The following is a 220,063-nucleotide window of genomic DNA, read 5'->3' on the forward strand; positions in this document are numbered from 1 at the left end:
GTCTACCTGATCGACTTCGGCATCGCGCGCAGCACGGCCGACACGTCCCTCACGCAGACCGGTCACACGATGGGCACCGTGGCGTATATGGCGCCCGAACGCTTCAGGGGCACAACGGATCACCGTGCCGACGTCTATTCGCTGGCCTGCGTCCTGCAGGAGTGCCTGACCGGGAAGCGTCCGTTCCCGGGCGAAAGCCTCGAAGAACAACTCAACGCGCACTTGAGCATTCCGCCGCCGCAGCCGTCGGCCGCCGTGCCCGGTGTGCCCCCGGCGCTGGACGCGGTGGTCGCGCGCGGGATGGCGAAGGACGCCGAACACCGCTACCAGTCGGTGATGGAACTCGCCGGGGCCGCCCGGGCTGGGCTGGCCGGCGCACCCCCGCCGCCCGCCGCGCCGCCACCGATTCCCGGCGCGCCGCCGCCGTATCACCCGCCGACGCACTCACGACGCCTGCTCATCGGCATCGTGGGCGCGTCGGCCCTGGCCCTCGCCGCGGTGGTGGCGTTGGTCATCGCATTGGTGGCCCAGAGTGACGGACCGGACGGCAGCCAGGCATCCAGCGCCCCGACGCGAGCCCGGGTGCCGGGCAGGACGGGATCGAATCCCGGTGCGAGCGGCCCGTCCTCGGCGACGGTGCCGCCGCTGCCCGCGTTCGCGCCGCCGGCCGACCTGGGCGCCAACTGCCAGTACCGGCCGGTGCCGGATCCGGTTTCGCGGCCCGTCAACCCACCGCCGTCGGGCCGGGTGCCCACCACCCCCGCGCAGATCGGCGCCGTCATCTCCACCAACTTCGGCGACATCTCCATGCAGCTCGCCAATTCCGAATCCCCGTGCACCGTCAACAGTTTCGTCAGCCTGGCCAAGCAGCAGTTCTTCGACAACACCCAGTGCGCCCGGCTGATCAGCTCGCCGGATGGCGGGTCGCTGTTGTGCGGCGGCCCGGACGTGGACGGTTCCGGTGGCCCCGGTTACGAATTCGCCGACGAGTACCCGGCGAACCAATACCCGCCCGATGATCCCGCGCTGCGGGCGACGGTGGTGTACCCGCGCGGCACCGTCGTCATGGCCACCGAGGGGCCCAACACCAGCGGCAGCCAATTCGCGTTGATCTTCAAGGACTCCGAGATGGACCCGCAGAGCACGGTGTTGGGCACGATCGACCAGGCGGGACTGGAGACACTCGACAGGATCGCCCGCGCCGGAATCGCCGGCAACCGGCAGAGCGGTGCCCCCACCAATCCTGTGACGATCAGCTCGGTGCGGCTGAGCTAGGGACGAACGGCTCAGGCCGCGGACGTCACGCGGTACACGTCGTAGACACCCTCGACGTTGCGCACCACGTTCAGCAGGTGGCCGAGGTGCTTGGGGTCACCCATCTCAAAGGTGAACCGGCTGATGGCAACTCGATCACCGGACGTGGTCACCGACGCGGACAGGATGTTGACCTTCTCGTCGGCCAGCACACGCGTGACGTCCGACAGCAGCCGGTGCCGGTCGAGCGCCTCGACCTGGATGGCCACCAGGAACACCGACGACGGCGACGGCGCCCAATTCACCTCGATGATGCGCTCGGACTGCTGCTGCAGCGAGGCGGCGTTGGTGCAGTCGGTGCGGTGCACGCTGACCCCGCCGCCGCGGGTGACGAACCCCATGATCTGGTCGCCGGGCACCGGGGTGCAGCACTTCGCCAGCTTGGTCAGCACGCCCGGGGCGCCGGGGACCGAGACGCCGACGTCGTCGCTGCTGCGGGGGCGCCGCAGCATGGTCGTCGGGGTGGAGCGTTCGGCGAGGTCTTCCTCGGCCTGGTCGATGCCGCCGATCTCGGCCAGGAGCCGCTGCACGACGTGCCGGGCCGACACGTGCCCCTCACCGATCGCGGTGTAGAGGGCGGACACGTCGATGTAGTGCAGCTCGCGGGCCACCGCCGCCAGGGTCTCGCCATTGACCAAGCGCTGCAAGGGAAGTCCGCCGCGACGCACCTCGCGGGCCATCGCGTCCTTGCCGGCCTCGAGCGCCTCCTCGCGGCGCTCCTTGGCGAACCACTGCCGGATCTTGGCCTTGGCGCGCGGTGACACCACGAACTGCTGCCAGTCCCGCGACGGCCCGGCGTTGGCCGCCTTCGAGGTGAAAACCTCGACGACTTCGCCGTTTTCCAGCTTGCGTTCCAGCGCCACCAGGCGTCCGTTGACCCGGGCGCCGATGCAGCGGTGGCCGACCTCGGTGTGCACGGCGTAGGCGAAGTCCACCGGCGTCGAGCCGGTCGGCAGGGTGATGACGTCACCCTTGGGGGTGAACACGAAGATCTCTTGTACCGCAAGGTCATACCGCAACGACTCGAGGAACTCGCCGGGGTCGGCGGCCTCCCGTTGCCAGTCGAGCAGCTGGCGCATCCACGCCATATCGTCGATCTCGGCGGCGGCGTGCGGATGCGGAAGACCGTTGCGACCCTTGGCCTCCTTGTAGCGCCAGTGCGCGGCGATGCCGTATTCGGCGGTGCGGTGCATGTCGCGGGTGCGGATCTGCACCTCCAGCGGCTTGCCCTCGGGCCCGACGACGGTGGTGTGCAGCGATTGGTAGACGCCGTAACGGGGTTGGGCGATGTAGTCCTTGAACCGGCCGGCCATCGGCTGCCACAGCGAATGCACCACGCCCACCGCGGCATAGCAGTCCCGGATCTCGTCGCACAGGATGCGGATGCCGACCAGGTCGTGGATGTCGTCGAAGTCTCGGCCCTTGACGATCATCTTCTGGTAGATCGACCAGTAGTGCTTGGGGCGGCCCTCCACCGTCGCCTTGATCTTCGACGCGCCCAAGGTGCTGACGATCTCGGCGCGCACCTTGGCCAGGTAGGTGTCCCGCGACGGCGCGCGCCCCGCCACCAGCCGGACGATCTCCTCGTACTTCTTGGGATGCAAGATCGCGAACGACAGGTCTTCCAATTCCCACTTGACGCTGGCCATCCCCAACCGATGAGCAAGGGGCGCAATGACTTCCAGTGTCTCGCGGGCCTTGCGGGCCTGCTTCTCCGGCGGCAGGAACCGCATGGTGCGCATGTTGTGCAGCCGGTCGGCGACCTTGATCACCAGCACGCGGGGATCGCGCGCCATCGCGGTGATCATCTTGCGGATCGTCTCGCCCTCGGCGGCGCTGCCCAGCACCACCCGGTCCAGCTTCGTCACCCCGTCGACGAGATGGCCCACCTCTTCCCCGAATTCCTCGCTCAAGGCGTCCAGGGTGTAGCCGGTGTCCTCGACGGTGTCGTGCAGCAGGGCGGCCACCAAAGTCGTGGTGTCCATGCCCAATTCGGCGAGGATGGTGGCCACCGCCAGCGGGTGGGTGATGTAGGGGTCGCCGGAGTGGCGCAACTGGGTGGCGTGGCGCTGGTCGGCGACCTCGAAGGCGCGCTGCAGCATCGAGACGTTCGCCTTCGGGTAGATCTCCCGGTGCACCGCAACCAGCGGCTCGAGCACCGGGTTGAGCGTGCTGCGCTGCGCGGTCATCCGCCGGGCCAGCCGCGCCCGGACCCGCCGCGACGCGCTGCTGGACGTCTTCAGGGATTCGGTCGGCGGCTCCGGCGCCTCCATCGGCTGCGTGATGGCTGGCGACTCCGCGACTTTGGGCGCGTCGAGCGCTTGCGCCGCGCTGTTGTCATCCGCCACGTGTGGTCACCTCCGAATTCGAGGATATCTCCGATGTGGGTGGGCTACTCGCACATCAGGCTGTGCACCGGCAACGGTGCGACCGCGTCCCGGCCGCCCAGCCCGCCGAGTTCGAACAGCACCGCCGCCGCCACCACGTTCGCCCCGGCGCGCTCGAGCAGCCGTGCGGATGCGGCCAGGGTGCCGCCGGTGGCCAGCACGTCATCGACGATCACGATGTTGCGTCCGCGCAGGTCGATGCCCTCGCCGGGGATCTCCAGCGTCGCGGTGCCGTATTCCAGGTCGTACCGCTCGGCGTGCACCGGCGGCGGCAATTTCCCGGCCTTGCGGATGGCCAGCACGCCCGTCCGCAGCCGGTCGGCGACGGCCGCGGCCACCAAAAAGCCCCGGGCCTCGATGCCGGCCACCAGATCGGCGCCCGACGCGAGCTCGGCCACCGCGCCGGTGATCGCCGTCATCGCCGTCGCGTCGGCGAACACCGGGGTGAGGTCCTTGAACTGGATCCCCGGCTGGGGGAAGTCGGCCACCTTGCGCGTCAGCGACGCGATCAGCTCGGCCACGGGCGTCCGCCCGCCGACATTCGTCACGGCAACCTCACTGCACCAGGGCCCATCGGTCCATGTTCCAGCCCACGCCCCACCGGGTCGGGTTGTTGCTCACCGCGTACATCTTCTTGGACATCAGCAACGTGCGCTGCTGCCGGTACAACGGCAGGGTCGGCATGTCGCCCCAGAGTATCGGCGCGGTTTCGGCCAGCAGCCTGACGCGCTCGGCGGCATCGGCGGACACCGCCAGCGCCCCGATCGCGCCGTCGACCTGGGGATTGCTGTATCCGGACAGGTTGTTGCCGTTGCCGGTGTGCAGGGCGTACGCGTCCAGCGCCGAGGACCCCGTCGAGCCGCTGCCGGTCGCGCCGCCCGTGCTGGCCAGCAACGCGTCGATCTTCCCGTCCCGGAGCGCCTGCGGGCCCGAGGCGTCCAGGGTGACGCCGGTGACGGTGATACCGGCCGCGGCGCACGATTTGGTGATGACGCCGACGTTGACCGCGAGCCGCGCGTTGGGCCCCTGGTAGCCGATCCGCACCGCCAGCGGCGCGCCGCCCAGCGCGTTGCGGGCGGCGACCGGGTCCGCCTTGCGGAACGGGCCGGCCTCGGTGGCCCCGTCGGCCGCGGTGACCGCGTCGTCGCCGGCGGGGCTCAGGCGTGAATTGGCGATCGGTGTCCCCGCGTCGTGGGCCAGCGCGTCGCGCGGCGTGCACAGCGCGACGGCCCGGCGCGCCTTGGGCGCCGAAAGCGGCCCCTGCGGGGCGAAGATCAGCTGCTCGATGCCGTCCGACGGCGCGTCCGAGCGCTCGTAGTTGTCGGGCGTGGCCAGCGTTCCCGACGAGCCCGCGGCGACGTCCACCACGTCGACCGTGCGGTTGTTGACGCGGTCCTGGATGTCGGGCCCCTGCGGCCACACCGTGATCCGCTTGGTGATGGCCCTGGGCCCCCACCACCGGTCGTTGGCGACGAGCACCACCGCCCCGCCCTCCAGGACGGACCCGATCTTGTAGGGCCCCGACGACGGGAAGCGTTTGAGATCGACACCCGGTTTGAGGTCCCAGATCGTGTTCCACAGCTTCGCGACCTGCTGCACCAGCGGCGCGTTGTGGCTGAGCAGCGCCGCGGTGACGTCGACGTTGAGCTGGTCGGCGATGACGTGCGAGGGCATCAGCGAGGTCGCGGTGAACAGCTGGGTGTAGTCGACGACACCGCGGTCCGGGACGAACGACACCCGCGCCTTCTTTTGCCCGGGGATGCACTCGACGTTGGCGATGTCGATATAGCCGCCCTGGGTGGCGGCGTTGAATTCCGGGAAGCGGCCGGACTGGGCCGCCCAGGCGAGGACGATATCGTCGCAGGTCAGTGGCTTGCCGTCGGAGTAGACGGCGTTGTCGGCGATCTGGTAGTCCAGCACCAGCGGCGTGCCGCCGACCACCGAGACGGTGCCGAAGTCGCGGTCGGCGACGATCTGCCCGCCGGGGCCGTGGTAGCTGAACCCGGTGAGTGTGCGGGCGAATGCCTGCGCCCCGGCCGAGGCGGCGCCGGCGACGGTGTTGGTGTTGTAGGTGTTCAGCGGGCCGTCGACCACGTAATCGACCTCGGAGGCGGCGCTACCGGAGCACGCGGTCATCAAAAAGCCCGCGGCCAGCACCACCGCCAGCCCGGCGCTGATCCACAGCGCGATGTTCGGCCGGACGGTTAGCGCGCCACGATCGGCCCCAGTTTCCCGGTACCTGGCGGCCATCGCGCCTACCGCCGGCCGACGTTCCGCTTGCCGGTGGGACGACGGGTCCCGGTCGGCCGCACGGGACGTGCCCCCGGCGCAGGCTTGTTCGGCGCGGGCTTGGACGGCCCTGACGGCTTCGACGCCTCGCCGGCGGTCGCTTCGGTGTCCCCGGCGGCCTCGTCGGCAGTGTCGTCAGCGTCGTTGGCGCCCAGGGCGTTCTCGGCGCCCGCGCGGGCACCCCCGGCGCGCCGCCGCAGGACGCGGCGGGTGTGGGTGCGCACCAGCTCGGTGCGTTCCCGCATGCTGACCAGCAGCGGGGTGGCGAAGAAGATCGAGGAGTAGGTGCCGACGATGATGCCGATCAGCTGCACCAGCGCCAGGTCCTTCAGGGTGCCCACACCCAGCAGCCACACCGCCACGACCATCAGCGCCAGCACCGGCAGCACGCCGATGAGGCTGGTGTTGATCGACCGCATGAACGTCTGGTTGATCGCCAGGTTGGCCTCTTCGGCGAAGGTGCGCTTGGGCTTGTGCTGGAAGCCGTGGGTGTTCTCCTCGACCTTGTCGAACACGATGACGGTGTCGTAGAGGGAGAAACCGAGGATCGTCAGCAGGCCGATGACCGTGGCCGGGGTGACCTCGAATCCGACCAGCGAGTACACGCCGGCGGTCACGGCCAGGTCGAAGAACATCGCCGCGATCGCGGCCAAGGTCATGTACCGCTCGTAGCGGACCGTGATGTACACGCCGACCAGCGCCAAAAACACCACCAGGGCGAACAGCGCCTTCATGGTGATCTGGTCACCCCAGGTCTCGGAGACCGCCGAGTCGCTGATGGCCTGCTTGCTGGGTTTGCCGTCGGGGCCCTTGGGTCCGAACGCGTCGAACAACGCGTTGCGCAACTTGGCCGTCTGGTCGTTGGACAGCGTCTCGGAACGAATCTGCACGGTCGCCGCCGCGCCGTTGCCGACGACGACCACCGATTCCGCATCGTTGCCCAGGGTCTTGCGGAACACGTCTTGGACTTGGGAGGTCTGCACCATGCCGTGCGCCCCGTCGGCCGGCATCGACACCGTCGTGCCGCCGTTGAAGTCGATGCCGAAGCTGAAGCCGCGCAACACAATGCTCAACAGCGCGGCCGCCACAATCGCGCCGCTGATGCCGAACCACAGCCGCCGCCGTCCGACAACCTCGAACGCACCGGTGCCGGTGTAGAGGCGCGACAGGAAGCTATGGTGCGGCGCCCCGGCGGCGCTGTCGGTCAATTCGGTTGTGCCTTCCGAGGTTTCGGTGATCTCGGTCGCGTCTTTGGAGGCCATCACGTCATCCCCGTCCCGTCTTGACCTGCGACGAACCCCGGCGTTCGCGGGCGACCTGCTGGATCGCGCCCAGGCCGTTGTACGCGGGTTTCGCCAACGTCGGTGACTTGGAGGCCAGGTAGACCAGCGGCCAGGTCACCAGGAACACCACCACCAGGTCAAGGATCGTGGTGAGGCCCAACGTGAATGCGAAGCCCTTCACCTGTCCGATCGCCAGCGCGTACAGCACCGCGGCGGCCAGGAAGGTGACCGCGTTGCCCGACACGATCGTCTTCCGCGCCCGCGTCCACCCTCGAGGCACCGCTGACCGGAACGAACGCCCTTCGCGGATCTCGTCTTTGATGCGTTCGAAGAAGACTACGAAGGAGTCGGCGGTGGTACCGATACCGATGATCAGACCCGCGATGCCCGCCAGGTCCAGGGTGTAGTTGATCTGGCGGCCCAGGATCACCAGGATCGCGAAAACCATTGCGCCCGAAGCGGCCAGCGACAGCGCCGTGAGCAGTCCCAGCACCCGGTAATAGAGCAGCGAATACAGCAGCACCAGGATCAGGCCGATCGCGCCGGCGATCAGCCCCGCGCGCAGCGACGTCAAACCCAATGTCGCCGAGACGGTTTGGGCTTCCGACGCCTCGAACGACAACGGCAGCGAACCGTATTTCAGGACGTTGGCCAGCTGCTTGGCGGTCGCCGCGGTGAACGGCGGGTCGCCACCGCTGATCTGGGTGCGCCCGCCGGGGATGGCTTCTTGGATCATCGGGGCGCTGACGACCTGAGAGTCGAGCGTGAACGCCGTCTGGGTGCCGATATGGGCGGCGGTGAAGTCCGCCCAGGTGTTGGCCGCCGCGGACTTGAACTGAAGGTCGACGACGTAGCCGATGCCGCGCTGGTTCTGGCTCGAGGTGGCGTCCTGGATCTGATCACCGCTGACGATGGACGGCCCCAGCAGGTAGGCCACCTTGTGGTCGGTCGAGCAGGTGATCAACGGCTGGGTGGGGTCGTCGTTGCCGGCCAGGATGTCTTCTTTGTCGCAGCGCGTCGCCTGGAACTGCAGGGCCAAAAATTGAATGCCCTGCCGGGTGCTCTGCCGCCATTTCTTCTCGTCGGCGATGCGCTCTGCGAGGTCCTTGCGCGGGTCCGGCTGGGCGGGCGCCTCGGCCGGCGGCGCCTCCCCGGCAGGGGCGGCTGGCGCGGGCGCCGGGGCACCGGGGGCCGGAGCGGGTGCGGGAGGCGCGGGGCTGGGCACCGGCGGCGGTTCCTGCGGGTAAGGCCGGGGCTGCGCGCCCGGCTTGCCGCCGGGTGCGGGCTGGCCCGCCGGCGGAGCCGGCTGGCCCGGGGCGGGCTGACCGCCCGGCGCGGGCTGGCCGCCCGGCACGGGTTCAGCGGGCGCGGGCTGGCCGTTGGGCGCCGGCTGGCCCCCCGCGGGCTGGCGCGCCGGGGGCTTGGGCTCGGCGCTTTGGGCCGGCATCGAGTTGAGCACCGGACGGATGTACAGCCGGGCCGTCTGGCCCAGGTTGCGGGCCTCATTGCCGTCGTTGCCCGGGACCGTGATGATCAGGTTGTCGCCGTCGACGACGACCTCCGAACCCGAGACGCCGAGCCCGTTGACCCGGGCGCCGATGATCTGCTGCGCCTGCGCCAGCGCCTCGCGACTGGGACGCGAGCCGTCCGGTGTGCGCGCGGTCAGCGTCACGCGGGTGCCGCCCTGCAGGTCGATCCCGAGCTTGGGGGCGGCCCGCTTGTCGCCGGTGAGGAACACCAGCAGGTAGACGCCGATGAGCAACACCAAGAAGACCGACAGGTAGCGGGCAGGGTGCACCGGCGCCGAAGACGATGCCACGTTCCTTCTATCTCCTCGAGAATCGGTTACTTACCCCGGACAGAGCCTAGAAAAGCCTACGTGGCCCCGAGAAGCCCGTCGCGCAAGCCGTCCTCCCCCGGAATATCGGCGTCAGGAATCCTTGGCGATCGAGCCCTCGTCGGCGGCGGCGTCCTCGTCGACCAGATCCTCGTCGTCGTCGGGCAGGATCCGGTCGCGGATCGCCAGCTTCATCCAGGTGGTCACCACGCCGGGCGAGATCTCGAGGTCGACGGTGTCGTCGGTGATCGCGACGACGGTCGCCTGCAGGCCCGACGTGGTGTGCACCCGGTCGCCCGGGGTCAAGGACTCGTGCAGGTCGATGGTGGCCTGCATCGCGCGCTTCTGGCGCCGCGACGCGAAGTACATGAACCCGCCCATGATGAGCAGGAACGGCAGGAACAGGATCAAACTCTCCATGGGCGCGCCCGTCTTTCTTCGTGATTTTCGGGGTATTTCGAGTGGAAGGTGCCGGTCCGACTCGAGCGTCGCGCACCTCGTCACGGTCCAGTGTGCCCGTCTAGTCTGGCAGGCCGCGGGCCGTCGCCGACCGCCGCGGTGCAACCAGTGCCCGCCGGTGGCAAGCTCGATAGGCTTTCAGCGCGGCGTGACACGCGCGCCGCGGGGAGGAGTACGTGGTGGCCAGCCTCGAGCAGACTCGCCAACTGGTCACCGAGATCCCCGGCCCGGTCTCGCTGGAGCTGAGCAAACGCCGGGCGGCGGCGGTGTCGCACTCGGTCAACGTCTCCGTCCCGGTCTTCGTGGCCCGCGCCGGCGGCGGCATCATCGAGGACGTCGACGGCAACCGCCTCATCGACCTCGGCTCCGGCATCGCGGTGACGACCATCGGCAACTCGGCGCCCCGGGTGGTCGAGGCGGTGCGCGCGCAGGTCGCCGAGTTCACCCACACGTGCTTCATGGTGACGCCGTACGAGTCGTATGTCGCCGTCGCCGAAACCCTCAATCGGATCACCCCGGGCTCCGGCGAGAAGCGCTCGGTGCTGTTCAATTCCGGCGCCGAGGCCGTCGAGAACGCCGTCAAGGTCGCGCGCGCCTACACGCGCAAGTCCGCCGTGGTGGCGTTCAACCACGCTTACCACGGCCGCACGAACCTGACGATGGCGCTGACCGCGAAATCCATGCCCTACAAGGCCGGCTTCGGCCCGTTCGCGCCCGAGGTCTACCGGGCGCCGCTGTCCTACCCCTATCGGGACGGCCTGATCGACAAGGAACTGGCCACCGACGGGGAAAAGGCCGCCGCGCGGGCCATCCGGGTCATCGACAGCCAGATCGGCGCCGACAACCTCGCCGCCCTCCTCATCGAACCGATCCAGGGCGAAGGCGGGTTCATCGTCCCGGCCGAGGGATTCCTGCCCACCCTGCTGGACTGGTGCCGCAGAAACGACGTGGTGTTCATCGCCGACGAGGTGCAAACCGGGTTCGCGCGGTCGGGCGCCATGTTCGCCTGCGAACACGAGGGCATCGAGCCCGACTTGATCTGCACCGCCAAAGCCATCGCTGACGGGCTGCCCCTGTCGGCGGTCACCGGCCGGGCCAACATCATGGACGCGCCGCACGTCGGCGGCCTGGGCGGCACCTTCGGCGGAAACCCCCTGGCCTGCGCGGCGGCGCTGGCCACGATCGAGACGATCGAGAGCGACGGCTTGGTCGAACGGGCCCAGCGGCTGGAACGGCTGATCACCGAACCGCTGCTGCGGCTGCAGGCCGGCGACGACCGGATCGGTGACGTCCGCGGCCGGGGCGCCATGATCGCGATCGAATTGGTGAAGTCGGGGACCGCCGAGCCCGACAAGGAGCTGACCCAGCGGCTCACTGTCGCCGCCCAGGCGGCCGGCGTCATCGTCCTGACCTGCGGCATGTTCGGCAACATCATCCGGCTGCTGCCCCCGCTGACGATCGGCGACGAACTGCTGGCCGAGGGCATCGACATCCTGAGCGGGTTGTTGCGCGACCTGTAACACCCCCGCCCTCGTGGGCAATCTCACAACCACGCCACAGGCCGTATCATGGTGGAATACCGTTACTTTAGCTAACGTTCTATGTGTCAGCGCCGACGCGCTTATTGACTCGTTATCTTTCATTCGCAAGGGATCTGTTTATGTCGACTGCCATTCATGACGAACAACTCGACCGTCGCATCGAGGAACTCATCGCCAACGACCCCCAGTTCGCCGCCGCCCGGCCGGACCCGGCCATCACCGCCGCCACCGAAGCGCCCGGGCTGCGGCTGCCGCAGATCATCCGGACCGTGCTGGACGGCTACGCCGACCGCCCGGCACTGGCGCAGCGCGCGGTGGAGTTCGTCACCGACGCCAAGACCGGACGGACGACCGCCGAGCTGCTCCCCCGCTTCGAGACCATCACGTATGGCGAACTCGGCAACCGGGTTTCAGCCCTCGGCCGCGGCTGGGCCGGCGACGCGGTGCGCCCCGGCGACCGCGTCTGCGTGCTCGGCTTCAACAGCGTTGACTACGCCACCATCGACATCGCCCTGGGCACCATCGGGGCAGTGTCGGTGCCGCTGCAGACCAGCGCGGCGATCTCGTCGCTGCAACCGATCGTCGCCGAGACCGAGCCCAGCCTGATCGCCTCCAGCGTCAACCAGCTGCCCGACGCCGTGGAGCTGATCCTGGCCGGCGACCACGTGCCCGGCAAGCTGGTCGTGTTCGACTACCAGCCCGAGGTCGACGACCAGCGCGAGGCCGTGGAGAGCGCCGCCGGGCGGTTGGCCGATGCCGGCGTCGTGGTCGAGGCGCTCGCCGACGTGCTGCGGCGGGGCAAGGACCTGCCGGCCGTCGAGCTGCCGGCGAGCGACGAAGACTCGCTGGCCCTGCTGATCTACACCTCAGGCAGCACCGGCGCGCCCAAGGGCGCGATGTACCCGCAGAGCAACGTCGGCAAGATGTGGCGCCGCGGCAGCAAGAACTGGTTCGGCGAGAGCGCCGCGTCGATCACCCTCAACTTCATGCCGATGAGCCACGTCATGGGGCGCGGCATCCTCTACGGCACGTTGGGCAATGGCGGTACTGCGTACTTCGCCGCCCGTAGTGACCTGTCCACCCTGCTCGAGGACCTCGAGTTGGTGCGGCCCACCGAGATGAACTTCGTCCCCCGCATCTGGGAGACACTGTTCGGTGAATTCCAGCGCCAGGTCGAGCGGCGGCTGGCCGAGGGCGGAGATCGCGAAGCGGTCGAAGCTGCGGTGTTGGAAGAACAGCGCCAGTACCTGCTGGGTGGGCGGTTCATCTTCGCGATGACAGGTTCGGCGCCCACCTCGCCGGAGCTCAAGACGTGGGCCGAGTCACTGCTGCAGATGCACCTGCTGGACGGCTACGGCTCCACCGAGGCCGGAATGGTGTTGTTCGACGGGGAGATTCAGCGTCCGCCGGTCATCGACTACAAGCTGGTCGACGTTCCGGATCTGGGCTACTTCAGCACCGACCGCCCGCATCCGCGCGGTGAGCTGTTGCTGCGCACCGAGAACATGTTCCCCGGTTACTACAAGCGGGCCGAGACCACCGCCAACGTTTTCGACGACGACGGCTACTACCGCACCGGTGACGTGTTCGCCGAGATCGCGCCGGACCGGCTGGTGTACGTCGACCGCCGCAACAACGTGCTCAAGCTCGCGCAGGGCGAGTTCGTCACCCTGGCCAAGCTGGAGGCGGTGTTCGGCAACAGCCCGCTGATCCGCCAGATCTATGTCTACGGCAACAGCGCCCAGCCCTACCTGCTGGCCGTCGTGGTGCCGACCGAAGAGGCGTTGGCGGACAACGCCGTTGAGGCACTCAAGCCCAAGATCGCCGACTCGCTGCAGAAGGTCGCCAAGGAGACCGGCCTGCAGTCTTACGAGGTGCCGCGTGACTTCATCATCGAGACCACGCCGTTCACCCTGGAAAACGGTCTGCTGACCGGTATTCGCAAGCTGGCGTGGCCAAAGCTCAAGGCGCACTACGGGGATCGGCTCGAGCAGATCTACGCCGATCTGGCCGCGGGACAGGCCAACGAGTTGGCCGAACTGCGCCGCAGCGGCGCGGCGGCGCCGGTGCTGCAGACCGTGGGCCGGGCCGCGGCCGCCATGCTGGGGGCTTCGGCCGGCGATCTGTCCGGGGATGCCCACTTCACCGATCTGGGTGGAGACTCGTTGTCGGCGTTGACCTTCGGGAACCTGCTGCGCGAGATCTTCGACGTCGATGTGCCGGTGGGTGTCATCGTCAGCCCGGCCAACGACCTGGCGGCCATCGCCGCCTACATCGAGGCCGAGCGGCAGGGCTCCAAGCGGCCGACGTTCGCCGCCGTGCACGGTCGCGGCGCGACCACGGTGCACGCCAGTGACCTCACGCTCGACAAGTTCCTCGACGAGGCGACCCTGGCCGCCGCGCCCACCTTGCCCAAGCCGGCCACCGAGGTGCGCACCGTGCTGCTGACCGGCGCGACCGGCTTTTTGGGCCGCTACTTGGCGCTGGACTGGCTCGAGCGGATGGACATGGTCGACGGCAAGGTCATCGCCCTGGTGCGGGCAAAGTCCGATGAGGAGGCGCGCGCCCGGCTGGACAAGACCTTCGACAGCGGCGACCCCAAACTGCTGGCGCACTACCAGCAGCTGGCCGCCGACCACTTGGAGGTCATCGCCGGCGACAAGGGCGAGGCCAACCTCGGCCTTGACCAGCAGACCTGGCAACGACTGGCCGACACCGTCGACGTCATCGTCGACCCCGCCGCGCTGGTGAACCACGTGCTGCCCTACAGCGAGCTGTTCGGCCCCAACGCCCTGGGCACCGCGGAGCTGATCCGGATCGCGCTGACGTCCAAGCAGAAGCCGTACACCTACGTGTCGACGATCGGCGTGGGCGACCAGATCCAGCCGGGTGAGTTCGTCGAGAACGCCGACATCCGGCAGATCAGCGCGACCCGCGCGATCAACGACAACTACGCCAACGGCTACGGCAACAGCAAGTGGGCCGGCGAGGTGTTGCTGCGCGAGGCGCACGACCTGTGCGGCCTGCCGGTTTCGGTGTTCCGCTGCGACATGATCCTGGCCGACACCACCTACGCCGGACAGCTCAACCTGCCGGACATGTTCACCCGGCTGATGCTGAGCCTGGTCGCCACCGGTATCGCGCCCGGGTCGTTCTACGAACTAGATGCCGACGGCAACCGGCAGCGGGCGCACTACGACGGCCTGCCGGTCGAGTTCATCGCCGCGGCGATCTCGACGCTGGGGACCCAGATCACCGACAGCGACACCGGCTTCCAGACGTACCACGTGATGAACCCCTACGACGACGGCATCGGCCTGGACGAGTACATCGACTGGCTGGTCGAGGCCGGGTATTCGATCGAGCGCATCGCCGATTACTCCGAGTGGCTGCGCCGGTTCCAGACGTCGCTGCGGGCCCTGCCGGATCGGCAGCGTCAGTACTCGCTGCTGCCGCTGTTGCACAACTACCAGACGCCGGAGAAGCCGATCAACGGCTCGATGGCGCCCACCGAGGTGTTCCGCGCGGCGGTGCAAGAGGCGAAAATCGGCCCCGACAAAGACATTCCGCATGTGTCGGCGCCGGTGATCGTCAAGTACATCACGAACCTGGAGTTGCTCGGTCTGCTCTGACGTGAGCTGAACAGCAAGTCGCCCAGCCCTTTTGGGGCTGGGCGACTTGTTTCGGTGTGCTGACTACTGCTGCGGGTGTGGCCAACGCAGATACGCGGCGTTACCCCCCGATCCCGCACCTGCGCGGTGGCGCCGCCATCCCCGCTTTGGTTCGGGGTCAGACGACGCGCGCGGCTTGGTCAGCGCACCCGAGGAGACCTCGGCCGGCTGCTCGTAAACCGAATCCCGGTACGGCTCAACGGCGGGTGTGCCCGTGGTGGCCGGCGCCACCGGCTGAACGTCGCGCGCCAGGCGTACGGCGGTGCGCGCCAACACGACGCCACCCACGAAGATGATCAGCGCTCCCAGGCCCGAGAAGTAGGTGACCTCGAGCACCGCGCGCTTGCGGTCGGTCGCGGCGATCGGGTCGCCGGCGGAGCCGATTCCCAGCAGGGGCGCGACCTGCCCGCCCACCACGAACCAGGCACCGGCCAGTACGGCCAGCCACCCGCCCAACATCGCGGCGATACGGTTGCCGGCAACGATCAGAAGCAGGCCGCCAATCGCGGTGGCCGCGCCCGGGGCGACCTCCAGCCAGCCCCGGGCCGAGCTCCATGCCCAGTTTCGGTCCGGCGTGTAGGCGAAGTTGAAGTGTGGACCGACAAACGGTATTAACGCCCCCCAGGCTCCCAGAATGACCAGGAGCAATCCGCTGACCGCGCCTCGCGAGCGCGGCATGCTCAGCCCGCGGGTTCGGCCGTCTTCTGCGTATTTCATGACATCCCCTCGTTGAATACCGGGCCTATTTCCGGCTCGAGATGGGTACCCGGCGACTTCCACTAGTAACCCACGCGGCAAACGAAAGCCAACCGCTGGCGGTGATTATTGTGGCTGGTGAGACTGGTGTTACTACTGAAGGCCGAGCAACAGCAGCACGATCGCCATCGCCGGGAAGGTGCCCTGGGCGAGCGCGGCCCGCCCCTTGTCGGGTGCGGACACCAGCAGCACCACCGCGGCCGCGGCCATCGATCCGATGCCGGCGAAAACCAGTCCCGCGCCAACATCGGTGTGTCCCAACGCAATTACGGCGATGCCGATGACGGTGACGATGGCGAGGAACAAGTTGTAGAAGCCTTGGTTGAAGGCGAGCAGCTTGGTGGTCTCGGCTTCCGCGGGGGTGGTGCCGAAGGTGGCGCGTGTGCGCGGCGAGGTCCAGGTCAACGATTCCATCACAAAGATGTAGACGTGCAGTAACGCCGCCAGCGCGGCGAACAGCAGCGCGGTCGTGATCATCGCGTCCTCCTGGCCGGTGCGGTTGCTCGATCTACCTTGGCGCAAAAAGGCACCGGCAGCCAAGGGCTGCCGGTGCCGTTTAGCGTTGCTGACCGGCGTCCTAGACGCCGGCGTGGTGGTGGCGGTGGAACAGACCCCCGCCGGGGCGCCGGTGGAACAGGCCACGCCCGCCGCGTCCCCGAGGCGTTGCGTCGGCCGCCACCGCGTCCGTCGGCGCGGCCGACATGCCGCCCGTCTCGTCATACATGGCGGGTTGGGCCGCCGGCACGGCATCGGCCGCCGCGGGCGCGGGCTGGGTAACCACGACGTCGCGCGCGTGCCGAACGGCCAGGCGCGCCACGGCCGCCCCGCCCAGGAACACGATCAGGGCGCCGAGACCGGTGAAGTAGGTGACCTCGAGCAGGGCCCGCTTCAGGTCCGCGGCGGCCGTCGGCTGACCGACGTCCCCAATGCCCAGCGTCGGGGCGAAGGCGCGTCCGACGACGAACCAGGCGCCGCCCAGGACCGCCAGCCAGCCGCCGAAGACGGCGTTCGCGCGGTTGCCGGAGAGCAGGACCAGCAGGCCGCCCACCGCGGCGGCGGCACCGGGAAGCACTTCGAGCCAGCCTTTGGCCGCCGTCCAGGTCCACGCGGGGTCCGCGGCGTAGGCCCAGTCGATGTTGGGGCCGAAGAACGGAACCAGTGCACCCCAAGCACCCAACAGAATCAGGAGTAGCCCGGTCAGCGCGCCGCGGGTACGCGGCATGTACATCGCGCGCGGGCTTTCGTAGTCATGGCGCCTGTTCCTCATCTTCAGTCTCCTTCACGAGGCGTTACTGCTGTGAGGTTGGTTACCCACGCCGCCGCGAAGTAACCCGACAAGGCCGGGCGACTGTTTGCTGTGGCTATTCGAACAGGCCGGGCTGGCCGAGGCCGGCGGCCCCGGGGGGCGGCGCCATGCCCAGGTGCGTCCACGCCTGGGCGGTGGCCACCCGGCCGCGCGGGGTCCGGGCCACCATGCCGGCGCGGACCAGGAACGGCTCGCACACCTCCTCGACGGTGGTCGCCTCCTCGCCGACCGCCACCGCCAGCGTCGATACCCCGACCGGCCCGCCGCCGAAGCTGCGGGTCAGCGCCGAGAGCACCGCCCGGTCCAGCCGGTCCAGCCCCAGTTCGTCGACGTCGTAGACCGCCAGCGCGGACTTGGCGACGTCGCGGGTGATCACGCCGTCGGCGCGCACCTCGGCAAAGTCCCGCACCCGGCGCAACAGCCGGTTGGCGATCCGTGGCGTGCCCCGCGAGCGGCGGGCGATCTCCTCGGCCGCGTCGCCGCCGAGTTCGATGCCCAGAATCCCGGCGGAGCGGGCCAGCACCCGCTCCAGCTCGGCGGGCTCGTAGAAGTCCATGTGCGCGGTGAAGCCGAAGCGATCGCGCAGCGGGCCGGTCAGCGCGCCGGACCGGGTGGTGGCGCCGACCAGGGTGAACGGCGCCACCTCCAGCGGGATCGACGTCGCCCCCGGGCCCTTGCCGACGACCACGTCGACCCGGAAGTCCTCCATCGCCAGGTAGAGCATCTCCTCGGCGGGCCGCGCGATGCGGTGGATCTCGTCGATGAACAACACGTCGTGCTCGACGAGATTGGACAGCATCGCCGCCAGATCCCCGGCGCGCTCCAGCGCGGGCCCCGACGTCAGCCGCAACGAGGAGCCGAGCTCGGCCGCGATGATCATGGCCAGCGATGTCTTCCCCAGCCCCGGCGGGCCGGACAGCAGGATGTGATCCGGTGTGCCGCCGCGGTTCTTGGCCCCCTCGATGACGAGCTGCAGCTGTTCGCGCACCCGCGGCTGGCCGATGAACTCCCGCAGCGAGCGCGGCCGCAGGCTGACGTCGATATCGCCCTCGCCGGGCGCCAGCGCGCCCGAGACGTCGCGGTCGGACCAGTCGTCGTCGGTGGAGGTCATCGGGACTTACCCAGCAGTGACAGGGCGGCGCGCAGCGCACCGGAGGTGGTCGCGTCCTGCTCGGCGGCCAGTACCTTGTCGGTGGCTTCCTCGGCCTGCTTGACGGCGAACCCAAGGCCGACCAGGGCCTCCACCACCGGGCCGCGGACCGCGTGGCCGTTGACGGCCGTGCCCGCGGGGGCCGCCCCGGCACCGGCCACGCCCACCTTGTCCCGCAGCTCCAGAACCATCCGTTCGGCGCTGCGTTTGCCGATCCCGGGCACCCGGGTCAGCGCGGTGACGTCGCTGTCGTGCAGCGCCTGCCGCAGCGCGCCGGCGTCGTGCACGGCCAGGGTCGCCATCGCCAGCCGCGGCCCCACCCCTGACACCGACAGCAGGGTCAAAAACAGGTCGCGGGTGTCGGTGTCGGTGAAGCCGTACAGCGTCATCGAATCCTCGCGGACGATCATCGCGGTGATCAGCCGCGCCTCGGTCCCGGTCCGCAGCGTCGACAGCGTCGACGGCGTCGCGTTCACCCGGTAGCCGACGCCGGCGGCCTCGATCACCACGTGATCGAGCGCCACCTCGAGCACCTCGCCGCGCACCGCGGCGATCATCGGGCGGCTTTCAGCTTGGCCTGATACTTCTGCCGCTGCTCGGCGGCCAGCGCTTCGGCGGCCGCCATCCGGGCGATCATCGGCGCCCGCCAGCAATGACAGATTGCCAGCGCGAGAGCGTCGGCCGCGTCCGCCGGCGTCGGTTTGGCTTGCAGCGCAAGGATTCTGGTGACCATCGCGGTGACCTGGGCCTTGTTGGCCGTGCCGTTGCCGGTGACCGCGGCCTTGACCTCGCTGGGGGTGTGGAAGTGCACGTCGATGCCGCGCTTGGCCGCCGCCAGCGCGACCACGCCGCCGGCCTGGGCGGTGCCCATCACCGTCGACACGTTCAGCTGGGAGAACACGCGCTCGACGGCCACGACGTCGGGCTTATGCGTGGCCAGCCAATGCTCGACGGCGTCGCTGATCTGCAGCAGCCGCTCGGCGAGCGGCGCGTCCGACGGCGTGCGCACCACGTCGACGTCGAGCGCGACGACGGTGCGCCCCCGCCCGCTCTCGACCACCGACAGCCCGCACCGGGTCAGGCCGGGGTCGACGCCCATCACCCGCATTACCCGCTCCCACCTAGTAATAGAACAGCTGTTCGATACCCTAGCGGCCGGCACCGACGCGTCCCGGGTGCGACACGCGGCGGCTACCCCGATTCCGGGCCGATTCCCGGGCCGCGAGGTTAGCGCCGAACCCACGAAAAAGCTGTTAGCTTTAGCCCACGTTCGCTCAAGCAGTGTGGCAACGGGAGGCTTCGCGTGGGTTCTCTGCTGGTCATTCTCGCCATCGTGCTGTTCATCGCGTCCATCGTGGTGCTCGTCATCGCTTTGCGGCGCCCCAAGCAACCGGCCGAGCGCGGCCGTCCGGATCCGCTCGCGTCGGACGCGATGCCGCAGTTCGGCCCGCGCCAACTCGGCCCCGGCGCCATCGTCAGCTACGGCGGCACCGACTACATCGTGCGCGGATCGGTCACCTTCCGCGAGGGGCCGTTCGTCTGGTGGGAACATCTGCTCGAGGGCGGCGACCAGCCGATCTGGTTCAGCGTCGAGGACGACGACGGGCGGCTGGAACTGGCGATGTGGGTCACTCGCAAGGATGTGCCGCTGCGGCCCGGCGACCCCTACGTCGTCGACGGCCTGATGTTTCACGAATCCGAACGCGGCCGCGCCTCGTACACGACCGAAGGCACCACCGGGCTGCCGGCCGGCGGTGAGATGGAATTCGTCGACTGCACCAATGAGGACGAGACGGTCCTGCTCTCCTTCGAGCGCTGGGCAGCGGACATGCCCTGGGAGGTGTCGACGGGCAAGTCCGTGTCACCCGGCGAACTCACCGTGTACGCGGCGCCCCCGCCCAGCCCCGCCTAGCGCGCACGAGGTCAGGCCGGTGCCTCTTCATCAGCTCGCCGTGAGCCCGGCGGACGTATCCGGGGAGCGGCTGGGGCTCGCGCTCAACGCGCCGGTCCCCGCGCCGCTGGCCACCTGCCGCCTGGATCATCCCGGCGGCGCGGGGGCGCTGCTGCTCGGGGTGCTCGGCGCGTCGCACGTCGTTGCGGTCGAGCACGCCGCGGGGCGGTTCTCCGAGGAAATCTCTTGCACGGCACGCAATCTCGGGGCCGAACTGCCCGAGCGCACCGACGTGCCCGGCTACCGCCTGCGATCGCGCACCGACGCCCGCGGCGAGGCGGACTTCCGCCGCCTCGCGCACGACCTGCGCGGCCGCTGCGCCCGACGGGCCGGCTGGCTCGGCGGCACCTTCCCGGGCGACGACGCCGCGCTGACCGTGCTGGCCGCCGAGCCCGACGGCGCCGGATGGCGTTGGCAGACCTGGCATCTGTACCCGGGGCATCCGGCCGGCTCCGGCGGGACCGTGGTTCACACGGCGAGCCGGTGGCAACCGTGAGCCGGACCCGCCTGTTCGTGCTCGCCGGCTTGCTGGCAGCGGGCGCCGTGGTGTGTCTGCTGATCGGAATCATCTTGCTGCAGAAGAACATCGCGTCATACGTCGCGGGCCACTATCACGAGTACGCGCACGACGTGAACGGCACGCGCTACCAGTGCACCGGATCCCCACGGCAGACGGCCGACACGCTCGTCGCGTATGCGCGACCCGAGGCGCGCGCCGACAACGGCAACACCGAATACCTGCGTTATGCCAACAACATCGTGATCGTCGGGCCCGACGGCACCTACCCGTGCAGCATCCGCGTCGAGTCGCTGAGCGCCGGCTACAGCCACGGCGCGTTCATCTTCCTCGGTCCCGGATTCACGCCCGGCTCCCCGTCGGGTGGTTCCGGGGGCAGCCCCGGCGGCCCGGGCGGAACCAAGTGATGGCACCACAAAAGGAGACAACCATGTACCTCGCCGTCGACATCGGAACCGTCGACCTCAATCCCGTCCTGAAAGGCGCGGTCGCGACGATCCTGTACTTCGTCGTGGGCATGGCCGTCCTGCTCGTCGGGTTCTACGTGGTCGACGTGCTGACCCCGGGAAAGCTGCGCCAGCTGGTGTTCATCGACCGCCGCCCCAACGCCGTCATCGTCGCGGGCGCGATGTACATCGCGCTGACCGTCGTCATCATCACCGCGATCGCCAACAGCTACAGCCAGCTGGGCCAGGGACTACTCGGCGTGGCGGTGTATGGGTTGATGGGCGTGATTTTGCTCGGAATAGCGCTGCTCGCAATGCATCTGCTGATCCCGGGCAGTTTCCACGAGCACATCGACGAGCAGGTGCTGCATCCCGGCTCGTTCGCGGTGGCGCTGATACTGCTCGCCGTGGGAGGGGTGACCGCCGCGGCGGTGTCATGAGCTCCGTCAGATCAGCGGGCGATGTGGACACGCCTCCGGCGGCGCCGGCCGCGGCGGCGTCGGGGCGGTGGCGGGCGCTGCTGTTGGCGGCCGTGGCGGCGTGCGCGGCCTGCGGCATCATCTACGAACTGGCGCTGCTGACGCTGTCGGCCAGCCTCGACGGCGGCGGCATCGTCGCCACCTCACTGATCGTGGCGGGCTACATCGCCGCGCTGGGCGTGGGCGCCCTGCTGGTCAAGCCGTTGCTGGCGCACGCGGCGATCACGTTCATCGCCGTGGAGGCGCTGCTCGGCGTCATCGGCGGGCTGTCCGCGGCGGCGCTGTACATGGTGTTCGCGTTCCTGGACGGCGCGGTCGGATCGACGTGGGTGCTGGCGGTGAGCACGGCTTTGATCGGTGGCCTGGTCGGCGCCGAGGTGCCGCTGCTGATGACGCTGCTGCAGAGTGGGCGAGTGACGGGTGCCGCCGACGCCGGGCGCACCCTCGCCAACCTCAACGCCGCCGATTACCTCGGCGCGCTGCTGGGCGGGCTGGTCTGGCCGTTCCTGCTGCTGCCGCAGCTGGGGATGATTCGCGGCGCGGCGGCCACCGGCATGATCAATCTGGCGGCGGCGGCCGTCGTCGCGATTTTCCTGCTGCGCCACGTGGTTTCGGCCCGTCAACTACTGCTCGCGCTGTGCGCGCTGGCCGCCGCGCTGGGACTGCTGGCCACCCTGCTGCTGCACTCGGCGGACGTCGAAACCACTAGCCGGCAACGGCTTTACGCCGACCCGATCGTCGCCTACCGGCACACGCCCTACCAGGAGATCGTGGTGACCCGCCGCGGCAACGACACTCGCCTGTACCTCGACGGCGGGCTGCAATTCTCCACCCGGGACGAATACCGCTACACCGAAAGCCTCGTCTACCCCGCGCTCGGCAACGGCGCCCATTCGGTGCTGGTGCTCGGCGGCGGCGACGGCCTGGTGGCGCGCGAATTGCTGCGCCAGCCCGGCATTTCCACGATCGTGCAGGTCGAGCTCGACCCCGCGGTGATCGACATCGCGCGCACCACGCTGCGCGGCGCCAACGGCGGTTCGTTGGACAACCCGCGGGTGCACGTGGTGACACAGGACGCGATGAGCTGGTTGCGCGCACCCGGCATCGACCGGTTCGACGCGATCATCGTCGATCTTCCCGACCCCGACACCCCCGTGCTGGGCCGGCTGTACTCGACCGAGTTCTACGCGCTGGCCGCCCGGGCCCTGGCCCCGCGCGGGCTGATGGCGGTGCAGGCGGGCAGCCCCTTTTCCACACCGACGGCGTACCGGCGCACGGTGTCGACGATCCGGGCGGCGGGCTACGCGGTCACGCCGTATCACGTGCACGTGCCGACGTTCGGTGACTGGGGATTCGCCCTGGCGCAGCGCGCCGACACGGCGCCGGAACCGACGGTGCCGGCCGACGCTCCCCCACTGCGTTTCCTCAACCCGCAGGTGCTGCGGGCCGCGTGTGTGTTCTCCGGCGACATCGCGCCGCGGCCCGTGGAGCCGTCGACCCTGGACAATCCCCGCATCGTCGAGGACATGCGGCACGGGTACGACTAGTCCGCCGAGCGCGGTGAACTACTCCTCGTCGAGGGCGGCGAGCACCTCGTCGGACAGGTCGACGTTGGTCCAGACGTTCTGCACGTCGTCGCTGTCCTCCAGCGCGTCGACCAGCTTGAACACCTTGCGGGCGCCGTCGACGTCCACCGGCACGCTGACCGACGGCTGGAAGCTCGCCTCCGCGGATTCGTAGTCGATGCCGGCGTCCTGCAGCGCGGTGCGCACCGCGACCAGGTCGGTCGGCTCGGAGATGACCTCGAAGCTCTCGCCGAGATCGTTCACGTCCTCGGCGCCGGCCTCGAGCACGGCCGTCAGCACGTCGTCCTCGGTCAGGCCGTTCTTCTCGAGCGTGACCACGCCCTTGCGGGTGAACAGGTAGGACACCGAGCCGGGGTCGGCCATGTTGCCGCCGTTGCGGGTGACGGCCACCCGGACTTCGCCGGCCGCGCGGTTGCGGTTGTCGGTCAGGCACTCGATCAGGACCGCGACGCCGTTGGGGCCGTAGCCCTCGTACATGATCGTCTGGTAGTCGGCGCCGCCGGCCTCTTCGCCCGCGCCGCGCTTGCGTGCCCGCTCGATGTTGTCATTGGGCACCGAGGTCTTCTTCGCCTTCTGGATGGCGTCATACAGCGTCGGGTTGCCGGCCGGGTCACCGCCGCCGGTGCGGGCGGCGACCTCGATGTTCTTGATCAGCCGGGCAAACTCCTTGCCGCGGCGCGCGTCTTTGACGGCCTTCTGGTGCTTGGTGGTGGCCCACTTGGAATGGCCGCTCATGGGTGTCTCTTACCTCTTCTATGTCTGGAAAGTTCGCCAGACGAGTCTACGTGGACGTCTGCGCCCGACTGCCGGGCGCTGCACTCCGGTCGCAGGATTTGTGCGGTGACGGCGTTGAGTGTGCGCTGGAGGCGGCGACACGCCGGGGGATGCCGCCCCGCAGCACACTGAAAACCCGGACTGCACACCGAACGCCCTGCGGCGTCAGGCCTGGCCGGTCACCATGTCGACGAACATGTGGTGGATGCGCCGGTCGCCGGTCACCTCGGGGTGAAACGCCGTCGCCAGCTTGCGCCCCTGGCGCACCGCGACGACGTGTCCGGCGGCGCTGGCCAGCGCCTCCACGCCGTCACCCACGCGCTCGACCCACGGCGCGCGGATGAACACCGCGCGCACCGGATCGCTCAGCCCGGCGAAGGGGATGTCGCCCTCGAACGAGTCGACCTGGCGCCCAAAAGCGTTGCGCCGCACGGTCATATCGATCGCGCGCAGGGGCAGCGCCTCCCGGCCGCCCGCTCCGGCGTCCAGAATCTCGCTGGCCAGCAGGATCATGCCGGCGCACGCGCCGTAGGCGGGCAGCCCGTCGGCCAGCAGGCCCCGCAACGGCTCCAGCAGCCCGAGATCGAGCAGCAGGTGGCTCATGGTGGTCGATTCCCCACCGGGAATGACCAGCCCGTCGACCGCCTCGAGTTCGGCACGCCGGCGCACCGGCATCGACTCGGCTCCAGCCTCGCACAGGGCGGCCAGGTGCTCGCGGGTGTCGCCCTGCAGCGCCAGCACCCCGATCCGCGGGGCGCTCACTGCTGGGCCGGCTGGTGGCCGCGCTTGAAGCGGGTCAGCCCCTCCTGCATGACCGCCGCGACCATCTCACCGGATTGGGTGAAGATCTTGCCCTGGCACAGCGCTCGCCCGCCGTTGGCCGACGGCGAGGACTGGTCATACAGCAGCCACTCGTCAGCCCGGAACGCCCGCATGAACCACATCGCGTGGTCCAGCGACGCCACCTGCAGGTGCTCCCGTACGTCGAGGTGGGTGACCTGCGCCGATCCCAGCAGCGTCAGGTCGCTCATGTAGGCCAGCGCGCAGATGTGCAACACCGGGTCGTCGGGCAGCGGGTCACGGTGGCGGAACCAGACCTGCTGCTGGGCGGCCTTGCCCGGCAACAACTTCAGGCGTTCGCGCGGCACGATGCAGACGTCCCACTCCTCGAACTGTTTGAACCCGGCGTCGTCGAAGACCTTGATCGAGTCCAGCCCGGGCAGGCCGTCGGGCGGCGGTGCGGCCGGCATGGGGTCCTGGTGGTGGATGCCTTCCTGGTCGGTCTGGAAGGACGCGCCCATGCTGAAGATGATCTCGCCGTGCTGGATCGCGTTGACGCGGCGAGTCGCGAACGAGCCGCCGTCGCGGGTGCGCTCCACGATGAACACCGTGCGTTCCTTGGCGTCCCCGGGCCGCAGGAAGTAGCCGTGCAGCGAGTGCACCTGGTAACGCGGGTCGACGGTGCGCACCGCCGACACCAGCGACTGGCCGGCCACATGACCGCCGAAGGTGCGCTGCAGGAATCCCGATTCCGGGCTGAAGATGCTGCCGCGGTAGATGTTGACCTCGAGCTGCTCGAGATCGAGGATCTCTTCGATCGCCACCAATAGCCCTCGGCTTACCAGCCGCGTTCGGCGAGGCGATGCGGCTGCGCGATCTGCTCGACGTTGATGCCGACCATCGCCTCACCCAGCCCGCGCGAGACCTTGGCCAGCACGTCGGGATCGTCGTAGAAGGTGGTGGCCTTGACGATCGCCGCGGCGCGCTGGGCGGGGTCGCCGGACTTGAAGATGCCCGAGCCCACGAAGACGCCCTCGGCGCCGAGCTGCATCATCATCGCCGCGTCGGCGGGCGTGGCGATGCCGCCCGCCGTGAACATCGTGACCGGCAGCTTGCCCGCCCGGGCCACCTCGACGACGAGTTCGTAGGGCGCCTGCAATTCCTTTGCGGCGACGTACAATTCATCTTCGGACAGCGACGTCAGGCGGCGGATCTCGCCGCCGATCGCCCGCATGTGTGTGGTGGCGTTGGAGACGTCTCCGGTGCCGGCCTCCCCCTTGGAGCGGATCATGGCCGCGCCCTCGTTGATGCGTCTCAACGCTTCGCCGAGGTTGGTGGCGCCGCACACGAACGGCACGGTGAACTTCCACTTGTCGATGTGGTGGGTGTAGTCGGCGGGGGTGAGCACCTCGGACTCGTCGACGTAGTCCACGCCGAGGCTCTGCAGGATCTGCGCCTCGACGAAGTGCCCGATGCGCGCCTTGGCCATCACCGGGATGGTCACCGCGGCGATGATGCCCTCGATCATGTCCGGGTCGCTCATCCGCGACACCCCGCCCTGGGCGCGGATATCGGCGGGCACCCGCTCCAGCGCCATCACGGCGACGGCGCCGGCGCCCTCGGCGATCTTGGCTTGCTCGGGGGTGACGACGTCCATGATGACGCCGCCCTTGAGCATCTCGGCCATGCCGCGCTTGACGCGCGCGGTTCCGGTTCGCCCGTTGCCGTTCGGTGGGTGGGCGCTAGTCACTGCTTGTTCTCCTTCAACCGTTGTCGACCCAGTCTAATGAGGCGCTTTGGCCCGCGTTGACCGGCGGAGTCAGCGGATGGACAGGAGCGGTCCCGGCGCGCGGCCGCCGGCGAGCGCGGCCGCGTCGGTGAGCAGTCCGGATAGTTGCATGGGATAGACCGTCTCCCCCGCGGCGACGAGCTGGGCGATGTCGGCAGCGTCACACCAGCGGTGGCCGTGGATGTAGCTGCGTTCCAGTTCGGTGCGGCCGGTGCGCGACGGCTCGAACCGCCGGGTGCGGTAGACGAAGTAGAACTCCTCGCTGTCGATCAGCGAGCCGTTGAACTCGAAGACCTGGTCGCGACGCCATACCGGCCCGACCATGTCGGCCGGCGCGACCCGCAGGCCGGTCTCTTCGGCGAGCTCGCGCGCGGCGGCCTCGGCCAGCCGCTCCCCCTGCTGTACCTCGCCGCCCACGGTGAACCACCACTTCGGCGCGTGCTGTTCGGCCAGCGCCGGATCCGACCCGCGCAGCAACAGCACCGCGCCGGTCTCGTCGAGCAGCACGACGCGGGCCGAGGTGCGGTGGTTGAGCACGCCGTGATCACCGTGGGCCAGCGCGTGCGGCCGCTCGACGATCTCGAAATAGCTGGGCAGCCCGGCGGTCCCGCCCAGATGGAACAACCGCACCAGGGGCCGCTCGGCCAGCGCCAACGTGTCGCGCACCGCGTCGTTGTGGAAGCGGCGGGCCAGCAACACCCGGGCCTCGGCGTCGGCCAGCTCGGCGATCAGCCCGGCCGGCAAGGACGCCGGGTCGACGACGGCCAGCGCGGCCGACAGCTCGTTTTCGCACGTCTCCCGCGCTGGCCGGGGCGCGCCCTCGGCGGCATCGGCCAGCGCCGCCAGCCGCCGCCCCTCGGATGCGCCGCCGTAGGCGTCGATGGCCACGGCGCGCGCCACCACCGCGCGCCGCGCCAGCGCACCGTCGAGCGCCTGCCAGGACAGGTCGTAGCGGACGTGCAACCGGTCCAGCCGGTTGGCCGTCCGGTACGCCCAGGCGCCGAAGACGGCCAGCACCGCGACCAACACCGCGATGGCGACGATCACCCATGTCATCAACCGGCCACCTCAACCTTGGCGCCCGACGCGGCGACCGTCTCGTAAACCCGCAGGATCTGACTGGCCACCACCGACCAGTCGTAGCGCTGGACGGTGGCCGACCCGGCCGCCACATAGCGTTCCCGCAGCACATCATCCTCCAGCACCGCGATCAGCGCATCGGCGAGCGCGGCGCCGTCGCCAACGGGCACCAGCCGGCCCACCTCGCCGCCGGCCAGCACGCGCCGGAAGGCGTCGAGGTCGCTGGCCACCACCGGGGTGCCGGCGGCCATGGCCTCGACCAAGACGATGCCGAAGCTTTCCCCGCCGAGGTTGGGGGCGCAGTAGACGTCGGCGCTGCGCATGGCCGACGCCTTCCCGGGATCGTCGACCTGGCCGAGGAAGCGAATATGGTTCACGAATTCGCCTGCCTGACTGCGCAATTCGTCCTCATCGCCGCGCCCGACAATGAGCAGCTGCACGTCGGCGAACCGCTCGACCAGCCGCGGCAGCGCGTCGAGCAACACCCCCACACCCTTGCGCGGCTCGTCGTAGCGCCCCAAAAACAGCACCGTCTTGCCGGAGCGCGGGTAACCGTCCAGCAGCGGCGCGGTGGCGAACGCGCCGACGTCCACGCCGTTGGGGATCTCCACCGCGTCGGTTCCCAGGGCCTCCATCTGCCAGCGCCGCGCCAGGTCGGACACCGCGATTCGGCCGACGATCTTTTCGTGCATGGGACGCAGGATGCCCTGAAACACCGTCAGCGTCAGCGATTTGGTGGTCGACGTGTGAAACGTCGCCACGATCGGGCCCTCGGCGATGTTGAGCGCCAGCATGGACAGACTCGGCGCGTTGGGCTCGTGCAGGTGCAGCACGTCGAAATCGCCTTCGGCGAGCCACTTTTTCACCTTGCGGTGGGTGGCCGGGCCGAAGCGCAGCCGGGCCACCGACCCGTTGTAGGGAATCGGGACGGCCTTGCCCGCCGAGACGACATAGTCGGGCAACACGGCGTGCGGCGAGGACGGCGCGAGCACGCTGACGTCGTGCCCACGGGCCCGCACCACCTCGGCGAGCTGCAGGACGTGCGACTGAACCCCGCCCGGAACGTCGAACGAGTAGGGACAGATCATCCCAATGCGCATCAGGTGTCCCTTAGCCGGGCCTGCTTGGCTTCCGGGAGGTCGGCCAGCCACTGCGGCTGCATCATGTGCCAATCCTCGGGGTGGGCGGCGATGTTCTTCTCGAAGTGATCGGCCAGCAGCTGGGTGATCGCCTGGACGTCGCCGCTGCTGCAGTCCAGGAGCGGGTCTATGGCGACGCCCCAGCCCTGGCCCTCGAACCAGCAGTGGGCCGGTAGCAGCGCCGCCCCCGTCGCGACCGCGAGCTTCGCCGGCCCGGCCGGCATCCGGGTGGGCTGGCCGAAGAAATCGACCTGCACACCGGTGCGGGTCAGGTCGCGCTCGGCCATCAAGCACACCACCCGGTTGTCCCGCAGCCGGTCGCACAGCACGTCGAACGGCGGCCGCTCACCCCCGGACAGGGGCAGCACCTCGAAGCCGAGGCCTTCGCGGTAGGCGATGAACCGCCGGTAGAGCGATTCGGGTTTGAGGCGCTCCGCGACGGTGGTGAAGGTGCCGTGTGTCTGCGCCAGCCACACCCCGGCCATGTCCCAATTGCCGCTGTGCGGCAACGCAATCACTGCGCCACGGCCAGCGGACAGCGCTGCTTCGATATGGTCTCGCCCGAGAATCGAGTCATGCAGTTCACGACCCAGCTCGGGCAGGTCCATGCTCGGCAGGCGAAACGCCTCGCGCCAATAACGGGCATAGGAGGCCAGCGAGGCCCGCATTAATGAGTCAGGAACGTCGGAGGGGGGCACGCGCAAGACGCGGGCCAGGTTCTTGCGCAACTGGTCTGGGCCACCACCGCGGGCCGCGTAACGCGCCGCGGCGCCAAATGCGTTGCGCGCGGCAAACTCCGGCATCGCCCGCACGGCCATCCAGCCGGTCGCGTACGCCCAGTCGGAACCGGCGCCGCTCAACCGGCCCGCGACGCGGCTCACCAGGCGGCTCGGCGCCGTGATCGCGTTCATGCCCGGCGGAGTGGGAATCATGGTGTGACCGATCCGCGGTCGGTCGCACCCGGGGAGGTGCGCACCGTATGCAGGCGCTGCGCGCAGGTGACCAGGCTGGCCGCCGCCAACAGCCACATGGCCACCGGCAAGGCGGGCGGCCACGCGACGAACGGAAAGTCCGAGACCCCGGCGCCGACCAGCACGATGATCAGCCGCTCGGGACGTTCGATGATGCCGCCGTCGCCGCGCAGGCCGCTGGCTTCGGCCCGGGCCTTGATGTAGGAGATCACCTGCGAGGTGACCAGGCAGATCAAGGTGGCCGCCGCCAGCAGCTTGTCGTGCAGGCCGAACACGACCCACCACAGCAGCCCGCAGAACACCGCGCCGTCGCTGACGCGGTCACAGGCGGCGTCCAGCACCGCGCCGAACCGGGTGCCGCCGCCGCGTTCCCGGGCCATCGCCCCGTCGAGCATGTCGAAGAGAACGAAGAACCAGACCACCAGCGTGCCGATGAACAGCTTGCCCATCGGGAAGAAGATCAGCGCCCCCGCCACGGCCACGATGGTGCCCAGGACGGTGACGACGTCGGGAGTCAATCCCAACCGCAGGCACGCTCGTGCCGTCGGGGTGGTCAGCCGCGCGAACGCCGCCCGGGACAGGAACGGCACCTTACTCATCGGCGCCGCTCCTCCTCATCGCTGCGCTCTGCATCGTCGCCACCGCGGCTCATCGGCGCCGCTCCTCCTCATCGCTGCGCTCTGCATCGTCGCCGCCGCGGCTCATCGGCGCCGCTCCTCCTCATCGCTGCGCTCTGCATCGTCGCCGCCGCGGCTCATCGCTGGTTCGTCCACTCCGTCGCCAGCAGTTGGCGGGTTTCGCGCAGCAACTGCGGGATCACCTTCGACCCCCCGATGATGGTGATGAAGTTGGCGTCGCCGCCCCAGCGCGGCACGACGTGCACGTGCAGGTGCTCGGCCAGCGACCCGCCGGCCGAGGTCCCCAGGTTGAGACCGACGTTGAAGCCGTGCGGGCGTGACACGTTCTTGATGACGCGAATCGCCTTCTGGATGAAGGACATCAGCTCCGCGCTTTCCGGATCGGTCAGGTCCTCCAGCTCGGAGACGCGACGGTAGGGCACCACCATCAAGTGCCCGGGGTTGTACGGGTAGAGGTTGAGCACGGCGTAGACGAGTTCACCCCGCGCGACCACCAGGCCGTCTTCGTCGGTCAGCTGCGGGATGTCGGTGAACGGCTGCTCGCTTTTGCCTGACGAGTTGGAGTCGCGCTTCATCGGCGCTTCGGCCAGGTAGGTCATCCGGTACGGCGTCCACAACCGCTGCAGATGATCCTCCTCGCCGACACCCCGGTCCAGAATGGTGTCGTCGCTACGCGGCTCGGCGCGTTCGCGCTCACTCACCGGTGGCCACCTTCACGAGTTCGGCAGTGGGAGCGGCATTCTCGCGATCGGCGATCCACTTCACAATGGCGTCGACGGCGTCGTCGCGGCGCACGCCGTTGATCTGGGTGCGGTCACCGAAGCGGAAACTGACCGCGCCCGCCTGAACGTCACGGTCGCCGGCGAGCAACATGAACGGCACCCGCTGGTTGGTGTGGTTGACGATCTTCTTGGCCATCCGGTCGTCGCTGCCGTCGACCTCGACGCGTACGCCGTGTGAACGCAACTGCGCCGCAACCTCGTTCAGGTAGTCGACGTGCTCGTCGGCGACCGGGATGCCGACCGCCTGCACCGGCGCCAGCCACGCCGGGAAGGCGCCGGCATAGTGCTCGGTGAGGATGCCGAAGAACCGCTCGATGGACCCGAACAGCGCCCGATGGATGAGCACCGGCCGCTGCCGCGACCCGTCGGACGCGGTGTATTCGAGCTCGAATCGGTCGGGCATGTTGAAGTCGAGCTGGATGGTCGACATCTGCCAGCTGCGACCCAACGCGTCCTTGACCTGCACCGAGATCTTCGGGCCGTAGAACGCAGCGCCGCCGGGGTCGGGAATCAGCTCCAGCCCGGAGGCCACGCCCACCTCGCGCAGAACTTCGGTGGCCTCGTCCCACATCTCGTCGGATCCGGAGTACTTCTCCGGGTCCTTGGTGGACAGCTCCAAATAGAAGTCGTTGAGCCCGTAGTCGGCCAGCAGGTCGAGCACGAAACGCAACACCGACGCCAGCTCGTCGCGCATTTGCTCGCGCGTGCAGTAGATGTGGGCGTCGTCCTGGGTCATGCCGCGCACCCGGGTCAGCCCGTGCACCACGCCCGACTTCTCGTAGCGGTACACGCTGCCGAACTCGAAGAGCCGCAACGGAAGCTCACGATACGAGCGGCCGCGCGACCGATAGATCAAATGGTGCATCGGGCAGTTCATCGGCTTGAGGTAATAGTCCTGCCCCGGCTTGCGCACCGTCCCGTCCGCGTTGAACTCCGCGTCGAGATGCATCGGCGGGTACATGCCGTCGGCGTACCACTCGAGGTGGCCCGACGTGATGTACAGCTGCTCCTTGGTGATGTGCGGGGTGTTGACGAACTCGTAGCCCGCCCGCTCGTGCGCGCGGCGCGAGTACTCCTCCAGTTCGCGGCGGATGATGCCGCCCTTCGGGTGGAAAACCGCCAGACCGGAACCGATTTCGTCGGGAAAGCTGAACAGGTCGAGCTCGACACCCAGCTTGCGGTGGTCGCGACGCTGGGCCTCTTCGATCAGCTCGAGGTGGGCATCCAGCGCCTCCTGCGACTCCCAGGCGGTGCCGTAGATGCGTTGCAAACTGGCGTTGCTCTGGTCGCCGCGCCAGTAGGCGGCCGAGCTTCGGGTCAGCTTGAACGCCGGGATGTGCTTGGTCGTCGGGATGTGCGGGCCCCGGCACAGGTCACCCCAAACCCGTTGCCGGGTGCGGGGATTGAGGTTGTCGTAGGCGGTGAGTTCGTCGCCGCCCACCTCCATGACCTCGGGGTCGCCGGACTTGTCGTCGACGAGTTCGAGCTTGTAGGGCTCGCCGGCCAGCTCCGCGCGCGCCTGGTCCTTGGACTCGTAGACGCGGCGTTCGAACAGCTGGCCCTCTTTGACGATCTGGCGCATCCGCTTTTCCAGTGCCACCAGATCCTCGGGCGTGAACGGCTCGGGCACGTCGAAGTCGTAATAGAAGCCGTCGGTGATGGGCGGGCCGATGCCGAGCTTGGCTTGCGGGAACAGCTCCTGGACCGCCTGGGCCAACACGTGGGCGGCCGAATGCCGGATCACGCTGCGGCCGTCGTCGGTGTTGGCCGCCACCGGAATCACCTCGGCGTCGGCGGCGGGCGCCCAACTCAGGTCGCGCAGCTTGCCGTCGGCATCTCGCACCACCACGACACCGTCGGGCGCGCCCCGGCCCGGCAACCCCGCCTCCCGCACCGCGGCGGCCGCGGTGGTCCCGGCCGGCACCCGGATCGGGGCTTGCCAGGAAGGGTGTGCGGGGGCGGTCATTGTGGCGGTCTCCAAGGCTCGACGGGTCGACGACCATGCTATCCGGGCGGTTCGGAGCCGAGCAGGGCCGTCGAGCGGGCGCCCGCAAGTCCGGCAAGATGGGGTCGATGGGGGCGCAGACGGCTTTGACGTTGCTGCTCGGCGCCGTCGCGGTCATCGTGCTGGTCAACTGGATCAGCGAGCGCACCGGGCTGCCCAGCGCGACCCTGCTGGTTCTCGTCGGCATCGGTTATGCGCTGGTGCCGGGGCCGAACATCGGCCTCGAACCCGACGTCGTGATGACCTGCATCCTGCCGCCGTTGCTGTTCAACGCGGCGCTGGAATCGTCGCTGGTCGGCATCCGGCGCAATCTGCGCACCGTCATCAGCCTGTCGGTGGTCCTGGTTCTGCTGACCGCGGCGTCGGTCGGTGTCGCGTTCGGCCTGCTCGTCAGCGGCGCGACGCTCGCGGTGGGCATGGTGCTGGGCGCCGCGGTCGCGCCGACCGATCCGGTGGCCGCGCTCGCCGTGGCCCGCAAGGAAGGCCTCCCGCTCAACATCGTCACCCTGATCGAGGGCGAGGGACTACTCAATGACGCGACCGCGCTGACCACACTGTCGGTGGCCATCACGGTGGCGCGCGGCGCCGCGTTCTCCGTGCCGTCGGCGATCCGCGAGTTCGCGCTGGCGGCCCTGGGCGGCCTGGCGGTGGGCATGGTGTTCGCATACTTGCGGCGGCTGCTTCGCCGGTGGCGATCCGACGTGCTGACGGCCAACGCGATTTCGCTCGCCACACCGTTCGTCACCTATCTGGTGGCCGAGGAGCTGTCCGCCTCCGGGGTTCTGGCGGTCGTGGTGTGCGGGTTGATCGTCGGTCACGACTCGCCGCGGCTGGAATCGGGCGCGAGCCGGTTGCAGACCCGGGCCGTCTGGCGGCTGGTCAACTTCCTGCTCGAGGGCCTGGTGTTCTTGCTGATCGGCCATCAGCTGCCGGCCATCCTCGACGATTTGGGCGGCTATGACCTGTCGACGATGGTCGTGGCGGTCAGCGTCACCGTCGCGGTGGTTCTCCTGGTGCGGCCGCTGTGGCTACTGATCACCCAGTCGCTTCCCCGGCCGATGCACACCCGGCTTGGCGACGTCTCGGGCACCGACGAACCCGATACGGGGCGTCGGTCGGATCGCACCTCCGAGCGCCTCACGGGCCGAGAAGTCTTCGTGCTGAGCTGGGCCGGCACGCGCGGCGTCGTCAGCCTCGCGGCGATTTTCGCGGTTCCGTTCGTGACCGACAGCCGCGCGCCCTTTCCCGATCGCGACCTGCTGCTGTTCTGCACCCTGGTCGTCGTGCTCGTGACGCTGATCGGACAGGGCATCACGTTCGGCCCGCTGGTGCGCGCGCTGGGCCTGCGCGCGAATGCCACCGACGAACTGCGGCTGCGCAACCGCGCTCGCGCCGCCGCCGTGCAGGCCGCGCTGGACCGGCTCGACTCGTTGGACCAAGAGGACGACGCAGACGTCGACCCCCGCGTGATCGACGGTGTGCGCCAACAGTTGTCAGCACGGCTCGAGCGGTATCAGCACCGGCTCGATCTCTTGACGGACCCCGGCGAGACGCCCGCGGCGCCCCGCTACGAGGCCGCAGTCGCCATACGCCGGGTGGCCATCGATGCCCAGCGCGACGAGCTCGTGCGCTGGCGCGATGCGGGCATGCTGCCCGACCAAAGCCTGCGCGCGATCGAACGCGAACTCGACCACGAAGAGAGCACGCTGCCGATGCGGACGCGGCGGGCACGCCGGCGCGCTCAAAGATCATGATTTGCAACGTATTTGGTGCAAGCTAGGAAGACCCCAGCCACGCCAGCGCGGCGACCGTCAATGCCTGCGTGCCAGTGTCGAGCGTGGGCTGGATGACGGGGAAGAACCGCGGGGAATGGTTGACGGGTATGTCCTCGGCGACGCGGCCCGCCGAGTCGGCCTTGCGATAGACGTCGGGATCGATTCCGCCTATCCCCCAATAGGTGTACGGGGCGTTGAGCGCGCGGGGAATGTCGCTGAAGTCCTCGCTCGCAGTCTGCGGAGGAAGCTCGCCTGCCCGGTCACCGAAGAAATCGTCGAACGCGGCACGCACCCGCGCGGTGACCGCGGGATCGTTGTCGGTAGCCGGAAAGTGGTCCGTCAGCGCGAAATCGGGCTCCTTCGGGGAACCGGACGCCTGGCACTCGGCGGTGACGATGCGCCGGATCGCCTCGAGCATTCTGGCGCGGGTCTGCTCGTTGTAGGTGCGCAGGTTCAGCTCCAGCACCGCGCGGTCGCCGATGACATTGCTCTTGGCGCCCGCCTCGATCCTGCCGACCGTCAACACCGCGGGCTCGGCGGGTGCGATCTCGCGCGAGACGACGGTCTGCAACCGGATCACGATCATGGCGGCCAGCACCACGGGATCGACGGCCGCCTGCGGCATCGAGCCGTGCCCGCCGCGGCCATGCACGGTGATTCGCATGCTGTCGGCGGTCGTCAGGACGGGCCCGGAGCACGTCGCCACCCGGCCGGCCGGCAACGGCAGCACATGCTGGGCCAGTGCGACGTCGACGGGACCGACGAGCTTCGCCAGCCCGTCGTCGACCATGCACCGCGCGCCGTCTCCGACTTCCTCGGCGGGCTGGAACAGCGCGACTACGGTGCCGCGCCACGGCGCGCGCGCGGCGGCGAGCAGCGAGGCGGCGCCGAGCAGGCAGGTCACATGGACGTCGTGCCCGCAGGCGTGCATCACCGGACGTTGGTTGCCGTCCGCGTCGGTGGCGGTGACGGCGCTGGCGTACGGGAGCCCGGTGTCCTCGGCCACCGGCAGAGCGTCCATGTCGGCGCGCAGCATGACGGTGGGACCGTTGCCGTTGCGCAGGATCCCGACCACGCCGGTGCCGCCGACGCCCTCGTGCACGTCGTAGCCGAACTCGCGCAGGCGTAGGGCCACCGCCGCCGCGGTCCGGTGTTCGTCGTGCGACAGTTCCGGATGCCGGTGCAGGTCGCGGTAGAAGTCCTCCTGCCAGCCGCGGACGTCGGTCAAACCGGCGAGCACCGCCGAGTCGCTATTCATCGTTTCCGTCCTCCCTGGTGCGGCGAGGCCCGACGAAAAACCTTGCGGGCCACACCGACCGGGGTACCCACTCGGCCCGGTCGTGTCAGGGCTGGCCGGGTTTGAGCCGCACGAACAGCGCGTCGGCCTCGGTCAGCAGGCGCTCGCCATCGGTCAACCGGCCCGACACGAAGATCTTGCGCCCGTCCACCCGGTCGACGCCGGCGTCGAACTGCAGTTCCTGGTCGACCGGAACGATGTTGCGGTAGTCGATCTTGAGGTAGGCGGTGCGCTGGCGACGGCTGCCGGTGAGCAACACCGCCGTCAGACCCAGCACAGTGTCGAAGAGCATCCCCAGCGACCCGCCGTGCACGGCGCCGTTGCGCCCGAGGTGGAACCGGGCGAATCGGGCCTCGCCGTGGACGCGGCCGTCGTCACCCTTGCGCGCCGACATCGGGATCGTCAGGATGTTCCCCCGCATCGGCAGGTCCATCCGCCGGCCCGACGGGGACGCCCATTCGTCGGCGTCGAACGGCGCGAGCAACGCCGACACCTTCTCCATTAGGTCGGCCGCCTCGGTGATCACCTCGTCGGGGGCGTCGGCGGCGCGGGCGTGATCCTGCAACGCGCGCACGGCGTCGATGAACCTGCCGTAGTCGGGCCCACCCTTGGTGGTGGGTTCGGGCGGGTTGAATCCACCGCCGGGGTGTCGCTGATGTTCGGCCACCACCACACCGTATTGCCCGGCGGCCGCGCGCTTTCGCGTGGTGGCTAGCCGCTCTGTTGAGCCCCGGCGGCGGACAGGGTCTCGAACTCGTCGTCGGACAGCGTGATCTCGGCGGCGGCGACGTTCTCCTCCAGGTGCGCCACCTTCGAGGTGCCCGGAATCGGCAGCATCACCGGCGACCGCTTCAGCAGCCAGGCCAGCGCCAGCTGCGACGGCGTGGCGTCGTGCTCGGCGGCGATGCGCTGCAGCGGCCCATCGGGGGCGGCCAGCGGCCCGGCGGCCAGCGGGAACCACGGGATGAACCCGATGCCCTGTTCGGTCACCGCGTCCAGCAGCGGCTCGGCGTCGCGGGCCGTCAGGTTGTACATGTTCTGCACCGACACGATTTCGGTGATCTTCTGCGCGGCGGTGAGCTGGTCGACGTTGATCTCCGACAGGCCGATGTGGCGGATCTTGCCTTCGTTCTTGAGGGCGAGCAGCTCGCCGACCTGATCCTCCAGCGGGTAGTGCTTGTCGATGCGGTGCAGCTGGAACAGGTCGATGGTGTCCACGCCCAGCCGGCGCAGGCTCAGCTCGCATTCCTGGCGCAGATAACTGGGGTTACCCAACGGAATCCAGATGTCCGGGCCGGTACGCAGCAGCCCCGCCTTGGTTGCAATCACCAGACCGTCATAGGGATGCAGCGCCTCGTGGATGATCTCCTCGGAGAAGTACGGTCCATAGGAATCGGCGGTGTCGATGAAGTTCACCCCGAGTTCGACGGCGCGGCGCAGCACCCGGACGCATTCGTCGCGGTCGTCGGGCGGACCCCACACGCCCTTGGCCGTCAGACGCATCGCCCCGAAGCCGAGTCGGTTGATGGTCAGATCTCCACCGAGGGTGAATGTTCCGGACGCCCCGGCAACGGTTTTCGCGTTTTGTGCGGTCATTTCTCCGACCGTACTCGCAGAATGCCGCCGCGCATCTCGGCGTGGCAAGCTGAACGCGTGGACCTACGAGCGCTCGAGGAACTTCCGCTGACCTATCGGGAGGTGGGTGCGACGGCGGCCGGCGAGCTGCCCGCCGGATACGACCATCAACACGCCGAGCGCCAAATCGGCACGGGCCGGCAGCGTTTCGAGCAGGCGGCTGACGCCGTCCTGCGCTGGGGCATGCAACGCGGCTCGGGGCTGCGCGTGCAGGCCAGCTCCGAGATCGCCGTCGTCGACGCGGTGGTGGTGGTGCGGATGGGCTTTCTGCCGGCGCCGTGCCGGGTTGTATACGTCGTCGACGAACCCGACATTCGCGGCTTCGGCTACGGCACCCTGCCAGGACACCCGGAGTCCGGCGAGGAACGCTTCGTGGTGCACTACGACCCGATCACCTCCGCGGTGTACGCGGAGGTGTCGGCGTTCTCCCGTCCGGCGACCTGGTGGAGCAAGGCCGGCGGGCCGGTGGTGCGGATAACCCAGCGGCTCATCGCCAAGCGCTACCTGCGGGCGGTGTGACGCCTCGGGCTACCGGGCCGCGATGCGGCCACTGTGCACGCCCTGCGCCAGCCGGGCCAGCGCGATGGCGCCCACGAACAGCCCGAAGTCGCGCAGCGCGACGTCGTAGAAGCCGGGCCCGCTGACCAGGTCGATGATGATTCCGGCCAGCCAGGCCGCGACCACCCAGGCGCCCAACCGTGGGGCGACCGCCACCACCACCCCGGCCACGATCTCGACGACCCCGACGAGATACATGCACTGATCGGCCGTTCCGGGAACCAGGTCGTCGATCCAGCCGGCCAGATACATGCTCCAGTGATGCGGGTGGGTCAGCAGGTTGAAGAACTTGTCCAAGCCGAACACGATCGGCGCGATCGTGAACACCGTGCGAAGCGCGAGGTAGGCCGAATAGGCCGGGTCCCGTAACTGCTCGGCGAGGGCGGGGGCCGCGCTGACTTGTTTGGTGCTCATGGGTGCCTCCATTTCTAACGGATAATATTTCGAACGGTAGAATGGATAGACTCTAGCGTCAAGCATTTTGTCTGTTAGAAACACCGAAGGAACGCACGACGGGGGGCCCTGCAGCGTGACGTCGCCGCGCGCCACGCCAGCGCGACGACCAGCGCCGAGCGTCACGCCAGCTGACGACCAGCGGTCCTATGCGCCCCAGCCGGACAGCAACCGTGCCGCACCCGCGCACATCTCGTCGATGACCTCGCCCACCGACGCGTCGTCGCGGATCATCCCGACGCCCTGACCGGCATCCACGGGCGCGATCCGGCAGTCCCCCGTCGCGATCGCCGTCGCCAGCTCCTCGCAGGCCCCCGGGTCCAGCGCTTCTTCGTGACCCGTCCAGTGCTCGACGAAGTCGTTGGCCAGCACCCGCGACGGGAATCGCGCCGGCCAGGGCAGCCCCTTGGCGACGTCGAAGACCCGGGTGACGGCGGTGTCGGTTTCCGTGGCGGCGACCAGGGCCCGGCGCCCGGCGTCGCCGGTCAGCGCCTCGGGACAGGCCGACAGGCGGGTGCCCACCCACGCGCCGTTGGCGCCGGCGGCCAGCACGGCGGCCAGGCTGCGCGCCGAGGCGACGCCGCCACCGGCGAGCACCGGCACCGGGACGGCGTCCAGGACGGCGTCCAGCAGCGGCAGCAGGCCCAGCTTGACCTCGCCGTGCCCGCCGCCCTCGGACCCGCGGGCGACCAGGATGTCGACGCCGGCATCGACGGCCCTGCGCGCCCCATCGCCGTCGTAAACCTGTGTGACGGTGGGGATTCCGGCGTCATGCGCCTTGGCGACCCAGGACCAGTCGGTGCCGAAACTGACCGACAACAGGGCGGGCCGCGCGGCGAGCGCATCCTCGAACAGGCCCTCCTCATTGCGCATCACCCAGTCGACCAGGCCGATGCCGAACCGGCCGTCGACCTGCTGAAGCTGCTCGGCCAGCAGTTCGCGAGTCGCGACGCTGCCCATGCCGACCATGCCCAGACCTCCGGCGGCCGTGACCGCCGCGGCCAGCCGGCCGCCGGCGACCCCGCCCATCGGGGCGTTGACGATGGGTACCCGTAGACCGAAGCTCGTTGCCCAGGGCGTCGAGAGCATCGGCGGCTAGTGCGCCGACGGGATGGTCTTCAGCACGGTCAGCAGGACCACCGAATCCTCGATCGCGTGCAGGGCGTGGCGCTCGGGCGGAATCGCAAGGTATCCGCCGGCCTTGCCCTCCCAGGCGTCGCCGCCGGTGGTCAGGCGCACGTGGCCGTGCAGCACCTGCAGCGTGGCCTCGCCGGGGCTGTCGTGCTCGGAGAGGTCGTGGTCGGCCAGCAGGGCCAGCACGGTTTGCCGAAGCTCGTGGCTGTGTCCGCCGTGGATGGTGTGCGCGGCCCGCCCGCTGTGGGACTGCTTGGCCTCGGCGAGCTTTTCGGACGCGAGGTCGGTCAACGAAATGGAATCCATTGTGAGTCCTTCGTAGTTGCAAGGCCTTTCACCAACGGCCTTGAGGGTTGGAGGTTAACCGCTCAGTAGCAGTATCCCCGCCGCGATGAGGCCGGCGACCTTGACCGCCTCCAGCGCGACGTAGCCGTAGTGCGCCCGGGAGCGCGGTCCGTCCGATCCGGCCAGCACCCGGTCGGAACGACGGGTCAATGCGGGCCGCACGACGACCAGCTGCACGGCCAGTGCGGCGACCGCGACGGCAATCGCCACGATGACGCCCGTCCGGCTCGGGCCCGCGATCACGATCGCCCCGATGACGAGCGCAAACGCCACCTCGACGGTGTTGAGCGCGCGGAAGACCAGCCGGCCGATGCTGAGCCCGATCTGCAACGTCACATTGGGCGCCCGGAACTTCAGCGGCGCTTCCAGGAACGAGATGGCCAGCACCATGCCGAGCCAGACGAAGGTGAGCGCGACGGCGATCGCCGTTCCGGTGGTCATTTGGCCGCCCCTTGCAGAGTGAGGTGAGCCAGACACAGATCCGGCTCGACGAACGGGTCGAGCCGGTCCACCGAGACCGGCGCCCCCCAGGTTTCCACCGCCCCCTGCATGAGGCCGAGGTGCACCGGACACACCACATTCGATCGGTTTTCGGCCAATTCCAGAAACGGGCAGTGCCGCAGCCCGACTTGCTGTTCGCCGTCGACCACCCGGCGCTCGGGCGCAAAGCCCAGTTCGTCGAGGACATCGATCAAACGGGCGATGACCTCTTCGGCGTTGGCGGGGGCGGCGGCCGGCGGATGCAGCTCGGCATCCACCTTGCGTCCCCAGGCACGGCCCGCGGCGAGGGCCTTGGGCCCCGGATCGCGCTCGGTGGCGAAGGCCATGGTGAGGATCTCGGCGAGCAGCCGGTAGTGGCGCGTCCCGCCGCGGTCCATCTGCCGGACCGCACGGAACATCAGCGGGGGGCGCCCCGGGCCCTTGCGGTCCAGCTCGACGTGCTCGACCTGCCCGTCGGTGACCAGGCTGTCGAGGTGGAAGCGGACGGTGTTGGGGTGCACACGCAGTTCATCGGCGATCCCGGCGATGCTCATCGGATCCGGCGAGGCGCGGAGCAACCGCATCACCGCGCGGCGCCGGCCGGCCGATTCGCCCGCGACCGAACCCTGAAGCTCCTGGCGCTTCTCGGACTTCTCGGCTTTCTGGGTCTTCTGCGCCTTCTGGGTTCTCTGGGTCTTCACAGGGTCCCTCACACTGCTAGTCCTTTACGCCCCGTCCGAACGGGCGGCACTGGGCTGACCCGCCACCAGCGGTGTGTCGACGCCGAGCGCACCAACCTTGGCCGCCCCGCCCGGGGACCCCAATGGCTCGTCGCGGCCCGGCAGCGTCTCGGCGAAGAATGCTCCATTGTCGGCCAGGTGCGGCTTGAGATCCTCAGGCAGGTCATCTTCGTAGTAAATCGCCTCCACCGGACAAACCGGTTCACACGCGCCGCAGTCGACACACTCGTCTGGATGAATGTAGAGCGCCCGGCCGCCCTCGTAAATGCAATCCACGGGACACTCGTCGACGCACGAACGATCCATCACATCGACGCATGGCTTCCCGATCACGTAAGTCATGGGCTAAAGTTTACACAAGATGTCTTGTAGAAATTGGAGATCGAGGCCGGAGAACCATGACTGCCAACGAACTTGACGTACGCGAGTTGCGTAAGCCGGACAAGCACCCGACGATCTTCGCCGCCTACGGCGCGCTGCAGGTCGGCGAATCGTTCGTCCTGGTGAACAACCACGATCCCAAGCACCTGCGCGAGGAATTCGAAGCCGACTATCCCGGCGGCTACGAATGGGAATACCTCGACGAAGGCCCCGTCTGGCGGATCCGGATCGGTAAGCTCAACGACACCCCACCCCCGGTGCGCCGTGGACACCACGAGCTGGTCCTGGAGTCACCGCAAAGCGCTGCGCGACAGGAGATCTGATGCCAGGACAACGAGCAGGTTCCGAACTTCCGTTGCCGGCATCGCGCCGCGACGACAGCGCCGTGGCCGGCCATTGGCTGCTGGCGCGGCTCGGCAAGCGCGTGTTGCGCCCCGGCGGGGTCGAGCTGACCCGCACCCTGCTGTCTCGCGCGGAGCTCAACGGCGCCGACGTGGTCGAGCTGGCGCCGGGCCTGGGCCGCACCGCCACCGAGATCGTGGCCCGCGGGCCCCGGTCGTACGTCGGCGCCGAGGGCGACCCGGACGCGGCCAACATGGTCCGCGGCGTACTTTCCGATCTCGGCGCGCAGAATGCCGCCGTGCGGGTGGCGGACGCCGCCGAGACCGGATTGCCGGACGCCAGCAGCGATGTCGTCATCGGCGAGGCGATGCTGACCATGCAGGGCGACGCGGCCAAGCAGGCCATCGTCGCCGAGGCGGCCCGCGTGCTGCGCCCGGGGGGCCGCTACGCGATCCACGAACTCGCCCTCACCCCGGACACGGTCTCCGAGGAGATCAGCACCGAGATCCGGCAGGGGCTCGCGCGTTCGATCAAGGTGAACGCGCGCCCGTTGACAATCGCGGAGTGGTCGAAGCTGCTCGGCGAGCACGGATTGGTGGTCGACAACGTCACCACCGCCCCCATGGCCCTGCTGCAGCCCCGCAGGCTGGTCTCCGACGAGGGCCTGGTCGGGGCGCTGCGGTTCGCCAGGAACGTGCTCCTGCACCCCGACGCCCGCAAGCGGGTCCTGGCGATGCGCCGCACGTTCCGCAAGCACCGCAAGCAACTGGCCGCCGTGGCGATCGTCGCCCACAAGCCGGCGGCTCCGGTCACGGGCTAACCGCCCCGGCAGGCTCCAGGACGGCTGCGCCGTTCGCCTTGCGCGTCGCTTCCGATAGCGGGTCCCGACTTTGGGCCCGTTCCGCAATCTGTGCGTGACGGTTTAGTGACGCCCCCTGACGTAACTTGGCTGCGGCAGTTGTGGGGAGAACGAAGGAGCTTGCCGGCCATGGGTGTTAGCCCGCCGTCGCTGACGGATTCCGACCTCGACGCGTTGGCGTCGGATTTCCTGCAGTCGCATTACCTCGGCTCCATCTACGCCGACTGGTCGCCCGATCGGCGGCTGGACATGTTCTTGAGGCGGCGCGGCCTCGCCAGGGTGGCCAACGACGGCGACCTGTCCCACAACGTCTTGCAACGCATCATGTCCCGGGCGGGCCGTGCCTCATTGGCGCGGCATTGATCGGCCTGCTCTTCTGCTGCAGAACCAGGTAGGCGACCCGATGAACAACAACCACGAAAAAGTTCGATTTTTGACGGCCGAAATGACGACCCACGCATTGGTACAGACGTACTATTGCGGTCTAGAGCTGAACGAGCCGCCGGGGACGGGTGAGTCGTTGAGGCTAGCGGGGAGGGGACGATGAATTCACCGAAATGGATGGTTCATTGGCCGCAACGGAGGCCGACGGCCACGATCTACCAATTGACCGATCGGCTCCACCGGGGGCATGTCGCCCGGGTGCCCGCCCATCAGATCACGGCGACGGTGTCGGCGTGGCTGGCCGACCTGGGTGCCAACAGCCCGCTGGTCGACGAACTCGAACGCGCCGTGTGCGGCGGCGACTGGGCGGCGGCGCACGCCCTGGGTGAGTGCTTGTCCATCGAGATCGCGGTGGCCGACTGAGGATCGCGGCTCAGCGCTGAGCGAGTGCCCGCGCGGCGCGGCCCAGGCTGTCGTCGACCAGCCGGTCGACGGTGCCGAAGTAGGTCGGTGACGGCCGTTTGCCCGCCAGCTCTGCGACCGCTTGCTGCTCACCCAGAACATCTGCGGCGTCGAGGTTTTCGGCCATCCGCTGCGTGTGCACGGTCAGTCCGGTCAGCAACTCCGCGGTGTGGGATCCCGCGACCACGGTGCGCCGGCCCAGGGTGCGCAGGGTGTCCCATTCGGCGTGCCACGCCCCGTCGGGCCGTTCGTCGTTGGCCAAGGCCGCGGCGGTGTGCAGGGTTGCGGCCAGCGGCGGCGCCGACAGGGCGGCGCGGCGGATCAGGATGGACAGCACGGGGTTGCGCTTGTGCGGCATGGACGACGAGCCGCCCCGGTTGTCCGCCGTCGGCTCGCTGAGTTCGGCGATCTCCGGGCGGGCCAGCGTGACGACATCGGAGGCGATGCGGCCCCAGCCGTCGGTGCAGCCGACGAGGGCGTCGCCAGCTGCGGTGATCGGCGCGCGGGCCGTGTGCCAGGGCGGCCGCAGCGCCAGGCCCAACGCGGTCGCCGTGTCCGCGGCGAGGCGCGCCGACACCCCGGCCGGGTCGGAGGTGCCGGTGAGCAACGCCGCCAACTCCGTGGTGGCGGCCAATGTCCCTGCCGCGCCGCCGATTTGGGCGGGCGTGCTCAGTGTGGCCACCCGCTCGAAGGCGTCGACGACCGCATGCAGCCAGCCGGCGGCCTTGGCACCGAAGGTGGTGGGGGCGGCGTGCTGGGTGAGGGTGCGGGCCACCATCGGCGTGGCCCGGTGCCGTGTGACCAGTTCGGACAGCGCAGAGATCTGCTCTCTCAGCTGGGTGAGCAGGTCATCGGCGACCGCGCGCGTGGCCAGCATCAGGCTGGTGTCCAGCACGTCCTGGCTGGTGAGCCCACGGTGAATCCACGGCGCGACGGCCGGTTCCGCGCGGTGGCGCAGCAGCGTCACCAGACCGACGACGGGGTTGCCGCCGTCCTCGGCGGCAACGGCGAGCGCCTCGCAGTCGTTGTGCGTGACCAGATCCCACAGGTCGGCGCCGGCGCACCGGGTGGGTGCCAGTCCGGCGCCCGCCAGCGCGCTCAGCCACGCGGATTCCACCGCGACCATCGAGCCCAGCAGCGCCTCATCGGTCATGTGCTCGCCGGCTCGATGGTCGCCGGGCCACAACAGGTTGGTCATCGCGCGTCCACCCGGTACGCCAGAAACACGGTCTCGGCCGGTCCCTGCAGGTGGATGTCGAAACGGTATGTGGCGCCGTCGTTTTCGGCGGCACAGAGCAACGTGGCCAGGCGCTCGGCGGAAACAGCCGCCAGCAGCGGATCGGCGTCCGGGCCGGCTCCGGGTAGGTAGGCGCGGGTGAACAGCCGGTTCAATAGCCCCCGGGCGAACACGGTGAGCGCGAAGAACGGGGGCCGCCCGTCGATTATCGAACCCGGGGGCAGGGTGGTGAACGCGTAACGGCCGGCTCCGTCGGTCGCGCACCTACCCCAGCCGGTGAACGGTGTGGGGTCGCGGCGGCGCAGCGAACCGGCCTGCCGCGCAATGCGTCCCGCGCTGTCGGGCTGCCAGACTTCGACCAATGCGTCGGGGACCGCGGCGCCGCCGCCGTCGTACACGGTGCCGTGCAGCCGGATGGCCTGCGGGTGGCCGCCGTCGACCAGCTCGCTGTCACCGGGGTACGGCAGCCCCAGGTCGAGGAAGGGTCCGACCGTTTGCGCTGGGGTGCAGGCTGTTTCAGTCATGCGCGCCTTCGGTGGGTGTCGGCGCGCCGCCAGTCAGCACGATGTCCCACCGGTACCCGGTCGCGTACTCGGGCTCGGTCAGGTCGTGGTCGTAGCGGGCGATCAGCCGCTGCCGCGCGGCCGGATCGAGGATGGACTGAAAGATCGGATCAAGGTCGAACATCGGGTCGCCCGGAAAGTACATCTGGGTGACCAAGCGCTGGGTGAAAGCGGTTCCGAAAACGGAGAAATGGATGTGCGCCGGGCGCCAGGCGTTGTGGTGGTTGCGCCACGGGTAAGGGCCGGGCTTGATGGTCAGGAATCGATAGGAGCCGTCCGGCCCGGTCAGGCAGCGCCCGGCGCCGGTGAAGTTCGGGTCGAGCGGGGCCGGGTGCTGGTCACGCTGGTGGCGGTAACGCCCGCCGGCGTTGGCCTGCCAGATCTCGACCAGTTGGCCCGCCACCGGCCGGTTGCCTTCGTCGAGGACGCGTCCGGTCACCACGACGCGCTCCCCGATCGGCTCGCCCGGATGCCCGGCCGTGAGGTCGGCGTCGAGCGGGTCGACGTCCTGGTGGCCGAAGCACGGCGCCCAGAGCTCGACCCCCTCGGGGTCGAGCTCGACCAGAGGTTGTTTCGGATGGCGCAGCGTCGTGCTGCGATACGGCGGATAGTCGAGCCGCGGCTGCCCGTCTCCCCCGGCGGCGCCCAAGTATTGCGCTGCGATGCGGGCGATCTCCGCCGTGATGTCAGCCTGAGAAGCGACACACTCGGCGTCCATGAGGCGTGACGCTACTCTCGATGCTCCCCCGAAACCCGCAAGCGGGCGGTGTCGTCGGGCTAGAGGGAGCGCACCAGCGCCGCGCGACCCTTGGTACGCATCTTGTACGCCGCGGAGCCCCGGTATTGCTCCATCTTCGCGGCCATTTTGTTGCCGAGCTCTTCGAGTTCGTCGTCGGTGATCTTGACCTCCGGCGGGGCCGGGATCATGTCGCGTTCCTCCTCGTCGGCGTGCGCCTCCAGCACCGTCTTGAAGGAGTTCCACTCGTCCTCGTAGCCGGGCGAGCTTTGTGGGGTGCGCAGCAGCACCGAAAGCTGGTCGACGACTTGGCGGTGTTCGGCGTGGGCGACCGCGATCAGCTTGGTGGCCGCGCGCAGCGCCGGGTAGTACAGGTCGTCCTCGATCCGGAAGTGGATGTCGAGCTCGATCAGCAAATCGTCGAAAAGTTCATGTCGCTCTTCGGAATTCACCGGCGCGTCGCTGATCTTGCGGCCGAGGCCCTTGATCACGATGTGATGTTCCTTGAGCACGTCGTAGGCGTTCAATTGGCTCCTCCTTTAGCGATTCCGACCGCGCCGCCGGGAGCGTGCTGCTGCTCACCGCGGACTTCGACCACCCCGTCGACCAACCGGGCCTCGTAGCACGGCAGCGGCGCCGCTGCCGGACCGCGCACCACCTCGCCCGACTCGGCGGCGAACCACGAGCCGTGCCAGGGGCACACCAACCGGCCACGGTCCATCCAGCCGTCGGCCATCGGGGCGGCCAGGTGAGGGCAGAATTCGCCGTACGCCGCGACTTCTCCTGGCTCGGTCTGACAGACCACCAGGCCCACCCCGTCGACCTCGACGCGTACCGGTTTGCCGTTGAGCGAGCTCGCCGGCAGCACCGGTGTCCAGGTGGAGGTACGCAGCCGCGGGCCCGACTGGTCGATGCCGATGCCGGAGTCGAAAACCAGCGCCCCACCGAGGTAGCTGCCGGCGACGGTGATGCCGTAGCCCAGCGCGGTGAGCACGATGCCCCGCCCGTGGCGCCCCTTGCGCCGGTCCCACCACGACTGCATGTACAGCGCGGTGGCGGCCACGTTTAGCAGGCCGTGTACGGCGCCGACCCGGCGGTCCTCCTCGTGGGTGTGCTGCCAGTCGGTGACGCCGGTGACGGCCGAGCCCAGGCTCGCCAGAATGCCGACCCCGAGGGCGCGGGAGGCGAAGCGCGAGGCGTCGACGACCTCGGACGCGGGCTGGCCCGGCAGCAGGCTGAGCGCGTCCAGTGCCACCGTCGTGCCGAGCGCGCCACTGGTCAGCGACGCCAGCGGCGGGTGCACCGGGTGCCCGAGCCACACCCCGTTGAGCGCGTTGGCGACGCTGTTGCGGGCGCCGCCCAGCCCGTTGTAGGCGAAGCTGAGCAGGTGTTCGAACCGATAGCTCGGTCGATCCATCCACTCCTGGCGCCCGATAGCGGCCAGAACCTTCGATCCGACCCGCTGCAATCGACCCCCGCGTGGCCGACCCACCATGGCACCCTGCCTTTCCTCAAATCAGTGGAAAATACCCGTTAATAACCGCAAAACCGAACGATTACCCGCAGTTTACTCCGCGCTCACATACGCCGAACGGGTGCCGTGACCCACCGTAGCCGGGGGTTTCCGGCTTGTAATTGTGTGCAACCTGTGAATCAGCCCCCAGGATTCTGGTGGGCACCCTCCGACGCGATCGCCGCGTCGATTGACCGGCACCGAAGAGTGCGGGATTCTACTGAGCGGAGAGTATTTCTTTAGAACAGAGGAATTGATGGCGGGCCAAAGCGACGAATTGGTCGGGGTGTTCGACAACGTGCGCCGCGGGATGATCCCCGCGCACATCTACAACGACCGGGAACTGTTCGCGCTGGAAAAGGAACGGCTATTCGGCCGGGCGTGGACGTTCGTGGGTCACGAGTCCGAAATCCGGCACGACGGCGACTACGTGGTGCGCCGGGTCCTCGACGACTCGTTCATCATCACCCGCGATTCCACCGGGGAGGTCCGGGCGCTGTTCAATATGTGCCTGCACCGCGGGATGCAGGTCTGTCGCGCGGAGATGGGAAACGCCTCCAACTTTCGCTGCCCGTACCACGGCTGGACCTACCGCAACGACGGCCGGCTCACCGGGCTTCCCTTCCACCGGGAGGCCTACGGCGGAGACGAGGGCTTTGCCAAAAACCAAACCCTGTTGCCCGCACCGAATTTCGCGAGCTACAACGGCCTGCTGTTTATCAGCCTGGATCCGAATGCCGATCCGCTGCAAGACTTCCTGGGCGACTTCAGGTTCTACCTGGACTACTACACCAAACAAAGCGCCGGTGGCGTCGAGGTGCGTGGGCCGCAGCGCTGGCGGATCAAGGCGAACTGGAAGATCGGCGCGGAGAACTTCGCCGGCGACATGTACCACACCCCGCACACCCACGCGTCGATCGTGGACATCGGCCTGTTCCGCGAGCCAAAAGCCCAGAAGCGCAAGGACGGCGCCACCTACTGGGCGCACCGCGGCGGGGGTACCACCTACAAACTGCCCCCCGGCAACTTCGAGGAGCGGATGCGCTACGTCGGTTATCCCGACGACATGATCGACCGGATCAGGGACGTGTGGACGCCGCAACAGCAGCGGGTGGTCGGCGAGGACGGGTTCATGATCTCGGCCGCGACCTGCTTTCCCAACCTGAGTTTCGTGCACAACTGGCCCAAGCTGCCCGGCAGTGAGCAGGTGCTGCCGTTCATCTCGATAAGGCTGTGGCAGCCCATCAGCGAGAACGAGACCGAGGTCTGTTCGTGGTTCGCCGTGGATTCCGCCGCTCCCCCGCAGTACAAACAGGATTCGTACAAGGCGTACCTGATGTGCTTCGGGTCGACGGGCATGTTCGAACAGGACGATGTGGAGAACTGGGTGTCGCTGACCACCACCGCGGGCGGTTCGATGGCGCGGCGGCTGCTGCTGAACAGCCGCATGGGCCTGCTCGCCGACGACCGGCCCGTCGTCGAGGCCTTGGCACCCAACGCCTTTCACGGCCCCGGACGCGCCCAGGTCGGCTACAACGAGCACAACCAGCGGGCCCTGCTCACCATGTGGGCCGACTACCTGCAGGGGGTCGGCGCATGAGGAAGTCCGTACCCTTCAACGATATCCGCCACCTCGAGGCGCACCAGTTCCTGGTGGACGAGGCGTACCTGCTCGACGCCCAGCGGTATGAGGAGTGGCTGGACACGCTGACCGACGACATCCGTTACACCATGCCGGTGCGGGTCACGACCGCGCGTGGCGCCGGCTTCGACACGTCGCCGGGAATGGCCCATTTCGACGAGGACAAGTACTCCCTGACCCAGCGGGTCGCGCGGATGGGCACCGAGCACGTGTGGGCCGAGGACCCGCCGTCGCGGCTGCGGCACTTCATCACCAACGTGCGGACCTTTGAGTGCGACGACCCCGAGGACCCGGCACACCTGGTGGTCGAATCGGCCGAACTGCTGTTTCGCAGCCGCGGCGACGTCAACGACGGCGCCCTGATGTCCTGCGGACGCGAGGACGTGCTGCGCCGGTGTGGCGATCGCTGGAAGTTGGCCCGCCGCACTATCCTCGCCGACGAGGCGGTGCTACGAATGCAGAACCTGGCGGTGTTTTTATGAGCGACGGACCCATCACGATCGCCAACGAATTCACCGAGGTCGTGGTGCGCCGGGTCGACACCCGCAACGGGTCGCGCCTGCTGATCAGCGCCCCCCGGTCCGGGCAGTGGATCACCCTCGACGCGCTCGAGGTCGAGGCCTTGACCTGGCAGAACCCCCGTACGCTGGCTGCCATGGTCGGCAAGTCCCACGCGCCGCTGCTGCCCGACGATCCCGAGGAGGGCGATGGCGGGCTGGCTTGAGGGCAAGCGCGCGCTGGTCGTCGGCGCCGGTTCGGGGATCGGCCGCGCCGTGGTCGATGCGTTTCGCGGCGAAGGCGCGAAAGTCGCTGCGCTGGAACGTGATCGGGAAAAGTGCGCCACCTTGCGCGGACAACTTCCCGATGTCCCGGTGGTCGAGGGCGACGCGACCACCTACGAGGCCAACGAACGGGCCGTCGCCGCCGCGGTGAATGCCTTCGGCGGGCTGGACACCCTGATCAACTGCGTCGGAATCTTCGACTTCTACAAGGGAATCGGCGACATCGACCCGCACGACCTGCCCGGGGCGTTCGACGAGATGTTTCGCACCAACGTGCTCAGCCATCTGCAGTCGGTCAAGGCGGCGATTCCGGCGCTGCGGCGCGCGCCGGCGTCCTCGATCGTGCTGACCGAGTCCGCCTCGTCGTTCTATCCCGGACGCGGCGGCGCGCTCTACGTCTCCTCGAAATTCGCGGTGCGCGGGCTGGTCTCGGCGCTGGCCTACGAGTTGGCGCCGGGGATCCGGGTCAACGGCGTGGCGCCCGGCGGCACACTGCACACCGATCTGCGCGGCCTCGCCAGCCTGGGACTGGGCGACACCCGCCTGGACGACAGACCCGACCGGGCCGCCGAGGTGGCGGCCCGCACCCCCCTGCACGTCGCGCTCACCGGCGAGGACCACGCGTTCAGTTACGTGTTCCTGACGTCCGACCGCTCCCGTGGGATCACCGGCGAAACCGTGCGCCCCGACGGTGGATTCGGCCTCGGCGCGCCCACATCCGAGCCGAAACGGACCCAGCCGTGAGCGACCGACTGGAACGGCAACGGACCCTGGTCGCGCAGGGCTGCCGCGTCGCGGCCGCCCGCGGCCTGGTCGACGGCATGCTGGGCCACCTGAGCCAGCGGGTCGACGACGAGCGCCTGCTGGTGCGCTGCCGCAGTGACGCCGACGACGGGGTGGCGTTCACCCGGCCCAGCGACATCCGGCTCGTCCGATTCGACGGCACCGCCGGCGCCCCAGGCGAACTCGACGAGTACCGGGTGCCCAACGAACTGCCCATCCACGTCGAGACCATGCTGGCCGACCCGCGCCATACGGCGGTCGCGCACCTGCATCCACCGGCGGTGGTCGCGGCCGACCTGGCCGGCATCACCATCCGGCCCATCTACGGCGCCTACGACATTCCCGGCGCCTGGCTCGCGCGCGGCGGTGTCCCCGTCTACGAACGTGCCGTGCTGATCCGGGATTCGCGGCTGGGCAAGGAGATGGTGGCGGCCATGCGCGGTGCGCCCGTGGTGATCTGCCGCGGGCACGGAATCACCAGTGCGGCAGCCACGGTGCCGCAGGCGGTGCTGCAGGCGATCAGCCTTGACGCGCTGGCGCGGATGTCGTTGCGGGTGCGCGCGGCCGGCGGCACGCTGCGCGACATCGACGACGCGGACTGGGAGGAACTACCGGACCTGGGGCCCGCGTTCACCGCCGAGGCGGCCTGGCGCCACGAAGTGGCGCGGCTCCCGTCGGGGCCGCCACCGTCACCGGCTTAGCTGAGCTGATCGCCAATCTCCTTGGCGGCGTTGACAAGTGCGGCGGCGACCGCGGGATACCGGGAGGTGTCCAGCCGGTGCTGCGGCGCGGCGGCGTTGAGCGCGAGCCGCAGGCCGGGGGCCCGGGTCGGGATGGGCACGGCGACAGAGGCGACGCCTTCCTCGCTTTCTTCCCGGTTGGTGGCGTAGCCGCGCTCGCGGACGCCGGACAGCTCGGCCTCCAGCTCGGCGCGGCTGGCGATCGAATGCGTGGTGATGCGCTCGAGCCGTTCGTGCGGCAGCAGCGCACGCAGTTCCGGTGGCGACAACTGGGCCAGCATCACCTTGCCCGTCGAGGTGCAGTGCGCGGGCATCGCGCGACCCAGCCGGGACGCCACCCGCACCGCGGCCGGACCCTCGACGGCGGCGACGAAGCGGACGCTGGCGCCGTCGAGCATTCCCACGTGCACCGTTTCGCGCAGCTGCTCGCTGAGCCCGCGCAGGATGGGCGCGGCGGATCGCGCGATGTCGATACGGCCGAAGATGGCGAACGCCACCCCGGTCAACGACGGGCCGGGCAGGTACGCCTTGGACACCGGGTCCTGCCGGACGAACCCGCGGTAGGCCAGCATCGCCAGCAGCCGGTGTGCGGTCGACGACGCCACACCCAGATAACGGGTCGCCTCGCTCAACCGGATCTGGGGTTGTTCGCCCAACAGCAACAGCAGCTTGAGCGCATTGTCGACCGACTCGATCGGATACTGCGGCGCAAGCGATTCGGCGGGCGGCCCCGCCGCGGCGTCCAAGCCGGTGCGCTCACGCTTGGGTGGCATGGCTCAACGGTAACCAGTTGTGGGCACAACTTCGCGTTATTCTCGGCTTCGTGAGCGGGGCTCGTCACGCCGGATACCGCCGTTACGTCGCGATCGGCGACAGCCAGACCGAGGGCCTGTGGGACGGTGACGACGCGATCGGCCTGCTCGGATTCGCCGACCGCCTCGCCGTCCGCGTCGACGCGCTCTATCCCGGCCTGGAATATGCCAACCTCGCGATCCGCGGCAAACGGATCGGCCACGTGCTCGCCGAGCAGGTTCCCCGGGCGCTGGCGATGCGGCCGGACCTGATCACCGTGTGCGCGGGGATGAACGACGTCATCTGGCCCGGGCGCTCGTTTGGTCCCGCGCTGATCGACCTCGACCGCATTTACGCCGCGCTGGCCCGATCGGGGGCCACGGTGGTGACGACGACCTTCCCGAACGTCGCGCAGTTCCTTCCGCTCGGGCGGCTGGTGGCCGGGCGGCTGGCTCGCATCAACGGGGCGATCAGGGCGGCCGCCGATCGCTACGGGTTTCGGCTCGTCGACCTGTACGGCGCTGCCTCGATGGGTGAGTTGGACACGTGGGCGCTAGATCGGGTGCACGCCTCGACCAGAGGGCACGTGTTGTTCGCGGCCGCGGCCGCCGAGGCGCTCAATCTGCCGGGCAGCAACCATGATTGGGCCCGCCCTGGCGTCCAGCCCGCGCGGCGTCCCGTTGCCGCGGGCGCGTACGAGCAGTGGCGCTGGACGCGGGAGAGTTTCGTCCCGTGGGTGTGGCGGCGACTGCGCGGCCACTCGTCGTATGACGGTCGCGAACCCAAACGCCCGCGTTTGGAAGGCCTGGGCGCCGCAAGCGAATTGAAACGCACACCTTAGGGCGCGGATCGCGGACCGGTCAGGCATCCTTGACCCATGAATGTGGAGCCCTTGCTGCACTCGATCCCGCCGATCGCGGTCTACGCGGTGGTCGGCGGCGTGGTCGGGATCGAGAGCCTGGGCATCCCGCTGCCGGGCGAGATCGTGTTGGTGACCGCGGCGCTGATGTCGTCGCATCACGACCTGGCCGTCAACCCGATCGGGGTCGGCACCGCCGCGGTGATCGGCGCGGTGGTCGGGGATTCGATCGGGTACGCGATCGGGCGCCGGTTCGGCATGCCGCTGTTCGACCGGCTCGGGCGGCGGTTCCCGAAGCATTTCGGCCCCGGGCACATCGCGCTCGCCGAGAAGCTGTTCAACCGGTGGGGCGCTCGGGCGGTCTTCCTGGGAAGGTTCATCGCACTGTTGCGGATTTTGGCCGGGCCGCTGGCCGGCGCCCTGAAAATGCACTATCCGCGGTTCCTGGCGGCCAACGTCTCGGGCGCCATCTGCTGGGCGGGCGGCACGACCGCGCTGGTGTACTTCGCCGGGATCGCGGCCGAACGCTGGCTGGAGCGGTTCTCCTGGATCGGGCTGGTGGTCGCCGTGGTGGCCGGTCTGACCGCGGCAATCCTGTTGCGGGAGCGTACATCACGGGCGATCGCGGAACTGGAGGCCGAGCATCACCGCAAGACCGCGGAGACGGCCACGAAAGCCGACACGGTCTGACTACACGGCCTCGCCGGTGTCGGCCACTAGCGGCGGCCGGTGTTCGTCGATCAGGGCGCGGGCCATCCGGCGGGCGCGCTTGGCCGCGTCGAGGTCCCCGACGGCGGCGAGGATGATGGCGCCCTTCATCAGGATGTGCCAGGACGAAGCGAAGTCCTCGACGTCGGTCAGGCCCGCCGCAATCGCGCGGCGGCGCACGATGTCGCGGACGTGGTCGATGTGGATGATGCAGGCCTGTCCGGCCGGATGGTCCGGTCCCAGTTCGAGCAGCACGTTGATGAACGAGCAGCCTTCGTAGCCGTCACGCAGCTGGAACCAGTCGTGCATGACGTCGAAGATCGCCAGCAACTGTTCCTCGGGGGTGGTGCCGCGGCGCCGCGACTGCTCCTCGATCAAACCGTGGGTCCACAGTTCCTCGCGGCGCTCCAGCACGGCCAGCACGAGGTCGTTCTTGGTGGCGAAATGGCGGTACAGCGTCGCCTTGGCGACGCCGGCCCGGGCGATCACCTGGTCAGTGCCCACGGCCCGGATGCCACGCCGGCTGAACAGCTCATATGCGGCGCTCAGCACGCGTTCCCGAGCCGATGCCGCGGGCGTCCCGACATCGGAAGTTGTCATACGGGCCTTACCGTACTCTTAGCCCCCCGGCCATAGACAGACCGCCCTGTCTCGTTATACAAATGAGATTCGCATCCGCGAACAGTCTGTCTTCAGACAATAGGACGGGCATCCGTCGCGGCGTCTCTCGGGCGTCGGTCGATCAGGGGGTCCCTCATGAACGCAGCCATTGCGGAACAATTGCCCACCACCCATCTCATGCTGAGCACCAAATTGGTCTATGAGCTGGGCGATCCCAACAGCACGCTGCGGGCCACCGCCGATCGCAGCGGCCCGGCGGTGCTGATCTACGCGGGGGGCGAGATCGACGCCTGCAACGAGGACACGTGGCGCCACCTGGTCAGCGAGGCGGCCAGCGTCGTCGCCGCGCCCGGCCCGTTCGTCGTCGACGTCACCGGGCTCGAGTTCATGGGCTGCTGCGCGTTCGCGACGCTCGCCGACGAGGCGAAACGCTGCCAGCAGCGTGGCATCGAACTGCGGCTGGTGAGCTGCGAGCCGATCGTCGCCCGTATCATCGACGCGTGCGGGCTCAGCGGCGTGCTGCCCATCTACCCCACCGTCGACTCCGCGTTGTCCGCGGCCGCACGCTGGTAACCACCCGGCACTGCTCGGCCGTAACCGGCTGAATGAGCGGCCACCCCACCGTCGGCGCAGAGGAAGAATTCCTCCTCATCGACCCGCGAACCGGTGAGCCGTCGCCCAAGAACGCCGACGTGGCGGCCGAGGCCGAGCGGCGCGGTGTCACGTTGCAGCTGGAACTGAGCAGCTGCCAAGTGGAAACCACTTCCGACGTGGCGGCGAGCGCCGCCGAGCTCGGCGAGGAACTGCGCCGGCTGCGGCGCGCGGCGGCCGAAGCCGCGCAGGCCGTCGGCGTCCAGCTGCTGGCCTGCGGGCTGCCGCCGGCCACCCCGCACGAGTTCCCGGTCACCGACACCCCGCGCTACCGCCGGATCGGCGAAGAGTTCGGAATGATCGCCCACGAGCAGGGCATCAGCGGATGCCACGTGCACGTGCAGGTGCCCGACCGTGCCGCGGCCATCCATGTCAGCAATTGGCTGCGGCCGTGGCTGCCGTCGTTGCTTGCGCTGTCGGCCAATTCGCGGGTGTACCGCAACGCCGACAGCGGCTACGCGAGCTGGCGCAGCGTGCTGTGGCGGCGCTGGCCCGCCGCGGGAGCGCCGCCGTTCTTTGACTCGCCCGAGGAATACGACGACGCGGTACGCATGCTGGTCGACACCGGGGTGATCCTCGACAAGGACATGATCTATTGGGACGTGCGCCCTTCGGCGGACTTTCCGACGGTGGAGGTCCGCGTGGCCGACGTGCCCGCCACGGTCGACGAGACCGTGCTGCTGGCCACCTTGATCAGGGCCGCCGTGATGACGGCGCTCGAGTCGCCCGACGACGCTGGGCGGCTGCCGCCCGGCGCGCTGCGCGCAGCATATTGGAAGGCTGCCCACGACGGATTGTCCGGGCACACACTCGATCTCATCCACGGCCGAGGGGCGGTGCCGGCGCGTGCGCAACTTGCAGCGCTGGTGCAGCGGGTACGCCCGGCGCTGGAGTCGCTGGACGAATACGAGCACGTTGTCGGTGAACTCGACCGCGTCGCGGCCCACGGCAACGGGGCGATGCGTCAGCTGCGGGCATGGCGCCGACGCGGCGAGGTGCGCGACGTCATCGCCGAGGCCGCCACTGCCACGCTGAGTTGAGAGAAACGTTCAATCCCGTTGTGGCGCACGAGTTCCCGTCAGGCCACCGCGAGCAGCCGATACAGCCCGATCAGGCCCACGACCACGATGATGGCGCGCAGCGCGTTACCCGATAGCCGGCGCCCGTAACGCGCCCCGAGCAGCCCACCGACCAGCGAGCCCGCCGCGATGAGTCCGGCAGCGGGCCAGTTGATCCGGTCGAACGCCGCCGCCGTATAGGCAACCGCGGCAACCACATTCACTACCAGAGCCAGGAGGTTTTTGGCGGCGTTCATGCGCTGCACCGACTCCGGCAGCAACGCCCCCATCAGCCCGACCAGCAAAATGCCCTGGGCGGCGGTGAAATAGCCACCGTAGACGCCGACCGCGAAGGTGCCCAACACCAGCGTGGCCATCCGCCCCGGCGGGACGTGCTCGGGTGAGCGGCCCGCCTGCGCGGCGCGCCGGGCGGTCCACGCCTGGATCCGCGGTCCGACCACCACCAGTGCGAGCGCCAGCACCAGCAGCACCGGCACGATCTCGGCGAACACCTTCTCCGGCAGATGCAGCAGCAGATAGGCGCCCAGCGCCGCGCCGGCCAGCGATGCCGGGAGCTGCCAGCGCAACCGATCCCATTGACCGCCCAACTCCGCGCGATAGCCCCAGGTAGCCGATACGCTACCGGCGACCAGGCCCGTCGCGTTCGACATGGTGGCCGTCACCGGCGGAAAGCCGAGCGCAACCAGCGTCGGGAAGGTGATCAGGGTGCCGGAGCCGACGAGCGCGTTGATCGCCCCGGCCGCCAGGCCGGCCAGGCATATGAGGAACATCTGAAATGGCGACACCGAAGAAAAACCTTAGACTGCCGCCGATTTCGTCGCGCGCTCAGGCGCGCGGCGCTTCGGCGCCGCGCTCGACCCCGGTGCGCAGCTTGACCGACGCCGAATACGCCAGCGTCCGAAAGTGCAGGACCGGGTCGTCGGAGGGCTCGATGCCGTCGGTCACGCGCATCGGGTCGAACACCACGATGTCGCCGCCGTGCTCGCGTTCAGTGTCCGGACCCGTGATGTGCAGGGAGCCGACGGTCACGATCTGCGTGCTCTGCCAGGCCGACGATGGGTCCACCGTGGAGTCGGTGGGGCCGGCGATCTGCACCCGGAAGTCGAATCGCACCGGTCCGACCGCCAACCGCGTCGCCAGCTCCGCGGTGAGGAAGTCCGGATCCTTGCCGTGAGCGTCCGGGGCCGACAGGTAGTCCTCGGCCGCCGTCGGAACGAGGTGGTAGCGAACGAATCTCGCGCTGCCGTCGGCGGCGACCCACCGGAACGCGTGCAAGCCGTGGTATTCGGTGGTGGCGTAGCTGGCCGGGATCCGGTTGGCCTCGCGCAGGATGGGCAGCGCGGCCAGCAGCCTCGGATGGGTGAGCAGGTGTTTGCCCATGCGCAGCGGCGTCGTCAGGCCGGGCCGCATCGCCTTGAGCAGGTCGATGAAGCCGTGAGGTGTGCTGGAGACGAAGAGCCGGGCGGTCTGCGTCGAGACGTCGGTGGTGGAGCCGTCGGGCAGGGTGAACTTCACCGCCATCCCGCGCACGCCGGGCCGGCCGTCGCGCTGTTTGGGGTTGCCCGACCCATTGGAGAAGCGGATCAGCGCCGGCACCGGCGAGCCATCGAGATGCCTTGCGCGCGAAAGCATCGCCGCGTCGGAGGCCGCGGTGAACGTGCCGCGATACAGCGTGCCCTTGGCGTGCAATGCGCGACAGCCCGGCTGAGCACCCCCGGCGCCCCGGATCGCCTCGATCGCCTGGTCAGGGGTTAGTCCACCGCTCATGGACGAATCTTAGTGGCATTTGAATCCCAGTGGTATCAGCTGGGAAAGCCGAAAAGTTCGACGACGCCGTGATCGCGACCGGCCGTATAGCCGCCGTCGACGGCGAGGGCCTGGCCGCTGACGAACGAGGCGTCGGGTGACAGCAGGAAGGCGGCCATGGCCGCGATCTCCTCGGGCTGTCCGAGCCGCTGCAACGCGTGCTCCTTGGTGATCGAGGCGAGCGGGCCCTCCATCCCGGGAATGCTGAACACGCTGTGCGCCATCGGGGTTTCGATGAAGCCGGGGCAGATGACGTTGGCCCGGATGCCGCTCGGCCCGTAGTCGAGGGCGATGTTCTTGGTGAGCAGCACGACGCCGCCTTTGGCCGCGTTGTAGGAGCTGCCGCCCGCGGTGCCCTCCAGGCCCTCGACGCTGGCGACGGTCACGATCGAGCCCCGTTCGCCGTCGGCGCGGGGTTGTTCGATCATTCTGGCCAGGGCCGCCTTCGCGACCAGGAAGGTGCCGGTGAGGTTGATCCCGATCACCCGGTCCCATTCGGCGCGGTCGAGCAGGTGCACCGGGCCTCCCCCGGCGACACCGGCCGCGTGGAAGAGGCCGTCGAGGCGGTCTGGCACGGCGCCCAGCACCGCCGCGATCGCGGCTTCGTCGGTCACGTCGGCGGGCACGAAAGTGAACCGTGGGCCCAGATCATCGGGCGGTGCGGTGAGGTCGGCGCCGACGACGGTGGCGCCTTCGGCCAACAGCCGTCGCGCGGTGGCCAGCCCGATCCCGGAGGCGGCGCCGGTCACGACGAAGGTGCGCGAATGGGCGCGATCGGGGTTCACCATGTCGGTCCTTCTCGGGTGGCTGGGTTGGGCGCCGGCCCCGTCATGGTGACACACCGCCTCGGGATCAGTTCGCGGATACCGGATTTCCCCGTAAACGACCTCGTGCCCTTGCGTTTCCGCGATGCTCGACATCGCCGCTGGGCCCCCTGAATCAGCTCGTGGCAGCACCACTTTGGACACTGCGGCGGCCGGCGGAGGACGATGGACGCACGGGCGAATTATTCCGCGCCCGACGGTGTTAGGAGCAAGCATGTCAACAACTCGGACTCGGCCGCGCGCCACCTCGACACACTCGAGCAGTTGGCGGTTCGGGGCACTGGGCGCGGCGGTGGCGATCGTCGTCGCCGCCGGCACCGAGCCAACGACCGGGGTGGGGCTGCTCTCGGAGGAGGCGATCGCCATCGCGCAGGGCATCGCGGTGACCCCCGCGCCCGGCTGGACGCTGGGAAACCGCGGCCCGAACTGGGTGGCGCTGAACAACCCCGACACAAGCGCGCAGATGCGGATCACCGTCAAACAAGCCGGCGGCACCGATGCCGCCGCGGTGCTGCAAGCCGACATCGATCAGTTCACCCGCGGCGCATCGGCGATCTTGACCGGTGTGGATCGACTGACCGCGCCCGACGTCAAGCCGCTGCAGGGGCCCAACTTTCAGCAGGAAGCGTCCCTCAATTACACGGCCAGCGTGGTTCACCCGCAGGGCACGATCCCGGTGATCGGCACGTTCACCGAGCTGCTGAACACCTCGAATGGCCGCTCGGCGTTCATCGACTTCCGGCAGAACAGCAGCGCGACCACCCAGGCCGCCGGCGACGGCGGGATGATGATCGGCTCCATGGAGTGAGGTCCGGACCGCCTACGCTCGCAAGGGTCGGCGTCGCGTGCGCAGCACCGATCCCGTATGACCGACTGGACACATCGAACGCGGAGGGGTTCATGCCACAAGCCGACACGGCGGAGACGCTCGCCGGGATCGTCGAACGACACGCGCGGCAGCGGCCCGAGGCGATCGCGATCCGCTACGGCGAGCGCCAGTGGTCCTGGGCCGACTGGAGCTCGCGGATACGGCGCGCGGCGGGGGCGCTGCGCGACGCCGGGATCGAGCGGGGCCAGTGCGTGGCGTTCCTGGACAAGAACCATCCCGCCTGCCTCGAGGTGCTGATCGCCGGGGCCTCCATCGGGGTGGTCACCACCGTCGTCAACTGGCGGGTGATCGGCGACGAGCTCGTCCACGTCCTGGCCGACAGCGGGGCCCGCGTGCTGCTGGTCGGCGCCGAGCTGCGGGCCGCCGCCGAGGCGGCCGCCGAACGCGTACCCGGCCTGGAACGCATCATCGAGGTCGGCGACGAATACGAATCATTGCTCGCCGCGGCGTCACCGACCGAGGCCGACGCCGGCCTCGACGAGAACGAGACCGCGCTCGTGATCTACAGCTCGGGCACCACCGGAAGGCCCAAGGGCGTGCTGCTCAGCCAGCGCGCGCTGGTCAATCATGCGGCGAACCTGGCGCCGGCGTTTCCGTTCGCCGACGGGGACGCGAACCTGGTCGCCATGCCGTTGTTCCACGTCGGCGGAATCGGTTACGCGCTGTTCGGCATCCGTTCGGGCGCACCGACTTTCCTGACCCGCGAGCCCGACGCCGCGACGCTCATCGGCGCGGTGCGCGCCGGAGCCACCCACGCGTTCTTTGTGCCGCCGGTGATCGCCCGGTTCCTGCAGGCCGGTGAGGCGGCGACCGCCGCCATCGCCGGCCTGCGCTACATCGTCTACGGGGCGGCGCCGATGCCGCTGCCGTTGCTGCATCGCGCGCTGTCGACCTGGCCGGACACGAAGTTCGTGCAGGTGTACGGGCAGACCGAGCTCTGCGGCGCCGTCACGGCGCTCTCCGACGCCGACCACCGTGATTCGGCGCGACCCGAATTGCAGCTCTCGGCCGGAAAGGCGGTGCTGGGCTGTGAGATTCGCGTCGTCGATGCCGAGACGGGCGCGTCGTTGCCGCCCGGGGAGTCCGGCGAGGTGTGGGTGCGCAGCAACCAGAACATGACCGGGTACCTCAACCGCCCGGAGGCGACGGCGGAGACGATCACCGACGACGACTGGGTGCGCACCGGCGATGTCGGGCGCCTCGACGCCGACGACTATGTCTACATCGAAGACCGGCTGAAGGACATGATCATCACCGGCGGCGAGAATGTGTACGGCCCCGAGGTAGAAAGCGTGCTCATCGAGCATCCCGCTGTGGCCGACGCGGCGGTGATCGGGGTGCCCGACGACTTCTGGGGAGAATCGGTCAAGGCGATCGTGGTGGCCGACGGCGAGACCGATCCCGCCGGCATCATCGGCTTCTGCCGACAGCATCTGGCGGGCTTCAAATGTCCACGCACCGTGGACTTCGTGGCGGAGCTCCCCCGCAACGCGAGCGGAAAAATCCTCAAAACACAGCTGCGCGAACCGTTTTGGAAAGACCGGTCGCGCGGAATTTGAGGCGTTACAGGCGTCCCTCGACGCGCAGTTCCGGATGCACCCAGTCGGGCGAGCGGCGTTCCTTGAACGAGCGGAAGCCCTCGATGGCCTCGGCGTCGGACAGGCTGGAGCTCATGCCGATGCGGTCATACAGCCCCAGGTAGCTGTCGATGCTGGACTTGATGACGCCGCGGGCGCGCGGCGCGGTCCGACAGCATTGCGCGAGCACGTCTTTCGCCGCCTCCAGCAGGCCCTCGTGCGGCACCACCCGGGTGACCAGACCCCAGTCGAGGGCTTCGACCGCGGTCAGCACCCGTCCGGTGAACATGAGGTCGCGGGTGCGTACCGGGCCGACGACGCGGGTGAGCATCTGGCTGTAGTAGGTGTCGGCGTAGCCGCGGAACAACTCGGGCACCCGGAAGGTCGCGCGGTCGCTGACCACCGACAGGTCGCTGCACAACGCGATCTGGAATCCGCCGCCCTGGCACAATCCGTTGACCGCGGACACGATGGGCTTGGCGGAGGTTCGCACCGCGTCGAAAGGCGTCACGTCCATGCCCAGCGCGGAGCCGAACGTGATCCAGTTGTCCTCGCCTCCCCCGCCGCCCATGTCGCCGCCGGGCGCGAAGACATCGCCGGTTCCGGTGAGCACCAGCCCGGCGAGATCCGGGTCCTCGTTGAGACGTCCCACGGCGTAACGGATTCCGAAGTACATCGCGGGACTCAGGGCATTGCGCGCTTCGGGGCGGTCGATCGTGCACACCGCAATCGGCCCCTGACGCTCGAAGCGCAGATAGGGTGTGCCCAGCCAGTCTCCCTCGGGAGGACGTGGGGTGCTCGGCGGTGTCGAAGGATTCTGCGCCACGGGGCTCCTCTCGGGTCGGCGCCGCTACTGTAGCTCTTACAGTATCCGCGGCCTCGGGCGCCACCCCGATACCGAGCTCCGAGGGGTTCAGGGCCGGCCGCGGCTCCCGGTGCTCGCGTGCTGGCGTTCCAGTTCGCGCAGGCGGCGCGCTTCCCTCGTCAGCCAGGCCAGCCCGGCCGCGGCCGCCAGCAACGCCACCACGACGGCGGCGATTCCAGCGCCAACCTGGCCCGCGGCGAAGCACGCGAGGCAGATTGCCAACGCCACTACTCCGGCCCCCACGAGAAGCAAACCCGGGGCTTTGGCGGGATTTTTCAGAGCTTGGCCAACCCGTGGGCGGCTGGATCGTTGATGATCGAGCGGATCTCGAGCCGTGTCTCCCATGATCCCTTCCTGTAGTGCTGTGTGAGTCGTCATCTACAGCTGTACCCCGTTGCAGGAGTGGGTAATAGTCGCGCGGCGCTTTGTATTGCGCGCCGATGCTGCGCTATTGCTTTACGGATACGGTCTTTTCGCGAACCTGTTCTCGTTATCGCAGGATCTGCGCGAGCTTTCGCCATCGGCGATGCCGGTGGCGGAACATGAGCCGGACGAAGGCGCGGGTCAGCAGCCCGTGCAGGCCGTCGTCGGTTTCGATCTCGTCGGTGTAGCGGCAGCTGTGCTCGTCGATCGGTTCGAACGTCAGGCGGTGGTTCCACGTGCGGACCGGTCCGCCGTGTTCGTTGGTGTAGATCTCGGTCGGCTCGAGGCGCTTGATGGTCAGGTGGTGGGTCCAGGCCGGGATCACCCCGAACCACCAGAACCGCGCCGATCCCTGGGTGCCGACCTCGATGCGCTCGGGGACGTCGAGGCGGTAGATCCGCAGCACCGGGCTCAGCACGTGGCGCATCAGCTCGGGCTTGCGCGCCAGGGCGGCCGCGGTCTCGGCCGGGATCGGCAGCTCGGTAGTTAGGGTTACCTTACTCACGGGGTTCATGGTGGCCCACTGGGCTCGATCCGGCAAGGGCAGCGCGCCCGGCCGCGACTTCATCTCGCCGAGCGGTTAACCCGACACGGGGTACGGAGTGGGCCGCCACCCGGTGCGGGAGGCGTCGGGTGAGGCCAGGGCGCTACAGCGCGAGGATGCGGAGGCTAGTGAGGTGGATCAAAGGGCCGACTGGTCATTGACCTGTGTCGATGTGTGGTCCCGGCTGGGATCGAACCAGCGACCTTCCGCGTGTGAAGCGGACGCTCTCCCACTGAGCCACGGGACCGGCGCCGAGATGGCGAACGAGGTCGAAGACTAGCACGTGCAGACCCCGACAATACCGGCCGCATCGGCATGCCAGGCGCGACGCGATAGCCTAGACACGGCGCGTACCAAGAAATTTGTATGTGCCCGCTCACGTGGACTATCGTCGTGCTTCGCACCGGGCGACGATCTCGCCCGTGGCGCGCGGATGTAGCGCAGTTGGTAGCGCATCACCTTGCCAAGGTGAGGGTCGCGGGTTCGAATCCCGTCATCCGCTCGAAGGTGCAAGTGGCGTGGATCCCAACGGTGGAGTGGCCGAGTGGTGAGGCAACGGCCTGCAAAGCCGTGCACACGGGTTCGATTCCCGTCTCCACCTCCAAGATTTTGGTTCCCCGGCGCGATTAGCTCAGCGGGAGAGCGCTTCCCTGACACGGAAGAGGTCACTGGTTCAATCCCAGTATCGCGCACCATGTTTGACCTGCGGTTTCATCCGCAAAATCGGCCCGCGTGACCTAGATATGACCTGACTCGCTGCAAAACCCGAGAGCGGTTGTGTCACGCGGCCGTTCATCACTCGTCATCCACGCCCGATGACCAACGCGACCAGATCGCGCGATTCATTCACCGACGAACCGCAGTTTGCTGCGCCCCGTCCCCCGCGGCCGGCGACAACAGCAGCATCCGTCGCGAGGGCGCCCGACGAGCCGCGGCGTTTGTGCCGGTCCCGACATATGTCCGATTCCGACATTTGCGCTGGTAGCGACATATGTACGAATTACCTTGCAGCCCTTGGCAATTCGGTATCCGGTGGGTTAGCTTCAGCGCATGACAACCACCCATGCAATCCTCGCGGAACTCGACGCCGCCGGCGTTTTCGCCGGGTTGCCGGTCGACGACGGCGAACTTCTGGTCGCCGCGCTGAGCTTCGACGTCTGCCTACGCGGTGACCCGGCCCGCTCGATGCGGTCCCGCGCCGCGGCGGTGCGGGCCGGCCGGTGGCCGTGCGTCGACCGCGCCGGCGTCGCCCAGGCGCTCGACGTCGCCGCGAACATCTTGGACACGATGTGAGCGGGCCCGCGCCCCGACCGTTCCCACCGGCATGGGCCGGCCTGGTCGAGGCGTACCTGGTGGCTGAGGCGGGCGCGGGCCGGTCGCCGGCCACGATCGCCACCCGCCGCGGGCATCTGGCCTTCATGGCCCGCGGGCTCCGATGCGTGCCGGCGCGGGTCACGACGGCCGGCATCCTGGCGTGGATGGGCAAGCAACAGTGGGCGATTGAGACGCGCCGCAGTCACCGCGCGACCGCCGTGTCGTTCTTCGGGTGGGCGCACCGCGCCGGCCACCTGGCGACGAACCCAGCCGCCGGCCTTCCGGTGATGCGCGCGGCTGCGCCGGCGCCGCGGCCGGCCCCCGATGCGGTGTGGTCGCCGGCGATCGCCGGCGCCGATGCGCGGGTGCGGTTGATGCTGCGTCTCGCGGCCGAGGCCGGCCTACGGCGTGCCGAGATAGCGCGCGTGCATCGCCGCGATCTGACCCGCGGGCCGGCCGGCGCCGAGCTCCTGGTCCACGGCAAGGGCGGCAAACTGCGCGTCGTGCCGCTCGGCGACGACCTGGCCGCGGCGATCGCCGATGCCCTATGTCAGACATACCCCGTCGCCAAGGGGGTACGTCTGACGGACACCCTTTCCGATGGGGTGATACGAAATCACCCCATCGACGGCTACCTGTTCCCCGGCACCGACGACGGTCACCTGTCGCCGCGGTGGGTCGGCAAGCTCATGACCGGCGCCCTGCCAGACCATTGGACCGCGCACACCCTGCGGCACCGATTCGCCACCAGGGCATACCGCGGATCCCGCAATCTGCGGGCCGTGCAAGTTCTGCTCGGCCACTCATCGGTCGCGACGACGGAGCGGTACACCGCAGTCGACGACGACGAGATCCGGGCCGCGGCGATGGCCGCGGGGTGCTGAGTAGACGGTCGCCGCTACGGCCATGAGAGCCGCAGCACCCTCGCCCTGTCGTCGGCTGCGCGCTGTGACTGCTCGAACGGGTTCGTAGCTCTCCGCTCCACCAGGTCGACGAGATCCTTCATCAGCCATTGCGCGTGCAAACTCGGGTACAGCAGCTTCCCCGGATCACTTGTCACTCGCGCCTTGAGGACGCCCGGTTCGTCTGTTTCTTGGAACATTTCGTCGTCGGCCATCCCGAGATACACCCACGGCCGACCGTGGGCGTAGCCGGAACACATCTGCCAGGAAAGCAGAGGCTTCGACGTCGGCGCGTTCGTGTCCGCGTAGGTGACCGCCTCAGTGCTCCGGTATCCGCCCGTCACGTCAGCCTGAACGGAACCGCGACTTGCGATCGCACCAAGCCGCGCATACTTGGCTTTCTTCATGGCCGCGTCAGACATGTCGAGTGATTCGAGCGCAGGGTGTTGGTCGTGAAAGTTCTTGGCATGCCAACGCAACACGCGTTCGACGCGAACGCTTCGCCTCGCCGGATGCAAGATCCAGAACCCCGACGACAGAATTTCGAGCGCACCGCGGACAAGGGTGAACGGCGCCGCGCTGTGAAGCACGTTGAGGTCGATGAGAAGTGACTTCATCGCATGTAGGTGATCGACACCGGCCACGATGCACATTTGCACCGCATGCGAAACCTGAAAAGGATCGCTTGCCCGGTCGTCACCGGCCAACGACGACCCCTGCGACACCGCGAAGTCCATAGGATCGTTAACCCGGTCCATCATTCGGTCGACGTCTGATGCGAACGTCGCCCACAGCGCGTCAATCTTGTCCGGGCTCAGCGCGTCCCCCCATACGCTGTGCTTACCGCTAGGGTGCCGCGGCCGTGATCGCGCGGTACACCTCGCGAGCGACGTAGTACCGCCCATAGCTGCCGAACGGGCCGTCAACTATGCCTAGTGCCGCCAGCTTCTTCACGGCCGTGTCGATGCCCTGCGATGTCTTGTTGAAACGCCGCGCGAGTGCAGGAACGCGGACAATCGGAGTGTCGACGAGAGATTCGACGATGTCTCGCGCAACGCCGCCTCTGTACCCGCTGTCTTGGAGAATCTGCACGTAATTGCGCTGGGCGTCGAGCATGAGATTGACGCGGCGAGCGGTGTCGATCGCTGAGGCCTCGACTCCGCGCGAGAAGAACCGTATCCACGAGTCCCATTCACCGGTCTGCGACACCTTCGCGAGCTCGTCCTCGTACTCGCTTCGACGGGATTCGAACCAAGGTGACACGCTCAGCAGCGGCTCTTGGAGAAGGTCGTCGATCATGAATTGGAGGACGATCAGTAGCCGTCCGATGCGGCCGTTGCCGTCATTGAACGGGTGCAGGGTCTCGAACTGATAGTGGGTCATTGCGGCGGCAATTAGCGGGTCTCTGTCCCCCCCTGTGGTGATCCATCCCACGAGGTCGCGAACGGCGGCTTCTAGCTCAGGACCGGGCGGCATAGGGACAAATCTCGCCGACTCGATCGTTCCGTCGGGGCTGCCGATCGCGACCTGGCAGCGCCTGACACGGCCTGCGTCCCGCGTCTCGGAGTCTGTTCCGCTGACGAGTTGTTGGTGTGCGTCGAACAGAAGGCTGGTCGTGATGGTGCGATGCTCAGCGACGTAATCGAAAGCGACGTCAGCCGCGTCCACATAGTTGAGGACTTCCATCAGTGCGGCACTTCTGTCCTCGTCGGCGGCGGGGTCAGCCGCCAAGACGTCATCGATGGGCGCGAACGTACCTTCGAGCGCGGAAGTGCTTTGCGCCTCACGGCTCAACGTGGGCCGGCGGAGTATCCGGGGGTTGGGTACCTGTCGCGAAGCTTGGTCTAGGTGAGCGAGTGCCCGGCTAGCGCGGGTGACCGCCCGCCATGTTCCGCCATCGAGTTGAGGCTCGACGCCGAGCGGATGAGCGACGTACGCCGAGTGCTCGTAAGATCGGCCGTTACGGCCGTCGGTGCCAGCGATCGGCCACAGATTGCCGATCGGACTTGAGGCGAAGCGCTCTACCTGCACAATCCAAGTGTACAGGCCCTTGGGTTGATATTACATTCGCGAAATTCAAACTCATTTGGTTTTGATTGACCGAAAACAAGCGAAGACCCGGTTCGCTTGGTGACGCAAACGACGAAAGCAAGTGGAGTTGGCGTGTTTCCGGCAGTGCGATCTCGGGATCGTCGCGATGATCTATCCGCGGGCGCGTGCCTGTAGATACTTCTGCATCGCGGGTCCGGTCTCGATGCGCACCCGCAGCATCCGCCGATAGCCGGCCATCCAGCATTTCGCCAAGACCAGCTGGCCGCGATACGGGTTCACGGCGCCGATATCGGCGCTCCAGCCGGCGCGCAGCGCGCGCGTCGCCTCCTGCCGCATCGCCACCCGCCAAGCATCCACCAACGCGGGCCCACAGCGGCGGATCCCACGCGATCAGCGGTTTGTTTTTTTCCTGGGGGCGGGGAGGGCAGGCGCTAGGCCATGGGGTCGCCTTGGGGCCCGTCCCACGGGTCATTCCCCCTGGTCAGAGGCTTGCTGGTTTACCATGTGCGGCTGGTTACGAAGGCGACGCCGGGTCGTGGGTGGTGGATGCCTCCGCAGCGGTCGCAGTGTTGGCCGGCTGGTGCGTGGCTGTCGTCGTAGTCGTAGTCGTAGCCGTTGTGGTCGTTGACGACACCGGTGGCGCGGCGGCAGAGGATGCAGGTTCCGCGGTGCTGGCCGGTGGCTCCGACGCACTGATTACAGACTCGATGGGTGAGAACTGTATTTGCGGGGTCGAGTGGGTCGCCGCCGAGTGAGACTGCGTGGATCTCGTGGACTTCGGGGCTGAGCGGGTGCGGCGTCGGCAGTTCTTTGTCGACTACTTCGTCGCAGATCCAGCAGACGTCCGCTTCTCGGAGTACGCGTGCGCGGAGTTGGCGCCGGCGGTATCCGTTGGCGTATCGCGGGTTGGTCACGTCCTGGTCCTGGTCCTCGTGGTGGTGGGCTCGGGCCGGCGCTGGCGCCCTACGTCACAACGCCACCGGGATACGCGCCGGCCCAAGCGGTCTATCGGTTGAACCCGGCTTCGAGGCGGCGTTGTTCGCGGGCGCGGGCTTCGGCGGCTTTGTCGGCGCTGTACTGAGCCGAACGCGACATGAAGTCGCCGAGCGTGGCGAGGCGCAGCGGGATCCCGCGGCGGGCCAGGGTCCAAGCGTCGACGTCGGTCCGCTGTTTGCGGGCCAGGTCGATCGCGGGTTCGAGGTCGGCTTTGCGTGCGGGCGTGAGGATGAGCGCGGCTCGGCCGGTGTAGTTGATGCCGGCGATGGTGGCCAAGGCGTAGAAGCCGCGCTCGGCTGCGGTCCAGGCTTCAAGAGCGGTGCGCGCTGCCGCCCAATGGCGCAGGGTGTCGCCGCCTTTGGCGCCGGCAGCGCGGCCATCGGTGAGGTCAAGGGCGGGCACCGCTTCGGCGGCGGCGGCGAGCGCGTCCGAGTGCTCGGTGAGCGCGTCGGCCCAGCCTTCGAGGATGTCGTCGCCGTGGTCGGCGAGCGCGGCTGCGAGCAGGTCGTCGCCGTGGCGGCGGGCGGACTCGCCGATGTTCTGCGTAGAGAGCACGCGGTCGAGTAGCAGGCGCGTGACGTCGGGGTCGTCGTGGTAGTCGCGGCCGTTCTCGATGGCTGCGAAGACGGCGCCGTGCAGATCGCCTGTCGTTACGCCGATTCGGTTGGCGGCATCGCTGAACGCTTGCGCCTGGTCGACCTGTTTGGCGTAGGCGGCAGGCAGCGGGACGCCGAGTACGTCTGCGGCTTTGGCGACATTCTGCGCGTGGGTTCGCGCCGAAATTAGGTGCTGCATTGCTGGGGTTTCCTTTCGCGAGGATCAGTGATTCCGTTGGGCCGGGGGGTTAGTCGTCGACGATCGGCGTGCGGTCGAACCAGCGCCCCTTGTCTTCGGGCTCGACCCGGGGCGGTGAGGTCCGGCCGTTGGTGCGTCCGCCGGCAAGGCCAGCGAGCAGCGGCTTGTCCTCGTCGTCGGCGAAAAGCTCTCTCGCCCATTGCCGTTGTTCGTCGGTGAACTCGCTGGTGTCCTGGTCGTCTTCGGGCTGGATGTCTGCTCCGGTGAAGAACGCGTGTGCGAACTTGCGGTCGCGGTTGGTGCTGTCGGTCATGTGTCGTGCCTTTCGAACAGGTATCGGCCGGCGGTCCGGTTGACGCCCTTGCGGGCTGCTCGGCGCCGGATGGTGCGCTCACTGACACCGAGCCGTTGGGCTTGTTCTGCGGTCGTCTCCAAGCGTGAAGGGGCAGAGCCGGTTTGGCACGTTTGGTGTCCGTTTGCGGACACGGCTCGGGAAAACGCTTCGTGGAGGTCGCGCAACCATGACGGGATCGGGTGGCCGAATCGGCGCCGCTCGTCGAGCACCTGGCCGATCAGGTAAGCGGCGGCGCTGATGTGGTGCGGTGCAAGGCCGCTCACTGGCCGGCCGGCTCTCGGCGATCGCACGGACCGCGCAGGAGGCGGCGGGTGAGCACACCGTCGGCGTCGCGCTCGGCTGTCGCCCCGGTCTTCGACGGCAGCCCGGTCGATCCGACGACCAGGCCGGCGACGACGCCGCGCGGACGCCGCGCTGGCGACAGCCCGTCTAGCCAGCGGCGGCACAGCTGCACGGCCGGACACGCGCGGCAGAGACGAAGCGCGGCGGCGCGGGCTGCGTCGAGTTCTTCCGCGCTGGGTCGGCCGTCGACGCGGTACTCGTCGATAGTCCGCTCGAACAGATCCGCCCGATTCACACAGCGCGCTCCGCGGAGGTTGGGCAAATCAGCGAGCAACGTCGCCATGGTGGCCCAGTTGGTCATGGATGGTTCTCCTCGGTGTCGAACAAGTCGGGCTGATGGATGGGCTCGGTGATGTCTCGGACTGCGGGTGGCGTGGCCGGTGCGCCGTGGTCGCATCGGCGGGCGGGGTCGACGGGTGTGCGGTCCGGGCCGAGCAGCCATCCGCATGGGTCGCAGCGGCGGCACCGGCGGATCGCGGACAGTCGTTCCTCGCGCGCGGCCTGCTCGGCGCTACCCCGGCCGCGGGTCACCACGGTCCCCCTTCGTCTGCGGTGAGACGTTGTTCGACGGCGGACCAGCCGTTGATCTTGTCTTCGACAGCCGAGCCGTGGCGGCGGCGCGGCTGCTGCCTGCCCGCCGCTCGGCGGACTTGGTTGCGCCATGTGGCGTTCCAATCGAGTTTTCGTCCGCGCGCACCAGGTACGCCGCGCCAGTAGTCGACGAACTCTTCGTGAACGGCTTTGAGGTCGACGTCGGGGTGTTTGGCGCGCATCTGCTCGATGACGGCTCGGTCTGGCATCCAGTCGTCGGGGAGTCGGGTGCCGCGTGGGTCCGGTTTCGGTGTGCCGTTCACGGCCGGGAGGTTGTCGGGGCTGGCCGGTTCGTCGACGACTTGTCCCGTCGCCTTGTCCATGCCGTCGTTGCGTTGGGTGACAACCTCGCGGCTGGCCGGTTCGACTGTTTTGGCTTCGAGCGGCTGCGCTTCGTCAGCTGATGATGAGTCTGGGGGTGGGTCGTCGGCGGGGTCGTCGACGACTTCGACGTCGAGCGGTTCGCGCTGGAACGCTTCTCCTTCTTTTGTTCTCTCCAGTTCTGTGTAAGGAGAGGAAGAATTGGCGGATTCGCCATACCCCCCTGGCGGATTCGCCATACCCCCCCTGGCGGATTCGCCATACCCCCTTGGCGAATCAGGCTCTCCCTGTGGCGAATCTGCCAATTGGCAGGTCGGAGGTATGGCAGATTCGCCAACTGGCAGGTCTGAGCCTTGCTCACTGAGCCGGTACGCGCGGGTCTGGTCGCCGTCGCTCGCGCCCGGTGTGCACACCTCCAGATCGCCGGATTCCACGAGCGACACGACGACTCGGCGGACGGCATCGCGGGTAGCGCCGAGCGACGCGCTGATGTCGGCGTAGCCTGCCCGCCACCACGTCTCGCCGTCGATGACCTCACGACCACGACCATCCGAAACCGCCGTGGCGTACCGAACGAGCGCCAGCACGCACGCGCCCGCGCAGCCGACGCGGCCGATATCGGCGGGCAGCACCTTCAAGAACTCGGGCGGCTTCACTGTGCACCGCCGACTTGCTGTTGCGGTGTCCAATACCGCTCGGGGTCGCATCCGAAGCAGCCCCAGACGCCGCCCTGATGGAACATGATCTGCCCGCAGCCGCCGCACCGCGGCTTGCTGTGAACCGCGCACACGTCGCCGTGATTAGCGACTCTCATTCGGCACGGTCGCCCGTTGTGTGTTGGTGCTCCACAGCGCGGGTCACCCAAGATGCGGCGCCGCCACGACGCCGGCAGCCTTCCGGGCTGCTCGTGCGGCTGGTCGCCGTTGCCGTGCCGCGGGTGTTCGGCGTCGAGTTCGTCGACACACACCAGCCACAGCACATCGTCGCCAGATGCGGTGACGCAGACCGCGGCCCAGTAACCGGGCAGCCCGTCGCTACACAAGCAGGCTGTCCGGTCGTGGTCGACCAGCGCGCGGGTGTGCTCGGCGCTCACGGTGCTTCGCCTTCGGGGCGTTCGGCGAGCCGGCCAGCCAGCCGGTACAGGTTGGCGCGCTCGGCGGCGTCCATGACGTCCACTTGCCGCGGGTTGTGTTCGTCGTAGCGGGCGAGGGCCCGCATCTGCTCCTGGCGGACGGCTTCCTCCGCTGCCTGGTGGGCTTGCGGGCTGCTGAGTGCACGCTCTGCAACCGCGCGCGCGATCCGGTTCGGGTGCGCTCTCGAATACGACAGGGCGCGTTCCCGCTCCCGGCCGCGCGCCGGCGCCGTGCAGGGCTTGCCGACCGGCGCCGAGCATGGCGGATGGAGGCACGCGACGATGAACGGGCTGACGTCCCGAATCGGCACCATGCCGTCGGCGGCGGCAGCCTGTTCGTCGGCGTCCTCGGCGGCAGCCAGCGCCTTGTCGCGCGCGTCCTGGCGGGCTTCCAGACGCGCGGTCGGTTCGCGCATCGCCGCTTCCTGACGAAGCTCCCGCGCCGCGGTGATGACATGCGTGGGCAGTAGCCGGAATGCATCGCTGTGGACGGTCGAGTAGACGCAGGTCACCGCTTCCAGCAGCCGGTCCGTGTCGTCTTCGAGGCCGGCTTCGGCGATGAGTTCGGCCCACGCCAGCACCGTCGCGTCGTTCGGTTTCAGAACCGTCGGGTCGATGGCTGAGCATTTTTGGAGTACGCGGGTTGCCGCCGAGATAGCGGCCCGCCGACGCTGCTCCGCGCTATGCTGGTCGAAGCGTCCCACCAGATGCTTTGGAGCCGCCGAATCCTGCCCGGGTCGGCGGCTTCTCTCTTTCGTCATGCCGCGCCCTGCTCGGCATCGCCGATGCTTATCTGCCTGAGCGTGTCGACCCCGGCGCCCTCGCACATACGGACCGCAGCGATGTGCATGGCCGCGGTTTCGCTCGTGCCGGCGATCATCTTGGTCAGGGTGTCGACGCGTTCCGTGTGCTGCGCGATGGTGGCGTCGCCCCAGCTGACGCGGGTGCCGTCGCCGGTCGCGAACATGGTGTCGAGTAGCTCGGCGGTGACTTCGAAGCGGACCTCGTCGGCTACGTCGCGTATCAGTTTGGTGACGAGGGCCGTGCGTTGGTGGTGGATATAGTTCGGGATCCAGTCCATTTTGAAGTCCTCGTCGACGCCGGCGTTGAGGGCGCGATCAAGCCAGGCGTCGAACCCGTTGCGGCCGTCGCGTTTACGGCACCACGAACCGAATTTGTTGCGGCGGTTGGCGTTAAACCACACGCGGTCGGGCTTGCCGCTCCCGAGCGCCCACAGCGACGGGTCACGATAAAGCTTCTCGAAGTCCTCAGGCTCAGGTTCGACCGACGCCGCCGGTGGCAGGGGCTTGGTCGCTTCGACTTGAGCCCGCCGGCGGGCGTCCTGCTCAGTGCTACGGGCCCGGGCGCGTAGGCGCCATTCGACCTCGGGTTCGATGAAGTGGCGCAACAGATCCCGGTACGCGGCCGGGTCGATCTGTCCGATCAGCTTCCCTGCCAACTCGCCGGCGTCGGCGCCCTGGTGATGCTCGACCAATTCGCTCAGTCGGGCGGTGAAGGCGGCAACGTCGCGGATCATGACGCCGCACCGCCGAACGGCTGCATGGCAGCATCAAGTTCGTTGAGGTCGACGCGGACGATGCGGGGGCCGTTCCGGTATCCGGTGATCCGCCCGTCAGCGATCATCTGCCGGATCGTGCGGGAGGTGACGCCGATGTACTCGCCGGCCTGCTCAAGCGTGGCGTAACGGCGACCTCGGCGCTCGGCGCGGTTAGGACCTTGCGGCGTAGGAGTTTTCGTACGTGCGGGAAGTGCTGCCATCGCGAAATAGACCCATCAAAGAGTGGATGAATATTTCGCGGCGATGGTCGGGACAAACTCACGCTCACCAAGTGTGCTCCGGTCAACTGCCCCCGGACGCCGATACCCGCGTAGCAGCAACGGTAGCGAGATTCCGCTAAATGTCAAACAGGCTCCGCGTCAGGCGAGTTACCCGTTCGCCGCCAGCTTGGACAGCAGCGCGGCTATCTCGCGGTCGCGGCCCTGCGCGGCGTGCTGGTAGCGCATCGCCGCGGCTGGCGTCGAATGTCCAAGGCGCGCCATAAGTTCCGCCAGCGTGGCGCCGGTCGCCGCGGCGAGCACGGCGCCGGAGTGCCGCAGATCGTGCCAGCGCAGATCGCCGCGGCCGGCCTTCGCCCGCGCGGTGTAGAACCGCCGGTACAGCGTCGCCGGCGCCAGGTGTCCACCGCCGACGGCCGGGAACAGCAGCGCATCAGGCTTGGCGCCGACGTACTTGGACAGGTGCGCCTCAATGACCGGGATTAAGTGCGGCGGGATCGCCACGTCGCGGACACCCGCGTCGGACTTTGGTGTGGTGACCTTGAATCCGTCATCGGTGCGGACCACTGCGCGCCGCACCCGGACCACCTCATCGGTCAGGTCGATGTCCTTGCGGCGCAACTCCGTTAGCTCCCCGAAGCGCATCGCGAGCCAGGCGGCGAACAACACCATGAGCGACCACTGCGCCGGCATTTCGTCGGCAATCACGCCAATCTCAGCGACCGTCGCCGGCCGGACCTTATGGACGCGCTTCGCCGTGCCGGCGCCACGAATCATGCAGGGGTTCGCGGCAATCTTCCCGTCGCTCGCCGCCGTCGCCATGATGGTGCGCAGCAGCCCGTAAGCGTGCGATCGCATCGTCGGCTTGCCCGTCAACGTCTTCGCGTACCAGGCGCGCACATCGTCGGCCGTTATCGATGCAATCGGCAGCTGCCCGAACGTGTCGGTGATGTGCTCTTCGAGCAGCTTCTCGTAGTGCTCGACGGTGCGTTCCTTCAGCGGACGCCCGCCGACCTGGCGCGTGGCGAGCCACTGCGTCGCGTACTCAGTGAACGTGAGCTTCGGCTTCGGCTCACTGTCAGACCCCGGCGGCATCCACGCCTTTGCGACAATCTCAGCTTGCCGCAGCGATAGCCAGGACCGCGCGTCCCGTTTCGTCAGGAATAGCGTGGGCGCCTTATACCGGCGTCCGTCCGGGCCGTAGTAGCGGGCACGGTAGCCGGTCGCGAGCTTGTCGACGCTGCCGAACGTGCCGCTGGCGCGGTCCTTGCGGCCAGATCCTCGCGCCACTGTCACCTTCCCAGTTCTCAGGTCATGACCTCGACATGACCTGAGCTAGCATACTTTGCTTCCGGATGGTTCCGCGTGAATCCGTTCCGTCAAATCTCGACTTCGCAGGTCAAAGCGAGAAACACGAGGTCAGACCATATCCGCCAGCAAACGGTCTGAGCTAGTTCAATCCCAGTATCGCGCACCAGGTTTCGCAATGCTCAGAGGCATAATCTGAGACGAGGAGCCGGTGACGTGAACTACACGTGAACTGGTCAGCCGGGATGCTAGCAACCCGTATAGAGAGGTTCCGCTAGCCATGACCGCAACAACGCCCAGCACCAGAATCACTGCCCGCCCTCATCCGTCGCGACAGCTGCGGCTGGGGGGCGACTTACTCTCTACGGTTCGCAGACTCGCTTTGTTCGCCACCCTTGCCGCTACCACTGTCTTGGCAAGTGGCTGCACCTGGGGAATGTTCACTTTCGACATCTGACAGGGGCCGTCAGCGGTGGGGTACGCGCGTCCAGCGTACCCCACCGGCCAGGATTCACCCCGAATAAGGCGCTTTCCGGGGGCGCATGTTGTTCACATCGCCTGCCGCGCAGACATAATGTTGGCGGCATGAAAGCGCAGCCGTTGTCGGGGGACTTTGCCCGAACCCGCTTGCTATATGACGCCGACGGCGCGGCCGAACTGGTCTCCACCACCCCTAAGCGGATCAGTGAACTGCGCCGCGCCGGTGTCCTCGGCGCGGTGCGCGACGGCAAAAAGTTTAAGTTCACACACGAGGAGCTGCGGCGCTAGGCCGATCGCCTGCCGGCGTACGAACAGAGGCAGGCGTGAACGCCGCCAGCAACGAGCCCGAGCCCGGGCGGGGCATCAAGACGTAGAGCCTCGATGAAGTCGCCGCGATGGTGCTGCGGATGTGGGAGGTATCAGTACCGGCGTGTGGAACTCCTGGCGTCTTTTGCTGAGCGCCACTACGAATTCTGCCAATAAACGCAAACGGCCGATATTTGTGCGTTAACCTGCCCATATGCTGATGAGGACGAAGCTTGCGGTACTGTTCACCGCCCTCACTCTGGCGTTGACCGGATGCACCCTCCCGCCGTTGGATGTTTGCGGGCACTCGATCGGCGGGGTCTGCTAGCCAGCAGCGGTGAGAGGTGACAGCATGATTCGCCACGCAATCGCGATCGCACTGCTTTCCTGCGCGGCGACGGCGGTCACGGCGCCGGCAGCTCACGCCGACGAACAGAGCTATCTCGCTGATTTGCAGGCGCGGGGCGTGCCGTTCCTGATTCCAGCGAAGGCGGTCAGCGACGGGTACCGGGTGTGCGGTGAGATCCGCGGCGGTGAGTCACCGGCCACGGCCGCTCAGACGTTCGGCATCTACTACAACGCGTTGGGCCCGACGATCGTCGACATCGCGCAACACGATCTCTGCCCGGACACCCTGCACTAGTCGAGTCCCTCTATGACGGGATGGTTCCGAAGCCGACGCGGACACGCGGTGTGTGGTTCTGGGCTATTGCAGCGGCCGCGGCCTCGCTAATCGTGCTCTTCGCCGGCAGCCAAATCGCGCATGATCGCGGCCAATCGGTGGAGTGGTACACCGGCTTTGGGCAATGGCTCGGGGCCCTTAGCAGTTTCATCGCCGCGGTAGTGGCGCTATGGATTGCGGTCAGCGACCGTCGCCACGTCGAAAAGCAACTCCTAGCCGACCTTGCCAGAGAGGCCGGATTAGTCCGGGTGACCGCCGATATTTTCTACGAACGGGACGCTACGAATGCGCCTATACGAATGGCAGGCGTGAAAGCCAACAATCGCCGTACAGGCCGAATTTTCGAGATTGAGGTAACCAGGTTTGTCATGGGCGGGAGGGAGGTCAGTCCCCTGCGGCTATCATCCGTCGAGCTCCACCCGAAGCCAAAAGGGAGCTACTACACGGCTGCTGACCTTCCGCATCTGTCGATCGAATCAGACCAATCGCTTTACCTCTATCCGAATGAGCTCCCGAATAACCCCGCCGACTATGTTGCGTTGGCATACACCGACTCATCTGGGCGGCGATGGCAGGTTGATACCGACGGGAAGGTCGTCCAACGGGTCATCTGACCGTGAAGTATGACTTGTTCGTTGTTTGACGAACCGGGTGAAGTGCAGCGCGGGGCGCGCAGGCTTAAGTTCCCGACATGCGTGACATTGGGACCTGTCGGCTCCGGTCGAAAAGTGAGCAGGTAGTTCCGGTCGAAAAGTGAGCACCCTTCTGATTGGAGAGTGATCACTGTGGAGGATTGGGCGGAGATTCGCCGGCTGTATCGGTCGGAGAACCTGTCGCAGGCCGCGATCGCGCGGCGGTTGTCGCTATCGCGCAACACCGTGGCCAAGGCGATTAGCGCTGAGGCACCACCACGCTATGAACGCGCACCGTCAACGACGTCGGCGTGGGCGCAGATCGAGATTGCGGTACGGGTGCTGCTGGGCCAGTTCCCAACAATGCCGGCCACCGTGATTGCCGAACGGGTCGGCTGGACGGGTGGGCATTCCTGGTTCGCCGAGAATGTGGCCAGGATCCGCCCGGAGTACGCTCCAGCCGATCCGTGCGACCGACTGGTCCATCGGCCCGGTGAGCAGGTGCAGTGCGACCTGTGGTTTCCCGGAGCGCTGGTACCCGATCACGCCGGGGTGCTTCGGTCGTTCCCGGTGCTCGTGATGGTTGCGGCATATTCGCGGTACATCGCGGCGATGATGATCCCGTCGCGAGTGACTGGGGATCTGCTGGCGGGGATGTGGCAACTGGTGCAGGATGTCGGCGCGGTTCCCCGAACACTGTTGTGGGACAACGAGTCCGGTATCGGTCAACGCGGTCGCCTCGCCGAGGGCGTGGTCGGGTTCTGCGGGGTGTTGGCCACCCGGCTGATCCAGACCCGACCGTACGACCCCGAATCCAAAGGACTCGTGGAACGGGCCAACGGCTACCTGGAGACCTCGTTCCTGCCCGGCCGCGCCTTCTCCTCGCCCGCGGACTTCAACACCCAACTGTGGGCGTGGCTGGCCACGATCGCCAATCGCCGCACCCACGCGACCACGGGCCTGGTGCCCGCCGATGCACTCGCGGTGGATCGGGCGGTGATGGCCGCACTGCCACCGATGGCCCCGGTGACGGGAACGACGGTCACGACGCGGTTGGGTCGCGACTACTACGTCAGTGCCGGCGGCAACGCGTACTCGGTGCACCCGGAGGTGATCGGGCGGATGATCACCGTCACCACCGGGTTGGAGAAGATCACCGCTCACTGCGGTGACCGATTAGTCGCTGACCATCAAAGGCTCTGGGGCACAGCAGGTCTGGTCACCGATCCAGGCCATCTTGCGGCTGCAGCGGTGCTGCGGGAGCAATTCCGGGCTCGTCCGGCCGCGGGTCGCATCTGGCGGTGGACGTCGAGGTGGCCGATCTGAGTGCCTACGACGCGCGGTTCGGAACCGGGAGGTCGCCTGATGCCCGCCAAGCGCACACCGTCAGCGCCCGGTGACGCCGACAAGCTCATCGCACATCAGGCCCGCTTGCTCAAGGCTCCGCGCATCGCCGAGCACTACCACCGGCTGGCCGAACAGGGCCGCGACGTCGGCTGGTCGCTGGAGGACTACCTGGGTGCGGTCTTGGCGGTGGAATCGAATGCCCGTGCGGAATCGGGTGCACGTCAACGCATCCGGTATGCCGGGTTCCCGGCGATCAAGACGATCACCGACTTCGACTTCACCGCCCAACCCGCCGTCGACCGCGCTCAGATCGCCCGACTGGAAGCCGGTGGCTGGCTTGCCGAGGCCCGCAACGTCGTGCTGCTCGGCCCACCGGGCACCGGCAAAACCCACCTGGCGACCGCGCTAGCGATCGCCGCCGCCCACGCCGGACACCGCGTCGCCTTCGCCCCGGCCACCGGCTGGATCACCCGACTGGCAGAAGCCCACCGCACCAACCGGCTCGAAGCCGAACTCCGCAAGATCAGCCGCTACGGGCTCATCGTCATCGACGAGGTCGGCTACATCCCGTTCGACACCGAAGCGGCCAACCTGTTCTTCCAACTGGTCTCCACCCGATACGAGAAATCGTCGATCATCCTGACCTCCAACCTGCCGTTCTCACGCTGGGGACAGGTCTTCGGCGAAGCCACCATCGCCTCAGCCATGATCGACCGGATCGTGCACCACGCCGACGTCATCGCCCTCAAAGGTGCCAGCTACCGCATCAAACACACTGCGATCGAATCCCTACCCTCCGTGGAAGCCGATCGTCAGGCAGACTCAACTCCGTAAACCTGCTCACTTTTCAACCGGAGCAGGCTGCTCAGGATTCAACCGGAGCCGACAGGGACCATCGATTCGGAACTACAGCTACTGGTCGCGATACGCCGCACGGTGTGGGAGGCGGAAGGTCGCCCACCGTCCACCACGCACATCGACCAGCTGCTAGACGACGAGCAGCCATCGGGTCATCTCGAATTAATGAAGCAGCAATTTCGCAGACAATGGAGTAATGACAGCTATCGAAGACACGTGGGCTAACCGCGACCTACCAATACTCAAGGCATTGGTGCAGATCTACGAGAACACCGGGCGAGCGGTGATCCGCGCCAGCGACATCGAGAGCGCAACCGGATTCGACAAAGACACAACGCAGCGGGCGCTTCGGGCACTATCCCGGGAGCCCTATTTTGAAGAGGCAAAAGGCACCTGGGGCGGTGGCGTCATCTTCGTTGGACCACCCACCAGCGCCGCGTTGCGATTGGCCGGGCAATGGCCCACACCCGAGAACATCGTCGAACGCCTCATTGCCGCGTTCGAAGCAGCCGGCGAAGACCAGTCGATCCCCGAGCCTGAGCGCAGCAAGGCCAAACAGGTGGCCCAATGGTTGGGATCGGCCTTCTCCCAGATCGCGATCTCGGCACTCGGGGGTGCTGGCGGCCAGGCGCTATACAGCTGAACCGCTAAAAGATAGAAAGGCTTTCGCCATGCGCGGGGATCTGATGATGAGTTGGAGATCACCGACACCCCGCCCGGGAGGGCCTTGGACGAAAACCAGTCGACAGCATGGTCACCAGGGGCGTCCGACAAGAAAACGCCGACTACCAATTACAGAACCTGCGCAAAGGAAGAGCACGATGAGCGGACAGGTACAGCTACACGCCGAGGCGTTTCGGTCAGTCCTAATCGAGATGGTGTATTGCCTCAAAGGGCCCGGCACAGATACTGAGGCCGGGCAGGACTGCAAGACGATGGCCTTCGGGAGCGCCTTCATCTACCGCCTCGACGGCCAAGACCGCCTGATCACCGCGCGACATAATGTGACCGGAAGACATTGGCAAACCAACGATTTCATGGGCGGCTACAGCATCGAGCCGACACACCTCCGAGTCATGTTCTTCAAAGACCCACCGGAGAAGTGGGCGGTATCGGCCTCCGAAGACAACCCTAGGGTGGGCAATATCCAGATAGTCCTCCGCCAATATCTGGTGCCGCTGATCGGTCCGGACTGGAAGCCGATCTGGAACCAGCACCAGGCGCTTGGTGGCGATATGGACGTAGTGGAGGTGCCGTTCAACCCCCCAACTGATGCGGTAACCATGAGCTGGGAAAGACCAGGTCCCCGAACAGGTCCCGACGAAGCTCCATGGCCGGAACAGCTGTTTCCAGGCGAAGACGTGTACATCGTCGGCTACCCGTACCGACTCACCTCCGGCCCGACCTTCCCGCTCTGGATCCGTGGAACGGTCGCATCCAACCCCATATTCGGCTACCACGACGGCAATAAGACATATCCCCTCTGGCTCATCGACGCCCGCACCCGCAAGGGGCAATCAGGCGCCCCAGTTATGCGCCATCGGGCGCCCGGGACCATCGTCTTCAGAAACGATGGGAAGCCAGGCAGAACGCAATTCCCGGACTCAGAACTACTCGGGGTCTATTCCGGCCGTACCAGCGACGAATCCGACCTAGGATTCGTCTGGCCCATGGACCAGGTCGACGAGATCTGCCGCAACGGGACACTCGGCACCATCGATGTGTAAGCCTATTGTCTGTCGGGGCCCCTACGAACGAGCCTGAACCTAGGCGGATATGGCCGGGTTTCTATCACGCCTCGGAGGTCCCCTAGGCATCCAGAAGGTCGTCGTCATTCGCGACGAAGGCAGCCCGAACGAGACTCGCACCGAGACTGAGGCACACATCCAGGCGCAAAAAGGCTTCTTCGAAGTCGAAACTCAGATCTACGAGGGCGACATTGTGGAGATGGACGACCCTCGCGGCGGCCACGAACGCCGACTCGTCGATGAAGTGCAGATTTATCACCGTCCCCGCGGCGGCAACCGCACGAACCACATAGAGGTCGTCTGGGGAAAGATTCCGCGGCCCACCCCTCCGCGCAGTGCACCCGTTAGGCGCCTAGACCTAGAGAATCTGCACCAACACGTAACCGCTGTCGCGAGTGACCTATTCAACGAGCAGTTCTACGGAGCTGCGGTAGCCGAAGCGTTCAAGTCGATAGAAGTACGCGTTCGAGACCTCACCGGCGGCCGCCGATCGGGGGCACAACTAATGGGTGACGCTTTCGGGGGCGCCGTGCCGCAACTAGACGTATCTGTCGAGACGGGTCGGAGCGCTGAAGATGAGCGAGAAGGCTTTCTCGCGCTCTTTCGTGGGGCGATGATCGGTGTCCGGAACCCCGGGGCGCACGAGCTCTTCAAGCAAACGGACCCGCAACAGGCGTTGGAATACCTCGGCTTCGCCAGCTTGCTCCATCGACGCATCGACGTCGCAGCAGCCAAGCAGAGCGGCCAAAGCACCTGATTAGCTGCGGCCTAAGAAGGCCGTTTCCTTGTCTCACAAATCGCACAGAGAGGTTGTGGGCTGATGGCTACGACCACTTGGTTCAAAATCTCCGAGACTGCCGAGCACGCCCGCCTATCGCCAGACATCATCCGGGGCGCCATCCGATCCGGTGATCTGCCGTCCTACGCGCCGACCCCTGGTGGCCGAGACATAAGGCTCAAGGCCAGCGACACCGACGCGTGGATCGAATCCAAACCATACGTGCCACCCGGCCCTTCGTAGCACCGATGGCTGGCCTCTTTAAGCAGAAGACAGATGAGGAGCGTGCCGCGGAAGCGGCCCGCAGGGCCGAGGCTGCCTTCGGGGCATCTCCCCAAGGCAAGGCAGCCCAAGCATTCGACCGGGGCGACGAGTTCTTCCAAATCGAGATCCCGCACTCGTCCGTTACCGGATTTACTAACGCCGCCTTCAACTCCACAACAGGGGGCAAGATCCGGCGGAACCCCACCCGCACCGACCTATTGGGTCAGATCGAAGAAGCGGGCTGGCATCTTGAACACGCCTCGTGGGTGTACGTCCAAACCGGCCAGAACAGCCGAGACAAGTTTCTAGCATCGGGCCAACATGTCGTTGTCACCGGCGAGGTACTTGGCATATATCTGTTTCGCCGGGCTGACGCCCGCGCACGAATCAGCGGGCAAGTATGGGGGGCGTGGCAGCCGATGATTCCAGCCATGTCGTCTACGCCAATCGACAGGTGAGTAGCGTCGCAGTCGGCTGCCAACCTAAAATTCGCAGATGGGATCGAACGGACTACAGGTCGCTCTCGGCCAGGTAGCCGCGATGGCTGGGCAATGGCAGGGATTGAGCGCCCAGTTCACTACGATCACGCCGCCATCACCGGGCCAGCCATTCCAGCCCACCACAGCGGCCATCAGCATTGTTGACTCCGCTATCGGGACTGCCACCACGTCGTTGATCGCGCGGACGCAGCAGACCGCTGGCGGGGCGGTGAGCGCTGTCGAAGGGTACGGCAACCAAGAAGCCACCAACGCCGCCGACATGACTAACGTGACGGTGGTCTAGATGGCCGTCACCCTGTCGCAAATCCGAGCGTGGAGCACCGTGCCCCTGACCGATGCGGCCACTTATTGGAGCAAGACCGCCGATCAGTGGGACGACGTATTCTTGACGATGCGCAATCAGTCGCAGACCATCGCCTGGAAAGGTGCAGGCGGGGATGCGTTGCGGCAGCGCACCGCAGCCGACTTCTCCACGGTCAGCGGCAGGGCCGACAAATTGCGCCAGGCGGCCGGGGTCGCGCGCAGCGGCGCAAGTGACATCAGCACAGCCCAGCGCCGGGCGTTGTTCGCCATCGAGGACGCGCAGAACGCGGGATTCACTGTGGGAGAAGACCTTTCGGTGTCTTATACCGATCATGGCGGTACGGTCGCGGAGCAGGCCGCTCGCCAAGCACAAGCCGAGCAGATGGCTACTGAAATCTGGTCTCGGGCTGCTGGACTAGAGAGTGCAGATGCTAAGGTTGCGGGCCAAATCACCGCCGCCGCAGCCGATGTCGGCAATGTTGGGTTTGCGCCGGGCCGCAATGGCAACGGCAACGGCATCCAGTTGGTCGATTTCAAACAGGACGGTGGCCCCAAACCAGCCCCGCCAGGTCTGCCACAACCATTGAAAGACTTCATCAATTTTCAGCTGCAGGGTAAGCCGCTGCCACCGATGACTGGGCCACCGATTACCGAGATTGAGAACCGGATCAGGGTAATCCAACAAAGTCAGGAATGGCACGACTACCAGGCCGCGCATCCCAATGTGGCGGGCTGCAGCACCGGCGACATCATGACCGCACTGGGTGCGATGGGCGCAGGCGACCTATCGCTGCTTGCGGGTGCTGCCGCCGCCCCCGAAACATTTACCGCCAGCTTCTGGCTAGGACTGATGGCCTGGGGAGCTGGACAGGCGACAGCCATCGGCGGACTCGCACAGTGCGTGCCATAGGCAAGGGCTAAAGGATGCAAATCGTATTGCTGGTCGCTGGGGCGGTATTCATCATCTCGGCGTTGGCCGTTACCGTTCGCCGTTTGATTAAGGCGGCGCCGCATTCGAAAGCCAGGGCTGCGATGTGGGGCACGGTGGGTCAGTTGGGAGCTGTGACCATATTCCTGGTGTTGGCCGTTCAACGCCTGCACAGCGGCAACATGTTTTCGTGGTTGATACTGATCGCCCTGGCGCTCGCCGCGATCAATGTTGTTGCCACCCTGGTCATATCGAAGAAGCGCCACGAGTCCTCGGCATAACGGTGCATCCACATTGAGCGGTCTATTCAAACGCCCGCTGCGCTGGGTCTACAGCACGCAGGGCACGATCATCCTTAGTGTGGTGCCGCTTCTCATCGGCATCGCCGCCCTGTATGGCTTTTTCCGTTGGGGTGGCGCGATCTTTCTGATCACCGGCCTCGGCCTTTTGGCGCTCACGATCTACGAGTTGGTTCGGCTGCACCGCCGCGGGCCCCGCCGACCGGCATGGGTGCCAAGCGACGAGCCGCAACCGGGAAGCGTGGACAAGCCGAGCTGAAAACGGCCTAGGTGGTGGCCATGTCTTTGTGCGTGGGACAGAGCGTCATCTTTGGGTGCTCCTGGTCTGGAACTATTGCTACCCAACCGATCGCATACCACCCGAGTTTTCACGCTAGTTCATGCGCTGCGGTTGCGTCTCGTTCGTACACCGCCGCATCACAGCCTGGCGCTTCACAAGACAACTTGACGGCTGTTACCTGACTAATCATTCGATTCTCCACATGGCCAGCCCGGCGCCAGCCGCAGCCTCCAGCCTAGTCGGCACCGCGCAATTCCCCGGTGTCTCCGGTGGACCAATAGTTGCCAGCGCTCACCAGGTCACCGGGTGAATTGTGCGCCGTCTCCCTCATGACTGCTTGGCGCTTCGCTGGTGAACATTTCCGGATGCGCAATTGCTAACCAGTCCGTAGCCGGCTGCCGCAGCCCGTCCAGCACCACCGCGGCGGGCACGGACGTGTACCGCGCGAGGGCATGAAGATAGGCACCAACGCGCCCATTTACTGCAGCGATTTCGAGAAGGCCTGGGAGTACGGCGGGAGCTCCAGCGGCGTGTCGTTTGTGCGGCGCCTGCGCGCATCCTCCTAACAGCACGGCGAAGACCATTGCCGTCGCAAACAGCGATTGACGCAGCGGCATGGGGTGCCTCTTTGTGGCGGCGTCGAGCATTGAAAATGCCAGCGGCCCAGACGGTTTGCGTACCGTAGCTCAGCCCAACTGATCGGCGGGTATCGGCTCGGGCAGGGTGTTCTGCTTCGTCGTCATGTCGCGGCACTCGCCGTAGATGCTGATCGATCCGCCGGACTTCTGGACTGGCGAGTAGGGGTCGAAGACCGCCGTGACACCGTGCTTGCTCACGGCCGACGCATGGGTGTGGAAGTCCCCAGGGCCTCCCCAACCATGCTGTTTGAGCACCCCGATCATCTGCTGAATCTCGGCTCGGGACGCCTCGAGGGTGGGTGCGTGGTCGTACCTGATTCCCACGCGGCCCCGAAAAGGCGCCACGGCTTGGTCATTACACGAATCTCGGGTGAAGTTCGCGGACACTCCTTTGAGGCCCAGGATGGTAACGATTTCCCGTGCCGCATCGACCACCTGCGCCCGAGATTGTTCCGGAGTCATTGGATTAGGCACCCCTTCGCTCACATTCCTTACGGCGCTGCATGATTGAAGCGCGATCATCAGCACACCCGCTGCGATGTAGACAACAACCGACCGCCACATGGCGGCGCCGATCCTGTCGAAAGTGATCGTCGAATTTTTCAATGGTAATGACCTCCGGTAGGGCGCCGAAGCGACTCTGGGTCGAATTCATCAGGCAGCCAATAGGTGCCGCGATGGTCTGCGGTCATGCTGTCGTGGGCCAACGCGTCACCGTGGCCCGATGCTATGTCACCGATGCTGAACAACGATTCATTACCAGGAGTGAAGTAGGAACTGTGGTCCTTCAGCGGGAAGGTGAGCCCAGGGGCTTCGGCCTTGAAGCGCGTCGACCCGTACCCTTCGACGGCGGGGTCGGAACCGAGTCCGATGGTCACCCCCGTTCCCGGCATATGCCCCTGGATGCCGCCCAAGTGCGTGATCGGGTCCGTCGACGCGGCGCCCACGTAGACGTGTCCCCCGTCGGGCAGGTGGAAGTCGGCGGCGCTGTGGGCCAGATCGGTTCCCGGGCAGCCGACCAGCACGATGTCGTTGGCATGCATTCCCGAACCGGCCGCGGCGTCGGCCACGGTGGTCGACCCATAGGAATGGCCCATCACGGTCACGTGGGACGGGGCGCCGCCATGCGTCACCGCGAGAGCGTTGACATCCCCGGCCAGCAGACCGCCCCCGTTTCTCGCGAGCGTCGTCTGCCCGATTTGGGGGTCGATCGCGCTGTCGGGAGCGTGATAACCCATCCACACCAGCACCGAATTGGACCTGTTCGGATCGGCGCGCTGGGTCTCGTTGTAGACGTTGAGCCCATCGCGGTGCGTCAGGTAGCCGTCCCGGACGCTGCTGCCCGTCCCCGGCACCAGCACGATGGTGTTGTCGGCGGTGTCGGGATTGCCGATCGCGATGGCTTCCCTGCCTCGGCCCTCGAACGCCTCCGGGTCATAGGTCTGCAGGAAGACGGGGTCCTTGCCGCCATCCGAATCCGTACTGAGCCCGGCCTTGGTCTTCACCGCGTTGTTGTAGCGCGTGATGGCCGACGGCCCGAGGCCGTACAACTCCGGGTGTTGGGTCACCTGGTCCACCGACACGTGATGTTGTGCGGCGGCGTTCTCGACGCGGGAAATGTCGTCGTTCATCACCGCCTGGTTGACCGTGTCACGGGAGATGGTGTCGATGCCGTTCAGGTTGCCCAGCTCGGGCGGATGCTGGGCGAGCAGCTGATCTTTTTGCTGCTGGCTCAACGAATCCCACCACCGCTTGACGTCTTCGGGATTGGTACTGGGCGGCGGGATCGCGAACTCTTCGGGACCCGCCTGGGCGTCGGCCGGAGCAAGGGGCCTGGGGTCGTAGCCGTCGGCGCGCAGGGTGGTCAGTGAGTTCTGCAGCGTGCCCGAATAGCCGTTTCGTATTACCTGCAGTTGACTTAGAGCGCTTCGGGTGTCATCGGCGGCATCGGCTTTGGCGTCGTTGATCAACAACTGCAGCACGCTTCGCGAATTTGCGTCCAGGGCGGGATCTTGCAGATCATGGGTGGCCGCCCCGATGATGTTGTCGAGCTGCTGCAGCTGGGCCTCCAACGTGGCGATGTCGTTGGCGCCGGCTTTTTGCGCCTCGGCCAGGGTGGCGGCGATGTTTTGTAGGTCAACCGCGATCTTGGGGAGTTGAAGCGATTGCGCGCCAAGCGATTTGACGGTGCGCTGCACCTCGGCGGCATCGTTGATCGGGTGGTCGCCGTTCTGGTGATTCCAGGCGGCATCGAATCGGCTGCGGGCTTGCTGGAAGGCGTGGTCGGCCTCCTCGGTGCATCGGCCCGCTTGGTGGAACGCGTCCGCCAATTGAGAAATCTCGAATGGGCTACCGGCCTGCAAACTGCGGTTGATCTCCCAGGGATCACCCCCGGCCTGGGCGATCAAGTCAGCAACGCTTAGCCAGACCAGCTGCATCGCACCGCCCGCAAATCCGCTACCTGTTCTCTCAGAAAGCTATGACGCTACCCTTCGCTGGCGTTCGTTCAAGCCAGTCAAGTCTGACCGCGCGGCCGACTGTTGTTCCCGTCGAAGAGGACTGGCCGGGCTGACGATGAGGTGGATTCCCCAGAAGTCATCCGCCGGACGGGCTGGGCATGGGCATTTGGGGCATCGACGGCTTGCCCGGTCCCGGAGGCATTTTCATGTCTTTCATCATTGAGGCACAGCAATCCATCGATTGGGCTGCCGGCGGATCGGCTTTCATCATTGAGGGACAGCAGGCCGGCCGCGAGAAGAGCAGATAGAGAACGGCGACGATGACGACGATGCCTACCGCGGTGCCGGTGATGGCCAGGATTGGGTAGACCCAGCGGGTCCACGTCGGTGTGGTCGGAGTGCTAGCGGTATCGGTCATGATGGCTTACCTTTCGTGCGCGTAGTCCGATTATCCGCCAAACCGCAAGCCAGCCGCATCGGCAAAGTTCCGATTCCCGAGCCCGGTCGGTGCACTCAAACGGCCACTGGGCGCCCCGGCCTGGGGTTACGATCTGCGCACGGAGCTACAGATTCGAGGTGGCCATGTATCGCACCCGACGTTTCGTCACCACAGTCACCGCGGCCATCGCGCCGATGATCGTCGTCACCACGTTCGCCTCGTCGCCACCTGCCACGGCCGATCCGGTATGCGGGACGGCGGGAACGCCGCCCTGCGCGGGACCCGGACCGCTGACACCGGAACAGCAGTGCGCGTTCATCGCGTGGCGATCGATGATGCCGTGCAATTGGCTCGGAGTGCAGGTGCCCGCAGGCACGCCGGGGAGTTGGGATAACCCGCCGGCACCGCCGCCGGAGCCGTGATCCGCGCTCACCAACCCCAGTCGTCATCATCGAGGACGTCCACGGTGAGATCGCTATCGGCGGGGGCGGTGGTCCCGTAGGTGAAGGTGAGCAGGGTGCGGTCGTCGCCGAGGGGTTCAGTCGCGACGACGGTGGCGTGCCCGACCTTCATGCGGATCCTGTCTCCGGGCTGCAGTTCGTCAACGCGTTTCAGGGGCACACTCAACCCATCAGCACCGGTGCAACTGGCAATCCAACAGATACCGTGGTCATCATCGCCATCCTCTCACGGCTGGCAATGCCTTCAGCGGGTCGTAACGCGATGAGACCCTGCGCCGCAATCGAATACGATCAGAGACGCGGAAGATCGGCGCGGCTAAGGGGATTCGATTCAGTTCTCCACGAGATCGGGAATGGGTTCCGCGTCGGTTAGCCAGTGCCGCCCGATCTGGCGGGCGGCCTCCCACTTGGGGATGCTCAGCGCGTCGTCCTGGCCCAAGTCCTCAGGGGTCGGCCCGATTCGCTCGGCCAGCGGGCCGAGGGCATCGAGATCGAAGTTGTACAGCTCGGCCGCGGCCAGTCCCAGCATCTGCCGGGTCTCCTCGACGGGAATGTCCCAGAACGAGCGGCGCAGCCATTCGCGGGTGTGTGGCCAGGTCCCCTCGGGATGGGGGAAGTCGTTGCCCCACAGGATGTTCGAAACGCCGATCTCATAGCGCCGTGCCAGCTCCCGGCGCTCGGTGGTGGTGGCCCCGATGAAGCAGTTCCGGTCGAAGTAGGCCGACGGCGGCATCGTGAGGTCACCCTCCATCAGGTGGCTCATCTTCTTGGCCGAGTGCTCGCGCAGATAGCGGGTGTCCATCAGCCAGAGCAGATCGTTGGCCCAAAACGCCCCGCATTCGGTGACCCCCCAGCGCAGCCCGGGGAAGCGCTCGAAGACGCCCGACCACAGCGCGAACCACAGGGGCCGCGCACCCCACCAACGCACCTCGGTCACATAGATGCCCAGGTGCCCCCCGTACTCCTCCTGCGGTGCGGGGCCGGAGTGGGTGTGGATCGGCATCTGCAGGTCCTGGCAGGCGGCCCAGACCTTGTCGTAGCGGCGGTCGTGGTAGGGCGGGTAGCCGACCCAGCGCGCCGGAATCAGGATCCCGCCGCGCAGCCCGGATTCCGCGGCGCGGGTGATCTCGGCGACCGCCGCGTCGACGTCGGCCAGGATCGGCACCACCGCCACCCCGGCGCGTCGCTCCGGACTGTGGCTGCACAGTTCGGCCAACCACCGGTTGTGGGCCCGGGCACCAGCCATGGCGCGTCCCGGATCCAGGTCGCCCGACTGGCCCAGGCCGGCGCCGAACGGGGCCCCGGCCACCCCGGTCACGGCGTCGGCGTCGGGGAAGATGACCTCGCCCACCACGCCGTCGCCGTCGAGTTCCTTGTCGCGCAGACCGACGTCCCATCCCCCGGCGATGCCGTCGCCGTGCTCGGAGAACCACTCCTGCGCGAACTCCTCGTCGATGAATCCGCCGGCCTGCGCCGCGGCGGTCTTCTCCGCCAGGTAGGCCTCGAAGTCCTCCCGGTACTCGGGGTCGACGTATTCGCGGTACCGCTCCGTGGGGAGTTCGGCGTGGGTGTCCGCGGAGATGATGATGTAGGGATTCACGGGCGATCCTTCCTTACCAGGCGCGGATGGGGTCGGGTTCGAAGACGGTGCTGCGCGCGTCGGCGGGCACGGCTTCCAGCGGCTCGGCGACCTCGGCCACGGTCGGGCCGACCCGCTCGACGAGGGGCGCGAGGACCTCGAGGTCGAAGCCGTACACGGCGGCCGCGTTCCCGCCCAGCATGGCCGCCACCTCGTCGGCCGGGACGTCGCTGAAGGTGTGGCGCAACGCTTCCCGCGTGTAAGGGGCGGTGCCCTCGTAGTGCGGGTAGTCGCTTCCCCACATGATCTTCTCGACGCCGATGCCGTGCCGCTCGGCGCACTCGACGGGACGCATGAAACTGGCGCCGACGTAACACTGGCGGGCCCAGTACTCGCTGGGCCGCAGCCGGAGCGAGCCGGCGGTGGGCCCGGCGAAGCGGGCGATCGCCGAATTCTCCCGCCCGTAGCGGGCCGCGGCCACGTCAAGCGAGTCGAGCGTCGCCGGGATCCAGCCCGACCCCTGCTCGGTGAAGACGACGGTGAGGTCCGGATGGCGATCCAGCGCGCCACTGAAGATCAAGTGCCACAACGCCCGATGCGCCCACCAGTGCGTCTCGTACACCCACACCGCGAACGAGCTGCCCCATCCGTCCGTCGGGCTCGGCCCGGCGTTGCCGCCGTGGTGGTTGACCACGAGGCCGGCCTCCGCGCACGCCGCCCACAGCGGCTCCCAGTGCTCGGCGTAGAGCGCGGGAAGGCCCGTGCCCGGGGCGATCCCGGGCAGCAACACCCCGCCGCGCAGGCCCAGCTTGGCGATCTGCGCGATCTCGGTGACGGCTTCGTCGAGATCCGGAAGCAGGATCTGGCCCACCCCGGCGCGCCGCTCGGGTGACAAGGAGCAGAAGTCGGCGAGCCAGCGATTGTGCGCGCGCAGGCCGGCCCAGCGCAGCTCGAGTTCCCGGGGGGTCTCGGGTGGCGGGGCAGCGAGGCTCGCCTGGGGAAAGAACGGCGGCACGGTGTTGGGGAAAATGACTTCCCCCGCAATGCCTTCGGAATCCAGATCGGCGTTGCGCCGGTCGCTGTTCCAGTTGCGCTCGGCCTCGGGCTCGGTGAGATCGCCGAACGGGTTGACGTATGTCTGTGCCCAGCCGTCGAATTCGTCGCGGTACTGCGGATCGAGGTACTCGCGATAGGCGAGCAGGTCGGCGCCGGCGTGGCAGTCGGCCGAAATGACGGTGTAGCGGTCCATGTGCTAGGCCCGCGCCGGCTCGGGCCTGGGGGCCGCGAGCAGGGCGACGTCGTCGTAGCGCTGGTGCACGTAGGGCAACAGCCACTCCTGCGGCACCCGCGCCGCGATCCGCCCCACCTGCACGGTGCGCCGCCGGCACCAGGTGATCGACCTGATCTGGCGAACGGCGATGTCGGCCACCGGATCCAACGGCGACTCCCCCAATTCGAGGGTGCCGTCGATGTCCTCGAGCAGCTCGTAGTGGCGGTGGTACTCGCCGTAGACCAGATGCGGATCGGTGATGCCGCTGCCGTCGGGGGCGCGCAGGAACTTGAAGTAGAACTCGGTGTTCATCTGGTCGGGCGGCAATTCCGCGGGGCCGGTGATCTGTCCGTTCAGCCTGATCAGCTGGTAGCCCAGCCGGTCCACGGCGGCAGTGACGCGATCGTCGTCGCGCTCCACCTCGATGCGAGCCAATTTCTTTGGCTCACCGAATGTTTCGCGCCCTCCCGTGACCGACTGCTCGGTGGACTGGGGCATGAAGAGCGGGTAGTCGCCCTCGACGTCGCCGTGCCGGGCGGCCACCGAGAACACCGCCGACCCGAACGGCGCCATGCCCTCGATCCGCACCCGCTGCAGCTGGACGCGCACCAGCGGCTCGGCCGCCGGCTCCAGCGGCCTGGGCAGCACGGCCGCGACGATCTCCGGGTCGGTGAGGTAGGTGACGGTCACCGCCTCGGTGGCGATGGGCGCCTTGGTGGCGTCGATCTCGTGGTCGACCTGCGCCTCGGGAGCACGGGGACCGTACCGAATCACGTTGGTGTTCACCGCTTTTCTCCTTCCTGTTCGGAGTCCTTCCCGGCGTTTCGACCGAGGACGTCGACCAGGTAGTCGGGCTCGCCGCGCGCGAGGATCGATGCGGCCTTGCTGCTCACCACCTGATCGGCCGGGGTGGGCGGGCCCATCATCCAGAAACGGTCGGCGCGAATCCCGTCCACCACTTGGTCGGCGACCGTCTCGAGCGGGGTGAATTCGACTTGTGCGCCGGCGGCCTCGAAGCGGGCCACGACCTTCGCCAGTGTCTGGTCGGGGGTGTGACGCTCCTGGGTCGCGGCGTAGCGCTGCGGTCGATGCCGCCACGACTCCCAGATGCCGGTGTTCAAAAAGCCGCCGGGAAACAGCACGTGCGCCCGAACGCCCGTCCCCGTCATCTCCAGGTGCGTGTAGAGGCTCTCGGTGAGGCAGAGCACCGCCGCCTTGGTCATCGGGTAGACGGCCTGGCCCGGCCCGCCCATGGCGCCCCGGGCAATCGGCGCGAACCCGCCGTTGCCCGAGCAGGTGTTGACCACGTGTCCCTCGCGCTGCTCGAGCAGGATCGGTACGAAAGCCTTGATGCCATGGATGACGCCGAGCACGTTGACGTCGATCCCCCAGCGCCAGTCGGCCAGGTCGTGCTCCCACATGTAGCCCTCGGAGACGCCGCCGGTGCCGGCGTTGTTGCACACCACGTGCACCGTGCCGAACCGCGAAACCGCCTCCTTGGCCAGCGATTCCACCGACGAATAGTCGGTGACGTCGGTGAGGACCCCGGCCGCCTCGATGCCCTCGTCCGCCAGGGCCCGAGTCGCCTCGTCCAGCGGTTCGGCCAGGACGTCGGCCAGCACCACCTTCATGCCCTCGCGGCCGAAACGGCGACCCATGGCCCGGCCGATGCCGCCGGCCCCGCCGGTCACGACCGCCACCTTGCCCCGAAGGTCCATCATTGTGGCCATCGTCACACGGTCGCTTATATCACCGCAAGAAGTCGCACTATGCGACCATTGGCCCATGGCGCCGCGCCCCTCCCCGCAGACCGAACGGGTGGTGAACCTGTTCGAGCATCTCGCGGGCGACGGCAGCCGCGGGATGACATTGGCCGAGGTGTCGCGCCACCTGAGCGTGCACAAGGCCAGCTGCCACTCGATGCTGTCCGAGCTACTGCGGGCCGGCTGGCTGCTGCGCGACCCGGTGCGCAAGACCTATCACCTGGGTCCCGCTCTGGTCCGGCTCGGTCGCGAGGCCGCGGGCCGCTACCCGGCCCTGGTGTTGGCTCGCTCCGCGATGGCCGAGTTGTCGGCCGCGACGGGCGCGCACTGCGTGGCCTTCTCGGTGAGCGAGGACTACTCCACCGTCGTCGACCAGGTCCGAAGCCGGCATGGCGGTGGTCACCCGATGCCCATCGGCACCCAGTTCCCCCACCGTCCGCCGTACGGGGCGTCGACGGTCGCCTGGGCCGGTCCCGAGGCGCGGGAACGCTGGCTGGCCGCCCTGCCGGGCGACGTGCGCGATCGCTACCGCGAGGCCATCACCACGGCCCGCCGGCGCGGCTACGCGGTCGGCCTGCACCTCCTGCCCGACCTGCGTCTGCAGGAACTGGCCCTGCTCGTGCGCAGCGCCGAGGTGCGTTCCACGCGGCTGAGCCAGCTGGCGCAGGCGTTGACCGACGAATTGATCCACCAGGAGGAGTGGTTCCCCGCCACCCTGGCCCCGGAGCGCACCTACGAGGTGAGCCACATCGACTCCCCGATCCTGGGGCCCGGATCACGCATCGCCCTGATGCTCAGCCTGGTGCCCAGCGCCGAGCCGATGAGCGGCGCGGCGGTCACTCGGCTGGGGACGCAGCTCGCGTCGGCCACCCGCCGACTGAGCGCCGCCCTGAGCGACGAATCCGGTTAGCGCCGTTCGGGAGCCAGCCGCTTGAGGGCCAGTCCGCCCTCGAACGGTCGGTAGCCGAAGGCGGCCGGGGCGCGATAGCCCGTGTCCTCCAACGGAGTGTGCACCTCGGCGACGGTCGGGCCGATCTTGGCCGCCACCGGCACCAGCGCGTCGAGGTCGAAGCGGTACAGGCGAGCCGCGTTGCCGCCCAATATCTTTCGGCACGCGTCCTGCGGCCTGTCGTGCAGCGCCCACCGAATGGCCAACCTGGAGTGGGGCGCGAAGCCTTCCTCGTGGGGATAGTCGCTGCCCCACATGATGTGATCGGGGCCCATGAAGTCGATCATCGCGCCGTCGAAGGGCATCAGCTCAGTGGCCAAATAGCAGTTCCGCTGGACGTATTCGCTCGGCGTCATGCTCAGCTCGTCGACCGACGATCCGCCGAACATTCCGTAGGTTCTGTTGCCCGCGTCCGACTTCATGGTGGGCACCATGGCGTCGAGGACGCCGAGTTGCCCGGGCACCCACAGCGTGCCCTGCTCGGTCGGCACGAAGCGCAGCGTCGGGTGGCGCTCGAACACCCCGGCCAGGATCAGGTGGCCGAGGGTCCGCTGCGCCCACAACGCCATTTCGGTGATCAACACCGCGTTGGAGGCCGGTTGGTCCATCGGCATCTCGGGGCTGCCGGCGCCCGCGTGCTGCACCACGGTGAGGTCCAGTTCCGCGCACAGCGCCCAGAGCGGTTCATAACGGGTGTGGAACAGCGGCGCCACCTGCGAGTCGCCGGGCGAGACCGGCGGAATGAGCACGCCCCCAAAGCAATCCTGCTTTGCCCCCCAGCGGATCTCGTCCAGCGCCAATTCGACGTCGTTGGGGAAAATCTGGATCAGCCCGCGGCGCCGGGCAGGCGCCAGCGAACAGAAATCGACCTGCCACCGGTTGTGGGCCTGCACACCGGCCCAACGCTGCTCGAACTCCTCGCGCGTGCGCGGCAGGCTGATGGTGATGTTCGGGGTCGTCGGGAAGAACGGCGGAACGGTGTTGGGCAACAGCACCTCGGCGGCCACCCCGTCGGCGTCCATCTCGGTGATCCGAAGCTCGTGGTCCCAGTTCCGGTTGGCGGTGGCGATGATCAGGTCATCGAACGGGCTGGCGTAGGCCCGGGCCCACGCATCGAACTCCTCGTGCAGGCCGGCGGGCAGATACTGCTTGTAGTCGTAAAGATCCGCCCCGGCGTGGGTATCCGTCGAAATGACGACGTAGCGATCCAGCGTGTCCCAAGTTGTAGCCATCGCGACCTCCGTGAGAGTAGGTCGAGTATAGGAGAAACGGCTCGCCCCGCGAAGGGTCAATGTTCGCGACGGCGCCCGCGGTGCCGCGCATCGCCGCGGCCGTAGGAAGATGTCAGGCGTGAGTTGGACGAGGTACGACGGCAGGGCGCTCGCGGATATCGCCCTGGACGGCGAGGCGCTGCACGCCGAGCTCGAAGACTATATCCGCGTTGACAATCCGCATCTGACGGACGTTCGGCTGGAGCGGGCCACCCCGACCGAGACGTCCGAGGCCGAACCACACAAACGGTGGTATGAGGTCACTTATCTGGCGGAAGACCCGGAGACCAATTCGTAGCGCTGGACGCGCCCGGCCCGATTTCCCCGCGCGGGAGCCGACACCGACGCTAAATTCGCTCTTGAGCGTTGCAAAGGAGCGGGCCGGTGCGGTCAATCATCGCCGTCGTCGTCGCGGTCGGTTGCGCGGTCACCGCGCTCCCGGCGCCGACGGCCTGGGCCGACGACGACTTCGTTGCCCTGGCCGTGTCGGTCGGCAGCGGACGCGCCGCCGGTTGGGGCACCGGGGGCAGCCAGGACCAGGCCAACCAGATCGCGCTCGCCCACTGCACCGCCGAGGCCGGCGATGTCTGCGAAGTCGTGGCCGGCACGCGCAACGGCTGCGCCTCGGTGGCGTTCGACCGTTCGGGCCGGTTCCAGGGCGGCTCCGGCCCGGACACCACTGCGTCCAACGCGGACGCCCTGGCCAAGCTGGGCGCGCCCAACGGACGAATCAAAGCCTCACATTGCTCGTCCTGAAAACGCCAGGACAGCGGGGCGCCAATGACGAGATGGACACCGCGATTTCGGCTATCGTTCACATAAGTCGTCCACGACTTGCCGCCGATTGGCCCGCGCTTAGAGGGGAGGCCATGACTCGCCTGAAGGCCGGTTTTGCGACGCGGTCGACCGCCTGCGCGATCGCCCTGTTCACGGGCGCACTGGCCTGCGCGACACCGGCAGCGGCGGACGACGACGCCGACGATGCGTTCCTCGCCGGCCTCGACCGGGGCGGGATCACGATGTTCGACGACGACGATGCGATCGCGACGGCCCATGCGGTGTGCTCCAGCATCGAAACGAACCCGAACGTGTCGATGCTGGCCATCAAACTGACGAAGCAAACGCCCATGACTGCGAAGCAATCTGGATACTTCATCGGCCTTTCGGTGGCCAGCTACTGCCCGGAATACAGAGACGACGTCGACCCGTCGATGGGCTGGCTGATACCGCCCCCGATCCTGTGAGAGCGCCAGCGGCTCAGGGGGCCGGCGCGACGCTCTCGTAGGCCGTGGTCAACCAGAACACTGTGCGCTCGATGCCGGGCACGATCTCGGTGACGTCGATCTCCCCCTGAGTGAATCGCGTGAGGAGCCCGAAGACGACGCCGGTCAGAATGAGTTCGAGATCTTTGGCGAAACCCGGGTCAGCTTGGGCCAGAACGGCTTTGGCGAGCGGCACGACGGCGTCGACGCCGTGCTGGATGAGGCGTTTCCCGCCGGGCCCGGATCGCGCATGGAAGTAGGAGCGCAGCATCAACGGGTGGCGCTCCCACGGCTCGAAGATGGTCCGCATCACGTGCATCAGGTCCACATAGATCGAATCGCGGGGCAGGTCGTCGATCAGTGCCGGCAAGCGCGCATAGCGGTTGGCGTTCATCCACCCGTCGAGCGCGGCGACGATGAGCTCGTCGCGCGTCGGATAGCGCTTGTAGATGGTCGCCAGGGAAACGCGGGCCCGTCGCGCCACTTCGCGCAGCTGTACGGCCTCGTAGCCTTCGGTGTCGAGCATCTCGACCACGATGTCCAGGATCGGGTCGGCCGGCCGCGCGGACGCGTCGTCCACGGCCTGGGAGCCAGCCCCTGTTGCCTTCACAGTAACCATGTTACTGTGCGCGGGTGAGTAACGGCGTTACTCTGCCCTGATCTGGGCCGATGACGAAGAAACGAGGAAGCGCGCCGTGGGTTCATTAGATGGCAAAGTCGCCTTCATCACCGGGGTGGCGCGTGGCCAGGGCCGCAGCCACGCGGTACGGCTCGCCCGCGAGGGCGCCAACATCGTCGGCATCGACATCTGTGCCGACATCGCCGCCAACGGATATCCGATGGCCTCCCGCGCGGAACTGGACGAGACCGTCGCCCTGGTCGAAGAGGTCGGCGGCAAGATGCTGGGCACGGTCGCCGATGTGCGCGAGTTCGAGCAAGTCAAGACCGCGATGGATCGCGGCGTCGAGCACTTCGGCCGGCTCGACATCGTGTTGGCCAACGCGGGCATCGCGCCATTGGCGTTCCGCGAGTTGAGCATTGAGGAGGAGCTGGCGCAGTGGCGGGCGGTCACCGGCGTCAACCTCGACGGGGCGTATCACACGGCGTGGGCCGCCGTGCCGCACCTGCTATCCGGCAACCGCGGCGGGGCGATCATCTTCACCAGCTCGACGGCGGGCATCAAAGGTTTCGGCGGCCTGCAAGGCGGCGGCCTGGGCTACGCGGCGTCCAAACACGGCATCGTCGGCCTGATGCGCACCCTGGCCAATGCGCTTGCGCCCCTCAACATTCGGGTGAACACCGTGCACCCCACCGCCGTCAACACGATGATGGCGACCAACGACGACATGACCGACTTCCTGGAGAAGAATCCCGGCGCCGGCCCCCATCTGCAAAATCCGATGCCCGTCGGCATGCTGGAACCCGATGACGTCAGCGCCGCGATCGCCTACCTGGTCTCCGACGAGGCGAAGTACGTCACCGGCGTGACGTTCCCCGTCGACGCGGGCTTCTGCAACAAGGTGTGATTTCGGAATGACGACGAACAACGCAACGGGCCGGGTCGCCGGCAAACGCGTCTTGATCACCGGGGCCGCGCGGGGCATGGGACGCTCGCACGCCGTGCGACTGGCCGAGGAGGGCGCCGACTGCATCCTCGTCGACATCTGCTCCACCCCAGAGGGTTTGGAATACCCACTGGCCACCGAGGACGACCTGAACGAGACCGCCAAGCTGGTCGAGAAACACGGCCGGCGGGCGATCACCGCGGTCGTCGACGTCCGTGATGAGGCCGCCATGAAAGCGGCGGTCGACGCGGCCGTCGGTGGACTCGGCGGTCTCGACGGCGCGGTCGCCAACGCCGGTGTGCTCACGGTCGGCACCTGGGACACCACCACCGCCGAGCAGTGGCGGCTGGTCGTCGATGTCAACCTCATCGGGGCCTGGAACACCTGCGCCGCCGCGCTCCCCCACCTGGTCGCTCGCGGCGGCGGAAGCCTGGTCAACATCAGTTCCTCGGCCGGCATCAAGGGGACGCCGCTGCATGTGCCTTACACGGCGTCCAAGCACGGCATCGTGGGGATGACGCTCGCGCTGGCCAACGAGCTTGCCGCACAGAATATTCGCGTCAACACCGTGCACCCCACCGGCGTGGCGACCGGCATGGCTCCGCCGACGATGCACACGTTGATCGCCGAGCAGCGGCCCGACCTGGTGCCCATCTTCCTCAACGCACTGCCCGCGCCGCTGATCGAAGCGAACGATGTGAGCAATGCGGTGCTCTACCTCCTCTCCGATGAATCCCGTTATGTCACAGGGCTTGAGCTGAAAGTCGACGCCGGTGTCACCATCAGATAGCGACCACGACCGACACGCGCGCGGGGTGCGCACCTTCGCCGAAGTGATGACGTTCGACGCGCCGGGTTACGACGGCCCCTTCAGCGGCGGGTTGATCGACTTCGTCTTCGGCGAGGTGTGGTCACGTCCCGGGCTCAGCCGCCGCGATCGGCGGTTCGTGACGCTGGCCTGTGTCGCCGCCGCCGACACGCAGGCCCCCCTCGAACAGCACGTCCACGCGGCATTGAAAAGCGGCGACCTCACGATCACCGAGATGCGGGAAACCGTCCTGCATTTCGCCGTCTACGCCGGATGGCCCAAAGCCTCGCGGTTCAACATCGCGGTGGACCTGGAATGGGCCAAGATCGCCGAGGAGCGCGGGGAGGCGCCCCCGCCCCCGGAGCCGCTGCTGCCGCTGGTCACCGCCAGCGACCCCGAGCAGCGGCTGCAAGACGGCGAGAGCTCGTTCAAGGAGATCAACTGCCTGCCGTTCGCGCCGATCCGCGACAACCCCTATTCGGGCGCGGGCATCCTGAACTTCGTCTTCGGCGAAATGTGGCTGCGGCCCGGATTGGGCATGAAGGAACGCCGCCTCATCACGGTTGCCTGCGTCGCCTTCCAGGACGCCGAAATCCCGATCATGTCCCACGTTTACGCGGCGCTGAAGAGCGGCGACGTGTCATTCGAGGAGATGGACGAGGTGGCACTGCAGTTCGCGGCGTACTACGGCTGCGCCAAGGCCGAATACCTCAACCAGGTGATCGCGGAGCAGAAGCAGCGGGTGGCGGCCGAGAACCGGGCCGGTCCCACACCCGTCGGCTGACACAACAACGGAGGGCACTCGCATGACGGCAACGGCGTCGTCACCGCTGCTTTCGGGCGCGTTACTCATTGGCGGGGAACGCATTACCGAAGCGTCGGGTGGCACCTATCGCCACGTCTATCCGGGCACCGGCGTGCCCAACGCGGCCATACCCATGGCCGGCCACGGCGAGATCGATCGCGCCATCGACAGCGCATGGGAAGCGCACCGGGAATGGATGTCCTACCCGGTCGACCGCCGCCGCGATCTGTTGTTCGCGTTGGCCGATGTGGTGCGCGATCACTTCGCCGAGCTGGCCGAGCTCAACGTGCACGACTACGGCGTCCCGATCGCGATGGCCGGCAACTCCGTACTGACCGAACGGTTCCTGCGCTACTACGCCGGCTACGCCGACAAGACGCACGGTGCGAGCACGCCGGTCGCCGGTGCGTTCGACGTCAACATCGTCGAGCGCGAACCCTACGGTGTCGTCGGTGTCATCGCGCCGTGGAACGGGCCGCTGGTCGTCGCCGGCGCGGCCGTGGCGCCCGCGCTGGCGGCGGGAAATGCCGTCATCCTCAAGCCCTCGGAGCTTGCGTCGTTGGCGCCCTTGCGCTTTGGCGAACTCTGCCTCGAGGCGGGCCTGCCGCCGGGGCTGGTCAACGTGCTGCCCGCCGGCGCCGAGGGCGGTGACGCGCTGGTGCGGCACCCCCGCGTCGGCAAGATCCACTTCACCGGAGGCCAAGCGACCGCGCAGAAAGTGCTGCAGGCCGCATCGCACAACGTCACGCCCGTGACGGCCGAATTGGGTGGCAAGTCAGCTTATCTCGTGTTCGCCGACGCCGACCTCGACATGGCCGCCGTCATCGCGGCCCACCAGGGGCCCATCACGCAATCGGGTCAAAGTTGCGCCTGCGCCTCGCGGATCCTCGTCCAAGCCTCCGTGTACGCCGGCTTCGTGGAGAAACTGGTGGCCGCGGTGCAGGCCGCGAAGATCGGTGACCCGCTGCGGCCCGACGTCATGCTCGGCCCCGTGATCACCGAGGCCGCCGCCGAGCGCATCCTCGGTGTGATCGACCAGGCGGTCAGCGAGAAGGCCGGCGACCTGGTCACCGGCGGACGCCGGCTCGGCGGTGAGCTCGCGTCGGGTTATTTCATCGAGCCGACGATCTTCACCAACGTCGACAACCGCTCGACGCTGGCGCAGACCGAAACATTCGGCCCGGTGGCTTCCGTGATCCCCTTCGGCGACGAGGCCGAGGCGGTCAGGATCGCCAACGATTCCCGTTACGGTCTCAACGCTTTCGTGGCGACCTCCGATCTGGAACGCGCGCACCGGGTTGCGCGCCGGCTCGAGGCGGGTTCGGTGTGGGTGAACAGGCACAGCGACATCGAGCCTCAGGGTCCCTACGGCGGATACAAGCAGAGTGGGTTCGGCCGCACCGGTGGCGTGGAGGGCCTCTACGAGTTTTTGCAGGTGAAGAACATCCGCATCGGCATGAGCTGACGGACAGCGCTCCGAAATATCGCGTCCATCAGGTATTTCCGCTAGACGGGTACAGTCGCGTTCATGGATTTGGTCGAGTGGCTGCGGACGCCCCGCTATTTGCGGACACGCTTCATGATGGAAACGCGGCCCCTGAACCGTCTCGAAATGGAGATCGTGTTCCTGGAGGTCGCCGCCCGCGACGCGCTGGTGCGCCTCCCCGTGGCTTTCATGATCCTGCCCAAGACCGCCCGCCCGTGGCGCGATCAACCGTCCAAGCCGGAGCAGGACAAGTAGGGGTCCCTCCAGGCGCCCGTAAACCCTTGGGAGTCGCCGTCGCATCGGGCATGCTGACGATATGCACGTGATGAACGGGGTGCGTGACCCGGCGGCCGGCTTTCCCCTCGAGACCGCGGCGGACGACGCCGGCGAGCGACGCCAGGCCAACCGTGCGGTTGCCGTCAGCGCCGTCGGACTGGCGGTGACCGGGCTGGTGGAATTGGTCATCGCACTGTTGTCCGGTTCGGTGGCGCTGCTCGGTGATGCGCTGCACAACCTGTCCGACGTCTCCACCAGCGCGCTGGTGTTCGTCGGCTTCCGCGCCTCGCGCAAGGTTCCCACCGAGCGCTACTCCTATGGGTACGAACGCGCCGAAGACCTCGCGGGCATTGGGGTGGCCCTGGTGATTTGGGGCAGCGCCGTGGTCGCCGGTTTTGAGAGCGTCACCAAGCTGCTGCGTCACGGCGGCACCGGCTACGTGGGCTGGGGTATCGCCGCGGCCGTCGTGGGCGTCGTCGGCAATCAGCTGGTGGCCCGTTACAAACTGGTGGTAGGCAAGCGTATTCGGTCGGCGACCATGGTCGCCGACGCCAAGCACTCCTGGCTGGACGCGTTGTCGTCGGCCGGGGCGGTGCTGGGGCTGATAGGCGTGGCGCTCGGCTGGGGCTGGGCCGACGCGGTCGCGGGAATCGTCGTCACCGGATTCATCTGCCACGTCGGCTGGGAGGTCACCGCCGACATCGCGCACCGATTGCTCGACGGCGTCGACCCCGAGATCATCATCACCGCCGAGGCCGTCGCCGCCTCGGTGCCCGGTGTGACGCACGCGCACGCCCGGGCCCGGTGGACCGGGCGGACCCTGCGCGTGGAGGTGGAAGGTTTCCTGAAGGCCGACACGTCGCTGGCCGCGTCCGATCAGATCGGTCGCAGCGTCGCCGCGGCCCTGGCGCCACGGATCCCGGAGATGCAGAGCTTCACCTGGACGGCGCGCGCCGCCTGAGCGCTCGGCTCAGTTGGCTCAGTTGCCAGTGGCGCCTTCGGGCTTGGGGCCGCGGTCCTCGCCGGTGATGTACTTCGGGCAGTAATGGGCGGCCGAGAGAAAGGTGAACTTGGCCGCGCTGGCGCCCTGGAAGGCGGGGTTCTGGTTGCGCAGGTCCGTCACGATCTTCGCGTCCGACTGCCCGTCGTCGAGCAGCTCACACACCGACTTGCCGATGGTGATCGCGTTGCCGGCGTCCTGGTAGGTGATCCCGGCGTCGCGCAGGTCTTTGAGGAAATCCTGATCGTTGTCGACGTCCGCGTGGGCGGGGGCGGCCAGGGCGATCACGGCAGCGGCGCTGCAAAGCCCGAGGAAAAATCGCATAACGCCTAGATTCTTTCAAACCCGGCGGCAATTGGCATCTCGGCGCCGCTACGGGGTGTTCGTGGTGGAGGTGATCGTGTTGGGGCAGTAGGTGTTGGCGGCGATCGCCGCGAACTGGTTTGCCTTCTCCTCGCTGAGCCCGGAGTTCATCGATCGCAGCGTCGCGACGACCTGCGGCATCTGTTCGCCCCGGCCGGCCGTGTCGCACACCCATTTGCCCGCGCCCACGGCCCGGTCCGGATCGGCGAACGTAATGCCGACCGCGCGCAGCGACGCGATGAACGCATCGTCGGTGCCGTCGGCGTGCGCCGGCGCGGCCAGGCCGATCGTCACGGCGAGGCCAGCCAGGGCGAGCAGGAGCTTCATTGCTCACGAATTCTCCCAGAGGCTTCGCGCCCGCGCACCAACTTTCTGTCGTCAACCCTTGGTTGACAGGCGGTACGCGTCAACCTACCGTTGACGGCATGTCCGAGCCCATCCGCATCGCCTATCCGATCCGGCTCGACGAGCTGATCGGCGCGATCAAGAGCACCCACCCCGACGTCCTCGATCAGCTGACCGACGCCGTGCTGGCCGCCGAACACCTGGGCGAGATCGCCGACCACCTGATCGGCCACTTCGTGGACCAGGCCCGCCGCTCCGGCGCGTCTTGGACCGACATCGGCAAGAGCATGGGCGTCACCAAGCAAGCCGCCCAGAAGCGATTCGTCCCGCGCGCCGAGGCCGCCACCCTGGATCCCGAACAGGGCTTCGCGCGGTTCACCCCGCGGGCGCGCGGCGCGGTCGTGGCGGCCCAGAACGCCGCGCACGAGGCCGGCAACGGCGAGATCACCCCCGACCATCTGCTGATCGGGGTGCTCGCCGATGCGGCCGCCCTGGCGACGGTGTTGCTGCGCCTCCAACAGGTCGACACCGAGGCGCTGCGCGACGCCGCGGCCGCGTCGATCGCCGCGCTGCGCGTGGAAGACGAACCGCCTGAACTCATTCCGTTCAGTGGCCCGGCGCGCAAGGCGCTCGAATTGACCGTGCGCGAGGCACTTCGGCTCGGCCACAACTACGTCGGCACCGAGCACCAGCTGCTGGCATTGCTCGAGCTGGAGGCCGGCTCCTCCGCCCCGGGACCGCTGCACCGTTGCGGCGTCGACAAGGACCGGGTGGAGGCGGATCTGATCGCGGCGCTGGAATCGCTCGGCAGCGGGAAAAACGTTGCCCCGGACGCCGAGGGTGACGGTTGAGCGGTGCGGCCGACCCCTCCCTTGGCACTACCGCGTGTGCGATCATGCGAGGGTCCCCCGCAACGGTGCCAAGGAGGCAAGCAATGGCGAAGATGCGCCGCTGGCTCGTATCGGTGTCCGCCGTGTTGGTTGCCGCCGCGAGCATCACCGCCATCGTGCCGGTCCCCCGCGCGTGGGCCGGTGACGCGCCGATCGGCCACATCGGCGACACGCTGCGCGTGGACACCGGCAAGTTCATCGCGGACGTGACCGTGAGCGGCGTGGCGCCCTGCGATCCTCCGCCGGGATTCGGCTACACGCGCGAAGGCACCTACAAAGGCTTCCCCGGCAGCAGCGTCGAGCGCGCCGATGTGACCATTCGCGCGATCCGGGTGCCCAATCCCTACATCATCTCGACCGTTTTCAGTTTCAACGGGGTGACCCCGAACGCCGACGCGTACAAGCCGCGGGCCTCCGATGCGCCCGACGCGCTGGACAACGTGCTCGTCAACGCGCCGAACGGGGCGATCGTGCGCGGCGGCGTGTACTGGGATGCCTACCGCGATCCCGTCTCCACCGTCGTGCTGCTGGACAAGAAGACGGGCTATCACCTCGCCCAGTGGAATCTTTGATCGAAACCGTCCACGTCGCCGCGGCGGATGCCGCTGACGCCGCGGCGCTGGCCGTCCTTGCGGCACAGACCTTTCCGCTGGCGTGCCCACCCACGGCGGCCCCCGAGAACATCGCGGCCTTCGTAGAGGCCAACCTGTCGCCCGAGCACTTCGCCCAGTACCTCGCCGATCCGCACCGCGTGATCCTCACCGCCGCGCGCGGCGGCCGAATCATCGGCTACGCCATGCTGGTTCGCGACTCCGGCGCAGCCGAGCTGTCCAAGATCTACGTGCTGCCGGAATATCACGGCGGCGGGGTGTCGGTGGCGTTGATGGAGGCCGCGCTGGCCACCGCCGACGGCTGGGGCGTGCGGCGCGTGTGGCTGGGGGTCAACCAGGCAAACGAACGCGCGCAACGCTTTTACGCCAAGAGCGGCTTCAGGATCAGCGGCACCAGGACGTTTCAGCTCGGCGCCGACCTCGAGCACGACTACGTCATGGTTCGCGAGCTGGGCTAGCCGCCGTCAACGCCAGCAGCCGGGAAGTGGCCCGCAAGTACTTTTTTCGGTATCCACCGGCCAGCATCTCCTGGCTGAAGATCGCGTCCAGCTTGGTGCCCGACGCCACCACCGGAATGCCGGCGTCGTAGAGCCGGTCGGTCAGGGACACCAGCCGCAGCGCGACGTTCTGGTCGTCGATGCCGTGCACGCCGGTCAAAAACACCCCGCTGACCCCCTCGATCAACGTCAGGTACCGCGACGGGTGCATGGTGGCCAGGTGCGCGCACAACGCGTCGAAGTCATCGAGCGTCGCGCCGTCGATCTGCGCGGCGCGCGCCGCCACCTCGTCGTCGGACAGCGGCTGCGGCGCCGGCGGTAGGCCGCGGTGCCGGTAGTCGGGCCCCTCGATCCGCACCGTGGTGAAAATGCTTGCCAGCGTGTTGATTTCGCGCAGGAAATCCTGCGCCGCGAAGCGGCCCTCACCGAGCTGCTCGGGCAACGTGTTGGAGGTGGCGGCCACCGACACCCCGCGCTCGACCAGCGACGAGAGCAGCCGCGCGATCAGCGTGGTGTTGCCCGGGTCGTCGAGCTCGAACTCATCGATGCAGACCGCCGTGTAGGTGGCCAGCAGCTCGACGCATTCGGCGAAGCCGAACACTCCAGCGAGCTGGGTGAGCTCCCCGAAGGTCGCGAACGCCTTGGGGGGCGGGCCATCCGGTGCCCCGCCCGGTGCCCCGCCTGGTCCCTGGCCGGGCAGCTCGTAGTAGGCCGACGCCAGCAGGTGCGTCTTGCCCACCCCGAACCCGCCGTCGAGGTAGAGCCCGACGCCGGGCAGAATTTCCCTTCGCCCCAACAGTTTTCGCCGGCCCGCGCGGCGCTGCGTGGCCTGCCGGCAGAACTCTTGGCACGCCAGCACGGCGGCGGCCTGCGTCGGCTCGGCCGGATCAGGCTGGTACGTCGCAAAGCTCACGTCGGCGAACGTCGGGGGCGGCCTCAATTGGGCGATGAGCCGCTCCGGCGAGACGGTCGGCTGCCGATCCACCAGGCGCGCGACGGCGCCCGAAGCGCCCGCGGAGGTGGACCCGTGCATGCAGGAACTGTAACGGCGTGCTGCAATCAGACACATGCCCGAGCCGCCGCTGTCACTGCTCGGCTCGGTGCGCGAACTCGACGACGGCGAACTCCCCCGGATGTACGGCTATCCCGAGCACGACGCGACCTGGGTGCGGGCCAACTTCATCACCAGCGTCGACGGCGGAGCCACCTCGGGCGGCAGCAGCGGGGCCATGGGCGGGCCGGGCGACCGGTTCGTCTTCAACCTGCTGCGTGAGCTCGCCGACGTCATCGTGGTGGGCGCGGGCACCGTGCGGATCGAGGGCTACTCCGGCGCGCAGCTGAGCGTCGCCCAGCGTCAGCACCGGCAGGCCCGGGGACAAAGCGAGGTCCCGCCGCTGGCGATCGTGACCAAATCGGGCCACCTCAATCGGGACATGGCCGTGTTCACCCGCACCGAGGTGCCCCCGCTGGTGCTCACCTGCGCGGCGGCGGCCGCCCAGACGCGGCGGCTGCTCAGCGGCGTGTGCGAGGTCATCGACTGCTCCGGTGGCGATCCCGAGAAGGTCGATGAGGCCACCCTGCTGGCGATGCTCGGCGCGCGCGGGCTGCGCCGCATCCTCACCGAGGGCGGCCCGATGCTGCTGGGCTCGCTGATCGAACGCGACATGCTCGACGAGCTGTGCCTGACGATCGCGCCCTACATCGTCGGCGGCCAGGCGCGACGCATCGCGGCCGGCCCGGGCCAGCTGCTCACCGGGATGCGGTGTGCCCACGTCCTGACCGACGACGCCGGCTACCTTTACACCCGCTACGTCAGGGCCTAGCTACTGTGGTCGGCATGAGTCGGCCGTCCACGTGCGCCACGATCCTCGTTGCGGTGACCGCGCTGCTGGCCGGCTGCGTCCCGGGCCTGGCCGCCAACCCGCGCTTCGCCACCAATTCCGGTGCCCGCCCGCAGGGAGCGGCCACCTCGAAGCCGCCGCCCAGCGGCCCGCCCCCGATCGCCGCGCCCAAAAACGACCTCGCGTGGCACGACTGCACCTCGCGGGTGTTCGCCGACGCGGCGGTACCCGCCGCCGCCGGAGTGCAGCTGGACTGCGCGACCTACGACTCCGACCTGGACCCGGTCAACGGCGGGGGCGGCAGCCTGAGCATCGGCGTGGTGCGCGCGCGGTCGACCAAGACGCCCCACGATGCCGGCCCGCTGGTCTTCACCACCGGCTCGGATCTGCCGTCGTCGGCGCAATTGCCGGTCTGGCTGTCCCGGGCCGGCGCCGACGTGCTCGCCGCCCACCCGATCGTCGCCGTCGACCGCCGCGGCATCGGCATGTCGAGTCCCATCGACTGCCGGGACAAGTTCGACCGCCAGGAGATGCGCGACCAGTCGCAGTTCCAGACCGGCGACGATCCGGTGGCCAACCTGTCCGAGGTCGCCAACACCGCGACCACCAACTGCACCGACGCCATCGCACCCGGCGCCTCCGCCTACGACGACGCGCACGCGGCCTCCGACATCGAGCGGTTGCGCAGCACGTGGGACGTGCCCGCCCTGGCGCTGGTCGGCATCGGCAACGGCGCCCAGGTGGCGCTGGCCTACGCCGGATCTCGGCCGGACAAGGTCGCCCGCCTCGTCCTCGACTCACCGGTCGCGTTGGGCACCAACGCCGAAGCCGCCGCCGAGCAACAGGTCAAGGGGCAGCAGGCCGCGCTCGACGCCTTCGCCGCCCAGTGCATCGCCGTGAACTGCGCGCTGGGACCGGACCCCAAGGGCGCGGTCAGCGCCATGCTGGCCGACGCCCGCGCCGGCAAGGGTCCCGGCGGCGCGTCGGTGGCGCAGGTCGCCAACGCCATCACCGTCGCGCTGGGCTTTCCCTCCGGCGGGCGCGTCAACGCCACCACCGACCTGGCCAACGCCCTGGCCGCCGCCCGATCCGGTGACACCAACGGGCTCAACAGCCTGATCAACCACGCCAACACGCTGCAGGATTCCGACGGCCAGTTCGTCAACGTCTGCAGTGACGCCGTCAACCGCCCGACCCCGGACCGGGTGCGTGAGCTGTTCGTCGCCTGGGGCAAGCTCTATCCCCAATTCGGCACCGTCGCCGCGCTCAACATGGTCAAGTGCGTGCACTGGCCCACCGGCTCCCCGCCGCCCTCACCGAAGACCCTCAAGGTCGACGTGCTGCTGCTCGGCGTGCAGAACGACCCGATCGTGGGAACCGACGGGGTCGCGGCGACCGCGGCCAGCATCATCAACGCCAACGCGGCCAGCAAGCGGGTGATGTGGCAGGGCATCGGGCACGGCGCCAGCATCTATTCGGGCTGCACGGTTCCGCCGCTGGTCGGCTACCTCAGCAGCGGCAAATTGCCCAACACCGACACCTACTGCCCGGCCTGATACTGCCTTCAGGGGCACCGCTGCCCCGGTGTACGGTGCGCTGGTGACGGCAGCTGAATCGACCCGAACCGGCTCGCGCGAGCGGCTCCTGGCCGCCTTTCGTCCCCGCACCGGCGCGCCGAACGTGGCGAGCATCTTGCGGTCCGCGCTGTGGCCGATCGCCATCCTTTCGGTGCTGCACCGCAGCATCGTGCTCACTCTCAACGGCAATATCACCGACGACTTCAAGCCGGTGTATCGCGCGGTGCTGAATTTCCGGCACGGCTGGGACATCTACAACGAGCACTTCGACTACGTCGACCCGCATTACCTGTATCCGCCTGGCGGCACGCTGCTGATGGCGCCGTTCGGGTATCTGCCCTTCACCCCGTCACGGTTTTTGTTCATCCTGATCAACACCGTCGCCATCCTGATCGCGTGGTACCTGCTGCTTCGGATGTTCAAATTCACGCTGGGTTCGGTGGCCGCGCCCGCCTTGTTGCTGGCCATGTTCTGCACTGAGAGTGTGACCAGCACGCTGGTGTTCACCAACATCAACGGCTGCGTCCTGCTGGCCGAGATGTTGTTCCTGCGCTGGCTTTTGGACGGGAGGGTCAGCCGACAATGGTGGGCGGGCCTCGCGATCGGGCTCACGCTCACGCTCAAACCCGTGCTCGGCCCGCTGCTGTTGCTGCCCTTGCTGAACCGCCAGTGGCGAGCGTTGGTACCCGCGTTCGCGGTGCCCGTCGTCGTCAACCTGGCCGCCTGGCCGTTGGTCAGTGATCCGATGGACTTCGTCACCAAAACGGTGCCCTACTTCTTGGGCACCCGCGACTACTTCAACAGCTCGATCGAGGGCAACGGCGTGTACTTCGGCCTGCCCACCTGGCTGATCGTGTTCCTGCGAATCCTGTTCACGCTGATCGCCATCGGGGCCATGTGGCTGCTGTACCGCCACTACCGCACCCGCGATCCGCTGTTCTGGTTCACCAACTCGACAGGGGTGCTGCTGCTGTGGTCATTCCTCGTGTCGTCGTTGGCCCAGGGCTACTACTCGATGATGTTGTTCCCGTTCCTGGTGACGGTCGTGGTGCAGAACTCGCTGATCCGCAACTGGCCGGCCTGGCTCGGGATCTATGGCTTCATGGCGCTGGACGACTGGCTGATCTACCGGTGGATGAGGTACGGCCGCGCACTGCAGTACCTCAAGATCACCTACGGGTGGTCGCTGCTGTTGATCGTGACGTTCACGGTGCTGTACTTCCGGTATTTGGACGCCAAAGCCGAGAACCGGCTGGATGACGGCATCGATCCGGCGTGGCTGACGGAAGAGCGGGAGCGCGCTAGCGTGGATGCATGACCTCCCCCGACGTGTCGCAGCCCAAGGTGCAACTCAGCGACGACGAGTGGCGCAAGAAACTCTCCCCGGAAGAGTTCCACGTGCTGCGCCAAGCCGGCACCGAGCGACCCTTCACCGGTGAATACACCGACACCAAGACCGAAGGCGTGTACCAGTGCCGGGCCTGCGGGGCCGAATTGTTCCGCAGTACAGAGAAATTCGAGTCGCACTGCGGCTGGCCGTCGTTCTTCGACCCGGCGAAATCCGAGGCGGTGATCCTGCGGCCCGACCATTCGATGGGGACGACGCGCACCGAGGTGCTGTGCGCGACCTGCCACAGCCACCTGGGCCATGTGTTCGCCGGTGAGGGCTACCCGACCCCGACGGATCAGCGGTACTGCATCAACTCGGTCTGCCTGCGCCTGGTGCCGGCCGAATAACGTCGCCAGACTCTTCTCGCCAGGTGCCGCGACACTTAAACGGTTGCGACGACGCGCCGCACAGCCTCGCAACCCTTTAAGTTTCGTGGGATCCCACCGCCGCGTCGTTACGTCTTTGAGGTTGTGGACGACGTATTCGTGGGCAGCGAGGCAGTGCGGCTCGGGCTGGTGAGCGCCTATCAGCTGCGGACGGGCTTCCGCGCGATCTATCCAGACATCTATCTGTCGAACGCCGCGACACTGTCGCTGAGGACGCGTTCGGCTGGGACGTTTCTGTGGTCGCGGCGGCGCGGCGTGCTCGCCGGACTCGCCGCGGCGGCGCTGCACGGGTCGCGATGGATCGACGATGACGAGCCCATCGAGTTGATCTGGCGCAACCCGCATCCGCCGCGCGGTGTGATCACCCGAAATCAGCGCATCGAGCCCGACGAAGTCACCTGGCTCAGCGGTTTGCCGGTGACCACTCTTGCCAGGACCGCGTTCGACCTTGCCCGGCAAGGTCCAATCGGCGAGGCGGTGGCGCGGATCGACGCGTTGATGCGCGCCACGCCGTTCTCGCTCGAGAATGTGCTGCTGCTGGCCAAGCGATACCGCGGTGCGCGCGGCCTGCGTCGGCTGAGGTTGGCCCTGCCTCTGGTCGACCCGGGCGCGGCGTCGCCCAAGGAGACGTGGTTGCGCTTACTGCTGATCAACGCCGGCCTGCCCGTCCCGACCACGCAGATACCGGTGCAGTACAACTGGCGACTGATCGCGTTACTCGACATGGGCTGGGAGGAATACAAGGTGGCCGCCGAGTACGACGGCGATCACCATCGCACGAACCGTAAGCAGTACGCGCGTGATCAGAGTCGGCTACGAGAGCTAGAAGAATTTGGGTGGACCGTCATCCGGGTGATCGCCGACGACAAGCCGGGCGAGGTTGTGGACCGCGTGCGCCGTGCACTCATCCGCCGCGGATACCGCGACACGTAACCAATTGCGATGACATGCCGAAAAGCATCGCAGCGGTTTAAGTTTCGCGGTATGGGTGGCGCGCGGGCGGCCGGACGTCAGTCGATCCGCGTCGCGTGCAATTCCCAGAACGGCGCGTACACCGGGCTGCCATCGAGCCAGGGCTCCATGGCACGGAACCGTTCCAGCAACTTCTCCGCCTCGTCGGCCATGTCGGGATTGCGCGCGGCCATCATTTCGATGGACTCGGCGCTGATGTTGACCTGGTAGGTGGTCGGACCCAGATAGGTGATCTCCCAACCGGCGGCCGGCAGCACGTCGCGAAAGTCGCTCTCGGACAACGACCGCAACATCTTGAAGCCGTTGATGTTGTGTTCGCCGAACTCGAACATGTACAGCCGCGCGCCGGGCTTGGTGGCGCGCCGCAGCGCTTCGACGTAGGACCGTCGCAGCTCGGGCTCGGTGGCGAACGTGTGATAGAAGGCGCAGTCGACCACCGTGTCGAAGTGGCCGTCGAAACCATCCAGCTTCGTGGCGTCGGCCAGCTCGAAATTCACCGACACCCCGGCCTTTTGGGCGTTTTGCCGGGCGCGCTCGACGGCGCCCGCCGAGCCGTCGATGCCGGTCGCCGAATACCCCTTCGAGGCGTAGTAGATGGCGTGATGGCCGGGGCCGGTGCCCGGGTCGAGCACCTCCCCCCTGATCGCACCCACCGCCACCAGCTGCTGGACCACCGGTTGCGGGCCGCCGATGTCCCAGGGCGTGGCGGTGGGCAGGCCGTGCGACGTCCGGTCGTCGCGGTACATCTGCTCGAAGCGGGTGGGGTCGGTCGGATCGAATGCGGCTGTCATGGCAGGGATTTCACCAACTGCTCGACCGGCACCCGGGGGCCGGTGAAGAACGGCGTCTCCTCGCGCGTGTGCCGGCGGGCGTCGGTGGCGCGCAGTTCGCGCATCAGGTCGACGATGCGGTGCAGCTCGGGAGCCTCGAAGGCCAGGAGCCACTCGTAGTCGCCGAGCGCGAACGCCGGGACCGTGTTGGCGCGGACGTCCTTGTATTCGCGGGCGGCCATGCCGTGCTCGGCGAGCATGCGGCGGCGTTCCTCGTCGGGCAGCAGATACCACTCATAGGACCGCACAAAGGGATACACGCAGATGTAGGCGCCGGGCTCCTCGCCGGCCAGGAACGCGGGGATGTGGCTCTTGTTGAACTCGGCCGGTCGATGCAGGGCGACGCTGCTCCACACGGGCGAGCTGGCCCGTCCCAGCGCGGTGGTGCGACGGAAGTCGGCGTAGGTGGCCTGCAGCGCCTCGACGCGTTCGGCGTGGGTCCAGATCATGAAGTCCGCGTCGGCGCGCATGCCCGCCACGTCGTAGAGACCGCGCACCACGACGCCGCGCTCCTCCTGTTGCTTCAGGAACGTCGACACCTCGTCGATGATGTCGTCGCGCTGGTCGCCCAGCTCACCCGGCTCCACCGAGAAAACCGAGAACATCAGGTAGCGAATCTGGGAGTTGAGCGAGTCGTAGTCGAGCTTGGCCATGAAACCTATCGTGCCACTTGCGCGTCCGAGCCTCCGATGGCCCTGATCACACTTTCGGCCGCGCGCCCGGCCGCGCCGACGCAGGCCGGCACCCCGATGCCGTCGAGATAGCTGCCCGCCACCGCGAGCGTCGGCGGCAGACCCGCACGCACCTCGGCGACCAGGTCGGCGTGGCCGGGGCCGTATTGCGGCATGGCGTCGATCCAGCGCTGCACCCGGACGTCGACGGGGACGACGTCCAGCCCGAACACGGTGGCCACATCACCCAACGCCCAGGTCAGCAGCTCGTCGTCGGAGGTGCTGGCGGCTACGTGATCGCCGAAGCGTCCGAACGACAACCGCAGCAGCTGCACGTCGGCGCGGGCGCCCCACTTGCGGGATGACAGCGTGATGGCCTTGGCCCGCAGCCGCTCACCGGTGGCCACCAGCACGCCCGAGCACTCGGGGAACGCCGTGTCAGCCGGCACCGCTAGCGCCAGCACCACCGACGATGCGCTGGCGATGCGCCCGGCCGCGGCGACGCTGCGGGGCGCGATGTCGGCGAGCAGCCGGCACGACTCGTGCGCCGGGACGGCCAGGATCACCGCGTCGGCCCCCCAGCGGGCGCCGGTGTCGTCGAACACCGCCCAGCCCGGCTCGGCGCGCTCGATCCGCGACGCGGCGGCACGCACCCAGCGCGGCCGGGCGCGCGCGGCGAGCTCCTCGACCAGCACCCGGTACCCGCCGTCGAGCGCCCCGAACACCGGCGCGCCGGTGTGCGGCGGCAGCGTCTTCGTGACGGCGGCGGTCAGGCTGGCCGCGCCACGGTCCAGGGCCGCGGCCACGGTCGGGGCGGCCGCGCGCAGGCCGATGGTGGCCGCCGAGCCCGCGTAGACCCCACTGAGCAGCGGGTCCACCGACCGCGAGACCACCTGGTCGCCGAACCGGTCGCCCACCAGGTCGGCCACCGCGGGGTCGCTGCCGGCGTGCCAGTCCAACGGGCGGGAGGGCTCGGCATCGATGCGCCCGAGCGTCGCCTCGTCGACCAATCCCGCCACCGACGCCGCCGACGACGGGATGCCGACGACCGTGCCCGTGGGCAACGGACTCAGCTGCTGCCCGCTGTAGATCAGCGGTCGGGCGCCGGTCGAAACCAGTTGGCGCCCGGTCAGGTTCAGTTCGTCCAGCAGCGCCGGCAGCTCGGGGCGGCGCAGCACGAACGCCTCGGCGCCCAGGTCCATCGGCGCCCCGCCGACCAACTCGGTGCGCAGGATCCCGCCCAGCCGCTCCCCCGGGTCGAACAGCGTGATGGCCGCGTCGCCGCCGAGGGCCGTGCGCAGCCGGTAGGCCGCTGTCAGCCCCGAAATACCGCCCCCGACAACGCAATACGAACGGGACGTCATAGCGAATGGACCAGCGACACCAGGTCGGTCAACAGCGCGGGGTCGGTTTCGGGCAGCACGCCGTGGCCGAGGTTGAAGATGTGACCGGCGGCGCCGACGTCGACCGCGCGCCGGCCGTCATCGATGACCACGCGCGCCGCGCGTTCGGTCACCGGCCAGCCTGCCAGCAGGACCACCGGATCGAGGTTGCCCTGCAACGCCGTGCCCGGTTGCACCCGGGCCGCCGCGTCGGCGAGCGAGGTTCGCCAATCGACGCCTACCACGGACGCGCCGACCTCCGACATCGCGCCCAGCAGTTCGGCGGTGCCGACGCCGAAGTGCGTCATCGGCACGCCGCAGTCGGCGAGGGCGGCGAAGATGCGGGCGCTGTGGGGCTGCACGTACGCGCGGTAATTGGCCAGCGACAGTGTGCCGGCCCACGAGTCGAACACCTGGATCGCGTCCACCCCGGCATCGAGTTGCACCCGCAGGAAGCCGACGGTGACGTCGGTCAGCTTCTGCATCAACGCATGCCAGCTGTCGGGGTCGGCCAGCATCATCGCCTTGGTGCGCGCGTGGTGACGGCTGGGTCCGCCCTCGATCAGATAGGACGCCAGGGTGAACGGCGCACCGGCGAAACCGATCAGCGGGACGTCGCCGAGCGCGGACACCAGCAGCGACACCGCGTCGGAAATCGGCTGAACCCGTTGGCGGTCAAGGGGTTTGATCGCGGCCACGTCGGCCGCGGTGCGCACCGGCGACTCGATCACCGGCCCGACGCCGGCGACGATGTCCAGGTCGATGCCGGCGCCGAGCAGCGGCACCACGATGTCGGAGAACAAGATCGCGGCGTCGACGTCGTGGCGGCGCACCGGCTGCAGGGTGATCTCGCAGACCAGCTCGGCGTCGAAACAGGCCGACAGCATGTCGTGCTGGGCCCGCAGCGCCCGGTATTCGGGCAGCGACCGGCCGGCCTGCCGCATGAACCACACCGGAGCCCGGCGGGGTTTACGGCCGCCCGCGGCGGCCAGATACGGCGACTCAGGAAGGTCGCGGCGGGGGTCCGCACTGTTCGTCATCGGCCTCAATGCTGCCATGACCGGAGAACGCCCTAACGCCGCTGCGTACTATCGCGACCGCAACCGTTTGAACGTCAGGAGCCCGGATGCCAGTCGACCAGCCCCCAGCCAATTACGACGAGTTCCCGAGCCTGCGCTGCGAGCTCGCTGACAACGGCGTGCTGACGCTGGTCCTCGACTCCCCCGGGCTCAATTCGGTCGGGCCGCAGATGCACCGCGACCTCGCCGACATCTGGCCGGTGATCGACCGCGACCCGGCCGTGCGCGCCGTCCTGGTCCGCGGCGAGGGTAAGGCCTTTTCCTCCGGCGGCAGCTTCGACCTGATCGCCGAGACCATCGGCGAGTACGAGGGCCGGATTCGCATCATGCGCGAAGCCCGCGATCTGGTGCACAACATGATCAACTGCGACACCCCCGTCGTGTCGGCGATCCGGGGACCGGCCGTGGGCGCGGGACTGGTGGTGGCCCTGCTGGCCGACATCTCGGTGGCCGGCCGGACCGCGAAGCTCATCGACGGGCACACGAAGCTGGGTGTGGCGGCGGGCGACCACGCCGCGATCTGCTGGCCGCTATTGGTCGGCATGGCCAAGGCCAAGTACTACCTGCTGACCTGCGAAACCCTCCTGGGCGAGGAGGCCGAGCGGATCGGCCTGGTCTCGACCTGCGTCGACGACGACGACGTCCTGTCCACCGCCACCCGGATCGCCGAGAACCTGGCGCAGGGCGCGCAGAACGCGATCCAGTGGACCAAGCGCAGCCTCAACCACTGGTACCGCATGATGGGCCCCACCTTCGAAACCTCGGTCGGCCTGGAATTCCTCAGCTTCAGCGGCCCCGACGTGCAGGAAGGTCTGGCCGCCCACCGCGAGAAACGCCCCGCCCGTTTCACCGGCGGATCTGCCACCTGAGCAGCACATATACGTTTGGTGGAGGGCTGGTAACGGCTTGGTCGCGGCGGGTTTGAAACCCGGCGCGCCTGTCGCGGCGTGTCAGGCGATAGGTCTACCGTCGATCCCTGTGACCCGTGCCGTGACATCGCAGAACGGTCGGGATGAACAGGAGCGACGGCAAGTGACCTCATCCGAACCGGCCCCCTTCCGCGAGGCGGTAGCGGCGATGAACGCCGTTGCCGTGCGGCCGGAGATCGAGCTGGGTCCGATCCGGCCGCCGCAACGCCTGGCACCCCACAGCTACGCGCTGGGTGCCGAGGTCAAACATCCCGACCGCGAGATCATCCCCGAACGGTCCGACGGCGACGCCTTCGGCCGGCTGATCCTGCTCTATGACCCCGAAGGGGCCGACGCGTGGGACGGCACCATCCGCATGGTCGCCTACATCCAGGCCGACCTCGACCCCAGCGAGGCCGTCGACCCCCTGCTGCCCGAAGTAGCGTGGAGCTGGCTGGTCGAGGCACTGGAGTCGCGCATGGAAGACGTCGTCGCGCTGGGCGGCACCGTCACAGCCACCACCTCGGTGCGCTACGGCGACATTTCGGGACCGCCGCGCGCCCACCAGCTCGAGCTGCGGGCGTCGTGGACCGCGACGTCGCCCGCCGTCGGCGGGCACGTCGAGGCGTTCTGCGAGGTGCTGGAGCACGCCGCGGGCCTGCCGCCCGCCGGAGTCACCGACCTGAGCTCGCGGTCACGCGCCTAGCATGGGCGAACCGTCGCCGGACGGGCCGGGCAGCAGCGCGCCCGGCAGTAGCGAACCCGCGCCCACCCCGCTTCCGCATCCGGCCGAAGGCGTCCCACCCATCTCGGTGAGCGTGTACGAAATCGAGGCCGCGGCGGCGCGGCTGGACCGCGGGCGCGGACCGTTCGCGGTGGACGCCGAGCGGGCATCGGGTTTCCGCTATTCCAACCGGGCCTACCTGATCCAGATCCGCCGGGCCGGCTCCGGCACCGTGCTGATCGACCCGGTGAGCCACGGCCGCGACCCGCTCGAGGCCCTGCGGCCGGTGGCCGAGGTGCTGGGCTCCGACGAATGGATCCTGCACTCGGCCGATCAGGACCTGCCCTGTCTGGCCGAAGTGGGCATGCGGCCGCCGGCGCTGTATGACACCGAGCTCGCCGGACGGCTGGCCGGATTCGAACGCGTGAACCTGGCCACCATGGTCGAGCGGCTGCTGGGTTTCGGGCTGGCCAAGGGCCACGGCGCCGCCGACTGGTCCAAGCGGCCTCTGCCCGCCGATTGGCTCAACTACGCCGCCCTGGATGTGGAACTGCTCATCGAGATGCGGCAGGCGATCGCGGAGGTCCTCGCCGGGCAGGGCAAAACCGATTGGGCCGCACAGGAATTCGATTACCTGCGGGACGCGGGCACGAAGGATCCGGGCGCCGCCGTGCGGCCGGACCGGTGGCGGCGAACGTCGGGGATCCACAAGGTGCGCGATCAGCGTGGCCTGGCCGCGGTCCGCGAATTGTGGTTGACCCGCGACCGGATCGCGCAGCGCCGCGACATCGCGCCGCGGCGCATCCTTCCCGACTCGGCGATCATCGACGCCGCGCTGGCCAACCCGATGACCGTCGAGGAACTGGTCGCGCTGCCCGTGTTCGGTGGGCGCAATCAGCGCCGCAGCGCCGCGACGTGGCTGGCGGCGCTGGACGCCGCGCGGCAGAACAAGAATCCGCCCGTGGACGCCGAACCGCCGAACGGGCCGCCGCCCCCGGCGCGGTGGAGCCGGCGCAAACCGGAGGCGGCCGCGCGGCTCGAGGCCGCGCGGGCGGCACTGTCGGAGGTGTCGGAGCGGGTGCACGTCCCCACCGAGAACCTGGTCTCGCCGGATCTGGTGCGACGGCTGTGCTGGGACTGGGAGGCCGCCCCGGATCCCTTCGAGGCCGTCGAGGCGTTTCTGCGGGCCGGGCAGGCCAGGCCCTGGCAGCGCGAATTGGTGGATCCCGCTCTGGCCCGCGCGCTGCAGGCGCCAGAAGACACCGATTAACGTCGCGGATTAACTTCGGGGCCGACGCCGAACGTGCAACCACTGCGAGAAATCGCGCTCCGAATCGCACTGAGTACACGTTCGGCGAAAGACCCGAGAGGGCAGGCGCCGAAGTCGAGTCAGTCCAGGTGCTCGCGGATCTCGGCTTCGGCCTCGCTGCTGCCCAGCGCGGCGACCCACCCGGTGATGCGGCGTGCCACGTCCTGATCGGTCAGCGTCAGGTCCGCCAGCAGCTCGCCCCGGGAGGCATGCTCGTAGAACCGCTGCGGCAGGCCGACATCGCGGCAGGGAACGTCGATCTCGGCGTGGCGCAGCGCGGCCGACACCGCCGAGCCCACCCCGCCGTTGACCCCGTTGTCCTCGCAGGTGACGACCAACTTGTGCCGCCCCGCCAGGTCGAGAAGCTGGTCGGAGACGGGCAGCACCCACCGCGGGTCGATGACCGTGACGCCGATCCCCTGATCCTGCAACCGCTTGGCCACCGCCAGCGTCATCCGCGCGAACGGCCCGACCCCCACCAGCAGCACGTCGTGGTTGCATCCACTGGCCGGCACGGCGAGCACATCGACACCCGAGATGCCCGACCCGAGGCGCTCGATCGCCGGAATGTCCTCGCCCACATCGCCTTTGGGGAAGCGCAGCGCCGTCGGCCCGTCGTCGACCTCGAGCGCCTCGCCGAGTTCCTCGCGCAACCGGGTGGCGTCGCGGGGGGCGGCCACCCGTATGCCGGGCACGATGCCCAGCAGCGACAGGTCCCACATCCCGTTGTGGCTGGCGCCGTCCGAACCGGTGATCCCGGCCCGGTCCAGCACCATGGTGACGGGCAGCCGGTGCAGCGCCACGTCCATCATGATCTGGTCGAAGGCGCGGTTGAGGAACGTCGAATAGATGGCCACCACTGGGTGCATCCCGCCCATGGCGAGGCCGGCCGCCGACGTCATCGCGTGCTGCTCGGCGATGCCGACATCGAACAGGCGGTCCGGGAACTGCTGCCCGAACGGCGTCAGCCCGGTGGGGCCGGGCATGGCCGCGGTGATGGCCACGACGTCGCGGCGCTTGCGGGCGTAGCCGATGAGCGCATCGGAGAAGGTCGCCGTCCAGCCCGGGCCCGCGACGCTGGTCGCCTGGCCGGTCAGAGGATCGATCACCCCGCACGAATGCATCTGCTCGGCTTCGTCGTCCTCGGCGGGCGCGTAGCCCATCCCCTTGCGGGTCACCACGTGCACGATCACCGGGCGCCCGAAGCCGCGGGCATGGCGCAGCGCGGCCTCCACCGCGCGTTCGTCGTGGCCGTCGACGGGGCCCACGTACTTCAGCCCCAGGTCGGTGAACAGCAGCTGCGGCGACAACGAGTCCTTGATGCCGGCCTTGACGCTGTGCATGACGCGGTAGGCCAGCCTGCCGACCAGCGGCAGCGCCCGCAGCGCGTCGCGGCCCCGTTCCAGGGCCTGCTCGTACACCGGTTGCAGGCGCAACGTGGCGAGATGGTCGGCCACACCGCCGATCGTCGGGGCGTAGCTGCGGCCGTTGTCGTTGACGACGATGATCACCGGGCGGCCCGAGGCGGCGATGTTGTTCAGCGCCTCCCAGCACATGCCGCCGGTCAGCGCCCCGTCGCCGACCACCGCGACCACGTGCCGATTGCGGTGCCCGCTCAGCTCGAAGGCCTTGGCCAACCCGTCGGCGTAGGACAGCGCGGCGCTGGCATGGCTGGACTCCACCCAGTCGTGCTCGCTCTCGGCGCGCGACGGATAACCGGACAGCCCACCCTTTTTGCGCAGGGTTTCGAACTCGTGGGAACGCCCCGTCAGCATCTTGTGGACGTAGGCCTGATGGCCGGTGTCGAAGATGATCGGATCGTGCGGCGAGTCGAACACCCGGTGCAGCGCGAGGGTCAGTTCGACCACGCCGAGATTGGGCCCGAGGTGTCCCCCGGTGGCAGCGACCTTGTGAATCAGGAACTCGCGAATCTCGGCGGCCAATTCGCGGAGCTGATGCGCAGAAAGGTGCTGCAGATCAGCGGGCCCGCGGATCTGTTCCAGCATCCCGTCAGTCTACGCAGCCGGCGCCGCGGCGCACGGACGGCGAGTTGCGAGTTCCACCCGTGATCGCCGTGGCCGCGCCTTTGGTAGCGTCAATGCGCGGTGAGCCGGGAAGCCTGGTCGGCACTTCTACTTCCGACCCAGGAGCACGCCATGAGCATCGAGGCCGCCGCACCATCCACTCCCCGCGGACGTATCGTCGCAGTGTGCGCGCCGAGCAGATCGCCGAGGACTTCCCCGTCGTCAACATCGACGCGGACGCGCTGGAAGCCGCCCGGATGCTGGCCAAGCACCGGCTGCCCGGGCTGTTGGTCACCGACGGTTCGGGGCGCCCCTACGCGGTGCTGCCCGCCTCCCAGGTCGTCCGCTTCATCGTGCCGCGTTACGTGCAGGACGACCCGTCGCTGGCCGGCGTGCTCAACGAATCGACCGCCGACCGCTGCGCGGAAAAATTGAGCGGCAAGAAGGTGCGCGACGTGTTGCCCGACCATCTGGTCGACGTGCCCCCGGCCCACGCCGACGACACCATCATCGAAGTGGCCGCGCTCATGGCGCGACTGCGCAGCCCGCTCGTCGCGGTGGTCAAGGACGGCGGACTGGTCGGGGTGATCACGGCATCGCGGGTGCTCGCCGCCGCGCTGAAAACCTGATGCCCCAGGCACATCGATGAGCTTCATCGCGATCCTGGTCTTCGTGGTCGCCTATGTCCTGATCGCCAGCGACCGCGTCAACAAAACATTCGTGGCCCTCGCCGGCGCCGCGATCGTGGTCACCCTGCCGATCATCCGATCCGACGACGTCTTCTACTCGCACGAAACCGGAATCGATTGGGACGTCATCTTTTTGCTGCTCGGCATGATGATCATCGTCAGCGTGCTGCGGCAGACCGGCGTGTTCGAGTACGTGGCGATCTGGTCGGCCAAACGCGCCCGCGGCTCCCCGTTGCGCGTCATGATCCTGCTGGCCCTGGTGACCGCGATCGCCTCAGCCCTGCTCGACAACGTCACCACCGTGTTGCTGGTCGCCCCGGTGACGCTGTTGGTGTGCGAACGACTGGCGATCAACGCGGCGCCGTTTCTGATGGCCGAAGTGTTCGCATCGAATGTCGGCGGCGCGGCAACGTTGGTGGGCGATCCGCCCAACATCATCATCGCCAGCAGGGCCGGTCTGACGTTCAACGACTTTCTCGTTCATCTGGCGCCGATCGTGGTCATCGTCCTCGGCGTCCTGATGGTGTTGTTGCCGCGCCTTTTTCCCGGGGCGTTCAGCGTCGACCCCGATCGGGTTGCCGACGTGATGTCGCTGGAGGAAAAGGAGGCCATCCGCGACCCCCGGCTGCTCGTCACGTGCGGGATCGTCTTGCTGGCGGTGTTCACCGCGTTCATCGCGCACTCGCCGCTGCATATGGAACCCTCCATGGTGGCGCTGCTGGGCGCCGGGATCCTGGTCGTGGCGTCACGACTCAAGCCGTCCGATTACCTGTCCAGCGTGGAGTGGGACACGCTGCTGTTCTTCGCCGGCCTGTTCATCATGGTCGGCGCGCTGGTGAAGACGGGAGTCGTCAAAGAGCTTGCCCGCGTGCTGATCTCCGCCAGCGGAGGTAACACCTTGGCCGCGACGATGATCATTCTCGTCGCGTCGGCCGTCATCAGCGGGGTCGTGGACAACGTCCCCTACGCCGCGACGATGGCGCCGGTGGTGGCCGACCTGGTGCCCGCCCTGACCGATCACGCCAACCCGGGCGCCCTGTGGTGGTCACTCGCGCTGGGCACGGACTTCGGCGGCAACCTGACCGCCATCGGCGCCAGCGCCAACATCGTCATGCTCGGGATCGCCCACCGCTCCGACAACCCCATCTCCTTCTGGGAATTCACCCGCAAGGGCGCGCTCGTCACCGCCGTCACCATCGCGCTGGCGGCGCTGTATGTGTGGCTGCGGTATTTCGTGATGGGCTGAAACTCCGGTGTTCCGCAGAAACTCCACGGATTGCCCGTTTGACCGTCGAACGGTGGGGTGGTTTAGCGGACTCGTCCGGTGCTCAACGCCGTCTCCAGCCATCGGTCCAGACCGAGCATGTCGTCGGGACCGCCCCGCCAACAAAGGTGCGCGTCCGGTCGAACCAGCATCAGTTCCTCACCTTTGTAGCGCAGCACAGTCAAATGATCACCGAGCCGATTGCGAGCAGCCTCAGCGGCCATCACGTCGGCATCGTGCGGCGCGAGCAACCCCCAATGACCGCCCAGTTCGGCGTGTAGACGCGACGCTGCGCCGTCCTCGCGCACGCACGCCACATCACCGATCCGATCACCCGGCCTTGGCCTTCGGCCCCGGCCCCCGAGCGGTCCTTTGCGGTAACTCACCCACAGCTGTGACGCGGAGTAGGTTGCCAACCGCTGCACCGCTGCCAATCCGAGCAACCGCACAACGATCCGATCTCGCACAAACCGGCCAATAGGGTTGCTTACCACGTTGACTCGGGTCATCGCGCTGGTGCCGCGCAGCACCTCCCTTGCCAACGGGCGGCGCTCGGACTCGTAGCTATCCAGCAGTCGATCAGTCGCGCAACCACTGAGGACCAGAGCAAGCTTCCACGCCAGGTTCTCGGCATCGCCGATACCGGTGAGCATTCCCTGCCCTCCGAAGGGAGAGTGCGCGTGCGCCGCATCGCCGGCGAGCAGGATCCGGCCGCGACGGTAGGTATCGGCAAGCCGCCGATGCACCGTAAACTGCGAAAGCCACACTGCATCGCCGATGTGCGCGGGGCGCCGCGTTCGCTCCGGCAGGATCTGCCGAAGACGGTCGAGAATCGCGGTTTGGCTTGGCTTTTCGTCGAATCCCGGGTCGTAGGCGATTACCCGCCACAAGTCGTTGCGCCCGTGCGGACAGGGCATCGGCATCACGCCAATCAATCCCTCGGGGTGAATCCACCCGGTCGTGCCGCCACGGTCCAGGTCCCAATCAATGTGCACATCCGCCAGGAGAAAACGCTCGCTGAGTTTCACGCCCGGAAAGCCGATTGCCGCCAGGTCACGGGTGGCACTACCAGTGCCATCGCAGCCCACCACCCATCGCGCCCGCACGTCCTGATCGCCACTGAGCACCGCGGTGACACCCTCGCCTTCGGTCGTGACAGCTTTGAGCGACCGGTTCCATTCCGGAACACGGCCTAGCTCAGCCAACCGATTGCGCAGGGACTCCTCGACCTTGGCCTGCGACACCAGCATCGGCGGTGCGGCCGTGCGCAGCCCAGGATCACCGAACTGCAGCCGCATGACCGGTCGGTCGCCGAGGTAGGTCGTAATGCGCATCGCTCGTAGCGACTCCTCGGGCAGCGTCCCCAAGGCGCCTATCCGATCGAGCACCTCCGAGCCGCGGGCGTGCAGGAAATTGGCGCGCGACGTCACCGCCGGACCCGGCGCGCGATCGACCACACGCACGGAGACGCCGTGCAACAACAACCCACACGCCAACGTCAGGCCCGTAGGGCCTGCGCCGACCACAATGACGTCGACGGTGTCCACACAGGCAAAACTATGAGGCATCGAAACGCGCGTCAATTTCACGGATGCGTCACGAATTTCCGGGCACTAACGGTCAGCCGCCAGCAGCAGTCGTACCGCTAGCGTTGTTCGCGAGGAAGCGACTAAACAATGGCCAGGCGATCGCCAGGTTGTACACGACGCCGCCGAGCAGGTATGGCCACCACGTGCCGTGGTCGCTGGCGACCCAGAACGCCTTGGCGGCCCAGTAGGGCGGCAGGAGCCCGAAGGCCAGGTTCCAATGGGAGTCGATGAACCACGGGAGGCATGGCAATCCTGCGATGAGCATACCCAGGGCGCGCACGGCCGCGAGGCCCTGAATCTTGTTGCTGGCCATGGCCAGTATCAGCAGCAGGGTCACCACCGCGGACAGGCCGGCAAGTAATCCGATGGGGATCAAGGCGCCGATCAGGCTGGGCTCCAGGATCCCGCTGAACGACATCGTCGCGACCACGTAGATGGTGGTCACCCCCATCACCGTTGCGGCCCGGTAGCCGAAGAACAGCGACAGCGGAACCGGTGTCACCCGCAGCGCGGTCAGTGTGCCGGCGTCGACCTCGTCCAACACGAGGAACGCCGCCAACGCCCCGGCGATGATGATGCTGGTCAGCAGCAGGAATGCAGTCAGGATCAATGGGTAGTACGGTGCCAGGTCAAACCCGTTACGGCGCAACAACATCCTGGAGATCCGCGGCGTAAGCACGGCGACACCAGTGGTCCAGATGATCGGTGCAACCACGATCATCACCAGAAGCGGGTCGCGGTACGAACCGCGAACATCATTGCGGCCGAACGCCAACAGCGCTCGTACACCCGACATCACAAGCCTCCCGAGGGCGCGACAACGTAGTGGTCAAACATCGCCTTTGCCACCCGAAACAACCCCGCCAGGAACACCGTCGGGTACAGCACCGCATACCCAATCTGCCACGGCTGCAGCGCAACCTGCTCGAACGCGGCGCCAAACATCAGCAACGGTCCCTGTGTCGGGATGGCATACAACAGCGGAGTCGGCCACAAACCCGAGTAATTCAGCACTGGCAACGTCATCACTGCGAGCGGGATCGTCGCTGCCAGAAACCAGTCACTGATTGACGCGAACGGCAGCGAGGTGGTGAAACCTACCAGCAACATCAGCAGTGTCCCGAGCACGGCCCCGACCACCAAGGGCGGCACGGCGTATGCCGAACCAGAGGTCGTCGTCGCTACCACCACCGCAACCAGTAGCGAGATCAACACCAGCAGAGCGAGTTTCGCGGACAGATACTCCCAGAATCGCAACGGAGTGGAGATTACCGCACCCAGTGTGCGTTCCTGCTTCTCGAAGAACACCGTGCCCGCGATGAAGAAGAAACCGATGATCGAGATATCACCCGTCAGCACATAGGGTTCGGCGACGGGGCGCAGGCTTGCCGGCATCGGCAGCAGTACGGCTAGCCAGATCAGTCCCGAAAAGACAGCGGCGTGCAGGAACTTTTGCCGCACTTGCAGTGTAAGTTCCAGCCGCAACGCGCTCACGAGCCGGCTCACGACAGCCGCCGTCCAGTGGTCTCCACGAAGACGTCATCCAGCGAAGCTTCCTTGCTGTGAATGGTCTCGACGTGGTGATCACGCAGCACGGCGTGGAACGCAGGATCGTCCGCCAGCCCATCCATCGGAAAGTCGGCGGTGTCAAGCCGGCCGTTCTCGCCGCGGTACTCCACGCGTACCAGCCGCTGACCGCGCGCGATCTTCAGCTCTGTCGGGGTGTCCAGGGCGACGATTCTGCCGTCGACCACGAAGGCGACCCGGTCACACAGCTCATTGGCAGTGGCCATGTCGTGGGTGGTGAGGAAAACTGTGCAGCCGCGCGCCTTGAGGTCTAGCACCATGTTCTTGACCTTGCGCGCGTTCACCGGGTCCAGCCCTGACGTGGGCTCGTCGAGGAACAGCAGCTCCGGGTCGTTGATCAGCGCCCGGGCGAACGTCAGCCGCATCTGCATGCCCTTGGAATACTTGCCGACGCGCGTATTGGCGTCGTCGGTCAGCCCCACGGCCTCAAGCAGCTTCATCGGATCCAGCGTCACGACGTCGTACAGCGACGCGAAGAACCGCAGATTCTCGCACCCGGTCAGTTTCTGATAGTGGTTGGGCAGCTCGAAGGAGACGCCGACACGCTGGTAGTAGTCCGGTCCCCACGCCAGCGGATCCCTTCCCCAGACCGAAACCTCGCCACCGTGACCGCGCAGTAGGCCGATCAGGATCTTTTGGGTGGTCGATTTACCCGCGCCGCTGGGGCCCAGAAACCCGAAGATCTCGCCCCGGCCGACGGTGAACTCCATGCCCCGGACCGCGGGCTGCGATGCCTTCGGATATGTGAAGGTGAGGTCGCGGACGTGGATCACTTCGGTCGTGAGTTCCGTGGATGTGGCGACGACGGAGACGTTCTGCATGGAAATCGCCCAAACCCCTTTCGGGTCGAGGGCAGTGCACCAATCGTCGCACCGCACAGTCGGATGTCACATTTGCCGACCAGGCTTCCCGGCGCACCACAAGTTACTATACTGAATATTCAGAAATCTTTGAAGTCTCTGGAAGGGGTTGCCGTGGCCGCGGACCAAGGCGATGCGGCCGAACAGCTCGCGCTCGTACTGGTCAATCACGGGCTGCAACGCATGACCGCCCGGGTGCTGGCCACCCTGCTGTTCACCGAGCAGGCCAGCATGACGATGGGCGAGTTGGCCGAGCGGCTACAGGCCAGTTCGGGCGCGATCTCGGGCGCGCTCAAAATGCTCACCTCGGTGGGGCTGGCCGAGCGGGTGCCCGCCCCCGGCAGCAGACGGGATCACTACCGGCTGCGCGACGACGCCTGGGCGACGCTGTTCACCAACCAGAACGTCGTGATATCTGCCATGCAGAGCGCGGCCGACGTAGGGATCGCGGCGACCGGATCGGATAGCATTGCCGGGCAACGGCTCACACGGATGCGCGACTTCTACGCCTTCATGCTCGACGAGATCCCGGCGATGCTCGAACGCTGGCAGCAGCAGTCACCCGGCTAGGAGGGTCGTGTCAGCAGCGCGACGCATTCGGTGTGATGGGTCAGTGGGAACGCGTCGAATACCTTGATCTTCTCGACGGCATAGCCGTGGCCGACGTAGATCCCGATATCGCGCGCGAAAGATGCTGCCTCACAACCGATGTGCACCACCCTCGGGACATCGGCCGCGGCCAGCAGATCGATGATCTCGCGCCCGGCGCCCGCCCGGGGCGGATCCAGCACCGCCACATCAGCTTTTGAGGCGCGCCCCCGCTGCGCCTCCAGCGCGCGGCGCACCGAGTCCGTGACGATCTGCACCTGGGTGAGATCGGCCAGCGCGGTCCGGGCGGCCCGTGTCGACGCGCGCGAGGTATCCACGCTCAGCACCCGCCCCGAGGGACCCACGGCCTCGCCGAGCACGGCGGCGAAAACGCCTGCGCCACCGTAGAGGTCCCAGGCACTCATGCCGGAGCCGGCGGCCGCCCACTCGGCGACCAGGCCGCTGTAGGTCGCCGCGGCGTCGCGGTGCGCCTGCCAGAAGGCGGTCACCGGCACCTGCCAGGTGCGCCCCGCCACCCGCTGCACCGCCTCGTAGCGGCCCTCCATCACCTTGGTCGCAGTCCGCCTGCCCTGCCGCAGGGTGCGCACCACGTGGCGCGCGCCGTCGTCGTCGACGGCCACGTGCAGCTGGGCGGCCGCCGGCCACTCGGTCTGGGCGATCCCGTCGAGCATGCCGTCCGGCAGCTGCGCACAGCGCAGGTCGGTCACCAAATCGTCGCTGTGGTAACGGTGAAACCCCGGACGGCGGTCGGTCCCCACGTCGAGGCGAACGCGGGTGCGCCAGCCCGTGGGACCTGACGACAGCGATTCGGCCTCGCCGCTCCAGCGGTGCCCGCCCAGGCGCTCCAGCTGATTGGCCACGACCTCGGCCTTGAGCGCACGCGCCAGCTCGGGAGTGGCGAACGCCAGGTCGCAGCAGCCGGCGCCGTCGACGCCGGCGATCGGGCACAGCGACGCCGTACGGCCATCCGCCGGCTCGAGAACCTCGACAACCTCTGCGTGCCAATAGGATCCGCGATCCGCGGTCACCCGGACCCGCACCCGCTCACCGGGCAGTGCGTACCGGACGAACACCACCCGGCCCTCGTGATGCGCCACGCAGCTGCCACCGTTGGCCGGGGCGCCGGCGGTCAACGTCAGCTCCCCCATCGCGGGCGATGCCCCGCGCGGTGCGCGGGTCGATTCGCGGGTCAATCGAAAATACCCCGACGTGCGTCGCCCGGCGCCACGTGCGGCTGCAACGTCTTGCGCCGTTCCGACGAGCTGAGTTGCCACGGAACCGAAGTCACCATGACGCCGGGCATGAACAGCAACCGGCCCTTGAGCCGCAGCGCGCTCTGGTTATGCAGCACCTGCTCCCACCAGTGCCCCACCACATACTCGGGGATGAAGACCGTAACCACGGTGCGCGGCGACTCCTCCCGGGCCCGCTTCACGTATTCCAGTACGGGACGGGTGATTTCGCGATACGGCGAGGCGATGACCTTGAGGGGAACGCTGATATCGCTTTCCTCCCACTTGTGCACCAGCTCCCGGGTTTCCGCGTCGTCGACGCTGACCGTCACGGCCTCGAGGACGTCGGGACGGGTCGCCCTGGCGTAGGCCAGCGCGCGCAGCGTCGGCAGGTGCAACTTCGACACCAGCACCACGGCGTGGTTACGGCTGGGCAACACCACGTCCTCCTGGTCCTCCTCCTGCTTCGTCAATTCGCGGTTCACGGTGTTGTAGTGCCGGTGAATCATCTTCATGATGCCGAACACCAAGCTCATCGCGAACAGGGCGATCCACGCCCCGGCCACGAACTTGGTGACGAGCACCACCAGCAAAACCGTGCCGGTGGAAAGCAATCCGACCGTGTTGACCACCCGCGAGCGCATCATCTTGCGCCGCGCTCCCGGATCGGTCTCGGTGCGCAGCAACCGGGTCCAGTGCCGCACCATGCCGATCTGGCTCAGCGTGAACGAAATGAACACACCGACGATGTAGAGCTGGATCAGCGCGGTGACCTCGCCGCGGAACGCCACGATCGCCAGCACCGCCACGCCGGACAAAAACAGGATTCCGTTGGAGAACGCCAACCGGTCTCCGCGCGTGTGCAATTGGCGCGGAAGGTAGCTGTGCTGGGCCAGGATCGAACCGAGCACCGGGAACCCGTTGAACGCGGTGTTGGCCGCCAGCACCAGAATGAGTGCCGTCACCGTGGCGATCAGCAGGAACCCGACGTGAAAGTTGCCGAACACCGCCTGCGCCAGCTGGGCGACCAGAGTCTTCTGGTAGTAGCCCTTCGGTGCCCCGCTCAGCTGCGTCGCGGGATCCTCGACCAGCTGAACGCCGATCTTCTCGGCCAGCACGATGATGCCCATCAGCAGGGTGACCGCGATCGCGCCCAGCATCAGCAGCGTCGTCGCCGCGTTGCGCGACTTGGGTTTCTGAAATGCCGGCACCCCGTTGCTGATCGCCTCGACACCCGTGAGCGCCGCGCACCCCGAGGAAAACGACCGCGCCACCAAGAACGCCAGGGCGAAGCCGACGACCTGCCCGTGCTCGGCGTGCATCTGGAACCCGGCGGATTCCGCCCGCAACGGATCACCCAGCACGAAGATCCGGAACAGGCCCCAGCCGATCATCACGAGCACCCCGACGATGAACGCATAGGTCGGGATGGCGAACGCCACCCCCGATTCGCGCACCCCACGCAGGTTCAGCGCCATCACGAGCAGGATGGAGGCCACGCAGAAGAACACCTTGTGTTCGGCCACGATCGGGATGGCCGAGCCGATGTTCGCCATCGCCGAGGCCGTCGAAACCGCCACGGTCAGAACGTAATCCACCATCAGAGCGCTCGCCACGACCAGGCCCGCCGTCTCGCCGAGGTTGGTGGTGACCACCTCGTAGTCCCCGCCGCCGGACGGGTAGGCGTGGACGTTCTGGCGGTAGCTGGCCACCACCACCAACATGACCGCCGCCACGGCGAGCCCGATCCACGGCGTCAGCGCATACGCCGACACCCCCGCCACCGAGAGCATGAGGAAGACCTCCTCGGGCGCGTAGGCCACCGAGGACAACGCGTCGGAGGCGAACACCGGCAAGGCGATCCGCTTGGGCAGCAGCGTGTGGCTGAGCCGGTCGCTGCGAAACGGCCGACCGATAAGCAACCGACGAGTGGCGGTTGAAAGTTTGGACACGAGAGCCAAGAGTAAGCCCAGACGGGTTTGACGGTAGCGTTCGTGGACGAGAATGTTCGCCGACCGAAACGGCTTGCCCACGTGCGTTGCCGACGAAGGGCGCAGGACGCGGCCGAGAGGACCAGCAAGTGCGAGTAGTAGTGATGGGCTGCGGCCGTGTCGGCTCCTCGGTCGCCGACGGGCTGTCCCGCATCGGTCACGACGTGGCGGTCATCGACCGCGACAGCACGGCCTTCAACCGGCTCAGCCCCGAATACGCCGGCGAGCGCGTCCTGGGGCAGGGATTCGACCGAGATGTACTGCTGAGGGCCGGTATCGAAGAGGCGGACGCGTTCGCCGCGGTGTCTTCCGGTGACAACTCCAATATCATCTCGGCGCGCCTGGCGCGGGAGACGTTCGGCGTCAAGCGGGTCGTGGCGCGCATCTACGACGCCAAGCGCGCCGAGGTCTACGAGCGCCTGGGCATCCCGACCATCGCGACCGTGCCCTGGACCACCGATCGCCTGCTCAATGCGCTGCTGCGGGAGACCGAGACGGCCAAGTGGCGCGACCCGACCGGCACGGTCGCCGTCTCCGAGGTGGTCCTGCACGAGGACTGGATCGGTCACCGGGTCACCGATCTCGAGCAGGCCACCGGCGCCCGGGTGGCCTTCCTGATCCGATTCGGGGCCGGCGTCCTGCCCGAGCCCAAGTCGGTGATCCAGGCCGGCGACCAGGTCTATGTCGCGGCGATATCCGGCCGCGCCGCCGAGGCGGTGGCCATCGCCGCGCTACCGCCGAGCGAAGACCTGTGATGAATTCGAGGGACAGGCTTTGAGGAGACGGCGCATATGAAGGTAGCGGTTGCCGGTGCCGGTGCGGTCGGTCGCTCGGTCACGCGGGAACTGATCGGCAACGGCCACGACGTGACGTTGATCGAGCGCAACCCCGACCACGTCGACGTCGACGCCATCCCGGCCGCGCACTGGCGCCTGGGCGACGCGTGCGAGTTGACGCTGCTGGAATCGGTGCACATGCAGGAGTTCGACGTGGTCGTCGCCGCCACCGGCGACGACAAGGCCAACGTCGTGCTAAGCCTCTTGGCCAAAACCGAATTCGCGGTGCCCCGCGTAGTGGCCCGGGTCAACGACCCGCGCAACGAGTGGCTGTTCACCGACGCCTGGGGCGTCGACGTCGCGGTGTCGACGCCGCGCATGCTGGCGTCGCTCATCGAGGAGGCCGTCGCCGTCGGTGATCTCGTGCGGCTGATGGAGTTCCGCAAGGGGCAGGCCAACCTCGTCGAGATCACCCTGCCCGACGACACGCCGTGGGGCGGCAAGCCGGTGCGCAAACTGCAGCTGCCGCGCGACACCTCGCTGGTGACGATCCTGCGCGGCCCGCGGGTCATCGTGCCCGAGGAGGACGAGCCGCTGGAGGGCGGCGACGAGCTGCTCTTCGTGGCGGTCGCCGAGGCCGAAGAGGAGTTGCAGAAGCTGCTGTTGGGCTAATCGCCCACCGTGCGGGGCGCCAGTTCGGCCCCCGCGGCGATGGCGCGCTGGGCCGACTTGATCGCCGCGTAGGTCGCCAGCGCGGCCAGCACGGTCAGCGGCCAGCCCATCCCGATCCGCGCCGCCGCGAGCCACCCGGTGCGATCGGCGTCGTAGAGCAGCCCCTGGACCACGAAGCGGGCGGCGAACACCAGCACCCAGCCCACCGACGCGATGTCGAACGCCAGGACGGCCCGGGGAACGCTGCGCCAGGCGTCGCCGCGCCCGCTGGCCCAGCTCCACGCGTAGCCCACCAGCGGCCGCCGGATCAGCACCGACGCCGCCACGACCACCGCCCACACCAGCGACATCCAGATGCCCAGCAGGAAATAGCCCTTGGACTCCCCCAGCACGTAGGCGATCAGCGCGCACAGCGCCACCCCGAAGAACCCGGAGAACGCGGGTTGCGGGGAATCCCGCCGAATCAGCCGCCACACCAGGACCAGCGCGGCGACCCCCAGCGCGGCCGCGATGGCCGGGACGAGCCCCGACACGCTCGAGGCGATGACGAAGACGATCACCGGGAGCGAGGAGTAGATGACGCCGCTGACACCGCCCGCCTGCGCCAGCAGGCGCTCGGGACTGATGCGGCTAGCGGTTTGTTCCGATGTGCCCGGCTCCCGGCCGGGCGGGGTTGGCCCGCCGAAGCCTTCTGGGACGGTCACCGTTGAATTTCGTAGTGCGGGTTGTAGATCGCCTTGGTTCCGTTCTCGAGCTTGCCGAGGCGACCCCGCACGCGCAGGGTGCGGCCCGAGTCGATGCCGGGGATGCGGCGCTGGCCCAGCCACACGAGCGTGACGGTGTCGCTGCCGTCGAACAATTCGGCGCGCACTCCACCGGCGCAGGCCCTGCCGTTGCATTCCACGCTGCGCAGCGTGCCGACCATCGTGACCTCCTGGCCACGCTCGCAATCGATAGCCCGTTGCGCTCCGGTGCTTGCGACTTCGTCGGACAGTTCCTCAGAGTCGCGCTGCTCCGGATCCTCTGTCAACCGACGGGTCAGCCGGCGCAGATACCCTTGGGCCCCCATGGCCACTCCTGACAATGCTGATAAGCCTCGACGCTTCCATTTATGCCAACGGACACCGTAGACCTCTTGGTTCCCCAGCGCCAACCGACTCAAACGTGATGTTGGACCGCAGGTCAACGCCGTGCACTATCGAGGGGTGGTGGTCGATCTGAACCGCGTCACGACGGTGTTGTTGCCCGGCACCGGCTCCGATGACGACTACGTTCACCGGGCGTTCTCGCGCCCGATCGCCGAGGTTGGGGGCGTGCTGGTGACCCCGGCGCCGCGCCCCGACCAGCTGGTCGACGGCTACCTGGCGGCCCTGGATGCCGCGGCGCGCGAAGGCCCGATCGCCGTCGGCGGCGTGTCGATCGGAGCGGCGGTGGCGGCGGCGTGGGCGCTGGCCCATCCGGACCGGACGGTCGCGGTGCTGGCCGCGCTGCCGGCGTGGGCGGGCGCGCCGGGTGAGGCGCCGGCCGCCCTCGCGGCGCGGTATTCGGCCTCCCAATTGCGCGCCGACGGCCTGGCGGCGACGACCATCCAGATGCGGGCGTCCAGCCCGCCGTGGCTGGCCGACGAGCTGACCCGATCGTGGGGCGCCCAGTGGCCGCACCTGCCGGACGCCATGGAAGAGGCGGCCGCCTACGTCGCGCCGAGCTGCGACGAGTTGGCCGGGCTGGCCTCGCCGCTGGCGGTGGCGGCCGCGGTCGACGATCCGATCCATCCGCTGCAGGCCGGTGTCGACTGGGTCGCCGCGGCGCCGCGCGCGGCGCTGCGCATGGTGACGCTGGATGAGATCGGGGCGGATCCCGCCGCGCTGGGCGCGGCCTGCCTGCAGGCGCTGGCCGAGCTGAGCTAGCCGGCCCGCTCGGAGCTCAGCCGCCGGTGGTGGTGCGCAGCTGTTGCATCGCCGACCCGTCGGCGCTGCGGCGCGCGGCGGGCTCGTCGGCAGGGGGCTGCTGCTCCTCGGCTTGCTGCGCCTCCGCTTGTGGTGAGGCCTGTTGCGCCGCGGCGGCCTCGCGCAGCTGTTGCGCCATCGGCTCGGGCAGCTGCACGGCCAGCGGTGTGCGCACCGGAAGGGGTGTGTCGCCGCGGCGAACCACGGTGTCCGCCAACGCCGCTCGCGCCTCCTGCTCGAGCGCCTCCATCGTCTCGTGGGCGCCGTTGATGACGCAGCGGATCATCCAGCGGTATCCGTCGACACCGATGAAGCGCACCACGCCGGTGGCGGTGCCGACCACTTCGCGCCCCCACGGCCCGTCCTTGATGCTGACCTGGGCCGAGTCATTGCGCAGCGACTCGGCGAGCTCGCCGGCGACCTCACGCCACAGCCCGCCCGTCTTGGGCGCCGCGTAGGCGGCGATGGTGAAGCGTCCGTTGGGCGTGACGACCCAGACCGCGCTCGGGACACCGGTTTCGGTCAGCTCGACCTGCAACTGGCCGGCCTCGGGCATGGGGATCAGCACCGAGCCCAGGTCGAGCCGGGCCAGCTCGGCGACGGCGGGGTCGTCGAAGTCCTCGATGTCGAACGGGCCCTCGAGTTCCTCGGCGGCGGGCTCGTCGGCACCGGGCATCACGGCCCCGTCCGGCTGCGCGTCCGCGGCGGGGACGCCGTCGTCCTTGCGTGAGCGTTTACCGAATGCAGCCATCAGCGCCGCTCCTTTTCATCGCTTCGCCCTGCTCGCCGGCGCATCACAGACTCGCGTGTCCGCCGGAGGAACCGTGACCACCGTCGCCACGGGACGTGTCGGCCAGCCCGGCCTCGTCGAACGACGAGACCTCGACCAGCTCCACCAACTCGACCCGCTGCACCAACAGCTGCGCGATGCGGTCGCCGCGATGCACCACGATCGGCTCGGCCGGATCGAGGTTGATCAGCGCGACCTTGATTTCGCCGCGGTAGCCGGCGTCGATGGTACCGGGACTGTTGACGATCGAAAGCCCAACGCGCGCAGCCAATCCCGACCGAGGGTGCACCAGGCCGACCATGCCGAACGGGATGGCGACCGCTACGCCCGTGCGCACCAGGGCGCGCCGCCCGGGCTCGAGTTTGACGTCTTCGGCGCTGTAGAGGTCGATCCCCGCGTCGCCTTCGTGGGCGCGGGCGGGCAGCGGAAGCTCGGGGTCAAGGCGGACGATGGCCAGACTGGTCGACACGGGGCCACAGACTACCCTTGACTGCGTGTCCGATACGCGCGTCGCGCCGCACAACGTGCGGTATCGCGAACGATTGTGGGTCCCGTGGTGGTGGTGGCCGCCGGCCCTCGCGCTCGCCGGCATCATCGCGTTCGAGTTCAACATGGGCGTCACCCGCCACTCCTCCTGGTGGCCGTACGCCACGCTGTTCGCGGTGGCGGCCGCGGCGCTGTTGTGGCTGGGCCGCGTCGAGATCCGGGTCACCGCCAACCCGTCCGTGCCCGGGGAAGTGGAACTGTGGGCGGGCCACGCGCACCTGCCGGTCACCGCGATCGCCCGCTCCGCACCGGTAGCGCCGTCGGCCAAGTCCGCGGCGTTGGGCCGCCAACTCGACCCGGCCGCCTACGTGCTGCACCGGGCATGGGTGGCGCCGATGATCCTGGTCGTCCTCGACGACCCGGACGACCCGACGCCGTACTGGCTGGTGAGCTGTCGTCACCCCGATCGGGTGCTGTCGGCCCTGACAAGGTAAGGGCAGCTATCAGGCCGCGCAGTCGGTACAGATCATCACGCCGTTCTTCTCGCTGGCCAGCCGACTGCGGTGTTGCACCAGAAAGCAACTCGAGCAGGTGAACTCGTCAGCCTGCTTCGGAACGACACGGACCGAGAGTTCTTCACCGGACAGGTCGGCACCGGGCAGTTCAAAATTCTCAGCGGATTCAGATTCGTCGACATCGACGACAGCCGAGGCCGCCTCGTTCCGTCGCGCTTTGAGCTCCTCCAGCGAGTCCTCCGAAACGTCGTCCGTTTCGGTACGCCGTGGAGCGTCGTAGTCGGTAGGCATATCTATTCCCCTGCCCTATTGCCTCTGCTTGCCTCTGCATGCCCTCGTAAATCTCAAGCATCGCTTTGTACCAGCGTCGAACGCATCCACCAAATGATTCGTGCCCGTATCGCGGCCCATTAAGGTGTGATTTACGTCACAGCACCATTTTCACCCTTGCGCTCGCTTCTGAACAGTGGGTTTGTGGTGCGGTTAGAGTGCAGCTGTGGTCACACAAATCACCGAGGGTACTGCCTTTGACAAGCATGGTCGGCCCTTCCGGCGGCGCAACCCCAAGCCCGCAGTCGTCGTGGTGATTTTCCTCGCAGTGGCCACCGCCGTCATCTGGACCGTGGCCCTGACGCGGCCCGCCAAGGTGCACGAGGCGGCGGTGTGCAATCCCCCGCCGCAGCCGACCGGTTCGGCGTCGGCCCAACTCGGTGAGCAGGTGTCGCGCAGCGCCATGATGGACGTCGCGCCCGCCAAGCTCGCCGACACCAAGGTCCGCGTCCTCAATGCCAGCGGCCGGGGCGGGCAGGCCGGCGACGTCGCCGGGGCGATGAAAGACCTCGGCTTCGCGCAGCCGACCGCCGCCAACGACCCGCTGTATGCGGGCACCCGGCTCGCCTGCCAAGGCCAAATCCGTTTCGGCACCGCCGGACAGGCCACCGCCGCGGCGGTGTGGCTGGTGGCGCCGTGCACCGAACTGTTCAACGACAGCCGCGCCGACGACTCCGTCGACCTCGCCCTGGGAACCGACTTCAGCGCCTTGGCCCACAACGACGACATCGACGCCGTGCTCGCCACCCTGCGGCCCGGCGCCAGCGAGCCGTCAGATCCCACGCTGCTGGCCAAGATTCACGCCAGCAGCTGCTGAGGCCGTCAATCCAGGATCGGGTCCAGGCCGTTGAACCGCTCCAGGACGGCCAGCAGCTCGTCGGCGATCCCGGGGGCGGCGGCCAGCACCAATCCCGCCCCGGCGGCGTCGTGCGCGGGCAGCACCACCCTGGCCCCCGCCTCGGCGGCGATCAGCGCCCCCGCGGCGCGGTCCCACACCTTCAGGCCGTGCTCGTAGTAGGCGTCCAGCCGGCCCGAGGCCACCATGCACAGATCCAGCGCCGCCGAGCCGATGCGCCGAACATCGCGGACCACCGGCAGCATGCGCGCCAACAGCGCCGCCTGCGCCGCGCGGCGCTGCCGCGAATAGCCGAAACCGGTGCCCAGCAACGCCATCGACACGTCCTCGACCGCCGCGCACTGCAACGGCTGGGTCCCCTGGCCGTCGGTGACGTGCGCGCCGAGGCCGCTGGCCGCCGAGTACACCCGGTCGCCCACGACGTCGGCGACCGCCCCGGCCACCGACTCCCCGTTGACCTGTGCGGCGACCGACACCGCGTAGGCGGGGACGCCGTAGACGAAGTTCACTGTGCCGTCGATGGGATCGAGCACCCAGGTCACCGAGCCGGCCGGCGTGGCCGCCGGGTCGGTCGGGCCGCCGCCCTCCTCGCCGAGAATGGGGTCCCCAGGCCGTAATTCGGCCAGCCGGTCCCGCAACAGGCGCTCGGTCTCGGTGTCGACCACCGTCACCGGATCGGTCGGGCTGCTCTTGGTCCGCACCGCGCCGCTGTCCGGGCCTGCCACGCCGGCAGCCTCGGCGCCGAACACCTCGGCGCGCCGGCGCCGCACGAACGCGGCGGCCTCCGTGGCCACGGTTTCGGCCACCGAACGCAGCCGCACGAGCTCCTCATCGGAATGGGTCACCGGTCTATCGGACCACAGTCGCCGGGGGCGCGCAGACACCGCGGGCTCCCCGCGGCGCGGCGTTAAGGTGAGCGGACAGCCTTCGTCACGCCGAGGAGATTCGATGACCAGCACCGACTCGACCACGGACACGCCCGGCACCGCACCGGCCGACGGCGCGCCACAGCGCCGCGGCTTCGGCATCGACGTCGGGGGCAGCGGCATCAAGGGCGGCATCGTCGACATGGACACCGGGCTGTTGATCGGCGAGCGGGTCAAACTGCTGACCCCGCAACCCGCGACGCCGTCGGCGGTCGCCAAGACCATCGCCGCCGTCGTCAACGAATTCGGCTGGACCGGGCCCCTCGGGGTGACCTATCCCGGGGTGGTCACGCACGGCGTCGCGCAGACCGCGGCCAACGTGGACAAGTCCTGGATCGGCGCCAACGCCCGCGACATCATCAGCGCCGAGCTCAACGGCCAGGACGTCACGGTCCTCAACGACGCCGACGCGGCCGGCCTGGCCGAGGAGCACTACGGGGCGGGCAGAAACCAGACTGGTCTGGTGATTCTGCTGACCTTCGGCACCGGCATCGGCTCGGCGGTCATCCACAACGGCACGCTGATCCCCAACACCGAGTTCGGGCACTTGGAGGTCGGCGGCAAGGAAGCCGAGCAACGCGCGGCCTCCTCGGTGAAGGAAAAGAAGGGCTGGTCCTACGAAAAATGGACCAAACACGTGACCGAGGTGCTGGTGAGCATCGAGAACGCGATGTGGCCGGATTTGTTCATCGCCGGGGGCGGCATCAGCCGCAAGGCCGACAAATGGCTGCCGCTGCTCGAAAACCGCACCCCGGTGGTGGCCGCCGCCCTGCTCAACACCGCCGGGATCGTCGGCGCGGCGATGGCCGCCACCTCGGACGTGACCCACTGAATTTCGCCCGGCAGAGCTGTAGTACCGCGCACTGTCGTTACAATGGTGATCGGCGAACGCCCAACCGATAGCGTGCGACTACGCACGCTGATACCAACGCCGACATCGACATAGCAGACACTTTCGGTTAACCATGCCCACTACCCACCGAAGGTGAGCCCAAACGAAGGGGTGTAAGTGGCAGCGACCAAGGCAAGCCCGGCAACCGATGGGCCGGTGAAACGCACCGCCACGAAGTCTCCGTCGTCCCCCGCCAAGCGTCCGGCGGCCAAGGCCGCCAATGGCTCCGCGCCCGCCAAGCGGGCCGCCAAGACCGCCTCGCGGTCCACCAAATCCGACGCAGCCGAACCCGCCAAGAAGGCCCGCGCCAAGGGAGCCGAGGCCAAGGGGCGCGGCACCAAGGCGGCCAAGGGCGGACCCGCGGATCCCGACGCGCTCGATTCCGACGGCGCCGTCGAGGATCTCGACAACGAGCCCGACCTCGAGGGCGAGCCCGGCGAAGACCTCGACATCGACAGCGACCTGAGCCTCGACGACCTCGAGGACGACGTAGCGACCGACGGCGAAGACTCCGACAGCGCATCGGCCGACTCCGACGAGAGTGACGACGAGGAGAAGCCCGCTCCCGCGGCGACCACCGAGGTCGCGGCCGAAGAGGACGACGAGATCGCCGAGCCCACCGAAAAGGACAAGGCCTCCGGCGATTTCGTCTGGGACGAGGACGAATCCGAGGCGCTGCGCCAGGCCCGCAAGGACGCCGAGCTCACCGCCTCCGCCGACTCGGTTCGCGCGTACCTCAAGCAGATCGGTAAGGTCGCGCTGCTCAACGCCGAGGAAGAGGTCGAGCTGGCCAAGCGCATCGAGGCCGGCCTTTATGCCACGCAGCTCATGACCGAGCTGACCGAGCGCGGCGACAAACTGCCTGCCGCCCAGCGCCGCGACATGCAGTGGATCTGCCGCGACGGCGACCGGGCCAAAAACCATCTGCTCGAGGCCAACCTGCGGCTGGTGGTGTCGCTGGCCAAGCGCTACACGGGCCGCGGGATGGCGTTCCTCGACCTCATCCAGGAAGGCAACCTGGGTCTGATCCGCGCGGTCGAGAAGTTCGACTACACCAAGGGCTACAAGTTCTCCACGTACGCCACGTGGTGGATCCGTCAGGCCATCACCCGGGCCATGGCCGACCAGGCCCGCACCATCCGCATCCCGGTGCACATGGTCGAGGTGATCAACAAGCTGGGCCGCATCCAGCGCGAGCTGCTGCAGGACCTGGGCCGCGAGCCCACGCCCGAAGAGCTGGCCAAGGAAATGGACATCACGCCCGAGAAGGTGCTCGAGATCCAGCAATACGCGCGTGAGCCGATCTCGCTGGACCAGACCATCGGCGACGAGGGCGACAGCCAGCTGGGCGATTTCATCGAGGACAGCGAAGCCGTGGTGGCCGTCGACGCCGTGTCGTTCACCCTGCTGCAGGACCAGTTGCAGTCGGTGCTCGAGACGCTGTCCGAGCGCGAGGCCGGTGTGGTGCGCCTGCGGTTCGGTCTCACCGACGGCCAGCCGCGCACCCTGGACGAGATCGGGCAGGTGTACGGGGTGACCCGTGAGCGCATCCGCCAGATCGAGTCCAAGACGATGTCGAAGTTGCGCCACCCCAGCCGTTCGCAGGTGCTGCGCGACTACCTCGACTAATCCGGTCGGTCGTTCGCGAGAACGATTGGCGCACAAGCTGTTTTGCGGCGCGCTGAACGCAGGCCGGCCAAACGGCCGCTGCGGCGGGGAAATTCGGCTGCGCCGACGGCGCCGGCGTCGTACGGTGAGGCGCATGCCAGCACACCGTCACGTGGTCCTCTCCGGATCCGACTTCGAATCGGTGGTCGGTTACTCGCGCGCGGTGCGGGTCGGTCCGCATGTGTGGGTGGCCGGGACAACCGGCACCGGGCCCGCCGGTGACATCGCCGCCCAGGCGCGAGATGCGTTGCGGCGCATCGACATCGCGTTGCAACAGGCCGGCGCGTCACTCACCGACGTGGTGCGCACGCGCATCTACGTCACCGATGTCTCGCGCTGGCGCGAGGTGGGGGCCGTGCACGAGGAGGTGTTCGGCGCGATCCGTCCCGCGGCCACCATGGTCGAGGTCTCGGCGCTGATCGCGCCCGAGTTGCTGGTGGAGATCGAGGCCGACGCCTACGTCGACTCCACCGGCGGACCTTGAGCCGGGCCGATCGGCGCGAAGCCGCCGTCGGGGTCCGGAGGGTAGGCGGTGACCCGGGTCACCGCCGCGACCGGCAGGGTGCCGTACAGGTGCGGGAACAACATCGACTCCGGATCGGTTGCCACTCCCGGCTCCCAGCGCACCGGTGCGTCGAGCCGGCCCGGGTCGATGTGCAACAGCACCAGGTCGCGCCGGCCCCGGTAGAGCCGGTTGGCGGGCAGGTGGACCTGCCGGGGCGACGACAGATGGATGAAGTCGCCGCCGTCGGCGGGGCTGATCGCGCCGTCACGGCGGGCCTGCGCCCACTGCTCGGCCCCGCACAGGTGCACCAGCACGTCGGCAGCGAACGTCACGACCGCCACCTTAGAGACCGTCCAAACCAAACCTGACCAGGTCGTGAGAAACGACACACCCGATAACGATCGGGGAACAAGGCGAAAACGCCATACGTCTGAGAAAGTGAATGTACGAGAACGGAGAAGCCATGAATGCAACTCTGACGAGTCCTGAACTGACACGGGCCGACCGCTGCGACCGCTGCGGTGCCGCGGCTCGTGTACGCGCCAAGCTGCCTTCCGGCCTCGAGCTTCTCTTCTGCCAGCACCACGCCAACGAGCATGAGGCCAAGCTGACCGAGCTGGACGCCGTGCTGGAGGTCAGCGGAAGCTAGGCCGGCTCCCCCGAACTCGCCCGTCGCCAATGTGGGCAGCGCGCGCGATCTTCGGTAATGCTGGACTGGTATGAGCGATCAGGTCGCAAAACCGTCGCGCCACCACATTTGGCGAATCACCCTGAGGGCGCTGTCCAAGAGCTGGGACGACTCAATCTTTTCCGAGTCGGCTCAGGCGGGTTTTTGGTCCGCGTTGTCACTGCCGCCGTTGCTGCTCGGGATGCTGGGCACCATGGCCTACGTGGCGCCGCTGTTCGGTCCGGACATGCTGCCCAACATCCTGCGGCAGCTCATTTCGACCGCACACAGCGTGTTCTCCCCCAGCGTGGTCAACGAGATCATCGAGCCGACGGTCCGCGACATCGCCAACAACGCCCGCGGCGAGGTGGTGTCGTTGGGTTTCATCATCTCGCTGTGGGCGGGGTCGTCGGCCATCTCGGCGTTCGTCGACTCCGTCGTCGAGGCCCATGACCAGACGCCGTTGCGCCACCCGGTGCGGCAGCGCTTTTTCGCGCTGTTTCTCTACGTCGTGATGCTGGTGGTCGTGGTGGCGACGGCGCCGCTGGTGGTGGTGGGCCCGCGCAAGGTGGAAGAGCATATCCCGCTCGGCCTGTCCAACATGCTGCGCTACGGCTACTACCCGGCGCTGATCATCGGCCTCACGCTCGGGGTGATGATCCTGTACCGGGTCGCACTGCCCGAACCGCTGCCGTCCCACCGGCTGATCCTCGGCGCGATGCTGGCGACCACGGTGTTCGTCACCGCGACGCTGGGCCTGCGGTTCTACCTGCGCTGGATCACCAGCACCGGCTACACCTACGGCGCGCTGTCCACCCCGATCGCTTTCCTGCTGTTCGCGTTCTTCGGCGGCTTCGCGATCATGCTCGGCGCCGAACTCAACGCGGCCGTCCAGGAGGAATTTCCCGCGCCCACCACGCACGCCCACCGGGTGCGCAACTGGTTGTTCTCGCGTTCGCCCGCCCTGAAGCGGACGGTGGAGACGCTGGCCAGCCCGATCGCGAATCCCGCGACACAACAACGCGATACCGCGCCGGCGAAGCCGCCCGGGTGATCAGCCCTTCTTGAGCCGGTCGTAGATCTGCTTGCACTCGGGGCAGACGGGCGAGCCCGGCTTGGCCGCCTTGGTGACGGGGAACACCTCGCCGCACAACGCCACGACGTGGTTGCCCATCACCGCGCTCTCGGCGATCTTGTCCTTCTTGACGTAGTGGAAATACTTGGGTGTGTCGCTGTCGGTCCCGTCGTCGACGCGTTCGTCGGTCTCGGTGCGCTCGATCGTCTGGGTCTGCATACCAGACATTCTTGCACTGCCCGGTGCGCTGCCCAGCTGACCCGAAACCGGCCAAGCCGGATTCGTCCAGGTGTGGGACAGTGGAGAAATGAAGCACGGCTCCGACGCGGGGTTCGACGGCAGCTTCGATGACTTCGCCGGCAACAAAGGCCGCCCGGTACTGATCACCGCGGCCGAGCCCTCCTATGAGGAACAGCATCGCGCGCGGGTCCGTAAATACCTGACCCTGATGGCTTTCCGGATTCCGGCGCTGATTCTCGCCGCGCTCGCCTACGGCGCGTGGCACAACGGCCTGATTTCTCTGGCGATCGTGGCGGTGTCGATTCCCCTGCCCTGGATGGCCGTGCTGATCGCCAACGACCGGCCGCCGCGCCGCCCCGACGAGCCCCGCCGGTTCGACAACGCTCGCCGGCGCACCCCTCTGTTCCCCCGGCCCGAACGCCCGGCGCTCGAGGCTCCGCGACACCCCGAGCCGGGGTGGCCGCCCGACGCGCGGGGCGGAATCAACGACGGCTAGCCGTCGTTGCCGTTAGGTGCCGTCGCGGCGCACTTCTCAGGACATTCTCAGGTCTTCGGCACATTTGTGCACGTCAAGACGTGTGAGATGGGGAACCGCTGGGAACTCTGAAACCTGATCGGTCGTTGAACTCGATGACAGTACAAGCCGAACGGGAGGTCGCTATGGCGAACGCCAGCACGAGCAGATTTGACGGCGATCTGGATGCTCAGAGCCCCGCGGCGGATCTAGTGCGCGTGTATTTGAACGGGATCGGCAAGACGGCGTTGCTGAACGCGGCGGGGGAAGTTGAACTCGCGAAGCGCATCGAAGCGGGGCTCTATGCCGAGCACCTGCTCGAAACGCGTAAGCGCCTCGGGGAGAACCGTAAACGCGATCTAGAGGCCGTGGTGCGCGATGGTAAGGCCGCACGCCGTCACCTGCTGGAAGCGAACCTGCGCCTGGTGGTGTCGCTGGCCAAGCGGTACACGGGTCGCGGGATGCCGCTGTTGGACCTGATCCAGGAGGGCAACCTCGGGCTGATTCGCGCGATGGAAAAGTTCGACTACACAAAGGGATTCAAGTTCTCGACCTACGCGACGTGGTGGATCCGTCAGGCCATCACCCGCGGCATGGCCGACCAGAGCCGCACCATCCGGCTGCCCGTCCACCTGGTGGAACAGGTCAACAAGCTGGCGCGGATCAAGCGGGAGATGCACCAGAACCTGGGTCGCGAGGCCACCGATGAGGAACTGGCCGCCGAGTCCGGCATCCCGGTCGAGAAGATCAACGACCTGCTCGAGCACAGCCGCGACCCGGTGAGCCTGGACATGCCGGTCGGCTCCGAAGAAGAAGCCCCGCTGGGTGATTTCATCGAGGACGCCGAAGCGATGTCAGCCGAGAACGCGGTGATCGCCGAGTTGTTGCACACCGACATCCGCAGCGTGCTCGCCACGCTCGACGAGCGCGAGCACCAGGTCATCCGGCTGCGGTTCGGCCTCGACGACGGCCAGCCCCGCACGCTGGACCAGATCGGCAAGCTGTTCGGGCTGTCCCGTGAGCGGGTCCGCCAGATCGAGCGGGACGTAATGTCCAAACTCCGCAACGGGGAGCGCGCCGACAGGCTACGGTCGTACGCGAGCTGACAACTCACTCAGACTAGGTAGCAAGACGGTATGCCCGCCGCGTCAGCGGCGGGCATACTGCTTGCCTGGGAGGCGTTACACCCATTCATGCAGCTGGCCAAGTAGACTCAGCGTCGATGGAAGGTGCTGAATGAACGACCTGGTTGACACCACCGAGATGTACCTGCGGACCATCTACGACCTCGAAGAAGAGGGCGTAACGCCGCTACGTGCCCGAATCGCCGAGCGCCTCGATCAGAGCGGGCCGACTGTCAGCCAAACCGTGTCCCGGATGGAGCGCGACGGGTTGCTTCACGTGGCCGGTGACCGCCACCTCGAGCTCACCGACAAAGGCCGCGCGCTGGCCGTGGCCGTCATGCGCAAGCACCGCCTCGCCGAGCGACTGCTGGTCGACGTCATCGGCGTGCCCTGGGAAGAAGTGCACGCCGAGGCGTGCCGCTGGGAGCACGTGATGAGCGAGGAAGTCGAGCGGCGTTTGGTCAAGGTGCTCAACCACCCCACCACGTCGCCCTTCGGCAACCCGATCCCCGGGCTTCTGGACCTGGGCGTCGGCCCCGAGTCCGGCGCCGAGGAGGCCAACCTCGTCCGGCTGACCGAGCTGCCGCCCGGCTCCCCGGTGGCCGTGGTGGTCCGGCAACTGACCGAACACGTCCAGGGCGACACCGACCTGATCACCCGCCTCAAGGACGCCGGTGTGGTCCCCAACGCGCGGGTGACCGTCGAGACCGGCCCCGCCGGCGTGACCATCGTCATCCCGGGCCACGAAAACGTCACCCTCCCCCACGAGATGGCCCACGCGGTCAAGGTCGAAAAGGTCTGACCCACCACCCCATCGCCCCCGGCTAGCCCGCCCTGCGGCCGAACGGCCGCCGCGGCGGTAGCCGCACCCCGAACTGTTCGGCAAGCCGGTACCCGGTGAGCGCGAGATCCCGGATGTCCTCGGGCCGCAGGCCCGACTGCAAGGCGGTGTCCAGCATGCCCGCCATCCGATGCTCGGGCTCACACCGCAGCGCCTCCTGGAGCGACACCCCGGCCAGCGGGCCGTCGCCGCGGGCGTAGGCGCTGAACGCGAGCAGGACCAGCGCCTCGACCCGCCACGGCGGCGGCAGGGTGCGCGCCAGCACCGCCCACAACGATTCGACGTCGTCGGCGCCCTCGCCGACGGCGAGCGCGTACAGGATGTCGCGTACCTGCGGGTCGCTCAGCGCGCAGCCCAACGCCGCCAGTTCGGTGTCGGGCAGCGATTCACCCGAGGCGACCCGGGCGGCCGCCGCCATCGCGCCCTCCACGTCGGCGCGGGTGCAGCGGACCGGATGCGCGCGGTGGGCGGCCCGGCGGCGGGTGGCCTGCCGGCCGACCGCGCCGGCCAGCGCGGCGCTGCGCGTCGGGTCGTCGGGTGCGATGACCGCCTGCAGGTCGGCGCGGCGTGGGTAGAGCCGCCTGCCCTCCAGCACCGCCGCGGCGGCCAGCGGTGACGCCGAGGGATCCTCGACGAGGCCGCTCGACCCACAGCCCTCGACACAATGCCACCGCCCGCCGAGGGCGACCCGGTCGACCACGTGGGTTGCCCAGAGCTCAATGTCGTGCTGCGCCAAGGACTCTGCGAGCGCCTCACACAGCTCCCGGTACTCCTCGTTGCAGCTGGGACAGTGCGCGCCGTCCGCGTCGACGATCACCGCGATGACGGCCTGGGGCCGCGCCGCCGCGGCGACCTCCGCCAGATGACCGACCCGGCCGGTCAACTCGTCGGAGAGGTCGACGCGCATCACCGACCCGAGCTGCCGATCCTCCAAAGACACTAGTACCAATGAATTTTCGGGAATGAAGCCGAGAACGGCGGGCAGCGCGGCGATGAGCGCGCCGGGGCGGGAAAGCTCGAAGTCGGGTTGTGCATGCGTGGTCATGAGCACCAACGCTGACGGCCGCCCCCGTCAGCAGGTGCTCGCGCGCATCGGCGCGGCGGCGCCGCTGTGGATGAACCCGGCACTGTGAGTTGTGCTGCTCTACTGTTTAGCCCATGGGCTCGGCGCAAGAGTACGACATGGTGGTCATCGGTTCGGGGCCCGGCGGGCAGAAGGCCGCGATCGCTTCGGCCAAGCTGGGCAAGTCGGTCGCCATCGTCGAACGCGGCCAGATGATCGGCGGCGTGTGCGTGCAGACCGGCACCATCCCGTCAAAGACGTTGCGCGAGGCGGTGCTTTACCTCACCGGGATGAGCCAGCGTGAACTCTACGGCGCGAGCTATCGGGTGAAAGAGAAGATCACGCCGGCCGATCTGCTGGCTCGCACCCAGCATGTGATTGGCAAGGAAGTCGACGTGGTGCGCAACCAGCTGATGCGCAACCGCATCGACCTGCTGATCGGCCACGGGCGGTTCGTCGACCCGCACACCGTCGAGGTCGAAGACCCGTCGCGGCGCGAAAAGATAACCATCAGTGGCAAATACATCGTCATTGCCACCGGCACCCGGCCGGCGCGGCCGTCCGGCGTCGAGTTCGACGAAGAGCGCGTGCTCGACTCCGACGGGATCCTCGACCTCAAGACGCTGCCCGCCTCGATGGTGGTCGTCGGCGCCGGCGTCATCGGCATCGAATACGCCTCGATGTTCGCCGCGCTGGGCACCAAGGTGACCGTGGTGGAAAAGCGCGGCGACATGCTGGACTTCTGCGACCCCGAGGTGGTCGAGGCCTTGAAGTTCCACCTGCGCGATTTGGCGGTGACGTTCCGGTTCGGCGAGGAGGTGACCGCGGTCGACGTCGGCTCAGCGGGCACCGTCACCACCTTGGCCAGCGGCAAGCAGATTCCCGCCGAGACCGTGATGTACTCGGCCGGACGCCAGGGCCAGACCGACCATCTGGACCTGCACCACGCCGAGCTGGAGGCCGACAACCGCGGCCGAATCTTCGTCGACGACAACTTCCAGACGAAGGTGCCCCACATCTACGCCGTCGGGGACGTGATCGGTTTCCCGGCGCTGGCCGCCACCTCGATGGAGCAGGGCCGGCTGGCCGCCTATCACGCGTTCGGGGAAGCGTGCGACGGGATCACCGAGCTGCAGCCGATCGGCATCTACTCGATCCCCGAGGTCTCCTACGTCGGCGCCACCGAGGTGGAGCTGACCAAGGACTCGATCCCCTATGAGGTCGGGGTGGCGCGGTACCGGGAGCTGGCCCGCGGCCAGATCGCCGGGGACTCCTACGGGATGCTCAAGCTGCTGGTGTCCACCGAGGACCTCAAGCTGCTCGGCGTGCACATCTTCGGGACCAGCGCCACCGAGATGGTGCACATCGGGCAGGCGGTGATGGGGTGCGGGGGCACAGTGGACTACCTGGTGGACGCCGTTTTCAACTACCCCACGTTTTCCGAGGCCTACAAGGTGGCCGCGCTCGACGTGATGAACAAAGTGCGTGCGCTCAACCAGTTTCGCCGCTAGCCAGATGGCGGCGACCCGCTGCGCCCGGCTCCGCCGCGCTGGCGATCGCCGCTAGCCAGATGGCGGCGACCCGCTGCGCCCGGCTCCGCCGCGCTGGCGATCGCCGCTAGCAGGCGTCCTGCAGGTCGCTCGGTACGGGATCCCCCGGGCCGCCGACCTCCGCGCGGGCCAGCAGCTCCGCGGTCTGCGCGTCGAACGGCGCCGAGTACGACATGTCGGCGCCGCACCCACCGCGCTCCAGGCCGCCGATCAGTCCGGTCAGCGTGGTGCCGCTGACCCAGGGGGCGCCGCTGGTGCCGTCCACCAGACCCTCGCAGGCCAGCGCGGGGAATCCGGTGTCGCTGACCGAGGTGGTGCCCTGGCACCCGATGGGCGCCCCGCCCACACCGACCGGATAGCCCAGCACGGTCACGCGACTGCCCGGTGGGGGCGTCACGCCCAGCGTCAGCGCCAAACCGGCGCGGGACTCGACGTCGGTGCCGGTGTCGTTGCTGACCCGCGCGATCGCGTAGTCGGCGTGCGGGTCCTTGCTGGCCACCCAGCGCGGATCGAGGTAGACCGCGTCCGCCTTCCACACGTCGGTGGGAGCGGGAGCGGCGTCGCCGACGAAACCGGGAACGAAGGTGATCAGCGACGCTCCGGCCAAGCAGTGCGCCGCGGTCATGATCAGGTCGCCGCCCTTCGAATGCACCACCGAGCCGGTGCAAACGTGGAGCGGCCCGCCGTCAATGAAGATCGCCCCGATGCGCCGATCCGGCTCCACCGGAGCCGCCGCGGCCTTCTGCTCGGGCTGGCTGAGCCGCTGGACGGGGCCACTGGTCCGCGGCGCCGACACCGGCGCGCCCGACACCTGCTCGACGGGCCGGTGACACGACGTCAGCGACGTCGCCACCCCCACCACCGAGCAGAGCACCAGGATCGGTATGCGCATCGCCTTCATCATGCCCGACCATGCGATGACGAGCCGACTTCCGCGCGACGCGCTGCGCCAAGGGGTTTGCTGACGCGCCGGCGGGGCCGACCGATATGTTCGCACCGGATTACGTCCGAGCATTATCGCGTTTCTGCCTGTAAGCGCGGACCCGAGTTCGCTGTTCGATGTGGGTGCCGCCTGATTCGGGGGACACTGGGTAGGGCACCCTAAAGAGACCTGCGAGAGGAGGCGACCGAAGATGGATCACCATCAAGACCCAGGTGATCAGTACCAGCCAGGGCAACCGGGCATGTACGAGCTGGAGCTGCCGGCGCCGCAGCTGTCGACGTCCGACGGGCGCGGTCCCGTGCTGGTGCACGCCCTGGAGGGCTTTTCCGACGCCGGTCACGCCATCCGGTTGGCGGCCTCGCATCTCAAGGCGGTGCTGGACACCGAGCTGGTCGCGTCGTTCGCGATCGACGAATTGCTGGACTACCGCTCACGGCGGCCGCTCATGACCTTCAAGACCGATCACTTCACGAACTATGACGATCCGGAACTGAGCCTCTACGCGATGCGCGACACGATCGGCACGCCGTTCCTGCTGCTCGCCGGGATGGAGCCGGATCTCAAGTGGGAGCGCTTCATCACCGCGGTGCGCCTGCTGGCCGAGCGCCTCGGCGTGCGCCAGACCATCGGCCTGGGCACCGTCCCGATGGCGGTTCCGCACACGCGACCGACGACCATGACCGCGCACTCCAACAACCCGGAGCTGATCGCGACTTTCCAGCCGTGGATCTCGGAGATCCAGGTCCCCGGCAGCGCATCGAACCTGCTGGAATACCGGATGGGCCAGCACGGCCATGAGGTGGTCGGCTACACCGTGCACGTCCCGCACTACCTCACGCAGACCGACTACCCGGCCGCCGCGCAAGCGTTGCTCGAGCAGGTCGCCAAGACCGCGTCCTTGGAGCTGCCGCTGACCGCGTTGACCGAAGCGGCGGAAGTGATTCGGGCCAAGATCGACGAGCAGGTCGAGGCGAGCGCAGAGGTTGCTCAGGTGGTGGCCGCGCTGGAGCGCCAGTACGATGCCTTCATCGACGCTCAGGAGAACAGATCGTTGCTGGCTCGCGACGAGGATCTGCCGAGCGGCGACGAGCTGGGCGCGGAGTTCGAGCGTTTTCTGGCCCAGCAGGCGGAGAAGAAGTTCGACGACGACGACCAGGCCTGACCTCCTAGCGCAAGCCCTTAGCCACCGCCCTTAGCCCGGCCCGACAGCAAGGTTGGCCCTATGACCGAGCGGAAGCGCAAGAACAGGCTCCGCCCGGTGCGTGAAGTGACCGCACCCAAACTCGAGTTCCGCACCATCCACGGTTACCGGCGCGCGTACCGCATCGCCGGCTCCGGGCCGGCGATCCTGCTGATCCACGGCATCGGCGACAACTCCACCACGTGGAATGCCGTGCAGGCCAAGCTCGCCCAGCGCTTCACGGTCATCGCCCCGGACCTGCTGGGTCACGGCCAGTCCGACAAGCCGCGCGCCGACTACTCGATCGCGGCGTACGCCAACGGGATGCGGGACCTGCTCAGCGTGCTCGACATCGAGCGGGTCACCATCGTCGGCCATTCGCTGGGCGGCGGTGTGGCCATGCAATTCGCCTACCAGTTCCCGCATTTGGTGGAGCGGCTGATCCTGGTGGGCGCCGGCGGCGTGACCAAGGACGTCAACTTCGTGTTGCGGTGGGCATCGCTGCCGATGGGCAGCGAGGCCATCGCCCTGCTGCGGTTGCCCCTGGTGCTGCCGGCGGTTCAGGTCGTGGGCCGCGTCCTGGGCGCCGCGCTGGGCAGCACCGGCCTGGGCCGCGACCTGCCCAACGTGCTGCGCATCCTTGATGACCTGCCGGAACCGACGGCGTCGGCGGCGTTCAGCCGAACCCTACGGGCGGTGGTGGACTGGCGCGGGCAGATCGTCACCATGCTCGACCGATGTTATTTGACCGAGGCCATCCCGGTGCAGATCGTCTGGGGCACCAAGGATGTGGTGGTTCCGGTCCGGCATGCATGGATGGCCCATGCCGCGATGCCCGGTTCGCGGCTTGAAATCTTCGAGGGCTCCGGCCACTTTCCGTTTCACGACGATCCGGCCCGCTTCATCGAGGTCGTCGAGCGCTTCATGGACTCGACCGCTCCCGCCGAATACGATCAGGCCGCCCTGCGCGGGCTGCTGCGCACCGGCGGCGGCGAGCAGGCCGTCACCGGCCCGGCCCCCACCCGCGTCGCCGTGCTCAACGCGATGGGGTCCGACGAACGCAGCGCCACCTGATCCCACCTTGATCGAGGCGGGCGGGTTCCGCGTCGTACAGTCGGGCCATGGGTATCGACGTCACGGTGTTGAGAGTGTTCACCGATGCGGACGGCAATTTCGGCAATCCGCTCGGCGTGGTGGATGCCGGCCAGGTCCGGGTCGCGGACCGGCAGCGGGTGGCGACCCAATTGGGTTACAGCGAAACGGTTTTCGTTGATCTTCCGGCCGCGGGCTCCGCGACCGCGCACGCCACCATCTACACGCCCAGGACGGAACTCCCGTTCGCCGGGCACCCGACGGTGGGCGCCTCGTGGTGGCTGCGGGAGAACGGATCACCGATCAACACGCTGCAGATACCGGCAGGAATCGTGCAGGTGGGCTACGACGCCCAACACACCCGCATCAGCGCACGCGCGGAATGGGCGCCCGAGTTCGCGCTGCACGAATTCGGCTCGGCCGACGATGTTCTCGCCGCCGACCCGACGGACTTTCCCGACGATACGGCGCACTACCTGTGGGCCTGGACCGACCGGGATACCGGGTCGCTGCGGGTGCGCATGTTCGGCGCCAACCTCGGCGTGCCCGAAGACGAGGCGACCGGTTCGGCCGCCATGCGGATCACCGACTACCTGAGCCAAAGCCTGCGGATCACCCAGGGCAACGGTTCCGTCATCGAAACCACGTGGAGCGCCGAGGGCTGGGTGGCAGTGGCCGGGCGGGTGGTCAACGACGGTGTGCGACAGCTGGACTGACGGCGCGGACGCTCAGCGCTGCCGATGCAACACCGCGGCGAGGTGGTCTTGCAGCGGCTGGCCTACCGCGCCCATCTGCACCGTGTAGGAGAGCTCATCGCCGTCGATGCGGAAGGAACGCCCTAGTCCCGTCACCTCTTTGGCGGTAGGCGTCAGGCCGACCGTCGTGGTGGTCATCTGCATTTCGATGCGGTCGCCGGTGACCGAATAGGTGCCGACCTCGATCTCGGTGATGCCACTCGGATGGGCCAGCACCAGTTCGACGTGGCCCGGCTGCGGCACGCGGAGATATCCCGTCTCGGCGTGTAACGGCTTGCCATCGGCCACCGCCTTGGTCTTCTGGGCGTAGGCCAAAAACGGTTTGCCCACATGGGCGAACGTGACTTCTTCGAGGTAGTCGAAGGGCGGGATCGTCGGGTACTTGCCCGCACCCTGACCGGCCCAGGTGCCGAGGAGCGGGGCCAGGGCCGCGAGGTCCGGATGCAACTCAGGGGGCATCCTTCGAGCCTAGCGGGCCGCCCGGCCCGGGCTCGCGCGATCCATCAGCCCGGAGTCGCCACTCCGCGGTGCTCACGCAGCGCCTGGATCTCGCGCTCGAAGTCGTCCGCGGACTCGAAAGACCGGTACACCGACGCGAACCGCAGGTACGCCACCTCGTCGAGATCGCGCAGCGGCCCCAGGATGGCCAAGCCGACCTCGTGGCTGGGGACTTCCGGGGAGGCCACCGCGCGCACCGTGTCTTCGACCTGCTGGGCCAGCAGATTCAGCGCGTCGTCGTCCACCTGGCGGCCCTGGCAGGCCCGGCGGACGCCGCTGATGACCTTTTCCCTGCTGAAGGGTTCGGTGACGCCGCTCCGCTTGACCACCGCCAGGACCGCGGTTTCCACGGTGGTGAAACGTTTTCCGCACTCCGGGCACGATCGGCGGCGCCGGATGGCCTGCCCCTCGTCGGTTTCGCGCGAGTCGATCACCCGGGAATCCGGATGACGGCAGAAGGGACAGTGCATGACCGCTCCTCACCGTGCCGACAACCAGGTAACGCAGAACTTTGAGCGTACCTGTGCGCTGACCTGCACGGCTAACGGAGCCGCCGTCCCCGGGCCGGGACCACGCCGGCCGGACACCTCACGAGCCGGAGCCGTTGGGGCACAACCGCTGTCAGCCGATCGGAGCGATCAGCGTTTGGCCGGCGACCAGTGTCGGCGAGTTCAGGTCGTTGAGCTCACGGATGCGGTCAGCCACCTCGGTGGCCGGCGCGTCGGGCGCCACGCGGTGAGCGACATCCTGCAGCGACTCCCCCGCGTCGACCCGCACGACGGCGAGCCGGTTCGGAACGGGCGCGGCCGCGTTTGTCGCGTCGCCGTTGAGGGCCTGCCCGACGTTCGCGACGAGACCCAGCCACAAGGTGATCGCCCCGGCGGCCAACGCCAGCCCAACCGTGGTCGCCCAGGTGACGACGCGCCTGCGGTGCGGAGCGACAGACATCGCGACCCCGGTGCCGTAGTAGCGTGTCGCCGCGCCCGCCGGCCGCGACGGGGCGGGCCTGCGGGAACGGGTCGCACCGTCCCTGCCGTACCGAACGCCCTGAACCGGTCCGTTGATCGGGCGCCGAAGACTGCTGGTACGCGGCGCAAGCGTGTGGATGACTGTCATCTGCGTTCCTCCGGTCAACTAGCTCTCGCTCGTGTGTTCGACTCTAATCGCTTGTGTGTTCGAAACCCGAACATTTGAGCGAAGCGTGTCGCACGAGCAAAACGCTAGATCACACCACCGACAACTCCGTCGGCCTCTACCACTGTCACAAGGCCCAAATACCCGGTCGCGGCAAGAGTTACACATTTGTGATTCGGCCGATGGCGGCGCTTTTCCGACCTTTTCCGACGGGCGGCGCCCGGGCGACACGCTAGTCGAACACATGTTTGATTCTTGTCGTCGGTGCGGCTACATTCAGTGGCATGGGCGACAGCAACGACATTTCCCCGAACGACGCTGGCCCGGCCGCGGCGGACGGCCGGCTGCACTCCGTGGATTCCGCGCTGACCGAACGGCAGCGCACCATCTTGAACGTCATTCGCGCCTCGGTGACCAGCCGCGGCTATCCCCCGAGCATCCGGGAGATCGGCGACGCCGTCGGGCTGACGTCGACGTCCTCGGTCGCGCACCAGCTGCGCACCCTGGAACGCAAGGGGTATTTGCGCCGCGACCCCAACCGCCCCCGGGCGGTCGACGTCCGCGGCGCCGACGACGACGTGGCCGCGCCTGCCACCGAGGTGGCCGGGTCGGATGCGTTGCCGGAACCCACGTTCGTCCCGGTTCTCGGACGAATCGCGGCCGGTGGACCGATCCTGGCCGAAGAAGCCGTCGAAGATGTGTTCCCGCTGCCGCGTGAGCTGGTCGGCGAAGGCACGCTGTTCCTGCTCAAAGTGGTGGGCGACTCGATGGTGGAGGCCGCGATCTGTGACGGCGACTGGGTGGTGGTGCGCCAGCAGAACGTCGCCGACAACGGTGACATCGTCGCGGCGATGCTCGATGGCGAGGCCACGGTCAAGACGTTCAAACGCGCCGGCGGTCAGGTGTGGCTGATGCCGCACAACCCGGCGTTCGACCCCATTCCGGGCAACGACGCGACCGTGCTGGGCAAGGTCGTGACGGTGATCCGCAAGGTCTGACGACCCGCGCGCGAACCGCTAGTCGGCCCTGGTGAATCCATTGGCCAAAGCGACCTCTTCGCTGGCCAACCAAATCTCGGGAAGCGTGTCCTGGTACAGGTCGCTGCCCGGCGTGTAGTACAGGCCGTACCGGGCGCTCGCCTTGATCGGGTAGCCATCGGGCGGCTGGTACGGGTCGTCGAGCGGCAGATGAATGGTCGGGCGCCCCTCCGGGCCCGCCAGCCCGTTGTCCGAGCCGTCTTCCTCATCCGCGGCGGCGTGCCGTCCGCCGGATCGCTGCGCGGCCCCGGCGACGAAGGCCCCGGCCGCGACGGCGCCGGTCTCGGCGGCCCCGGTCTCGGCGGCCCCGGACACGTCGGGCCCCGCGGCGACATCTGCGGGTTCGGGTTCGATGTCCGCATCCGGCACGGCGACGTCCGGATACTCGTCCTCGGGTGCCGCCGTTTCCAGGGCACCCGTCACGGCATCGGCGTCCGGCGGCGTGTGCGGGACGGCGACGTCGGGATACTCGTCCTCGGCGCCGTACTCCTCCTCCACGTAGTCGGCGTCCACATAATCGGCATCCACGTAATCGGCGTCGACGTAGGCGGCGTCATCCGCGGTCTCGGCCTCGGCGACCTCGGGAACGGCGTCGGTGTAGTCCGTGTAATCGGCTCCGGCATCGGAATAGTCGGCCTCCGACAGCATCTCCTCCGAGACCACGGGGATGGAGTCGGTGTCGATCGCGTCGGGATCTTCCTCTTCGACGCCGTATTCGCTCTCCGCCGGAACCTGACGCTGCCAGCTGACCCGCGCGGTGGACGCGGCGTCCGTCTGTTGCTCGGGTTCTTGCGGCCCGCCGAGCGCGAAATGCTCGGTCGCGAGGTCGGGGTCCTCCGGTCCCCACGGCGCGTCGGCCGCGTCATAGCCGCGCTCGGGCGCGTAGCCGGCCGCATCGTCGCGCTCCGCGCGGCGCCGGCGCCATCCGAACAGCACCCACGCCAACACCACCAGCAGCACCAGGACCGGAAGGACGGCCAACCACCACCACGAGTGCCAACCGAACTTGTTGGCGTGCGAGGGCGTGGCCGAATTGCTCGGCTGGTTCTGCCCCGACACCTGCAGGCCGCTCAACAGCGGCGCCAGGTTGGACGGATCCGTGGTGAACGTGTTCTTCGCCCGGTTCCACGAAATCTTGCCGCCGGTGAACTGCTGCGAGATCACGTCGCCGTCCACGGCCTGATCGCCGACCGGCGCCCCCAGCTTGCCTGTCGGGCCGCGAAGTTTGTCCCAGGCGGCCTTCATCGCCCCGCGCACGACGAACGCGCCGTGCTCGGCGGTGCGGAAGATCACCGGCTTGTCGGCGGCCGAGAAGGTGCAGATCCGGCTGGACGGACCGATTCCGCCGTCGGTCTCGTTGGTGACGGGGAAGCCGAGGCCGCTGCCGACGGGCCCGCCGAGCGACTCGTATTTGGCCAGGATGTCGGTCTCGAGCGCGTTCGCGCCGGTGGCCGGGGTGAAGAACACCTTGCCGCCGGCGTAGGTCTGGACGATGCCGTCACCGCCGAGTGCGGTCTGCCCGCCCTGTTTGGCGCCCAGGGGTCCGTTGGGTCCCCCGGCCGCCCGCCAGGCCATGTTGATCGCCGCGGTGGGATCGATCGCCACCTGCAGTCCCTTGAGCTGGTCGGCCAGCCCCGGCGGTTCGGTGGTGAACTGCTTGGTCTGCCGGTTCCACGAAACCTGGCCGCCGCTGAACTTCTGCGAGGACACCTCGCCGTTGTAGGTCTCGTCGGCGACCGGCACGCCGAGCACCCCGCCCGAACTGCCCAGCTTGTCCCAGGCGGAGTTGATGGCCCCGCGCACCACGTACGGGCCGTGGTCGGGCGTCCAGAAAATGACCGGCTTGTCGGTGGCCGAGAAGGTGACCACCCGGCTGTCGGGGCCGGCCAGGCCGGGCACCTCGTTGATGGCCGGGAAACCCAGATCGCTGCCCGCTGGGCCGCCCAGCATCTCGTATTTCTCCAGGATGGGCCCGTAGGCGAATTTGGCTCCGGTGGCCGGGGTGAAGAACATTTTGCCGCCGTCGAAGTCGAGGGCGAACCCGTCCCCGGCGGGGTAGACGTCACCCTTGCGGGGGCCGAGCGGGGAGGTGTCGCCACCGGCCTTCTCCCACGCGGCCATCATCGCCGCTTCGGCGTCGCCTATCGGGCTTGCGGTCGCGACGGGCGCCAGCAACACGGCGGCTAGTGCTGTGGTCGTCAGGCTGACCAGCGCGCTTCCGATCAGCTTGCGCATGTGACCTCTGTGCACCTTCACCAAGCCTTCCAGCCTCGGGTCGCGGCTCTATCTGCGGCTACGCCCTTACCTGCATAACCGGCGAGCGGGCCGTTCTTCCGCGGGGAATGGACCCGCTCACGATCCGCCTTATCGCCGGGCTCGCATAACTTTGCTCCAGCCAACAAGAAATGCGAAGTCAAATCACAAATTTTACAAAAAGGGATACCACACCGATGTCGAAATGATGCCGGGCCACGGCCGAATCGCGACTTTCGGCGGGTGAGCGGATATCGCCCCCAAAGCGGCCGGGACCCGGTCAGCGAGCGCGGCCTGCGGACCGCCGACGCGCCCAACGCATTTGCGCCCGACGAGGTTGCCGGTGCCGCGAAGCGTCCTGCGCGCGCGGATCGTGGATCCGGCTATGCGTGGTGGCGCGGTCGGCGCACCGACGCCGACGGTGTTCGGGAAGGGTCGTGAAAGCGCCCGAATTCGGGCGCAAAGTCAATGCCGTTACCCGGCACCGTGTTCGCCGCCTGGACGACGATCCAGCAAACGAAAAGCTATACCCCGAGACTGCGGCCGATGATTTCCTTCATGATTTCGGTCGTGCCGCCGTAGATGGTTTGCACCCGGGCGTCCAGATACGCACGCGCGACGGGGTATTCGCGCATGTAACCGTAGCCGCCGTGCAATTGCAGGCAGCGGTCGATCAGGTGGACCTGCTTTTCGGTGCAATACCACTTGGCCATCGCGGCCTGTTCGGCCGTCAGCTTGTGGTCCAGGTGCAAGCGGACGAATTCGTCGACCATCATGCGCACCACGGTCGCCTCGGTCGCCAGCTCGGCGAGCACGAAGCGGCTGTTCTGGAAGCTGCCGATCGGCTTGCCAAAAGCCTTGCGCTCCTTGGTGTATTGCAGGGTCTGATCGAGCACCTGCTCCATCGCCGCGGCGGCCATGATGGCGATCGAGATCCGCTCCTGGGGCAGGTTCTGCATGAGGTAGATGAACCCCATGCCCTCTTGTCCCAGCAGGTTTTCGGCCGGCACCTTCACGTCGGTGAACGACAGCTCGGCCGTGTCCTGCGCGTCCAGCCCGATCTTGTCCAGGTGCCGGCCGCGCTCGAAGCCCTCCATCCCGCGCTCGACGGCGAGCAGCGAGAAGCCCTGGGCGCCCTTGTCCGGATCGGTCTGCGCGACCACGATCACCAGGTCGGAGTTGATTCCGTTGGTGATGAACGTCTTTGACCCGTTCAGCACGTAGTGGTCGCCCTGCTTGACCGCGCGGGTCTTGATGCCCTGCAGGTCACTGCCGGTTCCCGGCTCGGTCATCGCGATCGCCGTAATCAGTTCTCCGGTACAGAATTTCGGCAACCAGCGCTGCTTCTGCTCCTCGGTCGCCAGCGCCAACAGGTACGGCGCCACGATGTCGTTGTGCAGGCCGAAACCGATGCCGCTGTAGCGACCGGCGGTGGTCTCCTCGGTGATGATCGTGTTGTACCGGAAATCCGGGTTGCCCCCGCCGCCGTACTCCTCGGGCACCGCCATGCCCAGGAAGCCCTGCTTGCCGGCCTCGAGCCACACACCGCGATCGACGATTTTCGCCTTCTCCCACTCGTCGTGGTACGGCGCGACATGGCGCTCGAGGAAGGCCCGGTAGGACTCACGGAACAGGTCGTGCTCTGACTCGAAAAGAGTGCGCTGGTATTTGATGGCGCTGCTCATGGGAAAGACCTCCGGCGACTGGGATTTCTGCAGCCCAACATATACCAACCGGACGGTTGGTCGGCAGCTGGCGGGTCGCCGACGGCGGTGGGCTGCGGGAACCGCCCGCTACGCCCGGCCGCTCAGCGGGCGGCGAATTCGCGCAGCCGGCCGGCCAAGGCCACCGGGACTCGGGCCTTGATCCGGGTGCCCTCGGCGTTGTGTTCTTCCTCCTGGACGCGCCCGTCGGCGTGCAGGCGGGCCACCAGGTCGCCGCGGTGGTACGGGATCACCACATCCACGGCGGTGTCGGCGGGGACGGCCAACTCGGCGATGCGGCGGCGCAGGGCGTCGATACCCTCACCGGTGCGGGCCGAGACGAACACCGCGCCGGGCAGCGCATGGCGGAGCTTGGCCAACGCCAAATCGCTTGCGGTGTCGACTTTGTTGACGACCAGCAGCTCGGGCGGCGGGGCGCCATCATGGTCGGCGACGACGTCGGAGACCACCTGCCGGACCGCATTGATCTGCGCCAGCGGGTGGACGTCGGAGCCGTCGACGACGTGGACCAGCAGGTCGGCGTCGACGACCTCCTCGAGCGTGGAGCGGAAGGCCTCGACGAGCTGGGTGGGCAGGTGCCGGACGAAACCGACGGTGTCGGTGAGCACGAACGAGCGTCCCTCGTCGAACTCGGCGCGCCGCGTGGTGGGCTCCAGGGTGGCGAACAACGCGTCCTGCACCAGCACCCCGGCTCCGGTCAGCGCGTTGAGCAGGCTGGATTTGCCCGCATTGGTGTAGCCGACGATGGCGATCGACGGCACGTCGCTGTGCAGCCGGCGGCTGCGCTGCGTGTCGCGGACCTGCTTCATGTCCTTGATCTCGCGGCGCAGCTTCGCCATCCGCTCGCGGATGCGCCGCCGGTCGGTCTCGATCTTGGTTTCACCGGGGCCGCGCAGGCCCACGCCGCCCCCGCTGCCGCCGGCGCGGCCACCGGCCTGCCGCGACATCGACTCACCCCAGCCGCGCAGTCGCGGCAGCATGTATTCCATCTGGGCCAGCGACACCTGCGCCTTGCCCTCGCGGCTGGTGGCGTGCTGGGCGAAGATGTCCAGGATCAGCGCGGTGCGGTCGATGACCTTGACCTTGACGGCCTTCTCCAGTGCGGTCAGCTGCGCCGGGGACAGTTCACCGTCGCAGATGACGGTGTCGGCGCCGGTGGCCAGCACCACCTCACGCAGTTCGGCGGCCTTACCCGAACCGATATAGGTCGACGGGTCGGGCTTGTCGCGGCGCTGGATGAGCCCCTCGAGCACCTGGGAGCCGGCGGTTTCGGCCAGCGCGGCCAGTTCGGCCATGCTGGCCTGGCTGTCGGCGGCGGTGCCGTCGGTCCACACGCCGACCAGGACGACCCGCTCGAGCCGAAGCTGGCGGTACTCGACCTCGGTGACGTCGGCGAGCTCGGTCGACAGGCCGGCGACGCGGCGCAGCGCGGACCGATCCTCGAGGGCGAGTTCGCCCGTACTGGGCTCCGTGGCCGTCGGGGCGTGATCGCGAAATTCGGGATGTGTCATAGGCAATAAGTGATGATGCACGCAGATTCGGTGGCGCGCATCTGAATTAACGCTACTGTGCGTGCCACCATTCCTCGCTGATTTCTCCGTGGGCCACCAGCACCGAGGGCCCGCGCAGGTAGCTGGTGGCGTCGGTGATAGTGACGACGACCTCGCCGCCGGGCACCCGCACGGTCAGCGTGCCGGTGTCCGCCCCGGCGGAGGCCAGGGCGGCGACCGCGGCCGCCACCGTCCCGGTGCCACACGAGCGTGTTTCGCCGACTCCCCGTTCGTGGACGCGCATGTGCACGGCCCCCTGGGCCGGCGCGGTGAGGATCTCGACGTTCACCCCGTCCGGGAATTGGGCGGGGTCGAAGCTCACCGGCGCGGCCACGTCCAGCGCGGCCAGCGCGTCGGCGGTCAGGTCGGGGTCGACGCAGGCCAGGTGGGGATTTCCCACGTCGATCGCCACGCCGGAAAACCGCCGGCCGCCCAGCACGGCGTCGCCCGGCCCCAGCGTGTTGGCCTTGCCCATGTCGACGCTGATGTCGGCGCCGGTCGCGTCGACGCGATGCACGGTGACGGGCCGGGGACCGGCCAGGGACCCGACCACGAAGTCGTCGCGGCCCTCCAGCCCGCTGGCGCGCAGGTAGTGGGCGAAGACCCGCACGCCGTTGCCGCACATCTGGGCGACCGACCCGTCGGCGTTGCGGTAGTCCATGTACCAGTCGTCGGCGGCCACGCCGTCGGGCAACCGGTCCAGCACGCCGGCCGCGGCAACGGCGCCGGCGGTGGTGACCCGCAGTACGCCGTCGGCGCCCAGCCCGCGCCGCCGGTCGCAGAGCGCGGCCACCCGCGACGCGGTCAGCCCCAGCTCGGCGGCCGGGTCGGGCAGCACCACGAAGTCGTTCTGGGTGCCGTGGCCCTTGGCGAATTTCACCTGTTCAGGATACGTGGCGCCACGCCCGCATCGCGCCGTCGACGAGCCCGTCGCGGTCCGCGGCGTCCAGCCAGTGCACGCGATGGTCGCGCCGAAACCACGACCGCTGCCGTCGCACGTAGCGCCGGGTGCCCACGAAGGTCTGCTCCCGAGCCTCGCGGAGTCGATCCGGGCCGCCACCGGCGTCGAGCGCCGCGATCACCTGTGCGTAGCCCAGCGCTCGCGAGGCGGTGACCCCGTCGCGCAGGCCGCGCTCGAGCAGCGCGGTCACCTCGCCGACCAGGCCCTGGTCGAACATCGCGTCGGTCCGCTTGGCCAGCCGGTCATCGAGAATCGTTGTGTCGCAATCCAACCCGACGATGACGGTGTCCCATCTCGGAGCGCCGATTCGCGGGGCGGAGGCGGCGAACGGCTGCCCGGTCAGCTCCACCACTTCCAGGGCGCGCACCGTGCGCCGGGCGTCGGTGGGCAGGATCGACGCGGCCGCGGCGGGGTCGCGACGGGCCAGCTCGGCGTGCAGCTCCCCCACCCCGACCTCGGCCAGCCGCCGCTCCCAGCGTGCGCGGACCTCGGGATCGGTGGCGGGAAACGACCAGTCGTCGAGCAGCGACTGGATGTAAAGCATCGAGCCGCCCACGATGACCGGCGCCGCGCCGGCGGCCGCGATCGCTTCGATGTCCGCCGTGGCGGCGCGCTGATAGCGGGCGACGGTCGCCGCCTCGGTGACGTCGAGGACGTCGAGCTGATGATGCGGAATCCCGCGGCGCTCCTCGACCGGCAGCTTGGCGGTGCCGATGTCCATGCCGCGATAGAGCTGCATCGCGTCGGCGTTGACGATCTCCGCACCGGGAGGCTCGAGGCGTTCCGCGATGTCGAGGGCCAGCTGCGACTTGCCGGTTCCGGTGGGACCGATGATCGCCAGTGGTCGCGCGGCCACCGTCACAGCTGCCAGGCGCCGGCGAAGTAGCCCACCCCGTAGGGCGCCCCCCGGTAAAGCTCCTTGGCCGATCGCGGACCCGGCTCGGACAGGCCGGCCAGCACCTGAAAGGCGACCCGCCCCAGGATCTGGTGCGGCAGGCGCGTCAGCGCCGCGACGTCGCCGCCGGCCAGCGCGTCGTCCAGGGCCTCTTGCGCGGCGGCGTTGTCCGGGTCGTGGCCGCCGGGAGCGGACTGGGTCAAGGTGTTGGCGCCGTCGGCCACCACCAGCACCCCGACCGGCTCCGGCAGCCGGTCGATCTCGGCGCGCAGCGCGCGGCCGCGGCGCAGCGCGGCAGCTACGTCGTGGTCATCGCGATAGACACGGGCCCGCGTGCCGGCCTGCGGCTGCACCTGGCCGCGCACCCAGCCGCCCACCAACACGCAGACCGGGAGCGCCACCGGCTCGGGCTCGTCGCCGGTGTGTGCGGACAACCGGACACGCACGTCGGCTCCGAAACCCGCGAACGTGCCCGCGGTGTCGGGACCACAGTCCTCGTCGGCCGGGCCCGTCCCGATGATCACCCAGCGCTCAGGCAGCAGCGCGGCGGCCGCAAGCGTCGCCGCAACCAGGTCGGCCACCTCGGCGGCGGCCGCCCCGGCGAGTTCGGGAACGAGCACGGGCGCCGACGGAACGATGGCAATGGCGCTGAGCACGCCACCAAACTAACGTGGCCGGGCCGCGGCCATCGCATTAGTGGCGGTCGCAAGCGCGGCGAAGCCGGGCGCAGCGGGCCGTCACCATCGAATTAGTGGCGGTCGCAAGCGCGGCGAAGCCGGGCGCAGCGGGCCGTACCGGCACGCCAGTCAGCAGCGTGAGCCGTCGGCGACCACCAGACAGTCGCCGTAGGGGCCGAAGCCGTCGTCGGTGGCCGCGTCGCGGGACCGCGCCCGCCGCGGCGCGCCCCCGCCGGGTTCGGTCCGATCGACGGCGGCGGCCTCGCCGCGCGCCAACGCGATGGTCGCGACGATCACCACCGACACGGCGGCGATCAGCACGAACGCCTCGGCCCCGCTGGCGTTGACCGTCTCGCCCAGCACCAGCACCCCGAGCAGCCCCGCGACCACCGGCTTGGCCACCGTCATCGTCGGCAGCGACGCGGTCAGCGTGCCGGCGCGGAAGGCGGACTGCTGGAAGATCATCCCGGCCAGCGCCACCAGCAGCCAGGGCACGAACTCCGGCGACGTCAGCACGCGCGCGACGCCGTGCTCGGACATCTCGACGATGCCCTTGGTCAGCACCGCGAACAGCGCCAATGAGGAGCCCGCCACCACCGCGAGCAGCATCGCCGCGAACGGGCTACCGGACCAGATTCGTGCGGCTACCACGCAGCCCACCAGCAGCGGCGCCATGATCAGGGCCACGATGATCCAGGTCTGCAGCGGCGCGCGCTGGTGGCCGGACTCCGGGTCGCCGACGATGATGACCACCGCCAGCCCGGCGGCCAGGATCAGCGCCCACATCCACTCCCGCGGCTTGACCCGATGATGGGCGAGGCGCGCATAGATCGGCAGCGCGAACAGCAACGCGGTCACCTGCAACGCCGTCACCAACACCACCGAGCCCCACGCCAGGGCCGCGGCCTGCAGGCTGTAGTTCGTGACCGCGGCCATGCCGCCGAGCCACCATCGGGTGTCGCGCAGCGACATGCGGAACAGTTCGAGGTGCCCGACCTCCCGGTCGGTGATTTCGTGTGCGGAGCGCTGACGGATCACGTCGCCAATCGCCGATGCCAGCGCCGCGCACAAGGCAATCAACGCCGCGACATCAACTTTGGACATATTCCCGACCCCCCAAGCTCACGACCGTCCGACCCAGCCTTCCCCGGGGCGCAAGCAAATACACGCACATTTCGCGTTCAGTTCAGATACAAAACTATGACGTTTCACACGTCTCGACCGCGCCGCGGGCGACCTCTCGATTATTACTTCAGCAATCTATGTGACCGCTTGGATAACTCTAAGAGAACCTCACAGGTAGCGCGAGTTGCCGGGTCGCGCAGGTCCGCCGGCCCCGAATTCCAAGGCGGCGGCATGTGGCGGCGCAAGCTGCTTGAATACTGTTAGGCACCTGCTGGGAAAACCCGGAGGGGTCGTCCGCAGATGCAGGAGACGGTGCCGCTACGCGCGGCAGGCGCGCGGAACACCAACCGCGCAAGGTTGCGAAAGGGTAGTGACGAGCGCATGACGGCTGACCAGCCTCGCGACGATTCAGCCCGGCCGGTGCCGCGCCCGGGACCGCGTCCCGGTCCCCGGCCCGCGAGCCCGGGAGCGCGGCCGGCCGCTCACCCGGTGGTGGTGCCGCCGCCACCAAGCAATCCGCACCAGTTCGGCCGCGTGGACGACGACGGCACGGTGTGGCTGATCAGCGCGGCCGGCGAACGCGTCGTCGGCTCCTGGCAGGCCGGCGACCGCGAAGCGGCGTTCGCGCACTTCGGCAGGCGGTTCGACGACCTCGCCACCGAGGTCACGCTGATGGAGGAGCGGCTGGCCTCGGGGACCGGGGACGCGCGCAAGATCAAGGCGCACGCGTCCGAACTGGCCGAGACGCTGCCGACGGCCGCCGTGCTGGGCGATATCGATGCGCTGGCCAGCCGGCTGGCCAGCATTGCCGAACACGCCGAGGCCACCGTCGCCGCGGACCGCTCCCGGCGCGAGGAGCATCGGGCCACCCAGACCGCCCGCAAGGAGGCGCTGGCCGCCGAGGCCGAGGAGTTGGCCGCCACGTCGACGCAGTGGAAGGCCGCCGGCGACCGGCTGCGCGCGATCCTCGACGAGTGGAAGACCATCAGCGGGCTGGACCGCAAGGTGGACGACGCGCTGTGGAAGCGCTATTCGGCGGCCCGGGAGGCGTTCAACCGGCGGCGGGGATCGCATTTCGCCGAGCTGGACCGGGAACGCTCCGGAATCCGCCAGGCCAAGGAACGGCTGTGCGAGCAGGCCGAGGCGCTGTCCGATTCGACCGACTGGACGGCCACCAGCGCGGAGTTCCGCAAGTTGCTCACCGAATGGAAGGCGGCCGGACGGGCGACCCGGGAGGTCGACGACGCCCTGTGGCGGCGCTTCAAGGCCGCCCAGGACGTGTTTTTCACCGCCCGCAACGCGGCGACCGCCGAAAAGGACGCGGAGTTTCGCGCCAACGCGACGGCCAAAGAGGCGCTGCTGGCCGAGGCCGAAAAGCTGGATACCAGCAATCACGACGCCGCCCGGGCGGCGCTGCGCGCGATCGCCGACAAGTGGGATGCGATCGGCAAGGTCCCGCGGGAGCGTTCCGCCGAGCTGGAGCGGCGACTGCGCGCGGTCGAGAAGAAGGTGCGCGACGCCGGCGAGGCGGACTGGGCGGATCCCCAAGCGCAGGCCCGGGCCGAGCAATTCCAGGCCCGCGCCGAGCAATACGAACAGCAGGCTCAGAAGGCCGCGGCGGCGGGCCGGACCAAGGAGGCCGAAGAGGCCAAGGCCAACGCCGAACAGTGGCGGCAGTGGGCGCAGGCGGCCGTGGAGGCCCTGACCCGCAAGTCCTAACGGCCGCCGTCGGATCCCGCGCCGCTACCGGGATCGTCGCGCGGGCGGTCCAGATCGTCGAGCAGCGAGGCCGACTGCTGCTGGGCGGCGGCGCGGCGGCGCTGCTCCTCGGCGGCGAGCTGCACGATGGTCCGCTGCCACACCACGCGCGCCCAGTGGTAGATGAGCAGGAGCACGGTGACCCAGGCGATGATCAGACCCCACCCCGGGCCGGGGTGCCCCGCGGCCACCGTCTGACGCGACCAGATCGCCAGCATGCCCGCCGCGCCGGCGATCGCCGAGCCCGCCAGCGCAACCCAGGCCAGCGCCCAGCGCCGGGTCACCAACGCCAGCATTGAGAAGCCGACGCCGAACACCAGCGCCAGCCAGGCGAACACCCGCGAGGGCAGCGCGACCGCGGCCGCGCCGGCGCCGTGGCTGCCGAACAGCACGTCCCAGCCGCGCACATCACCGGTGTGCGGCAGGATGAACGACCCCAACAGCACGAACACCAGGATCGACACGAAGAAACCCCGTGGACCCGGGTCGAACCCGCGTGCCACCCGCCGTTCGGCGGCCTCGATCTCGGTCCGCAGCGCGCCGAGGTGTGTGTCTTCTTTTTTCATCGTGCACATCCCAGGGGTTGGGCCGGACCGGCGGGCGGCCCGACGGCGGGCATGCCCAGGCCGGTGCCGCGCGGGCGCCGCCCGGCGGCGTGCGCGTCACCCGCCCGGGTACGGCGATGGGTCAGGAGGCCCGCGTCGGCGATGAGGTGGTGGGGCGCGGCCCCGGTGATCACCGTGGTGATGATGTCGCCGGGGCGCGGACGGGTGTCGGCGGATTCTTGGGCCGCTTCCCCGACGGCAAAGTGAACCAGCCGGCCGTCGCGGGCCCGCCCGCTCATCCGCGCGGTGGCGGTGTCCTTGCGCCCTTCACCGGTGGCGACGAGCAATTCGACGGTCTGCCCGACCAGGGCCTGGTTGCCCTGCAGCGAGATCTCCTCCTGCAGCGCGACGAGCCGCTCATAACGTTCCTGCACAACGGCTTTCGGTATCTGGCCGTCGAGGTCGGCGGCGGGGGTCCCGGGTCGCTTGGAATACTGGAACGTGAAGGCCGCCGAGAACCGGGCCCGGCGCACGACGTCCAGCGTGGCGGCGAAGTCCTCCTCGGTCTCACCGGGGAATCCGACGATCAGATCGGTGGTGATGGCGGCGTGCGGCATCGCGGCCCGGACACGGTCAATGATGCCGAGGTAGCGCTCGGCGCGGTACGAGCGCCGCATCGCGCGCAGCACCCGGTCGGATCCGGATTGCAGCGGCATGTGCAGGGCGGGACACACATTCGGCGTCTGGGCCATGGCCTCGATGACGTCGTCGGTGAATTCGGCCGGGTGCGGCGAGGTGAACCGCACCCGCTCCAGCCCGTCGATGTCGCCGCAGGCGCGCAGCAGGCGGGCGAACGCGCCGCGGTCCCGGGGCAGCGCGGGGTCGGCGAAGGACACCCCGTAGGCGTTGACGTTCTGGCCCAGCAGCGTGACCTCGAGCACACCGTCGTCCACCAGCGAGGCGACCTCGGCCAGGATGTCGTCGGGGCTGCGGTCGACCTCTTTGCCGCGCAGCGACGGCACGATGCAGAACGTGCAGCTGTTGTTGCACCCGACTGAGATGGAAACCCAAGCGGCGTAAGCGGATTCGCGCGCACTGGGCAGCGACGACGGAAACTCCTGCAGCGCCTCGGCGATCTCGACCTGGGCGACCTTGTTGTGCCGGGCGCGCTCGAGCAGCGTGGGCAGCGACCCGATGTTGTGGGTGCCGAAGATGACGTCGACCCACGGCGCCTTGCGCAGCAACGCGTCCCGGTCCTTTTGGGCCAGGCAGCCCCCGACCGCGATCTGCATCTCGGGATCTTCGCGCTTGCGCGGGGCCAGGTGGCTGAGGTTGCCGTACAGCTTGTTGTCGGCGTTCTCGCGCACGGCGCAGGTGTTGAACACCACCACGTCGGCGTCGGCGTCCTCGGCCGCCCGCTGGTATCCGGCCGCTTCCAGCAGGCCCGCCAGCCGCTCGGAATCGTGGACGTTCATCTGGCAGCCGTAGGTGCGGACCTGGTAGGTGCGCGCCGGTGCGGCGTCGCGCGCCACGGCCCCTCGCACCATCGAAGTCACGGGGCCATGGTACGGCGGGCGGCCGGTGCGGGAGAAACCGCACGTCACCGCCCTAGACCCGGCGGCGCTCCCGCTCGGCCGCCAGCTCGGCGAACACCACCTCACACGCCAGGTTCTGGCTGTAGCCGCGGCGCGCCAGCATCCCCACCAGCCGGCGCGTGACCCGAGTGTCATCGTCGTTCAGCGCCTCGCGGCGCAGCTTGGCCCGGACCAGCTCCTCGGCCCGGTCCCGCTCGGCATCGGTGTCGATGCCGGCCAGCGCGGTGGTGATCACCTCGTTGTCGACGCCCTTGGTGCGCAACTCGGCGGCCAAGGCGCGCTTGCTCTTTCCGGCGTGCACGTGACGGGACCGCACCCACTGCTGGGCGAAGTCGGTGTCGTCGACCAGACCGACGGAGGCCAACCGGTCGAGGACCCGCTCACTGACGTCGTCGGGATAGCCGCGTTTGGCCAGCCGGCCGTGCAATTCGGCCCGGGTGCGCGCTCTCGCGGTGAGCAGGCGCAGGCACAGCGCCCGCGCCTGCTCTTCGCGGGAGGGCTCAGAAGTCGACGGGGGCGGGCAGGACGCTGTCATCGGACAGGTCATCGGTCACGACCGCGCCAATGCCGAGCTTTTCCTTGATCTTCTTCTCGATCTCGTTGGCGATTTCGTCGTTTTCCTTGAGGAAGGTGCGGGCGTTCTCCTTGCCCTGGCCGAGCTGCTCGCCCTCATAGGTGAACCAGGAACCGGACTTGCGGATGAAGCCCTGCTCCACACCCATGTCGATCAGCGAGCCTTCCCGGCTGACCCCTTGGCCGTAGAGGATGTCGAACTCGGCTTGCTTGAAGGGCGGCGCCACCTTGTTCTTGACGATCTTGACGCGGGTGCGGTTACCGACCGCGTTGGTGCCGTCCTTGAGCGTCTCGATCCGGCGCACGTCCATGCGCACCGACGCGTAGAACTTCAGCGCCTTTCCACCCGTGGTGGTTTCGGGGCTGCCGAACATCACCCCGATCTTCTCGCGCAGCTGGTTGATGAAGATCGCCGTGGTGCCCGAATTGTTCAGCGCGCCAGTCATTTTCCGCAGCGCCTGGCTCATCAGCCGGGCCTGCAGGCCGACGTGGCTGTCGCCCATCTCGCCTTCGAGTTCGGCGCGCGGCACCAGCGCGGCCACCGAGTCGATGACCAGGATGTCCAGGGCGCCGGAGCGGATCAGCATGTCGGCGATCTCGAGGGCCTGCTCCCCCGTGTCGGGCTGGCTGACCAGCAGGGAATCGGTGTCCACGCCGAGCTTCTTGGCGTACTCCGGATCCAGGGCGTGCTCGGCGTCGATGAAGGCCGCGACGCCGCCGGCGGCCTGGGCGTTGGCCACCGCGTGCAGCGCGACGGTGGTCTTACCCGAGGATTCCGGGCCGTAGATCTCCACGACCCGGCCGCGGGGCAGCCCGCCGATGCCCAGGGCCACGTCCAGTGCGATGGATCCGGTCGGGATGATCGAGATCGGCTGACGCGTCTCGTCGCCGAGACGCATCACCGAGCCTTTGCCGTAGCTCTTTTCGATCTGGGCCATCGCCAGTTCGAGAGCCTTCTCGCGATCGGGGGCTTGCGCCATGGTGCCTCTCCTATAGTCGGTGTTCGTCTGACCGGTATCGGTCGGTTGGCGGTGACACTAGAGAGGGCCACCGACAAGTTGACTGGCCGAACGCTCCCCACACTAGCCGAACAGATGTTCGATTCAAGTTCGACACGCCGTTCGCCGCCCTCGCGTGTGGCAACATCGGCTATCCGACAGGCGTCGACGGGCGCTCCCACCGGGAAGCCCGAGGAAACCGGTGTGAATCCGGTGCGGTCCCGCCACTGTGATCGGGCACATCCCGGCCCGAGAGCCAGACCCTCGCCGTTCGATGCGCCTCACCCACGACCGGAGACCACGACCGGAGACCACGACCGGAGACCACGACCGGATCCACGACCGGGGCGGATTTCCCCAAGAGGCGGACGCGACGCGATGGACATCTCCACCGAGCTGGCCGAAACAGCTTCCTACGGGGGCTTTTTCGCTCTGACCGTCGGGGGTGACGCGGCGGGATGGCATCCGGTCGCGCACTCCTACGCCGACGGCTGCGCCGACCTGATCGACGCCACCGCCCGGCGCTACCGCACGACCGACCTGCGGATCGCCGCCTCGCTGGTTCATCTCGGCCACGCCACGCGGCTGTGGTCGCCGGTGCTCGCGTGCGCGATCGGCCACGGTGTCCTGCCCGACCTCGACGACCTGCACCGCGCCGACGACGGCGCACAGCTGCGGCTGCCCAGGCCCGTCGGGGTGCCCGCCGATTCGCCGGGCGCGCTGTACCGCGTCGTGGTGAGCGAGCACATGCGTCCGCTCGCCGCCGGCCTGCGGCTCAAGCTGGCGCCCGCGCTGCTCGCGGGCAACATCGCCTCCGCGCTGGTGGGCGCCGCGCGGGCGTTGCTGACGGCGCGGCCCGATATTCGGCGCGCGATCGTCGAGACGACCCGGGACCTGCTGGACACCGGCGTGCTGGCCGGATCCGGGGTGATCACCGACCCGCGCCTGGGCTTCCGGCGCAACAGCTGTTGCCTGTTCTATCGCCTACCCGGGGGCTCGCTGTGCGGCGACTGCGTGCTGCACGGGACGCGGCGGTAGGGCCCGGCGCCGTTTGGTGCGGCTGCCCCGGGGTATTTGGCCACCATGTCCTCACCTGCAGCGCAATCTCTGCGCGCCCTCGCCCTGGTCTGCTCGTTGAAGAAGAGTCCGGCGCCGTCGAGCAGCGAGCTGATCGCCAACCAGCTGCTCGATCAGCTGCGCGGCGCGGGCGTCGAGGGCGAGACCGTGCGGTGCGTGGACCTGGCGCTGCTGCCGGGCGTCGAGGCCGACATGGGTCCGGGCGACGAGTGGCCGGCGCTGCTGACCAAGGTCAAGGCCGCGGACATCGTCATCGTGTCGACGCCGACCTGGGTCGGGCACATGTCCAGCGTCGCGCAGCGCGTCCTGGAGCGCCTCGACGCCGAATTGTCCGACACCGACGACGCGGGACGGCCGGCGATGGTGGGCAAGGTGGCCCTGGCCGCGGTCGTCGGCAACGAGGACGGCGCGCACAAGATCGTGGCCGACCTCTTTCAGGCGCTCAACGACATCGGGTTCTCGATCGCCGCGCAGGGCTGCACCTACTGGAACGGCGAGGCCATGCAGGGCACGGACTACACCGACCTCGACGACGTCCCGGATCCGGTCGCGTCGGCCACCGCCAACGCGGTCCGCAACGCCGTGCACCTGGCCACCGTGCTGCGCCAAAACCCTTACCCGGCCTACGAATAACACGCGAATAATGCGCGGGAATCACCACTGCTCGTGGGGCACGTCGAAGTCGACGCACAGCGCCCGCCAGACGTCGCGGGGCTCCATGCCCGCCTCGATGGCCTGGGCGGCCGTGCGTCCGTCGAAACCGGTCAGCACGTGATCGACCAAGACCGATGACCCGTAGGTGGTCCCGAAGCGCAGGACCACCCGCTCGTGAAACTCCGTTAGCCGCACGCCAGTGAACATACCCAGCGGGCATGGATCGGACACCCGGGCGCGCTACCGCCAGCTGGCCGGTAAATCGATGATGTGATTTGGGCAGTCCTCCTGGGCCGCCAGAGACATGACGTCGCGGGCGTGCTGCGCCGACATCGAGGCGCGCAACCGCATGAAGGCGTATTCGGCCGGCGCGAGTCCCTGTTCCGCGGCGGCCGGGTCGTCCATCAACTGGCACGCCTGCTGCTCCTCGGGGCTGTCGGCGCGCGCGACGCCGGCCCCGAAGACCCAGCCCGCCAGCAGGGTGCCGGCCGCGATCATCCTCATTGCGCGCCTCCCGCCGAAACGTAAGACGGTGCGGCGCATCATCCGGCCACCGCCAGCGCATCGCGGCACACCGCGACCGGATCGGCGACGTCGGCGATGCCGGCGGCGGCCCGCTGCGCCGCGGCCCGGTAGCTCGGCGATGCCAGCACCTCGTTGACCGCGGCCGCCAGCGCGTCGGGGCTCAGCGGCCGGACCAGCCGCGCGCTGCCCTGGCGGACGATTCGGTTGGCGATCTCCCACTGGTCGCCGCCGCCGGGCACCGCGACCAGCGGCACGCCGGCCAGCAGCGTCTTGGCCACCATGCCGTGCCCGCCGCCGCAGATCACCACGTCGGCGTGCGTCAACAACTCGGCCTGGCTGCCCAATCCGACCACCGCCCACGGCGGCACCGTCAGCTCCGCCCCACCCAGCCGCGAAACCACCACCCGCGCGCCCTCCGGCAGCGTGGCCCCCGGTATCAGGCCGGCCAGCGCCACCTCGGCCAGGCCTTCGGTGCCGGTCAACGCGGTCGACGGCGCGACCACCACCACGGGCCCGGACCCCGCGGGGATGTCCAGCGCCCGCTCGGTCGGTTCGAAGTGCAGGGGGCCCACCACCACCGCCTCCGGCGGCCAGTCCGGGCGGGGCACCTCGCAGGCGGGCAGCGTGGCGATCAGCCGTCGCAGCGGGCCGGGGTCGTCGGCCGGCAATCCGATCTCGGTCCGCACCTCCGCGCGCTGACGGAGGCCGGCCCGCCAGGAACGCGCGGTCAGCGCGCGCATGATGGCGTCCCGCAGCCGGCCGCGGAGGCCGGTGCCGGGCGCCAGCCCGCTGCCGATCGGCGGGAGGCCTTTGGACGGCAGGTACAGCGGATGCGGGTTGAGTTCGATCCACGGGATGCCCAGCAGCTCGGCGGCCATACCGCCGCCCGCGGTGATGACGTCGGACACCACCAGGTCGGGCGCCAACTCGCGCAGCGCGGGCACGTTGAGCACGGCCATCCGCGCGGCGCGCCGGTGGATCCTGGCACCGGCGTCGACGTCGTCGTCGGTGGCCACCAACCCGTCCAGCGCGACGGCGTCGATGCCGGCGCCGCGGGCGGTGTCGATCCACTCGGCGCCGGTGAACAGCGTGGGCTCATCGCCCGCCTCGGCGAAACGCCGGCACAGCGCGATCGCCGGGAACGAATGCCCGGGATCCGGCCCGGCGACCACGGCGACACGCATCGGGCTTACCCTGCCACAGCGCCGGACCGCCACGCTCGCCTACGCTGGCAAGATGACCGAGCTGACTGGGACGACCGTGACGAACACCCGTACGGTCGAAGGATTCCTGAACGCGCTGCAGGACGCGGATTACGAGGCCGCCGACGCCGCGCTGGCCGACGATCTGGTCTACGAAAACGTGGGCCTGCCCACCATCCATGGCCGCGCCAGGGCCATGAAGCTGTTTCGCCAGATGGAGGGCCGCGCCGCCTTCGAGGTGAAGATTCACCGCATCGCGGCCGACGGCGCCGCGGTGCTCACCGAACGCACCGACGCGCTGATCTTCGGCCCGCTGCGGCTGCAGTTCTGGGTGTGCGGCGTGTTCGAGGTCCACAACGGGCGAATCACGTTGTGGCGGGACTACTTCGACTTCTTCGACATGCTCAAGGCCACCGCGCGCGGCCTGGCGGCGCTGGTGCTGCCGTCGCTGAAAGCGACGTTCTGACCGCCGGCGCCTAGCCGGCGCCGCGCAGTCCGCCGAGTTCGTCGAACGCCTGCGCCCACCCGACCAGGCGGTCCGTCGCCCCGGCCAGCTCCGCGCGGTAGCGCTGCGACTCGGTGAGCCCGCCACCGTTGGCCGAGGACACCAATTGCGCTGCGGCGGTGACCATTTCGTTGTACTGACGAACGCCCGCGCTCAGTTGCGCGGTGAACGCGTTGATGGTGGGCACCAGGTACGACCGCGACTGCTCGCCGGCCTGCGCCGCGCGCTCCATCGACACCACCTGCGCGGCGGTGGACGCCATGGCGGCCGAGGTTCTGGTGGCGGCCGCGGTCAAGTCGCGGATCTCGGCCGTCGGCAACATCGCGCCCCGCTCCAGCACGGCCACGAGCGAGAAAAAGCCGCGCTCGGAAGCACCCAGCGCGTACATGGCCGGGCGCGCCGCCGAACCCGGCGGCGGCAGGCGGCGCGCGGCCGTGGTCCGGGGCACCGGCAGCGGCTCGGACCGCAGCCAGCGGTAGCGCAGCAGCAACAAGGTGGCCGGGACAGCCATGACGACCGCGACGCCGCCGGTGATCTGCAGCAGCAACGCGAACCAGCCCCAGGCCGCAAGCAACATCGTCACCGCCGCCCAGAACACACACCCGGCGGCGAAGACCAGGCCCCACCGCAGCGCGCGGCGGCGACGGCGCAGCTGGCGCGCGCGGGGGTCCGCGGCCGCGCCGATCTTGCGGGCCACCAGGTCGGAAAGGTCGGCGGCGGTTTCCAACCCGCGGTGCAGCACCGCGCGCCACAGGGCGGGCCGCGGCGCGTTCACCGCCATGACACCGGGCTACTGACCAAGCGGCTTCTCGCTGACCGCGCCGCCGGTGCTCTCCGCGGGCGCGGGCGTGGCGGGCGTGGACCCCGCCGCGGGTGTCCCCCCGGTCGGCAGCGCCTCGCCGCGCATGGACGCGCGGATCTGCTCGAGCCGGGAATGGCCGGCCATCTGCACGCCGGCCTGCTCGACCTCGAGCATCCGGCCCTGCACCGAACCCTGCGCCAGTTCGGCGGCCCCGATCGCGTTGGCGTAGCGGCGCTCGATCTTGTCGCGCACCTCGTCGAGGCTGGGGACGTTGCCCGGGGCGGCCAGATCGCTCATCGACTGCAGCGAGGCGCTGACCTGTTCCTGCATCTTGGCCTGCTCGAGCTGGCTGAGCAGCTTGGTGCGCTCGGCGATCTTCTGCTGCAGCACCATGGCGTTCTGTTCGACGGCCTTCTTGGCCTGCCCGGCCGCGCTCAGCGCCTGATCGTGCAGCGTCTTGAGGTCTTCGACGCTTTGCTCGGCGGTGACCAGCTGGGCGGCGAACGCCTCGGCCGCGTTGTTGTATTCGGTGGCCTTGGCGGCGTCCCCGGCGGCGGTCGCCTGGTCGGCCAGCGTGAGGGCCTGGCGCACGTTGACCTGAAGCTTTTCCACGTCGGCCAGCTGACGGTTGAGCCGCATCTCGAGTTGCCGCTGGTTGCCGATCACCTGCGCGGCCTGCTGGGTCAGCGCCTGGTGCGTGCGTTGCGCTTCCTCGATGGCCTGCTGGATCTGCACCTTGGGGTCTGCGTGCTCGTCGATCTTCGCGTTGAACAGCGCCGTGAGGTACTTCCACGCCTTGACGAACGGATTGGCCATGAGTTAGCTCCACCTTCGGTTCTCGAGGGGCCGGATGGTTCCGGATCGACCCTGACGGGCCCTGCGCCTGACGCTCAATTTAGTGGGTTGGCGCCGATCGCCCCACCCCTGGCGCGGGATCGGTACGCCGGCGCTCAGGCCAGCGCCAGCGACCCCACCGGCGGAATGACGACCTTGGTGCTGACATCGATGCTGGTGCCGGCGGGCGCGGCGACGGCGGCCTGGTCGTGGGCCCTTTCCTGGCCGGCCATCCGCTCACCGGCGTGGGTGAGCACCGACGACAACGGGACGTCCAGCGCGTCGCAGATCGCGTTGAGTAGCTCGCTGGACGGCTCCTTGCGGCCACGCTCGACCTCGGACAGATACCCAAGGCTGACCCGCGCCGAATCGGACACCTCACGCAGCGTGCGGCCCTGTGTCGTGCGGGCCTCGCGCAGCACGTCGCCGATGACCTCGCGCACCAATGGCGGCATCCCGCCCTCCTTCGTCCAGTCGGCCCTGCACGGCACGTAGGAAGCTTGCCTCCGGCAGGTGCTCATTAGGTGAACGCCGTCGGTGGCGGTCTGGTTCCCGTTCGGCGCCCCGGAATCAGCCGTTCGTGCGGCGCACTTCGCGGACGGTCGAGACCACGTAGTCGATCCCGGTGATCACCGTCAGCACGATCGCCAAGCCCATCACCACGTCCGCGGCCACCCGGAACGCCCCCGGCGTTCCCGCCAACGGCAGGACGAACAATCCGATGGCCAACACCTGCACCACCGTCTTGACCTTGCCGCCCCAGCTGGCCGGGATAACCCCGCGGCGGATCACGGCCAGCCGCAGCACGGTGACCCCGAATTCGCGGGCCAGGATCACCACGGTGACCCACCACGGCAGCTCGCCGAGCATCGACAGGCCGATCAGCGCCGATCCCACCAGCGTCTTGTCCGCGATCGGGTCGACGAACGCGCCGAATTCGGTTGCCATGCCGTAGTTACGGGCGAGCAGGCCGTCCAGCCGATCGGTGATGCACGCCACCGCGAAGATGAGAAAGGCCACCACCCGGAAGCCGGCCTGCTGACCGTCGCCGGCGAACAGGGCGAGCAAAAAGACCGGGACCAGCACCAGCCGCAGCAGCGTCAGCGTGTTGGCGAGATTGGCGATGTTCGCGCGGCCTACCACCGGACCCGTCTGCGGCTGCCCCGACACGGCAACAGAATAACGGTTGACCAGCGCCGCCGTCCCCGATGCCGATACTGTTAGCCGTGAGCAGAAGTCCACAGGGCTACCGGCCGCTGGTGCGGCGAGCGCGAACGTCCGATGTTCCCGCCATCAAGCAACTGGTCGACACCTACGCGGGAAAGATCCTGCTCGAGAAGAACCTCGTGACGCTCTACGAGGCCGTTCAGGAGTTCTGGGTGGCCGAACACGAGGGCCGCGTCGTCGGTTGCGGGGCGTTGCACGTGCTGTGGGCCGACCTCGGCGAGGTGCGCACCGTCGCGGTCAACCCGGCGATGACGGGCCACGGCATCGGCCACGCGATCGTCGACCGGCTGCTCGACGTCGCCCGCGAGTTGGCGCTCAAGCGGCTGTTCGTGTTGACGTTCGAGACCGACTTCTTCGCGCGACACGGGTTCACCGAGATCGAGGGCACGCCGGTGACCGCCGAGGTGTTCGAGGAGATGTGCCGTTCCTACGACATCGGTGTGGCCGAATTCCTGGACCTGAGCTACGTCAAGCCGAACATCCTCGGCAACTCCCGGATGCTGTTGGTCTTGTAACACCGCGCTAGTCGGTGTCGGGCTCGCCGCCGTCGGCGTCGCTGCCGCCCCGGATCAACGCCAGCGTCCCGGCCAGCTCGTCGGGCTTGATCAGCACCTCGCGCGCCTTGGACCCCTCGGACGGCCCGACGATGCCGCGGGTCTCCATCAGGTCCATCAGCCGGCCGGCCTTGGCGAAGCCGACCCGCAGCTTGCGCTGCAGCATCGAGGTGGAGCCGAACTGGCTGGACACCACCAGCTCGACGGCCTGCAGGAACACGTCCATGTCGTCGCCGATGTCGGGGTCGACGTCGGTGCGTTCCCCGGTGGGCTTGGCGGTCGTGACGCCCTCGGTGTACTCGGGTTCGGCCTGGTCCTTGCAGGCGGTGACGACGGCCTGGATCTCCTCGTCGGTGATGAAGGCGCCCTGCAACCGGATCGGCTTGCCCGCGCCCATCGGCAGGAACAGCCCGTCGCCCATGCCGATCAGCTTCTCCGCGCCGGCCTGGTCCAGGATCACCCGCGAATCGGTGAGCGACGACGTGGCGAACGCCAGCCGCGACGGCACGTTGGTCTTGATGAGCCCGGTGACCACGTCCACCGACGGGCGCTGGGTGGCCAGCACCAGGTGAATGCCTGCGGCGCGGGCCTTTTGGGTGATCCGCACGATCGCGTCCTCGACGTCGCGCGGCGCCGTCATCATCAGGTCGGCCAGCTCGTCGACGATCGCCACCACGTACGGGTAGGGGCGGTACTCGCGCTGGCTACCCAGCGGCGCGGTGATGGCCCCGGAGCGCACCTTCTCGTTGAAGTCGTCGATGTGCCGCACCCGCGAGGCCTGCATGTCCTGGTAGCGCTGCTCCATCTCCTCGACCAGCCACGCCAGCGCCGCCGCCGCCTTCTTGGGCTGGGTGATGATCGGGGTGATCAGGTGCGGAATGCCTTCGTACGGCGTGAGTTCCACCATCTTCGGATCGATCAGGATCATCCTGACCTCTTCCGGGGTGGCCCGGGCCAGCAGCGAGACCAGCATCGAGTTGACGAAGCTGGACTTACCGGATCCGGTGGACCCGGCGACCAGCAGGTGCGGCATCTTGGCCAGGTTGGCCGAGATGAAGTCGCCCTCGATGTCCTTGCCCAGCCCGATCACCAGCGGGTGGTGGTCGCGTCGCGTCGACGGCGCGGTGAGCACGTCGGCCAGCCGCACCATCTCGCGGTCGGTGTTGGGCACCTCGATGCCGACGGCGGACTTGCCGGGGATGGGCGCGAGCATGCGCACGCTCTCGGTGGCCACCGCGTAGGCGATGTTCTTCTGCAGCGCGGTGATCTTTTCGACCTTGACGCCCGGGCCCAGCTCGACCTCGTAGCGGGTGACGGTCGGCCCGCGTGTGCAGCCGGTGACCGCCGCGTCCACCTTGAACTGGGTCAGCACCTCGGTGATGGCGTCGGCCATGACGTTGTTGGCGGCGCTGCGCTTCTTGGGCGGGTCCCCGGCGACCAGCAGGCTCAGCGACGGCAGCGTGTAGGGGCCCTCGACGACGCGGTCCAGCTCGATGGTGTCCTGCTTGTCCGCCGAGCGTCCGCGCTTGCGGCCCCGCGCCGCGCCGGGTTGCACGGCCGGTTCGGGGACCGTGGGGATGTCGTCCTGCAGCGCGGCCTGGGCGTCGTCGTCGGGTGACCACGGCGCCGGCTCGTCGTCCGGCTCCGGGGACGCGTCGCCGTAGTAGCCGTCGTGTGCGGGTTCGGCATCCTCCTCGTCGAACTCGTCGGCGTAGTCGTACGGCTCGTCGTCGTAGTCCTCGACGAACCGGGTGTGGAACAGGTTGCGCATCACCACAGGCACTTCCCGGATGGTGGTGCCCGTCAACAGCAACAGGCCGAACATGAAGCCGATGAACAGCAGCGGCGCGGCGATCCAGGGGGTGAGCCCGTCCGAGAGCGGCCCGCCGATCGCGAAGCCGATGAATCCCGCCGCGCGCCGGCGCGCTTCCGGATCGCCCGGCGAGCCCGACCACAGGTGACGCAGGCCGAGCACCGACAGGGTGATCAGGCTGGCGCCCAGGATCAGCCTGGGGCGCACGTCGGGGTTGGGTTCGGTCCGCATCAGGGTCACCCCCACCGCGGCGGTGACGACGGGCAGGGCCAGCACGCCGGCGCCGATGAAGGTCCGCACCAGGGTGTCGACCCACGCGCCGACCGGCCCGGCGGCGTGGAACCACGAGCTCGCGGCGACCACCACCGAAAAACCCAGCAACAGCAGCGCGATGCCGTCGCGGCGGTGGCCGGGGTCGATGTCGCGGGCCCGCCCGATCGAGCGAGCGGCGCCGCCGGTCCCCCGCGCGGCCATTACCCAAGTGGCGCGCAGCGCGCGACCGCAGGTCAGCCCGATTCCGACCAGTGGCGAGTGGTTCCGGCGCCGGGCGGGTTTGCCGGGCTTCCGGCGGGGCGCTGCGGGGCGCGCCTTGCGGGACCCACCGGCGCGGGAAGGGGCCTTTGACCTGCTCGTTCGGCTTCCGGAGCGGGCGGCGGTCTTACTGGGCATGACGGCAAGGGTAGTCGCAACGGCATCATCTACACCACCCGCCACACTGGTAACCGCCCGGCTTGTGAGGCATGGGGCGGATCGGGCGCCCGCGGGCGTGAGTAGGGTGACATTCCGGTGAGCGAAGTCGTGCTCGTCACCCATTCCCGGAGCGCCCAGGAGGCCAGCAATGCCCGTTGTCGTCGTCGCCACCATGACCGTCAAACCGGAATCGGTCGACACCGTCCGCGACATCCTGACGCGCGCGGTCGAAGAGGTGCACGACGAACCCGGCTGCGAGCTGTACTCGCTGCACAATTCGGGCGAGACCTTCGTCTTCATCGAACAATGGGCCGACGAGGAGGCGCTCAAGGCGCACAGCACCGCGCCGGCGATCGGCAAGATGTTCAGCGCGGCCGGCGAGCACCTCGACGGCGCCCCCGACATCAAGATGTTGCAGACGATCTCGGCGGGCGATCCGGCCAAAGGACAGTTGCGTCCCTGATGGCCCCCTCGTCGGAAGGTCCCCTGAAAGGGAAGGTCGCCTTCATCACCGGCGCCGCCCGCGGACAGGGGCGCGCGCACGCGGTGCGGCTGGCCGCCGACGGCGCCGACATCATCGCCGTCGACCTGTGCGACCAGATCGCCAGCGTCCCCTACTCGCTGGCCACGCCCGAGGACCTGGCGGCCACCGTGAAGCTCGTGGAGGACACCGGCGCGCGCATCGTGGCCTCCCGCGGCGACGTCCGCGACCGCGAATCGCTGTCCGCGGCACTGCAAGCCGGCCTCGACGAGTTCGGCCGCCTCGATATCGTGGTGGCCAACGCCGGGATCGCCCCCATGCAATCCGGTGACGACGGCTGGCGCGACGTCATCGACGTCAACCTCACCGGCGTGTACAACACGATCAAGGCGGCGATACCCACGATGGTCAAGCAGGGCACCGGCGGCTCGATCGTGTTGATCAGCTCCAGCGCCGGGCTGGCCGGCGTCGGCAGCCCCGACGCCGGTTCGGTGGGCTACGCGGCCGCCAAGCACGGGGTCGTCGGGTTGATGCGGGTGTACGCGAATCTGCTTGCCGGACAGATGATCCGGGTCAACTCCATTCATCCGTCCGGTGTCGAGACGCCGATGATCAACAACGAGTTCACCCGCGAGTGGCTGGCCAAGATGGCTGCGGCGACCGACACGCCCGGCGCCATGGGCAACGCCATGCCGGTCGAGGTGCTGGACGTCGAGGACATCGCCAACGCGGTGGCCTGGCTGGTGTCCGACCAGGCCCGCTACATCACGGGTGTCACCTTGCCGGTCGACGCGGGCTTTTTGAACAAGTAGCGACCATGGCGCGAAATCCGGTAGCGCAAACGGCGTTCGGCCCGATGGTCTTGGCGGCCGTCGAGCAGAACGAGCCGCCCGGGCGCCGCCTGGTGGACGACGATTTCGCCGAGCTGTTCTTGCCCACCCCGCTGCGGTGGCTGGTCGGCGCGACGCGGTTCGCGCCGGTTCGTCGCCTGATGATCCGGGGTTCGGAGTTCGCCGGTCCCGGGCTGTGGGCGAATCTGGCCTGCCGCAAGCGGTTTATCGCCGACAAGCTCGCCGAGTCGCTCGACGACATCGACGCCGTCGTCATCCTGGGGGCGGGCCTGGACACCCGCGCCTATCTGCTGACGCGGCGGGTCCGCATCCCGGTGTTCGAGGTCGACCTGCCGGTCAACGTCGCCCGCAAGTTCAAGACGGTGCGCCGGGTACTGGGCGAACCGCCGCTGTCGGTCCGGTTGGTGGCGTTGAACCTCGAGCACGACGACCTGCTCACCGCGCTCGCCGAACACGGTTATCGCACCGATTACCGGGTCTTCTTCATCTGCGAGGGCGTCACCCAGTACCTGACCGAAGCCACCGTGCGCCGCACGCTGGAGGGGCTGCGCGCGGCGGCGCCGGGCAGCCGTTTGGTGTTCACCTATGTCCGTAGGGATTTCATCGACGGCACGAATCGGTATGGCACCCGCACGCTGTACCGCAACGTGCGCCAGCGCCGGCAGCTGTGGCATTTCGGCTTGCAGCCCGACGACGTCGCCGCGTTCGTCGGCGAATACGGCTGGCGACTGGTGGAACAGGCCGGCCCCGACGAGCTCGCCGCGCGTTATGTCGAGCCGACCGGCCGCAAACTCAAGGCGTCGCAACTGGAGTGGTCGGCCTACGCCGAGAAGATCTAGGTCAGACCTCGATGACGGTCGGCACGATCATCGGCTGGCGGCGGTAGGTTTCGCCCACCCACTTGCCGACGGTGCGCCGGACACCCTGGGCGATGCGGCCGGGGTCCGTGATGTTTTCGGCCAGCAGCGCCTCGAGCTCCGCCTCGACCCTGCGCACGGCCGGCTCGAGGGCCTTGGGGTCTTCGGAGAAGCCGCGCGAATACAGGTGCGGTGGGGCCACCGGACGCCCGGTGCCGCGCTGGACCACGATGGTCACCGCGACGAAACCCGATGACAGGATGAGCCTTTCGCCCAACGTGATGTCGCCGACGTCGCCGTTGATCAGGCCGTCGACGAACATCTTGCCGACCGGCACCGCCCCGGCGATCGACGCCTTGCCGGCGACCAGGTCGACGCTGACCCCGTTCTCGGCCAGCAGGATCGACTCCTCCGGCACGCCGGTGCGGGCCGCCAGCTTGGAGTTGGCGCGCAGCATCCGCCACGTCCCGTGCACGGGCATGACATGGCGAGGCCGAATCCCGTTGTACAGGAACAGCAGTTCGCCGGCGTAGGCGTGGCCCGAAACGTGAACGCGCGCTTGAGCGTTGGTGACGACGCGGGCCCCGATCTTGGCGAGTTCGTCGATGACGCCGTAGACGGCCTCCTCGTTGCCCGGGATCAGCGACGACGCCAGCACCACGAGGTCACCCGCGGTCAGGGTGATGCTGCGGTGCTCGCCGCGCGACATCCGCGACAACGCCGACATCGGCTCACCCTGGGTTCCGGTGGTGATCAGCACCACCCGCTCGGGCGGCATCATCTCGGCCGCGCCGATATCGATCACGTCGGAATCCGCCACCCGCAAAAAGCCGAGCTCTCGGGCGATGCCCATGTTGCGCACCATGGAGCGGCCGACGAACGACACCCGGCGGCCCAATGCCACTGCGGCATCGATGATTTGCTGGACACGGTCCACGTTGGAGGCGAAGCACGCCACGATGACGCGGCCGTCGGCGCCGCGGATCAGGCGGTGCAGCGTCGGACCCACTTCGCTCTCCGACGGCCCCACGCCGGGGTGCTCGGCATTGGTCGAGTCACACAGGAACAGGTCCACCCCGGCGTCCCCGAGGCGGGACATGCCGGGTAGGTCGGTCGGCCGGCCGTCCAGCGGAAGCTGGTCGAGTTTGATGTCGCCGGTGTGCAGAATCGTTCCCGCGCCGGTATGCACGGCGATCGCCAGCGCGTCGGGGATGGAGTGGTTGACGGCGAAGTACTGGCATTCGAAGACGCCGTGGGCGCTCTTCTGGCCCTCGGCCACCTCGACGAACACCGGCTTGAGCCGGTGCTCGCGGCACTTCGCGGCGACCAGCGCGAGCGTGAATCTCGAACCGACGACCGGGATGTCGGGCCGCAGCTTGAGCAGGAACGGAATGCCGCCGATGTGATCCTCGTGCGCGTGGGTGAGCACCAGCGCCTCGATGTCGTCGAGCCGATCCTCGATATGGCGCAGATCCGGGAGGATCAGGTCGACCCCGGGCTCGTCGTGGGTGGGAAACATCACCCCGCAGTCGATGATGAGCAGCCTGCCCAGGTGCTCCAGAACCGTCATGTTGCGGCCGATTTCGCTGATGCCGCCAAGCGCGGTGACCCGCAACCCTCCAGTGGCCAACGGGCCTGGCGGGGCGAGGTCTACATCCACTTCTCGGACGCTCCTTGGGTCACCTGAGTACCGACGCCGCGCGCATATCGGCCGCCAATGCATCGATTTGCTCTGGCGTAGCGGGCATTTGCGGCAGCCGGGGATCGCCGGCCTCGATGCCCTGCAGGCGCAGGCCCGCCTTGGACAACGTCACCCCGCCCAAGCGGGCCATCGCGTCGCACAGCGGCGCGACCGTGGAGTTGATCTTGCGGGCGGTGGCGATATCCCCAGAGTTGAAGGCGGACAACATTTCCCGAAGCTGATTGGCCGCCACATGGGAAATCACACTGATGAAGCCGGTGGCGCCCATGGCCAACCACGGCAGGTTCAGCGCGTCGTCGCCGGAGTAGTAGGCCAGGCCGGTCTCGGCGATGATCTGGCCGCCGCTGTGCAGGTCGGCCTTGGCGTCTTTGATCCCGACGATGTTCGGATGCGCGGCGAGCGCACGGATGGTCTCGGGCTGGATCGGGATCACCGAACGGGGCGGGATGTCGTAGAGCACGACCGGCAGTTCGGTCGCGTCGGCGACGGTGGTGAAATGCGCGATCAGCCCGCTCTGGGGTGGCTTCGAGTAGTACGGCGTGACCACCAGCAGCCCGTGGGCGCCTTCGGCCGCGCAGGCCTTCGCCAGCCGGACGCTGTGCGCGGTGTCGTAGGTGCCCGCACCGGCGATGACGCGGGCCCGGTCGCCCACCGCCTCCAGCACGACGCGCAGCAGCTCGCGCTTCTCGTCATCGGTGGTGGTCGGCGACTCGCCGGTGGTGCCGGAGACCACGAGACCGTCACAGCCCGCGTCGATCAGGTGGTTGGCCAGGTGCGCGGCGGTGGCGGTGTCGAGGGAGCCATCGGGGCGAAACGGCGTGACCATCGCGGTCAGCACGGTTCCCAACCGCGCTGGGGCGTCGAATCCGGCCGTACTCACGGTGTTCAGGTTACCTGGCGCCAGCAAGCTATTTCGCACCCGCACGAGCGCGCGTTGCGGCGCCGGACGTCGGCGCAGCCGTCGCAGGAGTCACAGCCGGGGGGAGGTCCGATAAGTGCCCGCCTAGCAGCGGCAACGGCGGCTCCCAGCGGGCGCGTGGGTCGTTGTCGCTGTGCGGCGGGCACTACGCCCGATGGTCCCGGGCGAGTGACGGCAGTGACAGCCGGGCTCAGGCTTCGGTCGCCAATGGGCTGGTCGCGACCTCGGTCCCGTCGGCCAACGCGGAGATCTCGAAGTCGGCGAAGACCGCGGGCGCGGCGCTCGCCAGCTGGCGCAGGCATTCGATGGCCAGCCGCCGGATCTCCACGTCGGCGTGCTCGCTGGCGCGCATGGCGATGAAGTGGCGCCAGGCCCGGTAGTTGCCGGTGACGACGATGCGGGTTTCGGTGGCGTTGGGCAGCACCGCGCGGGCGGCCTGGCGCGCCTGCTTGCGCCGCAACACCGCGTTCGGCTGGTCGGCGAATTTCGCCTCCAGCCTGGTCAGCAAGTCGGTGTAGGTGGCGCGGCTGGCGTCGGCGGCCGCGGCCAGGATCTGCCGCAGTTCGGGATCGTCTTCCAGACCGGGCGGCACGACGACGTGCGAGTCCGTCTCGGGGACGTAGCGCTGCGACAGCTGGGAGTAGGAGAAGTGCCGGTGCCGGATCAGCTCGTGCGTGCACGAGCGCGAGAGGCCGGTGATGTAGAACGACACACTCGCGTGCTCGAGCACCGAAAAGTGTCCGACGTCGATGATGTGCCTGATGTAGCCGGCGTTGGTCGCGGTCTTGGGATTGGGTTTCGACCAGCTTTGGTAGCAGGCCCGGCCGGCGAACTCGACCAGCGCGGGGCCGCCGTCGGCGTCGGTGCTCCACGGCACGTCCGGGGGCGCCAAGAACTCGGTCTTGGCGATCAGTTGCACGCGCAGCGGCGCGATCTCGGCCACGGCGCTCACCTTAGCCCGGCGACGATGCGCGCCGCGTAGCGGCGCGAGGAGGAGTCGGGCCATCAAGCGAAGGCGTGCCGGGCGGGATCCGCACCTTTCCGCAGACCAGTAACGGCAGCAACGCATCACGCAGGCCGGACAACCGGGCGCTTTCGGCGCGGCGGGCATGGCAGAGCGCGCCCAGGCCGGTGACCGTCCGCAGCGCCGCCGGACTCAGCCGGCGGACGTCGGGGACCCACACGTCGAGGAGGTCACGCGGCGGAATCCGCTGATGGCTGCCCGACGTCCCCGCGGCCCGCCGCTGCACGCGCAGCGCGACGTCGGGTTGCCGCAGCGCCGACCACAGCGCCGAGGAGTCGATACCGACGGGCCTGAGCACGGCGAACTCCGTGCTGGCCAGCGCCATTTCCGGCGGCAGGCTCACCACATTCCAGATCCGCGGAATCCGCGGGTTCAGCTTGGCGAACAGCACGCACGGCTCCGACAGGAGCAGCTTGCCGCTTTTCACCGACCGCCCTTCGACCAGGCGGGGTTTGGCCCCGGCGTCGAACGCCGGAAGGCTGAAATGCGCGACCCGCGCGGCGAACTGCCCCACGTTGCGGAACGCGGTCGACGGGACCGCCAGGCTCGACAGCCGCACGCGGTCCACCACCGATTCGGCATGGGCAACCATCAGGCGTTCGGCGGCCTCGATCACGCGGTCGTTGGCGGCGATCTTGTCGTCAAGGGCGCCGAGCAGCTCCGCGATCCGGTGTCGCTCGTCCGCCGCGACGGTCGACACCGAAACGTCGTGCAGGATCCGCTGATTGAGCAGGGGCTGCCCGGACCCGGATCGGTGATCGCTCAGCCGGCAGGTGTGCAGGGCGTAATACCAATAGCGCGTCTCCCCCGGGTCTTTCGCGCGGCACACCAGCGCGTTCTCGGTCACCCAGATGTCGGAGTCGCAGTAGCGCAAACTGCCGCAATAGGTTCCGACGCGGCCCACCACGATCAGCGGGCCGCCGGCGTTGTGCCGCGCGGCGGAGCCGATCGCTCCGTTGGCTCCGTAGACGGGAAAGCGCCCGTTCGGGGCGCGCACCGGTGCGCCGCTCCCGCTGCTGAAGTCGAGATGCTCGCCCAGGGTGGACTTCACCGCAACCGATCCACCTGCCGGCGCACCACTTGATCCAGGCGCGCGGAATCGTCGAGCGCCGCGAGCAACTCGTCGGTCAATCGCGCGATCTTGTCGCCGCTCGGCTCCCCGTCGTCTGGGGCGCTCGGCGCGTCCACGTAGCGGCCCGGCGTCAGGACGTGGCCCGCGGCCCTGATGTCGTCCAGCGACACGGACCGGCAAAAGCCCGGAACATCTTGGTAAACAATGCTTTTGGCGCGCGCGGACTGCGTGTCGCACCACGCGTGGTAGGTGTCGCCGATCCGGACGATCTCCTCCTGGGTCAGCGCGCGCTCCGCGCGATCCACCAGATAGCCGAGCTCTCGGGCGTCGATGAACAGCACCTGGCGCGACCGGTGGCCCTTGTCCATAGCGAAGAACCACAGGCACACCGGTATCCCGGTGCTGCGGAACAACTGTGCGGGCAGGGCGACCATGCACGACACCAGATCCGCCTCGACGATCCGCGCCCGGATGTCCCCCTCGCCCAGGACCTTCGAGGACATCGAGCCATTGGCCATCACGACGCCGGCCCTGCCGGCCGGCGCCAGTTTGGACAGGATGTGCTGGATCCACGCGTAGTTCGCGTTGGTCGCGGGCGGAACGCCGTAGCGCCAGCGCGGGTCGTCGATGTCGCGCGCCCAATCTTTGATGTTGAAGGGCGGATTGGCCATCACGTAGTCCATCTGCACGCCGGCGTGCAGGTCGGTGACGAACGTGTCGGCGCACCGCGCGCCCATACCGGAGTTGTCGATGTCGTGCACGGCGAGGTTCATTCGCGCCATGCGCCAGGTCTGTTCGACGCTTTCCTGACCGTAGACGGTGACTTTCGCGGGATCGCCGTCGTGCTCGGCGATGAAGTGCTCGGTCTGCACGAACATCCCGCCCGAGCCGCAGCACGGGTCATACACCCGGCCGCCGGCCGGTTCGAGCACCTCGACCAGCAGCCGCACGACGCTGGGCGGTGTGAAGAACTCGCCGCCCCGCTTTCCTTCCGCGCGCGCGAAATTTCCCAGGAAGTACTCGTACACCTCGCCCAGCAGATCGCGATGGCCGTCCTGCCCGCCGGATCCCACGGTGTCCAGAAGCTCGATCAGCTCGCCGAGGCGGCGCCGGTCGAGGTCTTCGTACAGCCGCGGCAGGCCCGCGGCCCGCATCGCGTCGTCGACGAGCCGGCCGATGTTGGCGGCTTTGGCGTTGTCCGCCAAGGCCTTCCAATCCGGCTCGGAGACGTGCCTGAGGAAGACCAGCCCGAGGACGACGTCCTTGTACTGGCCGGCCGACAGGGACCCCCGCAGGGTATTGGCCGCCTTCCACAGCGTGTCCTTGAGTTCCTTGTGCGTCGCGCGCATCAGCTGATCGTCCGCAGGTGGGTGGCCAGGTCCCCGCGGCCGGCCACGCTGAATCCCCCCAGGCCAAGCCAGGACGCCATGGACTGGAGTTCGCCGGCCAGCGCGGCGGCGACGCGCGGTTTGGGGGTGTCGGGCTCGGCGAACGCCCCGACCACGCGCAGCGAATCGGCCGACCGGTCGGCCTTGAGATCGACCCGCGCCACCAGCCGCCCGTCCATCAGCAGCGGCCACACGTAATAGCCGTACTGCCGCTTGGCGGCCGGCGTGTAAATCTCGATGCGGTAATGGAATTCGAAGAGCCGCTCGACGCGGGGCCGGAAGAAGATCAGCGGGTCGAACGGGCACAACAGTGCGGTGCCGCGATCGACGCGGGGCACCGTCCGGCCCGCGCGCAGGTAGGCGGGCGCGGACCAGCCGTCGACGTCGACGCGTTCGATGTCGCCGTCGGCCAGCAACTGAGCGATCGCCGGCTTGGCCTGGGCGGCCGACAGCCGAAAATAGTCGCGGATGTCGGCCTCGGTGCCCACGCCCAGCGCGGTGGCCGCGCGCAGCGTGAGTTCGCGGAGCGCCTCGCCGTCGTCGACCTCGCGCGCCAGCACCGCGGCCGGCAACACCCGCTCCACCAGGTCGTAGTGGCGGGCGAAGCCCACCCGGGTGGCCGTGGTGAGCACGCCGGACGAAAACAGCGCCTCGGCCACCCATTTGGTGTCGCTGCGCGTCCACCAGGTGCCCTTTTTGCGTCGCTGCGCCGACAATTTCGAGGCCAGATGGGCTTCGATCTGGCCGGCCGTGCTGGGCCCGAGTTCGGCGACGGCGGCCACCACCTCGTCGATCAGGCGGGGATTGGCCTTGACGATGTGGGTTCCCCACCGGCCGTGCCGATACTGGCGCATCCGCCAGCGCAGCAGCGGCCAGTCCTCGACGGCCATCAGTGCGGCCTCGTGCGCCCAGTACTCGGCCAGCAGCCGCGACGACCGCGGGCCCCAGGCCGCGCGGTCGAGCACGTCGCGGTCGTAGGGCCCGAGCCGGCTGAACACCGGCGCGTAGTGGGCGCGCACCGCGACCGACACCGAATCCAGTTGCAGCACTTGGATCCTGGATATCAGCCGCTTCAGGTGGGCACGGGTGATGGGGCCGTCGGGGCGGGGCTCGCTAAATCCTTGGGCCGCAACGGCAATCCGCCGGGCTTGAGCGGCGGAGAGCCTGCGGGTCGACACGGCGCCGAGAATACCGTCCCGAAGGCGCCCGTCGGTGGAGGCTAGCGGGAGCTCAGCTCGCGCGGGCCTTGCCGTCCAGGGGCGCCAGGGCGCCGTCGTCGTCCGGATTCTTCTGTTCCTTGTAGGCCGCCTCGAGTGCGGCCGGAACGCTGTCTAGGTCGCGGTAGACGCCCATCAGCTGTTCGAGGATCTCGATGCGCTGCGCGGTCGCTTCGTCGACCGCGCGCCGGGCCTTGTCACGGTAGTGATCGGCCCCCTGCTTGGCGTCACCGAGGAGCTGCTCGCACTCCCGCTCGGCGTTCTGGCGCGCCTCCTCGATCGCCGCTTGGGTTTCGGCGCGCATCTCGGCCAGTTCGGCGTCGAGCTTCTCCTTGGTCTCCGCGTATTCGGTTTCGAGCGCTTTCTGCTGGGCGGCCATGTCCGCGAGCACCTCGTCGCGTTTGCGTTCGGCGGCTTCGGCCTCGGCCTCCGCCGCCGCGATCAGCGCGTCCGCCTCGGCGCGCGCCTCGGCCTGCATCTCGGCGACCTCGTCGACGGCGCGCCGCAGCATCTTCGCCATCCGCTGCTGCATCGCATGCGGCGAGGGTGACGTGTCCGTGAGGACGGCCACTTCCTTGCGCAGCGCCGCGGTTTGCTCGCCGGATTCCTGCAGCCGGGCCCGCAGGCTCTCGACATCGTCAAGCAGCAGTTGCTGCTTGGTGGTCAACATCTCGATGTGGGCATCGACGGCGGCCGCGTCGTAGCCCATGAACTTTCGCGAGAACGTCTTCACGGGTTCGGTTATCACTGCAATTCCCCCTTTGTCCGGAAACGCCTGGTAGACCCTGTGCGACCGACCCCCCGAGTCCGAGTATGTCAGGTCGGGGCCGAGCGCGAGCAGGCGCGCAGGCTCAGCGACGGTAGCTGTGGAAGCGGTACCGCAGCCCGGAGCGGCTGGCCTGCCACTCCCCCGTCTCGCCCACCCAGGTGTCGTCCAGGGCGGGCGCCAGCGCGTCGTCGTCGTCACGGCGCAGGTCGAGCTCGATCTCGGTGACCTCGCACCGGGTCGCGTACGGCAGCGCGGCCAGATACACCTGCCCGCCGCCGATCACCCACATCGCGAGCTCACCCTCGGCCCCGGCGAGGGCCGCGTCCAGCGAGCCGACCACCTGCGCCCCCTCGGCGGCGAAGCCGTCCTCGCGCGACAGCACGACGTTGCGCCGGCCGGGCAGCGGACGCACCTTGGTCGGTAGCGAGTCCCATGTCCGCCGGCCCATCACCACGGTGTGCCCCATCGTCACCTCTTTGAACCGCGCAAGGTCTTCCGGAACGTTCCAGGGGATGCCGCCGCCACGCCCGATGACGCCGGAGGTCGACTGGGCCCACACCAGGCCCACCTCGGTGCTACGGGTCATACCGCGACGGGGGCTTTGATGGCCGGGTGCGGATCGTAGTTGCGCACGACGACGTCGTCGTAGGTGTAGTCGAAAATCGAATCCCGTTCGCCCAGAACGAGTTCCGGGTAGGGGCGGGGCTCGCGGCTCAGTTGCAGCCGCACCTGCTCGACGTGGTTGTCGTAGATGTGGCAGTCCCCGCCCGTCCACACGAATTCGCCGACCGACAGGCCGGACTGCGCGGCCATCATGTGCGTCAGCAGCGCGTAGCTGGCGATGTTGAACGGCACGCCCAGAAACAGGTCGGCGCTGCGCTGGTAGAGCTGGCAGCTCAGCCGCCCGTCGGCGACGTAGAACTGGAAGAAGGCGTGGCACGGCGGCAGCGCCATCTGCGGGATCTCACCGACGTTCCAAGCGGACACGATGATGCGCCGCGAGTTCGGGTCGGTGCGCAGCAAATCCAGGGCCGCGCTGATCTGATCGACGTGCTCGCCCGACGGGGTGGGCCAGGACCGCCACTGCACACCGTAGATCGGACCGAGATCGCCTGTGTCGCTTGCCCATTCGTCCCAGATGGTGACACCGTGCTCGTGTAGCCAGCTGACGTTGGAATCGCCACGCAGGAACCACAGCAACTCATAGACCACCGACTTGAGGTGCACCTTTTTGGTAGTGAGCAGCGGGAAGCCGGCCGACAGGTCATAGCGCAGCTGCTGACCGAACAGGCTTCGGGTTCCGGTGCCGGTGCGATCGGATTTGGCCGTTCCCGCATCGAGCACCAGGCGGAGCAGGTCCTCGTAGGGCGTCGGGATTGGCACGCGGTCAGCTTAGCGGCGATCGCGAGCGCGGCGAAGCCGGGCGCGGCGGGTCGGCGCCGATTTATCCAGCGGCGATCGCGAGCGCGGCGAAGCCGGGCGCGGCGGGTCGGCGCCGATGTTTTCGGGCGTCGCAGCGGGGAGTAGAACGGGTGCCATGCCGAATATCACCGACGTCGTCACCACCCCCGATGGCACCTGCACGGTGCACCTGTTCACCCCCGACGGTCCGGAATCCCAAGTCCCCTGGCCCGGTGTGGTCATGTATCCCGACGCCGGCGGCGTGCGGGACACGTTCGAGCAGATGGCCGCCAAGCTGGCCGGCTTCGGCTATGCCGTGCTGCTCCCGGACGTCTACTACCGCACCGCCGACTGGGCGCCGTTCGACATGGCGACCGTCTTCAGCGACCAGAAGGAACGCGGGCGCCTGTTTTCGATGATCGGCAGCGTCACCCCGGACCGGATGGCCGCCGATGCCACCGCGTTCTTCGACTACCTGGCCGCCCGCCCCGAGGTGTGCGGCGAACGCTTCGGCGTGTGCGGCTATTGCATGGGCGGGCGGACGTCGCTGATGGTCGCCGGCCGGGTGCCCGATCGGGTGGCCGCCGCGGCGTCCTTCCACGGCGGCGGCCTGGTAACAGACACCGACGACAGCCCGCACCTGCTGGCCGACCGGATGAGCGCGACGGTGTACGTGGGCGGCGCCCAGAACGACGCGTCGTTCACCGCCGATCACGCCGAACAGCTCGACAAGGCGCTGACGGCGGCCGGGGTCGAGCACACCATCGAGTGGTATGCGGCGGGCCACGGATTCGCCGTCCCGGACAACGCGCCGTATGACCCCGCGGCCGCCGAGCGGCACTGGGACGCGATGACGGGCGTATTCGCCGCGGCGTTACCGCGCTGAGGGTTGCCCGGCGCCGTCTAGCTCGGCGGCAGGTTCACCAACTCGGCCAGCCGGGCGCGGTGCCGGTAGCCGGTCCCGAACGCCAACTGGTCGCTCTTGGCCCGCTTGAGGTAGAGGTGCGCGGGATACTCCCAGGTCATTCCGATGCCGCCGTGCAGCTGTATGCATTCCTCGGCGGCGCGCACGGCGATATCGCTGCAGTAGGCCTGGGCGATGGCGGCCGCCGCGGCCGCGTCGTCGTCGGCCCGGGCGCAGGTGTCGGCCGCATAGCGGGCCGCGGCCGCCGCCGCCCCGACGTCGAACCACAGGTCCGCCAGCCGATGCTTGATCGCCTGGTAGGAGCCGATCGTGCGGCCGAACTGCCGGCGTTGCCGGGCGTAGTCCAGTGTGGTGTCGAAGCACCACTGGGCGACGCCGAGTTGCTCGGAGGCGAGCAGGGCAGCTCCGGCGAGGATGGCATCGGCGAGGGGCCCGTCGCCCGCTCCGACCTTCGAGGAAGGTGTACCCGAAAACGTCACGGCCGCAAGGGGTCTGGTCATGTCCAGCGCGAGCAGCGGCGACACCTGCACGCCCGCCGCGGCGCGGTCGACGGTGTGGAGCTCGAGCCCGTCCGGCCCGGCAACGGGCACCACCAGCAGGTCGGCCTCGCCGGCACCGGCCACCGCGGTGACCGATCCGTTGAGTCCGCTGGGTCCCCCGCTCACGCCGGTCACCGGGTCGCCGGGCGCGGTGGTCAGCGGCACCACCAACGCCGCGGTCAGCTCGCCCTGGGCCAGCGCCGAGACGGTCTGGGTGTCCCCGGCGCCCAGGAGCGCGACCGTGGCGAGGACCGCGCTGGACAAGAACGGCACCGGCGCGACGGCCCGGCCGATCTCCTCCATGACCACCGCGGCCTCGCGGGCGCTGGCGCCGGCACCGCCGAGCGACTCGGGAACCATCAGCCCGGCCACGCCCAGTTCGGTGGCCAGCGTGCGCCACACACCCGAGAAGTCTTGGGGTTGCGCGTCATACACGCCGGACACCGACTCAGGCGGACAACGCTCGGCGAACAGCTGACGCACGCCGGCCCGCAGCGCCTCTTCGGTGTCCGAGTAGAGCAGGTCCCCGGTCGGCACGCGCTGCGGGCTCATCGCGGCAGGTCCTTCCACGCGGCGTCCTTGTCGACGCGATGTTCACCCGGCAGGCCGAGAATCCGTTCGGAGATCGTGTTGCGCAGGATTTCTGACGTGCCGCCCTCGATCGAGTTGCCGCGCGCCCGCAGGTAGCGGTAGCCGGGCTCGCGGCCGACCAAGTCGACCGTCTCGGGGCGGCGCATGGTCCAGTCGTCGTAGTACAGGCCGGATTCGCCGTGCAGTTCGATCTCGAATCCCGAAATCGCTTGCGCCAGATCGGCGAACGCCACCTTCATTCCGGCGCCCTCCGGACCGGGCTGACCGGTGGCGGCCTGCTGGCGCAGCCGTTCACCGGCGAGCCGAAAGACCTCCGCGTCCACCCACAACCGCATCAGCTGGTCGTGCATGGCGGGGTCGCGCAGGGCCGGCTCGTCACGCCAGGCGTCGGCGACCTTGCCGATGTGGCCGCCCTCCCGCGGCACCCCGGCGCGCGAACCGATCGCGACCCGTTCGTTGTTGAGGGTGGTGGTCGCGACCCGCCAGCCACCGCCCTCAGGGCCGAGCCGGTTCGCGTCGGGCACCTGGACGTCGGTGAGGAAGACCTCGTTGAATTCGGCCTCCCCGGTGATCTGGCGCAGCGGCCGGATCTCGACTCCGGGTTGGGTCATGTCGCAGAGAAAGTAGGTCAGGCCTGCGTGTTTGGGCACGTTCGGATCGGTGCGGGCGACCAGGATGGCCATCTGCGCGTGCTGCGCCTGCGACGTCCACACCTTCTGCCCATTGACAATCCATCCGTCGCCGTCGCGGACCGCGCGGGTGGATACCCCGGCGAGGTCGGATCCGGCGCCAGGCTCGCTGAACAGCTGGCAGTAGATCTGCTCGCCGGCGAACAACGGGCGCAGGAACTTTCGCTTCTGCTCGTCGGTGCCGAACGCCGCGATGGTTGGCGCAGCCATGCCCATCCCGATGTAGTTCTTGGGGGTGCCGCCCACCGGCGCTCCGGCGGCGGCCAGTCGGGCGTCGACGCGCTCCTGCGCGGTGCGTGGCAGATCCAGCCCGCCGAAGCCCTGGGGCAGGTGCACCCAGGCCAGGCCCGCATCGTATTGCGCACCAAGGAATTCCCGCGGGTCACTGGCCTTCGGGTCGTGTTCGTCCAGCAGTGCCCGCACCCGCGCGTCCAGATCGGCCGCGTCGAAGGCGTTCATTGCCCGCCGCCGGGTGCGGACTGGAATCCCTGTGCGGCGCCCAGCAGTAGACCACCGTCGATGACCATGGTTTCGCCGGTGATCCAGCTCGCCGCGTCGGAAACAAGGAAGGCGACCGCCGCGGCCACGTCGATCGGTTCGCCGATGCGTCCGAGCGCGATCGACGACGCCAGCGGATCCTCGTGGTCCTTCCACAGCGCCTCGGCCAGCCTGGTGCGCACCACGCCGGGGCAGATCGCGTTGACCCGCACGCGCGGCGAAAGTTCCAGCGCCAGTTGCTTGGTGACGTGGATCAGCGCGGCCTTGGTGGCGTTGTACATGCCCATCGCCGGCGACTGGTGCATGCCGCCGATGGAGGCCGTGTTGACGATCGCCCCACCGTGCTCGCCCATCCACGACTTGACGACGAGCGAGGTCCACAGCAGCGGAGCCCACAGGTTGACGTCGAAGATCTTGGTGAACCGGGCGTGGTCCTGGTCGATCAGCGGACCGTACGCGGGGTTGGTTCCCGCGTTGTTGACCAGGATGTCGACGCTGCCGAAGCGCTCGAGCGTCATGTCCACGCAGCGCCGGGCCGCCTCCTCGTCGACCGCATGCGCCCCGACACCGACGGCCCGCTCACCGACCTGCGCGGCGGCCTCGTCGGCCGCCTCCTGCTTGCGGGCGGTCAGCACCACGTTGGCGCCGGCGGCCGCCAGCTGTTGAGCGATCGACAGGCCAATTCCGCGTGACGCGCCGGTGATGATTGCGGTACGGCCGGTCAGATCTTGTGAGGTCATGTCGTTGGCCTTCCGTTGTTTGCCACCGAATTTTATTCGCGATGTTTTGGACATGTGTTGAGGTGGTATGCCAGGCGCATGCTATCGAAATTGACACTCATGAAACCGCTGGTCGTCGCCGGGGCTGTCGCAGCGGCTATCGCCGCAGCGCCCGCGGCCGTCGCTGACGTTTCCGTCGCCGGACCCGCGCCGACCCACATCACGTTTAAGCAGGACCCGGGCGGCGGCGGCTGCGACGCCAACGGAAACTGCGGCTCGGGAGGCCAGTTCAACGGTCCCGGCGGCGGACCCGGTGGTCAGGGCTGCGTCCCGGGTGTGGGCTGCGGCTCCGGCGGCCAGTTCGCCGGCCCCGGCGGAGTGCCCGGCGGCACCGGCTGCCTGCCCGGCGTCGGCTGCGGCTCCGGCCACGGATAATCGCTCAAACCCGGTCAGCCTCCCGAGAGCCTGGTGATCCAGGCCCGGGAGGCTGACGGGTCTATCACGTCGTCCAGCTCGAACGTGGTGGCCGCACGCAATGCCTTGCCGTGCTCGTAGGCGGCGGCCACGAGGCGATCGAAGAGGTTCTGCCGTTCAGCAGGGTCCTCGACCGCGGCCAACTCCTTGCTGTAGCCAAGGCGCACAGCGCCTTCCAAGCCCATACCGCCGATCTCCCCCGTCGGCCAGGCGACGGTGAACTGGGGCGCGCGGAAGGAACCGCCGGCCATCGCCATGGCGCCGAGCCCATATCCTTTGCGCAAGATGATCATTCCCAGCGGCACGGTCAGCCGCGCGCCGAGCACGAACATCCGGCCGAAACGGCGAACCGCCGCCTGGGTCTCGGCATCGGGCCCCACCATGAAGCCGGGCGTGTCACACAACGAAATCACCGGCAGCCCAAACGATTCGCACAGTGTCAGGAAGTCGCCGGTCTTGTCGGCCGCCTCGGCATCGATCGCACCGCCCAAGTGGTGGGTGCTGTTGGCGATCAGCCCATAGGGCACCCCTTCGACGCGCACCAGCGCCGCGACGATGCCCACGCCATAGTCGGGCCGCAGCTCCAGCACCGATCCGACGTCGACGATCGCCTCGATCGCCCGGTGCACGTCGTAGGCGCGTAACCGGTTCTGCGGCACCACATGGCGGGCCAGGCGGGGATCGGGCGCTTCCCACTCACCCAGGCTGCCCTGAAAGTAGGACAGATAGTTCTTGGCCAGCGACACCGCGTGCGCCTCGTCCCGGGCGACCAGGCCGATCACGCCGTTGCGGCGCTGCACGCCGATCGGGCCGATCGCTTCCGGCGGGTACACGCCCAGCCCGCCGCCCTCGATCATCGCCGGGCCCCCCATCCCGATGTTGGCGTCCGGTGTTGCGATGATCACGTCGCAGACCCCGGCGAGCGCGGCGTTGCCGGCGAAGCATCGGCCGGACACGATCGACACCAGCGGCACCTCGCCGCGCAGTCCGGCCAGCATCCGGAAGGTCGGCACGTCCAGCCCGGCGACGCCGCCGACGTCGGTATCGCCCGGCCGGCCCCCGCCGCCCTCGGCGAACAGCACCACGGGTAGACGCTTTCGCGCGGCCAGGTCGAAGGCGCGGTCGGTCTTGGCGTGGTTGCGCATGCCCTGCGTGCCGGCCAGCACGGTGTAGTCGTAAGAGACCACGACGGCCTCGGCCGCGGCCCGGCCGAACCGCTGCGCGCCGATGGTCGCCAGGCCGGCTACCAGGCCGTCGGCCGGGGTGTTGGCGATCAGGTCGGCTTCCGAGCGGCGGCTGCGCTGCGCCGCGATGGCCAACGCGCCGTATTCGACGAAGCTGCCGGGATCGACCAGGTCGGCGATGTTCTCCCGCGCGGTGCGGCGACCCTGGTTGTGCCGCTTGGCGACGGCGGCCACACGGCCCTCGTCCAGCGTGAGCGCGTGACGCTGCGTCACCTCGTCGAGGTCGGCGCGCGGCCGGTCGAGATCGGTTGCGGCCGTGGCGGACCCGCCGTCCGCGCCCGCCTCGGTGCGGGTGAAGATCAGCAGCGGGTCGCCGGTGCCGACGACCTGCCCGGGCGTCACCAGAATCCGGACGGTCCGCAGGGTGTCCGGCGCGACGAGCACGTGCTGCATCTTCATCGCTTCCAGGACGACCAGCTGGCTTCCGGCGGCGCACTCGGCCCCTTCGGGCGCCACCTCGACCACGGTGCCGGCCAGCTGCGCGCGCAGCGCGTCCTCGCCGGGATAGAGCTCGACCGCCGTCGGCCGCGGCTCTTGCTCGTGCGACTGCGCGGCCCGGGCCAGCTCGGGAAGCTTGCCGTCGAGGAAACCCGTGCTCACCCAACCGGATTCGACCCGCTCCGTAGTCAGCAGCTCGCGGAGGAATCCGATGTTGGTGTGGATGCCTTCGATGCCGAACTCGGACAGGGCGGTGCCGGCCTTGCGGAGTGCCGCCGACCACGACGTCCCGCGCACATGGACGACGACCTTGGCCAGCAGCGAGTCGTACTGCGGGCTCACGGCCAGCCCCGGCCGGCCATAGGTGTCGACGCGCACGCCCGGCCCGCTCGGCGGGGTGAACACCGTCAGCGTGCCCGCCGACGGCACCACGGAAAAGTCGGGCCCGAACGTCTCCGCGTTGACCCTGAGCTGAATCGCGATGCCGCGCTGGGCGGCCGGCTCGCCGATGATTTCGAGGCCGTCGGAAGCGATCCCGGCCGGCAACCCCAGCCCGTAGAACGATGCGCCGCCGGCGATCGCCAGCTGGATGGCCACCACGTCGAGGCCGGTGGTTTCCTCGGTGACGGTGTGTTCCACCTGGATTCGCGGGTTGACTTCGAGGAAGACGAACTCCTCGCCGGTGACCAGGAATTCCACCGTTGCCAGCCCGCGCAGGCCCACGCGCGCGCACAGCCGCACCGCCGCCTGGTGCAGAGCCCGGCGTACGGCATCGGAAAGGCCTTGGGCGGGAGCTATTTCGACCAGCTTCTGGTAGCGGCGTTGGATGCTGCAGTCGCGATCGCCGACCGCCAGCGCGTGCGTCTGGTGACCGGCCGGCGCGGCGACGACCTGCACCTCGATGTGGCGGGCGTCGTCGAGCAGCGCCTCGGCGAACAGCGCCGCATCGCCGAAACCCAGCCGCGCCTCGGCCGCGCAGCGCTGGTAGGCGTCGTCGATCTGATCGGCGCTGTGCACCTTGCGCATTCCCCGCCCGCCACCGCCGGCCAGGGCCTTGAGCATGATGCCGCCGCCCTGGGCGGCGAAGAACGCCTTGACGTCTTCGACGCTGCTCGCCCCTTCGGTCGCGGGCAGCACCGGCACCCCGGCGGCCAGCGCGGCGCCGCGGGCCGCGGTCTTGTTACCGAGCAACCCGAGCACCCCGGGGTCGGGGCCGACGAATGTGAAGCCGCCGGCCGCGCACGCGTGGGCGAATTCGGCGTTCTCGCTGAGGAATCCGTAGCCGGGGTGGATGAGGTCCGCGCCGGAACTCTTCGCCACCGCCAGCACGGCGGACTGGTCCAGGTAGGCCTGCGGGCCGCCGCCGGGCAGCCCGATCGCCTCGTCGGCCGCGTGCACGTGCGGGCTCTGCGCGTCGTCGTCGGCGTAGACGGCGATAGTTCGCATGCCCAGTTCGGTTGCGGTGCGGATGATTCGCAGTGCGATCTCGCCGCGGTTGGCGACCAGCAGGCTCGCGCTCATCGCAGGGGCTCCCCCCACCGCACCTGTTCGCGGAGCCTCGCCTTGAGCAGCTTGCCGCCGGCATTGCGCGGCAGCGCCTCAGCGGCCACCGTGACGTATTGCGGCACTTTGAAGTCGGCCAGCTGGCCCCGGCAAATGCTCGAGCACCGCCGGCACGTCGATCTCGGCGTCGCCCCCGAACAACACCGCCCCCACCTTCTCCCCCATCACGTCGTCGGCGACGCCGAGCACGCAGGCGTCCGCGACACCGGGCGCCGCCAGCAGCACGGCTTCGACCTCGACGCTCGAGACGTTCTCGCCCCCGCGGTTGATGATGTCCTTGAGCCGGTCGATGAGGTGCACCCTGCCCGCGTCGTCGACCCGCACCACGTCGCCGGTGTGCAACCAGCCGTCGGCAAAGGTCGTTGCCGTGGCCTCGGGCCGGTTCCAGTAGCCGGCGGTGATGTTGGCGCCCCGGGTCACCAGCTCACCCACGCGGGGGTCGTCGCCGAACGGGATCACCCCGAGGTCCACCGACGGGACCGCGTACCCGACCGAGTCGGCGTGCTCGATGGCGTCGTCGTCGGGCAGCACCGTCATCAGCGAGGCCGACTCCGTCATGCCATAGCCGTTGAACACGGTGGCGTGCGGGAACGCGCTCTTCACCGACCGCACCAGCGACGGGGCGATCGGGGCCCCGCCGTATCCCACCCACCGCACCCCGGAGACGTCGGCCCCAGCGAAACCGCTGTGCCGCAACAACAGTGAGTAGACCGCCGGCACCGTCACCATGACCGAAACGCGCTCGGCGCCCAGGGCGGCGATCAGGACGTCGAGATCCAGCGTGGGCATGATCACCGACGCTCCCCCGAGCCGGGCGGCGGCCAAAAGCTGTGAATTGCAACCCGTCACGTGGAACAGCGGAACGGAGATGAGCGTCCGCATGCCCTCGCCGAGGTCCCGCGGCTGGCGCAGGCACCGGATCGCGTTCTCGGTGTTGGTCAGGAACGCCTCGTGCGTGGTCGGCACCCCTTTGGGGTGCCCGGTGGTGCCCGAGGTGTAGAACAGGGCGGCCACGTCGGCGCGGCCGAGTTCCTCGGTGACGTACGGCGGCCCGTCGGGCAGCGCGGCATCCGGCGCCAGATCCAGCCGCGCGCCCGAGTCGGACAGGACGAAGTCGACCTCCGGTTGCGCGGAGCGCGTATTGACCGCCACCGCAACGCCGCCGGCCATCACGACGCCCCAGAACGCGAGCGCCCAGTCGATCCCCGCGGGGTAGCGCACCGCGACCCGGTCGCCCTCTTTCACGCCGGCCACCCGCAGTCCACCGGCCACCCGCGCCGCGCGGTCCCAGAGTTGCCGGTACGTCAGCCGGCCGGCGCCCAGCTCGACCAGGGCCTCGCTGTCCGGTCGGGCGTCGACGTGTTCGGCGAGCATGTCCAGCAGGGTGGCGGGCAGCCCGTCGTAGCGCGGGATCCCGTCGCGGCCGCGGGACACCCCGACCGTCGGGAACGGGTTGCGGTCGCGCGCGATTTCGATCACTGGAGGCATACCCGGTCCTTACTCTCCGGTGTCCTATCGTGATAGCGGTGACGAACGATTCCGCCATCATGCCCGAGGCGTTTTTCACTGTAGACGGCGACTCCTATGTTCCGGGCACGATGACGCAAGGGCCGTGGGGCGCGGCCATGGGCGGCCAGATCGTCGGCGGCCTGTTGGGTTGGGGCATAGAGCAATCCGGCGTCGACCCGGACCTGCAGCCCGCCCGGTTCACGGTCGACCTGTTGCGCCCGGCGCTGATGTTGCCGGTGCAGATCCGGACATCGGTCCTACGGGAGGGTCGGCGCATCAGGCTGGTCGACGGCGAGCTGGTCCAAAACGGCACGGTGGTGGCGCGGGCCAGCGCGCTGTTCCTGCGTCGCGGCGATCACCCCGACGGTCAGGTGTGGTCTTTCCCGGTCGAAATGCCCCCACTCCCGACCTCCTCGGACGGCTTCCCGGCCGAGATGCCGTTTCTCATCTGGGGGTACGGGGCGACCCGCGACGGCAGCCCGGGCATCGCCGCCGGCGAATGGGAGCAGTCCGACTCCCAGAAGTTCGCGTGGGCCAGGGTCTTTCGGCCGATGGTGCAGGGTTACCCGCTCACCCCGTTTACCCGCCTGGCGTTCGTCGGTGACATCACGAGTTCGCTCACCCATTGGGGCACCGGCGGATTGCGCTACATCAACGCCGACTACACCGTGACCGCGAGCCGGTTGCCCGACGGTGAATTCCTCGGCCTGGCCGCCCAGAGTCACTACGGCACGGCCGGGGTCGCCACCGGGGCGGCCACCCTGTTCGACCGGCACGGCCCGATCGGCACCAGCTCGGCGCTGGCCCTGGCGCAGCCGGCCGACGCGTTCAAGCCGACCTACGAGTAGCTCCGCGTCACTCCATCAACTGAGCGGCGACCGTGGCGCCGAGCTCCCAGCACGCCTGCAGCCGCTCCTTGTCGGGCTTGCCCGAAACCACCACCGTCTCAGCGGCTTTGGACCACCCCAGCCCGGTCGTGATGGTGTCGACCGCGCGCTCGGCGCCCTCGGTGCCCTCGTTGCCGTGCAGGTACAGCCCGAAGGGCCGCCCGCGGGTGGAGTCGAGCAGCTGGTAGTAGGAGCAGTCGAAGGCGTGCTTGAGGGCACCCGAGATGTAGCCGAGATTGGCCGGGCTGCCCAGCAGGTAGCCGTCGGCGGCCAGCATCTCGGCCGGCGAGACCGTCAGGGCCGGGCGCCGCAGCACTTCCACGCCCTCGATCTCGGGGTCGGTCGCCCCGGCGACGACCGCCTCGAACATCTCGTGCGTGTGCGGCGACGGCGTGTGGTGCACGATCAGCAGCGTCTTACTCATGGTGGCCCTGCAGGGTCACGGCCGTCTTCATCGCTTCGCGGGCGCGGCGGCGATCCCCCGCATAGTCGTAAGCGCGAGCCAGCCGGTACCAGCGCCGCCAGTCGTCGGGGTGGTCTTGCACCTCGGTGCGCACCGTGGCGAACAGCGCGTCGGCCGCGCCGCGCTGGATGCGGCCCGACGGCCGGCGCGGCAGCGCGCTGGTGTCCAGTTCCATTCCGTCGGCGGCGATCAGGCGCGCGAGCCGCTGGTGCGCGAACCCCGCACGCAGGGTCGCGATCATGGCCCACAGGCCGATGACCGGCATGATCAACACCGCCAGCCCGAGGCCGACGGCGGCGGCCCGGCCGGAGGCGATCATCGCGACGGCCACCCGCCCCAGCAGCGCGAAGTACACCAACAACGCGACGCACATGAAGGCGACGAGCAGTTGGGTGCGCAGCGCTTTGGTCATGGCAGATTCAGCTCATTGCAGATTGAGCAGGGGCTCCAAGCCCACCGTCAGGCCGGGGTGTTCCTTGATGCGCCGCACGGCCAGCAGCACACCGGGGACGAACGAGGTCCGGTCGATGCTGTCGTGGCGGATGGTCAGCGTCTCCCCCTCGGTGCCGAACAGGATCTCCTGGTGAGCGACCAGACCGGCCAGGCGCACGGAGTGCACCGGGATCCCGTCGACGTCGGCGCCCCGCGCGCCCGGCAGGCTGGTGCTGGTGGCGTCGGGGTTGGGCGGCAAGCCTTTTCGTGACTCGGCGATCAGTTTGGCGGTGCGCGTCGCGGTGCCCGACGGGGCGTCGGCCTTGTGCGGGTGATGCAGCTCGATCACCTCGGCCGAGTCGAAAAAGGGCGCGGCCTGCTTGGCGAAGTGCATGGACAGCACCGCCCCGATCGCGAAGTTCGGCGCGATCAGCACCGAGGTTTTCGGGTTCTCGGCGAGCCAGGCTTGAACCTGCTGCAGGCGCTCGGCGGTGAAGCCCGTCGTGCCCACGACGGCGTGAATCCCGTTGCCGATGAGGAACTCCAGGTTGCCCATCACCACGTCAGGGTGGGTGAAGTCGATGACCGCCTCGGTGTCGCCGTCGGTCAGCAGGCTCAGCGGGTCACCGGCGTCCACTTCGGCGGACAGCGTCAGATCCTCGGTGGCCCGCACGGCGGCCACCATCGTCGATCCGACTTTTCCCTTGGCTCCCAGCACTCCGACCCGCATGGCTTTCACCCTAGCCGGGGTGCTTTTATCCACAGTCCGTGGTTTATCCACAGATGTCGCGTCGGCCGTTTTCCCTCCGCACGGCCGCGCATAAAATTCGAACATGCATTCGATCGAGGTTCCGGGTGGGGCGGCCGACGTCATGGCCGCGCTGGACGCCGCCGACGCGGCGGTCCGCGGGCTGAACTTCGATCTCTTGGACTCCGTCGTCCGGCTGCGCGTGCTGGAAAGGATGGAGACCTCACGCCGACGCCAGATCGCGGTCGGCCACGACGTGATCGCGGGCCTGGCGAAAGAGGACCCCGCCGCCATCGGTGGCCCGGTGCACAAGGTCGTCGCCGACTGGCTGCGGATCAGCTGCGCCGAGGCGTCCCGCCGCCTGCACGATGCCACCCAGCTCTCGCCGCGGCTGACCCTCACTGGTCAGGAGTTGCCGCCCGAATTGCCCGCCACCGCCGTGGCGTGGCGCGACGGTGCGCTCGACGGCCAGCACCTCCGGGTGATCCAGGGGTTCGTGCGCGATCTTCCGGAGTCCGTGCCCGTGGCCACGGCGGACGACGCCGAGCGGTTCCTGGCCGAACAAGCGAAGAAGCTGCGTCCCGATCAGTTGCAGAAGGCCGCACACCGCTACGCGCTGTCGATCAACCCGGACGGAAAATTCTCCGACCTCGACCGCGCCCGGCAGCGCGGCTTCACCTGGTGCGGCCAACGCGCCGACGGCATGAGCGTCGGAAAACTGGTCGCCTCCCCGGAGCTGCGCGCCAACTTCGATGCGTGGCTGTCCCACTTCGCGGCGCCCGGGATGTGCAACCCGGATGACGAAACACCCTGTGTCGAGGGCGAACCCGATGACGAGTGCGCGCGCCGCGACGGGCGCACTCCCTCCCAGCGCCGGCACGACGCCCTCAATGCGCTGGTGCGCGGCCAGCTGGGCGACCCGAAACTCGGCCAGCACAACGGATTACCGGTGGCCTTGATCGTGTCGACCACACTGCAGGAGCTGACGTCGGGCACCGGGCGCGCGGTCACCGGCGGCGGAACTCTGCTGCCCATGCGCGACGTGATCCGGATGGGCCGCCACGCCCACCACTATCTCGTCGTGTTCGACGAGCATTCCAGCCGCCCACTGTATCTCGGCCGGTCACGGCGCATTGCCTCACCGGATCAGCGCATCGTCCTCTACGCGCACGACCGCGGCTGCACCCATCCGGGCTGCGACGCGCCCGGCTATTGGTGCGAGGTGCACCACCTGAACGAATGGGCGGCTGGCGGAACGACCGATGCCGACAACCTCACCTTCGCCTGCGCGCCACACCACAAGCTGGTCGAAAAGGGCTGGCGGACGAGAAAGAACGCCCGCGGGGACACCGAGTGGATACCGCCGCCGCGGCTGGACCGCGGGGCTCGCACCAACGACTATCACCACCCCGAGCGCGGCATCGGCGACCGCGCCGGCCCCTGACTTCGCCTACGTGACGAACCGCCCGGCGAAGCCGCGCAGCGGCAGGTCGGCGCTGGTGATGAGCCCCGGCGGCGCCGCGATCACCGACTTGATCGCGGCGAGGGCGGGCATGCCGGTCACGGTCATGCCGATCGAGGCGAAGCTGTCCGGGTTGGACAGGTCCACGCCGGGCTTCGGAAAGATCATGTGCTTGTTGTAGATGCACGGATCGCCCTTGATCTGGGTGATGTAGCAGCCCTTGATGTTCCAGCTGGGATCGGTGTGCGGGGTCATCTGCCATTCCAGGTGCGTCTCGACCCGCGGCACGCCGTCGACCATGCCCTGGTACTTGATGTAGTTGCCGCCGAGCGAACCCTTGGGCAGCGTGTACCAGCCCAGGTCGACGTCCTTGGTGCAGGCGCCCAGCTCGTAGCTGAACGTGACCTCGTCGAGCGTGAGGTCGAAGCAGTCGGCCATCATGTACACGCTGTCGGCGAAGACGCGGGTGTACTTCTCGAGCTTCGACGGGATTTCCGGGTCGTCGACCGGCTGGCCGTAGCCCACCTCGATCCAGGTGTCCTTGGAGTGGTGGCACGACACGTCGACGGACTCGATGGTGGTGATGTTCTCGATGTCGGCGACATCGGCCGAGCACACCACGCCCAGAATCTGATTCAGCCCCGGGTTCATCCCGGTGCCGTAGAACGTCGCCCCGCCCTTCTCGGCGGCCTCGGCCAGCAGGCGGCTCACCGGTTTGCCCGACGGGTGCGGGTGGTTGGTGTCGCGATGCCAGCCGGTGATCCAGTCCGCGGTGGTGACGATGTCGATGCCCGCCTCGAGCACCTTGACGTAGAGGTCCTCGTCGGGGAACACACCGTGGAAGGTCAGCACGTCCGGCTTGGCGGCGATGATCTCCTCGATGGTCCCGGTGAACTTCACCCCGTTGGCCCCCACGCCCGCGAACTCGCCGGTGTCCTTGCCGACCTTCTCTGGCGAATAGCAGTGCACGCCAATGAGTTCGAGGTCGGGCTGGCTGGCGATCCGCCTGATCATCTCCGAGCCGACATTGCCGCTTCCGACCTGGAAGACGCGGACCGGTCCGGCGGGTGCATTCATTTCCATTCAGCCTTTCTGCGACGCTGCATAGACTTCGGCGGCGCTGCCACCGATCCCATCGGGATAGAACTGTTTGGCCCACTGGCGAATCGCCGTGAATCCCTCGTACTCGTCGGCGGCCAGTGCGGGTGGATCCGAATACCGTTGGTGCTGCCAGATCTCGATGTCCTGGGTGAACTGGCGGATCACTTCCCGCCCGAATTCGGTCGCCTTGAGTTCGGCGCGGGCCGCGTCTTTGGCAGGCGTTCGTCCGATGTAGACCATGAAGCGGACGTCGGAGGTGCGCTCGTCGACCGGGGTGATCGCCGAGATGGTGCGGTTGTCGATCATCCCCCAGCTCTTGGTCACCGCGATCCCCAGGCCGCCGTTGATCGCCTGCACGCCGCTGTTGACGTCCTCGATCTTCTGGCCGTCGTCGCCCTCGAAGGTGATCGTGAAATCGACATACGACACCGGCTCGACGAAATCATGACGGGTGAACACCGGCACGATCGGCGTCTGGTGCACGTACTTGAAATGCGCGAAGTCCACCCCGTTTTCCAGCACGTACTGCGGGTGCATCTCCAGCGTCTCGCGGTAGAGGCGCTGCTGCGGGTAGTAGTCGTCGGCGCTGCTGCCGTCGTCGAACGCGGCGAACACATCCGGCGGGTCGAAGTACGGTTCGCGGCGCTCGACGTCGTGCCAGATGTAGACCGACGCGTTGCGCTCCACCACCGGGTAGGTGCGCATGCGCCGGCCACGGTTGGGCCGGTCCTGGTACGGGATGCAGACGTTGCGACCCTCCTGGCTCCACTGCCAACCGTGGAACGGGCACTGCAGCACCTCGCCGACGACCGTGCCCCCATACCCCAGGTGCGCCCCGAGGTGCTCGCAGTAGGCGTTCATCACCGTGAGTTGACCGGACTCCGCGCGCCAGGCGACCATCTCGGAGTCGAAGTACTTCATCTTGTGCACGTCTCCGACGCCGATCTCGTCGGACCAGGCGACCTGGAACCAGCCGGTCGGCTTCATCGACAACGGCGGCTTAGCCATCGAGCCCTGCCATATCAGCTGCCCTCCCTCGGGTACGAATATAAGCCGCGCTCCCAAGAAATCAAAGTACCCTCTATGAAACGCCGCGAACGGTCCGGCCCGAGTGGATAAGATCGCCCAATGACACGCCCACGCAGCGGAGCCGGGATCGCGGGCCGCCGCCCGAACCGGCGTGGACACGCGACTCGCGAGAGCATGCTCGAGGCCGCGCTGCGCTCCCTGGCCTCCGGTGAGCCGGGCTCGGTGTCGGCCAACCGCATCGCTAAGGACATCGGCGCCACCTGGGGCGCGGTGCAGTACCAGTTCGGCGACACCGACGGGTTCTGGGCCGCGGTGCTGCACCGCACCGCCGAGCGCCGCGCCGCGACGTTCTCGACGCTGTCGACACCGATCTCGCCGGACGCCCCGCTGCGGGAACGCGTCGGCGCCATCATCGAAACCCTCTACAACGGACTGGCATCGGCGGATTCGCGCGCGATCGAGAACCTGCGGGCCGCGCTGCCGCGCGATCCCGACGAGCTCGAACGCCTCTTCCCGCGCACGGCCGCCGAGCTGTTTTCCTGGGGCAAGAGCTGGCTGGAGACCTGCCAGCACGCGTTCGCCGGGTTGGCCGTCGATCCCGACCGGGTCCGCGAGGTGGCCGCGCTGATTCCCGGCGCGATGCGCGGCCTGGTGTCGGAGCGCCAGCTGGGCTCCTACGCCGACCTCGACATGGCGCGCCGTGGGCTGACCAACGCGCTGGCCTCCTACCTGGAGCAGTCCCGGCTGTAACCGGCTCAGGCGTCGATGACCACCCGGTCGCCGTCGGCCCGCGACACGCACACCAGCATGCCGTCGTCGCCGGGCGAGGTGCGCCCCCGGTGATCCACCTGTCCGGCAAGCACTTTGACCCGGCACGTACCGCAGAAACCCTGCCGGCACGAGTAGGGCGTCGTCGGGTCCCGGTCGAGCATGACGTCGAGCGCCGTGCGATTGGCCGGCACCGCGAGCACCTGCCGGGAGCGCGCGAGCTCCAGCTCGAACGGAACCCCGTCGACCACCGGCGCCGGGCTGAACCGCTCGTAATGCAGTGGTGCGCCGGCATGTTCGTCGCGGGCGACCCGCACGGCTTCGAGCATGGCGCTCGGCCCGCACACGTAGACGGCCGTCGCCGGGCCGGCGTCGGCCAGCAGCTCCGCGACGGTCGGGAAGCGGCCATGCTCGTCGTCGGCCCACACCGTCACCCGCTCCGGGGCCACCGACACGACCTCGTCGAGCAGCGGCATGTACTCGCGGCTGCGCCCGGTATAGATTGCGCGCCAATCAATCCCGCGCCGCCCGGCCGCACGGATCATCGGCAGGATGGGGGTCACCCCGATGCCGCCGATCACGAACAACACGTCACGCTCGGCCGTGCCGAGATAGAACGCATTCCGCGGGCCCTCGAACTCGCACGTGTCGCCCACGCCGAAAGCCTCGTGCATCTCGATGGATCCGCCGCCGCCGTCGGCGATCCGGCGCACCGCGATGCGGTAGTCGGTGCGCCGCCCGGGCGGACCGCACAGCGAGTACTGCCGGCGCCGGCCCGAGGGCAACAGCACGTCGATGTGCCCGCCGGGCGTCCAGGAGGGAAGCAGCCCGCCGTCGGGGTCGGCCAACGTCAGCGCGACGACGTCGGGTGCGACGACCTCGCGCTTGGTTACGACCGCGGTCAGCTTGCGCTGCACCGGCTTCACCCGCGAGGGCTGCCACCTCGACACCGTCGCGAATCCCTCGAACACCGCCCGGATGCCCCACAGCAGCGACCCGAAGCGGTCGTGGTCGCGCCGACCGTACAGGTCGGCGGGCCTGCTGGCCCAAATGCTCTCCGGCACCAGTCCCCCTTCCGGCCCCACTACGTCTGCCGAATGTCCAAGCGCGCGAACAGCCGAACCGCCCCCGGGCTGATGCGCCGCATGGCGTAGCCGATCCGGGATTCGGCGGCGATCGGCAGCACCGCCGGACCGGTCTTGATGGCCTTCACGATCGCCTTGGCGGTCGCCTCGGGCGTGAAGTTGCGGCGCCGGTAGGCGGCGTCCGCCTTGCCCCGCGCGCGCTCCTGCTGCTGGGCGTCCATCCCGGCGTAGATCGTGCTCTTGGCGATGTTGGTGTTGACGAAGCCCGGGCACACCGCGGTGACGCTGATGCCCTCGTCGGCGAAGTCGGCGCGCAACGATTCGCTGAGCGCCAGCACCGCGGCCTTGGTGGTGCTGTAGGCGACCATCGACTTCGACGGCAGGAAGGCCGCCGCCGAGGCCACGTTGATGATCGTGCCGCCCTCGCCGCGCTCGACCATCTGCGCACCGAAGGCCCGGCTGCCGGAGATGACGCCGCCGACGTTGACCCCCATGATGTCTTCCCAATTCGCCGAGCTGGTCTCCAGGAAGCGGCCCGCCATCCCGATGCCGGCGTTGTTCACCAGGATGTCGACCACGCCGTGCTCGTTACGCACCTGTGCCGCAAGCTCGTTCATCGCGTCCTCGTCGCTGACGTCGACCTGGTAGACCGCGGCCTCCGCGCAGGCCGCGCGGACGGCATCGGCGGTCTCGGCGGCGGCGACCCGATCACGGTCGGCCAGCACGATCTTGCGGGCACCCCCGCGGGCCAGCTCCACCGCGGTGGCCCTGCCGATCCCGGCGCCGGCGCCGGTGACCAGGGCGAGTTTGCCGCATACCTCCCGGCGGACGCCGCGCACCTCGGCCACGGCGGGCGCGCCGGCGACCGTCCGGTCCACCCACTCGGCGGTCAGCCGGGCGATGACGTCGGGGCGCGAGGTCACCACCCAGTGCCCGCCCTCGATTGCAATCACCCTGGCGCCATCGGGAATTGCGCCGGTGAAGCGCTGCAGCGCGGGCGTCACGAAGACGTCCCTTCGCGGAACCAGGGTCTGCACGGCGACCGTCGTCGTCGGGAGCTGCGGGCCCGGCGCCAGCATGGGCGCGGGCATGTTCTGCCGGTACAGGTTGAGCCCGTTGACATAGTCGGTCACCGACCGCCTGGTTTCGTGGCGCTGGCTGCGGGTGCTCGAGCGGCCGATGCGCTCAAAGGCCTCAACGACTTTCACGCCGACCCTCGAGCGGAACGACAGCTCGGGCACCCCCGGGCACAAGAAGAAGCCGATGTAGCCCGACGAGATCAGCTGCCTGGCGACCCGGGCCACGGCCCGTGGCGTGCGCGCGGACCGCAGAAACGCCCCCGCGTACTGCAGGTGCGGGCCCGAGATCGACGTGAACGAGGCCACCTTGCGCATCACCGACTCGTCGGTGACCGCCGCCCACGCCTGGATCGAGCCCCAGTCGTGGCCCAACAGGTGCACCCGCCCGACGCCCAGGCTGTCGATCACCGCGTCGATGTCGGCGACAAGCTGTGCGAACAGGTACCCGGAACGCTGTGTGGGAGAGGACGATTCACCGGCGCCGCGCACGTCGTAGGCGACGACGTTGTACGGTCGGCCGGCCAGCTCCTGGGCCACGCCGTCCCAGACGTGGTGGTTGTCCGGAAAGCCGTGGATCGCCAGGATAGTCGGGCGCGCCGGGTCGATGTCGGTGTAGCGGTGCACGGCCAGCGTGACGCCGTCGCTGGCGGTGAGGCTCGACGTGGTGCCCATGGGTCAGTGCGAGGCCCGCGCGGCGGGTGAGACGGCCAGGTAGTCCACGGCCAGCCCGACCCCGCCGAGCTGCGACGGATGAAAGCCCGGCCGGTAGTAGTTCCCGATGGCTTTCACGAAACGCAGCGGCCCGGGCACCAATCCGCGCCGCGCCGCGGAGAAGTAGTCCCGCCAGCGCGGCTTGGTGCGCGGCGGCAGATAGGGATCCAGCGAGTACATGAACCGCACGCCGCGTATCCACAACAGCAGCATGGCGGGCGACACGACCAGCTGGGCGCGGACCTGTCGCCAGTAGCCGGCCCGCAGGTGCTTCATGGTGTCGAAGGCGACCGCCTTGTGTTCGACCTCCTCGGCGCCGTGCCAGCGCAGCATGTCCAGCATCACCGGATCGGTGCCGATCGCGTCGTGGGCCGGCGAGTTCAGGATCCACTCGCCCAGGATGGCGGTGTAGTGCTCGATCGCGGAGACCAGCGACACCTGCTCGAGCAGCCAGCTCTGCCGGCGGCGTTCGCTCCACCGGGGACGCGGGCCGAGCAGCTTGTCGAACAGCCACTTGATCTGGCTGGTGTAGGGGCTCAGGTCGATGCCCCGCGCGGCGAAGTGCGCGAGCACGTCGGCGTGCGCCTGGGAATGCACCGCCTCCTGCCCGATGAAGCCCTGGACGTCCAGCCGCAGCTGGTCGTCTTTGATCAGCGGCAAGGTCTTCTTGAACACGTCGACGAAGAACTCTTCGCCCGCGGGCAGCAGGAGGTGCAGCACGTTGAGGACGTGGGTGGCGAATGGCTCGCCGGGCACGTAGTGGAACGGCAACGTCGCCCAATCGAAGTGCACGTCGCGCGCCTCGAGGACCAGTCGTTCGTGGTCGAGCGACGCGTCGTGCGGACCCGCTGCCTGGTCGTCGACGGTCAGCATTATTGCCCCCTACCTCGGCGTTTGGACGCCGCGCGGTGCCAGTATAGTGGCGCCCCCCAAGTATGCGAAACCGGCGGTACCGGGTTTTGTGCGCGGGTGTGCTCAGGGCGTGGGCGCGCTCCGGCGCAGGTCGTACTGTCGCGGATCGGTGTCGGCCAGCATCGCGCGATGCGCAGCCGGTGTGAAGGGCCACACCTCGGGCACGCCGTCCTTGTTGAGGTACCAGCTGTCACAGCCGGTGGTCCACACGGTGTTCGGCATCGCGGCGCGCAGCCCCGCGTTGTAGCTGTCGGTAGCCGACGGCGTCGGCTCGACGGTGTCGAATTCCCCTCGGCGCCAACGCTGGATCCAGCCCAGGATGTGCTCGGCCTGCGATTCGGCGACGGTCGTCAGCGCCAGGTTGCCGACCGGGCTGTGCGGCCCCAGCATCATGAAGAAGTTGGGGAAGCCCGGCATCGCCACGGTCTGATAGGCCCGCGGCCCGTCGCGCCACACGTCGTCGGCGGCGATGCCGTCGCGGCCGGTCAGCCGCATCGGCCGGAAGAAGGCGTGGGTGTCGAATCCGGTGGCGAGCACGATGACGTCGACGTCGTGCAGGACGCCGTCGTCGGTCACGATGCCGCGCCGCTCCACATGGTCGATGCCGGCGGTGACCAGGTCGACGTCGTCGCGCTGCATGGCACGGTAGAAGCCGCTCGACATCACCAGCCGTTTGCACATCGGCGTGTAGTCGGGCGTCAAGGCCCGGCGCAGGCCGGGATCGCGGACCTCGCGGAGGCTGGCACGGCATAGCGCCGCCATGATCTTGCGGCGTGCACCGGGCTTGGTCAGCCCCACCGCGAAGAGGTCGAAGACCACGCTGTAGCCGCGGTACGCCATCCGATCCAGCCACGGAAATCGGTTCCGGGACAGGCCGGTGAACCGCGTGTAGCGGGGGTTGGGCAGCTTGAGCACCCACTGGGCCGTGCGCTGGAACAACATGACTCGACCGGCCACGCCGGCCAGGCCGCACACGAGTTGCACGCCCGTCGACCCGTTGCCGACGATCGCGATCCGGCGGCCGCGCAGCTCGACCGAATGGTCCCAACGCGCCGAGTGAAAGACGTGGCCGCCGAAGTCGTTGAGGCCGGCAATCGACGGCATCCGGGGATGATGCAAGACGCCGGTGGCGGTGATGAGGAAGTCCGCGGCGTGCTCGCCCCCGGTGGCGGTGCGCAACGACCAGCGGCCGTTCTCGAAACGGGCGTCGGTGATTTCGGTGCCGAACCGGATGCGGTCCCGCAGACCGAAGCGGTCCGCGATTGCGCGGAAGTAGTCCTGGATTTCGCGGCCGGGCGAGAACAGGTGCGTCCAGTTCGGGTTGGTGGCGAACGTGTACTGGTAGACCCGCGACGGTATGTCGCAGGTGAGGCCCGGGTAGGTGTTGTCGCGCCAGGTGCCACCCACCTCGTCGGCCTTCTCGAAGATGGCCACATCGGTAATACCGCTGCGCAGCAACGCGATTGCGACGCACAGCCCGGACATGCCGGCCCCGACGACGGCTACGGCGGGATCGCGTCGCGTCATGGCAGAACTCCCGCGGCCGGTCGGCTACTCGGTTTCGGCGCGCTGTTTGAGGCGCTGCAGGGTGAGCCGGATGTGCTCGGTGTTGGCGGCCACCCGATCGCTGACGCCGGTGGCCTTGCCGGCGACCTTGCGGAACCACCCGGGCCTGCGGTCCCAGGTGCTCTCGGTGACCTCGCATCCGCCGTCGGCCGCGACGATGTCGTACTGCCAGCGGGCGATCGGAAGGACGGTGTGGGTCACGTCGAAGGCGAAGCGGCGGCCCGGGTCGGCGTCGGTGACGGTGCATTTGGTGCTCCAGCGCCGGCGGCCGCTCTCGTTGTGGCCGGTGAAGACCGCGCCCGGGCTCACGGCGTCGCCCTTGCGCCATTCCATCGCCACCGCCTCCTCGGCGAGCGAGGCCAGGGTGGGCAGGTCGGTGATGAGGCGGTACACCACGTCGGGGCGGGCATCGATTCGCATGGTGGCCGAAACGCACGGGTCGGTCATGCGCCGATCATAGCCAGCGGGCGAGGCGATTCACATCGATTGCGGCCCCTCCGAACTTTCTTCACACTTGAAGGGGCTTCACAATTGAATGAATGGGCGAACGAGGGGCGATCATGCGAGTCGGCGTACCGACCGAGATTAAGACGAACGAGTTTCGCGTGGCCATCACCCCCGCCGGTGTCGCCGAGTTGGTCGGTCGCGGACACGATGTGCTCGTCCAGTCGGGCGCCGGCGAGGGATCGTCGATCACCGACGCCGAGTTCAAGGCGGCGGGCGCCCAGCTCGCGGATACGGCCGAACAGGTTTGGGTCGAGGCCGACCTGCTGCTCAAGGTCAAAGAACCCGTGCCGGCCGAGTATGAGCTGTTGCGGCGCAACCAGATTCTGTTCACCTACCTGCATCTGGCCGCGTCGCGCGCGTGCACCGACGCGTTGTTGGCCTCCGGAACAACATCGATCGCCTACGAGACCGTCCAAACCGCCGACGGCACACTGCCGTTGCTCGCGCCGATGAGCGAGGTGGCCGGCCGGCTGTCCGCTCAGGTGGGGGCTTATCACCTGATGCGCACCCACGGCGGGCGCGGCGTGCTGATGGGCGGCGTGCCCGGCGTCAAGCCGGCCGACGTCGTGGTGATCGGGGCGGGCACGGCCGGCTACAACGCGGCCCGCGTCGCGAACGGCATGGGCGCGATGGTCTCGGTGCTCGACGTGAACATCAACAAGCTCCGGCTGCTCGACGCCGAGTTCGGCGGGCAGGTGCGCACCCGGTATTCGTCGGCCTACGACTTGGAGGGCACCGTCAAGCGGGCCGACCTGGTCATCGGGGCCGTGCTGCTCCCCGGCGCAAAGGCCCCCCGCCTGGTCTCGAATTCCCTTGTCGCGCAGATGAAACCGGGCGCCGTGCTGGTGGACATCTCCATCGATCAGGGGGGCTGCTTCGAGGACTCGCGGCCGACCACCCACGACGACCCGACCTTCGCCGTGCACGACACCCTGTTCTACTGCGTGGCCAACATGCCCAGCGCGGTGCCCAAGACGTCGACGGTGGCGCTCACGAATGCGACCATGCCCTATGTGCTCGCGCTCGCCGACCGCGGCTGGCGCGCCGCGTGCCGCGCGGATCACGCTTTGGCCAAAGGACTTTCGACGCACGACGGCGCGCTGCTGTCCGGTCAGGTGGCCGTCGATCTCGGCCTGCCGTTCACGGACCCGGCCGCGCTGCTCGGCTGATCGGCTAATCGGTGGCCGCGAGGCCGGCGATGATGTCGGCCGCCGGGCCGGCGCTGGCGTGCTTGAAGGCCGACCCGGCCCACAGCGGTATCCCGTTCGGGTCCTCGAGGGCCGCGGCGGCTTCCCGGATGGGCGATGTCATCTGGTTGACCTCGGGGTAGCCCAGCGGCGCCACGTGGTCGAGCATGCGGGTGAAGTCGTTTTCCAGGCCGCGCGCATACCGGCCCGAAAATGCCCGTGTCACAACGGTGGTCGCGAACAGCGGGTTCTTCAGGGCGGTGCGGTGGGCGGGGTTGGTGCCGGCCTCGTCGGCGAGCAGCAGCGCGGTGCCGACCTGCGCGGCCACCGCTCCCCTGCGCAGGGCGGCCCCGATCTCGTCGGCTGTGCCCAGCCCGCCGGCGGCGATGATCGGGACGTCATGGGCGTTGCGGACGCGGTCGATGAGCTGATGCAGCGACTCGTTGGCGGGCTCCATGTCGGGCGCGAACGTGCCGCGATGCCCGCCCGCCGCGGGCCCCTGGACCACCAGGCTGTCCGCGCCTGCCGCGACGGCCACCCCGGCCTCGTACGCCGACGTCACCGTGACCATCACCAGCAGGCCCAGCGCGCCGAGGCGCCGAATCACGTCGGGCGGCGGGACGCCGAACGTGAAGGACACCAGCTCGGGGCGGACGTCGGCCACCACCTCGAGCTTCTGCTCCCACCCGTCGTCGTCGCCGTAATGCGGGTGACCGACTTCCACCTGGTAGTGGTCGGCGATCTCTTCGAGTTCGGCCGCGTAGTAGTCCAGGGCCACCCAGTCGGCGACACTGGGCTGGGGCACAAACAGATTCACCCCCAGCGGGCCGGTGGTGGCCTTGCGCGCCGCGGCGATGTCGTCGGCGAACTGCTCGGCATCGAGGTACCCGCCGGCGACGAAACCAAGCCCACCGGCGTTGGACACCGCCGCGGCCAGCGCAGGAGTCCCGGGCCCGCCGGCCATCGGGGCGCCCACGATGGGCACTGCGATGTCCCAAAAGCCCAGTACCATTTGGCTAGTCCGTCGACGGCGAGCGCCGGCACGGCGCGAGTGAGGAGGCGGACATTTGAGCTACGTTACCATCGCCCGAAGTTGTTGGGGCAGTGACCGTTTGGCCGCATACGGGCCCAGGACCGCGGCGCCGTAGCGCTGCCCGAGCAGCCGGCGGGCGACGGCGTTGACCTCCTCGACGGTCACCTGGTCGATCTGCTGCAGGGTGTGCTCGATACTGCGGTGCTTGCCGTAGTTGAGCTCGCTGCGGCCCAGGCGGCTCATCCGCGAGCCCGAATCTTCCAGCCCCAGCACCAGGCCGCCGCGCAGCGAGCCCTTGGCGATGCGGCATTCCGACTCGGTGAGGCCGTCGCGGGCCACCGCATCGAGGACCGTACTGGTCACATCCATGACCTCGGCGAAGCGTTCGGGCTGGCAGGCCGCGTACACCGACAGAGCGCCGCTGTCGGCGAAGATGTCCACCGTCGAATAGACCGAGTAGGCCAGCCCGCGCAGCTCCCGGACTTCTTGGAACAGCCGGGAGCTCAGGCCGCCGCCCAGCGCGGTGTTCAACACCGACAGCGCCCAGCGGTGCTGCCAGCCGCGGCCGGGCGTGCGCACACCCAGCGACACGTGCGTCTGCTCGGCGTCTCGGTTACCCAGCATCAACCCGGGGCTGCCGCTGACCCGCCCGGCCCCCTTGCGCGGCGCGATGGGTTCGCGGCCGCGGACCAGGTGCGGGCCGAAGTGCTTGCGCACCAGCGCGACCACCTCGTCGTGGTCGACGTTGCCGGCCACCGCCACCACCATGCGTTCGGGCGTGTAGCGCCGGACGTGAAACGAGTGCAGCTGGCCGCGCGTCATGGACGTCACCGACTGCGCGGTGCCGATGACGGGCCGGCCCACCGGGTGGTCACCGAACAGCGCCGCCAAAAACATGTCCCCGAGGGCGTCCTCGGGGTCGTCGTCGCGCATCGCAATCTCCTCGAGGACGACGTCGCGTTCCAGTTCGACGTCCTCGGCGGCGCAGCGGCCGTTGAGCACCACGTCGGCGACCAGGTCGACGGCCAGCGCCAGGTCGCTGTCGAGCACGTGCGCGTAGTAGCAGGTGTGTTCCTTGGCGGTGAACGCGTTCAGCTCCCCGCCGACGGCGTCCATCGCCTGGGCGATATCCACCGCAGTGCGGCTGGGGGTCGACTTGAACAGCAGGTGCTCGAGGAAGTGGGCCGCGCCGGCGACGGTGGCACCCTCGTCACGCGAGCCGACCCCGACCCACACCCCGACCGAGGCGGACCGGACCGCCGGGAGGTACTCGGTGACCACCCGCAAGCCGCCGGGCAGCGTGGTGCGCCTCAGTGCGGCTTGCGGTTCGGGGTCCGCCGCGACCGGGTGGTTGCCCCGCCGCAGCGCGGGGTCAGCTGCGCGCTTTCGGGAATCAGCTCGCGGCATCGGCAGGGGTGGCCGCCGGGGCATCGGCGGGCGCCGAGTTGTCTTCCTCCACCAAGACCAGCGAGATCTTGCCGCGCTTGTCGATGTCGGCGATTTCGACGCGCAGCTTGTCGCCGACGTTCACCACGTCCTCGACCTTCGCGATGCGCTTGCCCTTGCCGAGCTTGGAGATGTGCACCAGGCCGTCGCGGCCGGGCAGCAGCGAGACGAACGCACCGAAATCCGTTGTCTTGACCACGGTTCCGAGGAAACGCTCCCCGACCGTCGGCAGCTGCGGGTTCGCGATGGCATTGATCCGGTCGATCGCGGCCTGCGCCGAGGGCCCGTCGGTGGCGCCGACGAACACGGTGCCGTCGTCCTCGATGGAGATCTGCGCGCCGGTCTCCTCGGTGATGCCGTTGATGACCTTGCCCTTGGGGCCGATGACCTCACCGATCTTGTCCACCGGAACCTTGATGGTGGTGACCCGCGGGGCGTACGGGCTCATCTCGTCGGGCGCGTCGATGGCCTCGGCCATGACCTCGAGGATCGTCAGGCGCGCATCTTTGGCCTGGCCCAACGCACCCGCCAGGACCTGCGACGGGATGCCGTCGAGCTTGGTGTCCAGCTGCAGCGCGGTGACGAAGTCCTTGGTGCCGGCGCACTTGAAGTCCATGTCGCCGAACGCGTCCTCGGCGCCCAGGATGTCGGTCAGCGTGACGAACCGGCGCTCGGTCTTGCCGTCGATCTCGACATCGTCGGAGACCAGGCCCATCGCGATGCCGGCCACCGGCGCCTTCAGCGGCACACCGGCATTCAGCAGCGACAGGGTGGACGCACAGACCGACCCCATCGACGTGGAGCCGTTGGAGCCCAGCGCCTCGGAGACCTGGCGGATGGCGTACGGGAATTCCTCGACCCCGGGCAGCACCGGGATCAGGGCCCGCTCGGCGAGTGCGCCGTGCCCGATCTCGCGCCGCTTGGGCGAGCCCACGCGGCCGGTCTCGCCGGTGGAGTACGGCGGGAAGTTGTAGTGGTGCATGTAGCGCTTCGAGGTTTCTGGCCCCAGCGAGTCGATCTGCTGGGCCATCTTGACCATGTCGAGCGTGGTCACGCCCAGGATCTGGGTCTCACCGCGCTGGAACAGCGCGCTGCCGTGCGCACGGGGGACGACGGCGACCTCGGCGCTCAGCGCGCGGATGTCGGTGATGCCGCGGCCGTCGATGCGGAAGTGGTCGGTCAGGATGCGCTGGCGCACCAACTTCTTGGTCAGCGAGCGGAACGCGGCGCTGACCTCTTTCTCGCGGCCCTCGTAGGTGTCGGCAAGCCGCTGCAGCACCTCGGCCTTGAGCTCGTCGGTGCGCGCGTCGCGCTCGGCCTTGCCGCCGATCGTCAGCGCCTTGGCCAGCTCGTCGGTGGCCACCGAGGCCACCGAGTAGTAGACGTCTTCCTGATAATCCGGGAACGTCGGGAACTCACCGACGGGCTTGGCCGCGGCCCCCGCCAGCTCCTCCTGCGCGGTGCACAGCACCGCGATGAACGGCTTGGCGGCCTCAAGCCCTTCGGCCACAACGGTTTCCGTCGGTGCCTGGGCGCCGCCCTCGACGAGCTCGATGACCTTATCGGTGGCCTCGGCCTCGACCATCATGATCGCGACATCGGGACCATCCGAGCCGTCAACCTTGCGGCCGGCCACCACCATGTCGAACACGGCCCGCTCCAGCTGCTCGACGGTCGGGAACGCCACCCACTGGCCGTCGATGAGCGCGACCCGCACGCCCCCGATCGGACCCGAGAACGGCAGCCCGCTCAGCTGGGTGGAGGCCGACGCGGCGTTGATCGCCAGCACGTCGTACAGGTCGTTGGGGTCCAGGCTCATGACCGTGACCACGACCTGGATTTCGTTGCGCAGCCCGGACACGAATGACGGGCGCAGCGGCCGGTCGATGAGCCGGCAGGTCAGGATCGCGTCGGTGGAGGGACGGCCCTCGCGACGGAAGAAGGAACCGGGGATGCGACCGGCGGCATACATCCGCTCCTCGACATCGACGGTCAGCGGGAAGAAGTCGAAGTGCTCCTTGGGGCTCTTGCTGGCGGTGGTCGCCGACAACAGCATGTTTTCGTCATCCAGGTACGCGACGACGGCACCGGCGGCCTGTTGGGCCAACCGGCCGGTCTCGAAACGGATGGTGCGGGTGCCGAAGCTCCCGTTGTCGATGGTGGCGGTCGCCTCGAACACGCCCTCTTCAATTTCAGCGACAGACATAGACGTCCGTACGGCCTCTCTTATTCGGCTGTTTCGCGTCGTCACGCGCAACCTGGAGAGGGTCCGCAGGACCCGTTCGGGCCTGCGAGTCACCCTGGGAGCTATCCCGAAGAGCCAGTCTGAATACGGCTACGGCCATCGATCGAAGCGGCCGAGAAGCCCCAGATCCGGAGAGCCCGGCAGCCACTACCGAAGACCGCCCGATGCAGACTGGGCTGCTCCCTCGAAGGTGCGTAGTGACACGCTGGAACGGCACACGCGGATCTGCGTGACCGCACCGTTTGCTCGGGCCGAACCGGCCCAGAACGTCCTCACTCTACACTGGCGGCCCCGCCAGGCCAGCATCGCGCGGGACCGGGCGGGGGTTATCGCCCCGGCGTCGGCGGCGTCAGCGACGCAGGCCGAGGCGTTCGACCAGCGAGCGGTAGCGCGCCACGTCGATCTGCGCGACGTACTTCAGCAGCCGGCGGCGGCGGCCGACCAGCAGCAGCAAGCCGCGCCGCGAGTGGTGGTCGTGCTTGTGCACCTTGAGGTGCTCGGTCAGGTCTGCGATCCGCTTGGTCAGCAGCGCGACCTGGGCCTCCGGGGAACCGGTGTCGGTGTCATGCAGGCCGTAGGTGCCCAGGATTTCTTTTTTCTGCTCGGCTGTCAGCGCCACGAACTATCTCCATCAATCGGTCCGCGAAGGGTGAATGTTTCGGGCGCGGCCACCGCGAACCGCAGCACGCGCCGATGTCGTCCGGCAGTTTAGCAGCGGCGCGACCGCGGGGCGCAAACGCCGAGGCTCCCGCTGGCCGCGGTCACTCGCCGCGCATTACCCCGCGGACAGCAGGGCCCGGGCCCGGTCGGTGTCCTTGCCCATCGCGACGACGAGTTCCTCGGTGGAGTCGAACTTGTGCTGCCCGCGGATGCGGCCGACGAAATCCAGCGCCACGTGCTGCCCGTACAAATCGGCGTCGGTGTCCAGGACGAACGCCTCGACGGTGCGGGTGCGGCCGGAGAAGGTCGGGTTGGTGCCCACGGAGACGGCCGCCTGGTAGCGCTCGCCCGGGACGACGGTGCCGGTCACGGGGCCGTGGCCCAGGACGGTGAACCACGCGGCGTACACGCCGTCGGCCGGGATGGCCGAATACATCGGCGGCGCCACGTTCGCGGTCGGGAAGCCCAGTTCGGCGCCGCGGCCGTGACCGCGCACCACCACGCCCTCGACCCGGTGCGGGCGGCCCAGGGCCTCGGTGGCCGCCACCACGTCACCGGCGTCCACGCAGGATCGGATGTAGGTGGACGAGAACGTGACGGTCTCGTTGCTGTGGTGCTCGGAGAGCAGCGACATCGACTCCACGGCGAACCCGAATCGATCGCCGGCGCGCCGCAGGGTCTCGACATTGCCGGTCGCCTTCTTGCCGAAGGTGAAGTTCTCCCCCACGACGACCTCGACCACATGCAGGTTCTCGACGAGCAGTTCGTGCACGTAGCGGTCCGGCGTGAGTTTCATGAAATCGGTGGTGAACGGCATCACCAGAAAGACGTCGATGCCCAGCTCCTCGGCCAGCTCGGCGCGGCGCGTCAGCGTCGTCAGCTGCGCCGGA

General features: G+C 68.5%; 240 protein-coding genes, 4 tRNA genes, 2 pseudogenes and 1 riboswitch (2 of these 247 running past the window's edge). Of the genes and pseudogenes, 101 read left to right on the plus strand and 145 right to left on the minus strand.

What is annotated here, in order from left to right; genetic code table 11:
* Positions 1–1,275, plus strand: partial view of a protein kinase domain-containing protein gene (locus tag G6N26_RS08160; protein ID WP_264077899.1) — the 3' portion only. Its footprint begins 441 nt before the window's first position; the window shows 1,275 of its 1,716 coding nt (coding positions 442–1,716); its start codon lies beyond the left edge, outside the window; it ends in the stop codon at positions 1,273–1,275.
* Between the two features lie 11 nt (positions 1,276–1,286).
* Here G6N26_RS08160 and G6N26_RS08165 read toward each other — a convergent pair whose 3' ends face one another.
* From G6N26_RS08165 to yajC, 6 genes are all read right to left on the minus strand, one after another.
* Complete coding sequence (locus G6N26_RS08165) at positions 1,287–3,662, minus strand: RelA/SpoT family protein (RefSeq protein ID WP_067173604.1); 2,376 nt, start codon at positions 3,660–3,662, stop codon at positions 1,287–1,289.
* A gap of 44 nt (positions 3,663–3,706) precedes the next feature.
* Entirely contained in the window at positions 3,707–4,249 is a 543-nt protein-coding gene (locus G6N26_RS08170) for an adenine phosphoribosyltransferase (RefSeq protein WP_067173602.1), read from the minus strand.
* Between the two features lie 7 nt (positions 4,250–4,256).
* Positions 4,257–5,951, minus strand: a complete 1,695-nt coding sequence (locus G6N26_RS08175; RefSeq protein ID WP_083019170.1) for an ABC transporter substrate-binding protein — start codon at positions 5,949–5,951, stop codon at positions 4,257–4,259.
* A gap of 5 nt (positions 5,952–5,956) precedes the next feature.
* On the minus strand, positions 5,957–7,252 hold the full coding sequence (gene secF, locus G6N26_RS08180) for a protein translocase subunit SecF (RefSeq protein ID WP_083019263.1): 1,296 nt from the start codon (positions 7,250–7,252) through the stop codon (positions 5,957–5,959).
* A gap of 4 nt (positions 7,253–7,256) precedes the next feature.
* A complete protein-coding gene (secD, locus tag G6N26_RS08185; RefSeq protein ID WP_083019171.1) occupies positions 7,257–9,092 on the minus strand; it encodes a protein translocase subunit SecD in 1,836 nt (611 codons plus the stop codon).
* A gap of 111 nt (positions 9,093–9,203) precedes the next feature.
* Positions 9,204–9,530 carry a preprotein translocase subunit YajC gene (gene yajC / locus G6N26_RS08190; RefSeq protein ID WP_067168200.1) on the minus strand — a complete coding sequence of 109 codons (327 nt, stop codon included), beginning with the start codon at positions 9,528–9,530 and terminating at the stop codon, positions 9,204–9,206.
* A 218-nt stretch (positions 9,531–9,748) separates the two neighbouring features.
* Between yajC and gabT the strand changes: the two genes are divergently transcribed.
* Positions 9,749–11,089 carry a 4-aminobutyrate--2-oxoglutarate transaminase gene (gene gabT / locus G6N26_RS08195; RefSeq protein ID WP_067168213.1) on the plus strand — a complete coding sequence of 447 codons (1,341 nt, stop codon included), beginning with the start codon at positions 9,749–9,751 and terminating at the stop codon, positions 11,087–11,089.
* 140 nt (positions 11,090–11,229) lie between these two features.
* Entirely contained in the window at positions 11,230–14,742 is a 3,513-nt protein-coding gene (car, locus tag G6N26_RS08200) for a carboxylic acid reductase (RefSeq protein WP_083019173.1), read from the plus strand.
* Positions 14,743–14,805: 63 nt separating this feature from the next.
* Here car and G6N26_RS08205 read toward each other — a convergent pair whose 3' ends face one another.
* The 6 genes from G6N26_RS08205 to ruvC all read right to left on the minus strand — a co-directional run bounded on the left by G6N26_RS08205 (position 14,806) and on the right by ruvC (position 19,101).
* Positions 14,806–15,498: a hypothetical protein gene (locus tag G6N26_RS08205; protein WP_067168198.1), complete on the minus strand. Its 693-nt coding sequence runs from the start codon at positions 15,496–15,498 to the stop codon at positions 14,806–14,808.
* Positions 15,499–15,630: 132 nt separating this feature from the next.
* Complete coding sequence (locus G6N26_RS08210) at positions 15,631–16,014, minus strand: DUF1304 domain-containing protein (RefSeq protein ID WP_067168197.1); 384 nt, start codon at positions 16,012–16,014, stop codon at positions 15,631–15,633.
* A gap of 100 nt (positions 16,015–16,114) precedes the next feature.
* A complete protein-coding gene (locus tag G6N26_RS08215; RefSeq protein WP_067168196.1) occupies positions 16,115–16,804 on the minus strand; it encodes a hypothetical protein in 690 nt (229 codons plus the stop codon).
* 94 nt (positions 16,805–16,898) lie between these two features.
* Entirely contained in the window at positions 16,899–17,954 is a 1,056-nt protein-coding gene (gene ruvB / locus G6N26_RS08220) for a Holliday junction branch migration DNA helicase RuvB (RefSeq protein WP_083019175.1), read from the minus strand.
* On the minus strand, positions 17,951–18,550 hold the full coding sequence (gene ruvA, locus G6N26_RS08225) for a Holliday junction branch migration protein RuvA (protein ID WP_067168194.1): 600 nt from the start codon (positions 18,548–18,550) through the stop codon (positions 17,951–17,953). Before ruvA ends, ruvB begins: the two co-directional genes overlap by 4 nt.
* Positions 18,547–19,101: a crossover junction endodeoxyribonuclease RuvC gene (gene ruvC, locus G6N26_RS08230; protein WP_067168193.1), complete on the minus strand. Its 555-nt coding sequence runs from the start codon at positions 19,099–19,101 to the stop codon at positions 18,547–18,549. Before ruvC ends, ruvA begins: the two co-directional genes overlap by 4 nt.
* 195 nt (positions 19,102–19,296) lie before the next feature.
* Between ruvC and G6N26_RS08235 the strand changes: the two genes are divergently transcribed.
* The 5 genes from G6N26_RS08235 to G6N26_RS08255 are packed head-to-tail and all read left to right on the plus strand — an operon-like array spanning position 19,297 to position 22,933.
* The gene (locus G6N26_RS08235) at positions 19,297–19,905 is read left to right on the plus strand and encodes a DUF4178 domain-containing protein (protein ID WP_067168192.1); all 609 of its coding nucleotides are present in this window, start codon (positions 19,297–19,299) and stop codon (positions 19,903–19,905) included.
* A 19-nt stretch (positions 19,906–19,924) separates the two neighbouring features.
* A complete protein-coding gene (locus G6N26_RS08240; RefSeq protein ID WP_067168191.1) occupies positions 19,925–20,440 on the plus strand; it encodes a DUF2617 family protein in 516 nt (171 codons plus the stop codon).
* Positions 20,437–20,868 carry a DUF4247 domain-containing protein gene (locus tag G6N26_RS08245; protein WP_067168212.1) on the plus strand — a complete coding sequence of 144 codons (432 nt, stop codon included), beginning with the start codon at positions 20,437–20,439 and terminating at the stop codon, positions 20,866–20,868. The genes G6N26_RS08240 and G6N26_RS08245 overlap by 4 nt, the downstream gene beginning before the upstream one ends.
* A 23-nt stretch (positions 20,869–20,891) precedes the next feature.
* On the plus strand, positions 20,892–21,347 hold the full coding sequence (locus G6N26_RS08250; protein WP_067168190.1) for a DUF350 domain-containing protein: 456 nt from the start codon (positions 20,892–20,894) through the stop codon (positions 21,345–21,347).
* Positions 21,344–22,933 carry a polyamine aminopropyltransferase gene (locus G6N26_RS08255; protein WP_067168189.1) on the plus strand — a complete coding sequence of 530 codons (1,590 nt, stop codon included), beginning with the start codon at positions 21,344–21,346 and terminating at the stop codon, positions 22,931–22,933. Before G6N26_RS08250 ends, G6N26_RS08255 begins: the two co-directional genes overlap by 4 nt.
* A gap of 18 nt (positions 22,934–22,951) precedes the next feature.
* Here G6N26_RS08255 and G6N26_RS08260 read toward each other — a convergent pair whose 3' ends face one another.
* The 10 genes from G6N26_RS08260 to thrS form a co-directional block, all read right to left on the minus strand.
* The gene (locus tag G6N26_RS08260; protein WP_067168188.1) at positions 22,952–23,707 is read right to left on the minus strand and encodes a YebC/PmpR family DNA-binding transcriptional regulator; all 756 of its coding nucleotides are present in this window, start codon (positions 23,705–23,707) and stop codon (positions 22,952–22,954) included.
* Positions 23,708–23,911: 204 nt separating this feature from the next.
* The gene (gene pdxT / locus G6N26_RS08265; RefSeq protein ID WP_083019176.1) at positions 23,912–24,508 is read right to left on the minus strand and encodes a pyridoxal 5'-phosphate synthase glutaminase subunit PdxT; all 597 of its coding nucleotides are present in this window, start codon (positions 24,506–24,508) and stop codon (positions 23,912–23,914) included.
* A complete protein-coding gene (tesB, locus tag G6N26_RS08270; RefSeq protein WP_067168211.1) occupies positions 24,505–25,350 on the minus strand; it encodes an acyl-CoA thioesterase II in 846 nt (281 codons plus the stop codon). Before tesB ends, pdxT begins: the two co-directional genes overlap by 4 nt.
* 14 nt (positions 25,351–25,364) lie before the next feature.
* A complete protein-coding gene (gene pdxS, locus G6N26_RS08275; RefSeq protein ID WP_232067582.1) occupies positions 25,365–26,213 on the minus strand; it encodes a pyridoxal 5'-phosphate synthase lyase subunit PdxS in 849 nt (282 codons plus the stop codon).
* A gap of 132 nt (positions 26,214–26,345) precedes the next feature.
* A complete protein-coding gene (locus G6N26_RS08280) occupies positions 26,346–27,371 on the minus strand; it encodes an NUDIX hydrolase (RefSeq protein WP_067168185.1) in 1,026 nt (341 codons plus the stop codon).
* Positions 27,371–28,495 carry a glycosyltransferase family 4 protein gene (locus G6N26_RS08285; RefSeq protein ID WP_067168184.1) on the minus strand — a complete coding sequence of 375 codons (1,125 nt, stop codon included), beginning with the start codon at positions 28,493–28,495 and terminating at the stop codon, positions 27,371–27,373. The genes G6N26_RS08280 and G6N26_RS08285 overlap by 1 nt, the downstream gene beginning before the upstream one ends.
* Entirely contained in the window at positions 28,495–29,466 is a 972-nt protein-coding gene (locus G6N26_RS08290) for a phosphatidylinositol mannoside acyltransferase (RefSeq protein WP_082991344.1), read from the minus strand. Before G6N26_RS08290 ends, G6N26_RS08285 begins: the two co-directional genes overlap by 1 nt.
* Positions 29,463–30,104: a phosphatidylinositol phosphate synthase gene (pgsA, locus tag G6N26_RS08295; RefSeq protein ID WP_067168182.1), complete on the minus strand. Its 642-nt coding sequence runs from the start codon at positions 30,102–30,104 to the stop codon at positions 29,463–29,465. Before pgsA (G6N26_RS08295) ends, G6N26_RS08290 begins: the two co-directional genes overlap by 4 nt.
* Positions 30,105–30,259: 155 nt before the next feature.
* On the minus strand, positions 30,260–30,844 hold the full coding sequence (locus tag G6N26_RS08300) for an ATP adenylyltransferase (protein ID WP_067168181.1): 585 nt from the start codon (positions 30,842–30,844) through the stop codon (positions 30,260–30,262).
* Positions 30,837–32,891, minus strand: coding sequence for a threonine--tRNA ligase (gene thrS, locus G6N26_RS08305; RefSeq protein WP_067168180.1), 2,055 nt, complete (start codon positions 32,889–32,891; stop codon positions 30,837–30,839). Before thrS ends, G6N26_RS08300 begins: the two co-directional genes overlap by 8 nt.
* A 98-nt stretch (positions 32,892–32,989) precedes the next feature.
* On the opposite strand from thrS, the gene G6N26_RS08310 reads away from it, so the two are divergent.
* Positions 32,990–34,684, plus strand: a complete 1,695-nt coding sequence (locus G6N26_RS08310; protein WP_179960353.1) for a Na+/H+ antiporter — start codon at positions 32,990–32,992, stop codon at positions 34,682–34,684.
* Between the two features lie 22 nt (positions 34,685–34,706).
* Here G6N26_RS08310 and G6N26_RS08315 read toward each other — a convergent pair whose 3' ends face one another.
* From G6N26_RS08315 to G6N26_RS08325, 3 genes are all read right to left on the minus strand, one after another.
* The gene (locus G6N26_RS08315) at positions 34,707–35,963 is read right to left on the minus strand and encodes an amidohydrolase (RefSeq protein ID WP_083019181.1); all 1,257 of its coding nucleotides are present in this window, start codon (positions 35,961–35,963) and stop codon (positions 34,707–34,709) included.
* 85 nt (positions 35,964–36,048) lie between these two features.
* Complete coding sequence (locus G6N26_RS08320) at positions 36,049–36,675, minus strand: PaaI family thioesterase (RefSeq protein ID WP_067168177.1); 627 nt, start codon at positions 36,673–36,675, stop codon at positions 36,049–36,051.
* A 38-nt stretch (positions 36,676–36,713) separates the two neighbouring features.
* The gene (locus G6N26_RS08325) at positions 36,714–37,598 is read right to left on the minus strand and encodes an aldo/keto reductase (RefSeq protein ID WP_083019183.1); all 885 of its coding nucleotides are present in this window, start codon (positions 37,596–37,598) and stop codon (positions 36,714–36,716) included.
* Positions 37,599–37,655: 57 nt separating this feature from the next.
* On the opposite strand from G6N26_RS08325, the gene G6N26_RS08330 reads away from it, so the two are divergent.
* Complete coding sequence (locus G6N26_RS08330; RefSeq protein ID WP_083019265.1) at positions 37,656–38,156, plus strand: DUF1990 family protein; 501 nt, start codon at positions 37,656–37,658, stop codon at positions 38,154–38,156.
* A 9-nt stretch (positions 38,157–38,165) separates the two neighbouring features.
* Here G6N26_RS08330 and G6N26_RS08335 read toward each other — a convergent pair whose 3' ends face one another.
* The 6 genes from G6N26_RS08335 to fdxA all read right to left on the minus strand — a co-directional run bounded on the left by G6N26_RS08335 (position 38,166) and on the right by fdxA (position 41,689).
* The gene (locus G6N26_RS08335; protein WP_083019185.1) at positions 38,166–38,609 is read right to left on the minus strand and encodes an Rv2617c family stress response/phage resistance protein; all 444 of its coding nucleotides are present in this window, start codon (positions 38,607–38,609) and stop codon (positions 38,166–38,168) included.
* Positions 38,610–38,795: 186 nt separating this feature from the next.
* Entirely contained in the window at positions 38,796–39,737 is a 942-nt protein-coding gene (locus G6N26_RS08340; protein WP_083019188.1) for an NAD(P)H-dependent flavin oxidoreductase, read from the minus strand.
* Between the two features lie 6 nt (positions 39,738–39,743).
* A complete protein-coding gene (locus G6N26_RS08345; RefSeq protein ID WP_083019190.1) occupies positions 39,744–40,088 on the minus strand; it encodes a cupin domain-containing protein in 345 nt (114 codons plus the stop codon).
* Positions 40,089–40,142: 54 nt separating this feature from the next.
* Positions 40,143–40,568: a hypothetical protein gene (locus G6N26_RS08350; RefSeq protein WP_067168173.1), complete on the minus strand. Its 426-nt coding sequence runs from the start codon at positions 40,566–40,568 to the stop codon at positions 40,143–40,145.
* The gene (locus G6N26_RS08355; protein ID WP_083019192.1) at positions 40,565–41,308 is read right to left on the minus strand and encodes a helix-turn-helix transcriptional regulator; all 744 of its coding nucleotides are present in this window, start codon (positions 41,306–41,308) and stop codon (positions 40,565–40,567) included. The genes G6N26_RS08350 and G6N26_RS08355 overlap by 4 nt, the downstream gene beginning before the upstream one ends.
* A 24-nt stretch (positions 41,309–41,332) precedes the next feature.
* Entirely contained in the window at positions 41,333–41,689 is a 357-nt protein-coding gene (gene fdxA / locus G6N26_RS08360) for a ferredoxin (protein WP_083019195.1), read from the minus strand.
* A 56-nt stretch (positions 41,690–41,745) separates the two neighbouring features.
* On the opposite strand from fdxA, the gene G6N26_RS08365 reads away from it, so the two are divergent.
* The 4 genes from G6N26_RS08365 to G6N26_RS08380 all read left to right on the plus strand — a co-directional run bounded on the left by G6N26_RS08365 (position 41,746) and on the right by G6N26_RS08380 (position 43,736).
* Positions 41,746–42,051, plus strand: coding sequence for a DUF2249 domain-containing protein (locus tag G6N26_RS08365; protein WP_067168170.1), 306 nt, complete (start codon positions 41,746–41,748; stop codon positions 42,049–42,051).
* The gene (locus G6N26_RS08370; RefSeq protein WP_067168169.1) at positions 42,051–42,890 is read left to right on the plus strand and encodes a class I SAM-dependent methyltransferase; all 840 of its coding nucleotides are present in this window, start codon (positions 42,051–42,053) and stop codon (positions 42,888–42,890) included. Before G6N26_RS08365 ends, G6N26_RS08370 begins: the two co-directional genes overlap by 1 nt.
* Positions 42,891–43,079: 189 nt before the next feature.
* Positions 43,080–43,292, plus strand: a complete 213-nt coding sequence (locus G6N26_RS08375; RefSeq protein WP_179960355.1) for a hypothetical protein — start codon at positions 43,080–43,082, stop codon at positions 43,290–43,292.
* A 180-nt stretch (positions 43,293–43,472) separates the two neighbouring features.
* Positions 43,473–43,736 carry a hypothetical protein gene (locus tag G6N26_RS08380; protein ID WP_067168167.1) on the plus strand — a complete coding sequence of 88 codons (264 nt, stop codon included), beginning with the start codon at positions 43,473–43,475 and terminating at the stop codon, positions 43,734–43,736.
* A 10-nt stretch (positions 43,737–43,746) separates the two neighbouring features.
* Here G6N26_RS08380 and G6N26_RS08385 read toward each other — a convergent pair whose 3' ends face one another.
* The 5 genes from G6N26_RS08385 to G6N26_RS08405 are packed head-to-tail and all read right to left on the minus strand — an operon-like array spanning position 43,747 to position 47,806.
* On the minus strand, positions 43,747–44,973 hold the full coding sequence (locus tag G6N26_RS08385; protein WP_083019197.1) for a lyase family protein: 1,227 nt from the start codon (positions 44,971–44,973) through the stop codon (positions 43,747–43,749).
* On the minus strand, positions 44,970–45,536 hold the full coding sequence (pcaG, locus tag G6N26_RS08390) for a protocatechuate 3,4-dioxygenase subunit alpha (protein WP_083019199.1): 567 nt from the start codon (positions 45,534–45,536) through the stop codon (positions 44,970–44,972). Before pcaG ends, G6N26_RS08385 begins: the two co-directional genes overlap by 4 nt.
* Complete coding sequence (gene pcaH / locus G6N26_RS08395) at positions 45,529–46,293, minus strand: protocatechuate 3,4-dioxygenase subunit beta (RefSeq protein ID WP_067168164.1); 765 nt, start codon at positions 46,291–46,293, stop codon at positions 45,529–45,531. The genes pcaG and pcaH overlap by 8 nt, the downstream gene beginning before the upstream one ends.
* A 59-nt stretch (positions 46,294–46,352) precedes the next feature.
* Positions 46,353–46,838 carry a hemerythrin domain-containing protein gene (locus tag G6N26_RS08400; protein ID WP_067168163.1) on the minus strand — a complete coding sequence of 162 codons (486 nt, stop codon included), beginning with the start codon at positions 46,836–46,838 and terminating at the stop codon, positions 46,353–46,355.
* Entirely contained in the window at positions 46,835–47,806 is a 972-nt protein-coding gene (locus tag G6N26_RS08405) for a Rieske (2Fe-2S) protein (protein ID WP_067168162.1), read from the minus strand. The genes G6N26_RS08400 and G6N26_RS08405 overlap by 4 nt, the downstream gene beginning before the upstream one ends.
* A gap of 274 nt (positions 47,807–48,080) precedes the next feature.
* On the opposite strand from G6N26_RS08405, the gene G6N26_RS08410 reads away from it, so the two are divergent.
* Genes G6N26_RS08410 through phtC form a run of 5 tightly spaced genes read left to right on the plus strand, consistent with a single transcriptional unit; the run spans position 48,081 to position 51,732 of the window.
* On the plus strand, positions 48,081–49,424 hold the full coding sequence (locus G6N26_RS08410; RefSeq protein ID WP_083019201.1) for an aromatic ring-hydroxylating dioxygenase subunit alpha: 1,344 nt from the start codon (positions 48,081–48,083) through the stop codon (positions 49,422–49,424).
* Positions 49,421–49,948, plus strand: coding sequence for a 3-phenylpropionate/cinnamic acid dioxygenase subunit beta (locus G6N26_RS08415; RefSeq protein WP_083019203.1), 528 nt, complete (start codon positions 49,421–49,423; stop codon positions 49,946–49,948). The genes G6N26_RS08410 and G6N26_RS08415 overlap by 4 nt, the downstream gene beginning before the upstream one ends.
* The gene (locus G6N26_RS08420; RefSeq protein ID WP_067168159.1) at positions 49,945–50,190 is read left to right on the plus strand and encodes a dihydrodiol dehydrogenase; all 246 of its coding nucleotides are present in this window, start codon (positions 49,945–49,947) and stop codon (positions 50,188–50,190) included. The genes G6N26_RS08415 and G6N26_RS08420 overlap by 4 nt, the downstream gene beginning before the upstream one ends.
* Positions 50,174–50,992: a 3-(cis-5,6-dihydroxycyclohexa-1,3-dien-1-yl)propanoate dehydrogenase gene (gene hcaB, locus G6N26_RS08425; RefSeq protein WP_083019205.1), complete on the plus strand. Its 819-nt coding sequence runs from the start codon at positions 50,174–50,176 to the stop codon at positions 50,990–50,992. Before G6N26_RS08420 ends, hcaB begins: the two co-directional genes overlap by 17 nt.
* Positions 50,989–51,732 (plus strand): 3,4-dihydroxyphthalate decarboxylase, encoded by a 744-nt coding sequence (gene phtC, locus G6N26_RS08430; RefSeq protein ID WP_083019206.1) that lies wholly within the window; start codon positions 50,989–50,991, stop codon positions 51,730–51,732. The genes hcaB and phtC overlap by 4 nt, the downstream gene beginning before the upstream one ends.
* Here the strand turns inward: phtC and G6N26_RS08435 are convergent.
* Entirely contained in the window at positions 51,729–52,544 is an 816-nt protein-coding gene (locus G6N26_RS08435) for an IclR family transcriptional regulator (RefSeq protein WP_083019209.1), read from the minus strand. The genes phtC and G6N26_RS08435 overlap by 4 nt on opposite strands.
* A gap of 50 nt (positions 52,545–52,594) precedes the next feature.
* On the opposite strand from G6N26_RS08435, the gene G6N26_RS08440 reads away from it, so the two are divergent.
* Together G6N26_RS08440 and G6N26_RS08445 are read left to right on the plus strand one after the other, a co-directional pair.
* Positions 52,595–53,404 carry an SGNH/GDSL hydrolase family protein gene (locus G6N26_RS08440; protein ID WP_083019211.1) on the plus strand — a complete coding sequence of 270 codons (810 nt, stop codon included), beginning with the start codon at positions 52,595–52,597 and terminating at the stop codon, positions 53,402–53,404.
* 36 nt (positions 53,405–53,440) lie between these two features.
* The gene (locus tag G6N26_RS08445) at positions 53,441–54,112 is read left to right on the plus strand and encodes a DedA family protein (protein ID WP_083019213.1); all 672 of its coding nucleotides are present in this window, start codon (positions 53,441–53,443) and stop codon (positions 54,110–54,112) included.
* Here the strand turns inward: G6N26_RS08445 and G6N26_RS08450 are convergent, their stop codons facing one another.
* On the minus strand, positions 54,113–54,730 hold the full coding sequence (locus G6N26_RS08450; protein ID WP_067168153.1) for a TetR/AcrR family transcriptional regulator: 618 nt from the start codon (positions 54,728–54,730) through the stop codon (positions 54,113–54,115).
* 156 nt (positions 54,731–54,886) lie between these two features.
* Between G6N26_RS08450 and G6N26_RS08455 the strand changes: the two genes are divergently transcribed.
* Together G6N26_RS08455 and G6N26_RS08460 are read left to right on the plus strand one after the other, a co-directional pair.
* Entirely contained in the window at positions 54,887–55,324 is a 438-nt protein-coding gene (locus G6N26_RS08455; protein ID WP_067168152.1) for an anti-sigma factor antagonist, read from the plus strand.
* Between the two features lie 32 nt (positions 55,325–55,356).
* A complete protein-coding gene (locus G6N26_RS08460) occupies positions 55,357–56,442 on the plus strand; it encodes a glutamate--cysteine ligase (RefSeq protein WP_083019215.1) in 1,086 nt (361 codons plus the stop codon).
* 38 nt (positions 56,443–56,480) lie between these two features.
* On the opposite strand, the gene G6N26_RS08465 is transcribed toward G6N26_RS08460, so the two are convergent.
* From G6N26_RS08465 to G6N26_RS08475, 3 genes are read right to left on the minus strand one after another with little or no spacing between them, the layout of a single operon-like run.
* On the minus strand, positions 56,481–57,251 hold the full coding sequence (locus G6N26_RS08465; protein WP_083019217.1) for a sulfite exporter TauE/SafE family protein: 771 nt from the start codon (positions 57,249–57,251) through the stop codon (positions 56,481–56,483).
* A 55-nt stretch (positions 57,252–57,306) separates the two neighbouring features.
* Positions 57,307–58,248 (minus strand): catalase family peroxidase, encoded by a 942-nt coding sequence (locus G6N26_RS08470; RefSeq protein WP_083019219.1) that lies wholly within the window; start codon positions 58,246–58,248, stop codon positions 57,307–57,309.
* Between the two features lie 35 nt (positions 58,249–58,283).
* Positions 58,284–59,075: an SDR family NAD(P)-dependent oxidoreductase gene (locus G6N26_RS08475; protein WP_067168148.1), complete on the minus strand. Its 792-nt coding sequence runs from the start codon at positions 59,073–59,075 to the stop codon at positions 58,284–58,286.
* Positions 59,076–59,325: 250 nt separating this feature from the next.
* Between G6N26_RS08475 and G6N26_RS08480 the strand changes: the two genes are divergently transcribed.
* Together G6N26_RS08480 and G6N26_RS08485 are read left to right on the plus strand one after the other, a co-directional pair.
* Positions 59,326–59,919 carry a hypothetical protein gene (locus G6N26_RS08480; protein WP_232067549.1) on the plus strand — a complete coding sequence of 198 codons (594 nt, stop codon included), beginning with the start codon at positions 59,326–59,328 and terminating at the stop codon, positions 59,917–59,919.
* 92 nt (positions 59,920–60,011) lie between these two features.
* Positions 60,012–61,559, plus strand: coding sequence for a long-chain-fatty-acid--CoA ligase (locus G6N26_RS08485; protein WP_083019221.1), 1,548 nt, complete (start codon positions 60,012–60,014; stop codon positions 61,557–61,559).
* Between the two features lie 4 nt (positions 61,560–61,563).
* On the opposite strand, the gene G6N26_RS08490 is transcribed toward G6N26_RS08485, so the two are convergent.
* From G6N26_RS08490 to G6N26_RS08505, 4 genes are all read right to left on the minus strand, one after another.
* The gene (locus G6N26_RS08490) at positions 61,564–62,403 is read right to left on the minus strand and encodes an enoyl-CoA hydratase/isomerase family protein (RefSeq protein ID WP_083019223.1); all 840 of its coding nucleotides are present in this window, start codon (positions 62,401–62,403) and stop codon (positions 61,564–61,566) included.
* An 87-nt stretch (positions 62,404–62,490) separates the two neighbouring features.
* Positions 62,491–62,670 carry a hypothetical protein gene (locus tag G6N26_RS08495; RefSeq protein ID WP_232067550.1) on the minus strand — a complete coding sequence of 60 codons (180 nt, stop codon included), beginning with the start codon at positions 62,668–62,670 and terminating at the stop codon, positions 62,491–62,493.
* A gap of 262 nt (positions 62,671–62,932) precedes the next feature.
* Positions 62,933–63,379 (minus strand): SRPBCC family protein, encoded by a 447-nt coding sequence (locus G6N26_RS08500; RefSeq protein ID WP_083019269.1) that lies wholly within the window; start codon positions 63,377–63,379, stop codon positions 62,933–62,935.
* 205 nt (positions 63,380–63,584) lie between these two features.
* Positions 63,585–63,656, minus strand: a tRNA-Val gene (locus tag G6N26_RS08505).
* 182 nt (positions 63,657–63,838) lie between these two features.
* On the opposite strand from G6N26_RS08505, the gene G6N26_RS08510 reads away from it, so the two are divergent.
* From G6N26_RS08510 to G6N26_RS08530, 5 genes are all read left to right on the plus strand, one after another.
* A tRNA-Gly gene (locus G6N26_RS08510) sits at positions 63,839–63,911 on the plus strand.
* A gap of 28 nt (positions 63,912–63,939) precedes the next feature.
* Positions 63,940–64,013 (plus strand) — tRNA-Cys (locus G6N26_RS08515).
* Between the two features lie 16 nt (positions 64,014–64,029).
* Positions 64,030–64,104 (plus strand) — tRNA-Val (locus G6N26_RS08520).
* Between the two features lie 355 nt (positions 64,105–64,459).
* The gene (locus tag G6N26_RS08525; RefSeq protein WP_083019226.1) at positions 64,460–64,702 is read left to right on the plus strand and encodes a hypothetical protein; all 243 of its coding nucleotides are present in this window, start codon (positions 64,460–64,462) and stop codon (positions 64,700–64,702) included.
* Positions 64,699–65,607, plus strand: coding sequence for a tyrosine-type recombinase/integrase (locus tag G6N26_RS08530; RefSeq protein ID WP_179960305.1), 909 nt, complete (start codon positions 64,699–64,701; stop codon positions 65,605–65,607). Before G6N26_RS08525 ends, G6N26_RS08530 begins: the two co-directional genes overlap by 4 nt.
* Before the next feature lie 14 nt (positions 65,608–65,621).
* Here the strand turns inward: G6N26_RS08530 and G6N26_RS08535 are convergent, their stop codons facing one another.
* The 14 genes from G6N26_RS08535 to G6N26_RS08600 form a co-directional block, all read right to left on the minus strand.
* The gene (locus G6N26_RS08535; protein ID WP_083019228.1) at positions 65,622–66,362 is read right to left on the minus strand and encodes a hypothetical protein; all 741 of its coding nucleotides are present in this window, start codon (positions 66,360–66,362) and stop codon (positions 65,622–65,624) included.
* Between the two features lie 109 nt (positions 66,363–66,471).
* Entirely contained in the window at positions 66,472–67,656 is a 1,185-nt protein-coding gene (locus tag G6N26_RS08540) for a Fic family protein (protein WP_083019230.1), read from the minus strand.
* Positions 67,657–67,827: 171 nt separating this feature from the next.
* On the minus strand, positions 67,828–68,013 hold the full coding sequence (locus G6N26_RS08545) for a ribosome modulation factor (RefSeq protein WP_083019233.1): 186 nt from the start codon (positions 68,011–68,013) through the stop codon (positions 67,828–67,830).
* Between the two features lie 161 nt (positions 68,014–68,174).
* Positions 68,175–68,591 (minus strand): hypothetical protein, encoded by a 417-nt coding sequence (locus G6N26_RS08550; RefSeq protein ID WP_139799176.1) that lies wholly within the window; start codon positions 68,589–68,591, stop codon positions 68,175–68,177.
* Between the two features lie 91 nt (positions 68,592–68,682).
* Positions 68,683–69,468 carry an aldehyde dehydrogenase gene (locus G6N26_RS08555; protein WP_083019237.1) on the minus strand — a complete coding sequence of 262 codons (786 nt, stop codon included), beginning with the start codon at positions 69,466–69,468 and terminating at the stop codon, positions 68,683–68,685.
* Between the two features lie 49 nt (positions 69,469–69,517).
* Positions 69,518–69,781, minus strand: coding sequence for an RNA polymerase subunit sigma (locus tag G6N26_RS08560; RefSeq protein WP_083019239.1), 264 nt, complete (start codon positions 69,779–69,781; stop codon positions 69,518–69,520).
* A gap of 301 nt (positions 69,782–70,082) precedes the next feature.
* Positions 70,083–70,466 (minus strand): hypothetical protein, encoded by a 384-nt coding sequence (locus G6N26_RS08565; RefSeq protein WP_083019243.1) that lies wholly within the window; start codon positions 70,464–70,466, stop codon positions 70,083–70,085.
* Positions 70,463–70,696, minus strand: a complete 234-nt coding sequence (locus G6N26_RS08570) for a hypothetical protein (RefSeq protein WP_139799177.1) — start codon at positions 70,694–70,696, stop codon at positions 70,463–70,465. The genes G6N26_RS08565 and G6N26_RS08570 overlap by 4 nt, the downstream gene beginning before the upstream one ends.
* Positions 70,693–71,733, minus strand: coding sequence for a hypothetical protein (locus tag G6N26_RS08575; protein ID WP_083019247.1), 1,041 nt, complete (start codon positions 71,731–71,733; stop codon positions 70,693–70,695). The genes G6N26_RS08570 and G6N26_RS08575 overlap by 4 nt, the downstream gene beginning before the upstream one ends.
* Entirely contained in the window at positions 71,730–72,170 is a 441-nt protein-coding gene (locus G6N26_RS08580; protein ID WP_179960306.1) for a hypothetical protein, read from the minus strand. The genes G6N26_RS08575 and G6N26_RS08580 overlap by 4 nt, the downstream gene beginning before the upstream one ends.
* Positions 72,167–72,970 carry a hypothetical protein gene (locus tag G6N26_RS08585; RefSeq protein ID WP_139799178.1) on the minus strand — a complete coding sequence of 268 codons (804 nt, stop codon included), beginning with the start codon at positions 72,968–72,970 and terminating at the stop codon, positions 72,167–72,169. The genes G6N26_RS08580 and G6N26_RS08585 overlap by 4 nt, the downstream gene beginning before the upstream one ends.
* Positions 72,967–73,746, minus strand: a complete 780-nt coding sequence (locus tag G6N26_RS08590) for a hypothetical protein (protein ID WP_083019251.1) — start codon at positions 73,744–73,746, stop codon at positions 72,967–72,969. The genes G6N26_RS08585 and G6N26_RS08590 overlap by 4 nt, the downstream gene beginning before the upstream one ends.
* Positions 73,743–73,988: an excisionase family DNA-binding protein gene (locus tag G6N26_RS08595; RefSeq protein WP_083019253.1), complete on the minus strand. Its 246-nt coding sequence runs from the start codon at positions 73,986–73,988 to the stop codon at positions 73,743–73,745. Before G6N26_RS08595 ends, G6N26_RS08590 begins: the two co-directional genes overlap by 4 nt.
* A gap of 168 nt (positions 73,989–74,156) precedes the next feature.
* Positions 74,157–75,296, minus strand: coding sequence for a tyrosine-type recombinase/integrase (locus G6N26_RS08600; protein WP_083019255.1), 1,140 nt, complete (start codon positions 75,294–75,296; stop codon positions 74,157–74,159).
* Positions 75,297–75,899: 603 nt separating this feature from the next.
* Here G6N26_RS08600 and G6N26_RS08605 point away from each other — a divergent pair.
* The 13 genes and pseudogenes from G6N26_RS08605 (at position 75,900) to G6N26_RS08665 (ending at position 84,698) form a co-directional block, all read left to right on the plus strand.
* Positions 75,900–76,082, plus strand: coding sequence for a MerR family transcriptional regulator (locus G6N26_RS08605; RefSeq protein ID WP_083019257.1), 183 nt, complete (start codon positions 75,900–75,902; stop codon positions 76,080–76,082).
* Positions 76,083–76,452: 370 nt separating this feature from the next.
* Positions 76,453–76,743: a DUF732 domain-containing protein gene (locus G6N26_RS08610; RefSeq protein WP_083019259.1), complete on the plus strand. Its 291-nt coding sequence runs from the start codon at positions 76,453–76,455 to the stop codon at positions 76,741–76,743.
* Between the two features lie 20 nt (positions 76,744–76,763).
* Entirely contained in the window at positions 76,764–77,396 is a 633-nt protein-coding gene (locus G6N26_RS08615) for a hypothetical protein (protein ID WP_139799179.1), read from the plus strand.
* A 171-nt stretch (positions 77,397–77,567) separates the two neighbouring features.
* A pseudogene (gene istA, locus G6N26_RS08620) lies at positions 77,568–78,814 on the plus strand (IS21 family transposase).
* Positions 78,780–79,595: an IS21-like element helper ATPase IstB gene (gene istB, locus G6N26_RS08625; protein ID WP_083020620.1), complete on the plus strand. Its 816-nt coding sequence runs from the start codon at positions 78,780–78,782 to the stop codon at positions 79,593–79,595. Before istA ends, istB begins: the two are co-directional and overlap by 35 nt.
* A gap of 277 nt (positions 79,596–79,872) precedes the next feature.
* Positions 79,873–80,262 carry a hypothetical protein gene (locus tag G6N26_RS08630; protein ID WP_232067583.1) on the plus strand — a complete coding sequence of 130 codons (390 nt, stop codon included), beginning with the start codon at positions 79,873–79,875 and terminating at the stop codon, positions 80,260–80,262.
* A gap of 178 nt (positions 80,263–80,440) precedes the next feature.
* On the plus strand, positions 80,441–81,346 hold the full coding sequence (locus G6N26_RS08635) for a trypsin-like peptidase domain-containing protein (protein WP_083017271.1): 906 nt from the start codon (positions 80,441–80,443) through the stop codon (positions 81,344–81,346).
* Positions 81,347–81,395: 49 nt separating this feature from the next.
* Positions 81,396–82,124 (plus strand): TIGR02391 family protein, encoded by a 729-nt coding sequence (locus G6N26_RS08640; protein WP_083017273.1) that lies wholly within the window; start codon positions 81,396–81,398, stop codon positions 82,122–82,124.
* Between the two features lie 269 nt (positions 82,125–82,393).
* Positions 82,394–82,867: a hypothetical protein gene (locus G6N26_RS08645; RefSeq protein WP_083017274.1), complete on the plus strand. Its 474-nt coding sequence runs from the start codon at positions 82,394–82,396 to the stop codon at positions 82,865–82,867.
* A 37-nt stretch (positions 82,868–82,904) separates the two neighbouring features.
* A complete protein-coding gene (locus G6N26_RS08650; protein ID WP_083017276.1) occupies positions 82,905–83,192 on the plus strand; it encodes a hypothetical protein in 288 nt (95 codons plus the stop codon).
* Positions 83,193–84,122 carry a hypothetical protein gene (locus G6N26_RS25910; protein WP_083017278.1) on the plus strand — a complete coding sequence of 310 codons (930 nt, stop codon included), beginning with the start codon at positions 83,193–83,195 and terminating at the stop codon, positions 84,120–84,122.
* 14 nt (positions 84,123–84,136) lie between these two features.
* Positions 84,137–84,421 (plus strand): hypothetical protein, encoded by a 285-nt coding sequence (locus tag G6N26_RS08660; protein ID WP_067168134.1) that lies wholly within the window; start codon positions 84,137–84,139, stop codon positions 84,419–84,421.
* A 13-nt stretch (positions 84,422–84,434) separates the two neighbouring features.
* Positions 84,435–84,698 carry a hypothetical protein gene (locus G6N26_RS08665; RefSeq protein ID WP_067168133.1) on the plus strand — a complete coding sequence of 88 codons (264 nt, stop codon included), beginning with the start codon at positions 84,435–84,437 and terminating at the stop codon, positions 84,696–84,698.
* Between the two features lie 320 nt (positions 84,699–85,018).
* On the opposite strand, the gene G6N26_RS08670 is transcribed toward G6N26_RS08665, so the two are convergent.
* The 4 genes from G6N26_RS08670 to G6N26_RS08685 all read right to left on the minus strand — a co-directional run bounded on the left by G6N26_RS08670 (position 85,019) and on the right by G6N26_RS08685 (position 88,234).
* A complete protein-coding gene (locus tag G6N26_RS08670; RefSeq protein WP_163648757.1) occupies positions 85,019–85,336 on the minus strand; it encodes a hypothetical protein in 318 nt (105 codons plus the stop codon).
* Positions 85,337–85,405: 69 nt separating this feature from the next.
* Entirely contained in the window at positions 85,406–85,681 is a 276-nt protein-coding gene (locus G6N26_RS26115; RefSeq protein WP_225323401.1) for a hypothetical protein, read from the minus strand.
* 278 nt (positions 85,682–85,959) lie between these two features.
* A complete protein-coding gene (locus G6N26_RS08680; protein WP_232067551.1) occupies positions 85,960–87,765 on the minus strand; it encodes a putative alpha/beta hydrolase in 1,806 nt (601 codons plus the stop codon).
* Positions 87,766–87,952: 187 nt separating this feature from the next.
* The gene (locus G6N26_RS08685) at positions 87,953–88,234 is read right to left on the minus strand and encodes a hypothetical protein (RefSeq protein ID WP_155524100.1); all 282 of its coding nucleotides are present in this window, start codon (positions 88,232–88,234) and stop codon (positions 87,953–87,955) included.
* 158 nt (positions 88,235–88,392) lie between these two features.
* On the opposite strand from G6N26_RS08685, the gene G6N26_RS26410 reads away from it, so the two are divergent.
* Positions 88,393–88,677 carry a hypothetical protein gene (locus G6N26_RS26410; protein ID WP_308208225.1) on the plus strand — a complete coding sequence of 95 codons (285 nt, stop codon included), beginning with the start codon at positions 88,393–88,395 and terminating at the stop codon, positions 88,675–88,677.
* 7 nt (positions 88,678–88,684) lie between these two features.
* Here G6N26_RS26410 and G6N26_RS25760 read toward each other — a convergent pair whose 3' ends face one another.
* From G6N26_RS25760 to G6N26_RS08710, 5 genes are all read right to left on the minus strand, one after another.
* The gene (locus G6N26_RS25760; protein ID WP_165605038.1) at positions 88,685–88,828 is read right to left on the minus strand and encodes a hypothetical protein; all 144 of its coding nucleotides are present in this window, start codon (positions 88,826–88,828) and stop codon (positions 88,685–88,687) included.
* Between the two features lie 219 nt (positions 88,829–89,047).
* On the minus strand, positions 89,048–90,316 hold the full coding sequence (locus tag G6N26_RS08695) for an amidohydrolase family protein (protein WP_067168127.1): 1,269 nt from the start codon (positions 90,314–90,316) through the stop codon (positions 89,048–89,050).
* A gap of 13 nt (positions 90,317–90,329) precedes the next feature.
* Positions 90,330–91,544 carry an amidohydrolase family protein gene (locus G6N26_RS08700; protein ID WP_067168126.1) on the minus strand — a complete coding sequence of 405 codons (1,215 nt, stop codon included), beginning with the start codon at positions 91,542–91,544 and terminating at the stop codon, positions 90,330–90,332.
* Positions 91,545–91,547: 3 nt separating this feature from the next.
* The gene (locus G6N26_RS08705; RefSeq protein ID WP_067168125.1) at positions 91,548–92,351 is read right to left on the minus strand and encodes an acetoacetate decarboxylase family protein; all 804 of its coding nucleotides are present in this window, start codon (positions 92,349–92,351) and stop codon (positions 91,548–91,550) included.
* On the minus strand, positions 92,348–93,286 hold the full coding sequence (locus tag G6N26_RS08710) for an SDR family NAD(P)-dependent oxidoreductase (protein ID WP_083017281.1): 939 nt from the start codon (positions 93,284–93,286) through the stop codon (positions 92,348–92,350). Before G6N26_RS08710 ends, G6N26_RS08705 begins: the two co-directional genes overlap by 4 nt.
* A gap of 64 nt (positions 93,287–93,350) precedes the next feature.
* On the opposite strand from G6N26_RS08710, the gene G6N26_RS08715 reads away from it, so the two are divergent.
* Complete coding sequence (locus tag G6N26_RS08715) at positions 93,351–94,238, plus strand: IclR family transcriptional regulator (RefSeq protein WP_067168124.1); 888 nt, start codon at positions 93,351–93,353, stop codon at positions 94,236–94,238.
* On the opposite strand, the gene G6N26_RS08720 is transcribed toward G6N26_RS08715, so the two are convergent.
* Positions 94,235–95,509 (minus strand): amidohydrolase family protein, encoded by a 1,275-nt coding sequence (locus tag G6N26_RS08720; RefSeq protein WP_067168123.1) that lies wholly within the window; start codon positions 95,507–95,509, stop codon positions 94,235–94,237. The genes G6N26_RS08715 and G6N26_RS08720 overlap by 4 nt on opposite strands.
* A gap of 118 nt (positions 95,510–95,627) precedes the next feature.
* On the opposite strand from G6N26_RS08720, the gene G6N26_RS08725 reads away from it, so the two are divergent.
* From G6N26_RS08725 to G6N26_RS08735, 3 genes are all read left to right on the plus strand, one after another.
* The gene (locus G6N26_RS08725) at positions 95,628–95,846 is read left to right on the plus strand and encodes a hypothetical protein (RefSeq protein ID WP_083017283.1); all 219 of its coding nucleotides are present in this window, start codon (positions 95,628–95,630) and stop codon (positions 95,844–95,846) included.
* A gap of 86 nt (positions 95,847–95,932) precedes the next feature.
* Positions 95,933–96,304 carry a DUF4189 domain-containing protein gene (locus G6N26_RS08730; protein WP_083017284.1) on the plus strand — a complete coding sequence of 124 codons (372 nt, stop codon included), beginning with the start codon at positions 95,933–95,935 and terminating at the stop codon, positions 96,302–96,304.
* 113 nt (positions 96,305–96,417) lie between these two features.
* Positions 96,418–96,792, plus strand: coding sequence for a DUF732 domain-containing protein (locus tag G6N26_RS08735; RefSeq protein WP_067168120.1), 375 nt, complete (start codon positions 96,418–96,420; stop codon positions 96,790–96,792).
* A gap of 13 nt (positions 96,793–96,805) precedes the next feature.
* On the opposite strand, the gene G6N26_RS08740 is transcribed toward G6N26_RS08735, so the two are convergent.
* A complete protein-coding gene (locus G6N26_RS08740) occupies positions 96,806–97,429 on the minus strand; it encodes a TetR family transcriptional regulator (RefSeq protein ID WP_083017286.1) in 624 nt (207 codons plus the stop codon).
* Between the two features lie 76 nt (positions 97,430–97,505).
* Between G6N26_RS08740 and G6N26_RS08745 the strand changes: the two genes are divergently transcribed.
* The 6 genes from G6N26_RS08745 (at position 97,506) to G6N26_RS08770 (ending at position 102,711) form a co-directional block, all read left to right on the plus strand.
* Entirely contained in the window at positions 97,506–98,336 is an 831-nt protein-coding gene (locus G6N26_RS08745; RefSeq protein ID WP_083017288.1) for a mycofactocin-coupled SDR family oxidoreductase, read from the plus strand.
* Between the two features lie 7 nt (positions 98,337–98,343).
* On the plus strand, positions 98,344–99,165 hold the full coding sequence (locus G6N26_RS08750; protein WP_083017290.1) for a mycofactocin-coupled SDR family oxidoreductase: 822 nt from the start codon (positions 98,344–98,346) through the stop codon (positions 99,163–99,165).
* Positions 99,149–99,967 carry a carboxymuconolactone decarboxylase family protein gene (locus G6N26_RS08755; protein ID WP_179960308.1) on the plus strand — a complete coding sequence of 273 codons (819 nt, stop codon included), beginning with the start codon at positions 99,149–99,151 and terminating at the stop codon, positions 99,965–99,967. The genes G6N26_RS08750 and G6N26_RS08755 overlap by 17 nt, the downstream gene beginning before the upstream one ends.
* A gap of 22 nt (positions 99,968–99,989) precedes the next feature.
* Positions 99,990–101,453 carry an aldehyde dehydrogenase family protein gene (locus G6N26_RS08760; RefSeq protein WP_083017293.1) on the plus strand — a complete coding sequence of 488 codons (1,464 nt, stop codon included), beginning with the start codon at positions 99,990–99,992 and terminating at the stop codon, positions 101,451–101,453.
* Between the two features lie 63 nt (positions 101,454–101,516).
* Positions 101,517–101,729: a hypothetical protein gene (locus G6N26_RS08765; RefSeq protein ID WP_067168114.1), complete on the plus strand. Its 213-nt coding sequence runs from the start codon at positions 101,517–101,519 to the stop codon at positions 101,727–101,729.
* A gap of 61 nt (positions 101,730–101,790) precedes the next feature.
* Complete coding sequence (locus tag G6N26_RS08770; RefSeq protein WP_083017295.1) at positions 101,791–102,711, plus strand: cation diffusion facilitator family transporter; 921 nt, start codon at positions 101,791–101,793, stop codon at positions 102,709–102,711.
* 18 nt (positions 102,712–102,729) lie between these two features.
* On the opposite strand, the gene G6N26_RS08775 is transcribed toward G6N26_RS08770, so the two are convergent.
* Positions 102,730–103,074 carry a DUF732 domain-containing protein gene (locus G6N26_RS08775; protein WP_083017297.1) on the minus strand — a complete coding sequence of 115 codons (345 nt, stop codon included), beginning with the start codon at positions 103,072–103,074 and terminating at the stop codon, positions 102,730–102,732.
* A gap of 48 nt (positions 103,075–103,122) precedes the next feature.
* Complete coding sequence (locus G6N26_RS08780) at positions 103,123–103,440, minus strand: DUF732 domain-containing protein (protein ID WP_083017299.1); 318 nt, start codon at positions 103,438–103,440, stop codon at positions 103,123–103,125.
* Between the two features lie 98 nt (positions 103,441–103,538).
* Here G6N26_RS08780 and G6N26_RS08785 point away from each other — a divergent pair, with 98 nt between their 5' ends.
* The 3 genes from G6N26_RS08785 (at position 103,539) to G6N26_RS08795 (ending at position 105,417) form a co-directional block, all read left to right on the plus strand.
* Positions 103,539–104,309, plus strand: coding sequence for a Clp protease N-terminal domain-containing protein (locus G6N26_RS08785; protein WP_067168110.1), 771 nt, complete (start codon positions 103,539–103,541; stop codon positions 104,307–104,309).
* A gap of 92 nt (positions 104,310–104,401) precedes the next feature.
* Complete coding sequence (locus tag G6N26_RS08790) at positions 104,402–104,920, plus strand: hypothetical protein (RefSeq protein ID WP_179960356.1); 519 nt, start codon at positions 104,402–104,404, stop codon at positions 104,918–104,920.
* Positions 104,908–105,417 (plus strand): GNAT family N-acetyltransferase, encoded by a 510-nt coding sequence (locus G6N26_RS08795; protein ID WP_067168108.1) that lies wholly within the window; start codon positions 104,908–104,910, stop codon positions 105,415–105,417. Before G6N26_RS08790 ends, G6N26_RS08795 begins: the two co-directional genes overlap by 13 nt.
* Here the strand turns inward: G6N26_RS08795 and zapE are convergent.
* Positions 105,395–106,525, minus strand: coding sequence for a cell division protein ZapE (zapE, locus tag G6N26_RS08800; protein WP_095577452.1), 1,131 nt, complete (start codon positions 106,523–106,525; stop codon positions 105,395–105,397). The two genes, G6N26_RS08795 and zapE, sit on opposite strands and share 23 nt — an antisense overlap.
* On the opposite strand from zapE, the gene G6N26_RS08805 reads away from it, so the two are divergent.
* The 5 genes from G6N26_RS08805 to G6N26_RS08825 all read left to right on the plus strand — a co-directional run bounded on the left by G6N26_RS08805 (position 106,524) and on the right by G6N26_RS08825 (position 111,583).
* The gene (locus G6N26_RS08805; protein WP_083017301.1) at positions 106,524–107,279 is read left to right on the plus strand and encodes a pyrimidine reductase family protein; all 756 of its coding nucleotides are present in this window, start codon (positions 106,524–106,526) and stop codon (positions 107,277–107,279) included. The two genes, zapE and G6N26_RS08805, sit on opposite strands and share 2 nt — an antisense overlap.
* 14 nt (positions 107,280–107,293) lie before the next feature.
* Positions 107,294–108,853 carry an alpha/beta hydrolase gene (locus G6N26_RS08810; RefSeq protein ID WP_083017303.1) on the plus strand — a complete coding sequence of 520 codons (1,560 nt, stop codon included), beginning with the start codon at positions 107,294–107,296 and terminating at the stop codon, positions 108,851–108,853.
* A 28-nt stretch (positions 108,854–108,881) separates the two neighbouring features.
* Positions 108,882–110,192, plus strand: coding sequence for an arabinofuranan 3-O-arabinosyltransferase (gene aftC, locus G6N26_RS08815; RefSeq protein WP_083017305.1), 1,311 nt, complete (start codon positions 108,882–108,884; stop codon positions 110,190–110,192).
* Positions 110,189–110,611 carry a peptide-methionine (R)-S-oxide reductase MsrB gene (gene msrB / locus G6N26_RS08820; protein ID WP_083017307.1) on the plus strand — a complete coding sequence of 141 codons (423 nt, stop codon included), beginning with the start codon at positions 110,189–110,191 and terminating at the stop codon, positions 110,609–110,611. The genes aftC and msrB overlap by 4 nt, the downstream gene beginning before the upstream one ends.
* A gap of 123 nt (positions 110,612–110,734) precedes the next feature.
* The gene (locus tag G6N26_RS08825) at positions 110,735–111,583 is read left to right on the plus strand and encodes an endonuclease domain-containing protein (protein ID WP_067168103.1); all 849 of its coding nucleotides are present in this window, start codon (positions 110,735–110,737) and stop codon (positions 111,581–111,583) included.
* Positions 111,584–111,660: 77 nt separating this feature from the next.
* Here the strand turns inward: G6N26_RS08825 and G6N26_RS08830 are convergent, their stop codons facing one another.
* The 4 genes from G6N26_RS08830 to hemE are packed head-to-tail and all read right to left on the minus strand — an operon-like array spanning position 111,661 to position 115,545.
* Positions 111,661–112,413 (minus strand): class I SAM-dependent methyltransferase, encoded by a 753-nt coding sequence (locus G6N26_RS08830; RefSeq protein WP_083017309.1) that lies wholly within the window; start codon positions 112,411–112,413, stop codon positions 111,661–111,663.
* Positions 112,410–113,105: a hydrogen peroxide-dependent heme synthase gene (gene hemQ, locus G6N26_RS08835; RefSeq protein WP_067168101.1), complete on the minus strand. Its 696-nt coding sequence runs from the start codon at positions 113,103–113,105 to the stop codon at positions 112,410–112,412. Before hemQ ends, G6N26_RS08830 begins: the two co-directional genes overlap by 4 nt.
* Before the next feature lie 5 nt (positions 113,106–113,110).
* The gene (locus G6N26_RS08840) at positions 113,111–114,487 is read right to left on the minus strand and encodes a protoporphyrinogen oxidase (RefSeq protein ID WP_083017311.1); all 1,377 of its coding nucleotides are present in this window, start codon (positions 114,485–114,487) and stop codon (positions 113,111–113,113) included.
* Positions 114,484–115,545, minus strand: coding sequence for a uroporphyrinogen decarboxylase (gene hemE / locus G6N26_RS08845; RefSeq protein WP_083017313.1), 1,062 nt, complete (start codon positions 115,543–115,545; stop codon positions 114,484–114,486). The genes G6N26_RS08840 and hemE overlap by 4 nt, the downstream gene beginning before the upstream one ends.
* 86 nt (positions 115,546–115,631) lie before the next feature.
* On the opposite strand from hemE, the gene G6N26_RS08850 reads away from it, so the two are divergent.
* The 3 genes from G6N26_RS08850 to G6N26_RS08860 all read left to right on the plus strand — a co-directional run bounded on the left by G6N26_RS08850 (position 115,632) and on the right by G6N26_RS08860 (position 118,486).
* On the plus strand, positions 115,632–116,453 hold the full coding sequence (locus G6N26_RS08850) for an enoyl-CoA hydratase/isomerase family protein (RefSeq protein ID WP_083017315.1): 822 nt from the start codon (positions 115,632–115,634) through the stop codon (positions 116,451–116,453).
* 163 nt (positions 116,454–116,616) lie between these two features.
* Positions 116,617–117,198, plus strand: a complete 582-nt coding sequence (locus G6N26_RS08855; RefSeq protein ID WP_067168097.1) for a DUF3000 domain-containing protein — start codon at positions 116,617–116,619, stop codon at positions 117,196–117,198.
* 1 nt (position 117,199) lies between these two features.
* The gene (locus tag G6N26_RS08860) at positions 117,200–118,486 is read left to right on the plus strand and encodes an HRDC domain-containing protein (protein ID WP_083017317.1); all 1,287 of its coding nucleotides are present in this window, start codon (positions 117,200–117,202) and stop codon (positions 118,484–118,486) included.
* 119 nt (positions 118,487–118,605) lie between these two features.
* On the opposite strand, the gene dxs is transcribed toward G6N26_RS08860, so the two are convergent.
* On the minus strand, positions 118,606–120,531 hold the full coding sequence (gene dxs / locus G6N26_RS08865; protein ID WP_083017319.1) for a 1-deoxy-D-xylulose-5-phosphate synthase: 1,926 nt from the start codon (positions 120,529–120,531) through the stop codon (positions 118,606–118,608).
* Positions 120,532–120,734: 203 nt separating this feature from the next.
* Between dxs and G6N26_RS08870 the strand changes: the two genes are divergently transcribed.
* Positions 120,735–121,178, plus strand: a complete 444-nt coding sequence (locus G6N26_RS08870; RefSeq protein WP_067168094.1) for a CBS domain-containing protein — start codon at positions 120,735–120,737, stop codon at positions 121,176–121,178.
* Positions 121,179–121,194: 16 nt separating this feature from the next.
* Positions 121,195–122,484, plus strand: coding sequence for an ArsB/NhaD family transporter (locus tag G6N26_RS08875; RefSeq protein ID WP_083017321.1), 1,290 nt, complete (start codon positions 121,195–121,197; stop codon positions 122,482–122,484).
* Between the two features lie 62 nt (positions 122,485–122,546).
* On the opposite strand, the gene G6N26_RS08880 is transcribed toward G6N26_RS08875, so the two are convergent.
* The 4 genes from G6N26_RS08880 to G6N26_RS08895 form a co-directional block, all read right to left on the minus strand.
* Positions 122,547–124,049, minus strand: coding sequence for an FAD-dependent monooxygenase (locus G6N26_RS08880; RefSeq protein WP_232067552.1), 1,503 nt, complete (start codon positions 124,047–124,049; stop codon positions 122,547–122,549).
* 73 nt (positions 124,050–124,122) lie between these two features.
* On the minus strand, positions 124,123–124,887 hold the full coding sequence (locus tag G6N26_RS08885; protein ID WP_083017325.1) for a fluoroquinolone transporter permease: 765 nt from the start codon (positions 124,885–124,887) through the stop codon (positions 124,123–124,125).
* Positions 124,887–125,597: a fluoroquinolone export ABC transporter permease subunit gene (locus G6N26_RS08890; protein ID WP_083017327.1), complete on the minus strand. Its 711-nt coding sequence runs from the start codon at positions 125,595–125,597 to the stop codon at positions 124,887–124,889. The genes G6N26_RS08885 and G6N26_RS08890 overlap by 1 nt, the downstream gene beginning before the upstream one ends.
* Positions 125,594–126,499: an ABC transporter ATP-binding protein gene (locus G6N26_RS08895; protein ID WP_083017329.1), complete on the minus strand. Its 906-nt coding sequence runs from the start codon at positions 126,497–126,499 to the stop codon at positions 125,594–125,596. Before G6N26_RS08895 ends, G6N26_RS08890 begins: the two co-directional genes overlap by 4 nt.
* A 222-nt stretch (positions 126,500–126,721) precedes the next feature.
* Between G6N26_RS08895 and G6N26_RS08900 the strand changes: the two genes are divergently transcribed.
* Positions 126,722–127,108: a GbsR/MarR family transcriptional regulator gene (locus tag G6N26_RS08900; RefSeq protein WP_145013325.1), complete on the plus strand. Its 387-nt coding sequence runs from the start codon at positions 126,722–126,724 to the stop codon at positions 127,106–127,108.
* Here G6N26_RS08900 and G6N26_RS08905 read toward each other — a convergent pair.
* Together G6N26_RS08905 and G6N26_RS08910 are read right to left on the minus strand one after the other, a co-directional pair.
* Positions 127,105–128,295 carry a class I SAM-dependent RNA methyltransferase gene (locus G6N26_RS08905; protein WP_083017333.1) on the minus strand — a complete coding sequence of 397 codons (1,191 nt, stop codon included), beginning with the start codon at positions 128,293–128,295 and terminating at the stop codon, positions 127,105–127,107. The genes G6N26_RS08900 and G6N26_RS08905 overlap by 4 nt on opposite strands.
* 41 nt (positions 128,296–128,336) lie before the next feature.
* Positions 128,337–130,331 (minus strand): APC family permease, encoded by a 1,995-nt coding sequence (locus G6N26_RS08910; protein WP_083017439.1) that lies wholly within the window; start codon positions 130,329–130,331, stop codon positions 128,337–128,339.
* Between the two features lie 128 nt (positions 130,332–130,459).
* Between G6N26_RS08910 and G6N26_RS08915 the strand changes: the two genes are divergently transcribed.
* Together G6N26_RS08915 and G6N26_RS08920 are read left to right on the plus strand one after the other, a co-directional pair.
* Positions 130,460–131,125, plus strand: coding sequence for a potassium channel family protein (locus G6N26_RS08915; protein WP_008258523.1), 666 nt, complete (start codon positions 130,460–130,462; stop codon positions 131,123–131,125).
* A gap of 36 nt (positions 131,126–131,161) precedes the next feature.
* Positions 131,162–131,818 carry a potassium channel family protein gene (locus G6N26_RS08920; RefSeq protein ID WP_067176702.1) on the plus strand — a complete coding sequence of 219 codons (657 nt, stop codon included), beginning with the start codon at positions 131,162–131,164 and terminating at the stop codon, positions 131,816–131,818.
* Here G6N26_RS08920 and G6N26_RS08925 read toward each other — a convergent pair.
* Positions 131,815–132,444, minus strand: coding sequence for a DUF3159 domain-containing protein (locus tag G6N26_RS08925; protein WP_179960357.1), 630 nt, complete (start codon positions 132,442–132,444; stop codon positions 131,815–131,817). The genes G6N26_RS08920 and G6N26_RS08925 overlap by 4 nt on opposite strands.
* A 74-nt stretch (positions 132,445–132,518) precedes the next feature.
* Positions 132,519–132,887 (minus strand): OB-fold nucleic acid binding domain-containing protein, encoded by a 369-nt coding sequence (locus tag G6N26_RS08930; RefSeq protein WP_003875251.1) that lies wholly within the window; start codon positions 132,885–132,887, stop codon positions 132,519–132,521.
* 136 nt (positions 132,888–133,023) lie between these two features.
* Between G6N26_RS08930 and G6N26_RS08935 the strand changes: the two genes are divergently transcribed.
* Positions 133,024–133,725 (plus strand): hypothetical protein, encoded by a 702-nt coding sequence (locus tag G6N26_RS08935; protein WP_083017337.1) that lies wholly within the window; start codon positions 133,024–133,026, stop codon positions 133,723–133,725.
* A gap of 16 nt (positions 133,726–133,741) precedes the next feature.
* On the opposite strand, the gene G6N26_RS08940 is transcribed toward G6N26_RS08935, so the two are convergent.
* Positions 133,742–134,515 (minus strand): DUF3710 domain-containing protein, encoded by a 774-nt coding sequence (locus G6N26_RS08940; protein WP_083017339.1) that lies wholly within the window; start codon positions 134,513–134,515, stop codon positions 133,742–133,744.
* 43 nt (positions 134,516–134,558) lie between these two features.
* Complete coding sequence (dut, locus tag G6N26_RS08945) at positions 134,559–135,023, minus strand: dUTP diphosphatase (protein ID WP_067176693.1); 465 nt, start codon at positions 135,021–135,023, stop codon at positions 134,559–134,561.
* 25 nt (positions 135,024–135,048) lie between these two features.
* Here dut and G6N26_RS08950 point away from each other — a divergent pair, with 25 nt between their 5' ends.
* Positions 135,049–135,534 carry a DUF3093 domain-containing protein gene (locus G6N26_RS08950; protein ID WP_067176691.1) on the plus strand — a complete coding sequence of 162 codons (486 nt, stop codon included), beginning with the start codon at positions 135,049–135,051 and terminating at the stop codon, positions 135,532–135,534.
* Between the two features lie 9 nt (positions 135,535–135,543).
* Here the strand turns inward: G6N26_RS08950 and G6N26_RS08955 are convergent, their stop codons facing one another.
* Positions 135,544–135,846 (minus strand): DUF4193 domain-containing protein, encoded by a 303-nt coding sequence (locus G6N26_RS08955; RefSeq protein WP_008258544.1) that lies wholly within the window; start codon positions 135,844–135,846, stop codon positions 135,544–135,546.
* 205 nt (positions 135,847–136,051) lie between these two features.
* Between G6N26_RS08955 and cei the strand changes: the two genes are divergently transcribed.
* On the plus strand, positions 136,052–136,702 hold the full coding sequence (cei, locus tag G6N26_RS08960; RefSeq protein ID WP_067176688.1) for an envelope integrity protein Cei: 651 nt from the start codon (positions 136,052–136,054) through the stop codon (positions 136,700–136,702).
* Positions 136,703–136,707: 5 nt separating this feature from the next.
* On the opposite strand, the gene G6N26_RS08965 is transcribed toward cei, so the two are convergent.
* Positions 136,708–137,586, minus strand: a complete 879-nt coding sequence (locus G6N26_RS08965; protein WP_083017341.1) for an inositol monophosphatase family protein — start codon at positions 137,584–137,586, stop codon at positions 136,708–136,710.
* Positions 137,587–137,689: 103 nt separating this feature from the next.
* Between G6N26_RS08965 and ppgK the strand changes: the two genes are divergently transcribed.
* From ppgK to G6N26_RS08980, 3 genes are all read left to right on the plus strand, one after another.
* Entirely contained in the window at positions 137,690–138,499 is an 810-nt protein-coding gene (gene ppgK / locus G6N26_RS08970) for a polyphosphate--glucose phosphotransferase (RefSeq protein WP_083017343.1), read from the plus strand.
* Positions 138,500–138,676: 177 nt separating this feature from the next.
* Positions 138,677–140,188 carry an RNA polymerase sigma factor gene (locus G6N26_RS08975; protein ID WP_139799121.1) on the plus strand — a complete coding sequence of 504 codons (1,512 nt, stop codon included), beginning with the start codon at positions 138,677–138,679 and terminating at the stop codon, positions 140,186–140,188.
* Between the two features lie 133 nt (positions 140,189–140,321).
* Positions 140,322–140,711, plus strand: coding sequence for a RidA family protein (locus G6N26_RS08980; protein ID WP_083017347.1), 390 nt, complete (start codon positions 140,322–140,324; stop codon positions 140,709–140,711).
* Here the strand turns inward: G6N26_RS08980 and G6N26_RS08985 are convergent.
* Positions 140,684–141,073 carry a DUF952 domain-containing protein gene (locus G6N26_RS08985; protein WP_083017349.1) on the minus strand — a complete coding sequence of 130 codons (390 nt, stop codon included), beginning with the start codon at positions 141,071–141,073 and terminating at the stop codon, positions 140,684–140,686. The genes G6N26_RS08980 and G6N26_RS08985 overlap by 28 nt on opposite strands.
* 122 nt (positions 141,074–141,195) lie before the next feature.
* On the opposite strand from G6N26_RS08985, the gene G6N26_RS08990 reads away from it, so the two are divergent.
* Positions 141,196–141,381 carry a DUF7455 domain-containing protein gene (locus G6N26_RS08990; RefSeq protein WP_008258551.1) on the plus strand — a complete coding sequence of 62 codons (186 nt, stop codon included), beginning with the start codon at positions 141,196–141,198 and terminating at the stop codon, positions 141,379–141,381.
* A 70-nt stretch (positions 141,382–141,451) separates the two neighbouring features.
* Positions 141,452–142,453, plus strand: coding sequence for a YihY/virulence factor BrkB family protein (locus G6N26_RS08995; protein ID WP_083017351.1), 1,002 nt, complete (start codon positions 141,452–141,454; stop codon positions 142,451–142,453).
* On the opposite strand, the gene G6N26_RS09000 is transcribed toward G6N26_RS08995, so the two are convergent.
* Positions 142,454–142,693: a DUF3039 domain-containing protein gene (locus G6N26_RS09000; protein ID WP_067176667.1), complete on the minus strand. Its 240-nt coding sequence runs from the start codon at positions 142,691–142,693 to the stop codon at positions 142,454–142,456. It abuts the gene before it with no gap.
* A 70-nt stretch (positions 142,694–142,763) separates the two neighbouring features.
* On the opposite strand from G6N26_RS09000, the gene G6N26_RS09005 reads away from it, so the two are divergent.
* The 3 genes from G6N26_RS09005 to G6N26_RS09015 all read left to right on the plus strand — a co-directional run bounded on the left by G6N26_RS09005 (position 142,764) and on the right by G6N26_RS09015 (position 145,154).
* Positions 142,764–143,210 (plus strand): DUF3099 domain-containing protein, encoded by a 447-nt coding sequence (locus G6N26_RS09005; protein ID WP_139799122.1) that lies wholly within the window; start codon positions 142,764–142,766, stop codon positions 143,208–143,210.
* Positions 143,211–143,344: 134 nt separating this feature from the next.
* The gene (gene sigB / locus G6N26_RS09010) at positions 143,345–144,334 is read left to right on the plus strand and encodes a sigma-70 family RNA polymerase sigma factor SigB (RefSeq protein ID WP_082991580.1); all 990 of its coding nucleotides are present in this window, start codon (positions 143,345–143,347) and stop codon (positions 144,332–144,334) included.
* 130 nt (positions 144,335–144,464) lie between these two features.
* Entirely contained in the window at positions 144,465–145,154 is a 690-nt protein-coding gene (locus tag G6N26_RS09015; RefSeq protein WP_067176657.1) for a metal-dependent transcriptional regulator, read from the plus strand.
* A gap of 22 nt (positions 145,155–145,176) precedes the next feature.
* Here the strand turns inward: G6N26_RS09015 and G6N26_RS09020 are convergent, their stop codons facing one another.
* On the minus strand, positions 145,177–146,238 hold the full coding sequence (locus G6N26_RS09020) for a DUF4192 domain-containing protein (protein WP_083017355.1): 1,062 nt from the start codon (positions 146,236–146,238) through the stop codon (positions 145,177–145,179).
* A gap of 113 nt (positions 146,239–146,351) precedes the next feature.
* Between G6N26_RS09020 and sthA the strand changes: the two genes are divergently transcribed.
* Positions 146,352–147,767: a Si-specific NAD(P)(+) transhydrogenase gene (gene sthA / locus G6N26_RS09025; RefSeq protein ID WP_067176651.1), complete on the plus strand. Its 1,416-nt coding sequence runs from the start codon at positions 146,352–146,354 to the stop codon at positions 147,765–147,767.
* A gap of 106 nt (positions 147,768–147,873) precedes the next feature.
* On the opposite strand, the gene G6N26_RS09030 is transcribed toward sthA, so the two are convergent.
* Complete coding sequence (locus G6N26_RS09030) at positions 147,874–148,710, minus strand: trypsin-like serine peptidase (RefSeq protein ID WP_067176648.1); 837 nt, start codon at positions 148,708–148,710, stop codon at positions 147,874–147,876.
* Positions 148,711–148,939: 229 nt separating this feature from the next.
* Between G6N26_RS09030 and G6N26_RS09035 the strand changes: the two genes are divergently transcribed.
* The 3 genes from G6N26_RS09035 to G6N26_RS09045 are packed head-to-tail and all read left to right on the plus strand — an operon-like array spanning position 148,940 to position 151,737.
* Entirely contained in the window at positions 148,940–149,911 is a 972-nt protein-coding gene (locus tag G6N26_RS09035) for a proteasome assembly chaperone family protein (RefSeq protein ID WP_067176645.1), read from the plus strand.
* A gap of 60 nt (positions 149,912–149,971) precedes the next feature.
* Positions 149,972–151,003 carry an alpha/beta fold hydrolase gene (locus tag G6N26_RS09040; RefSeq protein ID WP_067176642.1) on the plus strand — a complete coding sequence of 344 codons (1,032 nt, stop codon included), beginning with the start codon at positions 149,972–149,974 and terminating at the stop codon, positions 151,001–151,003.
* 47 nt (positions 151,004–151,050) lie between these two features.
* Positions 151,051–151,737 carry a PhzF family phenazine biosynthesis protein gene (locus tag G6N26_RS09045; RefSeq protein WP_067176639.1) on the plus strand — a complete coding sequence of 229 codons (687 nt, stop codon included), beginning with the start codon at positions 151,051–151,053 and terminating at the stop codon, positions 151,735–151,737.
* 12 nt (positions 151,738–151,749) lie between these two features.
* On the opposite strand, the gene G6N26_RS09050 is transcribed toward G6N26_RS09045, so the two are convergent.
* The 3 genes from G6N26_RS09050 to G6N26_RS09060 all read right to left on the minus strand — a co-directional run bounded on the left by G6N26_RS09050 (position 151,750) and on the right by G6N26_RS09060 (position 153,390).
* Positions 151,750–152,235 carry a peroxynitrite isomerase gene (locus tag G6N26_RS09050; protein ID WP_067176635.1) on the minus strand — a complete coding sequence of 162 codons (486 nt, stop codon included), beginning with the start codon at positions 152,233–152,235 and terminating at the stop codon, positions 151,750–151,752.
* A 44-nt stretch (positions 152,236–152,279) separates the two neighbouring features.
* Entirely contained in the window at positions 152,280–152,744 is a 465-nt protein-coding gene (gene nrdR / locus G6N26_RS09055; protein ID WP_008258565.1) for a transcriptional regulator NrdR, read from the minus strand.
* A gap of 151 nt (positions 152,745–152,895) precedes the next feature.
* Entirely contained in the window at positions 152,896–153,390 is a 495-nt protein-coding gene (locus tag G6N26_RS09060; protein WP_067176632.1) for a LysM peptidoglycan-binding domain-containing protein, read from the minus strand.
* 302 nt (positions 153,391–153,692) lie between these two features.
* On the opposite strand from G6N26_RS09060, the gene lexA reads away from it, so the two are divergent.
* A complete protein-coding gene (gene lexA / locus G6N26_RS09065) occupies positions 153,693–154,406 on the plus strand; it encodes a transcriptional repressor LexA (protein WP_067176629.1) in 714 nt (237 codons plus the stop codon).
* 18 nt (positions 154,407–154,424) lie between these two features.
* On the opposite strand, the gene G6N26_RS09070 is transcribed toward lexA, so the two are convergent.
* Positions 154,425–156,680, minus strand: coding sequence for a sunset domain-containing protein (locus tag G6N26_RS09070; RefSeq protein WP_083017357.1), 2,256 nt, complete (start codon positions 156,678–156,680; stop codon positions 154,425–154,427).
* A 261-nt stretch (positions 156,681–156,941) separates the two neighbouring features.
* Here G6N26_RS09070 and G6N26_RS09075 point away from each other — a divergent pair, with 261 nt between their 5' ends.
* Complete coding sequence (locus G6N26_RS09075; protein ID WP_067176623.1) at positions 156,942–157,139, plus strand: hypothetical protein; 198 nt, start codon at positions 156,942–156,944, stop codon at positions 157,137–157,139.
* Between the two features lie 83 nt (positions 157,140–157,222).
* Here G6N26_RS09075 and G6N26_RS09080 read toward each other — a convergent pair whose 3' ends face one another.
* The 6 genes from G6N26_RS09080 to G6N26_RS09105 form a co-directional block, all read right to left on the minus strand.
* Positions 157,223–158,383: an acyl-CoA dehydrogenase family protein gene (locus tag G6N26_RS09080; RefSeq protein WP_067176620.1), complete on the minus strand. Its 1,161-nt coding sequence runs from the start codon at positions 158,381–158,383 to the stop codon at positions 157,223–157,225.
* A 122-nt stretch (positions 158,384–158,505) separates the two neighbouring features.
* Positions 158,506–159,933: a GTPase HflX gene (hflX, locus tag G6N26_RS09085; protein WP_067176617.1), complete on the minus strand. Its 1,428-nt coding sequence runs from the start codon at positions 159,931–159,933 to the stop codon at positions 158,506–158,508.
* Positions 159,934–159,985: 52 nt separating this feature from the next.
* Positions 159,986–160,852 (minus strand): diaminopimelate epimerase, encoded by an 867-nt coding sequence (dapF, locus tag G6N26_RS09090; protein WP_083017359.1) that lies wholly within the window; start codon positions 160,850–160,852, stop codon positions 159,986–159,988.
* A gap of 4 nt (positions 160,853–160,856) precedes the next feature.
* Positions 160,857–161,795, minus strand: coding sequence for a tRNA (adenosine(37)-N6)-dimethylallyltransferase MiaA (miaA, locus tag G6N26_RS09095; protein ID WP_083017361.1), 939 nt, complete (start codon positions 161,793–161,795; stop codon positions 160,857–160,859).
* The gene (locus tag G6N26_RS09100; RefSeq protein WP_083017363.1) at positions 161,792–162,484 is read right to left on the minus strand and encodes a class III extradiol ring-cleavage dioxygenase family protein; all 693 of its coding nucleotides are present in this window, start codon (positions 162,482–162,484) and stop codon (positions 161,792–161,794) included. The genes miaA and G6N26_RS09100 overlap by 4 nt, the downstream gene beginning before the upstream one ends.
* Positions 162,485–162,634: 150 nt before the next feature.
* Complete coding sequence (locus G6N26_RS09105) at positions 162,635–163,609, minus strand: DMT family transporter (RefSeq protein WP_067176604.1); 975 nt, start codon at positions 163,607–163,609, stop codon at positions 162,635–162,637.
* A 402-nt stretch (positions 163,610–164,011) separates the two neighbouring features.
* On the opposite strand from G6N26_RS09105, the gene G6N26_RS09110 reads away from it, so the two are divergent.
* Positions 164,012–165,349, plus strand: coding sequence for a DUF349 domain-containing protein (locus G6N26_RS09110; protein WP_083017364.1), 1,338 nt, complete (start codon positions 164,012–164,014; stop codon positions 165,347–165,349).
* Here the strand turns inward: G6N26_RS09110 and G6N26_RS09115 are convergent.
* The 4 genes from G6N26_RS09115 to recA form a co-directional block, all read right to left on the minus strand.
* Positions 165,346–165,954 (minus strand): Rv2732c family membrane protein, encoded by a 609-nt coding sequence (locus G6N26_RS09115; RefSeq protein ID WP_082991579.1) that lies wholly within the window; start codon positions 165,952–165,954, stop codon positions 165,346–165,348. The two genes, G6N26_RS09110 and G6N26_RS09115, sit on opposite strands and share 4 nt — an antisense overlap.
* Positions 165,951–167,480 carry a tRNA (N6-isopentenyl adenosine(37)-C2)-methylthiotransferase MiaB gene (miaB, locus tag G6N26_RS09120; protein WP_232067585.1) on the minus strand — a complete coding sequence of 510 codons (1,530 nt, stop codon included), beginning with the start codon at positions 167,478–167,480 and terminating at the stop codon, positions 165,951–165,953. Before miaB ends, G6N26_RS09115 begins: the two co-directional genes overlap by 4 nt.
* Before the next feature lie 61 nt (positions 167,481–167,541).
* On the minus strand, positions 167,542–168,063 hold the full coding sequence (recX, locus tag G6N26_RS09125) for a recombination regulator RecX (RefSeq protein ID WP_067176591.1): 522 nt from the start codon (positions 168,061–168,063) through the stop codon (positions 167,542–167,544).
* Positions 168,029–169,081: a recombinase RecA gene (gene recA / locus G6N26_RS09130; RefSeq protein ID WP_067176588.1), complete on the minus strand. Its 1,053-nt coding sequence runs from the start codon at positions 169,079–169,081 to the stop codon at positions 168,029–168,031. Before recA ends, recX begins: the two co-directional genes overlap by 35 nt.
* Before the next feature lie 171 nt (positions 169,082–169,252).
* Positions 169,253–169,385, plus strand: a riboswitch (cobalamin riboswitch).
* Between the two features lie 92 nt (positions 169,386–169,477).
* Between recA and G6N26_RS09135 the strand changes: the two genes are divergently transcribed.
* Both G6N26_RS09135 and G6N26_RS09140 read left to right on the plus strand, forming a co-directional pair.
* Positions 169,478–170,137: a (2Fe-2S)-binding protein gene (locus G6N26_RS09135; protein ID WP_083017368.1), complete on the plus strand. Its 660-nt coding sequence runs from the start codon at positions 169,478–169,480 to the stop codon at positions 170,135–170,137.
* Positions 170,138–170,182: 45 nt separating this feature from the next.
* Positions 170,183–170,809, plus strand: coding sequence for a flavodoxin family protein (locus G6N26_RS09140; RefSeq protein ID WP_067176582.1), 627 nt, complete (start codon positions 170,183–170,185; stop codon positions 170,807–170,809).
* Positions 170,810–170,830: 21 nt separating this feature from the next.
* Here the strand turns inward: G6N26_RS09140 and G6N26_RS09145 are convergent, their stop codons facing one another.
* From G6N26_RS09145 to G6N26_RS09155, 3 genes are read right to left on the minus strand one after another with little or no spacing between them, the layout of a single operon-like run.
* Positions 170,831–171,025, minus strand: a complete 195-nt coding sequence (locus G6N26_RS09145; RefSeq protein WP_415621156.1) for a DUF3046 domain-containing protein — start codon at positions 171,023–171,025, stop codon at positions 170,831–170,833.
* 45 nt (positions 171,026–171,070) lie between these two features.
* Positions 171,071–171,334: a hypothetical protein gene (locus tag G6N26_RS09150; protein WP_083017370.1), complete on the minus strand. Its 264-nt coding sequence runs from the start codon at positions 171,332–171,334 to the stop codon at positions 171,071–171,073.
* A gap of 38 nt (positions 171,335–171,372) precedes the next feature.
* Entirely contained in the window at positions 171,373–172,539 is a 1,167-nt protein-coding gene (locus tag G6N26_RS09155; protein ID WP_083017372.1) for a glycosyltransferase, read from the minus strand.
* Between the two features lie 52 nt (positions 172,540–172,591).
* On the opposite strand from G6N26_RS09155, the gene G6N26_RS09160 reads away from it, so the two are divergent.
* Positions 172,592–173,023 carry a limonene-1,2-epoxide hydrolase family protein gene (locus G6N26_RS09160; protein ID WP_067176572.1) on the plus strand — a complete coding sequence of 144 codons (432 nt, stop codon included), beginning with the start codon at positions 172,592–172,594 and terminating at the stop codon, positions 173,021–173,023.
* Positions 173,024–173,033: 10 nt separating this feature from the next.
* Here G6N26_RS09160 and pspM read toward each other — a convergent pair whose 3' ends face one another.
* The 4 genes from pspM to pgsA (G6N26_RS09180) form a co-directional block, all read right to left on the minus strand.
* The gene (gene pspM, locus G6N26_RS09165; RefSeq protein ID WP_067176568.1) at positions 173,034–173,843 is read right to left on the minus strand and encodes a phage shock envelope stress response protein PspM; all 810 of its coding nucleotides are present in this window, start codon (positions 173,841–173,843) and stop codon (positions 173,034–173,036) included.
* 9 nt (positions 173,844–173,852) lie between these two features.
* Positions 173,853–174,680, minus strand: a complete 828-nt coding sequence (pspA, locus tag G6N26_RS09170; protein WP_067176565.1) for a phage shock protein PspA — start codon at positions 174,678–174,680, stop codon at positions 173,853–173,855.
* A gap of 134 nt (positions 174,681–174,814) precedes the next feature.
* Complete coding sequence (clgR, locus tag G6N26_RS09175) at positions 174,815–175,153, minus strand: transcriptional regulator ClgR (RefSeq protein WP_067176561.1); 339 nt, start codon at positions 175,151–175,153, stop codon at positions 174,815–174,817.
* A gap of 115 nt (positions 175,154–175,268) precedes the next feature.
* Complete coding sequence (gene pgsA, locus G6N26_RS09180) at positions 175,269–175,868, minus strand: CDP-diacylglycerol--glycerol-3-phosphate 3-phosphatidyltransferase (RefSeq protein ID WP_082991578.1); 600 nt, start codon at positions 175,866–175,868, stop codon at positions 175,269–175,271.
* A gap of 38 nt (positions 175,869–175,906) precedes the next feature.
* Here pgsA (G6N26_RS09180) and G6N26_RS09185 point away from each other — a divergent pair, with 38 nt between their 5' ends.
* Positions 175,907–176,440, plus strand: a complete 534-nt coding sequence (locus G6N26_RS09185; protein WP_067176558.1) for an amino-acid N-acetyltransferase — start codon at positions 175,907–175,909, stop codon at positions 176,438–176,440.
* A 7-nt stretch (positions 176,441–176,447) separates the two neighbouring features.
* Here G6N26_RS09185 and G6N26_RS09190 read toward each other — a convergent pair whose 3' ends face one another.
* A complete protein-coding gene (locus G6N26_RS09190) occupies positions 176,448–179,156 on the minus strand; it encodes a DNA translocase FtsK (protein WP_372509319.1) in 2,709 nt (902 codons plus the stop codon).
* Here G6N26_RS09190 and G6N26_RS09195 point away from each other — a divergent pair.
* Genes G6N26_RS09195 through G6N26_RS09205 form a run of 3 tightly spaced genes read left to right on the plus strand, consistent with a single transcriptional unit; the run spans position 179,131 to position 181,153 of the window.
* A complete protein-coding gene (locus G6N26_RS09195) occupies positions 179,131–179,445 on the plus strand; it encodes a putative quinol monooxygenase (protein WP_083017374.1) in 315 nt (104 codons plus the stop codon). The two genes, G6N26_RS09190 and G6N26_RS09195, sit on opposite strands and share 26 nt — an antisense overlap.
* Positions 179,445–180,275, plus strand: a complete 831-nt coding sequence (locus G6N26_RS09200) for a mycofactocin-coupled SDR family oxidoreductase (RefSeq protein WP_067176547.1) — start codon at positions 179,445–179,447, stop codon at positions 180,273–180,275. The genes G6N26_RS09195 and G6N26_RS09200 overlap by 1 nt, the downstream gene beginning before the upstream one ends.
* Positions 180,276–180,280: 5 nt before the next feature.
* Positions 180,281–181,153 (plus strand): SAM-dependent methyltransferase, encoded by an 873-nt coding sequence (locus G6N26_RS09205; protein ID WP_067176544.1) that lies wholly within the window; start codon positions 180,281–180,283, stop codon positions 181,151–181,153.
* 1 nt (position 181,154) lies between these two features.
* On the opposite strand, the gene G6N26_RS09210 is transcribed toward G6N26_RS09205, so the two are convergent.
* The 9 genes from G6N26_RS09210 to G6N26_RS09250 form a co-directional block, all read right to left on the minus strand.
* Positions 181,155–182,831, minus strand: coding sequence for a ribonuclease J (locus tag G6N26_RS09210; RefSeq protein ID WP_067176541.1), 1,677 nt, complete (start codon positions 182,829–182,831; stop codon positions 181,155–181,157).
* Between the two features lie 19 nt (positions 182,832–182,850).
* On the minus strand, positions 182,851–183,753 hold the full coding sequence (gene dapA, locus G6N26_RS09215; protein ID WP_083017376.1) for a 4-hydroxy-tetrahydrodipicolinate synthase: 903 nt from the start codon (positions 183,751–183,753) through the stop codon (positions 182,851–182,853).
* A gap of 229 nt (positions 183,754–183,982) precedes the next feature.
* Positions 183,983–184,735 (minus strand): FAD-dependent thymidylate synthase, encoded by a 753-nt coding sequence (gene thyX / locus G6N26_RS09220; protein ID WP_083017441.1) that lies wholly within the window; start codon positions 184,733–184,735, stop codon positions 183,983–183,985.
* A gap of 10 nt (positions 184,736–184,745) precedes the next feature.
* Entirely contained in the window at positions 184,746–185,867 is a 1,122-nt protein-coding gene (locus G6N26_RS09225) for a restriction endonuclease subunit S (protein ID WP_083017378.1), read from the minus strand.
* Entirely contained in the window at positions 185,864–187,237 is a 1,374-nt protein-coding gene (locus G6N26_RS09230; protein ID WP_083017380.1) for an N-6 DNA methylase, read from the minus strand. Before G6N26_RS09230 ends, G6N26_RS09225 begins: the two co-directional genes overlap by 4 nt.
* A complete protein-coding gene (locus G6N26_RS09235; RefSeq protein WP_067176522.1) occupies positions 187,237–188,454 on the minus strand; it encodes a winged helix-turn-helix domain-containing protein in 1,218 nt (405 codons plus the stop codon). Before G6N26_RS09235 ends, G6N26_RS09230 begins: the two co-directional genes overlap by 1 nt.
* Positions 188,455–188,506: 52 nt before the next feature.
* Positions 188,507–189,241: a coiled-coil domain-containing protein gene (locus tag G6N26_RS09240; RefSeq protein WP_083017382.1), complete on the minus strand. Its 735-nt coding sequence runs from the start codon at positions 189,239–189,241 to the stop codon at positions 188,507–188,509.
* A 103-nt stretch (positions 189,242–189,344) separates the two neighbouring features.
* Positions 189,345–189,848, minus strand: coding sequence for a dihydrofolate reductase (locus G6N26_RS09245; RefSeq protein WP_083017384.1), 504 nt, complete (start codon positions 189,846–189,848; stop codon positions 189,345–189,347).
* Positions 189,845–190,645 (minus strand): thymidylate synthase, encoded by an 801-nt coding sequence (locus G6N26_RS09250; RefSeq protein ID WP_083017386.1) that lies wholly within the window; start codon positions 190,643–190,645, stop codon positions 189,845–189,847. The genes G6N26_RS09245 and G6N26_RS09250 overlap by 4 nt, the downstream gene beginning before the upstream one ends.
* Before the next feature lie 154 nt (positions 190,646–190,799).
* On the opposite strand from G6N26_RS09250, the gene G6N26_RS09255 reads away from it, so the two are divergent.
* Complete coding sequence (locus G6N26_RS09255; protein ID WP_067176506.1) at positions 190,800–191,549, plus strand: dienelactone hydrolase family protein; 750 nt, start codon at positions 190,800–190,802, stop codon at positions 191,547–191,549.
* Positions 191,550–191,566: 17 nt separating this feature from the next.
* On the opposite strand, the gene G6N26_RS09260 is transcribed toward G6N26_RS09255, so the two are convergent.
* The 3 genes from G6N26_RS09260 to G6N26_RS09270 are packed head-to-tail and all read right to left on the minus strand — an operon-like array spanning position 191,567 to position 194,645.
* Positions 191,567–192,664, minus strand: a complete 1,098-nt coding sequence (locus G6N26_RS09260) for an acyl-CoA dehydrogenase family protein (RefSeq protein WP_083017443.1) — start codon at positions 192,662–192,664, stop codon at positions 191,567–191,569.
* Between the two features lie 11 nt (positions 192,665–192,675).
* The gene (locus tag G6N26_RS09265; protein ID WP_083017388.1) at positions 192,676–193,866 is read right to left on the minus strand and encodes an acyl-CoA dehydrogenase family protein; all 1,191 of its coding nucleotides are present in this window, start codon (positions 193,864–193,866) and stop codon (positions 192,676–192,678) included.
* Positions 193,863–194,645, minus strand: a complete 783-nt coding sequence (locus G6N26_RS09270; protein WP_067176723.1) for an SDR family oxidoreductase — start codon at positions 194,643–194,645, stop codon at positions 193,863–193,865. The genes G6N26_RS09265 and G6N26_RS09270 overlap by 4 nt, the downstream gene beginning before the upstream one ends.
* A 99-nt stretch (positions 194,646–194,744) precedes the next feature.
* On the opposite strand from G6N26_RS09270, the gene G6N26_RS09275 reads away from it, so the two are divergent.
* Positions 194,745–195,059 carry a hypothetical protein gene (locus tag G6N26_RS09275; RefSeq protein ID WP_014380630.1) on the plus strand — a complete coding sequence of 105 codons (315 nt, stop codon included), beginning with the start codon at positions 194,745–194,747 and terminating at the stop codon, positions 195,057–195,059.
* Between the two features lie 14 nt (positions 195,060–195,073).
* On the opposite strand, the gene G6N26_RS09280 is transcribed toward G6N26_RS09275, so the two are convergent.
* Complete coding sequence (locus G6N26_RS09280) at positions 195,074–198,301, minus strand: acetyl-CoA carboxylase family protein (RefSeq protein WP_083017390.1); 3,228 nt, start codon at positions 198,299–198,301, stop codon at positions 195,074–195,076.
* A pseudogene (locus G6N26_RS09285) lies at positions 198,298–199,831 on the minus strand (class I adenylate-forming enzyme family protein). Before G6N26_RS09285 ends, G6N26_RS09280 begins: the two are co-directional and overlap by 4 nt.
* Positions 199,832–199,890: 59 nt before the next feature.
* Here G6N26_RS09285 and G6N26_RS09290 point away from each other — a divergent pair.
* Positions 199,891–200,700, plus strand: coding sequence for a thioesterase family protein (locus tag G6N26_RS09290; protein WP_095578257.1), 810 nt, complete (start codon positions 199,891–199,893; stop codon positions 200,698–200,700).
* 7 nt (positions 200,701–200,707) lie between these two features.
* On the opposite strand, the gene G6N26_RS09295 is transcribed toward G6N26_RS09290, so the two are convergent.
* From G6N26_RS09295 to dapB, 3 genes are read right to left on the minus strand one after another with little or no spacing between them, the layout of a single operon-like run.
* Positions 200,708–201,163, minus strand: a complete 456-nt coding sequence (locus tag G6N26_RS09295) for a flavodoxin family protein (RefSeq protein WP_067176492.1) — start codon at positions 201,161–201,163, stop codon at positions 200,708–200,710.
* Entirely contained in the window at positions 201,156–201,614 is a 459-nt protein-coding gene (locus tag G6N26_RS09300) for a hypothetical protein (protein ID WP_083017394.1), read from the minus strand. The genes G6N26_RS09295 and G6N26_RS09300 overlap by 8 nt, the downstream gene beginning before the upstream one ends.
* A gap of 12 nt (positions 201,615–201,626) precedes the next feature.
* The gene (gene dapB / locus G6N26_RS09305; protein WP_083017396.1) at positions 201,627–202,364 is read right to left on the minus strand and encodes a 4-hydroxy-tetrahydrodipicolinate reductase; all 738 of its coding nucleotides are present in this window, start codon (positions 202,362–202,364) and stop codon (positions 201,627–201,629) included.
* A gap of 103 nt (positions 202,365–202,467) precedes the next feature.
* Here dapB and G6N26_RS09310 point away from each other — a divergent pair, with 103 nt between their 5' ends.
* Entirely contained in the window at positions 202,468–203,826 is a 1,359-nt protein-coding gene (locus tag G6N26_RS09310; protein WP_083017397.1) for an HNH endonuclease signature motif containing protein, read from the plus strand.
* 6 nt (positions 203,827–203,832) lie between these two features.
* On the opposite strand, the gene G6N26_RS09315 is transcribed toward G6N26_RS09310, so the two are convergent.
* Entirely contained in the window at positions 203,833–204,921 is a 1,089-nt protein-coding gene (locus G6N26_RS09315; RefSeq protein ID WP_083017445.1) for an NAD(P)H-dependent amine dehydrogenase family protein, read from the minus strand.
* A 6-nt stretch (positions 204,922–204,927) separates the two neighbouring features.
* Complete coding sequence (locus G6N26_RS09320; protein WP_083017399.1) at positions 204,928–205,953, minus strand: Rieske 2Fe-2S domain-containing protein; 1,026 nt, start codon at positions 205,951–205,953, stop codon at positions 204,928–204,930.
* Between the two features lie 120 nt (positions 205,954–206,073).
* Between G6N26_RS09320 and G6N26_RS09325 the strand changes: the two genes are divergently transcribed.
* Entirely contained in the window at positions 206,074–206,724 is a 651-nt protein-coding gene (locus G6N26_RS09325; protein WP_083017401.1) for a TetR/AcrR family transcriptional regulator, read from the plus strand.
* 5 nt (positions 206,725–206,729) lie between these two features.
* Here G6N26_RS09325 and G6N26_RS09330 read toward each other — a convergent pair whose 3' ends face one another.
* From G6N26_RS09330 to G6N26_RS09350, 5 genes are all read right to left on the minus strand, one after another.
* Positions 206,730–207,806, minus strand: coding sequence for a PDR/VanB family oxidoreductase (locus G6N26_RS09330; RefSeq protein WP_083017447.1), 1,077 nt, complete (start codon positions 207,804–207,806; stop codon positions 206,730–206,732).
* A gap of 20 nt (positions 207,807–207,826) precedes the next feature.
* Positions 207,827–209,578 (minus strand): SDR family oxidoreductase, encoded by a 1,752-nt coding sequence (locus G6N26_RS09335; protein ID WP_083017403.1) that lies wholly within the window; start codon positions 209,576–209,578, stop codon positions 207,827–207,829.
* 3 nt (positions 209,579–209,581) lie between these two features.
* Complete coding sequence (locus G6N26_RS09340; RefSeq protein WP_083017405.1) at positions 209,582–210,490, minus strand: metal-dependent hydrolase; 909 nt, start codon at positions 210,488–210,490, stop codon at positions 209,582–209,584.
* A gap of 102 nt (positions 210,491–210,592) precedes the next feature.
* Entirely contained in the window at positions 210,593–212,056 is a 1,464-nt protein-coding gene (locus tag G6N26_RS09345) for a flavin-containing monooxygenase (protein WP_083017408.1), read from the minus strand.
* Positions 212,057–212,080: 24 nt separating this feature from the next.
* Positions 212,081–212,542, minus strand: coding sequence for an SRPBCC family protein (locus G6N26_RS09350; RefSeq protein ID WP_067176463.1), 462 nt, complete (start codon positions 212,540–212,542; stop codon positions 212,081–212,083).
* A 113-nt stretch (positions 212,543–212,655) separates the two neighbouring features.
* Here G6N26_RS09350 and ald point away from each other — a divergent pair, with 113 nt between their 5' ends.
* On the plus strand, positions 212,656–213,771 hold the full coding sequence (gene ald, locus G6N26_RS09355; RefSeq protein ID WP_083017449.1) for an alanine dehydrogenase: 1,116 nt from the start codon (positions 212,656–212,658) through the stop codon (positions 213,769–213,771).
* Between the two features lie 4 nt (positions 213,772–213,775).
* On the opposite strand, the gene G6N26_RS09360 is transcribed toward ald, so the two are convergent.
* The 5 genes from G6N26_RS09360 to G6N26_RS09380 form a co-directional block, all read right to left on the minus strand.
* Positions 213,776–214,801, minus strand: a complete 1,026-nt coding sequence (locus tag G6N26_RS09360) for a nitronate monooxygenase (protein WP_083017411.1) — start codon at positions 214,799–214,801, stop codon at positions 213,776–213,778.
* Positions 214,802–214,861: 60 nt separating this feature from the next.
* Positions 214,862–216,229 (minus strand): M16 family metallopeptidase, encoded by a 1,368-nt coding sequence (locus tag G6N26_RS09365; protein WP_083017451.1) that lies wholly within the window; start codon positions 216,227–216,229, stop codon positions 214,862–214,864.
* Entirely contained in the window at positions 216,216–218,474 is a 2,259-nt protein-coding gene (locus tag G6N26_RS09370; protein WP_163648761.1) for a polyribonucleotide nucleotidyltransferase, read from the minus strand. Before G6N26_RS09370 ends, G6N26_RS09365 begins: the two co-directional genes overlap by 14 nt.
* A 388-nt stretch (positions 218,475–218,862) precedes the next feature.
* Positions 218,863–219,132 carry a 30S ribosomal protein S15 gene (gene rpsO, locus G6N26_RS09375; protein WP_066950523.1) on the minus strand — a complete coding sequence of 90 codons (270 nt, stop codon included), beginning with the start codon at positions 219,130–219,132 and terminating at the stop codon, positions 218,863–218,865.
* 156 nt (positions 219,133–219,288) lie between these two features.
* Positions 219,289–220,063: the 3' portion of a bifunctional riboflavin kinase/FAD synthetase gene (locus tag G6N26_RS09380; RefSeq protein WP_083017415.1), read on the minus strand. The gene runs 200 nt beyond the window's last position; only the last 775 of its 975 coding nucleotides appear in the window; the start codon falls outside the window, past its right edge — the gene reads right to left on this strand; its stop codon occupies positions 219,289–219,291.

This window comes from Mycobacterium marseillense, assembly GCF_010731675.1.
GTDB classification, from domain to species: Bacteria; Actinomycetota; Actinomycetes; order Mycobacteriales; family Mycobacteriaceae; genus Mycobacterium; species Mycobacterium marseillense.

What these genes read in the sequence shown, in the direction of transcription:
- G6N26_RS08175 (WP_083019170.1), bottom strand. Translation starts at nt 5,951, where the DNA reads ATGGCCGCCAGGTACCGGGAAACTGGGGCCGATCGTGGCGCGCTAACC.
- secF (WP_083019263.1), bottom strand. Translation starts at nt 7,252, where the DNA reads ATGGCCTCCAAAGACGCGACCGAGATCACCGAAACCTCGGAAGGCACA.
- yajC (WP_067168200.1), bottom strand. Translation starts at nt 9,530, where the DNA reads ATGGAGAGTTTGATCCTGTTCCTGCCGTTCCTGCTCATCATGGGCGGG.
- car (WP_083019173.1), top strand. Translation starts at nt 11,230, where the DNA reads ATGTCGACTGCCATTCATGACGAACAACTCGACCGTCGCATCGAGGAA.
- G6N26_RS08205 (WP_067168198.1), bottom strand. Translation starts at nt 15,498, where the DNA reads ATGAAATACGCAGAAGACGGCCGAACCCGCGGGCTGAGCATGCCGCGC.
- G6N26_RS08210 (WP_067168197.1), bottom strand. Translation starts at nt 16,014, where the DNA reads ATGATCACGACCGCGCTGCTGTTCGCCGCGCTGGCGGCGTTACTGCAC.
- G6N26_RS08215 (WP_067168196.1), bottom strand. Translation starts at nt 16,804, where the DNA reads ATGAGGAACAGGCGCCATGACTACGAAAGCCCGCGCGCGATGTACATG.
- ruvB (WP_083019175.1), bottom strand. Translation starts at nt 17,954, where the DNA reads ATGACCTCCACCGACGACGACTGGTCCGACCGCGACGTCTCGGGCGCG.
- ruvA (WP_067168194.1), bottom strand. Translation starts at nt 18,550, where the DNA reads ATGATCGCCGCGGTGCGCGGCGAGGTGCTCGAGGTGGCGCTCGATCAC.
- ruvC (WP_067168193.1), bottom strand. Translation starts at nt 19,101, where the DNA reads ATGCGGGTGATGGGCGTCGACCCCGGCCTGACCCGGTGCGGGCTGTCG.
- G6N26_RS08250 (WP_067168190.1), top strand. Translation starts at nt 20,892, where the DNA reads ATGTACCTCGCCGTCGACATCGGAACCGTCGACCTCAATCCCGTCCTG.
- G6N26_RS08255 (WP_067168189.1), top strand. Translation starts at nt 21,344, where the DNA reads ATGAGCTCCGTCAGATCAGCGGGCGATGTGGACACGCCTCCGGCGGCG.
- G6N26_RS08260 (WP_067168188.1), bottom strand. Translation starts at nt 23,707, where the DNA reads ATGAGCGGCCATTCCAAGTGGGCCACCACCAAGCACCAGAAGGCCGTC.
- pdxS (WP_232067582.1), bottom strand. Translation starts at nt 26,213, where the DNA reads ATGGCCGAGATGCTCAAGGGCGGCGTCATCATGGACGTCGTCACCCCC.
- G6N26_RS08280 (WP_067168185.1), bottom strand. Translation starts at nt 27,371, where the DNA reads ATGACATGGGTGATCGTCGCCATCGCGGTGTTGGTCGCGGTGCTGGCC.
- G6N26_RS08285 (WP_067168184.1), bottom strand. Translation starts at nt 28,495, where the DNA reads ATGCGCATTGGGATGATCTGTCCCTACTCGTTCGACGTTCCGGGCGGG.
- G6N26_RS08290 (WP_082991344.1), bottom strand. Translation starts at nt 29,466, where the DNA reads ATGATTCCCACTCCGCCGGGCATGAACGCGATCACGGCGCCGAGCCGC.
- pgsA (WP_067168182.1), bottom strand. Translation starts at nt 30,104, where the DNA reads ATGAGTAAGGTGCCGTTCCTGTCCCGGGCGGCGTTCGCGCGGCTGACC.
- thrS (WP_067168180.1), bottom strand. Translation starts at nt 32,891, where the DNA reads ATGACCGCCCCCGCACACCCTTCCTGGCAAGCCCCGATCCGGGTGCCG.
- G6N26_RS08310 (WP_179960353.1), top strand. Translation starts at nt 32,990, where the DNA reads ATGGGGTCGATGGGGGCGCAGACGGCTTTGACGTTGCTGCTCGGCGCC.
- G6N26_RS08315 (WP_083019181.1), bottom strand. Translation starts at nt 35,963, where the DNA reads ATGAATAGCGACTCGGCGGTGCTCGCCGGTTTGACCGACGTCCGCGGC.
- G6N26_RS08325 (WP_083019183.1), bottom strand. Translation starts at nt 37,598, where the DNA reads ATGACCGCACAAAACGCGAAAACCGTTGCCGGGGCGTCCGGAACATTC.
- G6N26_RS08335 (WP_083019185.1), bottom strand. Translation starts at nt 38,609, where the DNA reads ATGAGCACCAAACAAGTCAGCGCGGCCCCCGCCCTCGCCGAGCAGTTA.
- G6N26_RS08340 (WP_083019188.1), bottom strand. Translation starts at nt 39,737, where the DNA reads ATGCTCTCGACGCCCTGGGCAACGAGCTTCGGTCTACGGGTACCCATC.
- G6N26_RS08345 (WP_083019190.1), bottom strand. Translation starts at nt 40,088, where the DNA reads ATGGATTCCATTTCGTTGACCGACCTCGCGTCCGAAAAGCTCGCCGAG.
- G6N26_RS08350 (WP_067168173.1), bottom strand. Translation starts at nt 40,568, where the DNA reads ATGACCACCGGAACGGCGATCGCCGTCGCGCTCACCTTCGTCTGGCTC.
- fdxA (WP_083019195.1), bottom strand. Translation starts at nt 41,689, where the DNA reads ATGACTTACGTGATCGGGAAGCCATGCGTCGATGTGATGGATCGTTCG.
- G6N26_RS08365 (WP_067168170.1), top strand. Translation starts at nt 41,746, where the DNA reads ATGACTGCCAACGAACTTGACGTACGCGAGTTGCGTAAGCCGGACAAG.
- G6N26_RS08370 (WP_067168169.1), top strand. Translation starts at nt 42,051, where the DNA reads ATGCCAGGACAACGAGCAGGTTCCGAACTTCCGTTGCCGGCATCGCGC.
- G6N26_RS08380 (WP_067168167.1), top strand. Translation starts at nt 43,473, where the DNA reads ATGAATTCACCGAAATGGATGGTTCATTGGCCGCAACGGAGGCCGACG.
- G6N26_RS08385 (WP_083019197.1), bottom strand. Translation starts at nt 44,973, where the DNA reads ATGACCAACCTGTTGTGGCCCGGCGACCATCGAGCCGGCGAGCACATG.
- pcaG (WP_083019199.1), bottom strand. Translation starts at nt 45,536, where the DNA reads ATGACTGAAACAGCCTGCACCCCAGCGCAAACGGTCGGACCCTTCCTC.
- pcaH (WP_067168164.1), bottom strand. Translation starts at nt 46,293, where the DNA reads ATGGACGCCGAGTGTGTCGCTTCTCAGGCTGACATCACGGCGGAGATC.
- G6N26_RS08405 (WP_067168162.1), bottom strand. Translation starts at nt 47,806, where the DNA reads ATGGTGGGTCGGCCACGCGGGGGTCGATTGCAGCGGGTCGGATCGAAG.
- G6N26_RS08410 (WP_083019201.1), top strand. Translation starts at nt 48,081, where the DNA reads ATGGCGGGCCAAAGCGACGAATTGGTCGGGGTGTTCGACAACGTGCGC.
- G6N26_RS08415 (WP_083019203.1), top strand. Translation starts at nt 49,421, where the DNA reads ATGAGGAAGTCCGTACCCTTCAACGATATCCGCCACCTCGAGGCGCAC.
- G6N26_RS08420 (WP_067168159.1), top strand. Translation starts at nt 49,945, where the DNA reads ATGAGCGACGGACCCATCACGATCGCCAACGAATTCACCGAGGTCGTG.
- hcaB (WP_083019205.1), top strand. Translation starts at nt 50,174, where the DNA reads ATGGCGGGCTGGCTTGAGGGCAAGCGCGCGCTGGTCGTCGGCGCCGGT.
- G6N26_RS08435 (WP_083019209.1), bottom strand. Translation starts at nt 52,544, where the DNA reads ATGCCACCCAAGCGTGAGCGCACCGGCTTGGACGCCGCGGCGGGGCCG.
- G6N26_RS08445 (WP_083019213.1), top strand. Translation starts at nt 53,441, where the DNA reads ATGAATGTGGAGCCCTTGCTGCACTCGATCCCGCCGATCGCGGTCTAC.
- G6N26_RS08450 (WP_067168153.1), bottom strand. Translation starts at nt 54,730, where the DNA reads ATGACAACTTCCGATGTCGGGACGCCCGCGGCATCGGCTCGGGAACGC.
- G6N26_RS08455 (WP_067168152.1), top strand. Translation starts at nt 54,887, where the DNA reads ATGAACGCAGCCATTGCGGAACAATTGCCCACCACCCATCTCATGCTG.
- G6N26_RS08460 (WP_083019215.1), top strand. Translation starts at nt 55,357, where the DNA reads ATGAGCGGCCACCCCACCGTCGGCGCAGAGGAAGAATTCCTCCTCATC.
- G6N26_RS08465 (WP_083019217.1), bottom strand. Translation starts at nt 57,251, where the DNA reads ATGTTCCTCATATGCCTGGCCGGCCTGGCGGCCGGGGCGATCAACGCG.
- G6N26_RS08470 (WP_083019219.1), bottom strand. Translation starts at nt 58,248, where the DNA reads ATGAGCGGTGGACTAACCCCTGACCAGGCGATCGAGGCGATCCGGGGC.
- G6N26_RS08475 (WP_067168148.1), bottom strand. Translation starts at nt 59,075, where the DNA reads ATGGTGAACCCCGATCGCGCCCATTCGCGCACCTTCGTCGTGACCGGC.
- G6N26_RS08480 (WP_232067549.1), top strand. Translation starts at nt 59,326, where the DNA reads ATGTCAACAACTCGGACTCGGCCGCGCGCCACCTCGACACACTCGAGC.
- G6N26_RS08485 (WP_083019221.1), top strand. Translation starts at nt 60,012, where the DNA reads ATGCCACAAGCCGACACGGCGGAGACGCTCGCCGGGATCGTCGAACGA.
- G6N26_RS08500 (WP_083019269.1), bottom strand. Translation starts at nt 63,379, where the DNA reads ATGAACCCCGTGAGTAAGGTAACCCTAACTACCGAGCTGCCGATCCCG.
- G6N26_RS08525 (WP_083019226.1), top strand. Translation starts at nt 64,460, where the DNA reads ATGACAACCACCCATGCAATCCTCGCGGAACTCGACGCCGCCGGCGTT.
- G6N26_RS08535 (WP_083019228.1), bottom strand. Translation starts at nt 66,362, where the DNA reads ATGGACTTCGCGGTGTCGCAGGGGTCGTCGTTGGCCGGTGACGACCGG.
- G6N26_RS08545 (WP_083019233.1), bottom strand. Translation starts at nt 68,013, where the DNA reads ATGCGGCAGGAGGCGACGCGCGCGCTGCGCGCCGGCTGGAGCGCCGAT.
- G6N26_RS08555 (WP_083019237.1), bottom strand. Translation starts at nt 69,468, where the DNA reads ATGCAGCACCTAATTTCGGCGCGAACCCACGCGCAGAATGTCGCCAAA.
- G6N26_RS08560 (WP_083019239.1), bottom strand. Translation starts at nt 69,781, where the DNA reads ATGACCGACAGCACCAACCGCGACCGCAAGTTCGCACACGCGTTCTTC.
- G6N26_RS08565 (WP_083019243.1), bottom strand. Translation starts at nt 70,466, where the DNA reads ATGACCAACTGGGCCACCATGGCGACGTTGCTCGCTGATTTGCCCAAC.
- G6N26_RS08585 (WP_139799178.1), bottom strand. Translation starts at nt 72,970, where the DNA reads ATGACGAAAGAGAGAAGCCGCCGACCCGGGCAGGATTCGGCGGCTCCA.
- G6N26_RS08590 (WP_083019251.1), bottom strand. Translation starts at nt 73,746, where the DNA reads ATGATCCGCGACGTTGCCGCCTTCACCGCCCGACTGAGCGAATTGGTC.
- G6N26_RS08595 (WP_083019253.1), bottom strand. Translation starts at nt 73,988, where the DNA reads ATGGCAGCACTTCCCGCACGTACGAAAACTCCTACGCCGCAAGGTCCT.
- G6N26_RS08605 (WP_083019257.1), top strand. Translation starts at nt 75,900, where the DNA reads ATGAAAGCGCAGCCGTTGTCGGGGGACTTTGCCCGAACCCGCTTGCTA.
- G6N26_RS08610 (WP_083019259.1), top strand. Translation starts at nt 76,453, where the DNA reads ATGATTCGCCACGCAATCGCGATCGCACTGCTTTCCTGCGCGGCGACG.
- G6N26_RS08615 (WP_139799179.1), top strand. Translation starts at nt 76,764, where the DNA reads ATGGTTCCGAAGCCGACGCGGACACGCGGTGTGTGGTTCTGGGCTATT.
- istB (WP_083020620.1), top strand. Translation starts at nt 78,780, where the DNA reads ATGCCCGCCAAGCGCACACCGTCAGCGCCCGGTGACGCCGACAAGCTC.
- G6N26_RS08635 (WP_083017271.1), top strand. Translation starts at nt 80,441, where the DNA reads ATGAGCGGACAGGTACAGCTACACGCCGAGGCGTTTCGGTCAGTCCTA.
- G6N26_RS08640 (WP_083017273.1), top strand. Translation starts at nt 81,396, where the DNA reads ATGGCCGGGTTTCTATCACGCCTCGGAGGTCCCCTAGGCATCCAGAAG.
- G6N26_RS08645 (WP_083017274.1), top strand. Translation starts at nt 82,394, where the DNA reads ATGGCTGGCCTCTTTAAGCAGAAGACAGATGAGGAGCGTGCCGCGGAA.
- G6N26_RS08650 (WP_083017276.1), top strand. Translation starts at nt 82,905, where the DNA reads ATGGGATCGAACGGACTACAGGTCGCTCTCGGCCAGGTAGCCGCGATG.
- G6N26_RS25910 (WP_083017278.1), top strand. Translation starts at nt 83,193, where the DNA reads ATGGCCGTCACCCTGTCGCAAATCCGAGCGTGGAGCACCGTGCCCCTG.
- G6N26_RS08660 (WP_067168134.1), top strand. Translation starts at nt 84,137, where the DNA reads ATGCAAATCGTATTGCTGGTCGCTGGGGCGGTATTCATCATCTCGGCG.
- G6N26_RS08670 (WP_163648757.1), bottom strand. Translation starts at nt 85,336, where the DNA reads ATGCCGCTGCGTCAATCGCTGTTTGCGACGGCAATGGTCTTCGCCGTG.
- G6N26_RS08685 (WP_155524100.1), bottom strand. Translation starts at nt 88,234, where the DNA reads ATGACCGATACCGCTAGCACTCCGACCACACCGACGTGGACCCGCTGG.
- G6N26_RS25760 (WP_165605038.1), bottom strand. Translation starts at nt 88,828, where the DNA reads ATGAAGGTCGGGCACGCCACCGTCGTCGCGACTGAACCCCTCGGCGAC.
- G6N26_RS08700 (WP_067168126.1), bottom strand. Translation starts at nt 91,544, where the DNA reads ATGGACCGCTACACCGTCATTTCGGCCGACTGCCACGCCGGCGCCGAC.
- G6N26_RS08710 (WP_083017281.1), bottom strand. Translation starts at nt 93,286, where the DNA reads ATGATGGACCTTCGGGGCAAGGTGGCGGTCGTGACCGGCGGGGCCGGC.
- G6N26_RS08715 (WP_067168124.1), top strand. Translation starts at nt 93,351, where the DNA reads ATGGCGCCGCGCCCCTCCCCGCAGACCGAACGGGTGGTGAACCTGTTC.
- G6N26_RS08720 (WP_067168123.1), bottom strand. Translation starts at nt 95,509, where the DNA reads ATGGCTACAACTTGGGACACGCTGGATCGCTACGTCGTCATTTCGACG.
- G6N26_RS08735 (WP_067168120.1), top strand. Translation starts at nt 96,418, where the DNA reads ATGACTCGCCTGAAGGCCGGTTTTGCGACGCGGTCGACCGCCTGCGCG.
- G6N26_RS08740 (WP_083017286.1), bottom strand. Translation starts at nt 97,429, where the DNA reads ATGGTTACTGTGAAGGCAACAGGGGCTGGCTCCCAGGCCGTGGACGAC.
- G6N26_RS08750 (WP_083017290.1), top strand. Translation starts at nt 98,344, where the DNA reads ATGACGACGAACAACGCAACGGGCCGGGTCGCCGGCAAACGCGTCTTG.
- G6N26_RS08760 (WP_083017293.1), top strand. Translation starts at nt 99,990, where the DNA reads ATGACGGCAACGGCGTCGTCACCGCTGCTTTCGGGCGCGTTACTCATT.
- G6N26_RS08765 (WP_067168114.1), top strand. Translation starts at nt 101,517, where the DNA reads ATGGATTTGGTCGAGTGGCTGCGGACGCCCCGCTATTTGCGGACACGC.
- G6N26_RS08770 (WP_083017295.1), top strand. Translation starts at nt 101,791, where the DNA reads ATGCACGTGATGAACGGGGTGCGTGACCCGGCGGCCGGCTTTCCCCTC.
- G6N26_RS08775 (WP_083017297.1), bottom strand. Translation starts at nt 103,074, where the DNA reads ATGCGATTTTTCCTCGGGCTTTGCAGCGCCGCTGCCGTGATCGCCCTG.
- G6N26_RS08780 (WP_083017299.1), bottom strand. Translation starts at nt 103,440, where the DNA reads ATGAAGCTCCTGCTCGCCCTGGCTGGCCTCGCCGTGACGATCGGCCTG.
- G6N26_RS08785 (WP_067168110.1), top strand. Translation starts at nt 103,539, where the DNA reads ATGTCCGAGCCCATCCGCATCGCCTATCCGATCCGGCTCGACGAGCTG.
- G6N26_RS08790 (WP_179960356.1), top strand. Translation starts at nt 104,402, where the DNA reads ATGCGCCGCTGGCTCGTATCGGTGTCCGCCGTGTTGGTTGCCGCCGCG.
- G6N26_RS08805 (WP_083017301.1), top strand. Translation starts at nt 106,524, where the DNA reads ATGCCCGAGCCGCCGCTGTCACTGCTCGGCTCGGTGCGCGAACTCGAC.
- zapE (WP_095577452.1), bottom strand. Translation starts at nt 106,525, where the DNA reads ATGTGTCTGATTGCAGCACGCCGTTACAGTTCCTGCATGCACGGGTCC.
- G6N26_RS08810 (WP_083017303.1), top strand. Translation starts at nt 107,294, where the DNA reads ATGAGTCGGCCGTCCACGTGCGCCACGATCCTCGTTGCGGTGACCGCG.
- msrB (WP_083017307.1), top strand. Translation starts at nt 110,189, where the DNA reads ATGACCTCCCCCGACGTGTCGCAGCCCAAGGTGCAACTCAGCGACGAC.
- G6N26_RS08830 (WP_083017309.1), bottom strand. Translation starts at nt 112,413, where the DNA reads ATGACAGCCGCATTCGATCCGACCGACCCCACCCGCTTCGAGCAGATG.
- hemQ (WP_067168101.1), bottom strand. Translation starts at nt 113,105, where the DNA reads ATGGCCAAGCTCGACTACGACTCGCTCAACTCCCAGATTCGCTACCTG.
- G6N26_RS08840 (WP_083017311.1), bottom strand. Translation starts at nt 114,487, where the DNA reads ATGACGTCCCGTTCGTATTGCGTTGTCGGGGGCGGTATTTCGGGGCTG.
- hemE (WP_083017313.1), bottom strand. Translation starts at nt 115,545, where the DNA reads ATGACGAACAGTGCGGACCCCCGCCGCGACCTTCCTGAGTCGCCGTAT.
- G6N26_RS08850 (WP_083017315.1), top strand. Translation starts at nt 115,632, where the DNA reads ATGCCAGTCGACCAGCCCCCAGCCAATTACGACGAGTTCCCGAGCCTG.
- G6N26_RS08860 (WP_083017317.1), top strand. Translation starts at nt 117,200, where the DNA reads ATGGGCGAACCGTCGCCGGACGGGCCGGGCAGCAGCGCGCCCGGCAGT.
- dxs (WP_083017319.1), bottom strand. Translation starts at nt 120,531, where the DNA reads ATGCTGGAACAGATCCGCGGGCCCGCTGATCTGCAGCACCTTTCTGCG.
- G6N26_RS08875 (WP_083017321.1), top strand. Translation starts at nt 121,195, where the DNA reads ATGAGCTTCATCGCGATCCTGGTCTTCGTGGTCGCCTATGTCCTGATC.
- G6N26_RS08885 (WP_083017325.1), bottom strand. Translation starts at nt 124,887, where the DNA reads ATGTCGGGTGTACGAGCGCTGTTGGCGTTCGGCCGCAATGATGTTCGC.
- G6N26_RS08895 (WP_083017329.1), bottom strand. Translation starts at nt 126,499, where the DNA reads ATGCAGAACGTCTCCGTCGTCGCCACATCCACGGAACTCACGACCGAA.
- G6N26_RS08900 (WP_145013325.1), top strand. Translation starts at nt 126,722, where the DNA reads ATGACCGCCCGGGTGCTGGCCACCCTGCTGTTCACCGAGCAGGCCAGC.
- G6N26_RS08905 (WP_083017333.1), bottom strand. Translation starts at nt 128,295, where the DNA reads ATGGGGGAGCTGACGTTGACCGCCGGCGCCCCGGCCAACGGTGGCAGC.
- G6N26_RS08920 (WP_067176702.1), top strand. Translation starts at nt 131,162, where the DNA reads ATGAAGGTAGCGGTTGCCGGTGCCGGTGCGGTCGGTCGCTCGGTCACG.
- G6N26_RS08930 (WP_003875251.1), bottom strand. Translation starts at nt 132,887, where the DNA reads ATGGGGGCCCAAGGGTATCTGCGCCGGCTGACCCGTCGGTTGACAGAG.
- G6N26_RS08940 (WP_083017339.1), bottom strand. Translation starts at nt 134,515, where the DNA reads ATGGCTGCATTCGGTAAACGCTCACGCAAGGACGACGGCGTCCCCGCC.
- G6N26_RS08955 (WP_008258544.1), bottom strand. Translation starts at nt 135,846, where the DNA reads ATGCCTACCGACTACGACGCTCCACGGCGTACCGAAACGGACGACGTT.
- ppgK (WP_083017343.1), top strand. Translation starts at nt 137,690, where the DNA reads ATGACCAGCACCGACTCGACCACGGACACGCCCGGCACCGCACCGGCC.
- G6N26_RS08980 (WP_083017347.1), top strand. Translation starts at nt 140,322, where the DNA reads ATGCCAGCACACCGTCACGTGGTCCTCTCCGGATCCGACTTCGAATCG.
- G6N26_RS08990 (WP_008258551.1), top strand. Translation starts at nt 141,196, where the DNA reads ATGAATGCAACTCTGACGAGTCCTGAACTGACACGGGCCGACCGCTGC.
- G6N26_RS08995 (WP_083017351.1), top strand. Translation starts at nt 141,452, where the DNA reads ATGAGCGATCAGGTCGCAAAACCGTCGCGCCACCACATTTGGCGAATC.
- G6N26_RS09000 (WP_067176667.1), bottom strand. Translation starts at nt 142,693, where the DNA reads ATGCAGACCCAGACGATCGAGCGCACCGAGACCGACGAACGCGTCGAC.
- sigB (WP_082991580.1), top strand. Translation starts at nt 143,345, where the DNA reads ATGACAGTACAAGCCGAACGGGAGGTCGCTATGGCGAACGCCAGCACG.
- G6N26_RS09015 (WP_067176657.1), top strand. Translation starts at nt 144,465, where the DNA reads ATGAACGACCTGGTTGACACCACCGAGATGTACCTGCGGACCATCTAC.
- G6N26_RS09020 (WP_083017355.1), bottom strand. Translation starts at nt 146,238, where the DNA reads ATGACCACGCATGCACAACCCGACTTCGAGCTTTCCCGCCCCGGCGCG.
- sthA (WP_067176651.1), top strand. Translation starts at nt 146,352, where the DNA reads ATGGGCTCGGCGCAAGAGTACGACATGGTGGTCATCGGTTCGGGGCCC.
- G6N26_RS09030 (WP_067176648.1), bottom strand. Translation starts at nt 148,710, where the DNA reads ATGATGAAGGCGATGCGCATACCGATCCTGGTGCTCTGCTCGGTGGTG.
- G6N26_RS09035 (WP_067176645.1), top strand. Translation starts at nt 148,940, where the DNA reads ATGGATCACCATCAAGACCCAGGTGATCAGTACCAGCCAGGGCAACCG.
- G6N26_RS09040 (WP_067176642.1), top strand. Translation starts at nt 149,972, where the DNA reads ATGACCGAGCGGAAGCGCAAGAACAGGCTCCGCCCGGTGCGTGAAGTG.
- G6N26_RS09045 (WP_067176639.1), top strand. Translation starts at nt 151,051, where the DNA reads ATGGGTATCGACGTCACGGTGTTGAGAGTGTTCACCGATGCGGACGGC.
- G6N26_RS09050 (WP_067176635.1), bottom strand. Translation starts at nt 152,235, where the DNA reads ATGCCCCCTGAGTTGCATCCGGACCTCGCGGCCCTGGCCCCGCTCCTC.
- nrdR (WP_008258565.1), bottom strand. Translation starts at nt 152,744, where the DNA reads ATGCACTGTCCCTTCTGCCGTCATCCGGATTCCCGGGTGATCGACTCG.
- G6N26_RS09060 (WP_067176632.1), bottom strand. Translation starts at nt 153,390, where the DNA reads ATGACAGTCATCCACACGCTTGCGCCGCGTACCAGCAGTCTTCGGCGC.
- lexA (WP_067176629.1), top strand. Translation starts at nt 153,693, where the DNA reads ATGGGCGACAGCAACGACATTTCCCCGAACGACGCTGGCCCGGCCGCG.
- G6N26_RS09070 (WP_083017357.1), bottom strand. Translation starts at nt 156,680, where the DNA reads ATGCGCAAGCTGATCGGAAGCGCGCTGGTCAGCCTGACGACCACAGCA.
- G6N26_RS09080 (WP_067176620.1), bottom strand. Translation starts at nt 158,383, where the DNA reads ATGAGCAGCGCCATCAAATACCAGCGCACTCTTTTCGAGTCAGAGCAC.
- hflX (WP_067176617.1), bottom strand. Translation starts at nt 159,933, where the DNA reads ATGACACATCCCGAATTTCGCGATCACGCCCCGACGGCCACGGAGCCC.
- G6N26_RS09105 (WP_067176604.1), bottom strand. Translation starts at nt 163,609, where the DNA reads ATGTCCAAAGTTGATGTCGCGGCGTTGATTGCCTTGTGCGCGGCGCTG.
- G6N26_RS09110 (WP_083017364.1), top strand. Translation starts at nt 164,012, where the DNA reads ATGACGGCTGACCAGCCTCGCGACGATTCAGCCCGGCCGGTGCCGCGC.
- G6N26_RS09115 (WP_082991579.1), bottom strand. Translation starts at nt 165,954, where the DNA reads ATGAAAAAAGAAGACACACACCTCGGCGCGCTGCGGACCGAGATCGAG.
- miaB (WP_232067585.1), bottom strand. Translation starts at nt 167,480, where the DNA reads ATGGTGCGAGGGGCCGTGGCGCGCGACGCCGCACCGGCGCGCACCTAC.
- recX (WP_067176591.1), bottom strand. Translation starts at nt 168,063, where the DNA reads ATGACAGCGTCCTGCCCGCCCCCGTCGACTTCTGAGCCCTCCCGCGAA.
- recA (WP_067176588.1), bottom strand. Translation starts at nt 169,081, where the DNA reads ATGGCGCAAGCCCCCGATCGCGAGAAGGCTCTCGAACTGGCGATGGCC.
- G6N26_RS09135 (WP_083017368.1), top strand. Translation starts at nt 169,478, where the DNA reads ATGGACATCTCCACCGAGCTGGCCGAAACAGCTTCCTACGGGGGCTTT.
- G6N26_RS09140 (WP_067176582.1), top strand. Translation starts at nt 170,183, where the DNA reads ATGTCCTCACCTGCAGCGCAATCTCTGCGCGCCCTCGCCCTGGTCTGC.
- G6N26_RS09150 (WP_083017370.1), bottom strand. Translation starts at nt 171,334, where the DNA reads ATGAGGATGATCGCGGCCGGCACCCTGCTGGCGGGCTGGGTCTTCGGG.
- G6N26_RS09155 (WP_083017372.1), bottom strand. Translation starts at nt 172,539, where the DNA reads ATGCGTGTCGCCGTGGTCGCCGGGCCGGATCCCGGGCATTCGTTCCCG.
- G6N26_RS09160 (WP_067176572.1), top strand. Translation starts at nt 172,592, where the DNA reads ATGACCGAGCTGACTGGGACGACCGTGACGAACACCCGTACGGTCGAA.
- pspM (WP_067176568.1), bottom strand. Translation starts at nt 173,843, where the DNA reads ATGGCGGTGAACGCGCCGCGGCCCGCCCTGTGGCGCGCGGTGCTGCAC.
- pspA (WP_067176565.1), bottom strand. Translation starts at nt 174,680, where the DNA reads ATGGCCAATCCGTTCGTCAAGGCGTGGAAGTACCTCACGGCGCTGTTC.
- clgR (WP_067176561.1), bottom strand. Translation starts at nt 175,153, where the DNA reads ATGCCGCCATTGGTGCGCGAGGTCATCGGCGACGTGCTGCGCGAGGCC.
- G6N26_RS09185 (WP_067176558.1), top strand. Translation starts at nt 175,907, where the DNA reads ATGCCGATACTGTTAGCCGTGAGCAGAAGTCCACAGGGCTACCGGCCG.
- G6N26_RS09195 (WP_083017374.1), top strand. Translation starts at nt 179,131, where the DNA reads ATGCCCGTTGTCGTCGTCGCCACCATGACCGTCAAACCGGAATCGGTC.
- G6N26_RS09190 (WP_372509319.1), bottom strand. Translation starts at nt 179,156, where the DNA reads ATGGTGGCGACGACGACAACGGGCATTGCTGGCCTCCTGGGCGCTCCG.
- G6N26_RS09200 (WP_067176547.1), top strand. Translation starts at nt 179,445, where the DNA reads ATGGCCCCCTCGTCGGAAGGTCCCCTGAAAGGGAAGGTCGCCTTCATC.
- G6N26_RS09205 (WP_067176544.1), top strand. Translation starts at nt 180,281, where the DNA reads ATGGCGCGAAATCCGGTAGCGCAAACGGCGTTCGGCCCGATGGTCTTG.
- G6N26_RS09230 (WP_083017380.1), bottom strand. Translation starts at nt 187,237, where the DNA reads ATGCGCGCGACGCACAAGGAACTCAAGGACACGCTGTGGAAGGCGGCC.
- G6N26_RS09245 (WP_083017384.1), bottom strand. Translation starts at nt 189,848, where the DNA reads ATGACCCGTAGCACCGAGGTGGGCCTGGTGTGGGCCCAGTCGACCTCC.
- G6N26_RS09255 (WP_067176506.1), top strand. Translation starts at nt 190,800, where the DNA reads ATGCCGAATATCACCGACGTCGTCACCACCCCCGATGGCACCTGCACG.
- G6N26_RS09265 (WP_083017388.1), bottom strand. Translation starts at nt 193,866, where the DNA reads ATGAACGCCTTCGACGCGGCCGATCTGGACGCGCGGGTGCGGGCACTG.
- G6N26_RS09270 (WP_067176723.1), bottom strand. Translation starts at nt 194,645, where the DNA reads ATGACCTCACAAGATCTGACCGGCCGTACCGCAATCATCACCGGCGCG.
- G6N26_RS09275 (WP_014380630.1), top strand. Translation starts at nt 194,745, where the DNA reads ATGAAACCGCTGGTCGTCGCCGGGGCTGTCGCAGCGGCTATCGCCGCA.
- G6N26_RS09280 (WP_083017390.1), bottom strand. Translation starts at nt 198,301, where the DNA reads ATGAGCGCGAGCCTGCTGGTCGCCAACCGCGGCGAGATCGCACTGCGA.
- G6N26_RS09290 (WP_095578257.1), top strand. Translation starts at nt 199,891, where the DNA reads ATGCCCGAGGCGTTTTTCACTGTAGACGGCGACTCCTATGTTCCGGGC.
- G6N26_RS09295 (WP_067176492.1), bottom strand. Translation starts at nt 201,163, where the DNA reads ATGAGTAAGACGCTGCTGATCGTGCACCACACGCCGTCGCCGCACACG.
- G6N26_RS09300 (WP_083017394.1), bottom strand. Translation starts at nt 201,614, where the DNA reads ATGACCAAAGCGCTGCGCACCCAACTGCTCGTCGCCTTCATGTGCGTC.
- dapB (WP_083017396.1), bottom strand. Translation starts at nt 202,364, where the DNA reads ATGCGGGTCGGAGTGCTGGGAGCCAAGGGAAAAGTCGGATCGACGATG.
- G6N26_RS09310 (WP_083017397.1), top strand. Translation starts at nt 202,468, where the DNA reads ATGCATTCGATCGAGGTTCCGGGTGGGGCGGCCGACGTCATGGCCGCG.
- G6N26_RS09315 (WP_083017445.1), bottom strand. Translation starts at nt 204,921, where the DNA reads ATGAATGCACCCGCCGGACCGGTCCGCGTCTTCCAGGTCGGAAGCGGC.
- G6N26_RS09320 (WP_083017399.1), bottom strand. Translation starts at nt 205,953, where the DNA reads ATGGCTAAGCCGCCGTTGTCGATGAAGCCGACCGGCTGGTTCCAGGTC.
- G6N26_RS09325 (WP_083017401.1), top strand. Translation starts at nt 206,074, where the DNA reads ATGACACGCCCACGCAGCGGAGCCGGGATCGCGGGCCGCCGCCCGAAC.
- G6N26_RS09335 (WP_083017403.1), bottom strand. Translation starts at nt 209,578, where the DNA reads ATGGGCACCACGTCGAGCCTCACCGCCAGCGACGGCGTCACGCTGGCC.
- G6N26_RS09340 (WP_083017405.1), bottom strand. Translation starts at nt 210,490, where the DNA reads ATGCTGACCGTCGACGACCAGGCAGCGGGTCCGCACGACGCGTCGCTC.
- G6N26_RS09345 (WP_083017408.1), bottom strand. Translation starts at nt 212,056, where the DNA reads ATGACGCGACGCGATCCCGCCGTAGCCGTCGTCGGGGCCGGCATGTCC.
- G6N26_RS09350 (WP_067176463.1), bottom strand. Translation starts at nt 212,542, where the DNA reads ATGACCGACCCGTGCGTTTCGGCCACCATGCGAATCGATGCCCGCCCC.
- ald (WP_083017449.1), top strand. Translation starts at nt 212,656, where the DNA reads ATGCGAGTCGGCGTACCGACCGAGATTAAGACGAACGAGTTTCGCGTG.
- G6N26_RS09360 (WP_083017411.1), bottom strand. Translation starts at nt 214,801, where the DNA reads ATGGTACTGGGCTTTTGGGACATCGCAGTGCCCATCGTGGGCGCCCCG.
- G6N26_RS09365 (WP_083017451.1), bottom strand. Translation starts at nt 216,229, where the DNA reads ATGCCGCGAGCTGATTCCCGAAAGCGCGCAGCTGACCCCGCGCTGCGG.
- G6N26_RS09370 (WP_163648761.1), bottom strand. Translation starts at nt 218,474, where the DNA reads ATGTCTGTCGCTGAAATTGAAGAGGGCGTGTTCGAGGCGACCGCCACC.